This is a genomic window from Pseudomonas sp. SWRI22 (assembly GCF_014268395.2).
Lineage (GTDB): Bacteria > Pseudomonadota > Gammaproteobacteria > Pseudomonadales > Pseudomonadaceae > Aquipseudomonas > Aquipseudomonas paracarnis.
The window spans coordinates 1943399-2174084 of the sequence record NZ_JABWQK020000001.1 but is presented as its reverse complement, the minus strand read 5'-3'; the positions used below and the strand labels follow the sequence as shown (position 1 = coordinate 2174084).

Below are 230686 nucleotides of genomic sequence, written 5' to 3'. Positions count from 1 at the left end.
TTTTTTAAAGATATCGCCTGCCTCTACCGCTATGTCCCTACACGTTTGTAAACAATATTTCTCGCATCGAGGCCCAGTCGATCCGAAAATCGCCTTCATCTGTTTCCAGTAGCAGCGATTGAGGTTTGACCTGGTCATCGGGGCGAAGCTTCCAAGGTGTAGAGCCCAGCTGGACCAAGGCTTGGGCTATCTGCTCATGTTCGAGCGGGTTGCAAACCAAGGTGGCCTTCATAGGTGGAATTTGCGTCGTTACCAACTGTTTGACCAATGCCGAAAGGCGCTTTGGGGGAGGCACTTCCTCCAACAGGCAGTGGAAGGCTCGGTTGGCGATGGATGTTGCGTAGTGTTCGAGGTTGTCACACATCGCCTTGCGTTGGCGCTCCCACGCACTGAGTTGCGCGTGGGCGCGTGACCAGAAGTCGAGGCGGGCCTGCTCAAGCATTTCTTCACGATGCTCAACCGCCTGGCGCAGCAGCTCTTCAGCTTGTGCCCGTGCGCTATCTAGCAACTGCGCGGACTGAAAGCAATCGGCGAGCATCTCCCGGGTAATCAGTACTTTTGGCTGCCCGGAAGCGCCGTCGTGCAATTCGATTTTGCGTTGGGTCAACATAGACAATGCTCTGGTGTGTTGCCGTTAACGACGAGTTGTTTCACTACCCGTTGCGTCGATACGCCAGACAATCGCCTGCCACAGCGTATTGAGCCGGCCATGCGCATCGTCAAATGGCAGGTGTGTGGTTTCAAGTGCCTGCACCCGGTCAGGCGGCAAGCGCAGACGAAGGCGTTGCCAGACAGCAGGCTCGACCCAGGCCCTCAGCAATTGCATTGGATCATCCTCCGGCTGCAACAGGGCGTCAGGGTGTAGCGCCTTGGCAAGGCGCTCACACCACTTGCGGTGTTCATCGCACAAGGGGCTGTCGAGGTTGGGGTGGCACGTAAGCTCCAGCAGTGCTATCGCTAGATCGAACTGCTCCCGTGAAGCCAGGGCCAAACCAAGCACCGTTGCACAGGGAGGGGGAGGCAGGCATGGCTCGATGCCCAACGCTGCGCACGCCAGCGCGGGTTGGCTGCGGCACAAGGCGGGTACTGCGTGGTAGGCGTGAGCGCTGGTCGCGTCCGGGTGCGAAAACTGCCACGGACTGGCCCACCATTGGGCCCAGGCCAGATGATCACTCATTCGCTAGAGGCGCTGGGGCGACAGGTTCCTGCCTGGATCGTTGGCTTCGTATGCGCCAGAACAGCGCCAAGGCGAGTGTCAGTATCGCGCCGATAACCAGAGCGCTCATAGCGGTACGCCAAAAACCGATGTCTTCCTCGGGGATCAGGAACGGACCGAAGTAGCTCAGGCGTTGTTGTTCCTGGTAAGCCGTTGCCGGTACAAAAACCACCGTGAGCTTCTGCGCGTTATCCAGTGCAGTGGTCATGCCAGGAATACTACTGGATACCATCCTGCGTACGCGCGCGCGGATGCTGTCGGGCTCCAGTCGTGGGTCATGTTTGATGAACACGGAGGCGGAGGCGGGTTGGACGGGCTCACCGGGAGCCACGCGTTCGGGCAGCACCACGTGCACACGAGCGACGATGACCCCATCGATGTTTGACAGGGTCGCCTCCAACTCCTGGGACAGGGCATAGATATACCGGGCACGCTCTTCCAGTGGCGTAGAGATGACGCCCTCCTTGCGGAAGGTGTCCCCCATCGTGGCACGGGCGACCTTGGGCAATCCGACCGCTTCCAGTGTGCGAACGGCGCGGCTGATATCGGCTGCATTGACACGCACCACGACGCCGTCCTTGGCAGGCACTTTTTGTGCGCGTATGTGTTTGTCAGCCAGTTCCGCGATGACCTCATTGGCATCCTGCTCGGAGAGTTGGCGATGCAGTTCGACACTTTCGCCGCAGCCGCCCAGCATCAGCGCCAGCGAGAAAACTAATCCGACGGATAGAAAACGAGTCATTTTTTCCTACTGCAGGTTGCTGATTTTTTCTAGGCATTGCGCGCCCTTGCCGACGCACTTCACCAGGGTTTGGGTCAGTAGAATGGAGTCTGAAAGATTGGGGGTGTAGTTGAGCCGATTTTTTTCTTTGAACTCATTGTTGAAGTCCTTGAGACCTCGACTCATACCACTTTTAGCCTTGTCCAAATACTGCAAAGCGTCGGTCAGTGCGTTCGAGGATGGCGTGGCGGTAACCCGTTGCATCGAGGGGGCCAATAACGCGCTGAAAAAGCTCGCATCTTCGCTGTGGTGCGTAGGTTGGGTAGGGGACCTGTGGGCTGTAAGGCCGTTTTGATATTCGCGTAATACGTCGACTTCTTCTATTTGCATATGGACCTCTAAGGGGAAACCCGCCCTTTGATGACCAAGGGCGGTGAAGCTATTTAACGCAGCGCGTCGTTGTTCTTTTTCTGCTCACTGATCCTGAACGCCTCATTGCTTTCTTTCATGGATTCGCGAAGCAGTTGCTTCCTTTCTGCCTTAAGGTCTGCGTTTTCGCCACCGGTGACCGGGGGGTGGTAGCTTTGCGGGTTGATGCCAGAAATACTCATAGTGATGCTCCGCTATCTAAGAAATGACATTTGAGCCTTGATGCGTAGTTGCAATAGTGTTGCTGCCGATAGGCACTAAATATATCAGGCTCATCCTTGTGTGGTTCAGGCTCGAATATGGTTCCCGCTTTTATTTAAAGGGTGTGTCTGAAGGTGTCTTCGGTGTGGGCTGAGCAGCGGGCTACTGTATATCTAGTTGTTTCATTCGGTAGTAAAGCGTTCTCTTTGCCATGCCCAACTCTACAGCCACCTCGTCCACACAGTAGGTATGACGCCGCAGCGACTCTTCAATCAGAGCTTTCTCGATTTGTTGCAGGCGTTCTTTCAGGTTGGTGGGTTGGTTTGTAGCGTTCGAGGGCGAGCTTGATAATGGCGCCAGACCCAGCACGAAACGTTTGGCAGTCGAGCGCAGTTCACGCACATTCCCCAGCCATGGATGGCACAGCAACTGTTGGACTAGCTCACTGCAAGGGTTTGGGGCGAGACACTTATAGTGCTCGGCTTCCTCTTGAATCATACTCAGGAACAACGGGACGATTCGGTCACGGCGATTGCGCAGCGCAGGCAGATTGATATTTACGACGTTCAGGCGGAAATACAGGTCGCGCCTGAACTTTCCCTGCTCGACCATCTCATGCAGGGATTGTTGCGCAGAGGCGATGACTCGCATGTCCACCGGGATAAACCGGGTTGAGCCCAGGCGTTCGACGCCACGTGACTCCAGCACACGTAGCAGTTTGGCCTGCATGGAAAGCGGCATGCTGTCGATTTCATCCAGATACAAAGTGCCCAGGTGTGCGGTTTCGATAAAACCCGCACGTGATTGCACTGCTCCTGTATAGGCGCCGCTGTTGACGCCGAACAGTTGGCTCTCTGCGAGGCTTTCCGGGATGGCGGCGCAGTTCACTGCGACAAAATGACCTCGTCGCCCCGACAAACGATGGATTCGTTGGGCCAGGGTATCCTTGCCAGTACCCGTCTCCCCCAATAACAAAATATCGATATCGAGCGCTGCAGTACTCTTGAGCGTACGTTCGATATCCAAGGTTTCAACAGAAGGGAAGTATGTCTCATTTGTTGTCTTGTAAGAGGCTGACATAGTCAGGGTGCTCCACTATCGCTATCACTTCACTGTTGATAGAACGCTGTTGGCGTGCGGTCAGTAGAGCGCAAATAATCAAAAATGTCATCGTGCTTATTAGTATGAAAATACGGCGCGAGAGCGTGTCAAATATTAACTATGTCAGGGCGCTGTATTGTTCAAGTGCATTCTTGATGGTTGTTGAATCTTTAGTGTAGGAGAAGACTTAAGGCTTGAAGGATTCATCGTTTAAAACGATCAAGGGTTATGAGTGATTAAGTTTTCTATGTGTGGGGATTTTAGTTGGGTGGCAGGTAGAAACAGGAGGCAATAAAAAACCGACGCAATGCGTCGGTTTTTTTGTATCGGGCAGAGGTTCAGCTAACGCTTACACGTTGAAACGGAAGTGCATCACATCGCCATCTTTGACAATGTAATCCTTACCTTCCAGGCGCCACTTACCGGCTTCCTTGGCACCGGCTTCACCCTTGAACTGAATGAAGTCGTTGTAAGCGATCACCTCAGCGCGGATAAAGCCTTTCTCAAAGTCGGTGTGGATCACGCCAGCCGCCTGTGGCGCGGTAGCACCGACCTTGACGGTCCAGGCGCGGACTTCTTCGACACCGGCGGTGAAGTAGGTCTGCAGGTTGAGCATTTCGTAGCCGGCGCGGATTACGCGGTTCAGGCCAGGCTCTTCCAGGCCCAGGGCCTCGAGGAACATGTCCTTTTCTTCGCCGTCATCGAGCTCGGCGATTTCCGCTTCGATCTTGTTGCATACCGGAACAACGATGGCGCCTTCTTCGTCGGCAATGGCCTTGACCACGTCGAGCAGCGGGTTGTTCTCGAAGCCGTCTTCGGCAACGTTGGCGATGTACATCACAGGCTTGGTGGTCAGCAGGTGGAAGCCCTTGATCACGGCCTTCTCATCGGCCCCCATATTCTTCATCAGGCTGCGCGCCGGTTTGCCTTCGGTAAAGTGCGCGATCAACTGCTCCAGCAGGCCCTTCTGGACCACTGCATCCTTGTCGCCGCCCTTGGCGTTACGCGCGACTTTCTGCAGTTGCTTTTCGCAGCTGTCGAGGTCGGCGAAGATCAGTTCCAGGTCGATGATCTCGATGTCGCGCTTGGGGTCTACGCTGTTGGAGACGTGAATCACGTTCTCGTCTTCAAAGCAGCGGACCACGTGGGCGATAGCATCGGTTTCGCGGATGTTGGCCAGGAACTTGTTGCCCAGGCCTTCACCTTTCGAGGCGCCGGCGACGAGGCCCGCGATGTCGACGAACTCCATGGTGGTCGGCAGGATGCGCTTGGGATTGACGATGGCCGCCAGTGCGTCAAGACGCGGGTCCGGCATCGGCACGATGCCGCTGTTGGGTTCGATGGTGCAGAAGGGGAAGTTCTCCGCCGCAATACCGGACTTGGTCAGGGCGTTGAACAGGGTGGACTTGCCGACGTTGGGCAGGCCGACGATGCCGCAATTGAATCCCATGGTGTTTCCCCTCGGATAAGAGTCAAGCCTTCTGGCTGTGCAGGTTTTTCATCGCACGGTTCCATTCACCGGCGAAGATATCCGGCAGCACGCCGAGGGCAAAATCGATGCTGGCATCGAGTTTTTCCTGTTCGGCGCGTGGCGCACGACCCAGGACGAAATTTGAAACCATACTGGCAACGCCTGGGTGGCCAATGCCGAGCCGCAGACGGTAAAAATTATTCTGATTGCCCAACTGCGCGATGATGTCACGCAGGCCATTGTGCCCACCATGCCCGCCGCCGAGCTTGAGCTTGGCTACGCCGGGTGGCAGGTCCAGTTCGTCATGGGCCACCAGGATTTCTTCGGGTTTGATCCGGAAGAAGCCCGCAAGCGCCGCGACAGCCTGGCCGCTGCGGTTCATGTAGGTGGTGGGAATCAACAGACGAACATCCTGACCCTGATGCGAGAAGCGCCCGGTCAGGCCAAAATATTTGCGATCGGCCACCAGATTTATGCCTTGGGCGTGGGCGATACGCTCAACAAAAAGGGCCCCCGCGTTATGCCGGGTCTGTTCGTATTCGGCGCCTGGATTTCCCAGGCCAACGATCAGTTTAATGGCAGTCACGACGGGGGCCCTTCCTTTGGAGTTGTGGATAACATCGCCGTACCCAGGTGCGGCGAAAGTGGACGACACTACATCATTTACTCAAGAGTAAACGCCGCGTTATCGCCCGCTTTCTCGCTACGTTTCGGTCCGCGATGTTTCCTCAAGCTCCGGCAATACAGAGTGAATTACTCTGCAGCGCCTTCTTCAGCTTCTTCGGGAGCAACGCGTGGAGCGTGAACGTTGGCAACAGCTTTGTCATCACCGTGAGCCAGTGCAACAAACTCAACGCCTTTAGGGGCCTTGAGGTCGGACAGGTGAACGATGGCGCCGATTTCCAGAGCCGACAGGTCGACTTCGATGAACTCAGGCAGGTCTTTCGGCAGGCAGGTCACTTCGATTTCGTTCAGGACGTGAGAGATCTCGCCGCCTTTCTTGACCGGAGCTTCTTCACCTACAAAGTGCACAGGCACGATGGCGGTCAGTTTCTGGCCAGCTACAACGCGAACGAAGTCAGCGTGCATGATGAACTGCTTGGAAGGGTGACGCTGCATTGCTTTAACGATGACGTTCTGCTTGGCGCCGTCGACGTTCAGCTCGATAACGTGGCTGTAGGCAGCTTCGTTTTCGAACAGCTTGGCGATTTCCTTGGCCAGGATGGTCACGGATTCAGCAGGCTTGTTACCACCGTAGACAACGGCTGGGATGTTGGCGGCGTGACGCAGGCGGCGGCTCGCACCTTTCCCCAGGTCAGTACGCGCTTGGGCGTTCAGAGTAAATTCGTTCATGTTGTATCTCCAAAATAGCCATCATCGAGGGGCGTTTGCGACCAGCGCCGAACTCGATATGGGCAAAAAAGCCCCGCCCCAGCGGAATGCTGGGGCGGGGCGCTTTTCGTCAGTGAGGTGATCCGTTGGTTTGACCCTTAACGGAACATCGCGCTGATCGATTCTTCATTGCTGATGCGGCGAACCGCTTCGGCAACGACCGGTGCAATATCCAGTTGGCGGATACGTGCACAGGCTTGAGCTGCGGCGGACAACGGGATGGTGTTGGTCACCACCAGTTCGTCCAGCACGGAGTTCTCGATGTTCTCGATCGCTCGGCCCGACAGCACAGGGTGTGTGCAGTAGGCGAAGACTTTTGCTGCACCGTGCTCTTTCAAGGCTTTCGCCGCGTGGCACAGGGTGCCGGCGGTGTCGACCATGTCATCAACCAGAATACAGGTGCGCCCTTCGACATCACCGATGATATGCATCACTTCAGAGTGATTGGCTTTCTCACGGCGTTTGTCGATGATCCCGAGGTCCACGCCCAAGGATTTGGCAACAGCCCGTGCACGCACGACGCCACCAATGTCCGGGGACACGATCATCAGGTTTTCAAAGCGCTGGTCTTCGATGTCATCCACCAGGACGGGGGAGCCGTAGATGTTATCTACTGGAATATCGAAGAACCCCTGGATTTGGTCAGCGTGCAGGTCAACCGTGAGCACACGGTCGATACCTACCACGGTCAGCATGTCAGCAACGACTTTCGCGCTGATAGCTACACGTGCGGAGCGCGGACGGCGATCCTGACGGGCATAACCAAAGTAAGGGATTACAGCTGTGATTCGAGTCGCTGAGGAGCGGCGGAAGGCATCAGCCATCACGACGAGTTCCATCAGGTTATCGTTGGTCGGAGCGCAGGTCGGCTGAATAATGAAGACGTCTTTACCGCGGACATTTTCATTGATCTCGGCTGTAATTTCGCCGTCGGAGAATTTACCGACAGAGATGTCACCGAGAGGGATATGCAGCTGACGTACGACACGTCGAGCCAGATCGGGGTTGGCATTCCCCGTAAAGACCATCATCTTGGACACGCGCAGTACCTAGAGGCTGAGGGTAACCTGGATGAGTATTAGAAAATGGCAGGGGCGGCTGGATTCGAACCAACGCATGGCAGGATCAAAACCTGCTGCCTTACCGCTTGGCGACGCCCCTGTATCTGTTGCAACGAGTGCCTAACACTCGGTTCCTTTTAGAGCAGACTTTGCAGCTTGCGATGCAACATCGAAACGTTGCTTCCTTTTGCTACAAACCCTGTAAGGGTCTCTGTAAGAAGGGCCGAGACTTTATCAGCTTCAGCTTTGCTTGGGAAGCCCCCAAACACACAACTTCCAGTTCCGGTTAATTTTGCTTCGGTAAATTTACCTAACAAATTCAAAGCGTTACGTACCTCTGGATAACGCCTTGCTACAACCGGTAAGCAGTCATTTCGACTGTTTCCCTTGGGAACGGGGCGCACTTTAATGGGAGAAGAGTTACGTGTCAACAACGGATCTGAAAAAATTTCTGCTGTACTTACAGATACTTGCGGCACCAGCACGACATACCAAGGTTCTTCGGGCTCTACAGGGGTGAGTTTTTCCCCGACGCCTTCAGCAAATGCGGCGTGCCCCCGCACGAAAACCGGGACGTCGGCGCCCAGCGTGAGGCCCAGCGCAGCAAGGCGATCGTGGTCCCAGCCCAGTTGCCATAAGTGATTGAGGCCCAACAAAGTGGTCGCGGCATTTGAGCTGCCGCCACCGATACCACCGCCCATGGGCAGGATTTTGTCGATCCAGATATCAATGCCAAGTGGGCAGCCGGATTGTTCCTGAAGTTTTTTGGCCGCCCGCACAATCAGATTGCTGTCGTGGGGCACACCGTCGAATTCGGTGTGCAACTGAACCACGCCATCGTCACGCACGGCAAAGGTGAGCTCATCGCCGTAGTCGAGAAACTGAAACAGCGTCTGCAACTCGTGGTAGCCATCTTCACGGCGGCCAAGGATGTGCAGCATCAGGTTGAGCTTGGCCGGGGAGGGCAGGGTCAATTTTTGTACGGACACGTTATTGCCCCAGCTTGCGCGGTTGCCAGTCCTTGATCACCAGCGTGACATCAAGGTCGGTGCCATGCAGCTTGATACGTTCGGGCAGCCAATACCCGCTTTGCTCCACGTAGCTCAAATATTCGACCTGCCAGCCATCCTGCTCCAGGGTGGCGAGGCGGCTGTCGCCATTGAGGCTCAGACGGCTCTTGCTGTCAGGTGCCGGCAAGCCGCGCACCCACCAGACCAGATGCGAGACGGGCAACTTCCAGCCAATCTGCTGCTCCAGCAGTTCTTCCGGGGAGGTTGCCTCGTAGCGGCCCTGATTGGCCACTTCCAGGCTCACTTGCCCTGGCCTGCCAGTCAGGCGGGCCGCGCCACGGCCCAGGGGGCCCGAGAGGCGAATGTCGTAATAGTCCTGGCGCTGCAGCCAGAACAGCGTGCCGCTGCCAGAGTCTTTCGGCGCACGCACCCCGACCTTGCCCTCGATCTGCCAGCCATCAATGCTGCTGAGCTGGTCCTTGTGTTGTTTCCATTGTGCCGGGTTGCCCTGGCCTTCAACGGATTCACGGCTGCCGATGCCCGCGCAACCGGCGAGCAGGGCGATGAAGCTGAAAACGATAACGTGGCGCAAGAACATAAGCTTAAAGGGTCTCGGATCCGGTCAGGCGCTTGATGGTGCTGCGCAGGATGGGGCTGTCGGGTTGTTCCTTGAGGAATTTTTCCCAGATTTGTCGGGCTTCGCGCTGCTTGCCATTGGCCCAGAGCACTTCGCCCAAGTGTGCGGCAACTTCCTGGTCCGGGAAACGCTCCAGGGCCTGGCGCAGCAAGCGCTCGGCCTCGTCGAGGTTGCCCAGGCGGTAATTCACCCAGCCCAGACTGTCGAGCACGGCAGGGTCTTCCGGGTTGAGCGCATGGGCTTGTTCAATCAGCGCCTTGGCTTCGGCGTAGCGCGTGGTGCGGTCGGACAAGGTGTAGCCCAGGGCGTTAAGTGCCATGGCGTTGTCCGGGTCGCGCTTGATGATCAGCCGCAGGTCTTTTTCCAACTGCGCCAGGTCATTGCGTTTTTCTGCCTGCATGGCGCGGGTGTACAGCAGGTTCAAATCGTCGGGGTATTGCAGCAACGCCTGTTGCAACAGTTTCCAGGCGCGTTCGCCCTGTTTGTTGGCCGATAAGGTCTCGGCCTGGATCAGGTACAGCTGGATGGCGTAATCCGGCTCGGCATCGCGGGCCGCGGCCAGGCGTTTTTCCGCTTCGTCGGTGCGGCCGTTGCTCATCAGGATATCGGCCTGGCGCAATTGCGCTGGCAGATAATCATTGCCGGGGCCGACCTGGGCGTATTCAAGCAGGGCCGCCTGGGGGTTGTTGCGCTCTTCAGCGATGCGGCCCAGGTTCAGGTGCGCCGAGTCCACGTGGCTGTCACGTTCGATCAGCTCTTGCAGGTAGCCCTTGGCCTCGTCCCAGGCTTTGGCTTCCAGGCACACCAATGCCAGGGAATAACGCAGTTCGTCGTCGTCCGGGTATTGCTGGACCAGGTTGGCGAACTGCACTTTGGCGTCTTCCATACGGTCCTGCTCAACCAGCATACGTGCATAGGTCAGGAGCAGGCGCTTGTCGCCGGGGTATTTCTTGATGCTTTTTTCCAGCAGCGGAATCGCTTCCTTGCCGCGGTTAAGGCTTTGCAGCAGGCGTGCACGCAACAGGATGGGCGCGATTTCACCTTCTTCCGGCGGGTTCTGCTCCAGCAGCTTGAGCGCGGCGTCGGCTTCATCGTCCTGTTGCAGCAGCAGGGCCTTGCCGAAAATCAACTGACTGTTCTTCGGGTGCTTTTGCAGCAGGCGATCGAAACTCTTCATCAGGCCGTTGCGCGTGTCCTGGTCGGTGTCGGCGGCCGACAGCGCAAGAAAGTCAAAATGTGTGTCGCCTTTGCCCTGCAGGACCTTCTCCATATAAACCATGGAGTCGTCATAGCGCCCGGCACGCGCCAGTTGCACGGCTGCGGCGCGCTGGGCTTCCAGATCATCCGGGGCATTTTTGGCCCAGATCAGCGAGGTGTCCAGTGCTGCCTGGTCGGCGCCCAGGTATTCGGCGATGCGAAACGCTCGCTCGGAAATCCCCGGGTCTTGGGTGTTGATGGCCTGGGTCACGTAATTATCCAGTGCAATATCAAAGCGATTGCGCTGGCCGGCCAGTTCAGCGGTCAGCAGGCTGTAGATCGTTTCTTCACTGAACGAGGAATAAACCTTGGGTTTTTCAGGGGCGGGAGTGCTGTCTTCCACCGGCGACGTAGCGTCCGGCGACACGGGTGCCATGGCCTGGCAGCCGCTGAGGAAGACAAAAGCGAGGAGCAACGCGGAAGATCTATTCATATAGGAAGAGGACGACTAACCTGCGGTCGGATCATCATGACACAAGCCTTCGGCCAAACATAACCGGGGCACTCGGAATACGACTATTGCTGCCTTTTGCCTTTCCTTTGTAGGAGCGAGCTTGCTGGCGAAAAACCTGAGAGCGCCGCTGGGCGCCCGGCTTGCCGCGTTATCGTTGACGATTTTCGCGAGCAAGCTCGCTCCTGTAAAAGTGCATTGATAGGCATAAGGTATAGGGACAATAGACGACGGTGGTTGTTCTGAATCTTTCGAAGTAGGACAATTGTCGGCTTCCCGACATCATCAGCGATATTGAATGGCCTTCCTCGCACTCGGTATTAACCACAAGACTGCCTCCGTAGACGTGCGCGAGCGCGTGGCGTTTACGCCAGAGCAGTTGGTTGAGGCCTTGCAGCAGCTCTGCCGACTTACCGACAGCCGCGAAGCTGCGATCCTTTCGACCTGCAATCGCAGCGAGCTCTATATAGAGCAGGAACATCTCTCGGCGGATGTGGTGCTGCGCTGGCTGGCCGATTATCACCATTTGAGCCTCGATGACCTGCGTGCCAGCGCTTATGTGCATGAAGAGGATGCGGCAGTTCGTCACATGATGCGCGTGGCGGCCGGTCTCGACTCGCTGGTGTTGGGTGAACCGCAGATTCTCGGCCAGATGAAGTCTGCCTACGCCGTGGCGCGTGAGGCCGGCACCGTCGGCCCATTGCTGGGCCGCCTGTTCCAGGCCACCTTTAATTCCGCCAAGCAAGTGCGTACCGATACGGCCATCGGCGAAAACCCGGTGTCCGTGGCCTTTGCCGCAGTGAGCCTGGCCAAGCAGATTTTCAGCGACTTGCAGCGCAGCCAGGCCCTGCTGATCGGCGCTGGTGAAACCATCACCCTGGTGGCCCGTCACCTGCACGATCTTGGCGTGAAGCGCATCGTGGTCGCCAACCGCACCCTGGAGCGCGCCAGCATTCTGGCCGAGCAGTTCGGTGCCCATGCGGTGCTGCTGTCGGACATTCCCGCTGAACTGGTGCGCAGTGATATCGTCATCAGTTCCACCGCCAGCCAATTGCCGATTCTGGGCAAGGGCGCGGTCGAGAGCGCGTTGAAGCTGCGCAAGCACAAGCCGATCTTCATGGTAGATATCGCCGTTCCACGGGATATCGAGCCCGAAGTCGGCGAGTTGGACGACGTTTACCTTTATAGCGTCGATGATCTGCATGAAGTGGTCGCTGAAAACCTCAAGAGTCGTCAGGGTGCCGCCCAGGCCGCCGAGGAAATGGTCAGCACCGGCGCTGAAGATTTCATGGTGCGCCTGCGTGAACTGGCGGCAGTGGATGTGCTCAAGGCGTATCGTCAGCAGGGTGAACGCCTGCGTGATGAAGAGTTGCTCAAGGCCCAGCGCATGCTGGCCAACGGCAGCGGCGCCGAGGAAGTGCTGATGCAATTGGCCCGTGGCCTGACCAACAAACTGCTCCACGCTCCTAGCGTCCAGTTGAAAAAGCTTACCGCCGAAGGCCGCCTCGATGCGCTGGCCATGGCCCAGGAACTCTTTGCCCTCGGTGAGGGCGCGTCAGACAGCTCTTCGGATAAAAAACCGTAATGAAAGCGTCACTGCTCAATAAACTGGATGTGCTCCAGGACCGTTTCGAAGAACTGACCGCCTTGCTCGGCGATGGCGAGGTCATTTCCGATCAAACCAAATTCCGTGCTTATTCCAAGGAATACGCCGAAGTTGAGCCCATTGTGGCCACCTATAAAAACCTGCTGAAAGTCCAGGCCGACCTCGAAGGCGCCCAGGCCCTGCTCAAGGACAGCGACCCGGACATGCGCGAAATGGCCGTGGAAGAAGTCCGCGAAGCCAAGGAAAAACTCGCTGAGCTTGAGGGTGACCTGCAACGCATGTTGCTGCCCAAGGACCCTAACGACGGACGCAACGTTTTCCTCGAAATCCGCGCTGGTACCGGTGGCGACGAGGCGGCGATTTTTTCCGGTGACCTGTTCCGCATGTATTCGCGCTATGCCGAGCGTCGCGGCTGGCGCGTGGAGATCCTCTCCGAGAACGAGGGCGAGCACGGTGGCTATAAAGAAGTCATCGCCCGGGTTGAAGGCGACAACGTCTACGGCAAGCTGAAGTTCGAATCCGGGGCGCACCGCGTGCAACGGGTGCCTGCGACCGAATCCCAAGGCCGTATCCACACCTCGGCGTGCACCGTCGCGGTGTTGCCTGAGCCGGACGAACAGGAAGCCATCGAGATCAACCCGGCGGATTTGCGTGTCGACACTTACCGCTCATCCGGCGCGGGTGGCCAGCACGTTAACAAGACCGACTCGGCGATCCGTATCACACACTTGCCGTCGGGCATTGTGGTGGAGTGCCAGGAAGAACGTTCCCAGCACAAGAACCGTGCGCGGGCCATGTCCTGGTTGTCGGCCAAGTTGAACGACCAGCAGACCAGCGCCGCGGCCAACGCAATTGCCAGCGAACGCAAGCTGCTGGTGGGCTCCGGCGACCGCTCCGAGCGTATCCGTACCTACAACTTTGCCCAGGGCCGGGTCACGGACCATCGGGTCAACCTCACCCTGTATTCCCTCGACGAAATTCTCGCCGGGGGCGTGGATGCGGTGATCGAGCCGTTGCTCGCCGAATACCAGGCCGACCAACTGGCGGCGATAGGTGACTAAAAAATGACCATCATCGCCAGCCTGCTGCGCGCCGCTGACCTGCCCGACTCGCCGACGGCGCGCCTGGACGTGGAGTTGCTGCTGGCCGCTGCCCTGGGCAAATCACGCAGCTATCTGCATACCTGGCCGGAAAAGATCGTCAGCAGCGAAGACGCGCTGACCTTTTCCGGCTACCTGCAGCGCCGCCGCAGCGGCGAGCCGGTGGCCTATATCCTCGGCCAGCAAGGCTTCTGGAAACTCGACCTGGAAGTAGCACCGCACACTTTGATCCCCCGCCCGGAAACTGAGTTGCTGGTGGAAGCTGCCCTGGAATTGCTGCCCGCCACGCCCGCCCAGGTCCTGGACCTGGGCACCGGTAGCGGCGCCATCGCCTTGGCCTTGGCCAGCGAACGTCCGGCCTGGCAGGTCACGGCGGTCGACCGTGTGCTGGAGGCCGTGGCCCTGGCCGAGCGCAATCGTCAACGCCTGCACCTCACTAACGCCACGGTGCTCAACAGCCACTGGTTCAGCGCCCTGCAAGGCCAGCGCTTCGACCTGATCATCAGCAACCCGCCCTACATTGCCGACAATGACCCGCACCTGGTGGCCGGCGATGTGCGCTTCGAACCGGCCAGTGCGCTGGTGGCGGGGCACGATGGCCTGGACGATTTGCGCCTCATCATTGCAAAGTCTCCTGCTCACCTGAACGACGGCGGCTGGCTGTTGCTCGAACACGGTTACGACCAGGCCCAGGCCGTGCGCGACTTGTTGCTGAACCAGGGCTTTGACGGCGTACACAGCCGCATCGACCTTGGCGGTCACGAACGCATCACCTTGGGGCGCCACCCGTGCTGACCGACCAGGAGCTGTTGCGCTATAGCCGGCAGATTCTGTTGCAGCATGTCGACATTGATGGCCAATTACGCCTGAAACAGAGCCGCGCGTTGATCGTCGGCCTGGGTGGCCTGGGCGCTCCGGTGGCGCTTTACCTGGCCGCTGCTGGGGTGGGCGAATTGCACCTGGCGGATTTCGATACGGTCGATTTGACCAACCTGCAACGCCAGATCATCCATGACACTAACAGCGTGGGGCAGACCAAGGTCGATTCGGCCATGGGGCGCCTGAGAGCGATCAACCCTGAAGTCGCCCTGGTCGCCCATCGTGCTGCGCTGGATGCCGACTCGCTGGCTGCTGCGGTCAACGCAGTGGATCTGGTGCTCGATTGCAGCGATAACTTCTCTACCCGCGAGGCGGTCAACGTAGCCTGCGTTGCCGCCGGCAAACCGTTGGTCAGTGGCGCGGCCATTCGCCTTGAGGGGCAATTGTCGGTATTCGACCCCCGCCGCGCTGACAGTCCCTGCTACCACTGTTTGTATGGGCACGGCAGCGACACTGAACTGACCTGCAGCGAAGCCGGCGTTGTCGGGCCGTTGGTCGGTGTGGTTGGCAGCCTGCAAGCGCTGGAAGCCTTGAAGCTGCTGGCCGGTTTTGGTGAGTCGTTGGTAGGGCGCCTGTTGTTGATCGATGCGCTGACCACGCGTTTTCGCGAGTTGCGCGTCAAGCGTGACCCAGGCTGCAGCGTCTGCGGGGCAAAGCATGGTTAAGGGCGCGCCTGTTGGTGTGTTCGATTCCGGTATCGGCGGCCTGACGGTGCTGGAAGAAATCCAGCAGTTGTTGCCCCACGAGTCACTGCTGTACGTGGCGGACTGCGGGCACATTCCCTATGGTGAGAAAACGCCGGCGTTCATTCTTGAACGTTCTCGCTCGGTCGCTGAGTTTTTCCGCGAGCGGGGCGCCAAGGCCTTTGTGATTGCCTGCAACACGGCGACGGTCGCCGCGGTGGCCGATTTGCGCCAGGACTACCCCGACTGGCCGCTGGTAGGCATGGAGCCTGCGGTCAAACCTGCTGCCGCGGCCACGCGCAGTGGTGTGGTGGGTGTGCTCGCCACTACCGGCACACTGCAAAGCGCCAAGTTCGCCGCCTTGCTCGACCGTTTTGCCACCGATGTGCGGGTGATTACCCAGCCGTGCCCGGGCCTGGTGGAGCTGATTGAAGCCGGCGACCTCAACAGCCCCGCCTTGCACTCCCTGCTGCAAGGCTATATTGAGCCGCTGCTTAGCGCCGGTTGCGACACCATCATCCTAGGTTGCACTCATTATCCCTTCCTCAAGCCACTCCTGGCGCAGATGCTGCCCCCCAGCATCATCCTCATTGATACCGGCGCCGCCGTGGCGCGCCAGCTCAAGCGCTTGCTGGGTGAGCGCGACCTGCTGGCCATTGGCGAACCTGAACCTGCACAGTTCTGGACCAGCGGCGATCTGTGTCACCTAAGAAATATCCTACCGACACTTTGGAAACATCCTGGAGTTGTGCGAAGCTTTGGCTCGTGAAAATTTCGTGAAATCAGCCTGAAAAAAGCTGAACTTCTGGCTATGCGTCGGCTTCTATAGCCCGTTAGCCTGTACACAACCCAATTATTCCGTTTGCAAAGGATGTTTCACATGAAGCGCTTGTTCTGTTTGGCTGCGATTGCGGCCGCTATGTTGGGACACTCTGTTTCAGCCCAGGCCGCCGGCCTGGAGTTCGGCTTGGGGAGCACCAGCGATTCGACGCTGACCTACCGCCTGGGCCTGACCTCCGATTGGGACAAGAGCTGGATGCAGAGCAATGTCGGCCGACTGACCGGCTACTGGAGCGGCGCCTATACCTATTGGGAAGGGGATGATCGTGCGGGCGCCAGCAGCCTGTCGTTCTCGCCGGTGTTTGTGTATGAGTTTGCCGGCGAGTCGGTCAAACCCTACATCGAAGCCGGTATCGGCGTGGCGTTGTTCTCTCGCACTCGGCTGGAAGACAACAACATCGGCCAGTCCTTCCAGTTCGAAGACCGCCTGGGTTTCGGCCTGCGGTTCAACGGCGGGCATGAAGTGGGCATTCGTGCCACGCATTATTCCAACGCCGGCATCAGCAGCAATAACGATGGTGTAGAGAGTTACTCGCTGCACTACACCATGCCGCTGTAATGCACTGTAGGAGCGAGCTTGCTCGCGAAGAACCTCAACAATAACGCAGCGAATCAGGTTTAACGCGGCGTTCTCAGGTTTTTCGCGAGCAAGCTCGCTCCTACAGAATCAGCGGTAGGCCGTGGTAATACCTTCACGCTCTTCAAGGCATTCCGGCGCCCCCATCTCGAACTCCCGGCAAATCAACGGCCGAAGCTCATAGATCGTGCACATCATCGTGTCGCGGTCCAGCGCTGCGCACCAGCCGTCGTCCAGGCGCAGCATCACCTCACCCCCCCAATCGTCGGTATCGATAAAGCGTTGTGGCACGCCGGTGTCGGTGATCAGCATGACTTCCAGCTGGCAGCAACAAGCCGCGCACGTCGAGCACGTGACGGGTTCGGTGATTTGAATGTGAGGGATGTTGGTCATAGGCGCGCAGTGTAAGGCAAGTGCGTCAGATGCGTATGAATGCTCGGACGGGCGTCAGTGTTCCAGCCTCTGCGCAACCCCGTGTAACAGCGGAAAGAGCATGGCCCATAACAGCGCCAGGCCGATCAGTGTTGGGGCGGTGCCGTACGCAAAACTCACGCCTGCCAATTGACTGCCGGCGTAATAAGACAACGGCCCGCCCACCGCGCCTAGCAGGCTGGCGAGCCACCAGGGCCGTGCGCTCCAGGCCAGGCAATGGCGCAAGGTGGTGGCCAGCAAGGCCCATAACAGTATCAGCCACAGCGGAATCAGTGGCCCCGGCGTATTGAACTCAAACACGCCGAGCCCACGCAGTGCCGTATCGACCAGTGTTCCCAGCACCGTCACGGCCAGAATCACTTGCCCCTCTCTTGCCCAAGAACTTATCCACAGCAAGTGTGCGCCCAGTACCGCGACGCCGATCAGCAACCAACGGCTATCGCCGCCGAGTACGCAGGCAAACCAGCCGCACTGAAACAGCACGGCGTTGGCCAGGGATTTAAGCACTGAAACGCCCGAGCAGCGGCGGATTGATGGCCGCCGGTTTGGCCAGCAGCAACTGCGCGGTGCCGATGGTGCGCTCCATAAAGCCACCTTCGCAGTAGCACAGGTAAAACTCCCACAGGCGCAGGAAGTATTCGTCATAACCGAGTTCCGCAAGACGGCCATGGGCGCGGCGAAAGTTTTCATGCCACAGGCGCAGGGTGCGGGCGTAGTGCAGGCCGAAGTCTTCCATGTGCAGCAGGTTCATGTCGGTGTCACGGCTGACGATCTGCAGCATGTTTTGTACACAGGGCAGCGCGCCACCAGGGAAGATGTAGCGCTGGATAAAGTCGACGCTGCGTTTGGCCTGCTCAAAGCGTTGTTCACGAATAGTGATGGCTTGCAGCAGCATCAGGCCGTCGGGCTTGAGCAACTGGGCACATTGTTTGAAATAGGTGGGCAGGAAACGATGGCCCACCGCTTCAATCATTTCGATCGACACCAGCTTGTCGTACTCACCGGTGAGGTCGCGGTAATCGCTCAGCAGCACGGTCACACGATCTTGCAGGCCCGCGGCCTGGATACGCTGCGCGGTGTAGGCGAACTGCTCCTTGGACAGGGTCGTGGTGGTGACCCGACAACCGTAATGCTGCGCCGCATACAACGCCATGCTGCCCCAGCCGGTACCGATTTCCAGCAGATGGTCGCTGGGCTTGAGCGCCAGTTTCTGGCAGATGCGCGCTAATTTGTTCAGTTGTGCCTGTTCCAGGGTGTCATCGGGGGTCAGGAATTGCGCGGCCGAGTACATCATGGTGGGGTCGAGAAATTCTTCGAACAGGTCGTTGCCCAAGTCGTAATGGGCGGCGATGTTTTTTTGCGAGCCTTTGCGTGTGTTGCGGTTGAGCCAGTGCAGGCCCTGAGTGAACGGCCGCGCCAGGCGTGCCAGGCCACCTTCCATGGCGTCGAGCACCTCCAGGTTGCTGACCATCACCCGCACGACGGCGGTGAGGTCGGGGCTGGTCCAGTAACCATGGATAAACGCTTCGCCGGCGCCGATCGAGCCATTGGCCGCCACCAGCCCCCATACCGCCGCGTCGAGAATCTGGATCTCGCCCAGCAGGTGCGCTTCCCGTGCGCCGAAGACTTGCCGCTCGCCATCCTCGATGATGACCAACTGGCCATGGCGCAATTGGCTGAGCTGGCGCAACACGCCTTTGCGCAATAGCGCAGCGGTCATGCCGTTGACGTTCAGGCGGTTAGCCTTGACCGATAAGCTAGGGGTTTTCATGGTGGCGATCCTTGGTATACCCGACTGCGGTGCGAGAGGCGCCATCGGCGGCCTGGTGGGAAAAAATCGGAGTGCGTTTGAGCAGCAGGCGCAAGGCTTGCCAGTAGATCGCAAGGCCGGTCTTGGCGGTCATCCAGGGAAAGCGCCACAAATAGCGATGCAGGCTGGCGCGGCTCAATGCCTGTTTTTCCAGGCTCAAGGTGGCGTCGAAGACTTTTTGCGTGCCCTGCCAATCGGCCATATGCACGCCGAGCCTGGCGGCGGGCTGGCTGAAACTCATGCGGTACTCCAGCTCGCGAGGCAAAAACGGCGACACATGGAAGGCCTTGGCCACGGCGAAATGCTGGTGCTCATCGGCGCCCAGTGCCTGGGCGGGCAGCACGTAGTGATAGCGCTCGCGCCATGGGGTGTTGGTCACTTCACACAGGATCGCGGCCAGTTGCCCGTCAGCCTCGAAGCAGTAGAAGAAACTCACCGGGTTAAAAGCCAGGCCCCAACTGCGGGCCTGGGTCAGCAGGCAGATAGCGCCCTGGGGTGTTTGCCCCAGGGCCTTGCCGACTTCCTGGCGCACGGCATCGCTCAGGCTCATGCCGTGGCGCGTGAATTCACGCAGGTAATCCTGCTGGCGGAAACCGAAAGGCGCCAGGCGACCCGTGCCGGCCAGCGGCGAGAGCCCCAGTACTTCATCCTCTTCACTGAGGTCCAGATACAACAGGCCGATGCGGTAGCGAAAGGCGTGGGCCTTGGGCGTAAACCGGCGATGGGCGATCCAGCCGCTGTAGAGGGCGCTGTTCACAGGGTTTCCCCAAACGCCTGGGCCACGCGCAGAGCGCTGACCACGCCGTCTTCGTGAAAGCCGTTGGCCCAGTAGGCCCCGCAGTAAAAGGTATTGCGCACGCCGTTCAATTCTTCCCAGCGTGCCTGTGCGGCGACTGCGGCCAGGCTGTATTGCGGATGGGCGTAGGTGTAGCGCGCCAGGATCTTCAGTGGGTTGATCATCGGCGTCTGGTTGAGGCTGACGCAAAAAGTAGTGGCGCTGTCGATGCCTTGCAGGATGTTCATGTCATAGGTGACGGCGGCCTGTTGTTGCACGTTGCCCGTCAGCCGATAGTTCCAGCTGGCCCATGCCAGCTTGCGGTCGGGCAGCAGGCGTGTGTCGGTGTGCAGCACCACGTCGTTGTCGGCGTAGGGCAAGGCACCGAGAATCTGCTGTTCGGCCTGGCTGGGGTCATCGAGCAAGGCCAGGGCCTGATCGCTGTGGCAGGCGAATACCACGCGGTCGAAGGTTTCGCTGCCGGCCGGGCTGTGGATAACTACACCTTCGTCGCTGCGTTGCACCTTATGCACAGGGCAGTTGAGCCGTATCTGTTCGCGAAAGCTGCGGGTCAGCGGCTCGATATAACAGCTGGAGCCGCCCTCGATCACACACCATTGCGGGCGGTTGCTCACCGAGAGCAAGCCGTGATTCTTGAAGAAGCGCACAAAAAACTGCAGCGGAAACTTGAGCATATCGGCCAGGGACATCGACCAGATGGCCGCGCCCATCGGCACGATGTAATGCCGGATAAACCTGGGGCCATAGCCGCCAGCGGTGAGGTAATCGCCCAGGGTCATGTCGGCGCTGATGCGCTGCTCTTGCAAGTCCAGGGGCGCCTGGCGATTGAAGCGCAGGATATCGCGCAACATGCCCCAGAACCCCGGCGACAAAATATTGCGGCGCTGGGCAAACAGGCTGTTGAGGTTGTTGCCGTTGTACTCAAAGCCTGTGCTTTGGTCGCACACCGAAAAACTCATCTCGGTGGGTTTGAACCTGACCCCGATCTGCTCCAGCAGACGGATGAAGTTCGGGTAGGTCCAGTCGTTGAACACGATGAAGCCCGTGTCCACCGCATAGCTTTTGCCGTCGACCGTCACGTTGGCCGTGTGTGTATGCCCGCCAATGCAGTCATTGGCCTCGAACAGCGTAATGTCGTGGCGACGGCTGAGCAGGTAGGCGCTGGTCAGCCCGGCGATGCCGCTGCCGATAATGGCGATCTTCACAGGTCGTCCTTCTTCGGTGGCGGGCTGCGCAGCATGCGTTTGCCGATGATCAGTTGCGCGCGGTTGGGGAGCTTCGACAGCGGCCACAAGGTGGCAATTAACAGGGCCGGAAAGGCGATTTCCAGCGGGCGTTTTTCCAGCTTGGCGAAAATGTGTTTCGCGGCTTTGTCGGCCGGCCAGCTCAGGGGCATCGGGAAATCATTGCGCTCGGTCAGCGGCGTGTCGACGAAGCCTGGGCTGATCACCGTGACATCGATGTTTTCCGGCGACAGGCCGATACGCAGGGATTCGAACAAGTAACGCAGGCCGGCCTTGGACGCGCCGTAGGCTTCGGCGCGGGGCATGGGCAGGTAGGTCACGGCACTGGCCACGCCCACCAGGTGCGGGGTACGCCCTGCGCGCAACAGTGGTAGCGCGGCCTCGATGCAATAACTGCTGGCCAGCAGGTTGGTGCGCACAACGTGCTCGATGATTGAGGCATCAAATTGCCGGGCGTCGACGTATTCACAGGTGCCAGCGTTGAGGATCACCGTGTCCAGCGAACCCCAGACCTCGCTGATACGCTCACCGATCTCGCGCACGGTCTGGCTGTTGGTCAGGTCGCCGGCCACCACCAGAACCTGGCCTGGATATCGAAGGGCGAGGGCATCCAGCGGGCCTTGGGTGCGGGAACTCAGGGCCACGTGGGCGCCGCTCTCGAGCAACTCCACGGCCAGCGCCGCACCGATACCACTGCTGGCGCCGGTCAGCCAATAACGACGGGGCGGTGTAAGGCTCATCCCATTCTCCTTTTCAGCCAACGAATAACGCGACCCAGTAGGGGGACATGTTCATAGAGCAGGGCGCCGGCATCGAAATAGTCGCGATGGCGGTAAACCTTGTCGTGCCACATCAAATGAGAACAGCCTGGCACCTCGATCACCTGCCCACCGGCCAGGCGTGGGTGACGAAAACGCATAGTCCAGCGCAGGTAGCCCTCGCCTTCGGCCACGGTATCGAAACCGTGGAAGTCAAAATGCAGCTCGCTGACGTTGCTGTACAAGTCGGCAAAGTAACGCCGCAACGCTGGCAGGCCCTGGACTTCATGCAGGGGATCGGTGAAGGCGATGTCCTCGCTGTACAGGCGGCCGAGCAGGTGCAGGTTGTGCTTGTCCAGCGTGGCGAAGGTGTGGGCAAACTGGTGCAGGAAGTCACTCATGTTCGGCCATCTCCTGACGCGAAGGCAGCCGGCGAAATGCGGCCAAGGCGCGCTCGCGAGACTGTTTCAAATCGACGATGGCACGCGGGTAATCCGCCACGCCGAACAGGCCCCCAGCCGCTTCGGGGTTGTGCACTTGTTTTTTATTCAGCGCGGCCAGTTCCGGGAGCCAGCGTTTGATGAACACGCCGTCACCGTCGAATTTTTCCGATTGGCTCAGCGGGCTGAATATCCGGAAATACGGCGCCGAGTCGGTGCCGGTGGACGAACTCCATTGCCAGCCGCCGTTGTTGGCCGCCAGATCACCGTCGATCAGGTGGCGCATAAAGAAGCGCTCGCCCTCGCGCCAGTCGATCAGCAGGTTCTTCGTCAGGAACATCGCCACCACCATGCGCAGGCGGTTGTGCATCCAGCCGGTTTCCAGCAGTTGGCGCATGGCCGCGTCGATGATCGGCAAGCCGGTGCGCGCCTGTTGCCAGGCGGCCAGGTCTTCGGGCGCCTTGCGCCAGGCCAGCGCTTCGGTTTCCGGGCGAAACGCGCGGTGGCGGGAAACCCGTGGGTAGCCGACCAGGATGTGCTTGTAGAACTCGCGCCACAGCAGCTCGTTGATCCAGGTGATGGCGCCGATGTCGCCGCTTTCGAACTCGCCCTGATTGGTTTGCAGCGCGGCGTGCAAGCACTGGCGCGGCGAAACCACTCCGGCGGCCAGGTAGGCAGAAAGCTGACTGGTGCCGGGCTTGGCCGGGAAGTCGCGTTCGTCCTTGTAATAGCTGATCTGCTGATCGGCGAAGGCATCAAGGCGACGGCGCGCTTCGTCTTCGCCAGCGGGCCAGAGGGCACGCAAGGTTTCGCTGGGTGTCGGGAACCCTTCGACTGCCGTTGGCACAGGGTCGCTTTTCACGCCATGCTCGGCCTGGGCCTTTGGCGTCGGCACCACGCGGGGCAGGGCGCTGTGCAGGCGGCTGTAGCAGACCTTGCGGAACTGGCTGAACACCTGGAAGTAGGTGCCGGTCTTGGTCAGCACACTACCCGGCTGGAAAAACAGTTGGTCCAGGTAGCTGTGGAAGGTCACGCCGTCAGCTTCCAGGGCCTGGGCCACGGCGCGGTCGCGGCGGCTCTCGTGAACGCCATATTCCTCGTTGACGTGTACCGACTCCACCGACAGCTCGCGGCACAGTTGGCTCAGTACCGTCGGCGCCTGGTCCCAGGTCGCGGCGTGGCGGATTAACAGCGGAATGTTGAGGTTGCCCAGTGCCTGGCTCAGGTGCTGCAAGTTGCGCAGCCAGAAATCGACTTTGCACGGCGCGTCATCATGCGCCTGCCATTGCTCGGGCGTGATCAGGTAAACAGCCGCGACGGGGCCGCGCTGGCACGCGGCCGCCAGGGCAGTGTTGTCGTGCAGGCGCAAGTCGGTGCGCAGCCAGATCAGATGCATTTAGACAATTCCACGCTGGATCAATAATTGATGGGCCGCCAACAGGTCCTCGGCCACGAACAACTCTGGGATGTCCTGGGTTAATACGCCCAACTCGGCGTGGTGGATGCACACCGTTGGTCCGGCAATCACCGTTGGGCAATGGATGCCGCCCAGCAGTTTGCTGAGTGCCGACACTTGCAACGCCTTGCTTGAGTACAGCAGCACCGCACGGGGTTGCAGGTGTTCCACCGCCAGGGCCAGTTCGCCGACAGGCAGTGGCCAATCGAATACTTCCACCGGGCAATCGGCACTGCTGGCCAGCCAGGCGCTGAGCCACAGGTGCGGTTCCAGGGGCAGGTCGGAATGATTGACCAGCAACAGGGGCGCGCCGTGGAGTTGACGATTGTTGTGATAGATCCGTGCGCCAAACTTGCTGCGCAGCCAGGAGAGGAAGAACACCCGCTCCATCTGCGCGCCGAACTGGCCCTGCCAGCGTTGTTCCAGCTCGTTGAGCAGCGGCAGCATCAGTTGCTCGCACAAGGTGCGTGGCGGGTAGAGCGCCATGGCCTGGTTGAAGGCGTCATCGACCCGGCGCTCGGCCAGTTCACTGATGGCACTCACCAAATGCTGGCGCAGGCTCTGCCACTCGTTTTCCATCGGCTCCGGGCTACCTTGGGCGGAGTCGATCAGCCCTTTGACCTGGCTGACCGGCACGCCGCGATTGAGCCAGGTGAGGATGGCCTGGATGCGTTGCACATGTTCGGCGCTGAACAACCGATGCCCTTTGGGCGTGCGCTGGGGCACGATGAGGCCGTAGCGGCGCTCCCACGCGCGCAGCGTCACCGCATTCACGCCGGTCTGGCGCGCCACCTCGCGGATCGGCAGCCAGCCGTTTTCCAGGGCCAGGGCGAGGTCTTCGCCGGGTTCGTCGAGCAGGGCAGGTTTCATGGGTTAGATCGCATTACGCAGGCTGAGGTTTTCCGGGTGCGGTTGCAGGTAGGCCTGCTGCGCGATGTAGCGGTCCGGGTGTTGGCGAAAGTGGTGCTTGAGCAGGGTCAGCGGCACCACCAGTGGCACGATGCCGTGGCGGTATTGGCCGATGACGGTCTGCATTTCCTGTTTGTCATCGGCACTGATGGCTTGCTTGAGATAGCCACTGATGTGTTGCAGCACATTGGTATGGGTACCGCGAGTCGCGCATTTTTTCAGGCCCGCCATCAGTTCGCTGAAATAACCGTCGGCCAAAGCTTGCAGGTCAATGCCCTTGCCCATGCTGCCGAGCAAGTGGCCCAGGCTTTTGTAATGCGCCGGGCTGTGGGCCATCAGCAGGTACTTGTAGCGCGAGTGAAACGTCAGCAAGCGGTGACGGGTAAGGCCGTCGGCCAACAGTTGCTGCCAACTGGCGTACACGAATACGCGGGTGAGGAAGTTTTCCCGCAGCACCGGGTCGTTCAGGCGACCGTCTTCCTCCACCGGCAGGTTGGGGTGTCGAGCACAAAACGCCTGGGCGTAAATGCCGCGCCCGCCACCGTCGACGGGCGTGCCGTTGTCGCGGTACACCTTGACCCGCTCCAGGCCGCAGGACGGTGACTTTTGCATGAAGATGTAGCCGCACAGGTCGGTATGTTCCCGGGCCATTTGCTGGCCGTAATCGTCCAATGGCTGAGTGACATTGAGCGCAGGGTTTACGCTGCCCACGGCCTGCGGTTGGTTGGGGTCCCCGACCAGGCGGATCGCTTGCCGAGGAATGCCCAGGCCGATGGCAACTTCAGGGCACAACGGGACGAAATCGAAATAGTCACTGAGGGTCTGGCTGCATAGCAGGGACTGTTTATGACCGCCATTGAAGCGCACGTTCTCACCCAGAAGGCAGGCGCTGATGGCGATCTTCGGTTTCACACGGCTGGACATAAGCAAACCTCTGCAAGAATCCTGTACAAGCTACAAATCTTGTACAACTAAATCTCATCATAGGCTCGATGTTGTACAAGTCAAATATTTTGTACAGGTTTGTGCCGCCGCTTTATTTCCAGCCGATTTTCCAGTCCTCAGCGTTTTTCAGGGTCTGCCAGGGCAGGCGTTCGGCGCGCCGAGTAAGGATGGCCTGCAGTTCGATGTCCAGCACCGTGCCCTCGTCGTCACGGAACAATTCGGTGACCAGGAAGTGTTTTTCCTTGTGGCGGGGATGAGCTGCCGTCCATTTTGACAGCAGCAGTTTGGCGGGGTTGATGCGGTTCATTGCAAGTGCTCGATCAAGCGTCGCGCCGCTTCCTGGCCACTCAACCAGGCACCTTCCACCCGGCCGGAGAGGCACCAGTCACCACAGACGAACAGGCCCAGGTCGGCGTCGGCCAGCACGCCGAATTCATGGCTGCTCGATGGGCGCGCGTAGAGCCAACGGTGCGCCAGGCTGAACGACGGCGCGGGCATGGCGCTGTGCAGCAATTCGGCAAAGGCGCCGTGCAGGTGTTCGATCACCGCTTCCTTGGGCAGGTCCAGGTGGGCCTTGCTCCAGGCGCTGGTGGCGTGCAGCACCCAGGTGTCGAGGGTGGTATCGCGCCCGGGCTTGCTGCGGTTGCGCGCCAGCCAGTCGAGGGGGCTGTCTTGCACGAAGCAGCCCTCCATCGGCGTATCCAGGGGCTTGTCGAACGCCAGGGCGATGGCCCAGGTCGGGTCCATTTTCACCCCGGCGGCGGCGCTCGCCAGCTTGGGCGCGGCGGCCAGCAGCGCGGTGGCTTGGGGCGCCGGCGTGGCAATGATCACGTGACTGAAAGGGCCGTGATTGCCGCCGTCCGCGTCGAGCAGGTTCCAGTGCTGCGTGCCCTGGAAGACTTCGGTGATGCGGCAACCGAACTCCACCGGCAAGTCGTCGAGCAGGGCGCGAGTGATGGCGCTCATGCGCGGCGTGCCCACCCAGCGGATCTGCTCATCGGGGGAGGGCGTCAATTGCCCGGACTTGAAGTTATACAGCTGGGGCTTCCACTGCTCGGCCCAGCCGTTGCTTTGCCAGCGCTGCACTTCGTTGACGAAGCGCCGGTCGCGAGCGGTGAAGTATTGCGCGCCCATATCCAGCGCGCCGGCGTCGCTGCGCTTGCTGGACATGCGGCCACCGCTGCCGCGGCTTTTATCGAAGAGTTGCACTGCATGCCCAGCGTCTTGTAACGCTCGGGCGGCGGAGAGACCGGCGATGCCGGTACCAATGATCGCGATGGGAACAGTCATGGGAGGCCTCGTTTTACCGTTGGGTACAGACTACGCCGACACCAATAGCTGTACAATATTGTTTTTTGGTATAAGTTTTGGCGTGCCTGATTGTGTGGCGTGACCTATGGTTAAGCTAAGGCTTGAACCCCCGTCACGCTCAATTATCAAATTGATCCCTGCTTATAAAATAGACCAGTGAGCGGCGGCGAACGTTACATGAGGAGAGTCCCATGCATATTTTGCTGACCGGCGGTACCGGCTTGATCGGCCGTCAACTCTGCAAGCACTGGCTCGCGCAAGGCCACCGCCTGACGGTGTGGAGCCGGCAACCGGAAACGGTCGCCCAGGTGTGCGGTGCGCAGGTACTCGGAGTGGCTCGCCTACAAGAGGTGATTGGCACGGTGGACGCGGTGGTCAACCTGGCAGGCGCGCCTATCGCGGACCGGCCTTGGACCCACAAGCGCAAGGCATTGCTGTGGAACAGTCGCATTCACCTCACCGAAACCTTGCTGGCCTGGATGGAAAGCCTGGAACAAAAACCGGCGGTGCTGATCTCCGGCTCTGCGGTGGGTTGGTACGGCGACGGCGGCGAGCGCGAACTGACCGAAGCCAGCGGCCCGGTGCTGGATGACTTCCCCAGCCAGTTGTGTATCGCCTGGGAGGAAACCGCCCAGCGTGCCGAAGCCTTGGACATTCGCGTGGTGCTGGTGCGTACGGGGTTGGTGCTGTCTGCCGAGGGCGGCTTTTTGTCGCGCCTGCTGCTGCCGTTCAAACTGGCGCTGGGCGGGCCGATTGGCAATGGACGGCAGTGGATGCCCTGGGTGCATATCGAGGATCAAATCGCCCTGATTGATTTTCTTCTGCACAAGCAAGACGCCAACGGTCCTTATAATGCCTGCGCGCCGCACCCGGTGCGCAACCGCGAATTTGCCAAGACCCTGGGCCAGGTGCTGCACCGCCCGGCGTTCATGCCGATGCCGGCATTTGCGTTGAAGGTTGGCCTGGGTGAGTTGTCCGGCTTGTTGCTGGGCGGGCAAAAGGCTTTGCCTGAACGGCTGCAGGCCGCAGGTTTCACTTTCCAGTTCACTGAGTTGCGTGCGGCTCTGGACGACTTGTCCAGCCGCCTCTAAAGATAGGATGTTGCATGACCGATCACGCGTTGTTACTGGTCAACCTGGGTTCGCCAAAGTCCACTTCAGTGGCCGATGTGCGCAGCTACCTCAATCAGTTCCTGATGGACCCTTATGTGATCGACTTGCCGTGGCCGGTGCGGCGCTTGCTGGTATCGCTGATCCTGATCAAGCGCCCCGAGCAATCGGCCCATGCCTATGCGTCGATCTGGTGGGATGAGGGTTCGCCGTTGGTGGTGCTGAGCCGCCGCCTGCAGCAGCAGATGACCGCGCAGTGGACCCAGGGCCCGGTGGAACTGGCGATGCGTTATGGCGAGCCGTCCCTGGAAACGGTCCTGACACGCCTGGCCGCCCAGGGTATTCAAAAAATCACACTGGCGCCGTTGTACCCGCAGTTTGCCGACAGCACCGTCACCACGGTGATAGAGGAAGCCAAGCGAGTGGTGCGCGACAAGCAACTGAATGTGCAGTTTTCGATCCTGCAACCGTTCTACGATCAGCCTGAGTACCTCGATGCGCTGGCGGCGAGTGTGCGCTCTTATGTGGAGCAGGATTACGATCACTTGCTGCTCAGTTTCCATGGCTTGCCTGAGCGTCATCTGACCAAGCTCGACCCCACAGGCCAGCACTGCTTCAAGGATGCCGACTGCTGCAAGAACGCATCCCCTGAAGTGCTGGCCACCTGTTACCGCGCGCAGTGCTTCAGCGTGGCGCGGGATGTGGCCGAGCGGCTGGGTTTGCCGGAGGGCAAATGGTCGGTGGCGTTCCAGTCCCGCCTGGGCCGGGCCAAATGGATCGAACCCTACACCGAGGCGCGCCTTGAGGCATTGGCCCAGCAAGGCGTGAAGAAGCTGCTGGTGATGTGCCCGGCGTTCGTCGCCGACTGTATTGAAACGTTGGAGGAAATTGGCGATCGCGGTCGCGAGCAATTTCGTGAAGCGGGGGGCGAGGAGTTGGTGTTGGTGCCTTGCTTGAATGACGAGCCGCAGTGGGCGGCAGCGCTTAATACCCTGTGCGAACGAGCGCCGGTTGCCTTGTAATCGAGCCCTGCGGTGATCCAATTGTGGGAGCTGGCTTGCCTGCGATGGCGGCCTAACCGCGACGCTTCCCTACTTGACGACCCCGCGGACCAATTGTGGGAGCGGGCTTGCTCGCGAAGGCGGCATGGCAGTCAACACAGTTGGATTGTGTACATATCCATTCCTGCGGTAACGGCTGCTTAGGGTTCCGCTTTTACAGCGGGTCACTTTGGAAAAGAGCCGGAATGCCGGCCCAGCCCAAAGTAACCAAAGGGCTCTTGCCCCACCACTCGGCACCTCGCCTAGGCTCGGTGTGCCCGAACACAGGCTTGAATCCGTGGGCCGCCGCCACGCGCCATCCATGGCGCGGGGCGGCTAACCCGGCGTCCTGCCGGGTTACCCACGAATTCAAGCCTGCGTTCGGCCAGCGTGGCTCAACGGGGCGCCTGAGATCAAGATCACATGCAGATCAAGATCAAGAGCGGCTCGCTTCGCATCGTGATTACCTATGGTCATCGCAGGCAAGCCACACATTTTGACTGTATCTACAGATCCAGGGTCAGGCTAACCGTGAAGTTGCGCGGCTCACCCGGGTTGACCCAATAGTTGCTGTAGGATCGCTCGTAGTACTTTTCATTGAACAGGTTGTTGAGGTTCAGCCCCACCGTCACGTTCTGCGTGGCCTTGTAATGGGCCAGCAAATCCACGGTGTGGTAGGCGGGCAGTTCGAAACCCGTGCCGGCTTCGCCTGAGCGGTCACCTACATAGGTGAACGCTGCGCCCAGGTCTGAGCCACGCAACGCGCCTTCCTGGAACTCATACACGCCCAACACACTGCCACTGCGCTTGGCCACGCCCAGAATGCGGCTGCCCGTGGGGATGGTTTTGTCGCCCTTGGTCACTTCAGCGTCGATGTAGGCCAAGGCGCCGATCACGCGGACTGCGTCGGTCACTTGCCCGGTTACTTGCAGGTCGAACCCCTGGCTGCGGGCCTTGCCCATGGCGCGGTTGAGGTTGGTCGCCGGGTCCAGGGTCAGCACGTTTTCCTTTTCGATATGAAAGGCCGCCAGGGTAGCGCTGAGGCGGTCGTCAAACAGCTCGCTCTTGACCCCCACCTCATAACCCACGCCTTCTTCGGGTTTGAAGGACTTGCCAGCGGCATCCAGGCCGCTATTGGGCTTGAACGACGTGGAGGCGTTGGCAAACACGCCGACTTCTGGCGTGAGCTGGTAGAGCAGGCCGGCGCGCTGAGTGAAGGCGTCGTGGGTTTGGCGGCTCTTGGCGTGGTTGCGGGTGAAGTCGTCGGTGCTTTGTTCGAAGTGTTCGAAGCGCGCACCGATCATACCGCGCAGGCGGTCGGTGAAGATGATCTGGTCTTGCAGGTTGAGTGCGTGGCTTTTGGTCTGTTCGAAGAAGTCGGTACCGGAGCGTTTGCCGTTGGGTTTGGGCTGGCCGTACACCGGCTTGTAGATGTCGATGGGATAGTCGCCTGCGATCGCCGTCACGCGCTCTTTCTTGCGGTAATCCTCGTACTCGGTACCGATCAACAGTTCATGTTGCCAACTGCCGATATCGAACACCCCGCGCAGTTCTAGCTGGGTGATGCTGTCATGCCAACCGGTGGAGCGTTCACGGTAGCGGCGATTGACGCTGTGGCCGTCTGCGTTCAACGCTCGGCTTTCCGAAGCATCGCCCCACAGGCTGCCTTGCTTGTAATGGCTGGCCAGGCGCAGTTTCCAGGCGTCGTTGAGGTGGTGTTCCAACGCCGCCTGAATGCGGTTGTTGTGGTTGCGGATATTGCCGTCGTTGGGCTCGCCGAGGAAGGTGGAATGGGACATGCCGGTATTGGCGACGATGCCTCGGTCGAAGGTGGAGCTGTGGCGCACGAACTCACTTTCCACCAGCAGGGTGGTGTCCGGGTCCAGTTGCCAACTGAAGGAGGGCGCGACAAACACACGCTTGGCGTCCACGTGATCGCGAAAGCTGTGGTTGTCTTCAACGGCCAGGTTCACTCGCGTCAGCACGCGCCCCTCGCTGTCCAGCGGCGTATTCACATCCAGCGCCGTGCGGTAGCGGTCCCAACTGCCTGCGCTGTTCTGCAGCGTGGTGAAGGCCTCGGGCTGTGGTTTCTTGGTGACGATATTCACCGTGCCGCCGGGATCGCCACGCCCATACAGGCTGGCGGCGGGGCCCTTGAGCACTTCAATGCGCTCGATATTCGCCGCGTCCGGGGTACTGGGGTAACCACGGTTGGCGCTGAAGCCATCCTGGTAGAACTCGGACGTGGTGAAGCCGCGCACGCTGTATTCGTAGAGGGTCAGGCCGCCGAAGTTGTTTTGCTTGGATACGCCGCCAGCGAATTCCAGGGCGCGCTCCACGCTGGTACTGCCCAGGTCTTTGAGTACCGTGGCAGGAATCACGCTGATCGATTGCGGGATGTCGCGCAAGGCCGTGTCGGTCTTGGTCGCACTGGCAGAGCGGGTGGCGCGGTAGCCGTCGACCGGGCCGGTGGCGGATTCATAGGCGTCAGAAGTGACGCTGATGGTGTCCAGTTCCAAGGTGTTTTCTTCGGCGTAGGCAGGGTCGAGCAGCAAACCCAGGGCCAGGCCGGCCAAGGGCACAAACTTTCGAGACGGCATGATAGAGCGTTCCAATAGCGATATTGAAACAATATAACATGCCTAATGAGAATGAATCGCTAAGAAATGTAGCCTTACCAGCGCCCGCGAACGGGCGCTAGGATCGCGACGGTTATTGCTCTTCTTTCAATGGTGCGGTCGCCGGTGGTGGGCGCAGGCCGATTTCCGCCGACAGTTTGATCTCCTTGCCGTTGCGCATCACCAGGATCGCCACCTTGTCGGTCGGCTTGATCCGCGCCACCTGGTTCATCGACTTGCGGCCATCACCCGCCGGGGCGCCGTCGATGCTGAGGATCACATCGCCCAGTTGCAGGCCGGCTTTCTGCGCCGGGCCGTCGCGGAAGATCCCCGCTACCACGATGCCTGGACGCCCGGTCAGGCCAAATGACTCGGCCAGTTCCTTGGTCAAGGGCTGTACCTCAATGCCCAGCCAGCCGCGAATCACCTGGCCGTGCTCGATGATCGACTTCATCACTTCCATCGCCAGCTTCACCGGGATCGCAAACCCAATGCCCTGTGAGCCGCCGGACTTGGAAAAAATCGCGGTGTTGATGCCCGTCAGGTTGCCATTGGCGTCCACCAGCGCACCGCCCGAGTTGCCGGGGTTGATCGCGGCGTCGGTCTGGATGAAATCTTCGTAGCTGTTAAGGCCCAACTGGTTACGCCCGGTGGCGCTGATGATGCCCATGGTCACCGTTTGCCCCACCCCGAACGGGTTGCCGATGGCCAGCGCCACATCGCCCACGCGCAAACCGTCGGAGCGGCCGAGGGTGATGGCCGGCAGGTTCTTCAGATCAATTTTGAGTACCGCAAGATCAGTTTCCGGGTCGCTGCCCACCACGCGGGCCAGGGTTTCGCGGCCGTCACGCAGGGCCACCACGATCTGGTCGGCGCCCGTGGTCACATGGTTGTTGGTGAGGATGTAGCCCTCGGGGCTCATGATCACGCCGGAGCCGAGGCTGGATTCCATGCGGCGCTGCTTGGGGCCGTTGTCACCGAAGTAGCGGCGAAATTGCGGGTCTTCAAACAACGGATGCGCGGGCTTGTTGATGACCTTGGTGGTGTACAGGTTGACCACCGCCGGAGCGGCGATGACCACGGCATCGGCATAGGTCACCGGCCCTTGCACCACTGTGTTGGTCTGCGGCGCCTGTTGCAGGTTCACATCCAGTGTGGGCAGGCCCACCCACTGGGGATAACGCTGGATAATCAGCATCGCGATCAGCACGCCAGCCAACAATGGCCATCCAAAAAAACGCAGTGCCTTGAGCATCAAGTAAGTCCTGACAGGTTGCAGGGGGCGGGAGAGCGCCCATAATGTCGCGCATTATACGAGGCTGTGACGCCTGCGAACGGGATATTTAGGAGTCTTTTATGGCCGTGCCCCTTACTACCCTCGTCGAGGAAGCCGACCGCTACCTCGGCAGCGCCAAAATTGCCGATTACTGCCCCAATGGCCTGCAGGTCGAGGGCCGGCCCCAAGTGATGCGCATCGTCAGCGGCGTGACCGCCAGCCAAGCCCTGCTGGACGCCGCCGTCGAAGCCAAGGCCGACCTGGTGCTGGTGCACCACGGTTACTTCTGGAAGGGCGAAAACCCGTGCATCACCGGCATGAAGCAGCGCCGTCTCAAAACCCTGCTCAAGCATGACATCAGCCTGCTGGCCTACCACTTGCCCCTGGACCTGCACGCTGATGTCGGCAACAACGTGCAACTGGCTCGCCACCTGGACATCACCGTCGAAGGCCCGCTGGACCCGGGCAACCCAAAAATCGTCGGGCTGGTCGGCTCCCTGGCCGAGCCCTTGTCACCTCGTGACTTCGCCCGTCGCGTGCAGGACGTGATGGGCCGCGAACCGCTGCTGATCGAAGGCAGCGAGATGATTCGCCGCGTCGGCTGGTGTACCGGTGGCGGCCAGGGCTACATCGACCAGGCGATTGCCGCGGGTGTCGATTTGTACCTGAGCGGTGAAGCGTCTGAACAGACCTTCCACAGCGCCCGGGAAAACGACATCAGCTTCATCGCCGCCGGCCATCACGCCACCGAACGCTACGGCGTGCAGGCCTTGGGCGACTACCTGGCGCGGCGCTTTGCCCTGGAGCATCTGTTCATCGACTGCCCCAATCCGATCTAAAGCACAGCATTGAACACTGTGGGAGCTGGCTTGCCTGCGATGGCATCACCTCGGTCAGCCTGAATGAGCGGGGCGCCTGTATCGCAGGCAAGCCAGCTCCCCCATTGACCGAGTTGAGCGCCAAACTCGGAGGCATATTCATATATCGTTTCGGTCTAGCTGGCGCCCTAAATAGAAGAAGTTGCTGTGCTAGCATGCCTCGCTCGAACACGGCCCGCTGGCCGTCCATAAGATCGTTTTTCCGTGAGTAACCATGGTCGACAAACTGACGCATCTGAAACAGCTGGAGGCGGAAAGCATCCACATCATCCGCGAGGTCGCCGCCGAGTTCGATAACCCGGTGATGCTCTACTCGATCGGTAAAGACTCCGCCGTGATGCTGCACCTGGCACGCAAGGCCTTCTTCCCGGGCAAACTGCCATTTCCGGTGATGCACGTCGACACTCGCTGGAAATTCCAGGAGATGTACAAGTTCCGCGACAAGATGGTCGAGGAGCTGGGCCTGGACCTGATTACCCACATCAACCCCGATGGCGTGGCGCAGAACATCAACCCTTTCACCCACGGCAGTGCCAAGCACACCGATATCATGAAGACCGAGGGCCTCAAGCAGGCGCTGGACAAGCATGGTTTCGACGCAGCATTCGGCGGTGCCCGTCGCGATGAAGAGAAATCCCGTGCCAAAGAGCGCGTGTATTCGTTCCGCGACAGCAAGCACCGTTGGGACCCGAAGAACCAACGCCCGGAGCTGTGGAACGTCTACAACGGCAACGTCAACAAGGGCGAGTCGATCCGCGTATTCCCGCTGTCCAACTGGACCGAGCTGGACATCTGGCAGTACATCTACCTGGAAGGCATCCCGATCGTGCCGCTGTACTTCGCCGCCGAGCGCGACGTGATCGAGAAGAACGGCACGTTGATCATGATCGACGACGATCGCATCCTCGAGCACCTGTCCGAGGAAGACAAAGCCCGCATCGTCAAAAAGAAAGTACGTTTCCGCACCCTTGGCTGCTACCCGTTGACGGGCGCGGTGGAGTCCGAAGCCGAGACGCTGACGGACATCATTCAGGAAATGCTCCTGACGCGAACTTCCGAGCGCCAGGGCCGTGTCATCGACCACGATGGTGCAGGCTCGATGGAAGATAAAAAACGTCAAGGCTATTTCTAAGGGGCTGTCATGTCGCATCAATCTGATTTGATCAGCGAGGACATCCTCGCCTACCTGGGCCAGCACGAGCGCAAAGAAATGTTGCGCTTCCTGACCTGCGGCAACGTCGACGACGGCAAGAGCACCCTGATCGGGCGCCTGCTGCACGACTCCAAGATGATCTACGAGGATCACCTGGAAGCCATTACCCGCGACTCGAAAAAGTCCGGCACCACCGGTGACGATATCGACCTGGCGTTGCTGGTCGATGGCCTGCAGGCCGAGCGTGAGCAGGGCATCACTATTGATGTTGCCTATCGCTATTTCTCCACCGCCAAGCGCAAATTCATCATCGCCGACACCCCCGGCCATGAGCAGTACACCCGCAACATGGCCACTGGTGCGTCCACCTGTGACCTGGCGATCATCCTGATCGACGCCCGCTACGGCGTGCAGACCCAGACCCGTCGCCACAGCTATATCGCCTCGTTGCTGGGTATCAAACACATCGTGGTGGCCATCAACAAGATGGACATCAACGGCTTTGACCAAAGCGTATTCGAGTCGATCAAGGCCGATTACCTGAAGTTCGCCGAAGGTATCGCATTCAAGCCGAGCACCCTGGCCTTTGTGCCGATGTCGGCGCTCAAGGGCGACAACGTGGTGAACAAGAGCGAGCGTTCGCCCTGGTACACCGGGCAGTCGCTGATGGAGATCTTGGAGACTGTCGAGATCGCCAATGATCGCAACTACACCGACCTGCGTTTCCCGGTGCAGTACGTCAATCGCCCGAACCTGAACTTCCGTGGGTTTGCCGGCACCCTGGCGAGTGGCATCGTGCACAAGGGCGACGAAGTGGTGGTATTGCCGTCGGGCAAGAGCAGCCGCGTCAAATCCATCGTCACCTTTGAAGGTGAGCTGGAACACGCAGGCCCAGGCCAGGCCGTGACCTTGACCATGGAAGACGAGATCGACATCTCCCGTGGCGACCTGTTGGTGCATGCCGACAACGTGCCGCAAGTGACCGACGCCTTCGACGCCATGCTGGTGTGGATGGCCGAAGAACCGATGCTGCCGGGCAAGAAATACGACATCAAACGCGCCACCAGCTACGTGCCGGGTTCCATCACCAGCATCGTGCACCGCGTGGACGTAAACACCCTGGCCGAAGGCCCGGCGAGTTCGCTGCAGCTCAACGAAATTGGCCGGGTCAAGGTCAGCCTGGACGCCGCCATCGCCCTGGACGGTTACGACAGCAACCGCACCACCGGCGCGTTCATCGTGATCGATCGTTTGACCAACGGCACGGTCGCCGCGGGCATGATCATCGCGCCACCGGTGGGTCATGGCGGCGCTGCGCAGCACGGCAGCCTGGCGCATGTCGCCACCGAAGAGCGCGCCCTGCGTTTCGGCCAGCAGCCGGCCACGGTGTTGTTCAGCGGCTTGTCGGGCGCTGGCAAGAGCACTCTGGCCTATGCGGTCGAGCGCAAGCTGTTCGACATGGGCCGTGCGGTGTTCGTGCTGGACGGCCAGAACCTGCGTCACGACCTGAACAAAGGGTTGCCGCAGGACCGTGCCGGGCGTACCGAGAACTGGCGTCGTGCGGCTCATGTGGCGCGTCAGTTCAACGAAGCCGGCCTGCTGACCCTGGCGGCTTTCGTTGCGCCGGATGCCGAAGGCCGTGAACAGGCCAAGGCGCTGATTGGTGCGGACCGACTGCTGACCGTCTACGTGCAGGCATCGCCGTTGGTGTGCGCCGAGCGTGACCCGCAAGGTTTGTACGCGGCCGGTGGGGATAACATCCCTGGCGAATCCTTCCCCTATGACGTGCCGTTGAATGCCGACCTTGTGATCGACACCCAGGCGTTGTCGCTGGAAGACAGCGTCAAGCAAGTGCTGGAGCTGTTGCGTCAGCGCGGCGCGATCTAAGCTTTATAACCGCACAAAAAAGCCCGCCACCGAGTGATCGGTGGCGGGCTTTTTACATATTCTCAAATGTGGACTCGATCACTGTGGGAGCTGGCTTGCCTGCGATGGCGGACTGTCAGTTTATTTATCCTTAGCTGATCCACCGCTATCGCAGGCAAGCCAGCTCCCACATTAACTTGCTTCCACATGTGATCAGCGGCTGGCCGGAAAGTCTTTGTGAAGCTGCTCCAGCAATGCATCTTTGTCTTGCCACAACTGGTTGATCCAGCCCTGGAACGCTAACCGATATTCCCCATCCTGCTCATAATTCTTGCCGATGAACTCGGCCGGGATCTGCACCTCTTCAAAGTGCACCACCACGTCCTTCACGTTGCCGCACAGCAAGTCCCAATAACCTGGGCGCCCGCCGGGGTAGTGGATGGTCACATTGATCAGTGATTTGAGCTGCTCGCCCATGGCATCCAGCACAAACGCAATGCCGCCCGCCTTGGGTTTAAGCAGGTAGCGAAACGGTGACTGCTGCTGCGCATGCTTGCTCGGCGTAAAGCGTGTGCCTTCAGCAAAGTTGAAAATCCCCACGGGGTTGTCGCGAAACTTCGCACAGGTCTTGCGCGTGGTTTCCAGGTCTTTGCCTTTCTTCTCCGGGTGCTTCTCCAAATATGCCTTGCTGTAGCGCTTCATGAAGGGAAAGCCCAGTGCCCACCACGCCAGGCCAATCACCGGGACCCAGATCAGCTCTTGCTTGAGGAAGAACTTCAGGGGGCGAATGCGCCGATTGAGCACGTACTGCAACACCATGATGTCGACCCAGCTCTGATGGTTGCTGGTCACCAGGTACGAGTGCTGGTAGTCCAGGCCCTCAAGGCCAGTCAGGTGCCAGCGCGTACGGCGCACCAGGTTCATCCAACCCTTGTTGTTGGTGACCCAGGCTTCGTGGGTGTGGTTCATCAGCCATTCGCTCAAGCGCTTGGCGAATGGCAGCGCCTTGAACAGCGCCACGATGAACAGGAACGAACACAGCAGGATCGTGTTCAGCGCCAGCAACAGCGAAGCGATCACCCCGCGCACGGCGGCAGGTAGAAAATCCAGCATTTAGATATCCATGGGTCGGTTGGCGGCTTGGATCGCCGTCAGGGCGATGGTGTACACGATGTCGTCCACCTGGGCGCCACGTGGCAGGTCATTGACCGGTTTGCGCAGGCCCTGAAGCATCGGCCCCAGGCTCACGCAATCGGCGCTGCGTTGTACGGCTTTGTGGGTGGTGTTTCCGGTGTTCAGGTCCGGGAATACAAAGACGGTGGCCTTGCCCGCCACCTGGCTGTTGGGCGCCAGTTGTCGGGCGACGTTTTCGTTGGCGGCGGCGTCGTATTGCAACGGGCCGTCGATCAGCAACGAACTTTGTTGTTCGTGGGCGAGCAGGGTGGCTTCGCGGACTTTTTCCACCTCCTCGCCGCTGGCCGAGTCACCGCTGGAGTAGCTGATCATCGCCACCCGTGGCGTGATGCCGAACGCCGCCGCCGAGTCGGCGCTTTGCAGGGCGATTTCCGCCAGTTCCGCAGCGCTTGGGTGCGGGTTCATCACGCAGTCGCCGTACACCAGCACCTGCTCGGGGAACAGCATGAAGAACACCGACGACACCAGGGTGCAGCCCGGCGCGGTCTTGATCAGCTGCAGCGCCGGGCGAATGGTGTTGGCGGTGGAGTGAATCACGCCGGAGACCAGGCCATCCACTTCGTCGAGGGCGAGCATCATGGTGGCGATCACCACGGTGTCTTCCAGTTGCTGCTCGGCCATGGGCGCGTTGAGGCTTTTGCTCTTGCGCAAGGCGACCATTGGCTCCACGTAGCGTTGGCGAATCAGGTCGGGGTCGAGAATCTCCAGGCCTTCGGGCAGGTCGATACCTTGGGCGCGGGCGACTGCCTCCACATCCGCAGGCTTGGCCAACAGCACGCAACGGGCAATGCCGCGGGCCTGGCAGATCGCGGCGGCCTGTACGGTCAGCGGCTCGCTACCTTCGGGCAACACGATGCGTTTGTTGGCGGCCTGGGCGCGTTGGATCAACTGGTAACGGAACACTGCCGGCGACAGGCGCATCTCCCTTGGCGTGCCGCAGCGCTGGTGCAGCCAGCGCGCATCGAGGTGGCTGGCGACGAAGTCGGTGATGATTTCCGCACGCTCGCGGTCATCGATAGGGATTTCCTTGTTGAGGCTATTGAGCTGGTTGGCGGTGTCATAGGAGCCGGTGCTCACCGACAACACCGGCAACCCGGCCTGGAAGGCGCCTCGGCACAGATCCATGATGCGTGGGTCGGGCAGGGTGTCGCTGGTCAGCAGCAGCCCGGCCAGCGGCACGCCATTGATGGCGGCCAGGCTGACGGCGAGGATGATGTCATCGCGATCTCCCGGGGTTACCACCAACACACCGGGTTTGAGCAGCTCGACAGTGTTACGCATGGTGCGCGCGCAAATGATGATCTTGGTCATGCGCCGGCTTTCGTAGTCGCCGGCGTTGAGGATCTGCGCGCCCATCAGGTCGGCCACGTCGCGGGTGCGCGGGGCATTCAGCTCGGGTTGGTAGGGGATGCAGCCGAGCAGCCGGAAATCACCGCTGCGCAACAGCGGCGAATGCTCTTTGAGGCGCGCCGAGAAGGCTTCCATGCTTTCGTCGGTGCGTACCTTGTTGAGAATTACGCCCAGCACTTTCGGGTCTTTGGGGCCGCCAAACAGTTGGGCCTGCAATTCCACACGGCCGGAAAGCTCGGTGAGCACTTCATTTTCCGGCGCCGAGACCAGGATCACTTCCGCGTCCAGGCTCTTGGCCAGGTGCAGGTTGACCCGTGCCGCGTAGCTGGCGCTGCGGGTCGGCACCATCCCTTCGACGATCAGCACGTCTTTGCCTACGGCTGCCTGTTGGTAAAGGGTGATGATCTCTTCGAGCAACTCATCGAGCTGGCCGTCGCCGAGCATGCGCTCTACGTGAGCCAGGCCCAGGGGCTGCGGCGGTTTCAGGCCGTGGGTGCGCGCCACCAGCTCGGTAGAGCGTTCCGGCCCGGTATCGCCAGGGTGTGGCTGGGCAATGGGTTTGAAAAAGCCGACTTTAAGGCCGGCCCTTTCCAGTGTGCGCACCAGCCCAAGGCTGATGGAGGTCAGACCCACACCAAAATCGGTGGGCGCGATAAAAAAAGTCTGCATGCGAATTCTCTGGAGGTGCATGGCTTGGGTGGCGCTCTATGGGTGAGTGCCTACCGCGAATCAGGCGCCAAGGTTATCGTTATTCGTGCCCTTGCGCACACCAGCCGCACGCAAAGGCCTGGCCTATTTTTTCAAGGCGTTGCGCGGGGTCGAGCACCCAGGCGCGCGACTGCCAGGGCGGCTGGTGGCGCAGGTGCTGGGTGTGGCCGCAAGACAGCTCGGCCACCCAGTGCCCATCGTCGTCTTGATGAAAACCTGTGATCGTGACCGTTGATCGGCCCCGTCCGTCCGGGTTCCGTTCGCTTTCGGGCAAATCCTTGTTTAGACTTGTCCGTTCTTCATTCTTTTGCAAAAGGTCTCGCCCCATGACGATCGCCGCTAACAAGGCTGTCTCCATCGACTATACCCTGACCAACGACGCTGGTGAGGTCATCGACAGCTCCGCCGGCGGCGCGCCGCTGGTTTACCTGCAAGGCGCAGGCAACATCATCCCGGGCCTGGAAAAGGCTCTGGAAGGCAAGAACGTCGGTGACGAACTGACTGTCGCCGTAGAACCTGAAGATGCCTACGGCGAATACTCCGCCGAACTGGTCAGCACCCTGAGCCGCAGCATGTTCGAAGGTGTTGATGAGCTGGAAGTGGGCATGCAGTTCCACGCTTCCGCGCCGGACGGCCAAATGCAGATCGTCACCATCCGCGACCTGGACGGCGACGACGTTACCGTTGACGGCAACCACCCTCTGGCTGGCCAGCGCCTGAACTTCCAAGTGAAGATCGTGGCCATCCGCGACGCTTCCCAGGAAGAAGTGGCTCACGGCCACGTCCACGGTGAAGGCGGTCATCACCATTGATTGATGTTTTGATCAGGTGGTAGCAAAAACGCCCCGACTGGTTCGGGGCGTTTTTTTTGCCTTGAGAATATTCCCGGTCAACTTTCTGTAGGAGCGAGCTTGCTCGCGAAAAACCTGAGAGCCCCGCCGGGCGCCAGGCTTCCCGCGTTATCGTTAACGATCTTCGCGAGCAAGCTCGCTCCTACAGTTTTCAGGGGCAAACAAAAATGCCCCGGACCTTTCGGTACGGGGCATTTCTTAACTGTTACACAGCCTGGGCTGCGTTGCAGTTGTTACCACTTAGGCTGCAGCAGGAACGCTCAGAGCCTTGATGTGGCCATTCAGGCGGCTCTTATGGCGAGCGGCCTTGTTCTTGTGGATGATGCCTTTATCGGCCATACGGTCGATAACAGGCACAGCCAGAACGTAAGCTGCTTGAGCTTTTTCAGCGTCTTTGGTGTCGATGGCTTTGACTACATTCTTGATGTAGGTGCGAACCATGGAACGCAGGCTGGCGTTGTGGCTGCGACGCTTCTCAGCCTGTTTTGCACGTTTTTTGGCGGAAGGTGTGTTGGCCACCGTCGAGCTCCTCGAAAGACTTTTTAGGAAATAGCAAACAAAATAGGCCGCGAATCATGCCGATGACTTGACGGGTTGTCAAGTGCGGCTGATGCGAACTGCTGAGTGGTCGATCTGAAGAGGCGGGTGATTTATTTCCGGCGCTTGACCTGTAAACTCGCGAGCTTTGGCTCTGTGCTGTTGCAGGCGCGCAGTATCGCATAAGTGGGCGCGTAGTTCGCCTGCTCTTTATCTATAGGCGCAAACTCTTTCAATGAATCTGCTCAAATCGTTGGCTGCCGTCAGCTCTATCACAATGATCTCCCGGGTTTTGGGGTTTGTGCGTGACACCCTGCTGGCCCGCATCTTTGGCGCCAGCATGGCCACCGATGCCTTCTTTATTGCCTTTAAACTGCCCAACCTGTTGCGGCGGATCTTTGCCGAAGGCGCGTTTTCCCAGGCGTTCGTGCCGATTCTGGCCGAATACAAGACCCAGCATGGCGAGGAGGCGACTCGTACGTTCATCGCCTACGTCTCGGGTTTGCTGACGCTGGTGCTGATGCTGGTAACCATCGTCGGGATGCTCGCCGCGCCCTGGGTGATCTGGGCCACGGCGCCCGGTTTTGCCAATACGCCGGAAAAGTTCGCGCTGACCACTGATCTGCTGCGGGTGACCTTTCCTTATATATTGCTGATTTCCCTGTCTTCGCTCGCCGGGGCGATCCTCAATACCTGGAATCGTTTCTCGGTACCGGCCTTTGTGCCGACCTTGCTGAACGTCAGCATGATTATTTTTGCGCTGTTCCTCACCCCGTATTTCGATCCACCCGTCATGGCCCTGGGCTGGGCGGTGCTGGCCGGCGGGCTGGCACAGTTGTTGTACCAGCTGCCACACCTGAAAAAAATCGGCATGCTCGTACTGCCGCGCCTGAATCTCAAGGACACCGGCGTCTGGCGTGTCATGCGCAACATGCTGCCGGCGATCCTCGGAGTGTCAGTCAGTCAGATTTCCCTGATCATCAACACCGCGTTCGCCTCGTTGCTGGTGTCCGGCTCGGTGTCGTGGATGTACTACGCCGACCGCCTGATGGAATTGCCATCCGGTGTGCTGGGCGTGGCGTTGGGCACCATCCTGCTGCCGACCCTGGCGCGTACATACGCCAGCAAGGATCGCCAGGAATACTCACGCATACTCGATTGGGGCCTGCGCCTGTGCTTTCTGCTGGTGTTGCCGTGCGCCCTGGCCCTGGGCATTCTCGCCGAGCCGCTGACGGTCTCGCTGTTTCAATACGGGCAGTTCGACGCCCATGACGCCTTGATGACCCAGCATGCGTTGGTCGCCTACTCTGTCGGCCTGCTCGGCATTATCGTGATCAAGGTGCTGGCGCCCGGCTTCTATGCCCAGCAAAACATCCGCACGCCGGTGAAAATCGCGATTTTTACCCTGGTTGTCACGCAACTGCTCAACCTGGTGTTTATCGGCCCGTTGGCCCACGCCGGCCTGGCCTTGGCGATCAGCGCGGGGGCATGCATAAACGCAGGCCTGCTGTTTTACCAATTGCGCAAAAAACAGATGTACCAGCCGCAGCCAGGCTGGGGGGTGTTTGCGCTCAAGTTGCTGGTGGCGGTAGCAGCGATGTCGGTTGTGCTGTTTGGCCTGATGCACATCATGCCGGCCTGGGGCCAAGGCAATATGCTGGAGCGCTTCATGCGCCTGGGCGCATTGGTAGTGGCGGGCGTGGTGGTGTACTTCGGGATGTTGCTGTTGCAGGGTTTCCGCCTGCGTGATTTCAATCGCAAGTCGTTGGGATAGAGAGTTTGCCGCGATAAAACGGTTGTTTTATCGATTCGACCCATTTGGCCTGCGCTGTTGCCTGTCGTCCGGGGCTGGGTGTGGTTATAATCGACCACTTTATGAGCAAGAAGCGCGTTATGCAGCTGGTTCGAGGTCTCCACAACCTGCGCCCCGAGCATCGGGGCTGCGTCGCCACTATTGGCAACTTTGACGGTGTTCACCGTGGCCACCAGGCTATCCTGGCTCGGCTGCGCGAGCGTGCGGTCGAGTTGGGCGTGCCCAGCTGCGTGGTGATTTTTGAGCCACAACCGCGGGAGTTCTTTACCCCGGAAACGGCGCCGGCACGCTTGGCGCGCTTGCGGGACAAGTTGCAGCTGTTGGCGGAGGAGGGCGTGGACCGTGTCCTCTGCCTGGCATTCAACCAGCGTTTGCGCAGCCTCAGCGCCGCCGAGTTCGTCGACCGCATCCTGGTGGACGGCTTGGGTGTGCAGCACCTGGAGGTCGGCGACGACTTCCATTTCGGTTGTGACCGGGTCGGGGATTTCGATTTCCTGCAACATGCCGGTGTGAATCAGGGTTTCACTGTCGAGGCCGCGCAAACCGTCGAACTGGACGGCCTGCGCGTGAGCAGCACCCAGGTGCGTAACGCCCTGGCCGCCGCCGACTTCGACCTGGCCGAGCGTTTGCTCGGCCGCCCGTTCCGCATTGCCGGACGGGTATTGCACGGCCAGAAGCTGGCGCGCCAATTGGGCACGCCAACCGCCAACGTGCAACTCAAGCGCCGTCGTGTGCCGCTGACCGGGGTTTACTTGGTAAGCGTCGACATCGATGGCCAATCGTGGCCGGGAGTCGCCAATATAGGCGTCAGACCCACGGTTGCAGGTGATGGCAAGGCCCACCTGGAAGTTCACCTTTTGGATTTTGCCGGTGATTTATACGACCGGCGTTTGACGGTGGTTTTCCACCAGAAGCTGCGTGAAGAGCAGCGTTTCGCCTCCCTGGAGGCGTTGAAAACGGCGATCAATGCGGATGTCGCCGCCGCCCGTGCACTAGCCGCACCTAGCGCCCATCGCTAACCGAAGAGCCTTAAATGACCGACTATAAAGCCACGCTAAACCTTCCGGACACCGCCTTCCCAATGAAGGCCGGCCTGCCACAGCGCGAACCGCAGATCCTGCAGCGCTGGGACAGTATTGGCCTGTACGGAAAGTTGCGCGAAATTGGCAAGGATCGTCCGAAGTTCGTCCTGCACGACGGCCCTCCTTATGCCAACGGCACGATTCACATCGGTCACGCGCTGAACAAGATTCTCAAGGACATGATCCTGCGCTCCAAAACCCTGTCGGGCTTCGACGCGCCGTATGTCCCGGGTTGGGACTGCCACGGCCTGCCGATCGAGCACAAAGTCGAAGTGACTTACGGCAAGAACCTGGGCGCGGACAAGACCCGCGAACTGTGCCGTGCCTACGCCGCCGAGCAGATCGAAGGGCAGAAGTCTGAATTCATCCGCCTGGGTGTGCTCGGCGAGTGGGACAACCCCTACAAGACCATGAACTTCAAGAACGAGGCCGGTGAAATCCGCGCCTTGGCCGAAATCGTCAAAGGCGGTTTCGTGTTCAAGGGCCTCAAGCCCGTGAACTGGTGCTTCGACTGCGGTTCGGCCCTGGCCGAAGCGGAAGTGGAGTACGAAGACAAGAAGTCCTCGACCATCGACGTGGCCTTCCCGATCGCCGACGACGCCAAGCTGGCCGAGGCCTTTGGCCTGGCAAGCCTGAGCAAGCCAGCGGCCATCGTGATCTGGACCACCACCCCGTGGACCATCCCGGCCAACCAGGCGCTGAACGTGCACCCGGAATTCACCTACGCCCTGGTGGACGTCGGTGATCGCCTGCTGGTGCTGGCCGAAGAAATGGTCGAGTCGTGCCTGGCGCGTTACGAGCTGCAAGGTTCGGTGATCGCTACCACCACGGGTTCCGCGCTGGAGCTGATCAACTTCCGTCACCCGTTCTATGACCGTCTGTCGCCGGTGTACCTGGCGGACTACGTGGAGCTGGGCGCCGGCACTGGCATTGTTCACTCTGCGCCCGCCTATGGCGTAGACGACTTCGTGACCTGCAAAGCCTATGGCATGGTCAACGACGACATTCTGAATCCAGTGCAAAGCAATGGCGTGTACGCGCCGTCCCTGGAGTTCTTCGGCGGCCAGTTCATCTTCAAGGCCAACCAGCCGATCATCGACAAGCTCTCGGAAGTCGGCGCGCTGTTGCACACCGAAACCATCAAGCACAGCTACATGCACTGCTGGCGCCACAAGACCCCGCTGATCTACCGCGCCACTGCGCAGTGGTTTATCGGTATGGACAAAGAGCCGACCAGCGGCGATACCCTGCGTAACCGCGCGATCAAGGCCATCGAAGACACCACGTTCGTTCCGGCCTGGGGCCAGGCGCGCCTGCATTCGATGATCGCCAATCGTCCGGACTGGTGCATCTCCCGCCAACGTAACTGGGGCGTGCCGATTCCGTTCTTCCTGAACAAGGAAAGCGGCGAGCTGCATCCTCGCACCGTCGAACTGATGGAGCTTGTGGCCCAGCGCGTTGAGCAGGAAGGTATCGAAGCCTGGTTCAAGCTGGACGCCGCCGAGCTGTTGGGCGATGAAGCGCCGCTGTACGACAAGATCAGCGACACCCTCGACGTGTGGTTCGATTCGGGCACCACTCACTGGCACGTGCTGCGTGGCTCGCATCCGATGGGTCACGAGACCGGCCCGCGCGCCGACCTGTACCTGGAAGGTTCGGACCAACACCGTGGCTGGTTCCACTCGTCGCTGCTGACCGGTTGCGCCATCGACGACCACGCACCGTACCGCGAACTGCTGACCCACGGTTTCACCGTCGACGAGAACGGCCGCAAGATGTCCAAATCCCTGGGCAACGTGATTGCGCCGCAAAAGGTCAATGACACCCTGGGCGCCGACATCATGCGTCTGTGGGTGGCCTCGACTGACTATTCGGGTGAGATGGCTGTTTCGGAGCAGATCCTGCAACGCAGCGCCGACGCCTATCGTCGTATCCGCAATACCGCGCGCTTCATGCTGTCGAACCTGACCGGTTTCAACCCGGCCACCGACCTGCTGCCGGCCGAAGACATGCTCGCGCTGGACCGTTGGGCCGTGGACCGTACCCTGTTGCTGCAGCGTGAGTTGCAAGAGCACTACGGCGAATACCGCTTCTGGAATGTCTACTCCAAGATCCACAACTTCTGCGTGCAGGAGCTGGGCGGTTTCTACCTCGACATCATCAAGGACCGCCAGTACACCACCGGCGCCAACAGCAAAGCTCGCCGTTCGGCGCAGACCGCGCTGTACCACATCAGCGAAGCGCTGGTGCGCTGGATCGCACCGATCCTGGCGTTCACCGCCGACGAGCTGTGGGAATACCTGCCGGGCGAGCGTAACGAGTCCGTCATGCTCAACACCTGGTACGAAGGCTTGACCGAACTGCCGGCCGACTTCGAACTGGGCCGCGAGTACTGGGAAGGCGTCATGGCCGTCAAGGTTGCGGTGAACAAGGAGCTGGAAGTTCAGCGTGCGGCCAAGGCCGTGGGCGGCAACCTGCAAGCCGAAGTCACCTTGTTTGCCGAGGACGGCCTGACTGCCGACCTAGCCAAGCTGAGCAACGAACTGCGCTTCGTACTGATCACCTCCACCGCGAGCCTGGCACCTTTCGTCCAGGCCCCGGCAGATGCCGTGGTCACCGAGGTGCCGGGCCTGAAGCTCAAGGTGGTGAAGTCGGCCTTCCCTAAATGCGCCCGTTGCTGGCACTGCCGTGAAGATGTCGGCGTGAACCCTGAGCACCCGGAAATCTGCGGTCGTTGTGTCGATAACATCAGCGGTGAAGGCGAGGTTCGTCACTATGCCTAATACAGCCAGTCGTTTCGGACGTCTGGGCTGGCTCGTACTGAGCCTGCTGGTGCTGGTCATTGACCAGGTCAGCAAGGCTCACTTCGAGGGCTCCCTGGAAATGTTCCAGCAAATCGTGGTGATCCCGGATTACTTCAGCTGGACCCTGGCCTATAACACGGGTGCCGCCTTCAGCTTCCTCGCTGATGGCGGTGGCTGGCAGCGCTGGCTGTTCGCGCTGATCGCCGTGGTGGTCAGTGCCGTGCTCGTGGTGTGGCTAAAGCGCCTGGGTCGCGACGACACCTGGCTGGCTATCGCGCTGGCCCTGGTGTTGGGCGGCGCGCTGGGTAACCTGTATGACCGCATCGCCCTGGGCCATGTGATCGACTTCATCCTGGTGCACTGGCAGAACCGCCACTACTTCCCGGCGTTCAACTTTGCCGACAGCGCCATCACCGTTGGTGCAATCATGCTGGCGCTGGATATGTTCAAGAGCAAGAAAACCGGAGAAACCGTCAATGACTGATCAGGTATTGGCTGAGCAACGCATCGGCCAGAACACGGAAGTCACTTTGCATTTCGCATTGCGCCTGGAGAATGGCGACACGGTAGACAGCACCTTCGACAAAGCCCCGGCGACCTTCAAGGTTGGTGACGGTAACCTGCTGCCTGGTTTTGAAGCGGCATTGTTCGGGTTCAAGGCGGGCGACAAGCGCAACCTGCAGATCCTGCCGGAAAACGCCTTCGGCCAACCCAACCCGCAAAACGTGCAGATCATCCCGCGTTCGCAGTTCGAAGGTATGGATCTGTCGGAAGGTTTGCTGGTGATCTTCAATGATGCGGCAAACACCGAATTGCCCGGTGTGGTTAAAGCCTTCGATGATGCGCAAGTGACCATCGACTTCAACCATCCGTTGGCCGGTAAAACCTTGACGTTTGATGTTGAAATCATCGACGTTAAAGCGCTCTAACTGACGAAACCGGTTCCTGTGGGGCTGGCTTGTGTGGGAGCTGGCTTGCCTGCGATAGCATCACCTCGGTGTACCTGATACATCGAGACGTTTGCATCGCGGGCAAGCCCGCTCACACAGACGCTTATTCTATAGAGCTGAGTTGATCCAATTTCTTGGCCTGCAAGGCACGAGGCACAGCATGCAAATCAAACTCGCCAACCCCCGTGGCTTCTGCGCTGGCGTGGACCGGGCGATCGAAATCGTCAACCGCGCCTTGGAAGTCTTCGGGCCGCCGATTTATGTGCGCCACGAAGTCGTGCATAACAAGTTCGTGGTCGAAGACCTGCGCGCACGCGGTGCGATCTTTGTCGAAGAACTCGACCAGGTACCCGACGACGTTATCGTCATCTTCAGTGCCCATGGCGTGTCCCAGGCCGTACGTACCGAAGCGGCCGGCCGTGGCCTAAAAGTGTTCGATGCCACCTGCCCGCTGGTAACCAAGGTGCACATCGAAGTGGCGCGTTATAGCCGCGACGGTCGCGAATGCATCCTGATCGGCCATGCCGGTCACCCGGAAGTCGAAGGCACCATGGGCCAGTACGACGCCAGCAACGGCGGCGCCATCTACCTGGTTGAAGACGAAAAAGACGTCGCCAACTTGCAGGTGCACAATCCCGACCGCCTGGCTTTCGTTACCCAGACCACCTTGTCCATGGACGATACCAGCCGCGTCATCGATGCCCTGCGCACGCGTTTCCCGGCCATTGGCGGCCCACGCAAGGATGACATCTGCTACGCCACGCAAAACCGCCAGGATGCGGTCAAGCAACTGGCGAATGAGTGTGATGTTGTGCTGGTGGTCGGCAGCCCTAACAGTTCCAACTCCAACCGCTTGCGTGAGCTGGCCGAACGCATGGCCACGCCGGCGTACTTGATCGACGGTGCCGAAGACATGCAGCGCAGCTGGTTCGATGGCGTTGAGCGTATCGGCATCACGGCGGGTGCCTCCGCTCCGGAAGTGCTGGTGCGCGGTGTGATCCAACAGTTGCAAGCCTGGGGTGCTACCGGCGCCGATGAGCTGGCGGGTCGTGAAGAAAACATCACGTTCTCGATGCCCAAGGAACTGCGGGTCCGCTCGCTGCTCTGACGGCCAGGGTGCTGGAATAGCCTCGGCATAAGGCCTGTTCGGTCTTGTCACTGCGCAGGCTGACGCGCCCGCTGGGGGCCAGCACGATCTGATACAGGCTCTGTGCCTGGTCCTTGCCACACACATGCACGGTGCCGGCACGAAATCCCCCGCCGGCGAACACTGGCTCCCCCAGGCCGCTGAAGCGCACCTGGCTCGTAACCGGGCCATTACCGGCGACCGGCACGCGCCCATTGCTCTCGCGCTCCAGCAATACCGGATTGTCGTCATCCAGGTGGCCGCGCCCACTCACATCCAGTATCACGCGCCATCCCAGGCTCCAGTCCTCGTCCTTTGCATGAATGACCACCGCCCGGTTACGCGCGATGGCCTCGGTGCGTGCGTAGCGCAGCCCGGAGGCAAGTGCTTGGGCCACGTTTTGTCGTTGCTGCGATTCATGTAAACCCTTGAAACCGGGTACGGCCAGTTGCGCGAGGAAACTGGTGACGATCAGCCCCAGCAACATCTCAATCAGGGTGAAACCTTCTTGTTTCATGTGCGTTCCCTCCTTGGGCACGAGTAGGTTTTCTAGGTATAGCGCTTGGTCGTTGGCGCTGGATGATGGCCTTTATGTCCAAAGTATTTCCCTTTGTTCCGGGAGCAGCGCCGCTCGAAAACCGACGCTAGTCTTGGGTCGCACAGCAGGTCTTGCCTGCTTTTTTTCACCGGCCTTCGACATGGATGACGACGGAAATGCCAGCCTGCCAGAACCGATTCCTGCGCGTTGCGCACTCGCGCCAATCCGGCATGACGCTGGTCGAGGTGCTGGTAGCGCTGTTGATTTTGGCGATCGGCCTGATGGGCGCTGCGGTGCTGCAACTCAACGCGCTCAAGTACACCAACAGCGCCAGGATGACCAGCCAAGCCAGTTTTATTGCCTATGACATGCTCGACCGCATTCGCACCAATGCTGGCGCCGATTACACATGGGGCAGGGCGGAGCTGGCGCCGCCCAACACTGCCACCGCCAGCGTGCGTGACCTCGACCTGCACGATTTCGAGGCCAATATCACGGGTTTTGCCGGCGAGGATGCCAAAGGTTCAGTGGTGGTGAACGGGCAAGAGGTCACCATCAGCATCAGTTGGGCGGATGCCCGAGCAGCAAACCGCCCAGGGGCGCGGGAAACCTTCACCCTGACCAGTCGCATCAGTAATGAACAGGGAGTGTCGCAATGAAGCGTCTTGGGCGAGGTTTCAGTCTGGTGGAAGTGTTGCTGGCGCTTGCCATCGGGTTGGTCTTGATACTGGGGGCGAGCCAGATACTGATCAGTTCGCGGTTGACCCATGCCAGCCAGCAGGCCGCCATGCTGCTGCAGGATGATGCGCGGTTTGTGCTGAGCAAGATCACCCAGGATATTCGCCAGGCAGGCATGCTGGGGTGTTTGGCCGTGGCCGCTATCGACAATGCTCCGGCAGCCTTTGATCGGCCGATAAGCTGGGAGGCGGCGGGGAGTGCGAAGTCACTGACGCTGGTGACCGCGAATGTCGGCGATGGCGTCGGCAAGACTGACTGGACAGTGTTGTCCGACTGCAAGGAGACGGCCAGGGCTTATGCAGGCACACCACCCGGAGCCGAACCCGGCCAACTTCGCTTTGGCATACGCCAACTTACCTACACCTACGAATCGGGTCAGTTGAAGATCAGTACCCCGGCAGCACCGGCCAAGGCAGTATTGATGGATAACGTGCGGGCATTCGACGTCAGCTTCGGCATGGCGGCCACCTCGGTATCGACAGTTGTGGTGCGCTATGACAGCCATCCGGCCGATGAGTCGCTGATACGCAGCGTGCGCATTCTCATGACCCTTCAAGATCCCTCTGGGCGGGTGAAGGACCAGACCTACAGTGTCGTGGCGGCACTGCGAAATCGGCTGGGGTAGGGGCAATGACCATGCATGGTGGCATTCGAGCAGGGCAGACCGGCGTGGTGCTGCTGATCAGTCTGGTGTTCCTGTTGGTGCTGTCGCAGGTGGGAGTGTCATCAATACAGGCTGCGGTCTCCCAGCAAAAAGTCGCGAGCAGCCTGTGGCATCGCAATCAATCGTTTCAATCTGCCGAAAGCGGCCTGAGGTTGGGGGAATCGGCCGTGCAAAAGGTTGGCCAGGCGATGCCTGTCTGCCACTCGATCACCCGTTGTGCGCCGCCTGCTGAAGCGTTTTCCTTGACGGCGGCCGGGACGAACCCTGTCTCGGCGATCACCTGGCTTGCCTTGAAGAATGGGTTTTATGGCATTCAATCCCTCGGCGAGGGTAAAGGGCTGGCTCATTTGCCGTCCCATTCCCTGGCCACGCTTTTTCGAGTCACTTCGGTCGGTCTCGCGGGGCAATCGCGCACGGTGCTGGAGACGGTCTATGCCCGTGTAGAGGAGGGCGGCCGCGTCAGGTTTCGACGGGTCTTATGGCGGCAACTCCAATAAGGAGCAATCGGATGGGCAAGGAGAGCCAGGGTTTTACCCTGATTGAGTTACTGATCGTTGTGGCGATCATCGCGTTGCTGGCCGGGATTGCGTATCCCGGGTACCTCAGCCAGGTGAAGAAGGCGTATCGGGCGCAGATCGTCGCGTTGTTGAGCGAACAGGCCCAGCAACTGGAGCGTTCTTATACGAGGAATGGCACTTTTATTGATGCAGGCGACGTCAGCGCGGGCAATGATCATTATAGAATCAGTGCCGTCCTCAACCCTCAGGATTTTGACCTGCTCGCCACACCCGCTGCGGACTCGGTCATGGCGAACGACGCGTGCGCAGCATTCAGCTTGACCAGCACCGGTATGCGCGGCAACCCGGGAGCAGGGCCTGAAATGTCGCCCAAGGTCTGCTGGGGGCAAGGATGAGCGTACTTGAAGCGTGGGCGCCGGGCGCGCCTTTCCCTGTTTATCGGCTGGATCAAATGATGGCTAAGCAACAGCAAGTAGTGATTGTCGGCGGCGGAGTAATCGGTCTGTTGACGGCGTACAACCTCGCCAGTGAGGGCCAGGCGGTCACGCTGCTGGAGCGAGGTGGGCTTGGGCAAGAGGCTTCCTGGGCGGGCGGTGGGATTGTCTCGCCGTTGTACCCGTGGCGCTATAGCCAGGCGGTCACTGCCTTGGCCCATTGGTCCCAGGATTTTTACCCTCAACTGGCGCAACGGCTATTTGCTGCTGCCGGCGTCGATCCGGAGGTACATACCACGGGTTTGTATTGGCTCGACCTGGATGACGAAGCGCAAGCACTGGCCTGGGCTGCCCGTGAAGGGCGACCGTTGAGCAAGGTGGATGTATCGGCGGCCCATGACGCGGTGCCGGTGCTGGGGGGCGGCTACTCCCAGGCGATCTACATGGCCAACGTGGCCAATATTCGCAACCCGCGCCTGGTCAAATCATTGAAGGCGGCGCTGCTGGCGTTGCCGAACGTGACGATTCGCGAGCAATGCGATGTGTCGGGCTTTGTACTCGGCGGCGGCAGGGTGGTGGGTGTGAATACCGCTACGGGCCACGTTTTGGGGGATCACGTGGTGCTCGCGGCCGGCGCCTGGAGCGGGCAACTGCTGGATACGCTGGGCTTGGGGCTACCCGTGGAGCCGGTTAAAGGCCAGATGATCCTGTACAAATGCGCGTCCGATTTTTTATCCAGCATGGTCCTGGCCAAGGGGCGTTATGCGATCCCGCGGCGGGATGGGCACATCCTGATCGGCAGCACGTTGGAGCATGAGGGATTCGACAAGACGCCGACCGACACCGCGCTTGAAAGCCTCAAGGCATCTGCGCAGGAACTGATTCCCGCCTTGACGGACGCTGAAGTGGTCGGGCATTGGGCCGGTTTGCGGCCTGGCTCACCCGAAGGTATACCGTTTATCGGTGAGGTCCCTGGCTTCAGGGGGCTGTGGCTCAATTGTGGGCATTACCGCAATGGTCTGGTACTCGCACCGGCATCTTGCCAGTTGTTCACCGATTTGCTGCTGGCGCGGGCTCCGATCATCGATCCAGCGCCTTACGCCCCCGCAGGTCGCCTCAACGCTGGATAGACTTCGGCCCTTGTTCCAGGTGCGCCTGGGTGCAGTACCATTCCTGACGTGAGCTCAGTGCGCGGTCCTGCGGCAGGTGCACGCCACAGTGAGCGCAACGCACCATCAGGGCTGCATCCGGCTCGGCAGGCCGTTGCTGACGGGAGGCAGGGTTTTTGAATTTGCGCCAGAACCATACCGCGGCAGCAATGACGGCAATCCAGAACAGTAGACGAAGCATGATGGGCAGTTTCTCGCAAAGGAATGCGCCAGTTTAGCCAAGGTGGTCACGGGCGCACAGGGCAATAAATACTCGCTCATAAAAAAGGGAGCTCCTTCAGAGCTCCCTTTTGCGTTGCGTCGAACAATCAGTCGAACACACCGAAGGTCATGTAGCTGAACCACGAACGGTCCTGGTTGTCGCCCAGGGCTTGCGGCTCTTCTTCTTCGATCACATCGCCGTTCTCGTCGTGCGGCTTGAGCTCCGAAGGAATGGCGTCCTTGGCGTCCTGGTACTGCTTGATCACGTCCTGGTTGGCGCGGGTTTCACCCGGCGGCAGCGGTGGACGGGACTCGATCAGGCCCAGGGTGTACTTGCTCAGCCACGAACGGTTGTCCGCTTCGTCAACCTGAGGCACGAACTGGCCGTCTTTCAGGCTAGGGTGGTCAGGGTAGTTGAGCTTCAGGGTTTCCAGGCTGGTAGTCGCGAGGGTGTCCAGGTGCAGACGCTGGTAAGCCTCGGTCATCACGGCCAGGCCGTCACCCACGGATGGGGTTTCCTGGAAGTTTTCCACCACGTAGCGGCCACGGTTGGCTGCGGCCACATAAGCCTGACGGGTCAGGTAGTAGTGGGCCACGTGGATCTCGTACGAAGCCAGCAGGTTGCGCAGGTAGATCATGCGCTGCTTGGCGTCCGGCGCATAGCGGCTGTTGGGGTAGCGGCTGGTCAGCTGGGCGAACTCGTTATAGGAGTCGCGGGCAGCACCCGGGTCGCGCTTGGTCATGTCCAGCGGCAGGAAGCGCGCCAGCAGGCCAACATCCTGGTCGAACGAGGTCAGGCCCTTCATGTAGTAGGCGTAGTCCACGTTCGGGTGCTGCGGGTGCAGGCGGATGAAACGCTCGGCAGCGGACTTGGCAGCTTCCGGCTCGGCGTTCTTGTAGTTGGCGTAGATCAGCTCAAGCTGGGCCTGGTCGGCATAGCGGCCGAACGGGTAACGCGACTCCAATGCCTTCAGCTTCGCTGTGGCGCTGGTGAAGCTATTATTGTCCAAGTCTGTCTGAGCTTGCTGGTACAGCTCGACTTCGCTCAGGTTTTCGTCGACGACGTCCTTTGTTGACGAGCAAGCAGCAGTCATGGCGAGGATGGCGATCAGCAGCAGGTGTTTCACTTGCATGGCGGCTTGCGTCCCTATGACGGCCGCTGTCTTGGGCGGGGCCGTCCTGTTATGATGAGCGCCCCGTTGGAAGCCTCGGGGCAAAAGACGCCGTATTTAACCACAAGCGCGCAGCCGAAACCAAAGGCTACGCCACGCCTAGTCTGAGCATGTCCGATAAAATTGAACTTCGCGCAGAGGTGCCGTCCGAATTGGGCGGCCAACGCCTCGATCAAGTCGCCGCACAATTATTCGCTGAGCACTCGCGCTCGCGCCTTTCCGCCTGGATCAAAGACGGCCGCCTGACTGTGGATGGAGCGGTTATCCGCCCGCGAGACATAGTCCATGGCGGTGCGATTCTTGAGCTGACTGCCGAGCAGGAAGCCCAGGGAGAATGGGTTGCCCAGGACATCGAGCTGGATATCGTCTATGAAGACGACGACATCCTGGTCATCAACAAACCCGCGGGCCTGGTGGTTCACCCGGCCGCCGGGCACGCTGATGGCACCTTGCTCAATGCCCTGTTGCACCACGTGCCGGACATCATCAATGTGCCGCGCTGCGGCATCGTGCACCGTCTGGACAAGGACACCACCGGCCTTATGGTGGTAGCCAAGACCATTCAGGCGCAGACGCAACTGGTTACGCAATTGCAGAGCCGTAGCGTCAGCCGCATCTATGAGTGCATTGTGATCGGCGTCGTTGTGGCCGGTGGCAAAATCAACGCGCCCATTGGTCGTCACGGCCAGCAGCGCCAGCGTATGGCGGTGATGGAGGGCGGCAAGCAGGCCGTCAGCCACTACCGTGTGCTGGAGCGTTTCCGCTCCCACACCCATGTGCGGGTCAAGCTGGAAACCGGGCGTACCCACCAGATTCGCGTGCACATGGCGCACATCAACTTTCCGTTGGTCGGCGACCCAGCCTACGGTGGCCGCTTCCGTATTCCGCCGGCGGCCAGCCAGACCATGGTTGAGTCGCTCAAGACGTTCCCGCGCCAGGCACTGCATGCACGCTTCCTGGAACTGGATCATCCGACGAGCGGTAAGCGCATGAGCTGGGAATCGCCACTTCCAGACGATCTGGTCTGGCTGCTTTCGCTTCTCAAGCAGGATCGCGAGGCGTTTGTCGGATGAATGACTGGCTGATACCTGACTGGCCCGCGCCGGCCCGGGTAAAAGCCTGCGTCACCACCCGTGCGGGCGGCGTCAGCTTGGCGCCGTTCGACAGCCTCAACCTGGGCGATCATGTCGAGGACAGCCTTGAGGCGGTCCTTGAAAATCGTCGTCGCCTGAGTGACGCCTTCGATATCCAGCCTGCCTGGTTGCGTCAAGTCCATGGCACTCAGGTGGTTGAGGCCGATCCGGGCCGTACTGTCGAGGCAGACGGCAGTTGGACCAGCACCGCTGGCATCGCCTGCACATCCATGACCGCCGATTGCCTGCCTGCGCTGTTCTGTAATCGAGCGGGCACCCGCGTTGCTGCAGCCCATGCCGGTTGGCGTGGCTTGGCCGCTGGGGTGCTGGAGGCCGCGTTCGAAAGCCTGGATAGCGCTCCCGCAGACGTTCTGGTCTGGCTCGGCCCTGCCATTGGCCCGCAAACCTTCGAAGTTGGCCCGGAGGTGCGTGAAGTGTTCATGCAGCAACTGCCGGCCACCGCTGAAGCCTTTGTTCCCAGCCACAACGCTGGCAAGTTCATGGCCGACATCTACCAGCTGGCGCGTCTGCGTCTGGGAGTGCGCGGTGTTTCCGCTGTGTATGGTGGCGGTTTGTGCACTGTGACCGACCCGCGTTTCTTTTCTTATCGCCGCAGCCCGCGTACGGGCCGATTCGCCTCCCTTATCTGGCTTGAACGCTAGACTGTCCTGATCTGTATCAACCGTCCGCCGCTTGAAACGCCCAGAATCCACCCCATCTATAAGGGTATCTGGCAGGTTTCTTCATTCAGGATGTGTTTGTTCATAGCTCCGGCCTGCTCAAAAGGAAGGTGACTAATGCGTATTGATCGTTTAACCAGCAAATTACAGTTGGCCTTGTCCGACTCTCAATCCTTGGCGGTGGGCCTCGACCACCCGGCCATTGAGCCTGCGCACTTGATGCAGGCACTCCTGGAACAGCAAGGTGGTTCTATCAAACCCTTGCTGATGCAGGTGGGCTTTGACGTTAACAGCCTGCGCAAGGAGTTGAGCAAAGAGCTCGACCAACTGCCGAAAATCCAGAATCCCACCGGTGACGTGAATATGTCCCAGGATCTGGCGCGCCTGCTCAACCAAGCCGACCGCCTGGCCCAGCAGAAAGGTGACCAGTTCATCTCCAGCGAACTGGTGCTGCTCGCCGCCATGGACGACAACAGCAAGCTCGGCAAATTGTTGCTGGGCCAGGGCGTGAGCAAGAAAGCCCTGGAAAACGCCATCAACAACCTGCGTGGCGGCGAGGCGGTGAACGACCCTAACCATGAGGAGTCGCGCCAGGCCTTGGACAAATACACCGTAGACCTGACCAAGCGTGCCGAAGAAGGCAAGCTGGACCCGGTGATCGGCCGTGACGACGAGATTCGTCGCACCATCCAGGTGTTGCAACGTCGCACCAAGAACAACCCGGTGTTGATCGGTGAACCTGGCGTGGGTAAAACCGCGATTGCCGAGGGCCTGGCCCAGCGCATCATTAATGGTGAAGTGCCAGACGGCCTCAAAGGCAAGCGCCTGCTGTCTCTGGATATGGGCTCGCTGATTGCCGGTGCCAAGTTCCGGGGTGAGTTCGAAGAGCGCCTCAAATCCTTGCTTAACGAATTGTCGAAGCAGGAAGGGCAGATCATTCTGTTTATCGACGAATTGCACACCATGGTCGGTGCCGGTAAAGGCGAAGGCTCCATGGACGCCGGCAATATGCTCAAGCCTGCCTTGGCGCGGGGTGAGTTGCACTGCGTCGGTGCAACTACGCTTAACGAATACCGTCAGTACATCGAAAAGGACGCAGCCCTTGAGCGTCGCTTCCAGAAAGTGCTGGTGGAAGAACCCAGCGAAGAAGACACCATCGCGATCCTGCGTGGCCTGAAAGAGCGCTATGAGGTCCACCATAAGGTGGCTATTACCGACGGCGCGATCATCGCGGCGGCCAAGTTGAGCCATCGCTATATCACTGATCGTCAGTTGCCGGACAAGGCTATCGACCTGATCGACGAAGCGGCCAGCCGCATCCGTATGGAGATCGATTCCAAGCCGGAAGTGCTTGATCGCCTGGATCGGCGCCTGATTCAACTGAAAGTCGAATCCCAGGCGTTGAAGAAAGAAGAAGACGAAGCGGCCAAGAAGCGCCTGGAAAAACTCCAGGAAGAAATTGTCCGCCTGGAACGTGAGTATTCGGACCTCGAAGAAATCTGGACCTCGGAAAAAGCCGAAGTACAGGGTTCGGCGCAGATCCAGCAAAAGATCGAGCAGTCCCGTCAGGAACTGGAAGCGGCGCGCCGTAAAGGCGACCTGAACCGCATGGCCGAGTTGCAGTACGGGGTGATCCCGGACCTGGAGCGCAGCCTGCAGATGGTCGATCAGCACGGCAAGCCTGAGAACCAGTTGCTGCGCAGCAAGGTGACCGAGGAAGAAATTGCCGAAGTGGTCTCCAAGTGGACCGGTATTCCTGTGTCGAAGATGCTCGAAGGCGAGCGCGACAAGTTGCTGAAGATGGAAAGCCTGTTGCATCAGCGCGTCATCGGCCAGGAAGAGGCAGTGGTGGCGGTGTCCAACGCGGTACGGCGTTCCCGGGCAGGTTTGTCCGACCCGAACCGTCCAAGCGGCTCGTTCATGTTCCTCGGCCCAACCGGTGTGGGTAAGACCGAGTTGTGCAAGGCCCTGGCCGAGTTCCTCTTTGATACTGAAGAGGCCATGGTGCGGATCGATATGTCCGAATTCATGGAGAAACACTCGGTGGCTCGCCTTATCGGTGCACCGCCAGGCTATGTAGGCTATGAAGAGGGCGGTTATCTGACCGAAGCCGTGCGGCGCAAGCCTTACTCGGTGATCCTGCTGGATGAGGTCGAGAAGGCGCACCCGGATGTGTTCAACATCTTGCTGCAGGTGCTGGAGGATGGTCGCTTGACGGACAGCCACGGGCGTACGGTGGACTTCCGCAATACGGTGATCGTGATGACTTCCAACCTGGGCTCGGCACAGATCCAGGAATTGGTGGGTGATCGTGAAGCTCAGCGTGCGGCGGTGATGGACGCGTTGACCACGCACTTCCGTCCGGAATTCATCAACCGGGTCGATGAAGTGGTGATCTTCGAGCCTCTGGCGCGGGATCAGATCGCGGGCATCACCGAGATCCAGTTGGGCCGCCTGCGTAGCCGTCTGGCTGAGCGCGAGCTGGACCTTGAGCTGAGCGGCGAAGCGTTGGACAAGCTGATCGCGGTCGGTTACGACCCGGTGTATGGCGCACGGCCACTCAAACGTGCGATCCAGCGCTGGATCGAGAACCCACTGGCGCAGCTGATTCTGTCGGGCAGCTTTATGCCTGGCACCCGCGTCACGGCGACGGTGAAAGACGACGAAATCGTCTTCCATTAAGCCCTGCGCTTGGCGCAACCATAGAAGGCCCCGCATTGCGGGGCCTTTTTTTTCGATAGGGCGTTGAACTGTAAGGCAAAGGCTTGTAAAGTGCGCCCCGCAGCAACGTCAGCCCACGGGTTTCTTCTCCCCAAGAAGAAATCAGAAAGAAGCGCAAATCATTGTCTTAAAAGCAATTTAAAGGGTTGACAGGGGTTTTTAAGATTGTAGAATAGCGCGCCTCAGAGACGCTAACGTAGCGATACGGACAGGGTCGAAGAGAAAGCAACACAGCAGTAACTTTGAAATATGTAGTTCCGTGATAGCTCAGTCGGTAGAGCAAATGACTGTTAATCATTGGGTCCCAGGTTCGAGTCCTGGTCACGGAGCCAATTTCAAACCGGGGTATAGCGCAGTCCGGTAGCGCGCCTGCTTTGGGAGCAGGATGTCGGGAGTTCGAATCCCCCTACCCCGACCATATTTGGGTCGTTAGCTCAGTTGGTAGAGCAGTTGGCTTTTAACCAATTGGTCGTAGGTTCGAATCCCACACGACCCACCATTTTTGAGACCAGTTAACGCTGGAATCAAATCTTAGAATCAGAGGTTCTAGCTCTGATAGAGGCGGTTTTACGGTTTTGGAAAGTGTTGCAGCACTTAGATATCGCCGTAGACATGCAGCCGTCTGAGGCGAACAGTAATTTCGGTTCGTCATGATGTCAATGTGCATCGGTTTTGCGATGCACATTCCGGGGTATAGCGCAGTCCGGTAGCGCGCCTGCTTTGGGAGCAGGATGTCGGGAGTTCGAATCCCCCTACCCCGACCATATTTAATGAAAAAAGGCGCCTTTAGGGCGCCTTTTTTTGTGCCTTGCATTAGTGTTTATCGTTCGTCGGAAAGCGGCCGTTTTTCAAAATGAGGCTTTATTCCGGGTAGGCGAATGCCTCTGGCAAACCAGAATTCCCCTTAGCCAGTGCGCTTCGATTATCAGCGTACTAGGGCGATGCCCGAGAAAATTATGAGCTTCGCATTGAATGCTCAGTTGAGGTGCGTTTCCTGAATGTACCGACGGCAAGCCCGCTCGCCATCAGCGTCAATAATAGGCTCTGCTCTACCTGATCTTCTGGTGGGGCGGTTGAGCATGTCATTGACTCTCGATGCAGTTGCGCCGATGCGAACTCGAGAGCCCTCTGTAGCGCGCTTCGGCCAGTCGACTTGATAGGCCGATCAATGCTGACCTCTGTGCTTCCAGATTGTTGTGCAGGTGGCAGTTTCTTGGGCTCCGGTTGGGGGATTTCCTGTGGATGCACGCCTACCTTGGCGGGTAAGGGGATAGGAGGTGTGCCACTTGAATCGACTCGTCTTACCCGGCTTAGAGCGCCTTGAGCCAGGCTTCGCTCATGCAGAACGGCTCGCATATGGTCGTAGTCCGCCTCAATGTAATTCATCGTTGTGGCGAGATTTGAGTGATTCAGCAGGCTTTTCGTGAGATGAATGTTTCGCTCCGGCTGCTTCATCAAGTCTGTTGCTAATGTGTGTCTGAAGCGGTGAGGAGTCATGCGCACGCCGATCTTATCGGTGAGCTTGCCGTACATCGACTCCACCTGGTCAATGTTCATTTCCTTGCCATGGTAGTGGCGGGAGAATCTGTTGACGTTGAACAACTGATCGTCTGGTGAAAATCCAATTTTATCGGCCTCCCCCAGTATCCTGGATAAGTGCGGAGCTAGTCCTTCCATAATGGGTAGGAAAAACTCCCGATGGGTCTTCTCTGTTTCACCGCGGACCAAGATCATCTGGTTGCCCCAGTCGATATCCTTGTAGCGCAAGCACAGCAGTGCATTCAGGCGTATGCCTGTGTAATAAAACATCTCGAAAACGCTGAGCCAAAACCATGCTGGCGTTATTTGGCTACGTTCATGCGTACAACGTTCTTGGCCTACAAGGGATATGAGCCAGTTGCGTGCTCGTTGGATGGCGTCTCCGTTGATTGTCTTGCTGGCTCGCTTTGGTGGGATAACGCTGGTTTTCTTGAAAGGGTTGATCGTTGTATGGGTTATCAGGCCGTGCTCTATGGCGTAACCCCAAACAGTGCGAAGGTGATTTGAATAGGTGTTCCAGCTGCGTTTCGATAATCCATTCTCAAGGACTTTTTTTCGCCATATCAGAACCGCACGATGATCGATCTCCTCAGCTGAGGCAGTTCGGAAATGCTTGAGCAGTGCTTTGGTCGATGCACGATAGATCTTTGCACTGGCAGGTCGTAGATCATGGGCAAAGATGTATTCCTCCGTCAGATTCGAAGGGGTCGTCATTGTGGCGGCTCCGGTATTTCTGACTTCAAGGAAAGGCTGATGTTGTCGAAGGGGACCTCAGAGAAGATTGTCAGCGGATCCAGAAGCAAGTACCCCTTGAGCTGCTTGGATTTTCTGGGTCCAACTACGTCGCAGGTCCAAATATTCAGACTCTTATGTGTTTTTCGATGAAGTTTCTGTTTCTCGAAACTACGTTGAACCAGCTGCCAGGCGCTGACTCGCTGTACTTTGGCTTGCTGCTCGATGTGCGGGAACTCAAGGACGTAGCGCTTGAATATTCCAGGCGTTACCAGCATAGCGGTCCCTGCTACGGTATGAACCAGCGCTTTGGTATCGTTGATAATGATGGTCCGGGAAGCGATGCCTTTCTTAAGCCATTCAACAAATCCCTGACCGATCTCGGCGTTATTGCTCGGCATCGGAGTGACTTCTTCAATTATTGCTAAAGGCGCACCTCCTTGATTGGAGGTTTGGGAAGGCTGGATGTCATCCAGCTTCGGAGGCGCGGTATATGCCGCTGAGACCTCTTTGTTTTTGGTGTCTTCTGATGGCTCATTGATACTACCAAGGAGAGCCAGTAGCTCGTCAAATTCATCTGTGCTGTTTGAGGTGTGCTGTGGGGGATGGGGGGGTGATGGCTGTGCGGGTGCTGAAGGCGGCACAGGGCTGGATTGGATCTCAGAAAGCAACTTTTTTGTCGGTGTCGCGACGTTATTTTCTGCAGCAGAGTCTTCTGCCGGTTTGCCGGCTTCTATCTCAACAGTCCCCGCGTAAGCGGCGGGCCGATCATTTGGATCATTCCAGATCAGTGCCGGTGAGAGCTTCAGCAGCGTGAAGGTGTTTCGCCAGCCACGACCACTGTCTATCGTAGCTTTCCAGATTGCCTTGTCCTGTGTATTGGTTTGGATTACTCCCTGATCTTGCAGCATGTTGAAAAAAGGCGCATTCGAACTGGGTACACCTTCAACGCCTTGGGTCAGCAAATAGGCTCGCAATTGATCAGCAATCGGCTTGCTAACCAGCCAAAGAGCATCCTGTGTCAGCCAGCCATCTGACGGTCCATCGGGTTGATTCAGTTTGAATGTATCTCGGACCAGGTGACGCAACCCGTCTGCCAATTGACGCTGCAAAGACTGTTTGGGCGCGGTCAGCGCGCGGGCTGGATTTCCTCCGAGTTCCTGTGCGACGGACGCCTGATCGGCTTTAACCACGATCTCGCCCAAAATGCCGGCATGTTCGTACTGACCAGCCAAAATGAAGATTAACTGCGACCACACTTCGGGGAAATTACTGAGCCAATCTAAGATTTCTGAGGAGAGGATCTGCGCGTAAATCAGTGCGGCAGCGGCTCCGTGAAGTTGGTAGTTGCGTCCTTTCACGTAGCGGAATCGATAGGGACGATCGATTGGGCCGTGCCACGGGTGCCAGGTTTTACCTCCTGCCAGCTCGACGTGCACGTCGACGGCGATCTTGCCGAGGTCGTGTATCAGAGCGCCGTAAGCCGCGGCGGCAGTCCAGGCCTCAGCCTGTGCTGATTGCGACTCTGGCGGTGCGCCTATAGGTAGCAGGTAGCTCTGTCGAATTTTCAAGGCGTAGGCGACGATTTCAAGCCCGTGATCCAGCATGCCGCCAGGGTGTGCATGATGGTGGTTTTGCGAAGCAGGGAGCTGCTGGACCAACTCCGCGTAGCGCTCAAGTGGACGCCTATAGAGCTCGACAAACTGTGAGCGAGATAACGATGCGCGCTGCCAAATGTTCTCCAGTAGTTTCTGACGGCGCGGCGATGCCAGTAGTGCTTGGCTAGAGGCCGGCTGTATAAAACCGTTAGGGGAGGGGCTTTGGGCGGGTAGCGCTTTATTGCGGCGGAAAATAGAGAACATCGCCTGCTCCGTAAATGATTCATGGGGCAGGCTTTTCTCCTATCAAAGGGGGGGCGATCAAGGGGAAAGGATCACTGGTGGTCTCGGGTATTTCTTTTGGCGAAGAGCCATCTTTCTATGGTGGTGACGGAGAAAGGAAGGCAGAATTATCGTCGTTTCGGTCTAAGGGCACGGTGCCGTGGATCGACCATGTGAGGAAAAAATGATGGTTTCACTTCGCTACACTACGAAATCAACCTCAGATAATGTTTGGGCACTTTGTGATTTGATACGTGACAATAAGTGTGACGAGATCGTTCTTTTTGCTAGCGTAGGGAATGATATTGACGATGAAGAAGCAAGGTGGAACAACAACCTTCCTCTGGTTGTCGCCTTAGCTAAATATATTATTCCTCACGTTGATAGCGTCTTGGTCGTTTTTGATGGAGTGTTTCTAACCGCTGCGCGTTCCGCTCGTTATGGTGAAGTAAGTGAACTGCTGGATGTAGCTGTTGCGTCTGACAAGGTTTATTACTCTGAGCAGAGAGCTCCACTCACTAGCGAAATGACTCCTGACGAGGCGGTTTCAACTCTTATTAATTTAGGTTCTATCCAGCCGTTGACGGTTGAGTCCAGAGCTGAATACTTTTCTTTGCTTAGTAATTTTACAGAAGGCGAGTTAGTTGAAATGCATTCGACTCGGGAGATGCGTTGATGGGATTGGTCCTTTTCCCCGCTGAAAGCGGCCCTTTCGGGTAAGGCTTTTACCCTTGTGAACCATTCCATTCGCTTCTACAGAACCTTTTACCTTTTGGGCCATTTCTGCAGTGAAATCGAGCGGCGTTAGGTGCCGGGGGTAACGGCCGTTTGTCTCAGGATCTTGCGGCAGAGAAAAATCGGTATTATAAGCAATGTCATATCGCCCCTAAATGGGGTTGGAAGGAGACGCACCATGACCACGCAGACCTCTCAGGGAGTAGCAAGTCGCTTAGGCTATGGCCTGGGTCAGGCTGCGCGCCTCGTTTGGTGCAGTCAGAACCGTACCCTGCGTTGGGTCAAGCGTCTGGTTGTGGCTGCCGTACTCCTATATTTTTCTGCAGACATTTTCAGCGGGATTATCAGCGTTGCAGTATTTACCTTGGTTTTGGGTGGAGGGCTCTGGGCGTTGAATCACAGACCTACGCCTCGCAGAAACCAAATAGAGTATGGTCAATGCTATGGCCCCGATGGCTATGGGTACTATGTTGCTGGTCAACGTGTAGACGACGATGATTAAGGGTCTCATATCAATGATATGAGACCCTTACGTTACATAACGCTACGTTTGACAGTATTCACCCCTTCCTGACCTGCCTTTTGAACATCTTTTGTTCCGCTGGTAAGGCCTTCCAATGCTTTTCCTGCGCTCACACCTGCCCATCCCAGCGCGCCCATCCAAAACACTGGCAGGATGATGAACATCGAGCCCATCACGAAGTTTAAGATTGCGTCCTGGGTGGCAGTGTTCAAACCCATCACAGGATCAAATGATAAATGCGGAGAGCCGGCTCCATATAAAGCGTCCAGTATCGTGGTATCGACCCATCTAGCCAGTTGAAACCAAAAGTCCACGAATATCAGAGCGAAAAAAACAACGGACATAGTCATGGCCACTTTTAGTTGGTAAGCCCCGACGATTAGCACCAAGGGAATGCAAATCACCATCGCCATTTTCAAGAACGCCATGACCATCGGGAGCGCCTGGCGAACCATGTCCATCGCTGGAAAATAGGCCATAGATCCTAATGCAACCCCGAGAGTCCCCGCTGCCCGGGCTGCACCATTCCACACAGTTCCGTCGATTTGTCCCCCGTAGTCCGTATAAACATCCCCTTTCACCTGGTTCGACGGCGAGACCAGTTGCCGGACAAGCGAGTCAGTGACCTCGTCCGGGGACAACCACTTTGCCCAGCCGAGCATTTTGGTCATGAGGTCCGGCGACACTTGAGCCTTGATACGGTCCCGCAGTCCCACTCCGCTATCTGACCACCATTGTTTGCAAGTTGGATAGCCCCCACCTCCACCCACTTGTGGTAAACCCACATCGCGAGATGCGTTATAGGGCCATGAGGCCCTTGGAGTTTTGGAGTAGTCCGTGTCGTAATAACCGGAGGTGTTCAATAAATAGTGCGAACCAATCCAGCTGAGGTCCTGCGCAAAACGAGGGTCATTCCCTTGCGCTCCCAATTCGGGTTGGCGCATGAATAATCTGGCACGGGAGGGTCCATAGCAATCGTGCGTGAAGTCGCCAATTTCCTGAGCCAATAGCGGGTTGTTGATCTTGGTGTTGCTAACTTCCATGCGTACTTGCCGTAGATCAGTACCGCAGGGAATTGCTGCTACAGCGCCACTGGTTAATCCCTTTGATAATGCATGCATTAATGCCCACCACATGGGCATCTGGGCACTCTTTCCTGCCAGTGAGCTGAATGTTGTGTTCCAGCCTGTGTCTGTGGGTTTAGGTAAGTTGTATTGACATTGCTGAGCTCTACTCTGGTCAAATGCCAAGGTATCAAAACTCACATTGACGGCTGGTACAGCGAAGAATGCGACTACGATGTAGCCAACGTAGATATTGGTTTCGATACGTGCCAGTGAGAGAGCGCCTTTGTTGCCCTCATCGGCCCCCTCACCACGGACTTTCAGCCACTCTCGAATAACGATGATGCAGAAGGGGAGGGCGAATAGACCGGTATCTGAAATCATCGCCCAGATACCATTGTTGATGATCCAACCGACCAACGTCAGGTAGTACTCTAAATAGTCATTGGTGTAGAGCGTCACAGAACACCCCCTGACTGATACAGCACCTTGCTCAGTTCAACCATCAGAAATAATAAGATCACCATTATCTCGATCTTCAACAGGCCTTTGCGCCGTTTCGAGCGTTCTGAGTTCGATAACCGTGCCTTGAATTTGAACCAGGCAACGGTCAGTGCGATATAAAGCATTAGGCGCCAGGTAAAGAGCGGCCAATAGTGGTCGGTGCGCCAGGCTTGCCATTGCTCGGCGCTGTCGAACATGTTCATCAGGACAGCGCTGAGTAGGACTACGAGGGCGGCAGTCGCGAGCAAAACACCCAGAACAAGCAGAATGCTCCTCCCGGTTCGTCGAACCAGCGAACGGTTGGGAGCGGCGACAGGCTCCTGTATTTCGGTCATGGCCTTTCTCACTGTTTGTTCTGGGCGGGTGACTGCAACTGGTCCAATCGATTCGTTTCTGGGGCTCCCGGGGACACGCCACGAGAGTCTTCTGCCCGTGCTTTGCTGCGTTCAATGATGGTCAGAGGCGAGTTCTTCGCGAGCTGCTGACGCATGTCCAGTTCCATTTTGAGGTTGCCGATCTCCTGTTGCAGCGAGGAGCTCTGCTGGCCGACTGCCTGGACGGCGAGGTCATTAGCCGCGACGTTCGGTTCCCGACTGCCTGCCATCAAGGTGCGCTGTAGGGTCAGAGCTTTCTCCAACACATCGGACAACGCGACTTCGGAGGCAAGCCGGCGAGCGAGTACGTCCTGGTCGCGCTCATCCTTGAGTGCTGCTACAACGCCTCGGGTGATGGGTAACGAGTTGCTGCTCGCTGCTTCCAGGTTTTCTAGCGACAGCGTTTTGCTTCCGCTCAGCAGTTCCTGCAGGGCCTTCAGCTTGGTGTCGTATGTTTCCTGGATCAGCGGCGTGAGGCCGACGCCTGCGGCTGTCACCGTTTTAGGGCAACTGTCACAGGTCTGCTGTTGTTGTTCACCCAGGACACGATTGGCAAAGGTGGTGGCTTCCTGGGGCGATGACCAGACATTGCACACCATGCCGTTGTTGCAGTTCGCTTTACTGATGGATGCGGTGTCGCCGGCCGCGCGCTTGTTCAGAAGGTTGTAGCCCGCCTTGGTGACGTCGCCTACGATACGAATTGGCTTCTGACCGGAACCACCTGCTCTATCGCCACCAACCCAAGTGACGCCATCGTTTCCACCTTTCTTTTCGACTTGTTCCACCGCCGATACTGCGTCTGTGTTGGATGTTAGCGCCTGACTCATAGCCTGACCTTCAGCAAGCCTGCCCCAGCCCATTTGGTTACCGGCGATATCCGCCATCTTTTCGCCAATGGCGCGGCAGGTGCCTTTGGAGCGGTCGAAGTCCAGGCGGGCCTGCAAAATGCCGTTTGTGATGAGGTTGTATAGCGCCGGGTTCGCACGTTGAAGAATCAGTGCCGGCAGCGAAGCCACGGCGCTGGTGGCGCTCTGTACCACCGAGCTCATGATGTTTTTGAAGCCGGAAGTGGCACCATTCAATTGGTTTTCAAGGGTTGTGCTCAGGCTCATGTTTCCGCAGATTAGATTGGTATTCCAACCGCCTCCCACAGAAATACTATCCATGTTGCCTGCGCTCCCCATGGTGACTGCGTTGCCGCCGCCAATGCTATACAGCACGTTGTCCCCAATGACGCTTCCGGAGGATGAGACGTTGATTGGATCAGCAGAGAGCGCTATTGCACTGCTGAGGCTGCAAGCGAGCCCTATCGCCAAGGTAGTGAGTTTCATGCTTTGCTCCGATCGCTGTTTCATTGGAAGTCCGTACTGCCGAGGAAGGTCTGTCCACGACGCTGGCAACACGAATAAGGGCGCCAGAGTGCCCAGGCATAGCCGCCATCCTGCGCATCGATGTTCGGACCGATGGTGGGAAAGGTTGCGCAAGTCGGGTTGAGGACTGGGGTGAGCTCTTGCCACTTACCAGTGGAGGCGTCACCTTCGCGTAGCGGCCCTGCGGGCCAGTAGCCGGGGTAGGGAAGGGCGAGCATCGGCAAGTAGACATGGACCTGGCCTGGGCGGGTAACCACGTCGCCGGCACGCTGCGCAATAACTGCGCCCGTTTTGTAGTCGTCAGTCTGGTTAAGAAAGCCGCTACGCGGGTAGACGTTCCCCCAGCTGCTTGCTGAGAGCAGGCTACCGACTTCACGCATGCCCGGAATGAGTGCTTCGGGGTATACGGATTCCGGGACGCCGTATCGCCAAGCAATAGGGTCAAGGGTGCTTAGAAAGTAAGGCACAAGCGGTAAGGTTGCGCCTTTGCATACATAGCCCGAGGCGCTGGCAAACTGACTCAACGCCGCACCACCTGGATGGCCGATGACATCGGCTTCCTTAAATTTGATGATGTTGTTCTCGGCAACGTGATTGGTAGTGCCGTCGTTGCCCGCTTGGGCCATCGGATTCGGGGTGCCAAGAGGTGACATCTCTATCCAAGGGTTCATCCCGGTATTCGCATATGCAGACACCACAGCGTCCGGTACGTAGTGACGAACCTTGGTCGAGGTTTTGACTTTGCATCCGAATGGCGTGCAGAGCAGCCAATAGCAGATGCCGACCACTTTGTACTCCAGGCAGGTTGGTGACAGGGTCGAGGCAATAATCGCTGCCGAGTTGATCGCAGCCGATGCACTGAATGAAAGGCTGAAAGTGATAGCCAGCGACAAAGGCCGGATCGCAAAACGTGAGCGTCTCATCGTGACAGGCTCCGCGCTCGTTCAATCAACGCGACGGCTTTAGCTACGTCAGGCTCGCCGTACACGACGTAGCGACGATCTACGACCACGGCTGGGAGTTTTTCGACTCGCAGGCTCCAGGCGTCTGTGACGCCCTGCTGGGCTTGGGCCAGCTCGTTTTGCAGATGCTTCCCTGCAGGGCTGGCCAGGTAGCTTTGAATGGCCGCTTCTGCCTGGCGTGGATCGGCGGGTAGTTGGTTGGAAAGTTGTTCTTCAAGGCGCTGCTGATCATCCAGGAAGATGACGCGAGCGCCAGAAGGTGCGGATACTGGATGTGCTCGGTTTGTAATGACCCACGTCTCCGCGTGGGACGCAGTGGACAAGAACAGTAGCAGTGAAAACAGCCAGCGCCGCGTTTCGCTAAGGTGGGTAAGAATCTGGAGCATCGCACCGTACCTGATATGGATTCAGGTACAGAAGACCGGATGGCTGTCTTGAGCGCAGTAAGAAATAGGAATTTGGAAGCTTTGGGTATTTGAGGGCGACGAATTCGTGTGGATTGGATTAGAGATGGCACTTGGTCGGCTCAAATTGACGACGCAGTGAGTACGCAGTTAACTGGCTATCCATACAGTAAATATTCAGGCCAAGTTTATGAGCGCGACCCTTCTTGGTCCCATCGCTGGCGGTGGTCATTCCCTGCCGATGTACTCCAATCCTGTCTCGGCTGGATTTCCATCGCCGGCGGCTGATCATCTGGAAAAGTTGATTTCGCTGGATGAGCTTTTTGAAATCCGTGCACCACACGTTTACCTGGCTAAGATCCAGGGCGACAGCATGCAAGGTATCGGCATTTTCAGCGGTGACCTGGTAATCGTTGACCGAAGCAAAACAGCCCGTCATGGCGATATCGTTATTGCGGCGCTCAATGCCGAGTGCGTGTGCAAGCGTCTGCACAATCGAGATGGCCAAGTGATTTTGATGGCTGAAAATCCTAAATATCCCCCCAGATACGTATGGGATTTCCAGACGTCGCCGGATGACAGCCCGGCGCCGCAGCGGAACACGACATGATCGTTCACGAGCACGTCCTTCGCAAAACGACGCTCAACCGTGTAGGGGTTGCCGCCAGGGGCACGCATGAAGACCGTGACCGGTTTTTTACAGGTTCTGCATGTCCAGTTCTTCCTGTTGATCTTGCCGATCTGCGCGCTCAGGGTTCGACCGCATGGGCAGTCGTGGTGCTGGTCGTGACCGTGTCCGAGGGTGATGAACATACGGGCCGTCCTGGCTTAAATAGGGTGATAACGTATTTTATCACCCCTAATAAATACTACGAGCAACACCGCGCTCTTTGAAATGTAGGTCAGTGCATCATTGCGCAGCTCCCAGTGCGAAAATCTTAGGAAAAAAACATGAGATACAGAGTCTTGATTTCCTTGCTAACTTTGAGTCTGAACGCCGCAGCTGCAGAGCAGAGCACCGATCTGCCGAGTTGTGACATTCAAGGCCAGCAGGCAGTGGTTGGTGAAACAGGAGGTCAGATCAGTGACCTGGGACAAGCTCACATATCGGTGCGAGCGAATATCTTGAGTGCCGATATCGGTACTTCACGAAAAGCCCGCAATATCACTCAAGTTGAAGCTGACCGTATGATCAAACGTATCCAAGCCATCCGAAACGAGACCGACGATTTTGTAAGCCAGCAAGGCTTCTTGAGCGCAGGTGAGAAAGCTAGTTTCGACCGCGAGCTTGATGGCATCGCAACGCAGCTGTGTAAATAGGAAAGAAGGGCTCGCAGCCGTACGCGCTCTGGAATGTCCGAAAGTACATGGAGTTAAGGCGCTCAACCTTTCGACTGCTGAGCCATATTAAGAAGATCAAGGGGCATGTGTTCTATACCGGTGAACACAAGACTACCGACCCTGATGCGTATGAGTCGACCGAGACGTTCAAGCGGCAGCTGCTGCAGTCCGTGCGTAAAATTGACCGTTTCTGCGCCAATGGCAAATAGCGGGCTTGCCGCCCTTTCTTCTCACCTGAAGGTGTTTGATGCGCGCCGCTCCAGCAGGTTGCCAGTTATCAGCCGCGCGGCTTCTACCCTACCTAGCTCCTGGTACAGCAGCACGACCAAATTACACGGTCCCGGACTCCCCTCAACGTCCAGCCGGCCGGCGTCGTTAGCAGTAATTTAGCCTGATGACCTTCAAGTGATGGCGTCTTGCCTTCGTTAGTTTCAATCCGGAGCCGTTTGACCTTTTGTACGGTATTGCCGCTGCCGACGGCGTTTTTCTTCGGGAAGGGGTGAGCAGATGACCGCCAGCGCCAGTTTGCGCAGGATGATGCTTCCGGCCAGCTACCGGCCCTTCAGCTCGCACTTGCGAGGACGCCGCGAGCGCCAGATGGGTCTATAACTGGCGTAGGTGCATAATCGCGTTGGTGATGCCTCGTGCATTGTCGTCTAGCGTTTCCATAGCTCCCATTGCGTTAGCAGCGACATTCACCACTCCATTCTCTGAGACCCATTTGGTCACTTCTTCAAGGGCCGCTGCTAGGGCGTGTTGGTTGTGCAGGAGCAGTGTAAGAGCGTCCGCTATAGCTATGTTGGCTTCAGATTTATTTGGCATTGGGATCGTCCTTGAGTAATGAGCGTGTGATGATTAGCTCAACGCGCCGATGGCAAGAGGCGCTTCATCATGCCCGCTGACACCTGAATATTGCACTAACTTGACGTCTAATTTGTAATCGACCTAAACAGCAATTTGCAACGAATTTTAACCATCCCCTAGCAACCCTTTATCGACATTGAACGGCAAGGAGCGGTCGCTCAATGTTTAAGAAATTCGGGACGATTCATACATCGCTCTGAGTTAACCAAGCTCTAGGCGAGAATGGCCCCCAAGCGAAAATGGCGTTAGGATTCCGCATCATAGGGCTTAAAACAGCCTGCTTTCAGATCAGGGTCGCATCGTGGAAAAGCTAAAACGCCTCCAAAGTGGAATACAAGGGCTCGACGCTCTGCTCAAGGGAGGGCTGGTCGCAGGCGCTTCATACATAATTCAAGGGCGCCCAGGGTCTGGAAAAACGATTCTCGCCAACCAGCTTGGGTTCCATCATGCGAAGAATGGAGGTCGCGTGCTGGTCGCCACGTTGCTGGCCGAGTCACATGATCGTCTTTTCCAGTTTCTTTCTACTATGACCTTTTTCGATTCCTCCAAAGTCGGCGCCGAAATCCAATTTGTAAGCGCGTTTGACACTCTGGAAAACGAAGGTCTGGATGAAGTAGTAAAGCTGCTACGGCGTGAGATTAGCCGCCAAAAAGCCACCGTAATGGTAGTAGACGGCTTGCTCAATGCACGCTCTAAAGCAGATTCACCCATAGACACCAAGAAGTTCATTTCAGAGTTGCAAGGGCATGCTGCGTTTGCGGGTTGCACCGTGCTATTTCTTACCAGCTCCCGACTCGATGACGGAAGCCCTGAGCACACTATGGTTGATGGCGTAATTGAGATGGGTGAGGAGTTATTTGGCACTCGCTCTGCGCGCCGAATTCAACTACGCAAAACTCGTGGTAGTGGAGCGATGACCGGCCTGCATGAGTGCGAAATTACCGACAGCGGACTGGTGGTTTACCCACGCCTCGAAAGTCTCTACAGCCACCCGTCTGCCCATGACAGCGCAGACATGACGCGTATTGGCAGTGGCATTGGATCAATGGACGTCATATTGGGCGGAGGCCTTTACAGCTCCAGCGTGTCTCTAGTGATGGGCCCTTCTGGGATTGGAAAAACAACTCTGGGTCTGAAATTCCTGGCCGAGTCGACGGTGGATGCTCCAGGACTGCATTTCGGCTTCTACGAGAGTCCACAACGTTTGCGACTCAAAGGTCAGTCACTGGGTATCGACATCAAAGGTATGGAAGACAGCGGCGCGCTTAGCATTGCCTGGCAGCCTACTACTGAAGGCCTTCTGGATGGGTTGGGAGCACGACTGTTAAATATCGTTGAAGAAAAGGGCATCAAGCGCCTGTTCATCGATAGCCTTAGTGGTATGACACGAGTGTCGACAAACCCCGCCCGGATTACTGATTTCTTCAGTGCGCTGATGAACGAGCTGCGCGCCAGGGGCGTTACGGTATTTGCATCTTGGGAGATGCGCGATCTTTTTGGGTCCGAGGTCAGCGCACCCAACTCTGACTTGTCCAGCATCGTCGACAACCTGATGCTGATGCGCTTCTCTGAGAATCACTCTGAACTAAGCAGGACGCTTTCCATTCTTAAAGTACGCGATAGCTCTTACGACCCTTCGAGGTTTGAGGTCGTCATCCGTGATCAAGGCGTTTTCCTGAGAAAGGCTTCAAGACATGAACCATCAGTTCCCACTGAGTCATCGCCCGGTTCAATTTCTTAAGCTTTTGAATGGGTTGAAATAACATGACTACCATCCTGGTCGTCGACGACGAGTATTTGATCGCTGACATCCTCTGCTTCGCGCTGGAGGATGAGGGGTTCATGGTAGTTACGGCCAGCAATGGTCGAAAAGGGCTCGAGGTGCTGGAGAGGGAACGTCCAGCCTTGATCATTACTGACTTTATGATGCCGAGCATGGATGGGCTAGAATTTGCCACAGCTGTGCGAGCGCTTCCTTCCGCGAAAAGTTTGCCAATCATTTTGATGAGCGGTGCCCAGGCACATATCGGAATGCAGAGATCGGACTTGTTTGATTCTGTATTGGTAAAACCATTCAACATCGATTTGATCATTGCCGAGGTTAGAAAACTCTTGGGCCCAGAGTGCAGATGATGAGTCGCTTAAGCTATTACAGACAGCTATGATCGCTATTTGTCCAGTGCTGCCTTTTGTTAAGGGCTGCCGGCCAACAGCGGGGAAATGCCTGGTATCACTCTGACCTTATCTGGGGCGCCTGATGCTGCCTTAGCGTCCCAACTCAGCCAGAAGCTGACTGAACTCACTGCACGCGTTCTGGACAAGCAGCCATCGCAAACGATGTTGATCGTTGGGTTCGTTGACCCTAGTTTGTGGTTTATCGACAGTAAATCGCTTGAGAGCTTGGGGCGTAATAGCTTTCGCCTGGAGATCACGATTACCGACGAGACGACCACGGTGGCGCAGAAACTGCGCTATCAGCGTGAGTCGTATGATTTGCTCTCAGAACGCATTGGGAATGTACACCCTCATTCGAACGTCCACATCATAGACGTGCGTGCTACGGCGTATGGCTATGGCGGAGTGCCGCAAGCGGAGAAACTATGGGGATGAAAAAAGATCTAGCGATGCCGGATTTCCAAGGAACCGGCGCTCGGCGGTAGACAAGCCGGACTTGTAGTCGAGCTTTTCGCTTGCATCTTCGCCAAGACGGTTGAGGGCGTAGCCGCAACGCCAGTGGCTGTTGTCTGTTTCGTGCTGAATCAATATGCAAGGAAACTGCGGTGGCAGCGGTGCGCGCTTGGGTTGCTGACGTACTATCGAAGCTCTATAGGCCCATCACTTTAATAGGACTAAAAGAAATTCTACCAGTGCCATTGCCAACTGGCCGCGGCATTCCTCACGAATCAAATCAGCGGGAAGCAGGCCCGGAAACAGGTGCCTTCGTCTGCCGTAGAGGTCACGGTGATAGACCCGTGATGCCCTTTGACGATCTCGGAGGCGATGTACAAACCTAACCCCAAGCCACCACCTAATCCACTTTCCTCAAATCGAGTATATGGCTGAAAGATTAGGGGTAATCGGGCCGGTTCGATTGGTTCGCCTTCATTGGTGACTGAGATGATCAAGTGCTCGCGGTCGACATAGGCACGCACCTGGATGGGAAAGGCTATGTCGCCGTGAGTGATGGCGTTGCCCAATAAATTGGAAAGCAATTGACCCACCCTTACAGGGTCACACTTAATGCCAATGGGAACATCTATGGACTGTTCGATCTGGGCGTCTGGTTTGGAGTTTCTTACTTCATTGATGACTCGATGTATCTCGGCCTGAAGGTTATCGACTTTGGAGCGGCTGACGGGTATGCCGCCGCCAAGTCTGCCCCTCGCAAAATCGAGTACGTTTTCAATCAACACGCCCATGCGCTGCGTGCTGCTATGGATTGCGTGAACCAACTTGCGGGTTGACCGTTCAGTGAGCTTGGTCTCCAGCAACTCTGCGCTCATGCGGATAGCGCTCAAAGGAGTGCGCAGGTCGTGCCCTAGCACTGCAATAAATTGATCTCTGAGACGACCGGTTTCGCGCACGTCTTCCAACTCTGTCCGAGTGGCATCAAGAGAGTTTTGGATGTCAAGATTGGCGGCTATTAGCTGAGCGAACAACGTCAGATTCTGTAGTATCTCTGGTCTCTCGACTTCGCTAGGCTCTGGGTCGATCGCGCACAGAGTGCCAAAAAACTCGCCGTTTGCGCGAATGATCGGTACCGAAATATAGCTACGTAGACCATATTTAAGAGGGGTATGGTGTGTCGCGTAAACCTGATGATTACTGGCATCGCCAAAGACTACCGGCTGTCGGTGTTGCCGGATTTCGTGGCAGATGGTGGACTCCAATTCCAGTTCATCACCCGGCTGCAAGCCAAAGCTGAGGGAATCATCTACAGCGCAGGTAACCCAATGCTTTTCCGTAACCCGCACGACAGCCGCGAAACGTAGACCGGTGAGGTGCTTGACCAAGCGCAAGATCATTGGAACGGCTTGGATCTGGGTGACGGCTCGAATGTCGGGAGCAAAATTCACGGTAGGCATGTATCTGGAATCCGATCAGCCAGAAAAACGAGACTATACAAAATTCCTGTATGACTCGTATCCCATGAGGCGCGAATACTTTCATCCTCCGCCTGAATTAGGAACTCGCCTGTCAACGGCGCCAGCATCAGTTAGCTTGCAATGCTCAATCGGCCAACTATTCGCTCAGCGAGCAAAGTGTGATTGCCGGAAGCCACGCTGCAGCGCCTCAAGTTCGGCTTTGATACCGGCGATATCTGAAAAAAAGTCTGGAGAATGAGTACCTGCATCAGGATTCGAGTCTCAACCAAAGAGGATTGCCCCATAGCTTGAATAGCTGTCTTTAGGGCAATCCCCCCACAGTAGACCTTTGGGGTTATTTAAACCTTGAACTGATCCATGAGTTTCATCTGCTGGCTGGCCAATGCATTGAGCTGGCTACTTATAGCCGCGGACTCGGTAGCCTGCGAGGTGAGGGTTTCGGTTACAGTACGGATCGCCGAGACGTTGCGATTGACCTCTTCGGCTACTGCGCTCTGCTCTTCCGCAGCGCTGGCGATCTGCAGGTTCATGTCGCTGATCACTGTCACGGCGTCGCTGATCTTGCCCAGTGCTTTCACCGCTTCATGGATCTGCCCGGCATTGCTTTGGGCCTGTTGCTGGCTCGAGTGCATGGTCGCCACCACGCCACGGGTGCCGCTCTGGATACGCTCAATCACTACACGAATTTCTTCCACCGAGTCCTGGGTGCGTTTGGCCAGGTTACGGACCTCATCGGCTACCACCGCAAAGCCGCGACCGCTTTCCCCCGCACGTGCCGCTTCGATCGCCGCGTTCAGCGCCAACAAGTTGGTCTGTTCGGCAATGCTGCGGATCACCTCAAGTACTGATCCGATCTGTTCGCTATTAAGGGCCAATTCCTCGACTTCACCAACTGCCTTGCTGACTTCCTGGGCAAGCGAGGTGATATCGCGGGTGCTTTGTTCGATGATCGACATGCCCTCGCGTGCCGACTGATCCGCGCCGCGTGCCGCGCTGGCAGCATTGGAAGCGCTGTTTGCGACGTCGTGTGCGGTGGCGCTCATTTCATTGGACGCGGTGGCCACCTGGTCTATCTCGCGAAATTGCACCTGCATGCCTTCGCTGGTCTGGCGCGCAATGGCCGAAGACTGGTCAGCCGTACCGCGAGCTTCGGTGATGCTTTGCTTGATCTGCGCGATGGTAGGTTGCAGTTTGTCGAGGAAGCGATTGAACCAGTTCACGAGTTCGCCCAGTTCATCCTTTTTGGTGTAGGCCAAGCGCTGAGTTAGGTCGCCGTCGCCGCTGGCGATGTCCTTGAGCATGGCGGCTACGCTGTTGATCGGACGGGTCACTCCCGTGGCGGTAAGCCAGATCAGAAGCAGTCCGAGCAGGCCTGCGGCTGCGGCTACCAGTAGCGCCTTGAGGGTGCCGCTGGCTTGAGCTGCATCAAGCACTGCTTGAAGTTTTATGCTGTCGGAAAGCATCTCGTGTTTGGGCAGTTTGATCACTACGCCCCAGGCTTTGGCATCGGCAATGGGCTTGACTGGGTAAATCGCGCTGACGGTATCGCCCTGTTCGCGGTTGACGTAGCTGCCACTGGCGAGCAGTTGCACGATCTCCTTGCCTTGTTCGCCGAGGACGTCGATTAGGTTTTTCCCAACCTTGGCGGGCTCGCCACTGTAGGCCGCAATGAGGCCCTTGCTGGAAACTATCTCCAGGCGCGCTGCACCCTCGAACAACTCTTTTTGCGCGGTGTCCGCGCTGGCTTGCAAGGTGTTGAGGGCGATATCAACACCAACTGCGCCAATGACTTTATTGTCCACGATCAAAGGCAAGGAGATTGTGGTCATCAGTACCGGTGAGCCGGTCACCGTATCTTCGTATGGTTCCAGTAAGCAGGTGCTTCGGGTGTCTCGGGGGCAGGTGTACCAAATGTTGAAGGGCGTTCCGCTAAGGTTGAGTGCGGTCTTGTTCAGCTCGTCGTCTGGTAGGATGGTGTTCAAAGCTTCCCCACCCGCGCGGGTCCAGTAGCTGGAGAAACGGCCTTTTTCGTTGGATGCGCGGGCCTTGTCATTGACAAACTCGCTGTCGTTGCCGCCCAGGCCATTGGGCTCAAATACCAGCCAGATGCCAAACACTTTGCTGTTGCGTTCGAAGGTGGTTTTTATGCTCTGGTTGAGTTCTTCACGCAAGGCGCCGGCGTCCAGTGAGCGCTTGGTGGCCAAGTTTCGCAGGTCTTTGACCTGATTGGCGAAGGCAGTAATCAGTGTAAGATTTTCACTAGCGGTTTTCTGCAGCAGCAGGGCTTGCTCGGCTGCTTTGGCTTGCAACAGGTTCTGCACGTTGCTAGTGAGCATTCGCGAGCTTGAGTCGCCGACCAGCCTGTTGTTTTGATTGGCTTCGTGGAGGTTGATGCTGATGATCAACGCTATTACGCCCAATAAACATAATCCGGACAAAAGTACGATTTTCAAGCGTATTGATAGGGTGTCGAACATAGGCTCACTCACTAATGGACGTATGGAAATGCATGCACTGCAAGGCAGAGTCCATTCGCCCCTTTGTGACCTACATCGGCGCAATCACTTAATTGGTGAAAGGTAAGCGACGAGCGGTAGCAACAGTTTCAACAAGCGTGAAAGGGTGGGGCAAGTCGTTTGGGTAGTGCTCAAATCCTCAGTTTGCCCAGGCTCATCTCAGCACTTACGAGAAGGCTGATGCGATAGCAAGCGCGCCTGGCTGGCGAGTAAGAGCGCCGTGATGGCCTCCCGCAGAGACCGACACGTTGCCAAGGTAAACCGTGCACCAGTGCCGCAGCACACCGAGGCCGATGCCATGCCTCTGCTGCGCCAGCCCAATTCCACATGTGTTGGCGTACAGTCGATCCCCACGCGTAATCAACTTTTTCAACGCGCTGGCCGCCAACTTGAATGTCGTCCAATTAGTCGGTTCCGGGAAGTAGGAAGTTGTCTCAAGGGATTTCTTGCAGGCGAATGGCTAGATGTACGCATGCTGCCGAGTTGCTCGGTTTTACCGCGGCCTACGGAAAGTGAAATATGAGCAAACAGGCTGGACAAAAATTGCTGATCGCCCTGGAAGAAACCCGAGCAGCACTGATGGACGCTTTTGGTGAAGCGCCGAAAGTGTCTGCTCCATCGATCAGTTGAGGAAAAATTCCGGTCGATGCCCAAGCCCCGCACTTGATGCCCGCCGCGTGGTCCCATTAGGCCACAGCATCATCCTGGCGCACCGGAATTCCAATAAACTCACGCCCATTCATCAAATTTGGTTGATCACAGTGTCACGTTGTATATCCTTGCAACTGAGGACTGCAACTGCGCATTCGTCGGGACTGGGTACCAGCAAAGGCCCCCCCGCATTTTTGGCAGCAGAGGAAGCTGGTTTCTCTGAAGTAGTGACGACGGGCATAGCCGGTCGGACTCTGAACCCAAGGTCGCAAGGCTGGGAGCTAAAGAATCGCTGCGACTACTCCTCTTGAACACTCTAAAGGCGCCCCAGTGGCGCTTTTTTTCATCTCTATTTTGGCTCTGGTTCAGGCACAACAAGATTTGGCTCTGGTTGAGATGCCTCAAGATTAGGTTTGAGCGGCCGCGGGACCTGTCCTACCAAAGTGCCATGTGCTCGTCGCTGTGCATACCACGTCACAACATAATAGCCAAATCCCGTAGCACGCTTATGACGTGGCTCAAGAATCAGCGTTCCTGTGGACGTCCTAAGCACTGCAATACTTTTACCGCCACGCTGCTTTTTGAACTCACAGTAGATCTGCGCTCCAGGAACAATCATTTTTGCGATGTGCGCGGCAACACCGTCGATTGTTTCACACCCGAGCTTGAGCAGGTCCGGTTGATGAGCTTCCCAAACATGAATCACACCAAAGCCACTGTTTGCACAGCGGTGAACACCCACGGGCAAATAGACGTCCCCCCCCGGTAAACCAAATTTTGGCATCTCTGGAATTGTGCCAAAGCTAAATCCGCCGTCAGGATGGGCAACAAGCGTGTTTTCTTTAAGTTTGAGCAGGTCAGACAAAGTGCATCCAGAGCCATGGCGGACGATAGGGACTGATAGCCATTATTGTGACGCGTCTAAAACCAGGCGTGACGAACAGCACCACGCAAGGGTATATGAGGGCCGGAGAGCACTGGAACACGCTACGCATTTGATGACTTTGGTTTAGCGCGCAAAGCTGTCTGATTTAGCGGTCGAATTTTTTAGAGTGTCGCTGCTCCTTTTTCTGAGCTAGCCAATCAATGGCTGATAACAACAACACCCCATCAGCTGGTCCCTCAAGCTTTACGGAGCTGCCAGTCGTGTTGTCTCTAATTATGACGGTTGGAGTGGCCGTAACCCCGGCTTTGATGGCCTCATCGGCCTGTTGGTCGACATGCTGTGCGATCACTTTGTCGTTGGCTGCACAGGACAACAGGGCCTGGTTAGTAACACCAACAACGTTCAGATCCCCTTTGAAACCCTGACCGTTACTACGGGTCCGGTCAAAGATTTGGTCAATGGCTTGCCAGAAAGCAGGCGCGCCACCAAGCACACCCGCACATTCAGCGAGCTTGGCTTCGTGTACTGCTGCCGAACCGTGCACATCCAGTGGCAGGTGATGCCACTGTAGGTTTACGTTCTTCTGCTGCTGTATCCAGGTTTTCAACGCAGGTGTGTACGTCTTGCAGTAGGGACACTCCAGGTCCGCGAACTCAGTCACAGTCCAGCGTGCTTCGGAATGGCCAAACAACCACGGGCCTGTGTTGTGCTGGGCTGGTATCTCACTTCGAGTGAGGGCTAAGCAGGCCATCGATGTGCCTGCCAAAACGCACCCCAGCATCACCCAATACTTGCGTAGGCCTGTCATGCCCGAGCCTGGGCTGGCTTCGATGAAAGAAGCGCTTGTTTACGAAGGGACTCAAGCAGAGCGTTCTCAGCATTCTCGGGTTGTGGGTGCTGTCGCAGCCAGTTGGCTAACACCGCGTGAAGTTGGGACTCGATGTCACGACGATCCACCGCACGAACCAAAACCTGTTGCAGTTGCTCTATCAAAACGGGTGCACACACCTCAAGGGTTTGAAGGGCGTCTTCACCCGGCTGTTCAAGCAGCTGGGTCAGACTTTCAATCAGGTTCTGGGTCAGAGAATTCAATGCTCTCATGCTTGGCGCTCCAAGGCCGTGACTTGCTCGGGGAAAGTAATGATGTGAGGTTCGATACCGCGATAGCGGTCAAGCGTTGCAGCAACTTCAATGGCGGCATCGAGCTCGCTGCAGCCTTTGGCTTGCATGATGTCGAAGCGTTGCTTTTTCTCTTCCGGCTCGGTCATGGCCAGGGCCAGGTACAAACTCGGTGGTACCGCTCGGAATAACATTTCCATGCTTTTGGACAACACGACGCCCTCGGTGAATTTGCCGCTTTCTTTACGCGCTGACAGCATCATCGACTTCTGTGCAGGAGTAAGTTCACGAAACCGCGCGATCTTCTCCACCTCATCAGGCGGCATGTTTAAGCACATCCACCATTCGATCATGTTGAGTAGGGCTGAGGCTTCTGGCGGCACGTCGTCAACGTTCTGGGTGGCCATCCAGAACCAGGCGCCGAGCTTTCGCCACATTTTGGTGATCTTGACGGAGTAGGGGGATAGGAGTGGGACCTTCAACTGGATGTGGCCTTCGTCGGTGAAGCAGATCAGCGGACGGCCTTTAAACTGGTCACGCTCGGCAATGTTGTTGACCGTGTTGAGCAGGGAAATATAAGCGATGGCCATCTGTGCGCTATAGCCTTCTCGCGCATAGGTGGCCAGGTCGACAATGGTAATGTCCGCTTCTGGCCATGGGGTGCCAGGACGGTTGAACATGTCGCCTTCGGTGCCCATACAGAACATGGACAAGGCTTCCGCCATCTCCAAGAATCGTGTGCTTCGGGCGTCTGGAATACCGGGTTCGAGTCCCATTTCTCGCAGCGCTTCACGGATATCTTCCGGCAGAACGATACGTTGTTCCGTGACGCATTTTTTCGCTGCATTCAGTATGCATTGCCGAATGGCGCTACGGTCGGCACGAGTAAGACGGGCATCCTCTTTTTCTTCACCACCGGTGATCATCAGCCTGGCCGCAATTTCCATCTCGCCCAGGATGTCGCGTTGTTCATCCTCGGTCTGGCTAGTCAGATGTTCGTCCGACGCCTCAAGATCATCAGCTTTGATGATCTTTACGTTTTGGCTGGGTTCGATGAGCTTCACGGCATCAGCGAATGGCGCGAGGCTGACCCCCGATCCAGGCGCAAGTCGAACCCGGTTTACCGTCAAACCCAACTTTTTGGCGAAATCACCGAGTAAGCCGAAGCTGTTGCCAGCCTCCACAATGAACAGACGTGGCCGATAGATCGCAATGATTTGGCTAAGGATGTTTGTCGCGCTGGCCGATTTACCTGAACCAGTAGGCCCGAAAATGAACAAATGCGCGTTCATCTGCCGGTCCAGCTTGTTCAGCGGGTCGAAGGTTATCGGCGCTCCCCCACGGTTAAACAGGGTAATACCCGGATGCCCGGTTCCGGTCGACCTACCCCAGACGGGGGCCAGGTTCGCAATATGTTGGGCGAACATCAGTTGTGCGTACCACTCCAGTGCTTTGCGCGCATTGGGGTCGAAGTTGCCGGGTAGCCATCTAAGGTAGGAGTTCAGCGGTGCCACTTCATCCCGAGGTTCCACCGGCTCCATGCCCGCACCCAGCAATGCGCTGCTGAGTTGCAAACTGCGTTCGTGCAGCTGGGCATCGTCTTTACCCCGCAGGTAAAACGCTACGCTACCTCGGTACAGCTTGTGCTTGCGCCCTAGCAACTGACGGGCGGTGGCGACGTCTTCGCGTGTCAGGATCGAGGCCTGAGTGTCTCCAACGGCCTTGCGTGAAAGCTGTTCCAGATGCCCTTCGAGAATGTCCTGCGGGGTGATCACGAGAGTGATACAGAGAATGGTGTCCTCTGGCATTTTGTCGAACAGCGCGTTGAGGGCATCACCGCCCTTTCGGGTTTCACCGGTTAAGTGCCCGGTCTTGGGAGCATCCCGCAAGCGGTCAAGCATCACCACCTGGTGGGGAAGGCCGTCGAAATACCATAGACCTTTCTCTATATCTGACAGTGGTTCGCGATAAAACAGGTTTTGTGAGAAGTCGGTACCGCTGGCGAGCGGCAACTCGCCCTCTGCAGCGGGTACTTGCTTACACACCAATTCGTAGAACCGGCGAATATCTGCGTCGGCAGGGCCAAGATGATCGGGACGAGGATTGAACCAATGAATCAGCCAATGGCGAATGGCGTGGCCATCCATGCGATGGGTTTTAATGCCGGCGTTCGCCAAGCCGCCCACCAAGCGATCACAGATGATTTTCAGGTAAGGACCTGGCGCCTGGCCTCGCACATCCGCTTGCGCGCCTTGGGTACGACGGTAGACAACAACACGGACGCGGCGCTGCTGGCCCCTCCAGGGCAGTTGGCTGACCTTGGTGTCTTCAAACAGCCCGCCTGGTTTGGAGATGGATTCCAGGTGTTGCTTCATCAGCTTCAAATAAAGCTCGGTGAATGCACTGCCTTGTGCGCGTGGTTGAACGTAGTCATGCAGTTGCTGAAGGTAATCGTCCCAGCTGGTTTCGTCCTGGGCATAGAGCTGAACCACCCAGGGTGAGGTTTCAAGCTCGTCAAAGGAGTCCTGGAGGGCGTTTTCCAGGGCGTCGCGGGCCTTGCGTAACCATTCGGGATCCCGACCTTCGGTACCAATCGGTGTCAGCTCAAAAAAGGCAGCGCGAGACACGCCGTCTTCCAATAGCATGGCTTTTTCTGCAGGCAGGTAATCCACCCAGGGCAGTAGGTCTACAAACGAGGGGTTGACGTCGTATAGACGGTCAGCATCAGCGGTTGTGGCTGGCTTTTTCTTTGGGTTACGCCAATCGCTCGGCGAGGGAATACCCATGGCAGCAAGGCGTTCGTAGTAACGCTCTGTCGCAGCCTCAAACGTCTCGGTTGCTGGTCCCTGCACATCGTCAGATAACGGCGAACTTGGTGTTACGCCAGGTTCCACACGCTCTTTCGCCCGTCGCGTTTTGAATCGTTCAAAAAACCCCATCAATATGCCTCCGTGCGTTCGCCAGGCATTGCGTATTGCACCCGCTGATACAGCGGAAACACCGTGGTGTAGCCTGGGATCGGTGCCGGGTCTGAACCCGCTAAATGAGGAAAGACGTACATCACCAGGTCGGGATTGGGTAGGCGTTTAAATTGGCTGTAGATCTCGTTTTGTGCGGTACGTGTGAACATGGTGTTGTCTGTTTCCCTCGTCTCCAGAGGCCGACGAAGATCTTGGCGTGCATCGAGCAATTGGCGGCTGCTCGAGCTGCTTGAGCCGCTGGAACCTTGATCCCAAACGTCCATCATTGTGCGGTCCCCATGGGGGAGCAATTCGTCTTTGTTGGTGGAACAGGCCGAGGCGAGTAGGGCGATGGCCAGGTATGCACCTAGTTTTAAGCCATGATTAGTCAAGCGCAGTCGAAACATGACGGGCTCCTGAGCGATAGTTGACCTTGCGGCCATTGAGTTCGTAATCGATGGTCAGTTGCTGGTCCAGGTGCACAGCTATCTTTGCCCCGGGTTGTACGTACACCGCTGCGAAGGCTTGCCCGTAGAGTTTGTTGACCCAGCTCGAGACGTCATTGACGCCCTGGCCAATAATTTTGCCCATGGCTTCACTGCCCGAGCCGCCGACAGAACCGATGGTCCCGGACTGAGGGTTTATAAAAGAGCCGCTGTTTCCATCTGACTTGATGAGGGAGGCAGCACCTGCGCCGGCGGCGGTAATCAGTACCTGCGAGCCAATGTATTGCGAGGCGTTGCTTTTGCGGTCGCCACTGATACAAGGAATGCCATAGGCATCGCTTATCCAGCCCAGGCCACCCTGAATGGTGGTTTGGTTGCCATTGTTCTGATTGTTACTATTTTGACTGCTATTCGTTTCTTCCTGAGGTTGTGGCAGCGTGCGCACAGTGCCGTCATTGAAGACGAACGTCAGGCTTTTGATCTGACCGCGTACGCAAGACAGGGTCCAATCGCCGGAAGCCGTTCCGCTGGCCACCGCGCCGGCGACGTCGGGCAAGTCGATGCCGTTGGCCGTGAGATTGTCCGGCCCGATCAATACCTTGAACGGGTAGGGGTCGTTGACAGTGCCGTCAATGGGCACCCGGCCGATCAGCGCGGACATGGCCACCGAACCCATCAATGTCGAGTTCTGCGGCAAGGTATAGACCTTACGCACCGGTTTGCGGGCCTCCTGTGGCGAGATTTCATTCGCAACACTTTGAGCGCCCGTGCGCAGTGCATTTTGTCCTCGGTCCACGGACTCGCCAAAAGAGGTCGGGAAGTTGAAACCGCTTGCCGTTTGATTTGACCCTGCAGCGATGGGCTTGCCGTTGACATCGACCGGCGTTGCGTCCTGCGGCTCTATCCAAACAACGTCCGCGCCAGGTCCGCCTTTGAAGCCTTGACCGTCACCTGGCTGAACGCCGAAGCCGATCGGCAAATCAGATCCAGAATCATTGCCACTGCCCGATTTGCTGCTCAGGGTATTGTACTGCTGCTGCAGTGTGTCCAAGAGGGTTTGGCTCTGTTGTTGCGCCTCCTGCTTCATCGTTTGCTGAACGTTCTGCAGTTTGTTATCAACGTTGAGGTCGATGTTCTGCAGGCGTTTTTGCAGCTCGATGTTCTGTTGCTTTAGCTCGTCATTGTTCTTCAAAGCATTGGAGACTTGGTCCTTGAGCTGCCGGCTTTCCACAACAATGGTGCGCAATGTGTCGCCAGGCGTATCACCGTCAACCCCCAGCTTCTTTGCCTCATTCGTACTGAGCACGATTGTTTCTGGTGCACGAGCCTGCTGTTCCGCACCGCCGCGGCTGAACAATTTAACCACTACGAAAATTGCAAGGATCGCGAACGGGATGACCAGGAATTTAATCAAAGGGTTATTCCTCACGGCGGGCTCCCTTCGGGTCGATCTGGCTGATGGCCGCCGGCAATAACGATTCGGCTAGACCATGGCCACGGGTCACCAGGTAGACCGTCGAGGTGTCGCTGGAATCACCTTTGGCGCCAAGGTAGGGATGCTGAAAAGTCGCGGTGACAAAGTCACCCATCAGGTCACGTGGATCCAATGTGAGGTTTTGGGCGCTTGTGTTACGTAGCTTCACCGCCGTGACCCAATACTCGTCTAACCGCCACGACCCCAACGCAGAGGCTTCGATCGGCAATGTCGGCAGTAGGGTGGTGAGGTCCAAACCGTGCTTCAGATTGATCTGAGCAATCCCCTCCACGGGCTCAACGGTGCGTAGGGGCGCGTAAAGCATCTGTGCGGCATATCGCGTCATGACCACCGGAAGTGGGGTCTCACGACGCGGTTTCGGCGCGTCCTCATCCTCCTCGGCTTGAGCGCGGGCTTGGGCCGTGGAAGAAGTTGCATGGTTGCTTGGAGGTTTGGCGTTGACTTGGCCGTAACGCGGGGCGCGACTGTCCCCGGCTACAATTTTAGCCGGCTCGGATGCGACCTGATTCGGTTTCCCTACCGTTGCGATGATATCCACTAGCATGATCTCACCGGAGTTCATGATCTGCAGCTGTAAGCGAGTCGGTTCAATCGGCTCTTTCGCCAACAGGTAGAGGGCACCACCGGTGCTCTGCACGCGCAGTTTGTCGACGAGGTTACGAGGCACACCCACTCGTACGTTTTGGTCCACAAAGACAATACGCTCCTGACCCACGATCAAGGGCAGTGCTATAGGGATACGATCCCAGCGCAGGATTTCGACGGCGTTGGCCAACCCGCAGAAGTGAAGGGCTAAGAGCCCGATGATCAGTAGGCGGCGTGTCATCATTTGCCTCCTGCTCTGGTCGTTTCTTCGGAGACTTCGATGCGTTGTGGATTACTGCTATAACAGTCCCAGGCCAGGCCGAAGGGGTTTTTTTCGGGATCGACGTCGAATCGGATAATTCTTAACGGATAGCGAGCTAATGCCCGCTTTACGCGCTCCCCGCCGTAGTGCTCGTCAGCGGTGATATCCAGGTTGACGGTCCAGTCATTGATGCTGTGCTGTTCAATATGTTGCTCAGACTTATCGTCGAGGCCTCTGCCTGGAATTTCAAATACACCCCGCTCACGTTTGCGCAGTTCCCCGCTATTGCGGCGTAGCTCGAAATCTTTCTGCAAGTAGGCTTTGCAGCTGGGAGTTAGGTAGCTTTCCAAGCGGGTAATGTTGTCCTCGTAGTCGGTTTCACCGTCTACGGGCCAGCGGTTCATCTGCTGAAAAATGTACAGTCCGAAGGCGTATACCGTCTCAGGTGGAATATCCCACCATTTGCGGGTGCTACCTGAGCGCAGATCTGGAGGTACATGAACAGTCAGGTCACGCGGTGCGCTCTGCCAGCCATAAGCCATGTACAGACCCAGGGCAACGAGCAGGCCAATGACCATGCGCAGGCTGTTGATGTGGGCCAACTGGGCGTCCACCTTTTTACGGTAAGTCATTGAACCTCCGTTCGATGGCAGGTCCACGCACCTGTACGTGTGATCAGCAGGGCTTTATTCCAGGTCGGAAAAAACCGTGCGATGTCCAATTGCATCTGGCGGTATAGCCATGTATCAGGTCGGCCGCGTTTCCATCGACGCAAGAAACGACTGGCAAGAAACAGCCCAAAGACTGCACAGAGCATGGCTGCGCCGATGATAAGTGCCCAAATCTGGGTCAATATCGCGGCCGGAATTCCGATCAACAGCCCTGCGCCGGTACTCAACGCCAAGGTGGCCCACATTTCGTCAGCGGTAAGGCCGCCCATGATGACTGGCTGATTGTTCAATCGCACAGGGAGGAAAATCAGGGTCCCATCGTCTGAGAGTTCTGTCATGGCCAAGGCTCTTTTAAAGAATATTTGAAGCCTTGGTGACCAGGAAAATGGCGACACCGAGGATGGCGACGCCAACGGCGGCTGTCGCCCCCAGATCTCCCCATTTTTTCTTGCCAAGTTGAATTTCGTGGTAGGTGCCGAAGGCATGCCAAGCAACGCCACTGAAAATGACGGCGCAGATGATGAGGCCAAGCAAAGTAAAACCGTCAAAGGCGTAGTTCTGCATGGTTTGCATCAAGTTAGAGCCTTCCCCCCGGGTAGGAGGCTGAGACTGCGGAAGAGCCGCCATGGCCAGTTGGGGAAGAGCAAGCAACCCGATCAGCATGCGGCCTGGTTTCAAGAAAGAAGTCATGGTGTATCTCCCATAGGGTCAACTAAGAACAAATGTGGTGAGGATCATGCAAAGCAGTAGGATGCGGACGACCGAGGTCGAGGCAATCGTTCGATCAAGGTTGCCAGTGGCCCATCCTCGGTAGCAGCTCCAGATAGCCCAGGCGCCCCACATAAAGATGATGGCAACAGCGACGCCGACGAAAAACAGGTAGCTCGTCGAGGCAGGGAATCCTCCCGCCGCTTGGAACGCAGCAGCCTGAGCGCCGCTCATGCTCATGGCTTGCGTCCTTCTGTCGTGTATTGGCCTGACAGCTCAACAGGATCACGAGGCTGGGCTCGGGTTGGGGTGAGATAGCCCTCCAACCCATGACGAATTCGGGCGATATCACCTGCTAGGCGCTGGTAATCGAAGAAGTAACGCTTGCCAGGTTCGTCGGCCACTTGAGCGCTACGACGTGCGGCGTCCTCCAAGGCATTTAACTGGCGGATCATCACGTCCAAGTTGGCCTGTTCAGAGGCTGAAGCAGCGGCCGCATGAGAGACAGGCAGACTGCATCCGATAAGTACGATGAGACCTGGCAAGGCAATTCGGCGAGTGAGTGCAGTGAGACGCGGGTACTGGATCACGGCTGGGCTCTAGTCATTCCTGATGCCGTCAGCTTGCCGTGATCAAGCTATGGTCGCCGCAAGAAAACCATATTCAGGACTGTAAGGATTTCTTCTGGCGGTACTGACATCATCAATCGCAGTGGATAGGGCGTTTGAAGAACAGCAGATACCCGATGGGCAAGGCGAATCCGTAAGCCCAGCCTTGGGCGTTTTGATTGCCAACCTTGACTTCTCCTTTGACCACGGGCTGCACGCTGACCAGCTCCCAGCCTTCGCTGCCTAATTGAGCAAGGCGGTTTTGACGTTCAGAATCTTCCAGAAAACCCTGGGTGTCGGGTTCAGTGGTGGGCTCTTCGGACTTGAACATGAAGGGCTTTTCGGTTCTGACAACGTACTGAAAGGGAGAGAACTCAGTGTGGTATTCAAATTTCTGATGGCCCATGGCGACGTCCTCGATGTGCAGAGCTATCAGGGTTTCAATAATGAGCGCGTGCCAGCAATCTGAAATAGTTTGTCGCTAAGCGCGTGATTTCAGAGGTTTGGCTGGAGATGTTCGATAGCTGCCCGTCACGCACGGCAGAAATCGGCCAGAAGCAGTCATCCCGTGATCACTCTACAACCTCTACGCGCAGTATCAGCCAAAAGAGCATCAACGCAGTGAGGAACAATACGGTGTGAGCGGTTTATAAAATGCTCTATTGCACAAGCGCGCGGATGGGGATGGATAAGCTGGCATATTTGAGGGTGTGCTGCTGAAAGCCGACGCGATTTTTGCAGAGAAACTCCCTGAAGAGCGGTTTAGATGCCTATTGAGCTGACCGTCGGGTCGTTGTTCGCCGCAATCCGACTTCTGGGCACTTTGCGTGAGACCAGCGTGATGGTTCAGCCTCCAGATGATTCTGCATCGCACAAAAGCTCCAGCAAGTCATTCGCCAGGGCCGCCGCTTCTTGTCGATAGTCGGTATTCCAGCGGCTCGACCAGTTAATAGGCTTTCCCTCATCCTCCCAATGCGCCAACGCAAGCCCGTTGAGTATTTCAAGCTCGAACCAAATACGCTGCCAGGCGACGGCGTCCTGGACTGACGCTGTGTCTTTCCACTGGAATTCTGTTTGCGCGACAAATGCCGCCCATGCGAACACATCTTCTGAGGCTCGCTCGCCGAGCGTTCGGAAGTATTTCGCGCTAGCCAATTAACGATTCCTTGTAGTCGTGCACCTGTCTAGTAAATGTCCATACCCGGATACAGAGCTTCAGGTGGATGATAATCGGGGTCCTCAAACCTACTGTTCTGGTAATAGGTTTGGGCCGTCGGTCCATCACCGTTGTAGGTCACCTGCGGATTCGGCGTGAGATGCCAACCGTTTCCTTCTGTGTCGCGCTCAATCAGCGATGCGTACACCCTACAGCTGCCTGATGAGCCGGATGTCAGCCTGAACTGGTAATAGAGTCCGGCTTGGGGAGTAAACTTCGTCGAGATGTGGCAGGAGCGAGTGCGTGACCCCTCCCAGAAAAGATCCACCTGCGTTTCGATACCGGGTCGGATCCGCGTTTCGTAATAGTCCCATGTGAGGTCTTGCCCTGCCTTGGGCATGCCCACGTCTTGTGTATGGGTGAACGGCAGGAGGCCGGTGCGAACAGCGCCGCCCGAACGTTTACCGTTTTCGTATTGGTAAACTTCGGCATGTTGCGTGTAGTCGACGATACGTACCCAGGCAGGATTGGGCTCGTTTTCGGGCGCGGTGAAGTAGTTGGTGTGGGGCAAATACTGGCAACCTGCGAACAACGGCAGCGTCAGGAAACAGAGGGTACGGCGAATAGACATAAAACAGTCCTTTACGGGATTGTTGTACAGACCACAGAACTGCAGGTGAATTTCAAGGCTGGCTCCACTCTGAAGCAAAGTCAGCCGCCATCTGTGTGTTTCGGTGGGGGCGATGGCAAGGTGTCGGCCTCAAAAGAGGTGATTAACAGCATCAGGGCCACCAGTGCACAGGCGAGCCCGGAAACCATCATTGCCACATGAAACCCGTGCTCCATCGCGGGAACAAAAAGTGTAGAAACAATCAGCGAGTCACTTGATGCCATACCATGAGCAATCACATACCGCGCAATCTCAGGCGCTTTGGCTACCCCTTGATCACGCAGCGCGGCAGCTAGCACTCGTGACGCCTCGCTGCTCATGAGCGTGCCCAAAAAGGCGACGCCGATTGTCATGCCCATCTGACGCAACGCGTTCATCGTGGTAGAGGCCACCCCCATACGATCAATCGGTGCGGCGGTCATAACCGCCATGCTGGTGGCAGGTACTGCGAGACCGGCTCCGAGCCCCAGAAGCCCGAACAGGGTGCCCACAATCCAATAAGGGGTATGTGCTGTGAAGGTCACCATGGTAGACATCGCCAGCGCCGTCACGCCATAACCGGCCACCAGAAGTCTTCGCGATGTCATCACTGCGCTCAAGCGCCCGTACAAAATCGACACGCAGCCGGTGACCAGAAACTGCGGCATCATTCGCCAACCCGTTTCAACCACTGACAAGCCTTGAATCGTCTGTAAATAGATCGAGAAGAAGAACAGGCAGCTGTAGTACGAAAAACCCAGGGTAAAAGAGGCCAGGTTGACCACGGCAAACGAACGCCTGCGAAACAGCGAAAGTGGCAATAACGGTCGATCTACACACCGCTCTACAAACATAAACAAAATAAACACCACCAGGGCAACTGCCAGCGCCGCTATGGGTATCAAAGAGTTCAAGCCCGGCTGGCCGATACTGATGAGCCCATAAGTCAGGCTGGCAAGACACACGACGCTGAGCACTTGCCCTGCCGGATCCAGCGCTGTGCGCGCTTGCTGTTTGTGCTCCCTGATCCCCCAGATGCCCAGGCCTATGGCAATCATCCCAAGAGGCAGGTTGATAACAAAAATACTCTGCCAACCTATGCCATGGAGCAACAAGCCACCCAGCAATGGCCCCAGGATAAGCGCCAATGCGCTGAACGCCGACCAGCCACCAATGACGTGAGCACGCTCTTCAGCGTCTGGAAATGCATGGCTGAGAATTGGCAGGGCACCCGGGATCAGAAGCGCACCGGCGACTCCCTGCACCGCCCTCCCGAACAGCAGTAAATCCAGGTTGGATGCCATAGCGCAAACTGCTGAGCCGACAGTAAACACCCCTACACCTGCCAGCCAGGCCCGCTTATGCCCATAACGATCGGCGATTGGCCCCGAAGACAGCATGAAGGCTGACAAACAGATCGTGTATGCATTGACGACCCATTGAAGACCGGAAATATCCGTTTGCAACGCGTCTTGCAGTGTCGGTAGTGCCACGTTCACGACGCTGATATCCAGCGTAGCGAGAAACGTGCCGAGGTAGGCTGCACATAGCGCCGCTACGCGGGGAAAGCGGCGGGTGACCGGGTTATCTGAGGCGGAGCGATCAATGTTCATGCCTCATGATATTTGCCGACTGACCGTCGGTCAATGGATCATTCCAACTTTTTCCCACCTCGATTGGTTCCCTCCTTTACACTGATTTCCTTTGACGAATTGTTTGAAACGAGACGATGAAAACCAAAGCCCCCGTAAAAGCTCCGGCGACAGAACGTGCTCCCAAGCCCCGGACCAAACCCGCCGAAGTACGTCTGGATGAACTGATGGCGGCAGCCGAGAAGCTTTTTCTAGCTCAGGGGGTCGAGGCCACCACGATCAACGAGATCGTTGAGTCAGCTCAAGTGGCCAAGGGCACGTTTTATCACTACTTTTCTTCCAAGAACGAAATGCTTGACGCTCTGGCCGTGCGCTATACCGAGCGCTTCATGCTCAGCCTGGACAATGCAATGGCGCGCTGCGCTGCCGATGACTGGGAAGAGCGTCTTCGCGCCTGGATTCACGCCAACATCGAAACCTACGTCAAGACATATCGTATCCACGATATCGTCTACGTGAACCACCACCATCATGATCGTGCCAACGGCTCGAAGAACGCTATTCTCGAGCAATTGCTTGCGATTATTGAAGGGGGCAAGCTGGCCGGCAATTGGGCGCCAGAACATCCGAACGTTGTGGCATTGCTCATTTATGCGGGCGTCCATGGCGCGACTGATAACATCATCGCCGCTAATACCGAGGACTTCGCCCCGTTTGCCCATGCCGTTGCTGATGCTTGCCTGCTGATGTTACCCAACGGCGTCAAACAAGCCTGATCGGAGGCGGTGCTTCGGCCAGAAGCAGACGCTCGCCAGTATATTTTGGTGCCTTATCGTTCTACTTGGCGTTGCCTCAGGATATCGGTGGCTGAAGGGAGCTACCATGTGCCTCGTAACCGACCGGGGCACATGAAATGCTCAGGTTTGCCTGGCTGGAAAGGCGCTGACCTGGCGCTATGCATACGTCCCCCCGACATCTCACGCCTGTAGGCGCGAGCTTGCTCGCGAAAACCCCATCAGCCCTCCAACTCGCCAGCCCGATAAATCGCAGTGTGATTGTGAGCCACCCACGCCCTCGACGGTTTGGTTTGTTAGGATCTTTACAGGTAGGTCGACTGACTTAAGTGGACGGTTACGCTGACATTTTCGCATGATCGGAAAAGCGTACGACAACGGTATACCTAGGAAGCTGCTTATGCGCAGACGTCACCTAGGAGCCATCCGCCACATCCAAATCAGTGATCCATTGCCATTGCCGCCTGTGCCGCAAAAAACACGACTGCATCGCTTCTTGCGGCAGGGCGAGTTTGCCGAAATCAGGCCTTGTGTCACTCATGCGAAATTGGCCCTCACTTGACCACTCGTTTGCATCGCATTTGACCAGCCATTTTCAACGGAGTGACCAGCACGAGTCGTCGTCATTGACGGCCACGAATTGCCATCAGCCCTAGATTACAACCGCATTGCCGATGGCCGCGATTGGACGCATACCACGACACGCGTTGCAGGGAATCATCCAGATCGCTCAATTTATCAGCTGTGACATCCTCGCCGGCCGAAAGCAGAAAGTGTAGTATCAGCGACCGATCAATCCGCTGATCTCTGATACCCAATATGCATGCAGCCAACAGAACATCGAACCGCTATGACGGTAAACACGTTGTAATTGTGCATGGTTATACTGCCTCGCCCAATGTGAACTGGTTTCCTTGGTTGGCGGAGGTGCTACGGGAGCAAGGCGCGCAAGTTAGCATTCCAGCTATGCCTGATTCGTTCAATCCTGATCCAATAAAATGGGCATTGGCGTTGCAGCAATCACTGCCAGCAGCTGACACAAACACGATCCTCATAGGGCATAGTCTTGGATGCATCGCTGCTCTACGGCACTTGTTGTCCTTACCCGCACACACCCTAACTGGCGGAGTCTTGCTGGTCTCCGGCTTCGATAGAACGGTGTCTACGTTGCCAGAGCTACACGCCTTCACAGATGCACCGCTGGACCACGCGGAAGTTTGCCGTCGTACACAGAAAATCATCTCGCTGTTTTCCGACAACGATTCAATTGTTGAGCCGGCAGCATCTATCGAACTGTCCCGCAACCTCAAAGCCGAGCAAGAAGTCGTTAGTGGTGGGGGACATTTTCTCGACCGCGAGGGATTTGTACAGTTTCCAGAAATATGTACGGTTATTGCGAGGCTTCTTGGGCACGAGACACAGATTTAGCCGCTGGCGTATCCACGGGACACGCACTCGTTACTGCTATGTCTCGGCGAAGTTCACGCTCCAAGCCGGACGCTATTACCAATCATGCTGACATCCGGTTCGGGCGGGACATGTACGTTGTATCCGTCGCTGATCGAACGCGACAAAGATGGGACCGGATGGCATCTGACTCCCAATTCTGAGGTGACGTACGAAGGCGAGGGGCCTACTGCCAAAATGCATTACAACAATAGTCGTTTTGAAGATCCCGATTACCACCCACCTGCGGATCTTTATCCTGGCATCGATGTTAACTGAAGGGCGTGTGATTCACGCCTAGCCGATGGCTGCCACTTACGGAACAATGTCAGGGGATATTTTATGGGTGCCAGGACGTACTGGCTCAGCGAGAGCGAACAAGCGTCGGAGAATCTCTTTGCATGGTCGGCTTTTGTCGCGCAAACCATCGCGCAAATTCTGCACTGAACCATCCACGAAAGGTTCGAACGAATCCAAGCCCAAGCCGTTCTGGTCTCGGCGTGTAAAAGACGCAATGGCAGTTTCGGATCGGACGCTGCCTAGGGCATTAGGCAACCTTGACAGCTTTAAGTGCAACGTCGAGCTGCGATCTGGCATTCGACTCATAGCGGCAGGCGAGCAGTCAAATTACCGAACTCTACAATGTCCGAAACGGATTCCTTCTGAGGCCTTGAGGGCTGCAACGTCTTGCGAGCGATCATCGGAAGGGGCTCCTCTTGATCAGTTGCGGTTCTCACTCGTCTTTTAACGCCGAGTCAGGAACAGGCCCGGTAGCTGCTCTAGCTACCATGTAATCCGATCAATTTCCTCTTGGTTCATCGCACGCCAATCAGTCTGGTGGATACCGTAATCAGCTTGAGCGTACTCAAGTGCCTCCTCCAGCGAAAGCATCAGATGGTCCCCTTCAATCTGCTGGCTGGTGTAATCAATGAAGCGAATCTCCATATAAACCGGTGGTTCGTCCTCACCCTCAACCTCGAGACCAAACAGCACGATAGCCGTAACACTGGGGCGATACTCACAAATGCACCGCACCTTGGCAAAGAGGTACAAGGGGGGCTTTTTCATATAGGGACTCCTTCACTGCTCAAGTGGTGCATGGGGTACAAGCGACAGCACAGGGTCGGTTGCAGCCTATCTCTACCGGCAGCTGACGACCCACAGGTGTCAGCAACCAGAGTCAGAGCGGAGGCCGGGGCTCGCGTCGTATAGCCATCGCGTTCCTGGCTACCACACCAAGATGGGAAATATATCGTGCCGCGTACTCACGACATAAGACTCCAATCCATTTTTCTCAGGATGGATTTGCAAGATCATTTGCGTACTGAAGGTGATGGTGAAAACCCCAAAACTATCAATTGAAAAAGCTTCTACATCGTGGTTTAGAAAGTCGAAAAGTAAAGGGCTTGTGGCAGCATCTTCACCATGCCCCCACTTGCATACCCTATTGATATCACAAGCGAATGGGCACTGAATTAACACGCTAGCCATATCGCCAAAAAGCAGGATCTGCGAACCGATCCCGACAGTTACACCTGTTAGCGCGGAAGGAATCATTTCGGCCAAATCTGAATCATTTATCATCGTGCCGTGCTCTTTTCATACAGGTGGTTGTTGAAGAAGCATAGGCCTGAATCGGCTCTCATTTAGTAGGCAGATCATATAACCATTTGTTAGCGCGGCCACCCAGGCTGACCGTCCGACGTTAGCGGAAGCGGCTTGGGTGACGTCAGCTTTTGGCCGATTGCTGCCCCACAAGAGAATCCCCTACGCTTGAAAAAAACGGTCGGGCCGGCATGAGCAAAGGGCACTGGACGCCTTGTCATCGATAATCTCTTCGCTGGCCAGGCGTCCTACTATCGCCGCCAACGTAACGCCAGGGTGCATTGCACAAACGTAGACGCCATCCACTTTTGGTAGATAGCCAATGATGGGGATGCCATCGGCAGGCATGGGCCTGAGTCCGACGCTAGCCTGTTCCGGATGTATGGAAACAACACCATGGAGTTCATCCTGAATTGTCTTGGCCGTTCGAAGCGCTATCGCTGCCGGCTGATTTTCCATGGCGTCGCCTAGGTAATCTTCTGCCGCCAGCAACGCACCATCCGAACCTTGCCTGACTTCCATTTCAGGGCTGGAGATGAGGGTGTGCACGAGGTTGGGTTGTGACTTGTAACGGATGAAAACAGCAGGCGAGGCCTCTATTGGCAGGGACACTCCAAGCATGTCTGTCAGCTTCGTGATGCCTGTTCCGGCTGCCAGTACGACAATATCGGCATCGATGATGCCCATTGTTGTTTTCACTCCGGTCACCGTTGCACTCTGGGTTACAAAACCGAGCACTCGCGTCTGAGTGAGAATCCGCGCCCCATGCGCCTGAGCACCTGCGATCAACGCATACGTAGCCGCCACTGCGTCCAGCGCTCCTTCTTCAGCCGCATATATCGCAGACAGCGGAGGGTTTTTGAGATTTGGTTCCAGGTCTAGAATCTGCGATCGAGACACCAGCTTTGCCAAAGCTTGATGACCTGAGATCGGCAGCGCTCCAATCGCCGTCACGCTGTAAGACAAGGCACCTGTCCATCGTATCTCCAGACCAGGCAGCTGCGTTTCGAGTAGGCGGTACTCCCTGATGGCAGAAACGCGAAGTTGCGCAATTGGGTCAGGGTCGGGGGGTGAGGTATTGAGCCAAGCGAATGAGGCGCCCGTTACTCCCGAAGCTATATCTTCAGCCTCTACCAAGGTGACATTCGCGCCTTTACCTGCCAAGTGATACGCCAATGACGCGCCAACGATGCCTGCACCAATGACAACGACTCGTTTGCCCTGACCATTTCCCATATCAACCTCCGCTCTGTCGATGTGCGGATGGTACGACAGCGGGATGATTTCATGACATGACAGCCTGATCGTTCAGCACGCTTTTTGAGTGTTTGCTCCTGGCCGAAAGCCGGCGGGTCAGGGATTGAGCAGCTCCATGAGGTGGGTGGCATGGACATCTTCTGTTCGCATGAAGCCGCAGCGCAGGTAAAACGCATTGCCTGCAGAAGTATCGGTGGAAAGACGCACCTTCTGAAAGTGAAGAGCGGCGTGTGCAACCAACGCCTTCACCAGCGCGTGACCGACATGTTGATTTCTTGCCGCAGGCGCCACGTACACTCGCCGTAGCCTTGCGGTATTGGGCTGATTATAGGGATCAACTGATAGCCCTCCGATTCCTATCACTTGCTGGTTCAAATACGCAGCCATGAGACATTCACCGGGCGCGTTGAAGCGATTCTTTCCTGAATGCCATTCCGAAATCAGACGCGTCAGAAATCTGAACCCTTCTGCAATTGCCTCTTTCTCCAAAGTAAGAACTTCCGCCGGAAGATACGTAATGTGTTGAATTTCGAATGGTTTCATTCATCGTCCCTGATTCGGTGTGATTCCTTTTTGGCTGATCGAGGGTGCGCTGGGCGCTTGCTATGAGCGATGCGAATGGCAGACACCGGCCATCAGCAGTCATTGGTATCAAGATATTGGTTGGGGTCAAGAGGAAATTAAGCTTTCCTATTTTCCGCCGCGTGCTTGCTGGGCGAGTCGGATGGTCTCGACAATATCCGCATCCTTGAAGCCGACTGCTTCGACCACACGGCGAAATATGCCTGGCAACCATGCAACTAAAGTATTGCGCTTGGGAATAATCACAGTGTCACAACGACGCTCGATACCCTTGACGATGCTGACGATGACATCATCGAGTCCAATCATTTTCCATAGCCCCCTCTCGTTTCCGCCCCAGACCTTGTTCCCGACTGGATCAGCTTGTACAGCATCCATCATTGGGGTCCTGAAAAATGTCGGGTGCACGCATCCTACGCCGACCCCAAGATGACGTACCTCAAGTCGGACACTGTCGCACAGCGCCCAGACCCCCGCCTTGCTAGCCGCATAGTGACCGCTGAGCGGGCCATGGATGAATGCAGCCATTGATGAGATCGCCATGAGATAGCCCTTACGCTCCTTCACGTAAGGCAGCACCGCACGGAACGTACGGAAGACACCATTGAGGTTGATGTCGGTGTGGCGCTCGAATAGACGAGGTTCCATAGTGGCCATGGAGTCGACGACGTAGATGCCTGCGCCGGCAATCACCACATCGATTCCGCCAAAATGCTGAACGACCGAAGCCATGGCTGTTTCGACGCTATCCAGAGAACAGACATCTGCTTGCCAGCCAGCTGCGACATCGGTTCCGCCCAGCTCACGAGCCTTCTCATCTACAACCGCGCCATCGAGGTCAAGCAGCGCGATCCGGGCGCCTTTGGCGCGAAGCGCCTTGGCCAGAGCCAACCCAAGGCCGCCGGCACCGCCCGTGATAGCCACCACGCGGCCGTTGAGCACGTAGGGTTTCATTGCTGCTCTCCTGAGCGGGGCAGTTGCCCCTGCGCAAAACTGCCTATGGCCTGTAGCGCATTTGCAGCTGAACGCAGGTAGAACGCTTGCAATTGAAAGACGTGCCACCGCGTCATGTAGATCTCCACACGACAATCGACTCCGCTACAGATGGCGTGCTCGGCTAAGCGAGTGGAGTCGGACAGCAGCAACTCATCGTCGCCGACCTGAACCATCATCGGCGGTAGCCCTTTCAGGCTGACCTGCAGCGGCTGCTCCATCAGCTCACCGGCATACCACCTCAACCCCTGCTCCAGCCAGCCTCGACTGATCATCGGATCTTGCTTTTTGCGCGAGGACATAGAGGTGCCGCTAAGACGTGGGTCGACCATCGGCGACATCAATAACAGCGCGCCGGCAAAGCGAACGTATATGTCGCGTAGTTTTAGCGCCAGGCACAGCGCCAACGAAGCTCCGGCTGAATCACCCGCCAGGAAAATCCGTGAGGGTGTATAGCCCTGAGCCCTCAGCGCCTCGTAGCAGAGCAACGCATCATCGAGCCCCGCAGGACACGGATTCTCCGGTGCCAATCGATAATCAACCACCCACACCGACATACCCGAGCTCCTGGCAAGACGGCTTGTAATGCTCCAGTGAGTATGCGGCGACCCCACACAAAACGCCCCACCGTGCAAATACAGGATCACCCCACCGTTTTCGCCTTGCTTAGGAGCAACTACTTGCACCGGTACGCTATTGACCAATTGACGATACTGAAACACACCTTGCGTACCCGGCATCAATGCCGACAACACGCGCACCACTTTACGCTGCGCCGCAGCGCTCAAGCCCGGACCGATCAGTGAACGGAATGTGGTGCGCAAAAACAGCCTTAAGAACCCAGCACTCAGCTTTTCCTTTAGCCCCGTGGGGGCTGCTATGGTCGAACCACCGTCGAACGGACGGCTGAAACGATAGGTGTGCAAGCCTGAAAAACGAGTTAACCCGCGATAGCTGAGTGTGAAACCCGGCCAGTTAGTGCTGTTATTACCGGAGGCATCGACGTACCAGCTTTTGCAGCCGCTCCATACCGTAGCGGCCAGGCGCTGCTGAGTACGCCTGTGGAAGCGTTGATACACGCTCGAATCAACTTCGACAGTATTGGCACCCGTGTCCTTGAGCATACGCCAGCAACGCATGACATGAGAAATCTGACTCTCCAGCATATAAACGATTGAGTTGTGCCCCAAATTGGTGTTCGGTCCGTACAACATGAAGAAGTTCGGAAACTCGGGCACAGTCAACCCAAGATAGGCACGCGTACCATTGCGCCAGGCATAGTTCAGGTCCACCCCCCCACGTCCGACGATACGCATCGGCGCCAGGAACTTGGTTGCCGCAAAACCGGTGCCGTAGATGATCGCGTCCACCTCATGTCGCTCACCGTCAACGGTCTCAATACCGCTCTCGTTGACCCGCGCAATTCCCTGCGTCACCAGCTCCACATTGGACCGGCTCATGGTCTTGAAGTACTCGCTGGACAGTAGAATACGTTTGCAGCCGTACGGATAATCCGGCGTCAACTTCTGTCGCAACGACGGATCGCGCACTTGCTCGGCCAGTAATCGACGAAACGGGACCCCCACCGCCCACTTCATCAGGCCTTTGAAACGGGTGAAGGCCAGCGCGCGTGATTCGTAGCGCAGATAGATTAGAGCGCGGTAGGCGCGCATAAACCCCGGCATTCTGAGAAAAAGCGACTTTTCCCTTTCGGAGTAGGCGCGGTCCGGCCGTGGCATCAGGTGCGCCGGCGAACGCTGGAAGACTTTCAGGTGCCCGACAGTTGCGGCAATCGCCGGTACGAACTGAATCGCCGACGCACCGGTACCGACCACCGCCACCCGCTTACCGGCCAACGGATAATCATGGTCCCAGGTCGCTGAATGGAACACATGGCCCTTGAAGCGCTCCATACCCGACAGCGCGGGGAATGCCGGACGGCTGAGCTGGCCGGTACCACTGATCAACAGGGAAGCACTCAGCACCTGGCCGTCTTTTAGAATCACACGCCAGAGCGAGTTGGCTTCATCGAATTCAGCGGACAACACTTCAGCGCCAAAACGAATGGAGGGATGCAACCCGTACTTCTCTGTGCAACGACGCAGATAGGCATGAATTTCGGCCTGGGGTGCGAACACCCGGCTCCATTCCGGGTTCGGTTCGAACGAGAACGAGTACAAATGCGAAGGCACATCACACGCGGCACCGGGGTAACTGTTGTCCCTCCAGACGCCGCCAACATCGAGTTTCTTCTCCAGGATCAGAAAGTCCTTCACCCCTGCCTTTTGAAGGGCCACGGCCATACCTATGCCGGCAAACCCCGTACCGATGATAATGGCGCTCAGGGGCTTGTCCGCTTGATTATCGACTTGCGCTTCAGGCTGTGACATGAGGCACCTCTTTAGCAGCGACGGCGTTTTCGAAACGGGCGGACGAATGCGTCTGCGGGAGACCACGAATCAAGTCCACGGCCTTCTCGGCGATCATGATCGTAGGCGCATTGGTGTTGCCGCCAATCAGGGTCGGCATAATTGATGCGTCGACGATGCGCAGAGCTTGCAAGCCGTGTACGCGCAGTTGAGCGTCGACCACGGCCAATGGATCATCGCCCATTCGGCACGTGCCCACGGGGTGATAGACGCTATCGGTGCGCTCACGCAGCAGAGTGCGAATCTGCTCATCGGTTTCGACCCCTTCGGTGTACAGGGTCCGTGTGATCCACTTGGCCAGTGAAGGAGCCTGCATCAGACGACGGGTGAGTTTGAATGCCGCGACCATGTCTTCGAGATCCTGCGGATCTTTCAGAAACGCCGGATCGATCAGCGGTGCCGCTTGTGGATCGTTACTCGCCAACGTAACGCTGCCGCGACTACGCGGGCGTAATAGACAGACGTGGCACGATAACCCGTGCCCCATGCGCAAGGTACGCGCATGGTCTTCGACCGGGGCAACGACAAAATGCAATTGGATATCCGGTTTGTCTAATGTGTCGCAGGTTTTGAGAAACGCTCCCCCTTCAGCGAAGTTAGAGGTGAGCATGCCGCGACGCTCTTGGCGAAATCTCCAGATCTCCTTCAATATTTTCAGGCAGCCGCCCAGGGAAACGCCCATGGCGTCGAGGCTGTTTGTCTTGTAGACGAAGACAAAATCCGGATGATCCTGCAGGTTTTGCCCGACCCCCGGCAGTTCGTGCAACAACGGGATGCCATGGCGCTGCAACTCCACCTTCGGCCCCACGCCGGAGAGCATCAATAACTGCGGGGTCTGGAACGCACCTGCGGCAAGGATCACTTCACGCCGAGCTCGAAGGACGTAAACCTGTCCGTGTTGCAACACCTCCACACCCACAGCACGAGTACCTTCGAACAGAATGCGTTGCACTTGGGCGCGGGTTTCAACGCTCAGGTTATCGCGCACGCCAATGTGGGGCAGCAGATAAGCGCGTGCCGCACTGTAGCGCTCGCCATGTTTTTGCGTGACTTGATAGGCACCGACCCCCTCCTGCTCTGCCCCATTAAAGTCGTCGTTGAGCGGCAACCCGGTCTCGCGGGCAGCCTCCAGAAAACGTTGCTGAAAGGGGTTGTCGGAGCGCAAATCGCTGACCCATAGCGGCCCGTCTCTGCCGTGCCAGGCATCATCAAGGCGCTCGTTATGCTCACTGCGCAGGAAATACGGCAAGACGTCCTTGTACCCCCAGCCAGGATTGCCCAGAGAAGCCCAATGGTCGTAATCCCACTGATGCCCACGCACGTAAATCATGGCGTTGATCGACGAAGAGCCGCCCAACGTCTTGCCTCGCGGCTGATACCCCGTACGTCCTAGCAGCGCGGCCTGCGCAACAGTGTCGAAGGCCCAGTTGTTCACCTTGGTCGGTACCATGGCCACTGTCGCAGCAGGAATACGGACCAGACTGGACCGTCCCTCCCCTCCCGCTTCCAGCAAGCAGACGCTGGTGTCCGGATCTTCGGACAACCGTCCGGCCGCCACGCAACCAGCGGAACCTCCGCCGACGACAATGAAATCGAAAGTCTTTTTCATGGTTGTTATTCCTTGGGCAAGGCAGAGCGGCGTTTGCGGCTTCGCAAACGCGCGACCTGGCTTGACCAGGCGCTGCGGTGACCTTTTATTGTTGTTGGAACGGCGAACCGTGCGACTCAATGGTGACGCGCCTTGTTAAAGATCCGAATGCTGCAACGGGACAACTACTTTATTATTTGGGCCAATGTTTTCATCGAAGGCACCTCGGTATGAGCTTTAGGAATTTTCTTCGGGGTCCGACCAGTACCTTGCTGATGGTTGAGTTCGGCGATGAAAAAGGTTTTCGGGCTGAAAAGATTTTGCTCGGCTCGGGACTGACGTTGGCTCAATTGACCGATCCGAATTTGGAGTTAACTGCCGACCAGGAGCTGCGCGTTGCCGAAAACCTGTTGCGTTTATCAGGCCATGCTGCGGGGCTAGGTTTCGAAGTCGGCACGCGCTATCACTTCTCGACCTACGGCCTATTCGGTTACGGTCTGATTAGCAGTGCAACCGTCGGCGATGCGCTGGCCCTGGCGCTGCGCTTTTTGCCGTTGACCTACGCGTTCACGGTGGTCGCCTATGAGGAACAAGGCGATGAAGGAGTGCTGACCTTTGCCGTTCTAGGATTAGCACCGGACCTACGCGAATTTCTATTGACCCGCGACATGTCAGCGGCTGCGCTGTTGCTAAAGGAACTGGGCGGCAATGACTTCTCGTTATCACGCTTCTGCCTGAGCAAGCAGCCGCCGCCTATCCCTGACAATGTGAAAGTGCTGGGGTGTGCCCCTTCGTACGCGGCTAATAGCAACAGCTTGGCCTTTAATCGCTCTTTTCTCAGTCTCCCTTTACCTCAAGCCAACGCGGTGACTGTTTCGATGTGCGAACAGATGTGCACGCAACTGATGCAACGTCGCATCGCACACGCCGGGATGACGGCATTGGTGCAGCACTACCTGAACACCCCGGATAATGGCATGCCCGATCTATCCAGCATTTCCGAACTACTACATGTGAGCCCGCGCACACTCAAACGCAGATTAAAAGAGGAAGGGACAACATTCCGAAAACTGCTCGCCGACGTCCGCAGTCGCAACGCCATCAATCTGCTAAAGGACGGTCACAACCTGACTGAGATCGCTGAACGCTTAGGTTTCAGCGACCTGTCAAGTTTCTCCCAGGCATTCAAGCGCTGGCATGGCATATCGCCAAGTCAGTTTTCACAGCAAAAAAATAACTTTGGTAATTATTAGACAGACGAACTGTAAACACCCCAGAGCGCTTTCACGAGAGTGAATACCCACTTCTGACCGATTTTGTTGAAGACTTTGGTTTTATAAACTATTGGTATACCAACCGCTGAAAGTACCTTTTGGGCACACCGCTGCACAAAACTTAAGCTCGGCCCCCTCAAAATAATGAACTGCCCATGGCTGTATAGACAGATCCAAGCGTCAGCTTCCTCAGCTAGGACCAGACTGACCGGATGCTTTTGGCCGATGACTGCCAGTCGTCACCGGCAGCTATCGGCCAATTGCAGTCATACAGGAAAGGCAGAAAACGACCCGGGGTAGGACCTCGGCCGTTCGGACGCTGCCCTCATTACGACTTTCATCTTGAGCCGCTCCCAACTCGTTCCAACCGCAGCTGTATAAATTCCAGCAACGCCCGAACCCGCGCGGTCACGGAATGGCGGTGGCTGTACGCGCCAAGCAATTGCAGCGGCGCAGCGCGAAGGTCCAGCGACACTTCCCGCAATCGGCCCGCGGCAAGATCTTCCTGGCATGGATAGGCTGCCACTATCGCGAAACCGATGCCTTGCCGCGCGCCCGCCAACGCAAGCTCTCCGCTGTTGACACGATAGCGACTACGCACAGACACCTTCACGATTTCGCCTGTGCCGTCGAGAAACAGCCAGGGCTGGCCCTTCAATGCGCTCAGTGTAGTAATGCACGGCAAGGACTCTAGTTCGCGCACTTGTCGCGGAGTTCCCGTTTTGGCTAACAGAGCGGGAGCCGCGACCACAATGCTGGGTAGCGTAGCGAGTTCGCGGGTGATGATGGTGCTGTCATCCTGGCGCCCACGATGGAAGACGATAGAGAGGTCCACGTCTTCCCGGAGCGCTTCTAAACCGGTCAGGCGTGTGTCGCACTCCAATTCGACGCCGGGATGGAGGCTACAGAATTCGGCCAGGATAGGGGCCAGTAGCCTTGGCGCTTCGCCTGGCATGCACATCCTCAAGGGCCCCCGCAGTTCACGCTGCACCGCGCCAAGTTCTTCCTCAGTGGAGAGCAAGGAGTCGAGCAAAGGTTTTGCACGTTCGTAGAGAAGTCTGCCGGCTTCAGTCATGCGCAGGTGGCGAGTACTTCGCTCCAGCAAGCGAACGCCCAATCTGCGTTCCAGCGAGGCGACGTGGCGGCTGACGTTAGAAGATGGCAGGGACAGCAGGCGCGCCGCGCCGGCAAAGCTTTGTGCATCGACGACCGCCACGTATACACGGACGGTGTTCAGGTCGAGGGCATTGCGCATGATTATCCCGATTAAGGTATTAAAGTCGCCCATTTTTACATAATAGTTCTCCCCATTGACGGAATCTAAGATGCTGTCTCGTCCGATGGGTTGTCGCCGATGGCGCGTTGGGGCGGATTGAATAGGAGATCCAGCGTGGAAATCGGAATACTTGGCGGCGGAATTGCGGGGTTGAGCATGGCGCTTGCCTTGCGCAAGCGGGGACACAGTCCCCGGGTATATGAGCGCCGGGCGGGGCCAGCGACCATGGGGGCTGGCGTGACGCTTTGGCCCAACGCTGGCTTTGTGCTGGAGGAACTGGACCTCCTCCAAGACATCGCGGCAGCGGGTGGCCGGCCAGTGGTAGTGCGCCGCCAGGACGCTGCGGGCAATTCGTTGGGGGGCATAGATATCGCGCTGCTGGACGAGACAATGGGATATCCGACTCATACCATTTTGCGGAGGGACTTGCAGGCCGTGCTGCTGAAGCATGCGGCACAGAGCGGAATCCCGGTGGAGTTCGGGCATCGGGCGGTGGGGATAGATCTGGAGGCTAATGGCAAAGCGGTGGCGCGCTTCCAGAACGGGGTGAGTATCCGTCCAGATCTGCTTATCGGCGCCGATGGCCGTATGGGGTCGGTGGCACGCGAGTTCGTTGCGGGGGATAACACGCCGGTTTATCAGGGATTTGTGAACTGGATAGGTGTGGCGCAGGGGGAAAGTGCGTTGGTGAGCGATATAGCGATTCAGGACTATTGGGGTTCGGGCAATCGCTTCGGTTGCGTGCCGGTCCGGCCGGAGTTGGTCTACTGGGCAGCGGCGCAGGCGCGGCCATTGTCAGGGCCGACGCCCGCAGCCGATATGCGCAAGGAGATCGAGGATCTGTTCGCGGGATGGCCGGAGCCTATCGCCCGTATCATCCAGGCAACGCCGACGCACGCCATCCGAATGATTGCCGTGCACGACTTGGAGCCGCTGCATGCGTGGAGCCGGGCTAATGTGCTGCTTGTGGGAGATGCGGCGCACGCGCCGTTGCCGACATCGGGCCAGGGCGCTTGTCAGGCGTTGGAAGACGCTTGGCACCTTGCTAGATGCCTGGAAGGAACGAACGGCCTTGATGAAGCCTTGCAGCGCTTCGCGGAGATCCGCGGGCCGAAGACCGCCAAGCTGGCCGAGCAGGGTCGAGTCTTCGCTCGAGGTCTGTTTGCCACTGATCCTGAAACCTGCCGCATTCGCAATGAACGCGCCAAGGCGTCCGATCCCTTGCGTGACGTGCAGGCCTTGGCGACAGGATGGTCACAGGGTTTGCCGATGACGGGCTGCATGGACAGCACGCCGATGGATGGCGCTGACTTCGGCAGTCTGTACCGCCTCTGAAAGACTGTGGCAATCTGGACACCGCATGGCGTCTCCGGCCCCGAGACGCCTCACTGTAAACCGTGGCCCATGACATTGCCCGCCGCGCTGGAGCGCCAAGTCTGGCAGCTCACACTGATGCTCTTCATATGTCGGCTTCTGGCCGGTTAGCGACCGTTGCTCTGATTAGTCATCCTTGTCCTTCACCACGTGGAGGACTTGTCGTGAACATCATCGCTACCTGCAGCCGTCAGCCCTGGAACAAAGGAAAACTGGTCGGGCAGAAAACCCCACTCCGACTGAGCGATATCTGGGCCATCCGAGTAAGGCTTCAAATTGCGGAAAGAACCCGAGATCTGGCTCTCTTCGATCTGGCCATCGACAGCAAGCTTCGAGCCTGCGACTTAACCAAGCTCCGCGTGCGCGATGTCGCTCATGGCGAGCACGTATCATCACGAGCCATGGTGATGCAGCAGAAAACGCAGCGGCCTGTGCAGTTTGAGATCACTGAGCAAACACGGTCTGCTCTCGCGGCCTGGATACACCGGGCCCAGCTACACAGCGAGGACTGCCTTTTTCCTAGCCGGCTGCATACTTCAGACCATCTATCTACTCGTCAATACGCTCGTATCGTCAAAGGCTGGGTTAAAGCCGTAGGCCTTGATCCTGCGATGTATGGCACACACACAATGAGACGTGCGAAAGCATCACTGATCTATCGCAGGACGAAGAACCTGCGGGCGGTTCAGTTGCTGCTCGGACATACAAAACTGGAGAGCACTGTGCGATACCTGGGGATTGAGGTCGATGACGCCCTGGAAATGGCGGAACAGACTGAGGTTTGACCATGTATAGCGACGGTCGAAGTCAGACCGTCGCGAACCGGCCAGAAGCAGCCATTTGATAGCGAGTCACACCGCATCCATCTCAGCACAGATGCGTCTGTCGCAAGTTGGCTGAGACGGCCTCTAAAGGAGTTACCTGATGAGACTCAATCGCGCGCCGACTCCGCTGCCGCAACCGCCATGGCATCAATTAGCTGCGCAGATGCGCTAGAGATGGGAACATAGCCGCGCATCAGGATTTGTGCACTCCGTCTATACGCAGCTGCCCGAACATCGATAGTGTCGCCATCAGTGCTTACACTGACAGTAGTATCCAATTTGCCAGCTGGGTTCTCGATACTCACTTCGATATCCGAATACGCACCCAATGGGCAGCTCACACCAACAGCCACATCATGCGCGGTCGTCCCCGGAAGCAAGCAAGCGGCTGCAAGACAGCAGCCGCCAGAAACAGCCATCGAAGCGTGGCCTGTCTGAGGCGTGAAATACCGCACCGCAATATGGCCCCCGTGACGCGGGGTGCCCACGATGCACACTTTGGGAATGGTTTCGCTACGTTCCAACTCCGAAACGCTCATCAGCTCGCCATCCCGGCCACGAAGCTGCATCTTGAGGCCAGCCTCAATCCAGACTCGCCGTAGCCTGGCCATAAACAGGGTGTCAGCCTCAAGTTCTGAAATCGCCTCATGGCCCGTTTTGCCAAAGCTAGCCGCATCAGCTATCACCATAGGCACAGCGACATCCACACACGAGACCTTGTGCCCGGCGACGATGTCAACGACTTGGCCTGTAGGCAAAAGAGTGCCGGTCTTGTTGCCCACCGGAGATTGAAGAAACAAATCAACGCGGGGAAAAGCTCCTGGAACGCCTGGAATCTCGGCGTTCACAAATCGGCCTAGGACATTGCGTGACATGCGCGCAACAGTGAGGACGCCTGTGTTGGTGTTCTTTATTTGGGCCTCAAAGCTTCCAGTTGCAGGCGCCTCTATCAGCCCAGCGTCAATAGCCCATAGCAGCAGAGCAGAAGACATATTGCCGCAATTCACGCTCCAGTCTATATCGCTATGATCACTAGCCAACTGGGCGAGCGTACTGACGATCTGGCGTCCCGTCGGAGTATCCTCAACCCGAGCCAAAAACACTTTGTTACTGGTTGCTGGCCCCCTTCCGAGCCCGGTTATCTGACGATTCCCAGGCAGATGTCCTGCAAGAGGAACTCCCATGAGGTGGCGCAACAGCTCTGCTCGCAACAATTTGTCACGTGGCAGCAAAGGCTCCCAAATCACTACACCTGTCGAAGTGCCACCTCTCATGTAATGCACTGGCAACTCCATCACGCCAGCATGCATCCGAGAGCTAAAGCCATTTTGGGAGACGGGAAACATAGGTGGTTTGAACATCTACAACTCCACAAATAATTGAGGGAGCCCTTAGATAGGCTCCTACACGGATCCCCTGCTGGCGCTGGCCGTGAGTTCCGCCACGTACTAATGATAGTCTGGGCACCAGCTATTGCTTGCCAACTCCTAGGCAACTGATGTTTTCACTGGCAATTGCGACACGGCGCAACAAGTATCCATACTAGTTCGCTCTCAGTTCAAATCCCATACTACTCGGCGCGTTGACCATCGGCGGGCCAGCGTTGCTTGACGGTACTATAGGCTCAGCGCTTGGCAGAGCGGCATTCAACACGACCTGGCTATTGGTCTATCTGCAATCGTTATTCCTGCTACGGAAGCATCGTGATGAGCAAGACACCTGATACATGGCTCGCATTGCCAGTCAGCCGTGGTGGTTACCCCACGCTCCTCGCTCTAAACTTACTCGCAGGATGGACCATACTCGGCTGGTTCAAAGCCTATCGTTTGGCACTCGAGGAACTGCGATAGCAGGATCGAAACGCGCTTGAGAGTTCAGATCAAGAGTAATAAAATCTGGGCACTTTTTTGATGCCTGGCTGTCAACCCTGCATCACCGCTAAGCTAGTACGCTGTCATGCACTGCTGGAAAAAAAATTCGCTGATTGAAAAACTAGAACGAAGCCTGCCTGGGCAGCAGGTAGATTGCGTTTTGATCAATGGATGGATAGCTACCGTTTTCGTCAGGCAACCAGAGCATGGCTCAATGTTTTGCACGACAGGCATCAACCTGGCCGATCTTGAAGACGGCTCAAGCGTTTATAGGCTTGCGGAGGAGCTTATATTTGAGATCGATATGTCCAGGAGAGAGAAAAGCTGAAGAACTCTTGCTGTAGCATCCTAATTGTTCACCAAATATCTTTGAGCACGCGGTCCACATTACGGTCTTTTATTTTCGCTTAACCCCGGCTGGACAATTTATCTAGCCAGCGGCCTCGCAACATCACTTCCTCTTTTATCTCCGCAACCAGCTTCGCAATCGCCGGATTCGAACTCAGGGTACGCGCGTCGATACCAGTCACCGTCAATTCCACTTGGTGCGTAATGTCGTTGGCCAGTTGAAGGCAAAGAATGTATCCGCAGCCGACTTTGCAAGTGCACAGAGTGGGTAAAAAGGCTGTTTCAAGGATACGGCGCAATTCAAAAGCCGAAATCATCGGACCATACTCCATGTTGGACTTCGTATTGGCAGTGCTGCCAGATAGAGAGAATGCCTCAAGGCAGCACCGTCTACATGGCTCGTCCAGAATTGTTCAGTTTCCTCCTAGACGCTACACGCGGCAATGTGGGCGACGCGCTGGAGACGGTCGGCGAGAACGCAGGGCACACTAAGCGGGGGGATCTCTCGGTTTAAGCAGATGACCTCCTGAACAAGGGCCTTTGGTGAGATCAGAACCGCGCTCTAGAGCATCGCGCCCAAGAAGTGTGTAGACCCCATGAGCCCATTCAGAGAGAAGCGCATGACCTCTGACATTCAGTAAGCGTCCGGTGGAGACACCTTGACGCCTTCATTCCCACAGACACAACGGCTCCAAAACCGCAATCACTAGCAGGGCTTTGCACCAGTTCTGGCAGTAGAGGGCTAGGTAAATTCGATCAGTGGCTGATCAGCACGTCGATGCCATCTGCCTTATCGTGAACACCGAATCGATCACGAGTGGGTTGCCCGGCCCATACCGATAACATCGACCAGCCCCCCTCACGACGAAGCTTGACCACGACCTTATCCAGCACTGCGATTCCCGTGATGTCCCAGAAGTGAGCCTCACGTAGGTCTATCGTGAGGGTCTCAGGTTTCTCATTGAGGTTGACGGCATTAGTGAATTGATATGCTCAACCAAAGAACACCTGTCCGACCAAGAAGCACGTACCGCGACCATGTTTAGGATCATATTTCAAGGCGATGTTCAAGTAGTGCGCAATTTTGTTAGCGAAGAACTGGCCGCTAGCAAGGTACGCGCTACTGCGCCATAAGCGAGGCTATGGTTAGCGACGACCATGAACGCCATCACAATGTTCGTAGAGAGCGAGTACTCATCGAGGTTGCGAATGGAATTCGGACTGAACGTACTGATGACACCATGATCATCCCAGCGACCAGGGCGGCCGTCGATATGCGGGCCAGCCAATCACCTAAGAAGATCATCATGATCAGTGGCACTACCCCTGCGATCAGCGTCGGCAAGCGAGTTCGACCACCAGAGTTCACGTTCATCATCGACTGACCGATATGCATAGCCCGCCATACCGCCAATGAGTCCGCTCGCGAACCTTGACCTTTGCACTCACAGCTCTTATCGCTGAACGTGTCGCTCAGGTATCGACGATGGTCGCAATCATCATCGACTCCAGCAATCCCACTATGGCCAACGCAACGGCGTAATGAAGCACGATAAGTAGAGTACTCAGGGGCCGCGGCACCTCAGGCAATATGAACATCGGCAAGCTATCAGGCTTTGCACCCATATCCCCAACGGTACGGATTTGAAGTCCCATAGAAGCCGAAATAGCGGTGAGCATCAAAATGCAAACCAGTGGTGAAGGAGCCGCTTACCCAGCATCGGTAAGCGTGGGAACAGATAGATTATTGCCTATCCCCGGCAGTCACTGTGTAGACCGGCCAGTTGACGCCAGTGATCTCTGGCAAATGTGCTATAAAAATGAGGAGCGCGAGCGTCTTAATGAATCAGGCCACGACCGAGCGTGATTAGAAACGCATTAACTCCCCTAAGCGCAAGTAACCAGCGATGATCTGCAATACGCTGCAGAGTAGCGCGGCGACCAACAAATATTGAAGACCATGATCCTTGACCAGATTCATCATCAATAACGCTATGGCGCCAGTGGCTACCAAGATCATTGCAGGACGTCCGTCTACCAAGGCAATAATGGTACGGCTGCAGAAGGAGGAATACAGGTCAACCTTGGGGTCAACTCCGGTAAAGATGGAGAACGTGATCTACATGGCGCGCTTAGGCGGCGATGAGTTCGCTATCTTGCTGACGCCTTTGCATAACGCGCAGTACATTGCCGACAAGGTCGTCGCATGTATAGACGCCCCTATCGAACTTCTCGGCATCCCGCAGATAATTTCCTCACTCAATATCGGTATTGCTCTATATTCAGAGCATAGCGCCACTCCCGGTGCGTTGCTTAACGCCGTCAATATCGGCGATATATCAACAGCCGTGTCTATCGCATTTAATGTTCCCCATAGGAGTTAATCCCTTGTTCTCAATCGGACGTTTTGTGTTAATCACGTTAGTGTTAGCTCTTCTGGCCGTGAGCGGCTGCCAGACGATCGCGAGCAAAGGCCTGACGCCAACGCAAGTGGCTGCTCTCAAACAGCAAGGTTTTGAGCTGACGGCTGATGGCTGGACCTTCGGCCTATCGGGCAAAGTATTGTTTGGCAGCGACGTTGAAACCCTTAACCAGCCCAGCACCGATATCGTTAAACGTATCGGCAGGGCGCTTATAGATGTAGGGATCGAACGCTTGCGTATCGACGGCCACACCGACGCCTCGGGAACAGAGACCTACAATCAGCAACTGTCCCTTCGACGAGCCGAAAGCGTCAGCAATATCCTAATCAGTGTAGGTATGACAAAAGAAAATATTCAAATGCGAGGGCTGGGTAGCACCGAACCGGTGGCACCGAACACTACGGTGGCAGGGCGTACGGAGAATAGGAGAGTGTCAATAGTAGTTATCGCGGGTTGACCGCGGTACCGAATACCAACATCGCTGCGAACACCGTGAATCGCCCCGGGTTTCGTAGACACCTCCATGCCTTAAAATGAGGCCAATTAGGGGGGGCCATGAGCAACCCGCGTTATCCTGAAGAATTCAAAATCCAAGCAGTCAATCAAGTGACCGAAAAGAAGCTGCCTGTCGCTGAGGTAGCGGCCCGTCTCGGCGTGTCGACGCATAGCCTCTATGCCTGGATAAAGCGCTACAGCAAACCTCAAGAGGAACGGCAGCAGGATGATGATCAGCACGCTGAGCTACGTCGTCTGCGAGCGGAACTCAAGCGCGTTACTGAAGAGCGAGACATGTTAAAAAGGCCGCCGCGTACTTTGCCAAGGAGTGCGGCTGAAGTACGCCTTTATCAAGCAGCGCGCACGCGACTATTCGATTCGACGGCTTTGCCTGACGCTGAAAGTCCATCCCAGCGGTTATTACGCCTGGCTGTCTGAGCCGCAATCTGTACGCGCCAAAGACGACCAGCGACTGCTGGGTTTGATCAAGCATTCCTGGCTGGAGAGCGGCGGCGTTTATGGCTATCGCAAAATCCACGACGATCTGCGCGAGGTCGGTGAGGATTGTGGTCGTCATCGTGTGGCGAGGCTGATGCGTATTGAAGGTCTGCGTTCTCAGACAGGTTATCGACGCGGCCCTGGAAAGTACGGCGGTAAGCCAGCGGTCGTCTCACCCAATTTGCTGAAGCGCCAGTTCGATGTTGTGGAACCCAACAAGGTTTGGGTAACCGACATCACGTACATTCGTACGTATGAAGGCTGGTTGTATTTGGCGGTGGTACTGGATCTGTTTTCTCGGCAGGTCGTTGGCTGGTCAATGAAGTCGCAGATGACCAGTGATTTGGCTATTGATGCGTTATTGATGGCGGTTTGTAAGCGTCCGGCAGACACACCTTGACCACACCATTCTCCCCCGTGCTCCTCAAAACCACGCTCATTTGCAAGGCTTTAGTAAGCGCTTGGTTAAGTCACCGTGGTTCGGAATTCGCGCTTAGAAAAATCAATAGATAGTGAAGTGGGACGCCTCAGACCTCGGCAGATGGTGCGGATAAGATAAAGATTCGGTCGTCTTGGATTACCAGACCCATTCTCCGCGCCTTAGCTTCGGTTATCAGCGCCCATTATCAGACTGAGGAGCTTTTTAGCAGGTCAACTCCGAGCGCGAGAACGTTCGTGCAGCTACTGCCCTTATGCTGATGAGGTTGCCAGATTTGCACGGGCCCACTCCTCAGCGGTCGTGACTTGAGTCGACTGCTGCGCGTTGAAAGTGCCTGCTTTAGGCCAGGCCACGCCTCTGCCCTGGGCGAACACAGCGCGGTACTTCTTGATGTGATGCGTTGGGTCTCTCTCCAATTCTTGGAGCAAGTACGGAACAGTCCACACGTTACGTTTGAACGGGCGACCCAGTACACGTTCGAGGAGGCTCGCAACCTCTCCGTACGTCACTGTATCTCCCGAGAGGTACACAATCTGATCGCGGAAGCGAGGTTCGAAGAAAACAATTTCCGCTGTCAACGCACCAATGTCTTCTGGAGTCGTGAGCGTCACGCTGGTCTCAAGACTGCCTAGCGCGTTCACGGTATCGTTTTCGAAGTCAACCACCTCGAATACTGGCTCGAATAGAAAGCTGGTGAACATACCCGTCGAGATGATTACCCATTCAGTTTTATCCTGGGCGCGAAGCAATTCGCGTACATCAAGTTGAGCATCGAACAGATCTTGAGGACTGCCCCGACCGATTACCTCGAAGTCGACACCAAACTGCCAAGGAAAGTAGCGCTTCACACCGGACTTGAGAGCTGCTGTAGCCAGCTTCATCGGGGTTTCCCGGCCTGCAACCATGCCTGCGCAGCCTATTACGGTATCGAACCGTGCGAACACTTCAGCCAACTGATCGATTGAATTATTCACGAGATCTGCGGCCACCATCTGGATGCCAAGATCTCGAAGCTCATCGATTTCGACCTTTTTCTCGGGCACCTGAGTGTTGATGGTCGAATCCCTGAGCAGGACGCTGATTGTGGAGCCGGGCGCGCGCTTTGCTACTCGCGCAAGATTGCGCAGAACCGGCAGCCCAAGCTCACCGGCGCCTAGAACGAGAATGGATTGGGGGGAAAGCTGGGTCACTTCGGTCATGATTTCTCCTGAGACCTGTTGCCTGTAAGATGAACAAATGCTTGCACGATTAGGCAACGTTCGTAAGAAGGCACACCTGTGATACCAGAGAATGAAATGACCGATCAGGAGGCTCTCAGCCAGGCAGAAACAATTTGCCGAACGCTTAGAGAAGACGATGATGGCGTCAGACGAGAAGTGCTTGCTCACGCAGGTAGCCGCTGGTCGTTAGGTATTCTGCATGCCCTGGGGGTTTACGGCACGATGCGCCATGCCGAAATAAAAAGGCAGATGACTGGGGTGACTCAGCGGATGTTAACCAAGACGCTACGCTCCATGGAGCGGGATGGGCTAGTGGTTCGGCGGGAGTTCGGTGAGATTCCGCCACGTGTCGAGTATGAGCTGACGCCGCTGGGTATGGGACTGTTGATCCGCATGTCACCTATCTGGACTTGGGTTGTCGAGAACGTTGAGGATTTCCGCAAGGCGCGGCGTATTTTCGACAGTCAGGATGACAAAAAACCCGCATGGCAAATACCTCCATCGACACCATTAGATTCAGACGCGTCGGACTGAATGTAGCTCATAGCGTGTTAGGAGCCCTGTGCCCATTGATGCGGTAGTAATTGGTCAATTGCACTGGCCCTCTGTGTCGGCAACCGCGTCAGTACATCCTTGAGATACGCGAACGGATCATGCCCATTCATGCGTGCCGATTGAATCAAGCTCATAATTGCCGCCGCTCGTTTACCGCTGCGCAGTGATCCGGCGAAGAGCCAATTCGAACGGCCAAGGGCCCAAGGCCGGATCGTATTTTCGACCCGATTGTTGTCGATGGGCACAGCACCATCATTGAGGTAGCGCGTCAGCGCTACCCAGCGTTTCAGGCTGTAATCCAGAGCCTTGGCTGTGGCCGAGCCCTCGGGCACAAGTTCGCGCTGAGCCAGCATCCACTCATGCAACTTCTCCGCGATAGGAATCGCCATTTCTTGACGTAATCGCCAGCGATCTTCATCGCTCATCTCTTTGGCCTTTCGTTCAACCTCGTATAGGCCGCCGATTGAGTGCAGCGCCTGTTCGGCCAGTTGGCTTTTGTTCGCCACATGCAGGTCGAAGAACTTGCGGCGAGCATGGGCCATGCAGCCGATTTCGGTGATGCCCCCTTCGAAGCCGGCCTTGTAGCCTGCGAAGCCATCGCAGACCAGCTTGCCGTTCCCCCAGGAAGTTGCGCGCATGTTCGCCAGCACGGCTCGGGCTGAAGTCGTAGACTACCGCCTTCAGTGCCGAGAATGGTGTCGTGCAGTAGGCCCAGACATACGCTCGGTGCGTTTTCTTTTCACCCGGTGCCAGCATCTGCACGGGTGTTTCATCGGCATGGACGACTCGCTGGGCCAGCACTGCCTCGCGCAGTGCTTCCACGAGCGGTTGCAGTTGTACGCCGGTTTGACCCACCCACTGCGCCAGTGTCGAACGGGCGATGGGCAGCCCGGCGCGGCCGAAGATTTTCTCTTGGCGATACAGCGGCAGATGGTCGGCGAACTTGGCCACCATGATGTGGGCCAGCAGGCCTGCGGTCGGGACGCCTTTGTCGATGACGTGCGCCGGTACCGGCGCCTGGATTAGCGTTTCACACTGCTCGCAGGCCCACTTTCCACGGATGTGACGCTCGACGGTGAATACGCCGGGCGTGTAGTCGAGCTTTTCGCTGGCGTCTTCGCCGATGCGCTTGAGGGCGCAGCCGCACTGGCAGTGGCTGTTGTCCGGTTCGTGATGGATCAGTGTGCGAGGAAACTGCGGTGGCAGCGGTGCGCGCTTGGGTTGCTGGCGCACTTTGGCTTCGACAGGTGCCGGTTGCAGCGCCTCAAGTTCGGCTTCGATAGCGGCGATATCCGTATCGATCAAGTCGTCGAGCAGGCTGGCTTGATCCGGGCTCAACTGCTCGCTGCGCTTGGCAAACTTGAAGCGTTTGAGCAGCGCGATCTCGTGGGCCAGTTTCTCGTTGACCGACTTGTGATGAGTGATTTGCTTGTCCATTGTCTCGACGCGCTGGATCAACTGCGCCGCCAGGGCACGCAGTTGTTCAGGGTTTAATTGATCGAGATTTGGATGCAAAGTCATGCCGCCGATTTTGCCAGAGAGGGCTGATGGCGACGATAGACTGATGGGCCAATTGCGCTGGCAAGCACGCCATGGCAGATGTTAAAGCATCGAGATGATTCCGCCTGCACCGACGCGCTGCCAAGGTAAACCGAGCACCAGGGCCTGAAGTTGCTCGGCATCCAACTCAACTTCGGAGCCGTGTCGCACACCCGGCCAGAAGAAGCGTCCTTGATTCAAACGCCGGGCGGCAAGCCAAATCCCCACGCCGTCATGCACCAGCACTTTCATTCGATTGGCGCGGCGGTTGGCGAACAGATAGGCACAGTGCGGCTTCGCCGCACCGAACACCGCCACGACTCGTGCGAGCGCGGTTTCAGTGCCGGCGCGCATGTCCATGGGCTCGGTGGCGAGCCAGATGGAATCGACGCGGATCATCGCAGCAGGTCTCGTAGGAAAGCAGAACACGCCGCTGCATTTTCTGCTGGCCAACTCACCACGACTACACCTTTTGGATGCGGCACTTCGATTCGGATCGTGGCAGGAAGGGCCTGATGCATCGGCACCGGCGGCGAAGTTTTGACCGGGATGAAGGCAGTTTGCAGTGCCAGGTTTTTCTGCGCATGCACCCGAATCCATTTATGGACGAGGTTTGCATTGAGGTTGTGGGTCAAGGCGACATTGGCAATTGAAGTGTCAGGATGGGCGCACTCAGTAATGACCTGGGCCTTGAAGGACTTGGAATAGGAACGGCGTTCTTGTGGCATGGGCGTCCGCTTAAAAAGGCTAAAAATGGTGTCCACTTAAATTTAGGTGGACACCATCGCCTTAACCGATGGCATCAGGAAGATGTGTTGCTCGGACGGTTACGGCGGTTTGGAGGCGTAAACCGAAGCAAGAGGTGATGGTTCATTACGACCAAGGCGGCCAATACAGCAGTTCCGATTAGCGCAGCTTTTTAAAGGCAAACAATTTGGTTGCCAGTATGAGTCGCCGAGGCAACTGTCATGACAACGCCGTGGCCGAGAGCTTTTTCCAGCTTCTGAAACGGGAACGGATCAAGCGAAAAATCTACACCACGCGGGAAGATGCTCGGAGTGATGTGTTCGATTACATCGAGATGTTCTACAACGTAAAACGCCGCCATGGTTTCAAGAGTCAGCTGTCACCGGTAGGGTTTGAAAAGCGTTACGCTATGAGCTTGCAAGGTGTCTAGAGAATCCGGGGCGATTCACTCATTCTTCAAAGCCATTCCCCACGCGGGAGCCTTTTCGTACCTCCCGCCCCCCCATTGAACATTTTTGGCCCCGCTGCTCTCTCCATCTCAGGCTTCCTGTGTAGTTTTGGATGAACAACTATTGCTACTGGGACCGACAAGTTAACCCTCGCTACACCATGAAAAATCCCTCACTAAAGAAGTGAGCCTCGCATCCCTATGGGGCGACTCATCGTTTTCGAAGTTCTTGACTTATCAAGAGTGCATTCTCACGCAACGCTTGAGCACAGGGTGAAAGTTCGCGATAAGCTAAAGCCAGAATATACGGCACGGGAGTGCCTGGCCCTGTAATTTCGCGGCATACAAGCCTTCCTGGCTGACTTTGCGCATACAGTCGCGGCATCAGCGCAATGCCTATTTCTCCCGCCACAAGGCCTGCGGTAGTTTGCATTTGACGCGGATGCTGGATGACACGTGGAGCAAAACCAGCTTCTCCACACGCCTGCAATATCGCGGCATGCATACCAGGCCCATGATGTTGAGCGAAAAGTACCCAAGGCTCGTCCGCAAGTTCTGACAAACTCAGGCTCCCTATTTTAGCAAGATGATGACTTTCCGGTAACACCGCGACCATTTGATCCTCAATCAATGGTTCAAGTCGAATATTACCGGCATCCCTGACGGGCAAGACTAGAATACCAATGTCCAGTTGGTCATTACGCAAACCTTCTATTTGCTCTGGTGGGGTGGCCTCCATCAATTGAATATCAACCCCAGGGTTGGTGCTCTGAAAGCTGCGTAGTAAAGCAGGCAGAAAGCTGCTGAGGGTGCTGTCGACGAAGCCGAGGCGGACTGACCCGACCGCTCCAGCAGCACTGCGGCGAGCGGCCTCACACGCGTGCTCAGCCTGCGCGAGGGTTCTTCGCGACTCCACCAAAAATACCTCACCTGCAGGGGTCAGCTTTGTAGAACGCGGACTTCTCACTATTAATTCGACACCGAGCAACTCTTCCAGCCTTCTGATAGCCAAGCTCAACGGCGGCTGAGACATATTGAGGCGAAGCGCTGCCTTTCGAAAATTCAACGTTTCGGCTACCGCAACATACTGGCGCATCAGTCGCAAATCGATCATTTGATACCTTTTTATATTAACCCACAACAAAAGGAGTATTTTAACTATCGACAGAATCTGCATAAAATTGCTTTTCAATAGAGTAACGATGTAACCAGTTACCGAATAACACGCTAAATCAGCTAGTCGCAGGCCAAAAGTGAATGCTCGCACATTTATGGCAAGCCACTCTCGACGGAGTAAAAATGGCAATGACCGGGTGCAGCTTAAGTCAAGGCTGCCGATATCTACCTTCCCGGTCGCTCATAGTAGAGATGCAAATTACCAGCATCTACAGTAAGCAGTTTGGTCTCTCCGAGCGATTCAGGCAAGGGTTGCAGCAGACGCCATCATCACGTGCGGAACCATGGGGGTGTTCGACCTGCGACCAGCGTAATCTTCGCTCGGGATCGGGTTAGAACATAACCGGCTGTCACTGTCGGCGTGTTTTTTGGCGATGTGCCTGGTAAGCCTGATAAAAACGACTCTATCGGCGCTGAATTTGATGCATCTCCCTGGAGTGAACTCTCTGGCGGCGAGGAAGATCACGAAAAGGTTCCTTCGGACAGTGGCGGAGACGTGCGACGGCCGGTGTCGGAGGTATCGCCGCTATCGTGGCAAGTTGGGGAATCGGGCTGTTCGAGGTCAAGGAAAAGCCGCTTCCTCCGGACCTGCCTGCAGGCCAGGACATCGTTGTGGGCGAGTGGTCGTTGCGCTTCGACCGCGTAAGCCTGAGCGACCACCTTCCGAATGGAGACGTCATTGCCCGGCTCGGTCGCAAGGCGATCGTGCTGGACGTGCAGGCGACCAATCGGACCGCTCGCACCAGCAGTTCGTTTCTGCAGGCGATCAAGCTAGCGACGCCGGTCCCGGGCGTCGATGCACGGCCGACGGCCTATCTGCTGCGCGATCGCGCAACGACCACCGAATTGCAGCCAGGGTTGCCGGAACAGATCGCCTTGGTCTGGACGTACCCCGCGGCAGAACACGCGACTGCACGGGTGCGTTTTAACGTCGCGGCCAAGAATTTCAAGCCATTCGACAACCTCTACGCGCAGCCGATCTGGACCGCTCAGCATCCCGTCGGGGTGATCGAACTGCCCCTGGCTGCTTCGCTGCCCGATGCGCCCGCAGGTGATTTGTGAAGCGGCTTGCGGGAGTCGCCATCCTTCTGATCGGCTTAGTAGCCCTCGCGGGAATGCGCTGGACCATTCCGCGTTACGACAATATCACCGGCCCGATCGCTTTTCCCGGGAAGCCCGGCGAATGAGTGAGCGCCGACAATCTCGTAGTTGCGGCCGGGCCTGCTCGTGTTGCCCGGGCGATCCGCTTCAACGCCATGGGGAAGACGCAATTGCGAACCAGTGGTGGCTTGTGGCTGGTGATCCCGGTGCGATCTCGGGTGGAGCGCGCGACCGCGCATGTATACGGCCGAACCTGGATGACCGCCGACGGTCGCCGCTATCGTGCAAGTGGCCGTGCTGAAGATGGATCTGTGGTGTTGTCGTTGGCCAAGACACTGCAGCCTGGCCTGGAACGCAAGGATCTGGTGGTGTTCGAACTGCCTAGTGAGCTTGCAGCGGCCGGCGGCACTCTGCTGCTGTCGGAACAAAGTGAGCCACGCCTAACGGCCGAAGTGCAGGTCCGCTATCCGGCCATGCCGGTCAGTTCAGCGACGGACCTGCTCGACCTGGATGCGTTGCATGCCAAGCTCTGAATCCGACCTCACGCAGCGCATCCACGAGCGGCGCACGCGCTGGCTTGCGATCGTTGCGTTGGTGTTCCTGGTACCTTGCACGGTCGTCGCGACCGGTTGGCGCGATCTGAGGGAAATTTTCCACGCACGCCAATTGCATCCGGTCGATGTCGCGCCGGCGCAAAATGCGGACTACGCCGGGGCCAGTGTGCGGCTTGTCGGCCTCGACCCTCTTCCACTAAAGGCCGGGCTCCAGGCTGACCGCACGTTTATCAGAACGCGCCTGCTTTTCCAATTGCGCGATCCGTATCTAGGGCGCCGATGGTTGGACTGCAGGCTGGAAATCGTCGACGCCGCAGGCCACTCCTGGGCGGCAATCGACACGGTGCCGGACCTGTTGCAACGCATGATGGCCAAGCCGGGGGAGCCGAAGGGTACCCGTTGCGGCAGCCTGGCCGTGTCCAATATCAAATCGGGACGTGAGGTCGTGGTCGACGCGTACTATCTGGTGCCGCGTCCGCTGCCGCCGGACCTGCGGGTGACGTTGAGTACCCGCGAAGGGCGTCCGGCCTATCTGCGCTTTGCGCTAGGGGGAGAGCGATGAAGGAGATGCGCATCGGAGCGCTGGCTCTCATTCTCGACACGCTCTGCCTCTGGTTCCGCTACCTGCCGCAGTTGCTGACGCTGGCGCTGGCCGGGGCGTCTCTCCACGAAGTGCTGGTGCAGGGCGCGGTGTGGCTCGGCTATCACAACAGGCTTGCCGGCCTACTGTCATTGACCCTGGTCGTGCTCGTAAAGCTGGTCATCATCGTGTTGATGTTCGAGACGCTGCGCCCGGCATTGCCGGCGATCGTCAGTGCGTCGCGGACGGCAACGCCCGAACCGCAGGAACAGGAGCCCGACGCGGGTACGTTGGGCTGGCGACGGCTTCCGGTAATCGTCTCCCAGGCGCTGGTACCGTTCTTCGCCTACTACGCCGCCTGGGGATTTCTCGGAGATACGATCCGCGCTTACGCGCGTGAGGGACTGGGGCAGTACGATCCCTCGGACCCGGTGTACGGCGGCTTTCTGTTCGACGTGGCTGGTGGCTGGTGGCTGGTCGCTTCAGTCGCCTTGCTCTGGCTCATCCGGCGCGGCGCCAGGCGTCAGAATGCGCGTAGCGCGCATCCGGCATGGAACCTGCTCATCGTGCTGTGCGAAGCTGGCTGGACATTCGTCGGCATGTACGTGATCACCGAATGGCGGGGCGGCGTGTTCCGCTGGCTCGCCAGCCTGCGTATCGCCGATATCGTCAAGGAGCTGTGGCAGGCCATCAGCCATCCGATCGGGGTGGCGCAGGCGGCGATTCCAGGACCGGTGGAACAGACGTCGGTAGGGGTCGCCGAGACCTTGGTCGGTATCTTCTTTTCTGCCTTATTGCCGGTGGTCTGGCTGGCCTTAGCCGCACTGATCTACCGCTACGATGTGCATTCCGAGCTGAAAGCGCCGGGCGCATGGGCGGGCAAGGTCGATGGCGCAATCGGCCTGTGGGGCAAGCTGCCCGGATGGTTTCGAGATTTCACCGGGCATTTCTGGGCAGGTACGGTTTCGCGCTATCGCGCGGCGGCGAACAGTGTGCACCTGGCCGGTGCGACCGGTCTGGGAACGCTAGTCGCGATGATCGTGCTCTATCGTGGGTTGGATTGGGCTGCGGCATGGACTTGGATGGGCATCACCCGCCTGTTAGGGCCGCATCCGCAAGTAGTCTGGCAGGCGATCGCCGATCAGATCTCCATCATCCTGGGGGCGCCGAGCGACCCCGGCGACGGCATCCTCCCGCAGACGCTGAAGATATGCCTGCTCGCTGCGACGCTGGAACGCACCTTCCATGGCGGGCGCGCTTGGCGCGCGTTGAAGTAGTCCAGCGCCTTGAGCCGTCTTTTCGGCCGAGACTGGCCGAAAGCGCGTCGTGGCGTCGACACATGCTGCGACATGCGACGGCCGCGACGCAGCGCGTACATCAGGGGACGTCAATGCCAGGGCTGTGTAGCTATAGGACACAGTCCGGGTCGGTAAGCATGACCATCGTTGACACGGACCCAACCCGATGCATGTGAGGGTATTCACCTGTTCAGGAAGTCTTTATCAACAGGTCCTTAAGCCACCTGAGTCGCAAACCTTCCCACGGCGTCAACTACACGTTTTGCGCCATCCTGAATCTCAACTATTACGCAGCCTGCCTGTGTGGCAAGTTCAAGACCCTGCTCTGCTTGGATCTTAGTGTTCGCCATCTCAGTTACGGTTTCACCTACCAGCTTCTGGTTCTGCAAGACAACTGATGCGATTTCGTCAGTAGCAGTACTAGTACGCCCAGCCAATTGTCTTACCTCATCAGCAACAACAGCAAAACCCCTACCCTGCTCACCTGCTCGAGCAGCTTCGATTGCAGCATTCAGGGCCAATAAGTTAGTCTGCCGAGCAATGCTACTGATAGTCTCAATGATCGAACTCATCAATAATGACTGCTTTCCGAGTGCCTGCACACCTTCAGAAGCAGCATGCATATCAATGGAGACTTTGCGCATAGTGTGCATAGTCTCGTTAACTACGACCGCGCCACGCTGAGCAATAACATCGGTCTGCTGGGAAATCTCAAATGCAATTTGGGCTGCTTCACTGACTTCTCGCTCGCGAGCAACCTGATCGGTTACAAGCGTCGCAAACTTAACTACCTTATGGAGTGTCCCGTCGATGTCATACAAAGGATTGTACGTCGCCTCCAACCACAGGGTGTGACCGCGACTGTCAATACGCTCGTATCTACCGGCAAAAAAATCTCCCTCGTTGAGACGTAACCAAAAATCTTTGTATTGCTGGGATAACGTCTCCTCTGACTTACAAAATATACGGTGATGTCGGCCTTGTATTTGGTCTAGATTGTAACCCATTGCCTTTGAAAACTGGTCATTTGCCGTGAGTATATTACCGTAAAGGTCAAACTCAATGACTGCCGTCGACCGAAGCAATGCATCAACGAGGGACGCATTTACTGAAGCCTTTTCTACCCGGGGGGTAACGTTCGCTGCATAGCAATTGATATGACTTAACCTGCCGGTAAAATCTGTTATCGCGCACCAATGCGCAAAAAGCCAAACAAAAGAGCCATCCGCATGCAGATATCTATAATCGTCAGCTACAGACTTACCTGCAGTGACTGCAGCTCTAAATTTTTGAAAACATGGAGGCTCGGATGCGAAAAGGGGGACAATATCAACTATGGCACGACCTACCAGCTGATCCTGAGAATAACCCAAAGCCTCTGCAAGGTCTGGTCGCACTCGATGATTTTAAACGTCGAATCGAAACACAATGTTAGCATTCCACGGCTTAGCCCATCGCGAAGTTGACGTAACTCCGACAGCTCGACTGCTTGGGAATTAAGCTGATTTTTGATTTTTCTATTAAACATGGAAAAGCCTCTTGTATATCCATCAAAAAACGCCCGCGCCAACATAAGTCCCGCTCCACCTTCGTATACTTATATGAAGAGTTCTGCGGGCACTGGCCGCCCTAGCAAGTATCCCTGCAGTGAGTCGCAACCTAAATGGATCAGCAGCTGGCGCTGCTGTTCATTCTCAACGCCTTCCGCGACGATACGGAGCCCCATTTTTTTTCCCAAAGTAATAATAGCCGAAACAATCGCTTCGTCTTCGCTACCCGCTTTTAGGTCACGGACAAACCCTCGATCAATTTTCAGCTCATTGACAGGCAATCGTTTGAGATACATTAAGCTAGAATAGCCGGTGCCAAAATCATCAATCGATAGATCCACTCCCATGTCAGCAAGGCGCCTCATTAGTAGAAGGCTTTCCTCTGCGTCGCGCATCGCGATAGTTTCCGTAACTTCCAAAGTCAGGCTACTTGCATGCAAAGCATGGCTTGCCAAAGCTTCTGTCACTGTGGCTAGCAACTCCTTATGACCGAACTGCACGGCAGACAAATTCACTGCAATTCTCCAGTTTTTATATCCTTGATCTAGCCATTCTCGCATCTGCCGGCACGCTTCAAACAACACCCAATTACCGATGGGAATTATTAAGTTGGTTTTTTCCGCGAGACCGATAAATTGGCTGGGTAACAGCAATCCGCTTACTGGGTGCTGCCAACGAAGAAGAGCCTCTGCACCGATTAGCTCGCCGCTTTGAGCATCAAACTTTGGCTGGTAATACAAACGTAATTGTTTCCGATCAACAGCCACTCGCAGATCTTGGAGCATCTGTAACTGGTGGCGAGCTTTACTTTTCATCGGGCTATCAAAAATACAATATCCGTTTTTTCCTAACTCTTTGGCGTGATACATAGCCGCATCAGCATTACTTAACAATTCGTGTTGATCCAGCCCGTGATCAGGACAGAATGCGACCCCCATGCTAGCGGATATTTGCAGACAATAATCATCGACTAGAAACGATTTGGATAATAACCTAATTTGCTTATCGGCCACTCGAGAGACATTGCTAGGTTCCTGTAAGTCTATCAGCAGAACAAACTCATCTCCTCCTATCCGAGCCAGTGTTTCTTGCTCGTGCAGATGCCCGCGTAACCGCGACGCCACCTCCCTAAGAAGTTTATCTCCTACATCATGGCCAAACGCATCGTTTATTGCCTTAAAGCCGTCAAGATCAATAAAAATCAAAGCAAAACAACCGCCTTTCTCCTTGACCTTAAGAATAGATTTTTCAATTCGGCTATAGAGCAGCGTGCGATTAGGCAAATGGGTCAATTTATCGTGCAGTGCCTGATGAGTCAGTTCCTGATTGGCCAGGAGTAGCGCGTCAGACATTTCAGCTGTTCGTATTTGGAAGCGATAATCCTGTAATGATAATAGCAGCGCACCTATCAGCACCAGCAGCGAGGTAATTACTACCACTTTATACAATTGCCCTCCTGAAACCCCCGAACTTAGCGCGTTGCAATAGCTACCTTCTGGGAAGTTGGCCGCAGCCATACCGATGTAGTGCATGCCGACAATAGCTATTCCAATTAATACTGCTGCCGCACAACGATTTCGTCGTACATGGGGCGTGTTTTTTCGTAGGCGAATCGCTATCCACAACCCCATAGCCGAAGCGCCGACCGCCACTGCCACAGATGCACCTAAAAGCGTAGGGGAGTAATCTATCCCAGGCAGCATCAGCAGCGCGGCCATGCCGATATAGTGCATACTGGCAATGCCAACCCCCATGAATAATGCTCCGAGCCCCAGCTGTATACACCCTATCCGAGGCTGGCTAACTAACCATAATGCAAAGCCCGAAGACACTACCGCAATTAATAGTGATAGCGCAGTTAAGCTTAAGTCATAAGCCAATTTTATCGGTAGTTGGAAGGCGAGCATACCGATAAAATGCATGGACCAGATGCCAACCCCCATGGCCAGCGCGCCCCCAATCATCCAAAAGTAAACATCTCGACCTTTTGCTGTGGCTATGCGCCCTGTCATGTCAAGCGCCGTGTAAGAGGCTAGGATGGCCACACACAACGATATAAAAACCAAAAAATTAGAGTAGTGGCCAATCAACATAATCATTATCTACTAAGTACGGCACTGTCGGAATTCAACAAAGTTAACTTTAATGCATGATACAACGCACCCAAACTTACAAGTAAGGAATTACGAATCGATCGTTTAAAACTGAATCATGATTGCACCTCGTACACCAATAGTGAGACCAACGACCGACTCACGTGCATTTTAAATAGCCTAGAGCTCACACATGAGCGCCCCATGCTTGCACTGATCTAAATTCAATTAGATCCAGAGGGCAGGTCTTGTGCGGAAGAAGGTTATGCAAATAAATTAGGTATGTAACATACTATTTAAGGTGGGGCTTGATATGAAATGGGTATCAAATGATCGATTTGCGACTGATTCGCCAGTACGTTGCAGTAGCCGAAACCTTGAATTTTCGTAAGGCAGCGCTTCGCCTCAATATGTCTCAGCCGCCGTTAAGCTTGGCCATTCGGAGGTTGGAAGAAACACTCGGCGTTGAATTAATACACAGAAATCCGTGTATTACGAAACTGACTGCCGCTGGTGAGGTATTTCTGGTGGAGTCACGAAGAACCCTCGAGCAAGCTGAGCACGCGTGTGAGGCCGCTCGCCGCAGTGCTGCTGGAGCGGTCGGGTCAGTCCGCCTCGGCTTCGTCGACAGCACCCTCAGCAGCTTTCTGCCTGCTTTACTACGCAGCTTTCAGAGCACCAACCCTGGGGTTGATATTCAATTGATGGAGGCTACCCCACCAGAGCAAATAGAGGGTTTGCGTAATGACCAACTGGACATTGGTATTCTAGCCTTGCCCGTCATGGATGCCGGTAACATTCGACTTGAGCCATTGATTGAGGATCAAATGGTCGCGGTGTTACCCGAAAGTCATCACCTTGCTAAATTAGGGAGCCTGAGTTTGACAGAACTTGCGGATGAGCCTTGGGTACTTTTCGCCCAACACCATAGCCCCGGCATGCACTCCCGCATAGTGCAGGCATGCGCAGAAGCGGGATTTATTCCGCATGTAGTACAGCATTCTCGGCAAATGCAGACCACGGGAGGTCTTGTGGCGGGAGAAATAGGCGTTGCGCTGATGCCACGGCTGTATGCGCAAAGTCAGCCAGGAAGGCTCGTATGCCGCGAAATTACAGGGCCAGGCACTCCTGTCCCTTATAGTCTATCTTTAGCTTATCGCGAACTTTCACCCTGTGCTCAAGCGCTGCGCGCGATGGCTCTCTTGCTGAATCAAGAGTTGCGGAAAAGCGTAGTAATTGCATAAGTAATTGCCCGGTAAACAGGGCAAATCTGACAAAAGTATGACGCTCAAATATCCGTGCGGATTTCGATTTGCAGCCGGAGAGCACTAGAGATAAACGCTGCTGTGCATGATTTGACGCAAATCTGGTTGGCATTACCCCCCCGGGAGGCTGACTACGAGACAGGGCCGAATGGTTTGAGCGGTTACCGGCACACGGTGCTTGTGAGAGCCCCATGGGCTCACATATTATGAGACTCATTATTGTTTAGGAGTGAGCTCATCAGATGCCATCGGCCGACATTTCCCTGCATGACACTGCTAGCCGTCTTTATCAGTGCTGGAGGTACAAATGGGATTATTCGTCGGCAAGGAGCGCCCCCATGCAGCGGTATAGAGTTGAAATAATATACCCTTTTTGTAAGAGAATGGATCCAATTTACCAAATTCATGACGACCAAGGGCCGATCCCTCAGTTGCGCTGGGACTATGAGCCCCTCGCTAAGGTTATATGTGATGATCTGAACGACGGGTTGGATCTATTGGCAGAGATCCAATACAAACTGAATGGTCAGCAACAATCGCTAGTTATTTCATCTCAATTTGCGGCTGCCGAAGATATCCTCTACTTTCTTGAAAGCCAAAAGCTCTGCGAGTACCATCGGGCGCATTTAACAACCGAAGAAAAACGCTCAATTCTACTGAAGGAGGGGTACTCGGAAATTTCTATCAGTTGGCGCTCGCTACCACTATTTGAGTAGAAATCTCTACACGATGATTAGAAGATTCAGGACAACAGTGCCCCAAGCCTAAAAATTATCCCGTACCGTTCGTCGCTCCGATTAATTTAAAGATCAGCCAGTACGTTATATATTTATATTGAGCAGTATATGGAGAGGCCAATGAACATCAAACCGTTCGTTACTGAGTTAAATCGGATCAACAATTACCACATGCTTGCAGAAATAATTTCAAACATAAAAGACCCTGCACTGGCCCATGATCCTCTTTTTGTGAGAGACCTCGAAGAAGTCAGCAAGGCGCTATTTGAACATTGTGAGCAGATTCGCTTACTAGGCAATATACTCAATGATGCTCTCCCGCATTCCAATAGCTCTATCCTTCGCCTGGTTGATGTGGCACGGGGTAAATAACGTGAAGAGCAAAGCGATCAGAATTGCTGTCATAGGGCGCGGCCTGATTGGGTCGGCAGCGGCCCGTCATTTAAGCAAGATAGGTCACAAAGTTCTCCTTATCGGACCGCCTGAACCTACCAGCTATCCGGCTCACGGAGGCGTTTTTGGTAGTCATTATGACGAGGGCCGCATCACGCGAAGATTGGAGTTGCACCCTTACTGGATGCAAATGAACCAGGCGTCGATATCACGTTACGGCGAAATTGCTGCAGAGAGCGGCATTGACTTCTACCAGGAAGTTGGTGTTCTTCATATCGGAGCCTTCGATAGCCCCGATGTAGCGCTCATCGAAGGGATCGCTCACGCTGCCGGCGTGCCGTACGAATCACTTGAAGACGGGGCCCTGGCTGGGCGATTTCCTTTCTTGGGAACAGTAAAGCATATGCGCGGTGTTTTTGAATCATCAGATGCTGGCTATATCAGTCCGCGACGCCTCGTTCAGGCACAGACAATAGCTGCTCAGCGTGCCGGTGCACGCTTCGTCAACGAGCCAGCCTTGAGTATTTCGGAATGTAGGTCTGGTGTTACGATCAAAACAAAGTCAGGAAGCGTCACGGTCGATCGAGTTCTCGTGACAACGGGCGGTCATACACCTTCGCTGCTTGGCAAGACTTTCGGATTTAAGGTCCTTGCACGTACCGCAGCGATGTTTCGCTTGGGGGAATCGGAGGCTCGACGCCTGGCAGGCATGCCGTCAATACGTATTTTCGGGCCCAGGGGAATGTCTCAATATATCCTGCCGCCGATTGCCTATCCCGACGGTCACGTTTGGCTGAAGCTCGGAGGCGATCCGGTAGATGTTGAACTTGAAGACGAGGTCAGCATCAAGGAATGGTTTCGGTCTGGCGGCTCACCCAGCGTGGCCGATTATTTGCAGGGACAAATCCTTGACCTTATTTATAATCTGCGATTCGAGGCAAGACGCGTCATACCCTGTATGACCACCTTCAGCGATTCGGGCTTGCCGCAGATAGGTCTGATTTCAAATCGTGTCGCGGTGGCTTTTGGTTGTCAGGGTAAGAGCGCCAAATGTTCAGATGAGATGGGCCGCCTAGGCGGGATGGCGTTACTCGGCGAGACTAAACTATAGCTGGATTGGTCTAATGCTTTAGGAAATCGCAATTGGCCTTGATGGTGGCGCATAGCTCAATGGCGTTTCCCCCACCTCAAACTTACCAGCTACCATTCCGGGTACGCTCCATAAAGTTCGAGATTACTTGGCAGACATAGGCTGCGCTCACGGCCCGGATTTAGCTTGTATAGCATGAATAATGTCGATAGATGCTGTATTGTTAGCCTGCTCACAACCTCGGGGTGGACATCCACGATCACCAACGTGTCATCCCTAGGTTGTGAGCACACTCTTTATCGCTTTATTTTTTCGAATCTTTCTAAATCGGATAGCGTCCATTTCGTTAATAGCAGTGAACCCTAGGAAAACGAGGTTTCACTGCAGATGCGAGAGATAGCCTTGGCCATGGATTGGCAACTTTCGAGCTCACCTGGCGCGGAGAAGTTCTCAAAACGGCTCATGGAAGATCCGGAGTGCGCGCGCCAGGCGGGCACCTATGTTTTTGTGTGATCATGATTAGCTATTTACCTCTCGAAAAATCTCTCTTGCAGTGGTCAGCCAGCTTGATGGTATCGGTCGAGTCAAAGAATATCCTTCAGCTATGCCCCTGGATGTTGTCGCGACCGAGCTGCTTCAGCAAAAGCTTCAGCCTAAGCTGGTTGTAGTGGTCAACTAATCCCGGACACGACGTTAAGTTTTTCCTCGGCCCGCGCTGGAGCCAACCCATCGTTGAATTGATGAGGTCTAATCTAGTTGTAGCGATGCATCAAAAAATGGCTGATATCGCGCTGTGCTTCCTGCGCAGTTCGATAGCCCACGGTCGGTATCCATTCTGTTTCCAAACTGCGAAATACGCGCTCCATCGGTGCGTTTTCCCAGCAGTTTCCTCGTCGACTCATGCTCTGGCGCATGCGGTATCGTCACTACCGCTGGCCAAAGAGTCGGCTTGCATATTGCGATCCCTGGTCCGAGTGGAATAGCAGATCCGAAGGCCTGCCACGCTGCTCGTAAGCCATATCCAACGCTCTGATCACCAGATCAGCGTCTGACTTTTCCGACAGCGCCCAGCCCACGATCCGACGCGTACAGGGATACAGGACGACAGCCAGGTAATGCCACTTTCCTTGCGCCCAAATGTGGGTGATATCGCCGCACCAGACTTGATTGGGCGCTGGCACGTCGAACTCGCGGTTCAATGTGTTCGGGATATCCAGTCTTTATACTGTTGCTCGTTTGTAGGCATGGGAGCCGGGTTGTTTGCTGACTAAATCAAGCTCGCGCATCAAGCTGCGCACTTTGAATCGACCGATCTGCTCACCGTCTTCACTCATCAGCGACAAAATGCTGCGACTGCCCGCAGCACTGCGACTTTGTGAGAACAGCTCACTGACACGACTACGCAATCGAAGCCGTTCAACATCGGGCGTGCGGCGCCGCAGGCGCTGGGCGTAGTAACACGAGCGAGTGACGTCAAACACCTTGCACAGCCAATCAACCGGTTCATGGGCGCTCAACTGGTCAATCAGCGCGAACGCTCGTGATCTTCCGACATCAAGAGCGCGGTAGCCTTTTTTAATATGGATTTCTCTCGCTCAAGCCGAGCAATCCGAGCTTCCAGCTCCTGAGTTTTTTGCTGTTCAGGAGTCAGTGCTTTGTTCTGCGGGGCGACGCCTTTATGTTCTTTCTGAATCTGGTCAACCTAGCGGCGCAATGCTGACTCATCAATGCCGAGTGAACGGCTGGCTTCGGTGTAGCTGTAGTTTTGCTTGAGCACAAGGTCGGCAGCCTCGCGCTTGAATTCAGGAGTAAAGGAGCGGCGTTGTTTGGTTATCTGACACCTCGATCTGGCGAGCATTCTCGCCTAAATGGGTATCCGGTTTCATTAGACCACTACAAAGGAGTAGCGACCGCGTTGCGAATAACGCCGCTTATGTTCAATGCCCCCCAAATCAAGGCCCGCTCCGGCAGGCTGGTCTACCATTACCGCTGCGCTTGATCTGGGCGTGCTTGCTAAGGAAGATAGACGTCGCTACCCATCACCGCGCGGCAGATGAATGCGCTAAAGGCGCTTCAGCGGGAGGACCCGGACCTGGGTGAACTGGCCATCGCCATCGCGCAGGCGTCGATGCCACAAGGGTCGAGAACCCTGAGCTGGCCGCGTTGATCTTGGACAAGACCTGCCGGGGCATGGTCGCTCAGCAACCCGGCAGTCAAGAAGCGATGATTCAGCACCTGGTGACATTCGGTAAGTTGAATTGCCTGACGCCCGCGCAGGTCAACGACTTCACTAAGCGAGTCAGGAGGCACGGATAACCGTGCACAACGGAATTCAAGAAGAAGACTGCGCGCCCTGATGGAGGGCTGCGCAGTACATGATCAGCTGGTCAGCCGCCAGGAGAATAACTGGACGCTGGCTAACCGAGCTGCTCTTCATAAGTCTGCTTTTGGCCGAGCATCGACATAGCGCTGCATAATAGAAAGCACCATTGAGTTCAACGCTAGGATCTTCATCCCTCGCGTCACCGCCACGTACAGTAAATTCAACTCGTCATCTTTACGACCTTGATCGATATCGGGTGAAAGCGGATCAGCGCTAAAGTCGTCATACAGGCTGACAAAGTCCCACTCCAGCCCCTTGGCCTTGTGCCCAGTCGTGAGTGTCACGGTGGCGTCTAGCTCGTTATCTACCGAGCAGGAACGTAAGGTTTGGATCCGCTGGGGCAGGTCCGGATAGGCTGTAATAATCTTGATCGATCGCAACATCTCCGTATCCTGGCTTACCTCGGCAATTTCCACGTACTGTGAAAAGTCCCGGTAATCTCGCAGCAGCCTGCGGTTCTGCACCTCCTGGTTACGGTTGCGGCTGAATATGTATAAATCTTCTAGGTCGCGTAGCGAGTAGCTGTCGATACCGCCGACCCAGAAAATCTTGGGGTTGCTTGCGACCAGCTGCAGGGCGTTCTCGATGACGCCGGTCACGGTACGATGGATAAACGTGCGATGCGGTAGCTCTTCAGGCAGAGCCCGTTTAACCAGGGTATTGAAGCCTAGCCCCTGCAGCTTTCGTGTCTCATCCTTGTAAAAAAGAATGATGTTGGCCACATGCGCGACGGCAGGGCCGAAGCGAAAGCTTTGGGTCAGGTAGTGACGTTCGGCGTCGGCCATCCAGTCGCTGTTGAGCGCATCTTCTGCGCCGCGGAAGCGATAGATCTGCTGGTGGGGATCGCCGACTGCCACCTTGCGGACCCGTTGTATTTTTACTATGTCGGCAATAACTGGGTTCACGTCTTGACCTTCGTCGAGCAGAATGGCGTTAAATCGTTCGCCCAGGTCGGGCTTGCTTAGCTGATACAGCTTCAAGTAAGCGTCATGGGTGATCGACATTGCTATGTCCTGCAGATCGATCATCCGGTTCCAGATGGTTTTAGCTACGTTTAAAGCATTGTTCAGGAAGCGTTCCTGGGCACTTGTGAGCATTCGTTGCCCCTGGAACCTGGGAAAATGCACACGGCCCAACTCGTCATCGGCGCTGGCCATGAAGTTGTTAAGCGTGCTGAGGACATCCCGCACGAGCTCCCAGTCCTGAGTGTTGATGGCCCTTGCGATGTCCGTCAGGCGTAAGTTATTGGTCTGCTTGGTGGCGTACTGACTGCCATAGACTGCATATGCGAGGCCATGCGCCGTCTTACACACCACGTTTCTGCGTGGAAAGCGGCCCCTGGCAGCGAGCTCGACGGATTTGTTGTAGCAGAGGTAGAGCATTTTCACCGAGGCGTGTTGTGTGGCGTAGCCCACCAGTGTGGTGGTTTTGCCGGTACCGGCAAAAGCCTGAACCAGCAGCTTGTCAGCCGTGGAATGGATAATGGGCTGCTGTTCTTGAGTCCACTGCATGGGCAGCTCCTAAAGGTATTTTTTGAAGCTTGAGACGGTGATGTAAACGGACACACCCAACAGCATGGCGCAGGGCAACAGAATCAAAAGGGGGCTGATGCTGATGGGGATGGCCAGGTAGACAGTCCAGGGCACGATGGTCAGCGGAATGATCGTCCCCCGAGCTTTGTGATACAGGTAACTTGACTCGCGGCCGGACCCGAATTTTCGTAGATCACGCCGCACCAGACCATCGACCAAGCCAGTGAACGCCGCCAGGGCGAACAGTGGAATCGTCAACGTCAGAATGACCATTCGCACACAGAAGGTCAGGACTGTGTATAACGCGGCTAAGCCATAGTCCTGGAATTTGATCATCGCCCGACCGAGTTCGTAGCGAAGGTTCAAGGTTCCCGTTTGTTGTGGTGATGTTGAGCGAGCGTACTGTGTCAGTGCATTTATGTTGTCCTGCATGCCGGTTTTCACCATCAGCCAGTCATAGACCGTTTGTGCCAGCCAGGTTGCCGTACGTCCCGGTTCTTTGATGACAACGCTATGCAGCAGATCCTGGGACAGCCAACCCAGTTCGTGTTGGAACATCTGCTGAGCATGTTTCCAGCCGGCATCCGGCCAGAACGTGTGCATGCACAGCCATTCAACGACGATGGCGCCGAGCAAGGAGCCGAACATCACCCCCAAGAAATGAAAAGGGGTAGAGAACAGCATGCCCAGGAAGTTTTTTTGACCTTCCTGTTGTTGCTGGGCTTTTTCCGCGATATCGGCCATGGCTCTGTTCCTTCAAGCCTATGCGGCTTTTCCGTTATTGGCCATCTGGCGGAAGTCGTCTACCAAGTCATGAGGAAGCGACTCACTTAATGCGTCATATCCCGGCGCTTGCCACCAGTCGCTGCTGGTTCCGGATCCTTTACGCATGCCCTCAACCAAGGCCTGAAGATCCTTGGGCATCACTTCATCGGGATCGCTTGCCGGCAACGGCATACGAATCTTCCACAAATTGCCGCCCTCTATCAGGGCAAAGCATTGCCCCTTGGGTAGGGCAACCACATGCGCCGGTTCGATCATCGGTACGCTGACACTTTGGATCTGATCGTGAGTGTTAGAGGTGAAAGCGGTGTTGCCGTTAATAGCGTCATTTGCACTGCTCGCTGGTGTACTGGTAAACACCTGGACCTTTGGCAACTGGTTGGTCAGCAGCTCGGCGGTTGCAGTCTCACGTACACGTAACATGAACAGGTTGTTGAAGTTACCGATGACTTGGCCAGCTTTAGCCCGGTTACCGATTTTTGCCTCAATATCGCTCATGGTTTGGGTGTAGGCCGTGACCTGCATGCCGGCACCACCGCCTTTGTTGATCATGGGTATGAATTCATCGCCCATCAGTTCGTTGAATTCGTCCGCATGCACGTTAATTGCTACCTTGCCGCCGGTAGCCCCGGGCAAGCCATCATCGATGCCAAACTTATAGAGGTGGCCAGCAACTGACACCAGGTCGCTGAACATCGAGTTGCCCACCGCTGCAGCCACCTCTGTATCAGATAAAGCGTCCAGGCCGACATAGACCACTGCGCGTTTGCGGATGATCTGCATCCAGTCAAAGATTGGGCGTGGATCTTCAAGATCCATGTAGTCGGGAGATAGCAGCTCTGCAATCCGGCCGGTGGTCAGTTTTTCCAGCAATGGCAGAAGGCTGGCCACGATCTTGTCGAAATAGGTTTTGTCATAGCGTACGGCTGATCGCAGACCCTCCATCACAGGGTCGGAGATGCGTTGCTGAGTGAGGTACATGTCCAGGGCCACCACGCGTAGCGGTCGGTCCTTCATGGCGAAACTGAGGTTCTTACGATCGATCTTTCCTTCCAGCTCAACGATGGTTTGCCAGGCTTTGGGATCATTTTCAGCAAAGTGCTTCTGTGCATACTCGATGAACAGCGCGTCAATGTTTGTCACATGCTTGAGGATCTGTTCATAGTCCGGCCGACGTCCCAGTGCCACGAGGGCGCGCGCGATGATGTTGACGAAACGCCAGGCGAATTCCCGGAATGCCGCGGAATTGCCTTCCCCCGAAAGTTGGCCGGCAATGCGGGTTGCAACCTCCGAGATCCGACCAAACCGGCCGACGGCGTTGTAGCGCGCGGAGTGATCGGGCCAGCCTAGGTGGAACACGTAGAACTCCTCCAATCGGTTTGCGCGCTTGCATTCGATGTACATGCGCTTCAGGAGGTCTGCATCGCCTTTAGGATCGAAGACAATCACCACTTCGCGGTCCAGGTTCATTTCTACATTGCGCTGGCTTCGATGAACGGGTTGTACACGACGCCCCATCCGAACGCGGCGCCGGGGGCTACGGCGGGTACGTCTGATGTCTTGGGTGATAAACAACTCTGCCAGGCGGGTTTTTCCAACACGAGTAGTCCCCAATACAAGGGAGTGTCCAACCCGCTCACCCAGTGGCAGGCTGACATCCGCTTCGTTCGGCTCTATACCGTGCAAGCGCGGTAGCCCCCCGACTGGAGGAAGTGGACGCGCCGGGTTAAATGGCACATCCCACGAGGTAGCCTTTGACAGCAATTTGAGTGGAAAGGGCGCGAACTCCAAACGCTCTTCAATTCTGCGAGCAAAGGTATAGATAGAGGTGGGCTCGACATACTCGGCGTATTTTGGGAGGTAAGTCTCCATCAACCGCTGAGTATGTTTTTGGGTCCAGCGAAAGCCTTTACCGATGAATAGCCGCTCATTGCTGACCGGCATGTCTTTGCTGGTCATGGTGTAGTGGGGCAGGCGCCGAATATTGCGTCGGTAACGCAGCACCACCAACGCCTGCTTGAGGCGGACGAACCCCAGCCCCAGAAAGCCTGTACCGGCAACCATGCCGAATAATGGCGTCAGAGCAACCGCCCATGGCGCGAAAATACAAAGCAACGCCGCAGCGACACATACGCAAACTGTGTACAGCTCGACGGCAGGGCGTAGTAGCGACTCAATTGTGTAGGAGGTGGCCATGGATCACTTCCTATGAGTGAAAGGGGACAGTGGCCCCACTGTTTCGAAATGGAAAACGACTGGCTTGCCTGTCTCAACGATCAGCCCATAGGACTTGGCCAAGCGGTATATGGGGTGGTAGCTGTTGAGGGAGTTGACGTGATCAGCAATGCGCTTTCGCCAGACCTCCAATGGCATCGCTGCCTTGCTCAAGTTACACGGCACGCACGCGGGCATCATGTTGCTGATGGTGTGGTTCTCCGGCAGCCCCAAAATGATGGCGCAGGTGTACTTGCCGTTCACCCTTTCAGGTTCTCGCCATACTGCTTCCTTGTGGTCCGCATGCCACCGGTCACCCAACAGCACACCGCAGTATGCGCAATGGCCCGCGAATTTAGCGTGAAGCTCGCAGCGTTGCTTCTTGGTCAGCTTCATGGGGCCGGGATCCTCCTTTGATGCGTGATGATGAATTGGCCAACTCTTGCCTCGCTTGCTCAACTGCCTCGGGCAGGCGTTCTTTCAGCCGCTGACATAGCTCCACCTCGTCACCAGGTACGCGAGCGATGACGGTGCCGCCATAGAGCTTGGCGACATAGGTGACTTGTTCAAAAAGCAACTGGCCTGCTCGTGGGTCATCCGGTTGCTTGATAACCAAGGTGATGTGCGTAAGAGAGGCCATACCCTGGTCACTGCTGGATCGTTGTGGCAGTGATCAGCAGCGGGTAATGCTGGACTCCCAGGCGCTGTGCCAGATCATTTGATGGTGCCGGGACCAACTGTAGATTTCCTGCCCATCGTTGGATTTCGGCAAACCGCTCGGCGCTGGCCACGTTAACCACAAGGCCAACTGCCTGCAGTTGCTGTAACTGATCGCGACGCTGTGATAACCACTTTCTGGAGCCTTCATCGTCGCCTACAAGAAACAATGGTTGCAGGCCAGGTGCGTTGATTACCCGGCCCTGGACCTGCCCGGGTGTCAGTTGGTCAGAGCGCACTGGAAACGAGCCTTGCCCACGCACACCAATATTCTCTGACTGTGCTGACTGCTCAGTAGGTTCTGAAGCCAAGTCCTGGTAGTAGGGCAGAGCGGAAACGCCCCCTCGGTCTTCAACAACAATCAGCGAGGTGGCATGCACTGCCATGGGGGAGGCCAAAGACAGCAAAACAGGCAGATGCAGCAATCTATTCATGGATTATTCGCCATCAGGTTGATACCGGTGACCCGGCTGAGGTGTTTGGCAAAAGCTCGTCGGTATCGGGCAGCGGGTTCGCCTCCGGCAGGGCGGTGGTACCGACCAGCAGCGGTGATCCAGTCGCCTCCTTTGGCTTTTTGCTCAGCCAGGATCTGGGCCGTAACCGAGAGGTTTTTGTACGGATCCAGCCCTTCGCAGGGATAGCTATAACGGTGGCCGTTGGCACCGATGTTGGTTTGTCCAAGCCCGACGTCGACTCTATTTGGGCCTGCGGTCTGAAGGGCGATCATTAACGCTCTGCAAGCATCGCTGCGTGTCGCAAAGCGATATCCGGCGCCGGCGACATTCAACGTCCAGGGCCAGGGGACGATCTGGCCGCGAAGTCGGGTGCCGCTCTCTTGCAGTGCAACGGAGTACAGCACCTCGGACGGAACGCCGGCAGGCAGGGCAATCAACTGATAGGCCGGCGGCGGAACCTCGGCACCGTTAGCAAATGCCGCGGTAAGCAGTAGCCCCGCCGTTAAAGCCGCGCGAATTACAGACGCTGCCATTGTCCATTCACCTCGCGTACCACGGCCGGCAGCTCACCGCCGAGTCCAAGGCCAAGCCATCGACCGGCATCGTGATTCAATGTGATCTGTCGGTTTCGCACGCTGGCCGGTTCGACTCCGGCCAAGATGGCCCAGCGGCGAATTATTTCGTCATCACCTTGACTACCAATGAAATACAGATCAAAGGACTCTTTCTGGTTCTGTAAGTCTTTGACGCGGTCAATACATGCGTTGCAACTGTCTTGAACAAAGACGGCAAGTCGTCCAGTGCCTTTCACAGCAGTTAACGCTCCCAAGCCAGGAGCAGATGCAGGGTTGGACGATAGTTGGATGACTTTTTCATTGGGGTAAAGACGTGCGAAGGCTTGGTCATAGGCCCTTTGGTACGCCAATTCCTTATCGATACGCTGTCGCTCGGCTCGCACCTGCAGTTCTGCATAGCGTCGGCGCTCCTCCTCCGACTGCGCTTCGATGCCAAGTGCTGTCAGAGGATCCAGGCCTGGCGAATAGATTCCGCGAGGCCCCTCCATCACAGTTTGAAAACGGGACCATTCTTGGGGGGTCAATCCCCACTCGCGGGCGAGTTCTGTCTGACTTGCTCCTTGAGAAGAGTTGTGAACTTCACTGTTCTGAGTGTTCGAGATCGACGTTGATTGCCCCGAAGCCGCATGACAGCCGTATGCAAACGCGAAGGTGGCCAAGCCTGCAATGAAACCCAAAATGTTCCTGGGCTTCATTGTTTTCGAGGAAGTGGTAGGGGAGTGCATAAAGGAGGTCCTATGGCGCGACGGTTACGGTTTGAGGTGTTCCGGCCACGTCAAAGCGTGCGGATCTTCCGTCCAGCGCGTTGAGTCGCCAGGCGGTGCCCGCCACAGCGTCACCAGGTCGGATAAGGTAAATTTGATTCAACTGCGTGCTGCCAGGCGGTGCTACGGACAAAAAGCGTTCACCGCCGCGATACTCGATACCTACAACGGTAAAAGGGGGTGTTTGCGGTGTGACAGTGGTGGTAGCGGGCGGTGATGGCCGCTTTGGTTGGCGGGCAACGGGCTTAGGCTTGGGCTTGAGGGGAACAGCAGTGGTTTGTTTGATTCGTGACTGACTGAGTTCTTGAAGACGGCTATCGAGTGTTTCGACGCTGGCTTTGAGGACTACCAATTCACCAGCAGACGCAGCATTTTGAGAGATTTCTTGCGCTGACTCCGTTGCTTGCTTTGCATACGCTTGTGCGGCATCAATTCGATTCGATAAAGCCTGCTGCCCGGCTCGGAAGTCCTCATTGGTCACCAGGTGGTTGCCGGCTACCGTGTCCAGTCGCTCATCGACTTTGCCCAGCCGCGTCAACAACGCATCGAGCGACTCTTTGTCTGCAGTCGCAGCCAAGCTGTTGCTGAGTTGGGAGAGTTGATGATGCTCATAACCCAGAATGCCTGCCAATAATGCAAGGCACAGACTGAGTATCGCTGTGGTTCGAGTAGGGCGTGGTAGGTTCATGGGCGTCCTCGCGCAAAAGCGAAGACACCGTCTCAAATCGGTTGGTTAGGTGCAGTACGAAATAGATTTTTCAGGGTGCATGGTTTTTTTAGTTTTCGGGCATGTCCGGGTTCCGCTGATTCCTCGTGACCGATCTGGCTGTGAGGCGTCGATCAAATGGAGATAGAACAGCCCTGCCAGAAACTAAATAGTGAATTCCTAGAAGATAACCGACAAATGCGCGGCAGATCTGGGTAGGGCCGGGGCCTGTTCAACGCGCTGGTTACCACAATCTAGGTAGCGGAGCTGGATCAGGCGAGTAACCTATTGGTTGCCATAGCGACATGACGGCATTAAATTACGGCTATTGGTATAATCAAGCATTTCACATGGATATCATCGATTGGGCTAGTTAAACTTAAAAATCGCGCTCGCAATTTAGTTTATAACTATATCTACCAAGACGTGACCTAACGACGACGCTTTATGCAGCAGGAAATCGCATTTCGGGATAGGTGATATTTTCCAACCGTTCGATATCGCAGTGGAGGATTTTCAAAAGATTTTCGGGGAACTCATTGAATTATAAGGAAATTTTTTAAAGCCAACCTCGCCCATTCTCAGGTAGCAGCATCACTCCTGAAGACTGATTCAGTCGGCGTCATCTTAGACATATATAGTCCATGTGTTAGAATGAATTTTGTATATTTCCTATGCAGCGAGATTTTATGAAAAACGCAATAAGTCCTACGCGAAGTGAAAATTTTTCAGAGTGGTATCAGCAAGTCGTAACCCAGGCAGAGTTAGCCGAAAACTCTCCCGTAAGAGGTTGTATGGTGATTCGCCCATGGGGCTATGCCATCTGGGAAAACATGCAGCGTGAGCTTGACCTGAAGTTCAAGGAGACAGGACATGTAAATGCCTATTTTCCGCTGCTGATCCCGTTGTCGTTTTTGCAAAAAGAGGCAGACCATGTCGATGGGTTTGCCAAGGAATGTGCGGTAGTCACGCACCATCGTCTGGAACAAACCTCCGACGGTACGCTAGTGCCAGCTGGAAAGCTGGAAGAGCCACTGATCATCAGGCCCACTAGCGAAACGGTTATTGGTGCTTCATTTTCTCGCTGGGTCCAGAGTTATCGTGACCTGCCCCTCCTTATCAACCAATGGGCCAATGTGTTGCGCTGGGAAATGCGTCCTAGAGTTTTCCTGCGCACTTCAGAGTTTCTCTGGCAAGAAGGGCATACAGTTCACGCCAACCGTGAAGAGGCTGTCGATGAAACGCTAAAGATGCTCGACATCTACGCACGCTTCAGCATCGATTACTTGGCTATTCCAGTCGTCAAGGGCTCCAAATGTTCTTGGGAGCGGTTCCCCGGCGCTGTCAGCACATACACTATCGAGGCGATGATGCAAGACGGCAAGGCCCTTCAAGCAGGGACTTCACATTTTCTGGGGCAGAATTTTGCTCAAGCTTCGGACATTCGTTTCGTTAATAAAGAGGGCATTAAGGAACTGGCCTGGACCACCTCATGGGGTGTTTCTACCCGTCTGATCGGCGCGATGATTATGGTTCATGGTGATGACAATGGGCTGAGAATTCCGCCTCTGATGGCACCTACGCAAGTGATTATTGTGCCGATCATCCGAAATGAACAGGATGCAGAAGCCATTCTTTCCTATTGCGACCAATTAAAAAAGCAAATTTCGCGCAAGAAGCTAAAGGGGCAGAGCTTGCGGGTCAGCATTGATAAGCGGGATATGAATGGTGGTGAGAAAAAGTGGTACCACATCAAGCGTGGCGTGCCTATACGTGTCGAGGTGGGAATAAAGGAGCTGGAGCAAAAAGCTGTTTCTTACTCTTGTCGCAATGATTGCGGAACTGTGGCAAAAGATGATGTCGGTAACTTTGTTAAAAATCTATCAAAAACGCTTGATGGTATTCAGAAAGAAATGTTGGAAAGTGCCAGAGAGAGAATGTCGGATAACACGAGAACAGTCACTACCTTAAGTGAGTTCAAAGACGCGTTTACACGCAAAAATAAGCTTAATTCATTTGTTTTAGCACCCTTCGTCGACGATGCAGATGTTGAGAAAGGTATCGCTGAGCTTGGAGTCACGGTGCGTTGTATTCCATTGCAGCAGCCCAAGGCGCAAGCGCGCTGTTTGTTTACCGATAAACTTACCAGTACATGGGCTCTTTACGCCAAATCATACTGAGTTTTTGTCACCTGCAGCCCCGCTTAGGCGGGGCACTTTGGTTTTAACTAGGCCATCCTGGCCAGTCTTCCTCCCTCTACGTAAAAAATTGTGCCGCCTACGAGCAATAAGCCAAGCAGATACAAGAGGAAGTACAGCGGGTTGAATCCGGCCAGAATGAAACCGCATACCACCGGAGTAGAGGCGGCACCAAGGTAGGTTAGATTTTGCGCGCTATAGTAGGCCCCAGCCATATGCGGTGGAGCAATTCGAGTTATGTAGAAAAACTCCAGAGGTTGAATGATAATTTCGCCGACGGTAAAAATCGCGGTAAATAGGATCCAGGCCAACAGGCTATTGGAAAACGCGAATCCTGCCAAACCAATCACAAATGACAATACGCAAACGCTAATCCACAATCTGAAATGCTCAGCCGTCACCTTTCGCCCAATCACGTACTGCAACAGAATTGAGGTCAGGGCATTTGTGACGAATACCGCATTGATGATCTCGTACATTTGCGCGGCGGAATAATGAGTGATCAAGTATTGGCCCACGTACATGTGGAACTGGCCAAAGACGCCGGCCAATAGAACACTTGCCAGGGTGAACTTCAGTAGTTTGTAGTCCTTTGCCATAACCACCAGTGTTGTCCACACCCCTTGGTTCTGATCCTCTTTTCGATCAACCACTCTAGACAGAGCAAATGGAGTTAGCGCGATCAGCATGAATATCAGGGCCGACGCGCCGCAAAATAACAATGGGGAAATCCCTTGGCGGTTGAGCCAGAGGCCCAGTAATGGTCCCAACGCATAAGCGGTGTTAGTGAAAGTATATTTGAGCGACAGTACCGGCGCGGTTTGCTCCGCTGGGAACAAGCGGGCGATACACATGCGCACTGCGGTCTCCAAAGAAAGGTAAGCTTGGTTGAGCAAAACGCACAGAATAAACACCATTGCCAGGGAGTCGAACATGAAAAGACATAGGTATACCGCTGACTGGACGAACGAGGCAGTTAGCATCAGAGCCTTCAGATTCAGATGATCCAGCAGCGGGCCCAACAGTAGGCTGCTAATAGCGCTTAGTAGAATAAAACCACCGACAAATAGCCCGATCTGGTCGACCGGGAGAGCGAAACGTTCCTGCAGGAAAATTAAAAAGTAAGAAAGGAATGCTGCCCTTGCCAAGGTAGGGAAAAAGGACAGGGGCACAACTAGAGCTGAACCACGGAACAGCTTCCCCAAGATCATCCTGTCAAACACGCCCATACACTACACGCGTTCCGTAGTTGAGCGAAATATTGCCTTGATGCTGATACTTTTGATGCAAAGTCTTTAATGCAGTGGTGGCGCTTGCGAATTCTGGTGTTCCAGGTTGTGCTGCATATGAGCAAGACATGGTCCTCTCTAGAAATCCTGACAAGCTCAAATGTTGGCGGTTTTGAAAAGTGCGCTCATAAAAGGAGCCGCTAAAGAATTTTTCAATCCTTTTTTCCAGAGCGCCGTCGATAAGCAAGGTTTCTGTATAACGCTCAAACTCATCAACGAGAAGTTTTTCATAAGCACAATGAAACTCATCGCAGTCTGGGCTGCGGATATTCCACACAAGTACGACAGGGTTGTCAGTTGCCAGTACTCGTCTAAATTCGGTCAGAGTTCTGTCCGTATCGAACCAGTGAAAGGACTGTCCGCAGACCAGCGCAGCGACCGATTTTGACGCCAAACCCAAATTCTCCGCTGATCCCCATCGATATTCCGCTACAGACTGCTCACTATGTGACTTAGCTGTGGCGAGCATCTGCTCATCGGGCTCGACACCTATCATTGGCAGGCCGGTTGCTGCCAACTGACGAGTAAGGATTCCAGTTCCAGCGCCCACATCCACTACTGGCAACCCTTGTGACAAATCGAACTGCCTGTGAATAAACGTAATGGCTTCGTGTGGGTAGAGCGGCCTGGCACTAGCGTAGATTTCAGATTTGTTCGTATAGGCGTTGGCAAGGGAATTGTTCATTCAGAATTCCTCAAGAGAGTGGTCACGCCGGCAATAGTCATCCAGCTGGCGCGCGAAAAGTGCGATAAAGTCCCGGGCATGAGCGAACGCAGGAAGCGGCTCTTGGATCCGGTGCAGGTCGTCGACGATGACTGAAAACGTCAATTGCACACGGCCCCCGTGGGCCAGATAACCAACGTTGTTGTAGTTGCGATATCCGATCCCATGCTTATCGCCAACGTGCTCCAAGTCGGTCAGCCAACTGCGGATAGCGGTGGTGTCTTGCTGTCCGCGCATGATGTGCAGTCCGAACTTGCACAATTCACGGCTAATATAGGTGGCACCGGTTGGCAACAGCCCTTGTGCCCCTTCGACCAGAAGCATTAAGGCGCTCATTAGATCCCCGGCCGAGGTGGTGTTGACCACGCTCAACGGATGGTCTGCGCTTAGGGTCTGACTCGGCACCGCTGACAGATGAGTGGTCGCAGACAACTGCAATAGGGTTGATAATTCGTTCAAGCGCTCCAGCGTTAATTGCTCGACCAAGTAGAACGTCGCCACGTTATCGCTCAAGCCCATCATCAACTTGAGCAACTCAGCCACTGTAAAAGCGCGCGGGCTGTCCAACAGCCATAGGCTACCGCAGGTTTGAAGCCCTGACTTGCGGTTATCAACCAGCAGCTCGTCTTCCAGCGCCCACTCCCCAATTTCTACCAGTCTCAATACAGCCAGTAATATGAACAGCTTACGGGTGCTCGAAGCAGGGCTGCGGGTCTCTGGGTTGTACTCATGAGTGATACCGAGAACCACATCGCGTACGCACCAACGGTAGGAGCAACCTGGACCACGTGCAGCCTGCTCGATCATACGCTGGCCAATTACCTGTAAAGATTGGGCGGGTGGGCTCAGCCAATTTAGCACTTCGCTTTCAATCCCCATCTAAAGCTATCTCCTGCAGTTTGTCTGCCACTAGTCTGACCACGGCCTTAGTTTGGGAGCGAATAAAGAAATGGTCGCCGTCAATTACTGAGACCTCACATCCGCTTGATGTATGACGGGCCCAACTAGGGTAATCCTCGAACAGGTTCGTCACTCGGTCCTGGCTGCCTAACAGTAAATTTATAGGTGCGCTGATACACCCCTGTGGTTTTTTTGATAGATCGATGGCCAACTGAAAGTCTGCCCTGATAATAGGTAATGCCGCTTGCATCAGTTCGGGATTGGCCATCAGTTCGGGTGGAGTACCCCCTAGGTCGGTCAACACCTGCAGCAAGCCTGCGTCGCTAAGATCGCGCTCGCGGAACGCCATGGCCTGCGCAAAACGGTCAGGTGCCAAACATCCGCTGACGAACAAGCGTTGTGCCTTGCGCCCATGAGCTAATTCGAGCGTGTGTAGAAACTCGAACGCGATGCGGGCACCTAGGCTATGACCAAATAGCACAAAAGGGCCGGTGCAGAAATGGCCATACTGACTTGTTAAAAAGTCCAGTAGCCCCGCACTTTTTACTAATGACGCTGTTTGATGCTCTGTGCCCCGGCCTGGAATTTCCACCGGAATCACCCTGACTGCGGGCAGCAGCTTGGCCCAGCGCGAATAAAAGGTCGCACTACCGCCCGCATATGAGAAGCACAGTAAGTTCAACGTTTCAGCCCTCATCCGCAGTCCCCGCAAGTCCAAGTAACTGATACAGATGTTGGCTCATGCGTTGCCCCCACGTCTCTACCTGTGCAGCAGAGAATCGGTGGCTGTGATACCAGAAATTCAAACGTAGGCCTTCATCATTGATTTCCACCACTAAGTGCAAACCTGGTATGCGCCGCATGTCCTCGACATTGGCCCCCGAGAGTAAACCTGCAGACACTGGCCCAAGAATCTCTACGCCCTCGATCTGAACCTTCCCAGGCGTGTGGACATTGTGCCGGTAATTGAGGAAGTTGATCCCTAAGTCGGAAAAGTAAGTGTCTTGAGCCATTCCCGAAAATGTTTCAACTTTGTCTATTAACATGGAGGGATGCATCAGCGGATAGGCTTGAATTGCATCCAACGTGCGTGCCACCATCGAAATGCCCACTAACCAATCGTGATGCACCGTGATTGGCACCGGTAATGGCGAGGTAAAGGGACCGATCACGTTGTTGAACTCGCTCAGCCCCCGGCCGCTATTTATCGCGCTAATGATCAACTGGTCACAACCAATAACTTCGGCCATGGTCGTGGCATAAACATATAGAAGTGCATTGAACACGCTGAACCCAAAACGATCAGCCAACTGCCCTAGCGTCCTGTTAGCCCCCTTGAGCTCAATGCTGTGACGCGATGACGGCGACACAATGGTACTACTGAATCCTGGGTGCCCAGGCAACACTGTTGGACTCTCAAAGGCGTTATACAGTCCTTTAAAGAATGTGGCATCGTTGGTCCACTGCTGCTGTTGGTAAAGCTGTTGACGTTTCGCATAATCTGCGTAGTGGAGTTGATGCTCGACGGTGCACAGTTGTTGTTGATTAGCCAATTGGTGCAGGCATTCACCCAGTCGGTCGAACATTAGGGTCAAAGACTTGCCGTCGAACTCAAGATGCTGGACACCCAGTAAAGCAATAAAGAACGGCTCGCCCACATCAATGAATTGAATCGCCCATGTCACTCCACTCCCGGGTTTGGGTAGTGAAAGCGCCATTTGGCGAATTTTTGCAGTAATTTGTTTGTTCTTTTGTTCGGCGGTATGCGCGGAAAGGTCCGTGCACAATTCTATGAAACCGTGCAGCACTTTCTCGGTAGTCATGACCTTTGGCATGCCAGCGGGGAAGAATGTTCTCAGTAATGGGTTTTCCTCCAATACTTGGGCCAAGGCCTTGCGACAGTGCACTGCATCGAAGGGACAATGAATTAGATATGGAATGATTCGCAGGCCGTAGTCCTTGTTGATAAGCGATATCCACCTGGCTTGTTGTAGAGACACAGGACGTTGAATTTCCACCAGGGCATCGTTATCTAATACGTCAATGCGTGCCGCACGCCATTCAGGAGTGAGCACATAGGACGTCAGCTCTGCTTGGAGCTCACTAAGAGCCTGCATGGCATAGAAACGTTTGATACTCCATTGCAGACCCAGCTCGCTAGCCAACGCATTTTTGAGCTGTACAAGGGCCAGCGAATCGAACCCTAGCGCCTTGAAATGGGCATCCTTGATTTCATCGTAGCGATGTGCAGTTTCCTCTAGCCCAACCAGTGCATCTATGGTCGAGACCAGCCAAGCTTCGATCACGTTGCTAAGCTGTTGGTCATCGTCACACTGTAAAATCTGCTTAGTGACGCTAACGCGGCTTGCTGGTGCCAGCCCTTTATGTACAGCTGTTAAGTTTTCAAGTAATTGCGCGCAGGAGGAGGATCGTTTACTCAGAACCTGAGGATAAATATTCATGAACGCGACAGTTCGTGAAGGGCCCTCCACCAGTTGTTTGATAAATCGCAGCGCTTGCTCGCTGCTGTGGCCATACAGCCCGCTAGCCTTGAGTATCTGCTGCCTTTGCTGATCATCATGCAGCTTGCCGGCATCGCTCCAAACGCCCCAATTAACAGTCAGAACCTTTTCAGCGCGTGGGAATAAAAAGCCGTGGGCGGCATCAAGAAATGCACTTGCGGCACCATATGTCGCCTGTCCCCCATTACCCAAGATCGACGTGGCGGATGAGAAGTTAAACAACAGTTTTATTTTAACCCCGTGATCAATCAAAAGTTGATATAGAACTAGTACGCTTTGACACTTGGCTGCAAATGCACGCTTAAAGTCTGACGCCTGCACAGTCGCATACAAGCTGTCGTTCAGATCGACAGCCAAGTTGAAAATTGCTGACTCACCCAAATTGGCTTCCTTTAGCCAGCGTGCACCTTCCTCTTGTCCTTGGGAAGTGGCGAGATCCAAGCTAAGGTAGTGGAGGTTCGCGAATCGTTTCATTAACGCGCTTACGGCTTCATTGGGCATCGCCGAGCGGCCAATCACATAAATGAGTCGAGCTTGATCAGCACCAAGACATTCAATCAATTGCTGACCAATACCACCACCGCCTCCGAGCAGGATGTAACTCAGGTTTTTAGGAAAGGCAGGACAATTTTTAGCACTTATGGCGACCTGCTGTAGACGCGGTACGAATGCCTGCGTTTGGTTGAAAGTGACTACCAATTCATTGGTCAACGGTAACAGTTGGATTGCACTGGCTTGCTGTTGGTAGTTAGGGGCTTGTCCTTGAGCAAACTGCAAAACGGAAATTTTCCAGTCTGGTTCTTCGATCAACACCGAACGGAGCATTCCCACTAAACTGCTCGCAGATGATTGCAAATTTACTTGTTCATTATCTGGCTGGGGCGATGTAAACAAGATACACAGATGAGGTTTCTCTGGGAACGTCACTTCTACTGAATTTAGCAACTGAAGCACACATACGCAGGTCCATACTGCGGATGATATATCGGTGCCCTGCACGCGGCGAAGGTCCAGATATATCAAGTCTAGGTCATTCGGATACTCCCGCCACAGGCCGTCGAATGCGTGCTCAAATGAAGCCTCTGAAACGGGGTAGGGCTCAGTCGCAAGGCAGTCGAGTTGGCTCAATACTCCCCACTGGAAGTTTTCGAATGCACTTTCTAAATGGCTGATCTCTGCAGGGTTCGCGCCTTCGTTTGGCGTTAGAAATAACACGTTGCGGGCAACTTTACGCCGATTGCTCAAACCTGCCAGGGGGAGGGGGGTCCACACCGTCTGGTAACTGCTCTCTATCAGATTGGTGTTGGGCTCATTGGTGTCGATCCAGCAGCGTACGCGCTGGAACGGATAGGTCGGCAACCCGTCAAGCACCGGCATTCTTTGAGCTCGCGCCGGGAAGTGTATGTCGGCGCCAGCTTTAAACAATTCGCCAAGTAGACGTAGATACTGTTTATGTTCCTGCTGCCCACCTCGGGACATTGCCAGCACTCTCAAGTCCGCGGGGGCGTCGCCGAGTACCATTGCGGATAATGTGGCCTTAGGACCAATCTCAACAAGGTGCGTACAGCGCAAGTCCTGCGCCGTTGCCAAGCACGCTCTAAAGCTAACCGTTTCGCGCAACTGGCGCCGCCAGTAAGCGGCGGTTGCTATCTCAGGCCCGGCCAACATTCCGCTAACCGAGGAAATCAAGGGAGTCACGGGAACTGCGAATACTGCATCTACTAGGTAAGCTTCGAAGCGATCCAGTAGCGGGTCGAGTAAATACGAGTGCCCAGGACGAGAAATATTTAATCGGGTCGCATTCACTCCCGCGTCGACAGCCAGTTGCTGCAATTGATCGATGGCTTCTCGCGATCCGGAAACTACCGTGTTCGTAGAACTGTTCAGTGCCGCAATCGAGAGGTCAGTGTCCGTTTTGTCAATAAGTTGCTGCGCGCATTGCTGGTCACCGTTGATGACCAGCATCCCGCCTATATTGCCTAAAGACTCCAAAAGTCGACTACGCTGGGCGACGATTTTGAAGCCTTGCTCAGCGCTGAAAACCCCAGCGATGCAGGCTGCGGCGTACTCCCCCAGGCTATGTCCGAACACTGCCGTCGCCGGGGTACCATTACTGAGCAACAACCGCGCCATCGCTACCTGCAATGCAAACGTTAAGGGCTGCGAGCGCGCAATGTCCTGTTCAATTGCCTGGTTGTTCAATGGATCAAACAGCAACTGCGTGATAGAGCTACCAAAGATTTCCTGGCAGACCGGGTCGAAACGATCCAGCTCAGCCTTGAACTGTGCTTCCTGGCTATACAGAGATTGCCCCATTCCTCGATATTCACCACCCTGGCCGGAGAACATCAAGGCCATTCTGGGTGAATTGCCAGGTATGTTTGAAGCATTGAAAGACAGCTTGGCCAAGGCCTCGATTGCGTCCTGGCGATTACTGGCAACTACGAAAGCGCGTTTATCCAACGCAGACCTAGAATGTTGCAGGTTATCTACGAATGCAGGGAATAAAGCGTCGCTGCACTTCTCAAGAAATGTCTGATAAGACGCACTCAGCTGTTTGAGCCCGGCGGTGTCCCTCGCCGATAGTGGCAGCAGCCTCTCCGCTAAAGGTACACTTATTTCATCGCCCTCTGACCTCTCTGGAGCCGTTTCGAGGATTAAGTGCGAATTGTTACCCCCCAGACCGAAACTGCTAACCCCGGCAATTATTTTAGACACTGCTAATGGCACAGGCTGCGTGTTAATCGTAAAGGGCGTTTCTTCAATGTAGAGCTGCGGGTTGTAACTCTCGAAGTTTATCGTTGGTGGAATAACTTTGTGCCTTACAATTAGCACCGCTTTGATCAAACCTGCCATACCTGAGGCCCAGCCCAGATGGCCTATGTTGCCTTTAACGCTTCCCAGATAGCATGTGTGTTCGCGGTTGCGGCCGATAAAGGCCTGAGCCAAGGCCTTTATCTCGATTGGGTCGCCAATCGGTGTGGCCGTGCCATGGGCTTCTATATAGCTGACCTGCTCGGGACCCACACAGGCTATCTCCATTGCTTCACGTATAACGCGGGCTTGCCCTGCCACAGATGGTGCGGACATCCCGGCGCGATTCGCGCCGTCATTATTCGTGGCCACCGAGCGTACTACGGCAAGAATCGGGTCTCCATCAATTATGGCATCGCCAAGCCTTTTGAAAGCTACTGCTGCTGCCCCGGAACCGAAAACGGTTCCCGTTGCCTTGGCATCGAACGGGCGACAGTGGCCGTCAGCGCTAAACGGCATTCCTGGCTCGAAAAAATAGGGAATCGACTGGGGGACGGAGATTGCTGCAGCTCCGACCAACGCCGCATCACATTCCCCGAGCAACAAGGCCTGGATAGCCGCTTGAATGCCAAACATCGATGTCGCGCAGGCCGCTTGCACATTAACAGCAGGGCCGCAGCAGTTGAGTTTATAAGCAATGCGACTGGCGAGAAACTCTTTGTCCGTAGCCATGAATTGCGCCAGCTTTTCGGACGATTGATATAGTCCACATGCACTGTCGTGCTTATGCAGTCCATGCACATTGTTAATGAAGTACGAACTAGGCCCAGCCCCGCAGAATACGCCTATAGAATGGTTGCTCTGCTGCAATCCAGCATCTTCGAGCGCTTCCCAGGCACACTCGAGCAATAGTCGATGCTGCGGGTCCAGCAATTGTGCTTCCTTGAGGCTGAAACCGAAAAATGAGTAATCAAACTCCTCTATAGCTGGGAGCTCGGCTTGAGCCAGTATCTGGCTGTTAGGGCCGATCTCGACTTGAATACTTTCTATCCCGCCGAGCAAGTTTTGCCAATATTGCTCAACGGACCCGGCTCCCGGAAAGCGACAAGACATTCCGACTATGGCAACGGCATTCTGATCTGGTTCTATTAGATATTCTTGGTCTTCGTGCATCTCAGCCTCTCCTTTTGCTTTGAACACTACGAATGGTATGAGACCTGAGTTTGTGCTTATCTACAGACACCTTTGGTAGAGGCCCTGATGAATAGCTAAGCGCACGTTGGTAGCACGCACACAGTTGCCGCGGGGTTGGATACTCGAACAAATCGGTCTGTCGAAAATCGTGAGCCAGCGCATAACGCAGTTCAGCTAAAAAAGAAATCAAAGTTATTGAATTGGCACCTACCTCCATAAAATTGTCGTTGGCTCCCATGCGGTCTAGGCCAAAGCAGTTTGCCGCGACTGAGCAGATGTGAGATTCAAGCTCACCTTGTGGGGGAACGTAAACTGAGTTTAATTGCGATCTGAGTCCACCTATTTCGGGTAGCTTTGAAGTATCGATCTTCCCATTTCGGTTAAGGGGAAGAGCGGGCATACTTTTGTAGAACGACGGCAACATGTAGTCTGGCAGGTGATCCGCCAAGTACGAGTGTAGAGTTAGGCTAACATCCGTACCATTCGCTCGGACGGTGTAATAAAGAATCAGCGAAGTGGTTTGGCCTGATGTCTTTGCCACCACTACGCAATCTTCTATCATTCCAGATTCGGCCACTGCTGCTTCAATTTCTTTTAGCTCAACTCGATAACCGCGGACCTTATACTGGCGATCGCGACGTCCTCTGTATTCGTAGACCCCCTGCGAATTGACTACACAGATGTCTCCTGTTTCGTACATGCGCTCAAGGGTACTCGGATGTGAAACAAATTTTTCCTCAGTCTGTTCTGGCATGTTGTGGTAACCCAGCGCTACCGAATCTCCAGCAATGTAGAGTTGGCCGGGACTACCTGTACTTACCTCTCGCATCTGCTCATCTAATAAGAAGGCCTTGCTGCCCGGAACGACGCGGCCGATTGGCGGCAAATTGGGCCAGTTCTGGGGGCGGCCTGTAAGTCTGTGTTCCATGACAACGTGAGTTTCGGAAGGGCCATAGTGGTTGACTAGGCAACACTGAGGGTGCGCCTCGAACCACTGTCTTACTGCCGGGGTGACCTTCAACTGTTCTCCCGCCACGATAACCTCGCTCAGGCTTGATAGTTGACCACCCTTGTGCAAATTGAATGTTACGAAAGGAATAAGCATTGAAGTCGGCAAGAATAGACGGGTAACAGCTTTTTCAGTTAATTGCTCTGTCAGTATATGAAGATCTTTCTTTTGCCTGTCGGAGATGATCCAAAGGCAACCGCCATGGCACAAGGTACTGTATATCTCTTGAAATGACACATCAAATCCTTGCGCGGCATAAAACAACGTGGTACCGGGCGGCGGGGAATTGAGCATCCAATCTACTAAGGCAGTAAGCGAGCGATAAGGAACTGATACCGGCTTGGGACGCCCCGTTGTTCCAGAAGTGAAAACTACATAAGCTGGCGTTTCGTCTACTAAAGCCTCCGGGTCACGCCAGTCGCGATTTTTGACTGAACTCAGCAGGTTGTCAATGCACAGGCACTGGGCATTCTGTTCAATTAACGAATTTAGCTCTTGCGGTTGAGTGCTGTTGATTAAACAAAAGCGGAGGGCAATGGAGTCAATCATCTGCTGCAGTCGCTCTATTGGATAATCTCCGTCGAGTGTGACTACTGTTTTGCCTGATAGATGTACGGCCAGTACTGAAATTATGTAGTCTATGCTCTTTGGTATTAGTATGCCGATCATTTTTTCAGATGTGACTGACGATATAGTTTTTGCTAAATTCGCTGCTAGGTTATAAACCTCATGGTAACTCAGGTTGGAATGTCCATCTTTTAGAGCCATTATGTCAGGCGTGGACGCAGCTGTTTTCATGAAGCGTTCAATAAACAGCATTGATTAAACCTCCAGGCGACTACCGATTTTAATGGCGAAGTTACCTAAAGGCTCTCTGTTTTCATACATGATTTGATGAGCCATCGGCAATTCGGAAAAATCAAAAGTTTTCGTTAGGCAAGGTTTAACTAGACCTTCGCAAACTAATTTGTTGAAGGCGGCGCATTGTGTCCCATTTGCAAAATGGGAGCCTTGTAACCTTTTTTGTCGCATCCATTGATAGCGGATATCGAAGGTGCCCTTATAACCGCTGGTACCTGCGCATATAACGACCATCCCGCCAGCTGCACAAACAAAAGAAGATGTGGGAAATGTATCTTCACCTGGATGCTCTATAACAATTGCTGGGTTTTTCTTCTCACCTGCCAAGTGCCAGATCTCTTCTTGAAACCTTCTTGCTGATTTTAGCCATAGAGAGTATGCATCTTGATTTTGAATGTCATCGAGCTCGCCCCAGTGCTCGTAGTTTTGACGATTGATAGTACCTTTCGCGCCTATTGCTCTACAGTAGTCAGCTTTTTCCTGGCTGCTTACGACTGCGATCGGTATACCACCAGCTGCATTGACTAATTGGATTGCCATTGAGCCCATCCCACCGCTGCCTCCCCAAATCAACACAACGTCTCCTGGTTTAACAGTATGAGGCGCAAAACCATGAAGCATACGGTAGGCGGTAGCGCCGCAGAGCATGTAGGACGCGGCCTCTTCCCAACTGAGGTGTTTTGGCTTAGGCAAAATAGCTTGGCGCTTGACTCGCGTATATTCCGCAAAAGCGCCGAAATTGATTTCGTAACCCCAAATTTTCGCGGACTTGTCCATGATCTCGTCAACAACAGAGTTTTCATCCCACCATCCGCAGTGCAGTACAACCTCGTCGCCAACAGCTACGTCAGAAATACCTTTGCCTACTGCGACTACAATCCCTGAAGCATCAGATCCAGCAATATGAAAGTCACAAACCTCACCTCGTTTTCTCTGTAATTCTATGACATCAATCGGGTGGCCGAGGGCGGCCCAGATACCATTATGATTAACACCTGCAGCCATCACCTTGACCAGACATTCGTCTGCTTGAAGAGTTGGTACAGAGACTGTTTCCAAAGCGAAGGCTGTGCACGGCGCCCCATATCTGCTGGGCCTTAGTGTTTGAGCCAGCATCGTCTTAGGTACCTCTAGGTCAATGCCGGTGTTTGAAATATCTAATGTATTGGCAATTCCATTCATTGGTGATCTCCCTGTCAGTATCGAATTGAATTGGTGTGTGATTCTTGGTGTGTCTTAGGTTGTTGTTTCATTGACTAGTAATTAATTCGGTTGTTCGCATAAGATATTTTGAATATCTATTTCTTTGGCAATTAAATACAGGTTGTCTTCCTAACGCTGTCTAGAATTATTCTCCGTTAAACCGTAGGGCATGATCTTAAATCATGCAAATCAAAATCTTGTAGTTTGGTGTTTTTAACGTGTTGAATGTTAAAATGCCATTAAGGATTAGTCTTCCAGCGGGAGTTGGGTAAGATCTTTATAATCAACGGGTTACGGACTTAGTGTCGTTAACCAACTAGTTAGTTGTTTTTGTATGCTCATCATATTTAAAAATTAAATATTAAATTTCTTTTTAAGTTTCGGTGTTTTTAATGAGTTTATATAGATCCGAATGGGCGCATCATTCGTTTCGATCCAGTCGAATGAAGAGCGAATGCCAATAATCCCTCGATAAAGAAGGCCACCCTGAGGTGGCCTGGAGGTCATGCAGCAATTAATTGTCGAGCAAGAGTCATCTCCACTGAATCCCCATCTTGGTTCAGCGAGTCGAGACCAGAATCTGGCACATCTCCCGACGTGCTTTGAGCCACGGCGATTTTCTTGGCCATCAACTGCAGGCAAGTAATCTGAGAGCTGCCGGCATAGCCAAAAAAAACCACCCGCACCGGCTGCTTTTGCCCAATCCGCCATGACCGTCGAGCTGCCTGTTGCAAGGTGTATACGTTGTAACCTGTCTGCAGGAACGCAATGGTCGGAAAATCGAGCAAATCCAACCCGGTCTTGACCAGCTCCGGGTTAGTGATCAGTACGTCGACACCTCTGTCTACCTGGTCGAGGATCCAATCCTCGCGCCTGGCGGTATCCACTGTCGCCCTCAGGACCGCTACTTTTAAACCAGATTGCTCCAGCAGTCGTTTCAGGCGAGAGGTGGTGTCTCGAGTGCCGCTGTACACGGTATAGGCCAGAATCTTCCGGCCTTTGGCTTTTTCCGTGAGGCAGAGGTCGAGCAGTGCTTTCTCCTTCGGCATTATTTGCTTATCTGCAAAGATCGAGGCGACGAACGCCAAGGTATCTTTGCTACGAGGGTGCTTAACGATCTCCGGTCGAAAGCAGCAGTCAGGCCAAGCCAGCAGCACGTTGAGTACTACCCCTAGCAAGGTAGTGTCTCGACGGGCCAATGCTTGGCGAAGTTCCTGCGTCAGTTTTCCTGCCAATTGCTGATAGGCCGACGCTTGTTCTGCAGACATGCTGATATCGACAAATTCCTCCTGGTACGCCGGCAACACGTTGCCACCGATATCTTTAAGTTTCAGAAACACAGTGAACGGCAACACAAAACGGTGAATGCCTTTAGGGCCGAAGCCTGGGGCTTTCACCGTTCGCACCGAGAGTTTTTTTCCCTTGGCTGTTTTGTGTGACACGTTGTCCCGCTCGGTGTAAATGTCCTTCAATACGCCGTGGTCGCGCATGAATGACATCGCGGCCGGAGCCATACTTCCGCGCGCGTTTGGTTTGTAACCGTCCTCGATCATTCGCCGGGTAAGTATTCGGAACAGGAGGTAGAACAGATCATCGGCATAGCCACCCATGAGGGTGCCTGTCAGCAGCACGGTTTTACGTGCTTTCGCTGCCAATACACCCATGGCTTGACCTTGGGCCGAGCCACTGTTTTTATATTCATGTCCTTCATCCACCACCAGCAGGTCGAAATATCCGTCTGGTAGGTAGCGTTTGATGAACTCGGTGGGTTGGTAACCGCCCTCGCCAAAGCCAAATTCAATGTTGGCCATGGCGCGCTCCATGCGTTTGGCTTGGCGGTCGCTGAAGATGAAATTGCCCTGGGCGTCCATCAGATTGATGAATTCGCTGACGTTGTCGATCAGCATCGAGGCGAGGAAGTCCTCCCCGAAGTCATTCAGCAACCTGTCCGCACGTACTGGACCGATAGTCGGAATCCGACACATCGATTTTAGTATGGTCGCACGACGAGTTCCGTTGTCGGCTTTGCCCGGGCGCATCAGCGTCCAGAGTTGTCCTTGGCAATAAGGGCAGCTCCGACGGCGTTCCTCTCGGTGAAACTCTTCGACAGTCACACGGTTGCCTTCTAAGTCCTCCAGAAGGCGTCCGCAGTCGGGGCATCCTGCGAAGTTGTATCCGCCGCTGGCGCGACGTGGCCAACATACCGTACGCCAGTGATACCCCATGCGCATTCGCACGCGTCCGAGAATGAAGAATTCTTTACGGCCATCGTAAGGATCCCCCAGTTGGTCACGTAGCTTGATCAGTTTAACCAGCGTATCGGGTCCATTGAGAACCCACACGCGTGCGTCTGGGATGGTTTCGAGTATCTCCCGTCGCCATTTGTAGACCAGGTGTGGAGGCGAAACCACCAAAGTGCGGCGGTAGCCCGCACTGTGCATGACAGCGGCTACTGCGATGGCCATCATGGTTTTCCCAGTGCCCATTTCTGCATTGATAACGGCTGCCTGCTCGTTGCGGTCTAGCAATAAAGCTGCAACGGCTTGCACTACATCAGCTTGAGCAGGGAACGGCTGGCGTTTGAGTTCGCTCATAACCCGTTGATGGGCTTCGTTGATGCTGCCGGAATAAACCGGTGGGTTAGAACGATTGAGGGAGTCCAATAATTCATCACCGAATTCGTCGATGAACTCAGTCAGGCCGATGGCCAAGGGCGATACAGAGACTTGGGATAGGTCGTTCATGAGTGTTTCTCCAATAGGAACGAAACAGGGCATGCACGACACCCCGACGGGTATGGTGAATACCCTGCGGGTTGGTTAACGGATGGCCAGGTTGGCGTGGTGGGTCAGTAGTCCGATGGCAGCAACACGGTTGTTGCACTGCGGTCAGCTTCGGTGATGATCCAGAGCCGGGTCTCATCGCCGGCGCATATGTCATAACAGGAGAACAATCGATCCCCGTAGGTCAGAGCCCGTTGGTTACTGCTCCAGTCTTCTTTGGGCAGTTCCCCCCAGTCACCGGAGAAATGCCGTCGCAAGTAAGTGCTTGGATCGAGCTGTCCATGCTCAATCAGGTGGTGCACTGACTGGGTCAGCACTAAGCGGCCAGGTTCAAATGTCACTCGTGGTGGTGGGGTCAGTGTTGGCTGTGTCACCGCCTCATCAGGCTCATGCGGCGTATCCGCCGACGAACTGATGGTGATCACGCGGCCTTGGTTGGCAGAGCCTGGCGTCATGTCCCATGCCCGAATGATGGGCACGAAACGATCAGTCAGGATCCTTACCTCGGACACGTTGCCGTCCTGGTCTTCGGTGAACTCGGTCTTGCGGACCTTATCTTTGTAGGTATCGCCTTTGAGTACCAATACTCGGCCGGTTTTGGATTTCACTACGCCGGAAATCGCACCGGCAGCCAATGCCAACGCCAAGTGCCAGCGCGACAGCTCCCTCACGGGAGGTCGCGGCTGAGCGCCGCTTTGACCAAAGTGCAGTGTGAAGTCAGGCCACATGCCACGAAGTCTTTTGATTTCTTCGCTGAGCTGTTCAGGTTCAAGGCTGATACGGTAGAAGTGTTCCAGCTCGTTGGATGCCGGGAGAACCCTGTAGGGCTCCCGTGGCCAACTGGTTGGTAACGCTTCCGCGCTCAGTGTGCCGGCACCGATCGCCTGAAAGCGTGCGCGTACGTTTTTGACCTCTTGCGGTCGAGCGAGGTCCTGCCGGCGGATTCGTATACCGAAGATCACTACCTGTTTAAAGGTTGGATCAGCGGCTTTGTAGATCCGCAGTTCAGTAAAGTGATTGCATAGCCAACCACATAGCTCATCGTCCAGCACGTAGTGCGGAACAATCAGCACCAAGACTCCCCCGTACTGCAGCAGTGGCAGCGTCCGTTGATAGAACATCTTCTCCAGGCGCCGACGGCCGTTACCTTGGTACTGAGATGCACCTGCATGGTCAGCGACCAGGTCACCGTAGGGCGGGTTGAGCCAGAGCAAGCCGAAGGCCTGGCGGCTGATCATGGTGTCCATCAAGTCGCTGTGCAGCACGCAATCCAGCAGTGTCTTGCTGTGTTTGGCACGCTCCTGGTCATACTCGACTGCGTAGGTCTCAACGCGGTCACGGCCGAGTGCATGAGCAGCTTCAGCTAAGGCAGCGCCTTCGCCTGCACAGGGATCGAAGATCCGCATCTTCCCGCTTGGGGATGGTGCCAACGCTTGTAGGGTGAGTTCCAGCGTCGTTTCGTCAGTGGGGTAGTAGCCATTGCGAGCGAAGTTGCGCGCCAATCGTGGGAACATCAAAGCCATGGTGAGGCTCCTGGATCAATGCTCAAACTGAGCGTGGGTTGAGAGCTGCCCCTGGCGAATGAGCTCGCCTAGGGCTGTTTCGAGAACGTCGAGTTGCAACGACAAACGCCATGCCGCAACAGCACCGGACGTTCCAGGTAAAAGCTGCAGCATGTCGTGTTGGGTGAGCAACCCCATTACCTGCTCCTGCCAATGAGGCAGTAGCGGTAATGGACAGGTGTCCTGTATCAACGGCCAAAGCCGTTGACGAGGTGACTGCCCGTTCTCAAGAAGGGCGTAGGCGAAGTGGTTGGCCCGATCCGGCTGTACGCAGCGTCGGTCAAACAACCAGAGGTGAATCAAGCTGCCGAATAACGTACCGCGCAATTGTCGCGTGGTGCGCTTTTCCAACAGATCGATGTTGGGAAAGACAGGAAGACTTTGGCCATCTACAACGATGTGAAACTGGCTTAGACCATCTTCTGTCGTGCCGAGGGTCAGCCTGGCCAGGAACTCCTGCAGCGCCGTGTCTCGACCCCATGCAGAAAGGAACACCAGGTTGCGTTGTTCGTCACACGCGCAAGCGTCGACGAAAAGATCATTGCACTCCTCGATTGGGAAGAGCGGGGTAGGGCTGGGCATGGGAACCTCCATAATGGAGGGGGAACCCGCCCGGAGGGGCGGTGAGCCCCTCGGGGGTGTTAGCTGTAAGTGTTATTGCTTGGGAAATAGAAGGTTATCCGATTTGAACGTTTTATCGTTCGGGTCAAACGATACCGTCTCGTCTTGAAATAGAGGGCTGTGCCCAGTGAGAAAATTTGCCCCAGGTATTTGTGGCGAAGGGCAACGGCGGCATCGGCTTGTTCTGCCGTCATTTCGAGCTCCTCTACGAAGAAGTCCCAAAGCTCCTCATTCGTCGACACCTCGTTATTGGCGAGCTGATCTTCGATGTTTTCAAGGATTTCTTGGGTCAGGTTATTGAAGATTGGATTCATGTGCTGCTCCTGCTGAGTCGAGGAGCGCCCAGGAGGGAGCCCCTCATGGGTTGTGCCGATTGGCTTGGCGTATCGCGGGCTTCGTCAGGTATTGGAGATATTCCATACCTGCAGCTTGAAGTTGTGTACATAGCCGAGCTCAGAGAGCCGACTGCACTGTTGGCGTAGCTGCTGACGATCAACAGTTGTGTCCAGCCTGACTGTATCGCTCAGAGGCCAGATTGTGCCGAACAACTCGGCATCTGCCTCGAGGTCGTTGGTTCCGCCGGTCGGGGTCATCCCAAACGGGGCATCCTCTGTTGATACCTGTTTATTGGAGGCCGGTACTGCGGGCGGATTATTCCGCTGCACTGGCTTGGAGAGGTTGGAGGAAGACTCTTCATCCATAGGGTCAGGCTCGTTTGGCGAGAGCCTGGCGGCGTCTTCTGGTGTCAGATTGTCGACGTCGTCGAGGCTCATGCTTTCCAGCTTTGCACGGATCTCAACGACCAGGCGGCCTGCTGTGGAGTAATACGAAGGACGGATCTCCGTTATCAGAAAGTCGCCTCGGTATTTGCCTTCATCGTACTGATCGAGGAGTGCGTCTTTGATCACGAACTCACCGATAGAGGTCGAGAGCCGTCCGACGTTGAATTCGCCATTACGGCCGCTGATGGTACGGATGGCCAGTTGGCCGGGGATGTTGATCATGGGCAGCTCCGCACTGCTACGAATGAAAAAAGCCCGACAGATGTCGGGCTTTGGGTAGTGCTGTGAATGTCAAAGGATTACGGGCAAGAAGTATGAGTTTCTTCCTTGAGTGAGATGTACAGATAGAAAACGCCTGGCGGTGATTCTATGCGGTCAAGTTTTAGGTCCAGCCAGACCCGATCAGTGCTATTGCCGGCAGGCAATAAACGATAGAGGCCGAAATGGATCTGTGTGCTGTCAGGTTGCAAATGCAGTTCTCGGTAGGCCTCCAGGACAACTTCGCCCAGTCGCTCACTGACAACACTTGCGTCCTGTGGGTTTTCAATATGCACCGCTTCCTGCCAGGCCCGAGGTGTTAAAACGACCGGGAGCTTGAGCAGGTCAGACGACACGAGGTTAGTGGTGGTTTGCATGTTTATCTCCAGGTGCGAAAACCACCTGGCCCGTTCGGGAGATGGTTTCCCGTTGGGTGGTTATGCTATTGCAGAGTCAGTATGAGAGGCAGCTAATGCCAGTTGGCGATTTAGTAATACTCGGGGTGGATGATCTCATCTTCCAACTCCCAACGAGCTCTTCGATATTCTTTGAGAAGTCCGTACTCCGATAACAGCGGGCTGTTTTTGGGAGTGAATTCATCTCGATGGTCCATCTTTGCCAATGAGATAACGCCATCCAGTACTCCTAACCAAAGGTCAGAAGTAAGGGTGTAACGCGGGTCATCATCGGGATCGAGTGTTGGGTTGATTGGAAGTAGTTTATCCAGCTCGCTATAAATACTAGCTTGAGCAGCTAAAAGACCGATTTCGGTCAGCAGCGGCAGTCGTTGAGGGTTCATCATCATGGTTTATCTCCAGTGTTCGGAAATCACCAATCCCGAAGGGAGGCGTTCCCTTCGGTACGAATATTGAAAGGCGCCCAGGGGGCGCCATGATTTCAATCATGCAGATTGACGTTGTTCAGGTTCTGGTTGTCCTTGGGCGTCATCCGAATCATCTCCAGCAGCACCATCCTGGGCAGGAAGGGGCTCAGCAGAGTCTTTCGGTTTGGCTTCATAGACAGTAACCCCATCCACCTTGATCCAGCCGATAAACAACAGGCGTCCCTTGAGGCTTGCTCCAGGTTGACCTTTTTTATCGCCTTTCTCGTAGGTAAATGCGTCAGTCCAGATATCACCGATTCGGAAGCTCACAAGGACCTTCTTTCCGGCTTCAACGGCTGCTTGGCTGCGACGAATCAGCTTTTCAGCTTCAGCGCCGACCACGTTGCAGTCGATATAGGAATACTCGGCATCATCCATCGAGCCGCGCAGTGCCGCAACGGTAACTGCCATGAATGGCTTACCTTTGCCGCGAGGTTTCACTTCACGGATACGGTTGAGATAACCGATACCAGTGGTGTGAAGGTCGAAGAATTTTGCTTCGTTGGGTTGATTAGTGCTCAAGGTAATTCTCCAGTTTCGAAATAACAGAAAGCGGAGAAACACTTCGCCCTAGGGGGAAAGTATTCCCCGCGAGGGTGGGTAGAGCTTAAGGTTGTTTAATGCATCAGCTTCATTGCAGCAATCATTACACCGACAGCTGCAGACAACATGACGCCCATGCGAATGGTGAGCTTGACTTCAAGTTGTGAAATCTCAGATTTGAACTCTGCAGCAAGAGCAGTTAAATCTGCCTTGGTAGCCAAACGTGAAAGCATGTCGGTCTCCAAAGCTTCAATAACAGCATTTGCCTTCTGTTCCGGGACGTTAATCGAAATCAACGCCTGGTAGAGAGCCAGTTCAGTTTTCATCAGACCTCCAAAAGTGAGAGGCCTGCCCTGACGGGGTAGGCCCGTCATGGGTGGGAAAGGTGCTTCCATCGACCAAGTCGACTGATCGCGCTACCGGAAGCTATGGCGATCTTGGGAGTGGATCAATGCGGAAAACCGCATCGTAGTCTTGCGGATCCAGACTACTTGGGCATGTTGCTGACGACGTCAGCGATACATGTGCAGATCATGGAAATACGATTGTCGCTTGTCAAGCCCCTACCGCTAAAACTCTGAGGAAACCTTCCCTTTGGGAAGGCTCCCTACAGAGGCGAAGGACGCAGACTTAGCAAGTTGCTGGCACCAACGAGCGTGCAGCTGACTTCTTACGCGGTTTCCGAGCGGGCTTTTCGACCACTCGAGTGTTAGCCGCGTACCAAAGGTTCAGGTCGACACCTTTACGAGTTATTGCCGGTACATGATCCATCTCACGTACGAGACTCTCAGGTACGCAGGGCGGTGGAAGCAACGGAGCTGCTTTGGTATGGATAGCTGTGGGCGCAGCGCTGGTTTTCTTTACCGCACGCAGAAACTGTCGCGTGATGGTGCCAAGCGCGAAACCGAAGCCATAAGCAAGTTTGGACATGGTGATTCTCCTGCAGGTTGAATGCGGAGAACCCACTGACCCCGTTGGGGAAGTGATTCCCCGCGAGGTGAGTTGCATAAGGTGCTTCTATCGACGATTGTCGACCGACCGCGCTACCAGAAGCTCAGCGGTCTTGGGCGGATCTGACACGAACATCGTGTCGCAGTCTTCAAGATCCTGACTGCCTGGGCATGATGCTGACGACGTCAGCAAAGCACGTCCATATCATCGAAGGGGGGATGGTGATGTGTCAAGCGGAGAGGGATATTTCGCGGAGGGCAAAGAAGGTTCAGGTCGACAGGAGAAGCTACCGAGAGTAGCTGGGTCAACAGTCACTCTCGGATGTAGTAAGTAGCGTCTTTCAGAAAAAAATACCACCTGTGCGGGATGAAGGCGTTGTTGATCCCTGGGCTGTGATCTGAACGTCTTACTTCCAACACCTGGCCGATTATCGTGGCTGAGGCCAGCTAGCATAAGGCACGCATCCGCGCACAAAGGGAGCCCTGCGTTTCGCCGGCGGGCCACCGGCAAGGAAAAGCAGCTACCAATAGGTAGCCTGATCATCCTTTGCAAGATGATCAGGCTACCTATTGTGTGAGCTTTAAAAAGTGTGGGCCACAACACCAGTGTGGCCCTTAGACTACGGTGCTTCGAACCTCAACAGAGCTCTATGTGCCTTTGAACTCGCAATTCACGAGTTAGACGGCTGCGTGTCTGGCTTGAACAGGGAGACACAGGGAGAGCTCTGAACCAGGTCCGCACGCCCTTCCCGGAGCTATGCGTGCTTTGGGGTTGGTGATGAGGCAAGCCGCATCACCGGGCGCTACTGATGACCGCCAGTAGCCAACGGGGTGGAAACGTTGTTGTGATCATTATGTTGATAGGCCGGAGCTTATGCAACCCGGCGCCTTTCAAAGTCGGTCGACTCAGACTAATTGACGGCGACGACCGCACCTTCGGGAACAAGGGATGGAATTGCTATACCGGTCGCCCCAGTTATCTGTGAAATCAGCATTCCTGAACGCTTTAAACCAACGGTAGTTGTCTTTGTCAGGTCTACCAGCACCGAAGGCAAGCCTGACGGTGCAGCCCCATCAAAATAAGTATAGGCCGTTCCTGATGAGATGTAAGAACCAACGCCCACAGGTTTCACAAACCACCCAGGTAGGTTGAGAGCAGAATCGCTCGGAACCCCACTGAAGCCCGGGTTGGCCTGGGCATATTCGGTAGCGGCAGATCGGTACACCAGAAAGCCGCGACCCAGCGAGTCGAGGGTAGCGTAGTCGGATATACGTTGGTCCTGATGTTGGTTCTCCATGAAAATGCTGGAGGCAATGAGCACAACCATCAAAACGAGCCATTGCATTGTCATGATATGAGCTCCATCCACAGAACGGTGGTTGTTACCACCTACGCGTTAATAACAAAACTATTTCGTGAGGAAAATCAATGTTAAGCAAATTCCTACTAGGCCAAGCGCAATGACAGTCCAATTTGCGGCTCGCTTGATCCTCATTGGTTTGCGTTGTGGATTGATTAATTCCATAGTGGCGATCTTATTCACTAAATAACGGCCAGAGGGCGTTGGGTGTAACTTGTAAGTGAACTCGCCGACCTCAAACACCTCTTTTCCTTCTAATGCGCGACGCCATAGCAGAGTTGAGCATATCCTGCTTCGGGTGCTTAGCCAGGTCTGTAATTCTCCAGCGCTATACTCAACGTTATTCTCAAGCGTCTGCACTGCAATAATCCCCATAAACATACATTAAAACGTTTTTGAAATTTTATAAATGGATGCTTTATTTGAAGCAGCTCCAATAGAAAAGACCTGGCCAGGAAAGTCGAGATGTGGAGAGAAACCATCCACTTGCATTTCTGAATATGTACCCAGTCTCGCTATCTCCGATGCCAAAAGCGCCAGTTAAAGAACATGACTTCCATGTAGTGTCGCCAAGGGAGCAGGTCACACTTCCTCTGGCAGGCGCCTGGCAGGTACCCTGGATTAGCTGGAATTCCCACCCACCTGGTCTTTTCCATAAGCCTTGTTCGCAGGACAACGTTATTCCCGCGGCGCTTTTTGCAAGAAGGGTTCGGTCACTACACTGTTGCCCCTCGGTAGCAATGCCTCCCAGAGACAAATATTCATTTGTCTGAATGCGATCATAGGCCGTTATCTTGCCAGTCGAGGTTATCTTTCCACCCCATAGTTCACCACCGGTTGAAAAGTTTTTGTCGTTGTAAACTTGGACCCAGTTGGGGCTATTTTGATAAATTCCGCCTCCCCATTTTTCGCTGTACCATCCTGTGTCACCACGTGTTCTGAACCAACCACCTGTGCTGGTATCACCGGTAATTTTTGCAGTAGCGGCATTAACATTGGCTGTGGCGATAACGTTTCGAGCTGTAATGTCGGCGTTAGCTGTTATGTTGCCTGACGCTGTGATACTTCCTGCGTTGTTAATATTGTGGTTGCCCATCGTGATATCAGTATTCATCGTGTTGAATTCTGGATGATTGGGCACTGCGTTTCGATATAGATAGTCATTAGCCAACGCTCCATCCATAAGAAAAAGTGCGCTAGCTGTATGTCCTGGGCCAGGAGCTATAGCATAGTTACTTAGTGCTACCTGCCATCCACCCCGCACGCCCTGGACGATGTTCGGATTGGCAGAAGAGATGAACCCACCAGGTCCTCCGAGATTTTCAGCGATGGTTCGAATACCCATTTCAGGAATCGTCTGCCCACCTGTAGTAACCACAATCACTTCCAGTTGATTGGCGTTGGGTTTCCGGGCGAGGCCGACAATGGTCTGCCCAAAGGCGTTAGTGGGGCTATAACCTGCAGGAAGGTAGTTGGTGTTGACGAGCATCGGAACGGTTATTTGCACCGGTACGGTTGCTGCCGCGTTGGCCAGCACCACGCTGTAGTTATCCTTCAGATATTTGGCCAATGCCTCTGAAATGGTTCTCTGTTGATCAGCCGCAATTCGATAGTCCTGAGAATCCATCTGCTTGATTTGCCATGCGATCGCCAAAGTGACGACAACGGAGAAAACGGCCAATCCGATCGCCATGTCCAAGCTCAAGAAACCCCGCTGCTTGTTCCTACTGGTCATTCCAGAGACTCCTTGATGATTGGTGAGCGATGTCGTGATCGAGCATCGTGATCTTTCCTGCATGGACTTTCTCTCGGATGCCGGGTCCGTCATCGCCCGTGAAAAGCAGGCTCTGCAGGGTTAATCGACGACTCCGTTCGTTGCCGCTTGATAAGGACTGGTGAAGAACGGCCACCAAGCCCTTGGAGAGCAGCTCTCGGGCGTTATTGAGTAACGGCTGAGCCAAGGCTGCTATACGTTCAATGCCTTGCGTAACGCTGCCTGCATGGCCTGTGCTGATGATGAGATGGCCATTGATCGAGGCTTGAATTACTTGCGCTGCTGTCGAGCTGTCGCGAATTTCTCCGACGAACAGAAAATCGGCTCTTGTACGCAGCGCTAGAATCAACGCTTCCTCGTAACCCCCCATCCGGCGAGAGACCGGAACTTGAATACAGCGCCCACTTCCATGCCGACCATTCAAAAATGGTTCTGGAGGATCCTCGACAGCCACACAAATGCCTCCCCAGGCCTCGAGCCGAGCTTTCACCAGTGATGCAGCACTGGAGGTTTTCCCCGTGCCCATTTCCCCACAAATGAATATCAGGCCGCGAATCGTGTCGCTCATCAGCGCGTCCTGCAGATAATCAGGCAGACCCAGCATGTCCAATGGACGGATCTGGACTGAGGATTTGCTCACGACAAACACAGGCTTGCCATTCAAATCCAGCAACTGGGTCACACGCAGGACGACGCCATCCTCAATTAGGGCGAACTCTAGATCCTGGGTTGCTTTGTGCTTTTCCTCGCACTGCGCCCTTAAGCGCTCAAGGTCTGTCCGCCATTCGGCGGGTGCTTCAACCCTTCGGGCCTGCCCAGGGAGACCTTTGGCGTCGGCAAATCCATCGCCAAGGTACAGATCAACGAATTCAGCATCAGAGATCACGCTCACACTGAATTCCTTAGTACGAAGTCCAGGCGATGGTATTGGCGTCCGAGGAGCAGCTGGTCGCAGCTGCCACTGCAGTAATTTCGCCGGCAATTGCAGTACCGCCGTTGATCGCCGTCGTTGTCTGCTTGTCCTTGGCCATGTTCGACGCAAGAGTGATACAGGCATTTTTTGGAAGGTTTGATTCGGTGATGGTGAAGGTCATGCCATTGCTGACAACGGTGACAGCACCGTTCCAACGGTTGGACAACGTCGTACCATTGATACTCATGCCGCCGGTAGCTTCTAAGTTGATCAAGGAGGGGGCCAGGTTGGTGCCTGCCGTGGCGTAACCCGTAGTGCTTTTCAGTCGTTTGGTATTGCTCAGCAACGTGCCGAGATTGCTCTGTTCAATGGTGACGTCTGAACTGCCGAACGTTCTGTAGCCCATGAACACGATGAAACCAAGCGCCACCGCGATCAGCATCAACCAGAACATCCCGTCCAGGGAGAGAAAACCGCCTTGTTTTTTTGGGGTGTTGATTGGCATTTCCAGTACCTCATTTAGGTTTGATTTAAAGCGTTGCGGTCACATTGCCGGCCAACTGGAAGATCCCGATCACTACCAGAATCATCATGACCCCCATGGCCATGGAGGACATGCCGATAAGAGATTTGGCGATGGCTTCGACGCGTTGAAGCGTTTGCTCCAGCCACCGGTTTGAAAACCGTTCCATCGACTCGGCGAAGCCTTTGCGAGTGGCGAGCACTTCCAGAAAATGCATCGCCATGGGGTCGGGGAATTGATGACCCGCAAGCTTCAACGCAGTACCGAAGTTTTTGCCGGCGCTCACTCCGTAATGAATGGCGCTCAGGCGCTCTTTCAACCATGGAGAGGCATTGCGTTGAAGAGAGGTCAGCGCATCTAGTTGGTTGATGCCGGAGCGCAGCATCACAGCCATGTTGAGCAGAAAGATCGAACCGTGGAGCGCCTTGTAGACTGACCAAGGCGGGAGCCTCTCTGCTCGGACTCGCAGGACCTGGAGCAGCTTGTTCAACTGCAGCTTCCACGAAGGGCTGGCGGCCGTAATCTGAAGGCCGCAAAACACGGGTAGAGTGACGATCGATATGAGGATGAAGACGATTACAGCTATCAGCGTCACAAGTCCGTAGTGGGTCACGAAATTCGATAGGGCATAGAGGAAGGCCGGCACGCCGGTCCACGCCTCGGGGTTGGAGCGTCGTGTCATGGAGGGCACCATCCACACTGCAATCACATACAGCAACGCCGCCATGACGCTCCACACCACGGAGGGGAAAACGGTGGCGGACGCTACGAGTTTGCTGATCCGCTGACGTACTTCGATGATCCTCACGCAGTCCCGAAATGCCTGCACCAGGTTGCCGGTGTCTTCCCCGGAAGCGATCAAAGAGTTCTCGTCATAGGGAACCCAGCCTTCGCAGGAAATGCTCAGCGATTTCCCACCTTTTACCGATTGCGCGATATCCCGGCAGGCAAGGGACACTGGATGGAGCTTCTGCCCGTTATCGCTGAATGCTCTGGCCACCGTGTGCATTGCGTCCTCAAGCGACACACCATCCTCAAGGATGCCCATCAGGCTCTCGTAGAACTGGATTCTTTCGTTTTTGCCGAACTGCTTGGCATAGAAGGTCTCTGCCCAACGATTCAGCATTGCTCTGACGTCACTCAGCATGAGCGAGCTCCAGGATTTGCCGGTCAAAGTCCAAAGGCCCCACCGTCATTTCGGCGTGGCGGGGATCTACTAATCCTTGTTTCAGTTTGATGATCGTGTGTGCGGTCTTGGTAATACCGCCCATTTCCTTGACCCAGTGGCGACGTGCCGCACTTGCACCCTGCCCATTGAAAACGCGCATGAACTCAAGGTCGGTGAGCAAAGTTTCCGCAACCACCGTGCGACCGGTGATGCCCAAGCCTTTGCAGTGCGGGCATCCCGGTCCTTTGAGGTAGGTCTCATCAATAGCTTCCAGATCGCGCAAGCGCTGCACCAGCGCACTGTTGAGCTGCCCGAGATGCTCGCGTGCGGGGACGCGGCAGTGGGAACACAGCACGGGCAAGAGGGATTGATTGACCACGCTTGTCATCAGTGCGGGATCAGTAACCAGGTGTCGGTCTACACCCATGTCGATCAGTCGTTGAAGAGCTGCTACAGCGTTGTTGGTGTGCAGTGTCGTCAGCACCAGGTGACCAGTCATACCGCCGCGGAAAGCCGCTTGTGCTGATGCAAGGTCCCGGATCTCCCCATACATGAGAATGTCAGGGTCGAGTCGCATGGAATTGGTGATACCGTCATTCCAGGTTTCACCGGCGCCCAGCGGTGACTGATTGGCGAGGAGTGGATATTCAGGTGGATCTTCCATCGTCAGAATGTGTTTTGTTCCACCGCACTCTTCATGCAAGAGGTTCAGGTTTACCTGCAGCGACTTCGATTTGCCGGAACCGGTGGGTCCAGTGATCAGGTTCACCCCATAAGGCAAGCTGCGGATGCGGCTGAATGCATCAATTTGCTGCGTCAGGAAACCGAGATCACTAAGCGTCATTTTGGTTTTGTCGTCATACAGCAGACGCAAAACCATCAGAGGGCCATCTACGAGCGGCCTAGTGGCGACTCGGGCACCGAACAAACCGAGTTGGTCGACATAGGCGCGTTTTACCCTGGCGTCCTGGCTCACCTGCGGCTGGTAGTGGTCTTTCGCGACATCACACATGCTGTTGTAGAGGGACGAGCAGAGCTCCATGCCCACCTGGCTCTGATGCTGTTCTGCCTCCCACAAGAGCCCGTGGATGCGAAAGAAGATTCGAGTGATATCGTGACCTACGACAAAGTGGACGTCGCTGGCATTGCGCCGGTGGGCTTCTCCTAAAAGCTGCACCACCTGGGCCTGGCGCTTCGTCTCAGTCGCCGATAGTGCTTTACCATTTGCATCATCATTGGCGCGGTAGAGTGCCTTGATCGTGCTCATCGAGCAGACCTTGACCTCAAAGTGGTGATTTTCGTGTTCCAGCTGGTCCTCGAACGCCATGACATAGGCATCCGTTTGGTGTTGGGCTGACACATACAAAATCCCATCGCTGGTCAGCGCACATAGTTGACGCAGCTCGGGTTTCAGCTCAAACGCTCCACCAGGGGCCGTCAGCAGTGTTTGGTGCGACGTCAGTAGGACTGCAGCAGACTCATCACTGTCAGGCTCTATGACATCTGGTTTTTCAGTCAGGATCGTCATCGAACTTCTCAATCAACGTTGGCCAGGGATCAGCCCAGGCGGCATGGGTGCTGATGGGGTAATGCTGGGGGCTGAATTGTTGACGTTGCTCAAGCTGGCCGGGGGCGTACTGGAAAAGCCGAGGGGGTAGCGCTTACCGCCACGCTCAAGGGTCACGTTTTCAACGGAGAGGATGGCCACGCGATAGCCACCGGGTAACTCCCGAGATGAGGCATCTGCGTCTACTTCAAATCCGCTGCTGTAGAGCAGGGTTGCACGGAGCCGTTTTGCTGAGCCGAATACCGCTTTCACGACAGGCAAGTCAGACTGTGTATCACTGCTGTGGGCCGAGGCTGCAGCCGGCTGTGTGAGGTTTCCTTGAGAAAAAAACACAGTTGACGGCTGCGTCGTCGCACTTTGGTCTTCGCCCTTGATCGATCTTTCGGCCTTGGCCTTCTCGGCTTTGGCATTCAACAAGATCGTCTGGCTTTGAATCTGGGCCAGCTCGCCGACGTTCACCCCAGATAGGGTGTTCTCATCTGCCCAGCTCGATGGTGCCCCTAACGCAAGGAGGGAGCACAAAAAGCACAGCGCTTTATTTCGCATAAAGGTCACCTATTACTGACCAGACAAGGTGGCCGGTCTCATATTTGGTTGTGATTTCGCGCAGCCGTAAGCCCTGACTGGGTGCGCCGGATAATGAGTCCAGTGGGGTAATGCCAGTGGCATAGCTCAGCTCGAATTGCTTCCATTGAGGTGGTGGGGGCGGCGGCGGAGCAGGCTGACCGGGAATGGCTGGTTGAACGGGCACAACGACCGGTACCTCTTTCAGCACTGGGGATTGATTGAAGCTATGCAGCCAAGAGGAGAGATTCGCCAACATCACGATGGCTTCTTTAAGAGGCTCATCACCGGCTGCGGGCAGCGAGATGTCGAATTTCAACGTGGCCGAGTTGCCTTCGTCAAAGAAGGCCGGCCGGTCAGAAAAGTGACCCTGAGTCGCCTGTATCAGTTTGTCGGCCGTGCTATTGCCCGAGCGCTTATAAGATGAGAAGACCTGTGCGCCGTCGCAGACGGCACTCGTGAACTGCCATCCCTGAATGGACAGAGGCAACTGATAAATGACGTTACTGCAACCCTCTAAGAAATCAGCAACAGATGGACGTTTGGCCCAGGGGTGTTCAAGCGCTTGGGGCGGCTGCTCCATACCGGATTCTTTTTGCAGCCTGGCCAACTCTGCCAGGCGTTGCTGTTCAGCCTGGAAAGCCGCCTCTTTGGCTATTTGGTCCTGATGACTCTGCCATTGAGCCCACCCGATGATGCCGGCAGCGATCAGCACGCCAAGAACCGCCAGCTGCACAAGTTCTGGTTTGGATAGCCCAAAGACGAGTGGCCGTAGCCGGTACTCGCGTTTTAGATGCGACGGCTGAAGTAGCTCTTCCACGTCCAGTGGTTGACCGCCCATATCGAACTCTGGGGGCAGGTACTCGTTGTCGAAGTTGATGCCACGACTGCGTTGTTGCGCGACTCGGCGGCGGACCTCAGCACCTGTGCCGATCATGTCGCAGCCAGAGATCACGCCACCTTGATACACAGCAACGAGGGCATATTGGTCAATCTCGCTTTCAGTTTTCCAGGCCGCGATCCATGAGTCCCCCAGCTGTCCAGCCAGGGTGGCCGCGAGCGAGTACATCCCTTTAGTGACCTCCTCACTACGCGCTACGAAACCCGCCTGGATAATGGCTGGTGTTCTTCTAATGGCGACAATGTCGAGGTGGTGCTCACGACCGTACTGGCGCGCTTCCTTCATGTGACCGGTGACACTGCCCAGCGGATGCCAGCGCAGACCGGTGACAAATGATTTCCCTCGATACTGGAGTACCTGGACCCGAGCAGCGCGTGCATTTTTTGAGGTTTCCGCAACCATGGCTTACCCCTTGGAACCTGTGCAATGCAGCAGTGGGGTAGGGCAAGAGCCCCAAGGCTCGTTGGCAGCAGGTGAAATCACTGCGCTGGGGCTGCCTGTGTCGCTATCAACAACAGGAGTAATCAGCACTACGAGCACGCTGTGTCCTGTGGTGCGGACACGGCTGCCGCCCAAACCGAAGAACCCAGGATCCCCCACGCCTGACTTGGTTGCGTTTTCGCTGTTCTCCTCAAAGCCTGTCAGTACTAGGGTTTGACCGCTGCGCAATTTGACCTTGGGCGACAGGTTCTTGGTGTCGTAGTCCGCTGTCTGGACACTGGAGCCGTTGCTCGTAAAAGTGGTGAAGGTCGGTTTGCTGCTCATGCTCAGGGTGATCATCAGCAGCATGTTGTCCTGGTCGATGATTCGAGGAAGCAACATCATGTTGAAGCCGCTGGTGATGGTCGCGGGGGTGAGCGAAGTAGACGATCCAACGGAAGCCGTGGTGGTTGTCGAGCTTGATGCGACATAGCTCTTTACGTTGCCGATCTGGATGGGTGCCGGCTGCAGATTCAGCGTGGTGACCGAAGGCGAGCGAACGTTTGAGATTCGACCCTGTTCGGAAAGTGCTTTGATAATTAAGTTGGAGCCAGCCCAAGGAGACTTCGACGTGTCCAAAATACTCAAGGAGCCCGACACCGCGCCCGTATTTATGCCGGTGGTGGCATTCTTCAGAGAAAAGCCCCATTTGTTGCTCAAGGACGTATAGACAGCCGTCCAGTCCAGGCCGGTCTGGTCTGTGTCGGTGAGAGTTACCTCGAAAACTTTGACGTTGAACAACACCTGACGGGTGATACTGCTGTTGATCGAATTCAGGTATTTAGCAACGTTTGAGAGTACCTCTGGTCGATCACTTACCGTCAGGGTGCCAGTGGATCGTGAGAGGAACATCCGACCTTGGGGCTGTTGGCTCAGCATCGCCTTGACGTTTTTTTCAATGTCTCCGATCAGCGAGGTCTTGATGGTGACGGTGGTGCTCTGGTTGCTGCCTGATTCACCCGATGCACCTGTCGATGAAGATCCGCCACCGCCACCACCGGAACTGCTCCCGCTGCCGGTGGCGGTCAGCAAGCCCGACTTCACAGTGCTTTCAATGACCTGGTCATCTCCAAATGCCCAGACGTCGAACGTCTTGGTGTCGAAGTAAGTGACATGCACGCTTCGATCATCGGAGGAATAATTCCACGCTAAGCCCAACTGGGAGGTCGCTTGATTCAACAGCCCTGACAGCTTGCCGCTGTACTTAATGGGGAATGTGTTGGGCGCAGTCAGCCCAACCGAATTCATTGAGCGGGCGTTGCTCGGAACATTGCCGATGACGCCGGCGGGCATGAAGTTGGCCAGGTTGTCGGCAGAGCCCAAACCAGGTGGAACTGCAGGTCCTGAGTTGCCCTGCGTCGAACTGGAAAGGACACTTGGGTCGATTGCATCAGGGGCTACGATGACCGGAACACCACATTCGCTAGTGATGTACTGAGCGATCTCAGCGATACCAACGTTATACGAAGGGCGATAGGTGATTTCGCAATCCATGGTCAGCGGTAAACCACGCTTGGCGACCAGCGGTTTTTTGGACACCCATGGTTTGTCGCTGAAAACCACCGTAGCGCGCGCAGACTCTTGCTGCTGATTTCTCAGAAATCGGCTGTATTGGGAGGCTGTCGCAGCGTCATTTTCAGCTCGGCTGGCCGATTCATTCACACGCTGCAGCGAACAAGAACTCACCAGCGCGACCATAAGTGACAAGGCTGTGCCTTTGATCCAGAGACGAGCATTCATCATTTGTTCCTCTCTGTAATAAAAATCAGCCGCTGTGAGGAGTTACTGTCGACCACATCGACCAGAAAGGACCGTGGAGCCGTGTCGTACAGCGGGAAAATCGACCCGATGGCTTCTTGGAAACTGCCCTCAAATCGAAGTGGTGCGTCAATTGAGTAATCCAAATCATCGACCTGCCACATCAGTTTCCAGCCCGCTTTTTCAGCCCAGCCTTCGACGGTTTGACGAAGGGTTGAGCCAGTTGAAGCCGTCCATGTCTGGGCCAGCGGCTTCGGCGCTGCAATGTCCGTCGCGACCGGCTTTGGCGCTGCAGAAACTGCGGACGGCGCGGTGACCAGTTTCGGAGTTGAAGCGGCCTTGGCATTTGGGTTGCTGGACGAGGTCGAGGCCGGACTCTGAGTCGGCAAGGCAGACGTTTGTTTTGTAGAGCCATCCTTGGTAATCACCGTAGGAGGGGCCACGGTTTTGGCTGGCGCAGCGTTCGCCACAGGGGTAGCGGCTGATGCCGTTGTTGTGAAAGGCGCTGTTTGGGGAACGGCGGCGACTACTACTTGGCTGCCCGCATCATTGTTATTACTCTTCGCTGCGATAGGCTGTGCAGCTGTCGATGTGTTGAGCTGAGCAATCTGAGTTGATGCAGGACGTGGAGAGTCCGGGAGTTGGTAGCCAGGGCGCAGGACGTAGCACACCTGACGGTTGACCTCGTCGACCTTCACCTGCCAGGCCGGACCTGCGAGCACTTGCAGGGTGTTACGCAGAGTCATTGGGCCAAGTTTATATTGGGCTGCTGGCAGTGCTCGGGTGTAGAGGATGTTGACGTGGCCATTGTCTGCCGAGCAAAGCGTATAGCCGGAACGGTCCACCACGTACTGCATCGCCTCACGCACATTTGGGTGCATGTTGGCTGGAATGCTGATGTCGATAATCTGAGCCATCAGGTCACGTTGGCCAGAATCTGGCAGCGTGCTGACGAGGGTGTAGCGGCCATAGCGCACTACTGGCTCTTTTTCAGGAACGGCGCCGCCAGGATAGAGGTCTGGCGTTAACATGTCCGGATTGCGACTGCTGTCGAAATCGGGCTTGGGTGTCTGCGCCGTTTGGGTCGTGCAACTGGCGATTAACGCGAGCAGCGAGAGCGTGGTGACGTGCCTGATCATGTGCCGAGAGGCCCCCTGTAATGATAGGGGGAACGGTGACAGGCTGCTACCAGCTGCGCAGCAGGAAATAGAAAACTGCGTCTTTAGGTATTTAAGTATCTATGGTAAAAATTGGCTGTCGCCAAGTTTTCAGGGAGAAGCAGCGATGAAATTTTTTGGATTAGCGGTGCTCGCACCCACCTGCCTGGTCAGCTACCTCATTAGCAATGGCGAAAACTCGATAGCAATAGCAGCTAACATTGCGTTCTATATTAGTGGCGCAGCTATTTACTTATTTCCCTCAATCTGCGCAGCCTTAATCGATCCAATTCCCCCTCGCCGTATATTTATTATCAATTTATTGGCTGGATGAACTTTAATCGGCTGGTGTGCGGCTTATTATTTGGCTTTGTGCTATTCGCAGAGGGGGCATCAGAGCGATTTGTGAGCGGCAACCACTCACACCTTAGTAACTAACCTACGGAGTGGCGAGGTTCTCACGACTTTGGACTTACACTTTTCCTAAGCTCCGCGCACGAGCTAGCTCCAGCTCCTAGCCAAAAATTTGCAGTCCCATATCACGGCTGTATTTTTGTCTGACGGCTAATTACTTGAAGCCAAAATTGAAGATTTGCCGTAGACGCAGCAGGCATATAGCAAAAACCAGCTGTTGAAACAAGTGAGTGGATCCAATTTGATAGAGCCAGAAATCATTGACAATCTTGGAATTGTTGTATAGGTATTAGTAATGCGAAGGGCTATTTCGGCGCTGCAGATCATGGACAGACGAGCATGAAAAAACGTGGAAGCGCTTTCTCGGAATGGTTTGATAATCAACTTCATCATCGCAGCCACGATGAGCGTTTGTGTGACGGCACGTGTTTAGATATTCAAGTAAGAACTAGTCGTTCCGGTGTAACCCAGCTCTTTATTGGTGTATATCGAGGCGACGGTATTGCGATTCTTGAAGAGTTTTATGCGGGGCTTCCCACGGAGACTATGACAAAAGCATTGGTATGGGGAACTGATAGGGCTCGAGCTTTTGCTGTGACAGGCAAGTTCCCAGATTAAGATATCCAGAGATATCAATAAGTCGGACTGGTTACTTCGCTGGACGGTTACAGGTCAAAAGCTCGTTGATAACTCTGATCTGACGCTAGCTATTGCAACGGATTCAGTAAGGTCACTTGCCAATTGGCGCTTATCCATCAGCATTTGCCAGAGCATCTGGTCAATGGTGTTTTCCACAAGAGGGATTTTCACCACGACCATGCGCAATTGTCCATTCCGATAGGCCCTGTCCTCTGCTTGGTCCTGCAGACCAGGCGTCCAGGGGAGGCCAAAAAACATGACGTAGTTGGCGGCCGTGAGGTTGCCGCCGGTGCCGGCAGCGGAAGTAGTGGCGGCAAAGACGCGGGTTTCTGGATCACTTTGGAATTGATCGATCGCCTTCTGCCGTTTGCCTACAGAGTCACTGCCGACAACCGTGACGCACCCGTACTCAGCTTGCTTGCACCGAGTGCGAAGTGTTCCTACCGTATCCTTGAACTCACAGAACAAGATAACTTTGTCCTCCGCGTCCAGTTCACACAGCAGATCCATTACGACGCGAATCTTCACCTGCTCAAGCAACTGACGCAGTGATCCCAACCTGGCGAGGCTAGGCCTGTCTTCAAGCCGAATCTGATCGTATTGCTTGCGCTCTTCAGCAGTAAGCTCGACGGGTAACGTTTGGCGCTGTTTGCCTTTGAGACCGGGCAGGACATCCTTGCGTCGACGAAGCATCCAATCGCCGATTGCGTCCCGCAGCTTCATGCGGAAATCCTGACTGCCGGCGAACTGTTCGCAGAATTCTTTCAAGGGCAGTTTCCCAACGGGGTGGCCGGATAGTCGTAGCAGCGTGTGCAGCTCAGATTCTCGGTTAAGGACTGGCGTGCCTGTCAGCAGGTAGCGGTTAGGTATCTTGGCGGCAATGTCAAAGCCGTGACGTGTCCACTCGGCGGTCGGCTCTTTCAGGCGGTGCGCCTCGTCGATGATCATCACGTTAAAGAGTCCTGCATGCAGAACAAAATCGCCCAGGCGTTCGTAGTTGGTGATTATCCATTGCGATGAGGGAGCAAAGACCTGTTGGCCGATTGTGGCCTCGGGATACACCATCTGGATTTCGCGTTGCCAGTTGATGATCAACGTCGACAGCGTGATTACCAAGATGGGCCTATCAGCTGCTTGGATTGCAGCGGCAATGATTGCCTGGCGAGTTTTGCCAAGCCCCATGTCATCCGCAAGCAAGGCGCTTGTGCGCTGTAGCAAGTGCCGGATGCCTGCCGGTTGATGGTCCAGTAAAGAATAACCAGCCAATGCCTGGTTAATCTGTTCGGTGGTGAACCCGGTGCGCTCGATTGAGGGCACCGCGGCTAGATACACATCGGTTGAGGTGCTGTCATCAGCCGCTTTTACAGCGCGCTCTTGTGGAGGTCCACCAAGACTGATGCGGGTGATTTCATCAGCTGGAACAACGGATCCGTCGGTCAGCAGCTCTTGCACGGTGTCGAGGATCTCGAACTGATCCTCCGACATTCCAAGCTCCAGGATCAGGTTGCTTCGCACCACTTCCGCAACAGCGTCGATGCGCCAGGACTTGGAATGCCCGAGAAACACGCCGTGCATGCGGCTTGAAACGGCGACCGCGCCAGGATGGTAGTCACCTGACAGCAGGATCCCGCCCTGAACGAGTGGAGCTATCCGAAAGGTCAGCCCCCATGTGAATGCCTGCCGATCTGGGTCGTTTTGTGCGGCTGTGATTTTATGTGAAAACGTCTCCCAACTTTCATTGAAACGGTCCTCGGACAACTCCATCAAACGGTGGAAGAGCACATCCAGGTCATCCAGCAACTTGCCTTTTGGTAATCTCCAATAGCGATGTTGAGGATGCTCGGCCCGCCGAATATAGAAACCATTACGTTCGAGAAACAGCCGGTTCGCACCCTCAACGTATTGCAGTAAGACCCCGAAGTCATAGCCGTCAAAAATGACTTTTTCGACCAGGTCCTGCCGGCGGTTCATCAGACGTGGACGACTCATGTCCTGCTCAATCGTTGGTTGATCCATTCCGCACAGGCCTGGGCATGCATTTTTTTCCGGTTTCGATTTGTATAGCGCGACATGGATAGTGTTTGGTCGGGCCATTCCAGGTTAATGGCGAGCTCACCCGATTTGATCTTTGCCCAAAACCATTGATAGGCCCGGTCAACCCTGGAGCCCGACTTAGGTGTGCGATTGCGGAGCCCTCTCAGTTGTATCGTCACCAGGTGTTTGGGAGTCAATTTTGCTAACGTTTCGCCCCAGGCACTTTCATCCATTTGGATTTCTGCAGAGGCCAACGATTTCCCGTTTTCGCGAACCGAAAAAAGACGGCAGATGCCCCGATAAGCACTGTAGTCGTAACCATCAATGCAATGGCCCAGCGCTCGATGTTCCGCATCAAGATCGGCGGGGCACTTCAGTTCGATAATTTGCAGCCCATTTGGACTCACGAGGGGTGTGCTGGTTGAATAAAGCAGCGGCTTCCAGGGCGTTAAAGAGTCTGTTCTTGTTTGTGGATCTACTGCATCTAAAGCCTCACGGATGTCTATCAGCGCGAGGTGAAAGCCATTCACCAAGCTGGCGATCTGGTGATAGGAAGCAGTAGCAATGAAGCTTTTGAGTTTCTGCAGTGCTTCACCAGAAGCTGGTCCGTCGCTCTCATCAACGTTGTTAAAGAGCTCGTTCAGGTCTCGAAAGTCGTCGGCGATTTTGGACCAATTGTCGTCCGACCAATCAGTTGGACACCCTGACAGCAGCCTGTTCCAGTCCTGCGTTTGATCCAGCAGTTGATACGGGATTTTATCCAGCAGCGCGAAGAGAGTGATCCAGTGCGCTTTTTTAAGAGGACGGCGATTGCCCAGTGAGGCTCCCAGCAGCAGTCGATGCCAGGGTCCTTGTGGCCCCTCGCGGCTGATACGGGTCAATGCACTGCCGGTATCGAATACTCGCTGTTGACCCAGGTAGCGCACTGCAGTGCGCGGCGCCTGTAGCAGCCAAGCCAGTGTGTCGGAAAGGGGGAGGCCCGCGTCGGCTATGCGACCTAGCAGGCATTCTTCAGCGGAAATCAAATAACGGTCCTCACTCCAGTATGGGCGCCACGCCTGAAGTTCATCCCATGGGCAGTTCATGTATACCTGCTGCTGCCCATCCCACGGCCACGGCCATTGATCTACCAGTACCAGAAGTGGAATCAGTACTGGCTGGGCTTTAAGGGCCTGGAGGCGGCGTTTTCGGTCACCTTGAGCCAGCCAGTTATAGAGCTTGGGTGAGGGACATTGCGCTGAACGAATTGCGAATAAAAGCTCTTGGTCCAGACACTGGCAAAATTGCTTCAGCGTGCTGCCAATCTGCTTCAGGTAAAATCGGGTGCGGGGATTGAAGTACCGATTGTTGCTCGCCGTCCAATCGAAGCCGCGGCGATTAAAGCTTCCGAGATCTTCAATCGATAGGGCTTTCGCCCTCTCTCCAGCCGACTTGCAGAAGGAGGTCAGCAGGACGTCTGCATACCAGCGTTTTTCAAACCTGAGCAGTAGCTGCTGGGCCACAATTGCGGTGGGTTTTCTCTTATGCACGCGGTCCTTGCTGAAGATTTTGCAGGCCTTAACCTGATGACCATCGAAGTACTGGAGGTGATCGCCGATTCTGGCCAGGACCGGCCGTGTTTGATCATCTGTAGAGGGCAGGGCTACGCACCAGCAACGAGTATGGACAGTGGAACTAAGATAGGTCTCGATGAAGGAGGTCAGCTGGGAGGGCGGTACGTTGAATTGTAAAGCCCAGGTCTGGGCGACTTCAATTTGCCGGTCTGAGAACTTCTCCAGCTTCGGCGCTAAGATGCGCAGCCCCACCACCGATTGTCTCTTCTGTACGCTCACCCATGACCTCCTCTGCAATTTCGCAGAGGACTGTCAGGTATAGGAATGGTGGGCTTCTAGGGTTAATGCGTAACGGCGTTGTCGGTGATTTATATCGGCAATGGCAGAAGTCACACCCCTCTGGGTTTATTGAGATCTGGTTTGCCATTCAAGTTTGGAAAACTCACCTTGCATCCATTCGATTTGAAGCCTGTACACCCCCAAAAGTCATAGCCACCGTCCCCTTTTTTCTGTCGCCTTGCGAGGGGCTGATTGCACTTTGGACAGTTGAAAGCGCCACCTGCTGTGGCTGGGCGTGGAGCGGACGCCATCGGCACACTCGGCATTCCACGTTGCTGAGACAGTTCCTCTTCCAGGCGTCTATGCAGACGCGCAACGACAGCTCCATAGGTGTCTTGGCCCTGGGCGATTTTGTCCAAATCGCGCTCCAGCTCCCTCGTAAAATCGAGCTCCACGAAACTGAAGAACCCTTCCAGCTTCGCGATTGTTTCCTCCCCCAGCGGCGCCGGTACCAGCTTGCGGCTTTTTTCCTCAATCATTCCTTTGCTGGTGATGTTCTTCAAGATCGAGGCGAACGTACTGGGACGACCAATACCGCGGCGCTCCATTTCTTTGATTAGACTGGCCTTGGTGTAGCGGGATGGCGGCTGAGTTTTCTTCTTCAGCAGTTCTCCGTTGTGCACAGAGAGGATCTGTTTTGGTGTGAGTGCAGGAACTGGGTTGCTCGCTGCTGCATCTTCCTCATCGTCTGTGTCATCGCCCTTGAGCAGTTTCCGCCACCCAGGATGAAAAAGGGTTTCACCAGTTGCATTGAATCGCAAAGCCTTACCATTTGGGCCAACCGCGAGCAGTTTTACAGCACGCACGTCGAATACCGCCGCTTCGATCTGGCTGGCCAGCGCCCGGACCCAAATCAACTTGTACAGGTCGAGCTCCTCGTCGTTCTCACCAGCTTTTGTATCAGCCCAATGCGTCGGGGTAATAGCGGGGTGGCCTTCCTGCGCGCCTTCGGCGGCCTTGAATGTACGTCGCTCGTCGACGGTCTTCAACCCGATAGATCTAGCTACGGTTCTAATATCCTCCATGGCCTCGTCTGGTACGTTGGGATTATCCGTCCTGTGGTAGGTAATGACGCCTTGTTCATACAATCGCTGGGCGACTTGCATGGTCTTGTCCGGGTCCCATTTCAAGGCGTTGCTGGCTGCTTGTTGAAGGGTGGAAGAGATGAAGGGCGAGGGTGGGTGGCGCTCGGCCTTGCGGTCTTCACAGGACTCGACGACGACATTACGTGTGCCAGCGACGAGTTTGGCCAGGTTGGCATCTTGAACGTAAGGAAAGTCCTTGCTCGCGAAATCCGGTACCGGTTGCCAATCTGCATACCAGGTGGTGCCCTGATTCATATCCACAAAGTTCAGACGCACACCGAAGTGGTTGACTACCTGAAAGTTGCGGATCTCGCGCTCGCGCAAAACCACCAGGTATACGGCAGGCGATTGCACGCGGCCTGCAGAGGTGGGCTTGCCCATCAGTCGGCGTAGCTCCTGAGTCACCAGGTAACCCACCAAGCGATCAAGTACACGCCGGCATTCTTGTGACGCGACTCTGTTCAAATCGATTTGGCGAGGATTGGCTAGAGCCTCGGCGACACGCTTGAGGGTGATTTCATTGAAGGTGATCCGTTTGTAGGATTTGACCGCCAGTACCTCCTGGATGTGCCAGCTGATGCTTTCACCTTCGCGATCCGGGTCGGTTGCGAGGAAGATTTCACTGGCCTGTTTGGCTGCTGCCTTGATGGTTCGCACGGCCTTGGCGCTCTTATCCAGGATCTCGTACACCGGTGTGTAGTTTTTGCGTACGCCGGTAGTGATCATGCTGTCGTCCTGTCCTCTGGCCGGCAGGTCTCGGATGTGCCCACCACTGGCGACAACCAGCCAGTCTTCACCTGGACGCAGTTTCTTCATCATTGGCTGAAGCTTTTTGAGCTTCCCAGGTGCCTCGATGATCAATAGCTTCACGGTGTGCCCCTTCTCAATTATGCAGAGAGGGACTGTCACGTCATGGCAGGTAGGGCTTCAATGGGAAATGGTCAATGCACAACGAAAGGCTTTTAGCGGCTAGAGGTTCAGCGTCAGCTGCTGTTCCTGGGCAAAGCCCTTTAGCCACGACGCGCGCATCGCAGGATGGTGGTAAGGGCAGTCATACACCCGTAGCCCTTTTCGGGCGGCGTCAGCCCCGGCTATTTGAACGGCAGTATGGGGGTTATTGAATTGCCGCCTATCTGCTGGTTTCAAAGAAGTTCGAGATTGCGCCATTGGCTATCGGTCCCCGAAGAACAGATCTATCAAACAGTAACATCACGAATAGCGCACTTTTTGCCTAAAAAAGCGGAAGTTTTGAACTTATGTGCTTGAGATAGCCGATTGGAAGTATGACTCAACCTGAAAGTTAACGAATGGCGCGATTTTTTCCCAACCAATTGGCGTGCTATATGTCAATTCGTAGCGGGCTCGTCCGTCCAGTTCGCAGCTCTGATCCACGCGATGAAGTCCTGAGTGGTTTGTCCGCTTTGAACACGTAGTTGTTCCAGCGTACCGTATAAGTGTTCAGTATCGTCATCCATTTCGTGAAAGTCGACGCGGTATTCAGTATCTAAGCGGTATTCGTCGAGCAAGGTATTGATAAATCGGCGGGCTTGCCAGGTATCAAGGTCTGTCTCTCCACGGCCCCCCATCAGATACTCGCCCGTTCGCCACCCAACTGGAGCCCATGATGCTCGGTTTAGGTCCAGGGTGAGCCCATAGTAGTCCGGAGCATTTACCTCGCTCTCATCGAAGTATGCCCAGTACACACGGCCTAAAGCTGGGTGCTCTGCGCCAATGACAACGTACCCTGTTGGGTCCCTCAAAACTTCATCCATCGGCACGTCCTAATTTGTAGTGGTTCCCTAATGAGGTTGGGGGAAACGATGAGCTGTTTCCCCCAACACCGACAGCTACACGAATGGGCCGAAAAATTAAGCCCCTGTTTTCAGAATTGCGGTGGATCGGTATCTGGATATTCATCCGGGCCTGGAGCTGGCTGCGGCCGCGATTCGGGTCTGTTGGACTGTTGCGAATTCTGGTTTTGCGAAGGCGCCAGATTCACCATGGTCACGCGGTGTGGCAGCATGCCGACCCGGCTGGCCTGGATTTTCAAAGCTTCGAATTCGCCATCGTCGTTCTTCCAACGGTCCATAACGGCGCGACCGGAAACCAGCACTCGCATACCTTTCTGGAACAGTTGCGAATAATGCTCGGCGTCCTTGTGCCACCACTCCACATTCGCCCAAAAACCGCCACGATCTTCGTAGCCACCTTTGCCATCCGGAATCGAATTATCGAAGTAAACGTTGGCTCGCATGAGTCGACGTGGGTCTTTATTGCCGTTGGGGAATTCTTTGAATTCCGGTGCAGAACCGATATTGCCTTCCCAGCCTTGTACGGGCGTGCCCATGAGTATTCTCCGAGGTTATTGGTGTTGCGTTGGGTTGTTGAGCTGCTGCAGGCGAGCGGTATACACGGCCTCTGCCTGGCCCATTTTTTCTGCGCACTCGGCGGCCTGTTTGGTGATCGAGTGCAGCAAACTCATTTGCATGTTCAAGGTGATGCGCTGCAGCTCCATCACGTAAAGATCCTGCAGCATGGATTCCGGTGTTCTGGGTGAGCCCATCATTTCTGCCCAAATCCCTACGCCCATCCTCCGATCTGTCACCTGCTGCCATCTCAAAAACTGGGTGCCGGCTTGGGTGTTCTGCTCAGTCAACCGCACTGGAACAAGGGTGAATGGATATCGACGGGCCTGGCTCAGCACTTCCTGGGCAAGAGCTTTTAGGTCCGATTCTTGAGCTCGGCAAAGATCGGCAAATTGGGTCAGCTCCCCCTTACCTTTAAAAGGCTTTAAAAGGCCCTTTAGTGAGGCAGCCTGTTGCAGTCGCTGAAAGGCTTCCTGTTGCAGTGGCCGGAAGGCGGTCTGTTGCAGCGACCCATCATTGGAGGGAATCTGGCCCATACTCTTTAACCCTCAACGGAGTCATCGAGATGATCATCCGTCTCGGTTTGCTGCTGACCGCGGATGATCGGTGGCGCGAAATTCGAACGGCGGGTGCCTTCCAGGACGTCCTGTGGCAGCTCACCGTAACGCTCGTACATTCTGCGGGCTGCTTCAGCCTTGGCATTGTTTGCAGCAAAGTCGTCGCGGGCAGCGCCTGAGTACTTATAGATCTGGGCCAGGCCAAACAGTCTCCGCAGTACCGCTGCGCCTTCATCAATCCAGGTTTCCATATCGTGTCGCCCGACAAGGCCAACGTGCTGGGCCAGTAGAATGCGTCTGACAATTTCGTCGTAGTTCGTCAGCAGGTACACAGCCTGAAATCCCAGGGGATTGGAGATGTACAGCGGGAGGCTGACAGGCTGGATCGACAGGTTTTCGCTAATGCTGATGGCCGGCGGAAGAGAGGCCATGGCTGTGTCCAGGCGATCTTCGATGGTCTTTAGCGCTTCCTTGGAATCGTTGATCTTTTCTTCGAGGAGGATCATCCACCAGTCAGAGTAGGGATCATCCTGTTGGGCGCCACGAGACATTCGGTTGACGACAGTGCAGAACCCTGACAGACCGATGATGCCGGCTTTGAGGTCATTTTTAGGGCGCCCCATCCATATACGAGCGGCATGGTGGGTGTGAAGGGTGAGCTTCACATCGCTGCGCAGTGAACCGATGTTGAGCCGGAAGTTATCAGCCATGGTGCAGTGTTTCCTTGGGAAGAGGATTGACATGCCCAATGCTGCAATTTGGCTATAGGAGACGCAGCATTAAATGCGTAGCCCGATGGAAGGGGATTTGTTGATGCTTCTATATAGGAAGAGCTGTAACTCGTCAGTGAGCTGATGGCCTTCACTGATGCCGGATCCTTCCGGGGTGATGCGGGCCGCATCACTTGTGTTGCTGTCGGGGCCGATATCGGATAATGGCAATGTGATGCGAGCCGCACCACTCACATTACTGCCACCATCGATGCTGGATCCTGCCGAGGTGTTGCGGGCCGCAACACTTGCGTAGCGTCGACCACTGATGCCGAATCTTGTCTGGGTGTTGCGGGCCGCAACACTTGCGTGGCGTCGACCACTACAGATGCCGAATCTTGTCCGGGCGGTGTGGGTCACACCACTTGCGTGGTGGCCTCCGCTGATGCTGGATCCTGTTGGGGTGTTACGGGCCGCAAAACTTGCTTAGCGTCGTAACTATCCGTCTAACATATCTTCCTGGATCCCGCGTTTAGGGCTACTGGGTCTGCCTCGTTCGATGTTAGCTACGCGGGTCGAGCTCCGACTCTATATAGATCTACGGAAGCTCTGATGGCATCAATTGCGTCTAGAGTGAGCGCTATAACTGTCGTTGTACTGATTTCAATCCGACTGATAATGTCTTCTCTCGGGCCCTGTTTCCAGGCAGCGCTTGCGTAAAAATTCCTTTGAGAGGCTTGGCGATGGGTCTCGCTTTCATAGGAGCGAATCAGGTGATAGCTGTCACAATCATGTAATGAGCAGCCATAAGAAACGACATCTATGCCAGCTTCCAGGTGAAGCGGAACACTTACATTCTGCATTATTTGATGAAAGTCCAGTCCCGATCCTGGCTTTAAGGTGTACATCAGAATTTCAATAATTCGAGTCATTCCAGGTCTTCCATGTGGAGTTTTAACGTAAGCGTCCGGCGAACTCAAGGCAAAGCGAAACTGACGGACAGTGTATGCGTGCGTCAGTTTCGCTGGCTTTGTCATGACCGAAGCAAGCAAAGCGTGGACTTTTCTTCAGTCCCATACCCAGAATCAAAAGTCAGTCTGGCATGCACACGCGTAATCGATGACCATCGGGATCGAGTGCAACAAATGTCAGTCCAAATACAGCATGGTGGAGCGATTGCTCAATGTCGAAGCCCTTAGCTGTCCATTGCTGATGGAGACTCTCGACCTGGACTTCCGTCTCAACCAGAAAGGCAACTTCGCTACGATTACCGCTGCCTCCACTTTTGAAGTCTTTGGCGCCAGTCGACCAGAGGCCCAGAGCTGTACCATTATCAAGCAGAAATGATACATAACTGGGGAATGCAGATTGCGCCTTCCGGTCAAGCAAACTTTCGTAGAAAACGCGGCTTTTCTGAGGATCTTTTACATACAACAGGAACAAGTTTGGGCTTTTCATGAGATGTCCTCGAATGTCGAAGCTCACATGCTATTCGACTCTGCTGACAAAAAATGTCAGCATTGATGCATGACTCGCACTGAACGGCTTCTTTCCCTTGTACAAATTTTGCGCGCATGCCGTCATCCATTGACCGGAAGAAGGCTTGCGCAAGAGCTGTCAGTAAGTCTGCGTACGGTGTACCGTGATATTGCCACGTTGCAAGCCCAAGGCGCCGACATTCGGGGTGAGGCAGGCATTGGATACGTCCTACGCCCAGGGTTCCTAATTCCGCCTCTCATGTTCAATGAACAAGAACTTGATGCACTGATGCTCGGCATGCGTTGGGTAGCACAGCAACCTGACACATCGTTAGCTCAAGCGGCGCTCGATGTGCTGTCAAAAGCAGAAGCCGTACTACCGCCATCCGTTGCTGATAGATTGTTCAAAACGGCATTATTCGCCGCATCCCATAAATCTCGCGATGCATACGGTTTCGACGCTAAGCGCTTACGCGATGCCATACGGCATGAGAAAAAAATTCGCATAGTTTATGTGAGTAAAGAATCCGTAGAGACGGAGCGTACCGTCTGGCCAATGGGTGTTGGCTACTTTGAAGGTATGGAAATCCTAGCTGCATGGTGTGAATCTCGCAGAGACTTCAGGCACTTCATATTGAATCGAATTCAATCCCTGATACTCCTCAATGATGGGTTTAAAAACCAAAGAGGTTGGCTGTTGGCTATGTGGCGAGACTCGCATTTGGATGTAGTCCCGTGAACCAATATCGGTGAATTAGGCTTTGATAAATCAGGCCAGCCCCACTGATGCGGGAGAGCAGTTGCCCAATCTCACTGGCCCGCTGCGTAACGACCCTGCTAAGAGCCAGTTCTTACGTCCAAGAGCCCATCGTGGGATCTGGTTCTCTGCCCAATTATTGTCAATGGGTATAGCACCGTAATCTGAGTAGCGCGACAGCGCTGCGCAGCGTTTCGGGCTGTAATCGAATGCTTTGCTGATGCCGGATCCTGTTGGGGTGTTGCAGGCCGCAACACTTGCGTAGTGGCCTCCGCTGATGTCGGATCCTGTTGGGATGTTGCGGGCCGCAACACTTGCGTAGTGATCTCCGCTGATGCCGGATCCTGTTAGGGTGTTGCGGCCCGCAACACTTGCGTAGCGTCGACCACTGATGCCGGAACTTAGCTGGGTGGTGTGGGCCACACCACTCGCGTGGTGGCCGACACCGATATCGAATCCTGCCAGGGTGATGCGGGCCGCATCACTTCCATAGGCTGGCTCTACACCAAACTTCATGGAGGTGTACCCCGATTGGGCTTCAGCAAATGCAACATTCCGCTGAGTGTGTGTTTCGCGGTTTGTATCGACTCAGGGCTACGCGGCTGAGCAACCGTCTTCGTAGGCTGCTCTGGGCCCTGTGTCGGGACTGAAGCATCTTCACGCTCGGAGCTCGCTTTTGCCTTGTCGTCAGGGCTCCATTGGCTGTTGAAGTCGCCACGAATGGCCATTCCGACGAGCGTCATCAAGTAACCCAGCGGGTTACGGATCCCTCCCGAGTCACAGCGGTGGACCCATTGTTTGATGAGCGCCGGTTTCAACTCTGCAGGAACCTTCTGCAGCGCCAAAACCGCGTTCTGTTTCTGCTCGACCGGTAGACGATGCAACGCACCGAGTAAATCGGCAGCCATGTCGTTTGGTGTGGGCGGTACATGTACAGAGCTTTTACAAACATCTTTGTGTGTATTTGTATACGTACTATATGAGTTCGGATGCCGAACTAAGTCCGAACTCAGGGATTTACGGCTGGGTTCGGCATCCGAACTCTGCTCAAAAGCGATTCGCTTTTCGTCTTTTTTACTGAGTTCGGTATCCGAACTCAGTGGGGATAGAGCTATATTTCGCTGAGTTCGGATTCCGAACTCAGCCGCTTTAAGAACGACTGGAGCCTGCGCTTTGGTCCAGGCTTGGCTATTCATTCGGGATTCGATGATGTCCAGCCGGCTAGGTAAGCGTTGGCCAACGTCAGGATCGGCTGCAAATTCCTTCCAGGCAATTTCTGCTACTTCGCGAATCACCTTGGTCTGGTGCTGCATTGACTGCGCTAGTAGCTGCAAGTAATCCTTGTCGAACTCTAGAGCTTCGGCCGGTGTGACCGGTTCGTCATGAAGCAGGTAGACGTTGCCTTGCACTTGTCCGCTCAGGTCATTACGCACCCGTCGCCCCAGGCTAAGCCAACGGGTAAGCCGTAGGGTCACTAATGCTTTTGACACAGTTTCACGTGAGGCCGGCCTACCGGGTTGCATACCCAAATATGGTCGCAGTTGGTCGTAGGTAGGGAACGCCGTAAGGCCGTCGTCATTGATCAGTAGGCGAAATACCTGCCAGGTGTTTCTTTCAAGCGGAGTTAAGCGATCATCCAAAAGCAATCGGCGAGGTACCGTTTCGTGTGGGTTCCCGCTGAAAATAATTCCGGAGTAGGGGGAAGACCCTTCAAGCCCCGGAGGCGCCGACTCTTTTTTCTGAAGCAAGTGAGCTTCAAGGTGACCCGAGGCCGAGTCTAAAAGCGTCGACAAGGGGAGCCGAGACAACCTCATAGTACAGAGTCACCTTCCACCGATGTCGCTGCAGGCTGTGCAAGTCGTTGAGAAGACACAAGCTGTAGCCTTCTCGGAAGGCCAGGGTTTGCAGGAGGATAAAGCCCTTCCTTTATCCATGACTGGATGCGATGCCAGATGATGGCCAGGCTGAGGTTTTCGTGGGTTTCATCTGGACTAGTATCCTGTGGAGCATTGAGTTCCTCGGCGACCAGCATGGCGATATCCAGCAACGCGAGACTGTCCCCTAGCTCAACCTGATGCTCTTGCATAAGGTGCGTCCATCGGTACCAAAGCTGAGCGTCCATCTCCTCACTGAATTCCCTCCACCGGCCACGACGTGCCGTCACGCCGATCATGAGGCGTTGAAGTGCCACATCCTGCGGAGACAGCCCGAAGAACTGCTGCAACATTTGTGTAGTCGCGCCAAGTCGCAGTGCGCGTTCAATCATGCGCACTTCTTCATCAGAACGCTGCGCGCCTGACAGCAGTTTTTTTACCATGTCCCCATCAATGGTGACGTTGCACCAAGACACGGGAGTGTTAAGCAGCAAGCTCAGTACTGAAGGTTGTTGGAGCTGAGCCAATATCTCAGGCTCCAGGCCCATTTCGATGCAGCGCCGAAGTTGGCCATTACGCATGTGATGAAGCACCTGTGACAGGATCGCTTCATTTATTGGTGTCTTGGACATGTCGACTCCCCCTTGTAGAGTCCGTGTGTTAACTGGCTGAATTCGGACCGTTGTTAGCGACTGACTGGATTTCCAGGTCAATCAAACGTCTTGCGAGACGAATAATGCGGAACAGCTTCACTAGTGCGCCGTCGCTGAGACGGCATTCACTTTCAGGGGGCTGATCTTTTGTGTGAGGCTGGCCCAGTAAGATCTGGCCCAGCCCTGCTGCGAACTCGAAGTCGGCCAACGCGTCGATTTGAAGCTCGGGTTGCTGCTGAATCATTTTCAGTACGATGGCCATTGAGCCGCTCAAAGACTGGAGCAGCGTCAACGTATGTTGAGCTGTGGCAGTAATTTCGACTTCCGCTTCGGGGTGTCGGTAGCTGAACCCGACGCCACCATCAATATCGATAAATTGACCTGGGGCTTTGACCGAGCTGGCTATTTCGCGAGCCAATTGAGCGATGTGCTGACGCAGGGTTGCGGTATTGTCTATTTCGCGTTCGATGTACCAAAGGTCAGAAATGGGATTGAGTCCGCCCGCTTGAACAGGTATGGCCACCAAGGCATTGGAGGCGAAGTCGGGCAAGACCTCACCGTCAAGCGCAGCGAGCTCCCGTTTCATCTTGTCGACTCTGGGAGAAGTCTTCACAGGACTCGCAACGTGTCCATCGATACGTGCTTGGCGCTCTTGGGGGCTCATTTGCTCCTGCGGTGTAGGGGCCAGTTGCTGTTGGACCCCTTGAGGTGAAGGACTCTCTTTGGAGGGCGTCGTCTTATGTGTGCTGCCCCCCGAAGGAGTAGGGGGTAGTTGTAGAGGGTTCTGATTAGCCTCAATGCCATTGTTCGAGGCGTTAAGTTGAGTCCCCCCATCAAATTGCGATGCAGGGTACTGTGGCAGCTCAAGAACCGGCGTAGACCGGCGCAATTGGTCCTGGTTCTGAGTGATTTCCAACAGTATCTGCTCGTAGCCGAGGTTCAGCGGTTTTTTTAGCTGATCTATCAGTTCGTCCTGAAATCGCTGGAATAGGAATTCTTCAGCGTCGCCTTCAAACTGGGACAGTACATCTTGGAAGAGCGTATCGAAATCAAGGTGCTGCTCCTGCTCTTGATAATTGCGATCCCAGCACTGAAGAGCTGTTTTGCGTAGCGCAAGCAGTTTCGAGATCCGATCTACGCCCAGCCCTGAGTAAAGTACTCCAGGTATTGCTGGGAGCAGGTAACGGATGCTGTCCTGCATACGACTCAAGTGAGATGCAGAGACCGGGTAGCCATCCGATGACAGCCGCCGGGAAAGCTCACGCAATGAGATAGAATCCCCTGCCTCTGTTTCATACAAGGCTCTCGCTTTATCGACCCCAATAGCCCGCTCAATGAACAGGAGCTGGCCTTGCAGGTCGTTTTCTGCCAAGTGGCCGGTGAGCGAGATTATTTCGCCCCGAACGGCGTCCCAGGGGCGAAATAGGCAGTGGAACTTGAAGTACTTCTCGTCGCCGGTCTCACGATACAACTCGTTTAAAATTGCCAGGCGCGTGTTGCCGCCGTTGCGGATCCGGTACTTGTCTTCCCCAGGTTTACGGGTGACGGGAGGTGGCGTATCGAGGCCCCGATTTCGTATCGACTCCTTAATTTCATCGTACTTCGGGTTACGAGTCGTCCTTGGGTTTTCGTCATACGGCAGCGTTTCGTCGAGGGTCAACAGCATGGGGGTATCGACGATGGGGTCACTCATTCGCTCTGCCACGGGCGACTTGGATTCAAACGCCGGCAGCAACAGCTTATCTTTCATGGTCTGGGCCAAAGACGCTTTCATACTCTGGCTCCTGGCTGCTCGTAAGCCGGGCTTGCCGCCAAGAGCTGGTCAATGATTTTCAAAGCACGATCCAGAGCAGCTTCAAGTTCGGCAGTTGTCTCCAGCCGATAAACAATTTCTGAGTTCATCGACCTGGCGTTTTCACGTGCTTCCAACGCGATGCGTTCGCGCATCCCGTCGGGAAGGCGAATAACGAATTTTTCTTCATGCAGGCGCTGTGGTTTGTTACTCATGGTTGGCTCCGATGCCTAGGGTAGAAAGTGTGTTCAGCGACGTTTCAACTGATCAGTGAGTTGGGTAGGTAAGCCCTTGATGACTAATGAATTGGGTGCCTCGTCGTACTCGATCTTGTCCCCTAGCAGATGCGCTTCAAAACTGATGGACAAGCCTTCGGCACGGCCGGTGAACCGACGGAATTGGTTGAGAGTGCGTTTATCCAGGGGGATTTCCGGCGACAGGCCGTAGCCCTTATTGCGGATATGGTCGTAGAACGCCTTGGGGCGATCTTCATCGATCAAGCCTGACAGTTCCTCCAGTCCCATGGGTTCACCGATCTTGGCCTGGCTGGTGGCGTAGTCCACCAGGGCCTTGGTTTTCTCGCGGGCAGATGCGTCTGGCAGGTCTTCGTTTTCAACGAAGTCGCTGAACGCCTTGAGGAGGGTGCGGGTTTCGCCCGGGCCGTCGATGCCTTCCATGCAGCCAATGAAGTCGCTGAAATACCCCGAGATCTTCTTACCGTTCTTGCCTTTGATGTACGAGATGTACTGCTTGGACTGCTTGTTGTTCTGCCACTCGGACAAGTTGATACGCGCCGCCAGGTGCAACTGGCCAACGTCCAGGTGGCGTGAAGGAGTGACGTCCAGATCGTCAGTAACCACCACGCCTTCACTGTGATGGAGCAGGGCGACAGTTAGGTAGTCGGTCATGCCTTGCTGGTAATGGGCAAACAGTACGTGGCCACCGGTGGAGAGGTTGGATTCCTCCATCAGCTTTTGCAGATGCTCGACCGCCGTGTGGCTGAAGGCGGTGAAGTCCTGGCCACCTTCAAAGTACTGCTTTAACCAGCCGCTAAACGGGGGCGCGCCGGACTCGGGATGGAAGAAACCCCAGGCCTTGCCTTGTTTGGCGTTATAGCTCTCGTTGAGGTCGGCAAGCATGCTCTCGATGGCGACCGATTCGGATAGCTCCGAATCGCGTGCCTGGAGAACAGCTGGTGTGCCATCGGGTTTTTTGTCGATCAGGTGGACGATGCAATGACGGATAGGCATTAGATTGCCTCCTGCGAGTGGATGGTTTGAGCTCGATCAGCACGACGAATACGGGCTTTGGCATTGAGGCCTGAGCGGTAATCGCTTGCGGTTGATGAGGTGTAAATCGATCCAAGGCCAGATTTTGTGAACTTGATGTGGCCACCTTGGGTGCGAGACACCGTCCAGCCATTCGCTTCAGCAAACTTCACGAGTACACGAAGGCTCTCGCTTTTTCCGCGTAAGAGATTGGTGGTCATAGCTGTGCATCCCTGTCTGCCAGAACGTTACCGGCCTGGATCGCGATGATTTCAGCCTGGTCGCCAGGAAACTTGGTACCGAGCTCATGCAAAAAGTGACGCGTAGCCTCACGTGCTCCAGGCACGCGGAACACCACGCTGCAGTGCTGAACTTCTGCGGGGTGTAGCGGGTGAGACATGACGGCCACTTTCAGCGAGCAGCACTGGAGGTAGCGGGGCACCCAAACCGACCAGAAGTAGCTGGATAGCAAGGCGCCCGCGCAGAGCAGTTCAACGGTAATTGTTGCGCTGGGCGTGTTGGTCAGCTCGACGTAGCCGAGCTTCTCAAACTCCAACAGATCCTCACGCATGCTCATTGGGACCACGGTGCTGTGGTCACGAGCAAGGCGGCCGATCGCTTGAGCTAATGCGTCGAGCGCCACTGGGTTGATCCCAGATTTATGGGCATGAGCCACGGCGGAGGCTTCGAACGCGGCACCGGCATGGATACTAGGAAATAGCTCGGCGCTACTGTGCATCCGACACCTCCTGAAGCTCCTCGATGTCATAGCTATTGCAAGTAGGGCAAATAAGCTCGTCCATTTCACCGGATAAGGCTGGAGCGCCACTCACTTGATGTTTCGGGTGGTGGCTATCGCATTGAAGGCACCTGTGAGTGATGCGGACGAGAGTATTCATCGCTGAGGTGTGCTTTTTCATATGTGAGCCCCTTGCCAGCCAGCGTTGGGACTGAGGTTGGCAAACCGGGTCTGATTGGCGATGAAGGCTGTTCGTACGGTCCCAGTTGGGCCATTACGCGCCTTGCCGAGAATGATTTCTGCAATGCCTTTGTGTTCGCTCTGGGGGTGGTACACCTCGTCCCGGTAGACGAACATAATCAGGTCAGCGTCTTGTTCAATCGCACCGCTATCACGCAGGTCTGCGTTGATCGGACGCTTATTTGGCCGTCGCTCCAGTTCACGGTTGAGCTGGGAAAGCGCAACCACCGGGCAATTCATCTCTTTCGCTAGGGCCTTGAGGGACTGGGATATAGCGCTGATCTCGTTGGCCCTGTTTTCCTGACCTGGGCAGCGCATGAGCTGCAGATAATCGATCAGGATCAAGCTCGGGTGTCCGAAGCGACGAGCTGCTCGACGAGATTTAGCTCTGATTACTGCAGGCGTGAGCGCTGATGAGTCGTCGATGACCAGCCGCTCTCCATAGCCATTAATACGAGAAACCGCTGCAGTCAGCTTCGGCCAATCATCATCATCGAGCTTGCCCTTCAATAGCCTGCCCAGATCGATATGGCCTAAGATGCCCATCAATCGATACATCAGTGCTTTGGCCGGCATTTCCATGCTGAAAACCTGAACTGTACGATCAAGCTTTGCCTGCAGAGCCGTATCTATGAAGTTCAAGGCCAGAGAGGTCTTCCCCATAGACGGGCGCGCGCCGAGGATGATCAGGTCGGCTTCTTGAAAACCCGACGTCAGCTCGTCTAGGTCCTCCAGGCCTGAAGGCAGGCCGGTCACGGTGATATTGCCGTTGAAATGTTCGTCTATTTGTTCGACGACGTTCGTCAGGCATTGGTTGATATTGACGAATTCCGTTGTGCTCTTGCCTTCACCCAGAGCGAACAGTTGCTGTTCAATTGATTCTTGAACATCCTCCGCACTTGCCAACGGGTCTGTCGCCTCGCGAGAGCATTGGTATCCAAGGGACATGAGCTGTCTGAGCCGAGAGCGATTACGCACGATGGATGCGTAATGCTCGATGTTGGCTACAGACGGCGTGTTTTTGGCCAGCTCGCCCAGATAGCTCAGCCCTCCGGCTTCGTCTGGCTCCTCCGACGCGTTGTGGACGGTGACGATGTCGAACGGAATGGACTTGTCAGCAAGGCTTGCCATTGTCCGGAACAGCAACCGATGGTCATGTCGGAAAAAATCAGAGGCATCCAGTTTGTCCGCGACGAGATCCCAGGTGTTGTTGTCGAGCAGTAGCCCACCTAACACACCTTGTTCAGCCTCTACGGAGTAGGGAGGTGAGAGGTCAAGATGATTCATTTCCCTGACTCCTGACCTATCTGAAGAAAACCACTCCCGTTGCGTGCCCCTAGGGCTTTGACCATGTCGACTTCAACCTTCGCTGAATTGATCATGACCTGAGCAACTTCCGCTACCGCTTTAGCCCGTTCAATTTCCATTGGTTTTTCCGGGTCCAGGAGGCTCTCGATCGCGACGAACAGGTGATTACGTAGATCTTCAATCTTGTTCTTCATTTTCAACCTCCCGGATGGTGCGTTTGAGTTTGCCGATAGCGCGTATTGCGGATTTCAGCTCTTCCGGATACCGATGAATGGTGTTACGACGCATGCGTTCTGCCCTCGTCAGCAACTCCAGGTTATTCAGGGCTATATGGGCCTTGTTGCCGTCCTTGAAGCACACGCACATGTTTAAAGGGACTGGTCCGTGATGCTCCTCCCAGAGCAGTACGTGCACCGCTTTCCAGTCAACGGGTGGATAACCTGTATCGGTGATTTTCTTCTGCTGATAGCCGTCAGGAGTCGTGCGCAGGCTGCCAACAGGGAGCCAGTTCCCTGGTTTATTCCCCGCCTTAAACTGCGTTTGAGTCATGCGGCCAGAGGAGGGGAGCCCCTTGAGGCCCTTATTCCAGGGGACAAAACCCTTGGGAAAGCGGAATTCAGCGCCCAACTTGCCGTCAAGCCGGCCACAGAGACTACTGCGAAGAAACTCGGTGCTTTTGCTCAAACCCAGCCGTTTGGCTTTGGCATAGACCTGATAGACGCTTAGCCCCAATTCGGCGGCTAGGACCTGAGTCGGTTCATCGGGATAGCGGGCAATGAGCGTGCGCTCTTCTGCCTCACTCCAAACATGGTGTTTGTGAACCGGGGCAAGCCCAAGTTGGGATCTGGCTTGTTCCAGCGCCGCCATGGCCAAAGGTGAAAGCGAATGAGTTCTCATTGGCTCCCCCCATGCCCAAGGGCTCCTTGTGACTGCTGTCCAACACCACGATGCAGCCTGGCATGCTTGCCCTGGTCCCACCCCGCTTGCAAAGAGCGGGTGTCATGACCTTTGGCTTCGATGGGCTTGATAATGGCTAGTGTTAGTTTTGGATGGTGCCATTCCAGGTAGGCTTGGATCTCCAGCGCAGTGTTTTCGTCTATCCCGCCTGCAAACTGGTTCACCTTGGAGGCGACGGCATTGAGCCAGCCCTCGGCAAACAGTTGGCCGCGGTGACGTTTGGTTTTCAGTTGGCAGCGCTTCTGCTGGGCAACATGAGCTCGTCGAGCTGCGATAAGCTGGTGATGCAGCGATGAATAGGTGTGAGCTGCCAGCTCGGGTGAAATACCTTTCCCCAAGAACTTGAAGGACCAGCCAAGTAACGGATTGAAATACGCCAAGTGGCTGCAATCGAAGGCTTGGGAGCAGATTGAAGCCAGGTGGTGCAGCCAATCCTGCGGCGCCCGACGGGTTTTGGTACCGACAATGGCTTCTTCGATTGTATGGGCAGCGACCTCGGTGTGTTCCAGGTTGTACTGCTTCATCAAATGGCGCGCTTGGCGAAGTGCAATTTCCACTTCGTTTGGGGCAGCGCCTTGTGACTTGGCCAGCGCCATGAGTTTGGCGACCTTGCTGAGGACTTTTTGCTTGTCCATCATTCACCCCCTTCCTGTTGAATGCGGGGGGAGAGCGCCTCAGACCACAGGCGAAGTGTTTCTTCCTCATCAGTAGATAGGTGAGTCCGGGCAAGACAGTCCGCAACCTTCTGTTTCAAGGCATCAAGACGGTCTTGAACACTTGAGCCATCGTCGTAAGCAATCTCTTGCTCAACAGATTGCACAACGTCATTACGCAGAGAGAGAACCGTGCTTATCCAAAAAGCACTTGGACTGGTCCAGCCAATAAGCTTTCGAGTTCTGGCAGGCGACAGGTAATCACGGAGCCTGAGATTGAACTCCCTAGGTGTATAGCCATTCCTGAAAACGTCTGCGCGATTGAGCGTCAGCGCTGTTTTAAGAATATCTAGGAGAGGGTCCAAAGCCGTTGACTCAGGTACAAAAGGTTCTAGATATGTTTCAGCTACCAGGCGTTTGGCTTCGGCATATCGACGTTGCTGACGGTGTTTGGCTTGGCTTTCGTCGCGGCCGCGCTTTTCCTTCGCGTGCTTTATGTTCGAGTTCACTGACTCGATTAGCTTCGCTGCGTCTTGCAAAAGCTGAATCTGTTCAACGCTCAACTGGGCGCCAATCCGACCGGGCAGATGGCAACCGCTTGTCAGGGCTCTGATTTCTCGTGCGGTTCCACTGAGCTTGGCTTGCAAGCTGCGCAATTGCTGAGCGCTGTAGTACTTGCCAACCTCTAGGATGAGATCTGCAGTAATACTGCGGGCGTCGGTAATGGAGGGCTTCGCCATTTCAACGACCCTCCCTCACCAAGTTGGCTACCTTCTCCTCGGTCATGGCCTCGAAGCGGTCACGCCATTCTGGGAAAAGCTCAATGGCCAAACGGCGGATGACGACTAGGGCTGCCGGAGATATTCGGTTTGAAGGCTGTCGGTATTCCAGGCGATGTACTGGGACGCCCAGTGAAGAACCGCTACGAAACACCACTGCGCTGGGGATGACGCTATCCAGAACGTTGATTTCGTCATTGTCCTGGAAAATTTCCCGTACCGACTGCTCGATCATTTGCGCGTCAGTGGTTTGGTCGAGATTGTTGACGACGATCCGCACGGGAGGGATTTTCATGCCCAGGCGCCCATAGGCGCGCAGGCCGTCCAACATCTGCATGGTTCCCCGGCTGAACTCCCGAGCAGCGAGCATATTGGGCGGAAGCGGGGAGATGACCAAATCAGAGGCTAGGACCACCATTTCGAGCATGGCCGATCTGGCGCCTTGGGTGTCAATCAGTACCAGGTCGAAATGGTCTTTGAACGCCGGCATCAGGTTGGCGAGTCGCAACCGTCCGTCAGGTGCTTGCAGGAGCAGGCTGTTCAGTTGGTTGTTGATGTCGTTGGAAATGACAAGCGACAGGTTTGGAATCGCTGTGCTGGATATGATCTTGGCTGATTCGGTGATATTGAATGCCAGCAGGTCGTAGATGCCGCCCTGAGCTTCATCGACCAATTGGTAATACGAGGAGAGTGAGGGCTGTGCAGGATCTAGGTCGATGAGGAGCACGCGCAGCCCTGCATCCGCACAAAAAGCGCCGAGGTTAGCCTCGATGGTGGTTTTGCCTACGCCGCCTTTGGTCGAAACGACCGCAGAGATTTTCATGGTTTGGAGCCTCTAATGTGGGTTCATTAGAGGCTGCGAGGCCACGGAAACAGCTATGTGTAGCGAAAACGATCCTGGGTTTTGAAGCACTAAAACCAATTGTCTTTTAACCAATTGGTCGTAGGTTCGAATCCCACACGACCCACCATTTTTGAGACCAGTTAACGCTGGAATCGAATCTTAAGATCAGAGGCCAAAAGCGCTGATCGAAGAAGGCGACTGAAAGGTCGCCTTTTTATTACCGGGGTATAGCGCAGTCCGGTAGCGCGCCTGCTTTGGGAGCAGGATGTCGGGAGTTCGAATCCCCCTACCCCGACCATATTAAAAATCCTCGTATCGAAAGATACGGGGATTTTTTTTGTGCTCGCAAATTCTGAATTCACCGCAAAATAAAGTGGGAGCGGCGGTGCGACGATTCGACTTGCTCGCGAATGCGGTGGTTCAGTCACAGATGTACTGACTGACACAGCGCATTCGCGAGCAAGCCCGCTCCCACATTTGCCAGGCCTCCTTCGAGACCAGGTTGTTAGTGCAATTTAAGGCGTGGCTCGGTGCCGCGGCCGATCTTGCTGCCCAGCATCAGCATCGCCGTGCGGAAGAACCCATACAGCGCCATCTGGTGCATGCGGTACAGCGACACGTAGAACATCCGCGCCAGCCAGCCTTCCAGCATCACACTGCCCGTCAAATTGCCCATCAGGTTACCCACCGCGGAAAAGCGCGACAGCGAGATCAGCGAGCCGTAGTCGGTGTACGTGTAGGTCGGCAGCTCCTTGCCTTCAATCCGCAGCTTGAGCGATTTTGCCAGCAGCGACGCCTGTTGGTGAGCCGCTTGGGCCCGTGGCGGCACATTGCGGTCGGTGCCCGGTTGCGGGCACGCGGCGCAATCACCAAAGGCGAAGATATTTTCGTCGCGGGTGGTTTGCAGAGTTTGCAGGACTTGCAGTTGGTTGATGCGGTTGGTTTCCAGACCGTCGATGTCCTTGAGGAAACCGGGTGCGCGGATACCGGCCGCCCAGACCTTGAGGCTGGCCTTGATCACCTGGCCGCTGCTGGTGATCAAGGCATCGGCAGTTACTTCACTGACCGCCGAGTTGGTCAGTACCGTCACCCCTAGTTTTTCCAGGGTCTTGTGCACTGGCCCACCGATCCGCTCCGGCAGTGCAGGCAATACCCGCGGGCCGGCTTCGATCAGGGTGATGTGCATGTTTTCCGGCTTGATACGATCCAGGCCATAGGCGGCCAGTTCATGGGCGGCGTTATGCAGCTCGGCGGCCAGCTCGACCCCGGTGGCACCGGCACCCACGATGGCGACGCTAATCTGTTCAACGGCGTCGGTCTGCCCGGCATGGGCGCGCAGGTAGTGGTTGAGCAGTTGCTGATGGAAGCGCTCGGCCTGCTTGCGGGTATCGAGGAACAGGCAGTGTTGCGCTGCGCCCTCAGTGCCGAAGTCGTTGGTAGTGCTGCCTACCGCAATCACCAGGCTGTCATAGCCCAGCACGCGGGCAGGCACCAGTTCGCGGCCTTCTTCGTCGAGGGTGGCGGCCAGCTGGATTTTCTTCTGCTCACGGTCAAGCCCGCTCATGCGCCCTAGCTGGAACTCGAAGTGGTTCCATTTCGCCTGGGCAACATAGTTGAGTTCGTCTTCAGATGAGTTCAGTGAGCCGGCCGCGACTTCGTGCAGTAACGGCTTCCAGATGTGGGTCAGGTTGGTGTCGACCAGCGTGATGCTGGCCTTGCCACGCTTGCCCAGAGTCTTACCCAGGCGGGTAGCCAACTCCAGGCCGCCGGCACCGCCGCCGACGATAATAATACGATGGGTCATGGGGATATCTCGCAAGGCTAAAAGAAATCGGAGCAGTTACCCTCGCGAGCGCCAGGCGGCTCATAGCGTCAGGTAACTCAATAGGCGGCTCAGCGCACCGAGCCCGATTACCACGACCAGCACCACGCAGAGGAGCAGCCACGGCCGGAAAGGCTTGCGCTCGACTCTGTGCTGGGAAAGTCGCAGGTACTCTTCGACACGCTCTTGGTCATCGGGTTTCAGGCGGCTGGTCATAAAGGCCTCGTCAGGTAGACGTTGCAAAGGGGCGCCACGTTACAGCCAGGGGCATCAAAGGCTGATGCCGACATCAAACACTATGCTGCGGCCAAGGTTGTTGCGCAAGAAATCCGGTGCGTCCGGGTGCGCGAACAACACCCGGGCGAAGGTTGGACCCACCAGTGACAGCGAGCGCCAGCCCTGGCGCAGGTATTCGGTCGGCGGCGGAAAATGGCTGTTGAGGTCCAGTACTTCGCGCTTGAGGCTGGTAAACGCAATGAGGTCCAACTCCCCCAGGTCCATCCCGCGCTCTTTATAGTTGTGGGCTTTTTTACGCAGTGTGGGGGCCAGGCGCAGGAGGAATTCATGGGCGGGGATTCGCCGTGGCTTGGCTTCGCGCCGTACCAGTTGGCTCAAGGAGAAAGCACTGCGCCTGCGCAGCAACTCATCGCGCCACTCGTCGTTCAGGCGGCGGCCCTCATCCAACACAAAAAAGACCTCGAAGCTGGCGTCGCGAAACAACACGTCGGGCGGCTCCTGGCCCGCTGCGTGGAATTCTTCGACACGGTAGGGCACATTCAAGCCTTGTAACAGGCGCTGGCAGACCCAACGCTCACGCTCCCACTTGCGGGCATTGGACAGAAACGCATTGGCTTGTTCGGCTGCTACGGTGAGCAGGCGCAAATAATCTGAGTCATCCATAGTCGCAGCTTAGCGTTCAAATGATGACCACAGGAAGTCTTGCCTTAAAACCCGGGTGTAGAATGCTTGCGTGAAACAGGCCCAGGGACGAGGTGTGTGATGAGGTTTTTGGTAAAGGCAGAGCATCCGTGATCAGTGCAGCGGTTCTGGCACCCCAGACTCTCGGCTTCGGCTGGCTGGTATATGCGCCCGTGGTGATGTGGGCGACTCTGCGCTCGCCATGGGTGGAGCTGTTTGCCGACCGTCGGCGCCAGCATTTGCTGTTCGGTACGGTGTTCGCGCTGTTCATGCTGTGGCTGGTGCGACGGGATTTCGATACCGGCGTGTCCTACCACTTTATCGGCATGACCGCCGTGACCTTGCTGCTGGATTGGCCGCTGGCAATCGTCGGAGGCTTTGCCGCCCAGCTTGGCTTGATGTTGCTGGGGCGCCAGGACTTGGCCGCGCTTGGCATCAATGGCCTGCTGCTGATCGTGCTGCCAGTGCTGGTCACCGAAGGGTGCGCGCTGCTGGTAGAACGGGCGCAGCCGAGAAACCCCTTTGTGTATATCTTCTGTTCGGGCTTTTTTGCTGCCGCACTGTCGGCATTGCTGTGCCTGTTGGCCGGCCTGGGCCTGTTGTGGTTGGACGGTCTTTTTGCGATGCCTGAGTGGTTGGAAGATTTTGTCGGTTACCTATGGCTGATCATCTTTCCCGAAGCCTTCATCAACGGCATGGTCATCAGCGCGCTGGTGGTGTTTTGCCCGGAATGGCTGGAGACGTTCAACCGTACCCGCTACCTCTCGGCGCCGTGGAAGGACGACGACTCGCGGCGTTGATCCAGGTCAAACGCCAGGCAGCGGCGCGGGTCCATGCTCTGCAAAATTTTCAGGAGCACGGATCATGAGTGTGTACGAGTGGGCACGGCAGGAGTTGCGCAGAAGCCAGGATGCAGCGCAGGAAATCGGTTTTGACCCCGGGTTGACCTTGCGCGCCATGCTCAGTGCGGTGGTGCAGCAAAGCAAGGGGGTACGCAGTTTTGAAGACCTGGCCGACGAGTTGCAATACCTTGCAGAAAACCTCGACGACCAGCAGGATTATGCCTTTATGCGGCCTTAGTGGCGCGGCGGCAGGTCTTCGGAAAACAGTTCATCTTCGGCGTCAGGGGCCACGGGAATCTTGTGTTCTTCAGCGGCCCAGGCGCCCAGGTCGATAAGTTTGCAACGGTCCGAGCAGAACGGTCGGTTGAGGTTGGTCGCTTTCCATTCCACGGGTGCACCGCAGGTTGGGCAGTCGACGGTCAAGGGTTGGCTCATGATCGGCCTCCACGCAAAGTAAGGTAAAAGTGGTGCAGTCGCTCGACCTCGCCGTGCAGCCAGGCGAGGTCCTTATCGTTGACCAGCACGTCATCGGCATGGTTCAGGCGGTCTTCGCGGCTGGACTGGGCCTTGAGAATCGCCTGCACCTGTTGTTCGGTGATGCCGTCGCGCTGCAGGGTACGCTGAATCTGCAGCGATTGCGGCACGTCGATCACCAGGATGCGCTGGGTCATGCTGTACTGTCCGGACTCGATCAGCAGCGGCGACACCAGGATCGCGTAGGGCGATTGGGCGCGTGCCAGGTGGCTGCGAATTTCCTCGGCGATCAGCGGGTGCAGCAAGGCTTCCAGCCACAGGCGCTCTTGTGGGATCTCAAAGATCAGTTTGCGCAGCGCGGCACGGTCCAGCTGGCCGTCGGGTTGCAGCACGCTGGCGCCGAAATGTTCGGCGATGCGTGCCAGGGCAGGGCGGCCAGGCTCGACCACCCAGCGCGCGGCATGATCGGCATCCACCAGGTCGATGCCCAGCTTGATAAAGTGCTCGGCCGCAGCGCTTTTGCCGCTGCCAATGCCGCCCGTGAGTCCAAGAATCCAGGGTGTTGCAACAGAAGTGGTCATCTGAAACCGACAGACTGCAAATAGAAGTCGGTTATTTGACCACCCCAGAGCAATGCAATCCAGCCGGCAATTGCCAGGCAGGGGCCAAACGGCATTGGCGCTGACACCTGGGCCTTACGCAAACGCAGCAGGATCAGCCCGGCAAATACGCCCAGCAGCGAGGCCATCAGCAGGGTCATCGGCAGAATCTGCCAGCCGCCCCAGGCTCCCAGCAAGGCCAATAACTTGAAGTCGCCATGGCCCATGCCGTCTTTGCCGGTGGCCAGCTTGAACAGCCAGAACAGGCACCACAAGCTCATGTAGCCGATGACCGCGCCCCACACTGCATCGGGCAGTGGCGTCAGCAGGTCAGCACTGTTGAGGATCAGCCCCAGCCATAGCAGCGGCAGCACCAGCACATCCGGCAGCAGTTGGTGGTCTAGATCAATCAGGCTCATGCCCAGCAAGCCCCAACTCAACAGCATCACCGCGCCGGCTTGCCAGCCGAAGCCGAAGTGCCAGGCGACAGCGGTTGAGATCAGCGCGCACGCGAGTTCGGTGAGGGGGTAACGCAGGCCGATAGGGTCGCGGCAGTGGGCACAACGCCCGCGGAGCAGCAGGTAGCTGAGCACCGGGATATTTTCCCAAGGCCGAATCGGTTGATTGCAGTGCGGGCAGCAGGAGTTCGGGTGCATCAGGTTATAGGCCGGCCCACCGGGCTCGGCTGGCAAGTCGAGAATCTCATGGGCCTGGGCACGCCATTCCCGCTCGAGCATTTTGGGCAGGCGCCACGCCAGCACATTGAGGAAGCTGCCGACGATCAGGCCCAACACCAGCGCCAGGCCAACAAACGCCCAGGGATGTTCGCTCAGCAGCAGGCTCAAAACGCCGTCCCCAATTGAAACACCGGCAGGTACATGGCGACTACCAGCGCGCCGACAATCCCCCCCAATACGACCATGATCAGCGGCTCCATCAGGCTGGTGAGGTTGTCGACCAAGGTATCCACGTCTGACTCGTAGTGGTTCGCGACTTTTTCCAGCATGCGGTCCAGGGTGCCGGACTCCTCCCCGATTGCGGTCATCTGGATCGCCATGCCTGGGAACAGGCCGCTGTTATGCATCGATTGATTCAACTGCATGCCTGTGGATACATCGTGGCGCATACGTTCGATTGCCTGTTTGAAGGGGCCATTGCCGACGGCGCCGGCCACCGAACCCAATGCCTGTACCAGAGGGACGCCCGCCGCAAAGGTGGTGGAAAGTGTGCGAGCGTAGCGAGCAACCGCAGATTTGTGCAGCAGTTTGCCTGCCACGGGTACTTTCAACAAACCTGCCGCCAACCAATGGCGAAAGCCCGGGTAAGTTCGATAGGCGTGATGCCCAGCGACCATTATGGCGCCCACGGCCAGCGCCAGCATCCACCACGCGTGTTGCAACAGTTCCGACAGTGCAATGACCGCCAGGGTAAACCCGGGCAATCGGCCGTTGACCCCGGCGAACAAGTTCTGGAACTGCGGCACAACGTGAATCAACAGGACTGTGCTCACCCCTGTGGCAATTACCAGTACCGCGACAGGGTAGGTCATGGCTTTCTTGATCCTGGTTTTGAGCCGTTGGCTTTTTTCCAGATGAATCGCCACGCGCTCGAGCAAGGTTTCCAGGGCGCCGGCTATTTCGCCAGCTGCTACCAGATTGCAATACAACTCATCGAAGTAGCGGGGATATTGACGCAGGGCAGTGGCCAAGGGGTGGCCGCTGGCAATGTGCTGTTTCAACGCCTTCACCAGTTCGCGCAGTTGCAGGTTTTCGACGCCTTCGCTGATGATGTCGAAGGCTTGCAGCAGCGGGATGCCGGCTTTGAGCAAGGTGGCTAACTGGCGAGTGAACAGGGCAATATCTGCGGGCGTTATTCGCGTCTTGAAGATGTGTAAACCGTAAGATTTCTTGCGCACACGCTCAGGGCAGATCCCTTGCTGGCGCAGTTGTACCTTGATCAGCGCAAGGTTATGCCCGGCGATTTGCCCGGAAACCCGGCGGCCTTTGCGGTTGATGCCTTCCCAGGCATAGATTGTTGGAGTGTCGTTCATGTGAGGTTGGCGCACCCAGGTCGTGAAGAATTTATAGCTTAGTCAGGTGGCGAATTCGGGCAGGCTGGCGCTGGGCGATAAAATGTCAGATTGTGCGTCTTGCAGGCGAACGGCTGCGTGGGGATGAGTACACTGGCGCCGTTGCACACTACGGGGCGCAGGATGCGCCTTGTCATGGTTCTATTCTGGAGAGTGAAAGAGATGCGTCAAAAAGGTTTTACCTTGATCGAATTATTGATCGTCGTGGCAATCATCGGCATTTTGGCCACCATCGGTCTGCCCATGTACACCAAGCACCAGGCCAAGGCCAAGTTCACGGCGGGGTTGGCTGAAATCAGCGCGCTAAAGGCCGGCTATGAGGACGCCATCAACCAGGGCACCGTGCCGACCCTGGCCCTCATCGGTGGCGCCAGCCCTACCGCCAACTGCGTGATCGAAGCGACAGGCGATGTGGCCTCGGGCGCAGGCTCCATCCGTTGTGAAATCTTGGACGCGCCCGCGCCCGTGCTCGGCAAGACCATCACCTTGACCCGCAGCGCCACCACCGGCTGGAGCTGTGCCACCACGGTAGAGCCGCAGTACGCTGCCAAGGGCTGCGGCGCCAACGGCGCGTGACAGTCGCCGGGCGGTGAGCGAGTTGGTTGCTGCATGCCCAATGCAGTGCTAGCTTTAGCCCACCGCCCGTGTAGCTCAGCCGGTAGAGCAGCGCACTCGTAACGCGAAGGTCGCAGGTTCGATTCCTGTCTCGGGCACCACAGGCACCACTGTTTCAACGGCAATGTTTTCAGATGATCCCAGAATGGTTCTGAAGGCCAGGTGAGCCGGGCATTTGCCCCCGCTCTTTTGTATCTGCGCAACCTTGAAGACCCAGATGCATTCCCATTCCTCGATCTAAGAGAACGACATGACCACGACTGAGATGACCCAGGAAGCACGGCACGAACAAGCGCTCAAGCATTACCTTGAAGCGACGCCGCAGCTTAAAGAAGAGATCAAGGACCTGAGTGCCGACGATCAGCGCGACCAGATTCAGTGGGCATTCGAAGATGAGGCCGAGAGTCAGGGCTACCAACCTTGGGAGTTGACCCTCAAGTACACCTCGACGCCGGAAGAGTTCGAAGCCGCGCGGTTGGCCTTGCACAAAGAGGCGGCCGAGGTGCTGGGTGTCGATTGGGACGAGTACTGCGAGATGAATAATCTTGTAGTTTAAAAGCAGCCGCGAGCTTCAAGCTGCAAGTTGTCCCGCAGCCTTCTTGCAGCTTGAAGCTTACCGCTCGCAACTTCTCAGATACTGAGGCGCATCGACAGATCCACCGCCTTCACATCCTTGGTCATCGCGCCGATGGAGATGTAGTCCACGCCGGTTTCAGCGATAGGCAGCAAGGTGGTTTCATTGATCCCGCCGCTGGCTTCGAGCTTGGCCTTGCCTGCGTTCAGGCGCACGGCTTCGCGCATGTCTTCCAGGCTCAGTTCATCCAGCATGATGATGTCGGCACCCGCCGCCAGGGCCTCGCGTAATTCCTCCAGGCTTTCCACTTCGATTTCCACCGGCTTGCCCGGGGCAATCTTGTGGGCGGCGGTGATCGCTTGGGCAATACCACCGCAGGCGGCGATGTGGTTTTCCTTGATCAGGAACGCGTCATACAGCCCGATACGGTGGTTGTGGCAACCGCCGGAGGTCACCGCATATTTCTGCGCTAAACGCAGGCCGGGCAATGTCTTGCGGGTGTCCAGCAGCTTGACCTGGGTGCTGGCGACAAAGTCCGCCAAAAATTGCGCGCGGGTGGCAACCCCTGACAGCAATTGCAGAAAATTCAACGCGCTACGTTCACCACTGAGCAGCGAGCGGGCCGGGCCCTCAAGGTGGAACAGCGCCTGGTTGGGGCTCACTCGTTCACCATCAGCCACCTGCCAGTGCACAGCGACCCGTGGGTCCAGTTGACGAAACACCGCATCCACCCACGCCGTGCCGGCGATAACAGCCGCCTCACGGGTAATGATCGTGGCCTTGGCCAGCCGTTCGGCCGGGATCAACTGCGCGGTGATGTCGCCACTGCCGATGTCTTCCAGCAGTGCGCGGCGCACGTTGGCTTCGATTTCGGCGGTGAGGTCGGCAAGACGGAGGTTCGGCATAACAGGCTCCACAAACAAAGTGCCTCGATTATAGGGCCAGCGTGCGTTCTAACCCAGGCTCGCCACTCATTTACCGCACAAAGTCAGAGTGTGCTGGCGCAACTGCCTTCGTTTGCAAGATAATCTCGCGCCTTGCAATTGGCGTCATAGCTTTGACGTCCTGGTGGTGATCGGGTGTTTGCAGTGCCTGCCGGGCCTGCGCTCCGTCTCTCCACCGCTCAAAACCGCCGTTTCAGGAGGCCAGGATGCACAATGACGGGAAGGTGGTGCCTATCAACAGGGCGCAGGCCACGCCATCGCCGCTCGCGCGCCTGCCGGTGGTGTTGCTGCAGGTGCGTGACAAGGCTGCGCAACAGCTGCAGCAAGGCTTGCAGGAACTGTTCGATAACGCCGACGACACCCTGTTCGAAATGGCCGAAAAGGCCCGTAGCACCGTTGACCATCATATTTTTTTCGAGGCCATGCGCGACCTGCGCCTCAAGCGCAAGAACTTCGAGCGCGTGTTCATGGAGCAGCTGTTTGTGGCGTTCGCCAACCTGGGCCAGGCCCGGTGCAGCGGTGCACACCTGGTGCCGGTGGTGTCTTATGAGGCGGCACCCGGCACCAGCGCGGATGATGTGGAAAAAGCCGTGGCTCTGGAGGCGATGCTCGGTCGGGTGCGGCATCGTGATGGCTTGGCCCTGGGGCAGTTGGACGCACGCTTGAGTGAACTGCTCGGCAGGCGCCTGGAGGACCCTGAAAACCCCTTGGGCCCTGCGCGGCTTTGTGAGTTTTTCCTGCAAGCAGGGCGCAGCCTGGGGGTGGAGATTCGCGTCAAGCTGGTCATGCTCAAGCTGTTTGAGAAATACGTGCTCAGTGATGCCGACCTGTTGTATGGCGAGGCCAACCAATTGTTGATCGCCACCGGCGTATTGCCGCAACTCAAGACGGTCCCGTCCCGTCGAGCTGGCGGGCGCGAGGCCCGGGAGCACCAGCATTACACCAGCCAAGTGGTGGCCGACCCACCGCTGGACAAAAGCGGCCAGCAAGCGTTCAGTGCCTTGCAAAAGTTACTGGTAGCCGTGCGTGGCAGCGTGGCCCCGACCCTTGAAGCCAGTGCCGAGCCGCAGCCGATTGCCACCCGCGATCTGCTACGGCTGTTGTCGCATTTGCAGCAATATGTCCCGGAGCCCGGTGGCGAGGACGATTTCGACCTGCGCAACCAGCTGGAACAGTTGCTGACCCGGGGCAGCGTCAAAAGCGGCAAGTCGAGGGTGTTAGAAGAGGCAGACGAAGATGTGACCAATCTGGTCGCCATGCTGTTTGAGTTCATGTTCGATGACAGCGGTGTGCCGGACGCTTTCAAGGCGCTGATCGCTCGCTTGCAGATCCCGCTGCTGAAAGTGGCGGTGCTGGACAAGAGCCTGTTCAGTTGCGCAGAGCATCCGGCGCGGCGCTTGCTCAATGACATCGCGAGTGCCGTCACCGGCTGGAGCCCGCCCTATGACCACCCACGGGACAACCTCTATCTGTGTATCGAGCAACTCGTACAGCGTGTGCTGAATGAGTTCGTCGAAGACCCGGCGATTTTCTCCCAGTTGCTCACCACGTTCAGCGCATTCATAGCCCAGGAGCGCAAGCGCAGCGAGCGACTTGAGCGACACACCCGTGACGCCGAGCAAGAGCGCCTGCAGGTCGAGGTGGCGCGCCAGCGTGTGGCGCACGTGCTCAATCGGCGGCTCGTGGGCAAAACCTTGCCGCCATCGGTGCTGCAATTTGTGCAGCAGGCCTGGAGCCAGGTGTTGTTAGTGGCCGTTCTCAAGCACGGTGAACAATCGCTGCAGTGGCAGGCGGCGCTGCGCACCGTGGATGAATTGATCTGGAGCGTCGGCCTGCGTGAAGACACCGAAGCGGGCCGGCGTTTGCTCGAGCAATTACCCGGGCTGCTCAAGGCCTTGCGTGACGGGTTGGCCGGTGCGGCCTTCGATCCTTTCAGTACCCGCGAGTTCTTCCTGCGGTTGCAGGCCATGCATGTTCAGCCGCTCGACGACGAGGTGCTGGTTGAAGTCCGTGAGCCTTTTATCCTGGGGGCTGGCCCGCCGGGTGCCGACGAACCACTGCCCCATGATGACCCCGACCTGCTCAAAGCCAAGCAGTTGCGAGCCGGTACTTGGGTAGCGCTGCAGCAAAATGAAGCCGGTACCCTGCGCTGCAAATTGACCGCCATCATGCCGCCCGCCGATACCTATATTTTTGTCAGCCGCGCGGGCCTCAAGGTGCTGGAGAAAAGCGCGAACCAGTTAGCGCTGGCGTTCAAGCAGGGCGTCCTGCACGGCTTGGACGATGGCCCGCTGTTCGAGCGTGCGCTGGCAGCGGTGGTGGGCAACCTGCGGCAACTCAATCGCGGCAAGTGATCGCAACCGCAGGGTGGAACGCGGCATACTGGTCACACCTCTTCTCATTCAAGGAGCCTGTATGCAGTTGGACCCCGCCAGCGGTTGGTGCCAGGGCATTCGTCATTGCCCTTCGCCCAACTTCAACGAGCGCCCTGAAGGCGAAATCTCGCTGTTGGTGGTGCATAACATCAGTTTGCCCCCGGCGCAGTTCAACACCGGCAAGGTGCAGGAATTTTTCCAGAACCGCCTGGATATCTCAGAGCATCCCTATTTTGAAGGGATCGCGAGCCTACGAGTGTCTGCGCATTTTCTGATTGAACGTGACGGCACTGTGACGCAATTTGTTTCGTGCCGCGACCGTGCCTGGCATGCCGGTATTTCCGTCTTTGAAGGGCGCGAGGTCTGCAACGACTTTTCTCTGGGAATCGAGCTGGAAGGCACGGATGACCTACCGTTTACCAATGCCCAGTATGCGGCGCTGATCGACCTGACACGCCAACTGCTGGCCGCATACCCAGATATCACCCGCCAACGTATTTGTGGTCACAGCGACATCGCTCCGGGGCGCAAGACCGACCCGGGCCCCGCTTTTGATTGGGCGCGCTTTCGCAGCGCCCTGCAGGATGGAGGACACGAACGATGAGTTTCCTGGTGTTGGTGCTGGCCGTGTGGATCGAGAAATTCTCGGCCTTGCGCCTGCGGTTGCAGCGCGACGGTGGATGGCTGCGTGAGCTGGCCAAGCTGGAATCGAGCCCGCGCATGGGCAAGCGCCCCTGGTTGATCCTGCTGATATTGGTGCTGCTGCCGGTGGCATTGCTGGCATTGTTGTTGCTGGTCCTGGAACCGGTGGCCTATGGCCTGTTGGCATTGCCGGTGCACTTGCTGGTGGTGATCTACAGCCTGGGCCGTGGCGATCTATTGGCGGGGCTGGGGCCGTTTCGCGACGCCTGGCGGCGCGGTGACCTGCAAGCGGCCGAGCATGTGGCCGAACGCGACCTCAAACTTGGCGCCGACAGTGGCGAGCAATTGCTGGAGCGCGTCCAGGGCTACCTGCTGTGGCAGGCGTATCAAAGCTTTTTCGCGGTGATTTTCTGGTATTTCCTGCTGGGCCCGGTGGCCGCCCTGGCCTACCGCCTGTTGGCGCTGGCCAGCGAAAACAGCCAGAACCCGTCGGTGGCCGAGCGCGCCACGCAACTGCGCCACGCGTTTGACTGGTTGCCGGTACGCCTGCTGGCGGCCAGCTTTGCCTTGGTGGGCAATTTCGTCGGGGTCAGCCGTGTGATGCTTCACGAACTGTTGAGCTGGGACATCAGCGCGGCACAGTTGGTGGAAAAAGTCGGCCTGGCCGCCGCGGAAATTCCTGCGCCAGTGGTGGGGGCCGATGGCATCAACAGCCTGGATCGCCTGTGGGAGCTGCTGCTGCGTGCGGCGGTGCTGTGGTATGCCGGGTTTGCCATCTGGACGGTGTTGCCCTGATGGTAGGAGCGAGCTTGCTCGCGAAAAACGTCAACGATAACGCGTGCTTCCTGAATAAACGCGGCGTCTGTGCGTCTTTCGCGAGCAAGCTCGCTCCTACATGGCGTTAGGGCTTTCCCCTTGCCACATTTGGCCTCCAGACCCGCCGTTAACCTTACGTTACAAAACTCCCTTTCGAATTGAGCTATACAGATAGCGCGCCAAATAGTGGCTATCTGCCGCCGCCCTGCGCCTCAATAAAAATAAAAGAAGGGGAGGTCACCTGTGAAGAGCTTGCTCTATCCCGCCGTCGCGCTGATGAACCGCCTGAGCTTCGGCATGAAGTTCAGCCTGATCAGCGTGCTGTTCCTGCTGCCGATGCTGGCGACCAACTATTACCTGGTGCGCGATTCGTGGCGCGAATACCAGGGCACCCGGGTCGAACTGCAGAGTCTCGACCTGCTCGGCAGCAGCCTGGCGTTGCGCCGCGATCTGGAAACCCTCAACAACCAGGTAGAGATCAATGCCACCCTCGGCCAGTCCGGCAAAGCAGCAGACCTGGAGACCAGGATCAGCGCCTTGGAAGCCAGTGTGGTGGAGCGCTTGCAAGGCTTGCGCGCCATCGCGACCCAGCCCGAGCAAGTTGCCGTCTTCGACAGTAAGCGCGATGAGCTGATCGCTGCGTTCAAGGCCCAGCAACAGGAAACCTCGTTGCTCAACAAAGCGGCGTTGATCGGCAAGTTACTCAACCAGGCCCAGATGTTCAGCCAGATCATTGCCAGCCAAGCCGGCTTGAGCCGTGATCCGCAGAGTGATCTGCGCCAGCTCAGCGACCTGGTCACCACCGTCACCCCTCAAGTCACCCAGGCCTTGGGCGAAGGCCGTGCGATGGGCGCGTACTCCCTGGGGCAGGGCTTCATCAATTCATCCTCCAGCACCCGTTTTGACGAACTGCTGCAGCAGCTGGAAAAACTCCACGGGGAATATGGCTTGAAGCTGCAGGACGCGTTGGGCGCCAGCCAGGCCGCGCATGCAGCCCTCGACGTTTCGGCGCAAGCCAGCCGGGCCAGCCTCAAGCAAGGCAGCGAGTTTTTTGAAGAGCAGGTGGTGATGGCCGAGACCCTCGATACGTCTTGGCAGGGTTTTTATGACGGCGTCAGCCAGTTGATGGCCAAGACCTATCAATTGGATGACGCCACCCTGGCGTTCCTCGGGCAGCAGTTGCAGCAACGCCTGGCGCAAAACCGCCTGCACATGGTGTTGCTGGTCACGGCCCTGGCGGCGGTGTTTGCGCTGATTTTCTATCTCTATGCCGGTTTCTTTGTCTCCACCCGCACCACCTTGCGCCGCCTGGGGGCGATGATGGACAAAGTGGCGGCTGGTGACATGACGGTCACCTTCGTTGCTCAAAGCCGCGACGAGCTGGGCGACTTGGGCCAGGTGTTCAATGGCACCGTGGCCAAGATTCATGACCTGATCGAACGTGTTGGGCATACGGTCAGCCAGGTGGAGCTGCAGGCCGGCCAGGTGCAGGCGGTGTCGGCACAGAGTAACCAGGCGGTGTCCGGCCAGCGCAGCCAGATCGAACAAGTGGCGACCGCGATGAACCAGATGTCCGCCACTGCCCAAGAGGTGGCGCGCAGCGCGGCGGCGGCGGTCAGTAGTGCCCAGAGCGTCAATGATGAAACGGTCACCGGGCGTGCGCTGGTGCAATCCCAGCAAGGCGGCATCGCCCGCCTGGCGGCGGAGATTGACGAATCGGTGCGGGTGATCAACCAACTGGCTGCCGACAGCCAGTCCATCAGCAGCGTCCTGGAAGTGATCAAGAGCATTGCCGAGCAGACCAACCTGCTGGCGCTCAACGCGGCCATCGAAGCCGCGCGCGCCGGTGACCAAGGGCGTGGTTTTGCGGTGGTGGCCGACGAGGTGCGCACCCTGGCTCGGCGCACCCAGCACTCCACCGAGGAAATCGAGCAGATGATCAGCCGCTTGCACAGCGGCGTGGGCGCGGCGGTGAAGGCCATGGGCAGCAGCCATGAAATGGCGAATGGCACGGTGGGGCAGTCGGAAAAAGTCCAGCAAGCCTTGGAAAATATCCTGGGGGCAGTTGGGATGATCGTCGATCAGAACCAGCAAATCGCCGCCGCCGTGGAGCAGCAAACGGCGGTCGCCCACGACATCGACCAGAACATTGTCGAAATCAACCGTGCTGGCGAGCATGCAGCGCAAGGCGCCCAGCACACGGAAGCGGCCAGTCGACAACTGGCAACCCAGGTGGTTGAGTTGAAGCAATTGATTGGTGCGTTTCGGGTGTAGGGAGGTTCTGAAGGGCGGAGCCACGGGCCCTGTGGCCCATGTCTTGATTTACCGATGCGTGTTTTATCGGGGCGTGAATAGGTGAAAATTTATTTCATCCGTCACGGTCACGAGGGGACAAAACGATGGCCGCCGCAATCGGTATCAGGGGGCATTGCGCCCAGTGCAACATGACGTTTGAACTCAAGCCTTGGCAACTGAACGCCATCGCAATCGATGTGCCGTTTGACTGTATGTATTGCCACTGCGGGTTGCAGTTGGGCTGCGTCAAGCAGTTGCGCCAATTCAGGGCCCTGGACCAATGGGCGCTGGTGCGGCCGAGCATGATCATGCTGACGTGCGCGACCTTGCTGGTGGCCTTGGTCGCCGAGTGGCTGGGGCTGCTCAGTGTCATCGCGCAGTTCAACATTTCACTGGTCGCGGTGTTGATCCATTTGCTGGTGGTGCGCTACGCCCGTCATCGCCAGACAATGATCTTGAACTTGCAGGCCATCAGTGCGCTACCAGTTGAACAGCTCGCACGCATTGCGTGTGCTCGCCTCAGCCAGCAATAGAGGGCTGATACCCATGCGCTCGGCCAGGGCCGTGCAGATGTCTGGCAGGTGCTGCGGGCTATTGCGCTGGTTGGGGTACATGGCCGGGGCCATATCCGGCGAGTCGGTCTCCAGCACCACGGCGTCGAGGGGCAATTGGGCCAGTACCCGGTGCATGCGCAGAGCCTGGGGCCAGGTGGCAGCGCCACCCAGGCCCAGTTTGAACCCGAGCTTGATGTACTCGCGTGCCTCTTCAACGCTGCCGGCGAACGCATGGATGATGCCGCCTCTGGGCAGGCGGATACGCTTTAAGGTGGCAATTACCGCGGCGTGGCTGCGGCGAACGTGGAGCAGGGCCGGCAGCTGGAAATCCACCGCGAGTTTCAGCTGGGTTTCAAATAGCGGTTGCTGGCGCTCGTGGTCCAACTGTTCAAGAAAGTAATCCAGGCCAATTTCGCCCACGGCGCACAGTTGCCGGTGGCCATGCAGGCGCGTCAACCAGTCGCCCAGCTCCAGCAGGTCGGCGGGGCGATGCTCATCGAGATACACCGGGTGCAAGCCGAAGGCGGCGAACAAGCCTTCGTCCTGTTGCACCAAGTCCCATAGCCGCTGCCAATTTTTCTGGTACACCCCAAGCACCACCAGGCGCCGCACGCCGAGGTCACGGCTGTGGGCGAGGACGTGCGTGCGATCCTGGTCGAAGTCCTCGAAGTCCAGGTGCGTGTGGGTGTCGATCAGCTCCACGCTCAGGCCTCGAGGATACGCTGCTTGAAGGTCCGGCCAATCGCATGCACGCCGGGTTGGTACTGTTCTTCTTCAACGGCGGCCAGGGCCAGGCGCAGGGCGGTCTCGGCAATCAACTGATGTTGTTGGGCCATGGCGTTGACCGGCAGCGGGAGGAAATCCAGCAACTGGGTATCGCCGAAGGTGCCCAGGCGCAGGGGGCGTGACTTGAGAGGGAAGTCATGCAGCGCATCAAACACCCCTTGGAGCAGTACGTAGGAGGTGGTTACCAGCGCGTCCGGCAGATGCCCCAGGCGTTGCAGCAATTGCTCCATCAGCTCTCGGCCGCAGTCACGACTGAAGGCTTCGCCCTGTTCGATGATCACTTCGCCCGTAAAACCTTGCAGCGCATCGCGGAAACCGGCGGTACGCGCCTGGCTGATGCTCAGCTCGGGCCGTGCGCCGATCAGCGCGATCTGCTTGGGCAGCGGTTGCAGCAGGCTGCTAGTGAGTTGCTGGCAGGCCTGGTGGTCGTCGCTGACCACGGAGCAGAACTGGTTCGGCTCCATCTCCCGGTCGATGGCAATCACCGGCAGCCCCTTGGCCTGCAGCTCGCGATAGCTGTCATCGCTGGCCGGCAGGCAACTGGCGACGAACAACGCATCGCAACGCCGCGCCCGGAACAGTTGCAGCAGTTGGCGCTCGCTGTCCGCTTCGTCATCGGAGCTGGCGATCAGTAACTGATAGCCGCGCGCCCGCGCACCTTGTTCCAGCAGTTTGGCGATGCGTGCGTAGCTGGGGTTTTCCAGGTCTGGCAGGATGAACCCCAAGGTCCGCGTATGCCGGCTGCGCAGCCCCGCGGCTTGAGGGTTGGGGGTAAAGCCATGGGCTTGGACCACGGCACGCACACGCTCAACGGTGGCGTTGCTGATGCGCTGCTGTTCGGCCTTGCCATTGATGACATAGCTGGCGGTGGTAACGGACACACCGGCCAGACGTGCGATATCACTGAGTTTCAAACCGGGATTTCCTTGTTTTTTGGCGCTCGCCCCGACATTTTGTCCAATCGTAACCGATTCCAGCATTCGACCAATGTCCCACAGCAAGCGCCGAGTGGCCCTTCAAGCTTGCGTAATTAACGCGTAATCTGCCATAAATTCTAGATTAAACGTTTCAGCAAGCGTATTTTTACGATGTTCGCTACTGAGTGACCACTGCCAATTGACCGCTCAGTCAGTTAATTTTGATCATATTTACCTACAACAATACCTAGTGCGCCTGTCGCACTAACTAGGAGAACGGCATGCTTGAGCTCACTGTAGAGCAGATATCCATGGGCCAGGTGGCTGTGGATAAATCTGCTGCCTTGCACCTGCTCGCTGACAAATTAGTGGCCGATGGCCTGGTTGCCGAAGGTTATCTCAGTGGCTTGCAAGCCCGTGAAGCCCAAGGTTCGACCTTTCTCGGCCAAGGCATTGCTATCCCCCATGGCACGCCAGAAACCCGCGACCAAGTGTTTTCCACCGGTGTGCGCCTGCTGCAGTTCCCCGAAGGGGTGGACTGGGGCGATGGCCAGATCGTCTATCTGGCGATTGGCATCGCGGCTAAATCCGATGAACACCTGCGCCTGTTGCAACTGCTCACCCGTGCCCTCGGTGAAACCGACCTGGGCCAGGCGTTGCGCCGTGCCGGCAGTGCCGAAGCGCTGTTGAAACTGTTGCAAGGCGCGCCCCAGGAACTGGCGCTGGATGCGCAGATGATCAGCCTGGGCGTGTCGGCCGATGATTTTGAAGAGTTGGTGTGGCGCGGTGCGCGCCTGCTGCGCCAGGCCGACTGCGTGAGCAATGGCTTTGCCGCCGTATTGCAGCAAGTCGACGCGCTGCCCCTGGGCGATGGCCTGTGGTGGTTGCACAGCGAGCAGACGGTCAAGCGCCCGGGCCTGGCCTTTGTGACGCCGGACAAACCTATGCGTTACCTCGGCCAGCCCTTGCACGGCCTGTTCTGCCTGGCGAGCCTCGGTGAAGCGCACCAGACCCTGCTTGAACGCCTGTGTGCCTTGCTGATTGAAGGGCGCGGCCACGAGTTGGGACGCGCCACCAGCAGCCGCGCGGTGCTGGAAGTGCTGGGCGGTGAACTGCCGCCGGACTGGCCCAGCGCCCGTATTACCCTGGCCAACGCCCACGGCCTGCACGCGCGCCCGGCCAAGATCCTGGCGCAATTGGCGAAAAGTTTTGACGGCGATATCCGCGTACGTATCGTCGATGGCGCGGTGGGCGCCGTGTCGGTCAAAAGCCTGAGCAAGTTGCTCAGCCTCGGCGCACGTCGTGGCCAGGTGCTGGAGTTTGTGGCCGAGCCGACGGTGGCCGGCGATGCACTGCCCGCCCTCTTGGCCGCCGTGCAAGAGGGCCTTGGCGAAGAGGTCGAGCCCTTGCCCACGGTGAGCGCACAGCCCGCACAGGTCGATATCGAACCGGTGCTCAGCGCGCCACTGAGCGGTAGCCAACTCCAGGCCATTGCCGCCGCGCCGGGTATCGCGATCGGCCCGGCTCATATCCAGGTGCCGCAGGTGTTCGATTACCCGCTACGGGGTGAATCCGCCGCCGCCGAACGCCAGCGCCTGCACACCGCTTTGAGCGACGTGCGCACGGATATCCAGGGCTTGATCGAGCGTAGCCAGGCCAAGGCCATCCGCGAGATTTTCATCACCCACCAGGAAATGCTCGACGACCCGGAACTGACCGACGAAGTCGACACCCGCCTCAAGCAGGGCGAAAGCGCCGAAGCCGCCTGGATGAGCGTGATCGAAGCCGCCGCCAAGCAACAGGAAGCCTTGCAGGATGCCTTGCTGGCCGAGCGTGCTGCCGACTTGCGTGACATCGGCCGGCGCGTGCTGGCCCAGTTGTGCGGCGTCCAGAGCGTGCAGGAACCGAGCGAGCCCTACATCCTGGTGATGGAAGAGGTCGGCCCTTCGGACGTGGCGCGCCTGGACCCGGCCCGCGTTGCCGGCATTCTCACCGCCCGGGGCGGCGCCACCGCTCACAGCGCCATTGTTGCCCGCGCCCTGGGCATTCCGGCTTTGGTCGGCGCTGGCGCTGCGGTGTTATTGCTCAACGCCGGCACGCCACTGTTGCTCGATGGCCAGCGTGGTCGCCTGCATGTGGACCCCGACGCCGCTATCCTGCAACGGGCCACCGTGGAGCGCGACAGCCGCGAACAGCGCTTGCAAGCCGCATCGGCCCAGCGCCATGAAGCGGCGCTGACCCGTGACGGCCACGCCGTGGAAGTGTTCGCCAACATTGGCGAAAGCGCCGGGGTGGCCAGCGCAGTGGAGCAGGGCGCCGAAGGCATTGGCCTGCTGCGCACCGAACTGATTTTCATGGCTCACTCCCAGGCGCCAGACGAGGCCACTCAGGAGGCCGAATACCGTCGCGTACTCGACGGCCTCAATGGTCGCCCGTTGGTGGTGCGCACCCTGGATGTGGGCGGCGACAAGCCTTTGCCCTATTGGCCGATCGCCGAAGAGGAAAACCCCTTTCTGGGTGTGCGCGGCATTCGCCTGACGTTGCAACGCCCGCAGATCATGGAAGCGCAACTGCGCGCATTGCTGCGTGCAGCAGACAACCGCCCGCTGCGCATCATGTTCCCCATGGTCGGCAGCGTGGATGAGTGGCGCGCCGCCCGGGACATGACCGAGCGCCTGCGCCTGGAGATCCCAGTGGCAGACCTGCAACTGGGGATCATGATCGAAGTGCCCTCAGCCGCGCTGCTGGCGCCGGTCCTCGCCAAGGAAGTCGACTTCTTCAGCGTCGGCACCAACGACCTGACCCAATACACCCTGGCCATCGACCGCGGCCACCCGACCCTGTCGGCCCAGGCCGATGGCTTGCACCCGGCAGTCCTGCAACTGATCGACATCACCGTGCGCGCCGCCCATGCCCACGGCAAATGGGTAGGCGTGTGCGGCGAGTTGGCGGCGGACCCGCTGGCGGTGCCGGTGCTGGTCGGCCTGGGCGTGGATGAGTTGAGCGTGTCGGCCCGCAGCATTCCTGAAGTGAAGGCGCGGGTGCGTGAATTCAGTCTGAGCGAGGCCCAGGGCCTGGCGCAACAAGCACTGGCGGTGGGTTCGCCCGCTGAAGTGCGTGCCCTAGTGGAGGCCGTGTAGATGGCGAATATTCTGACCCTGACGCTGAACCCGGCGTTGGACCTCACGGTACGTCTGGCGCACCTGCAACCCGGTGAGGTCAATCGCAGTGAAGCGATGCTGACCCACGCGGCCGGCAAGGGCGTGAATGTGGCGCAAGTGCTGGCGGACCTGGGCCATTACGTCAGCGTGGGCGGGTTCCTCGGCAGCGCCAACCCCCAGGCTTTCAATGCGCTGATCAAGCGCCGTGGGTTTGGCGATGCCTTCATCCGGGTTCCCGGCGAAACCCGGAGCAACATCAAGATTGCCGAACAGGATGGGCGTGTCACCGACATCAATGCACCGGGGCCGCTGGTGACTGAAGAGGCGCTAAAAGCGCTGCTCAAGATGGTCGCGATCATTGGCCCGGAGTTCGATGCGGTCGTGGTGGCCGGAAGCTTGCCGCGCGGCGTCAGCCCGCAGTGGTTTAAAGGTCTGCTGGAGGCGTTGAAGGACCTCGGTTTGAAAGTCGCCCTGGACACCAGCGGCGAAGCGCTGCGCCTGGGGTTGGAGGTTGGCCCGTGGCTGGTCAAACCCAATACCGAAGAGTTGGCCGAGGCCTTGGGTAACGCCACCGATGCCATCAGCCGCCTGCATCAGCAAGGCGTCGAACATGTGGTGGTCTCCGACGGGGCCGCAGGCGTGACCTGGTACCGCCCGGGTGCGGCGCTGCACGCCACGCCGCCCAAGGTGGCAGTGGCCAGTACCGTGGGCGCCGGCGACTCGCTGCTGGCCGGGATGCTCCACGGTTTGCTCAGTGGCGATACGCCGGAGCACACCTTGCGCCGGGCCACGGCGATTGCCGCGATGGCGGTGACACAGATCGGTTTTGGCATCAGCGATGACGCGCAGTTGGCGCATCTCGAAAGCGGCGTCGATGTGCGCACGCTGACAGAACAATAAGAGGGATTGTGATGAAGTTAGCCATTGTTACCGCCTGCCCGAACGGCATGGTCACCAGTGTGCTGTGCGCCCGCTTGTTGGACGCCGCCGCCCAGCGCATGGGCTTGCACACCAGTGTTGAAGTCGTCGATGTGCAGCGCCCGGAGCGCCAGTTGTCCCAGGCGACGATTGATGATGCCGAGTGGGTGCTGCTGGTCAGCAGTACCCCGGTGGAGATGCAGCGGTTTGTCGGCAAGCGTGTGTTCCAGAGCACACCGGCCCAGGCGTTGGCGGATGTCGAAGGCGTGCTGCGCCGGGGCGCCGAAGAAGCCCAGGTGTATGTCGCCGACGCCGCCCCGGTGGCGGCCAAGGCTGCGCCGCGTATCGTCGCGATTACCGCGTGCCCCACCGGTGTGGCCCACACGTTCATGGCCGCCGAAGCCTTGCAGCAGACTGCTCAGCGCCTGGGTTATGACCTGCAGGTCGAGACCCAAGGTTCGGTGGGCGCCCGCACGCCGTTGAGCCCGCAAGCGATTGCCGATGCCGATGTGGTGTTGCTGGCGGCCGATATCGAGGTGGCCACCGAGCGTTTCGCCGGCAAGAAGATTTACCGCTGTGGCACCGGCATTGCCCTCAAGCAATCCGAAGCCATCCTCAACAAAGCCCTGGCCGAAGGCGCGGTGGAAAGCGCGGCCGGCGGTACACCGGCCAAGGCGGAGAAAACCGGCGTCTACAAACACCTGCTCACCGGCGTGTCGTATATGTTGCCGATGGTGGTGGCGGGGGGCTTGCTGATCGCCTTGTCGTTTGTGTTCGGCATCCATGCTTTCGAGCAGCCCGGCACCTTGGCGGCGGCGCTCAAATCCGTGGGTGACCAGGCGTTCCTGTTGATGGTGCCGTTGCTGGCGGGCTACATCGCCTACTCGATTGCCGACCGTCCTGGCCTTGCGCCCGGCATGATCGGCGGGCTGCTGGCTGGGACGCTGGGGGCTGGGTTTATCGGCGGCATCCTGGCCGGCTTCGTCGCCGGGTATTGCGTCAAACTGATCAGCCGCGCAGTGCAACTGCCCCAGAGCCTGGAAGCGCTCAAGCCGATCCTGATTATCCCGTTACTGGCGAGCCTGTTTACCGGGCTTGTGATGATCTACCTGGTGGGCCCACCGGTCGCCCGCTTGCTCACGGGCCTGACGGATTTCCTCAGCACCATGGGCACCACCAACGCGGTGCTGCTGGGCATTCTGCTCGGCGGCATGATGTGCGTGGACTTGGGCGGGCCGATCAACAAGGCGGCCTATGCGTTCTCGGTTGGCCTGCTGGCCGCGTCGAGCGGCGCGCCGATGGCCGCGACCATGGCCGCCGGCATGGTGCCGCCAATTGGCATGGGCATCGCCACGTTGCTGGCCCGGCGCAAGTTCGCCCAGACCGAGCGCGAGGCCGGCAAGGCGGCGATGATCCTGGGGCTGTGCTTTATCTCCGAAGGCGCGATTCCCTTCGCCGCCAAAGACCCGCTGCGCGTCATCCCGGCCAGCATCGCCGGTGGCGCGTTGACCGGTGCGCTGTCGATGTACTTCGGCTGCAAACTCGCCGCGCCCCATGGCGGGTTGTTTGTGTTGGTGATTCCGAATGCGATGAACCATGCGTTGTTGTATTTGTTGGCGATTGTGGCGGGCAGTGTGTTGACCGGCTTGGTGTATGCCGTGCTCAAGCGACCGGAAGCGGCCGAGCTGGCCGTGACTACCTGACCAGTAAAAGTGTGGGGGCAAGCCCAAATACCCTGTAGGAGCGAGCTTGCTCGCGAAGAACTCGCAGGCGCCGCGTTCATTCAGCAAGCCCGCGTGATCGTTGACGTTTTTCGCGAGCAAGCTCGCTCCTACAGTTGTAGCCTGTCATCTGCGCTTCATCCCATCATGCTTTAGTGGCCCTTTTGATACTCAAGAGGGCACCTCCATGAGCCATTTCGATCTCGGTCGCCGCCGCGTGATGCAAGCTGTGGGCGCTGGCCTGCTGTTGCCGGGCCTGGCGCCTGCGGTGATCGCTTCGGTGAAGGACCGACCGCAACTCACTGACGGCGTGCAATCGGGCGACCTGCAGGGCGATCGCGCAATGATCTGGAGCCGCAGTGACCGCCCGGCGAAGATGGTAGTGGAGTGGGATACCCGCAGCGTGTTCAGCAACCCGCGCCGATTCGTCTCGCCCCTGGCCGACAGCCGCACCGACTTTACCGCCCGTGTCGAGCTCACCGGGCTGCCGGTTGATCAGGCGATTTTCTACCGCGTGCATTTCGAAGAAGCCCAGACCGGCATTGCCAGTGAACCCTGGTTCGGGCACCTGCGTAGCGTGCCGCAACAGCGGCGTGATATCCGTTTTGTGTGGAGCGGCGACACCGTCGGCCAAGGCTTCGGCATCAACCCGGACATCGGTGGCATGCGCATCTATGAAGCCATGCGCCTGCGCCTGCCAGACTTTTTTATCCACAGCGGCGACACCATCTATGCCGACGGCCCGGTCCCCGCGCAGCTCACCACTGAAGGCGGGCGCATCTGGCGCAACATTACCACTGAAGCCAAAAGCAAAGTCGCGGAAACCCTCGATGAATATCGCGGTAATTACCGCTACAACCTGCTGGATGAAAACGTGCGCCGCTTCAATGCCGAGGTACCGCAGATCTGGCAGTGGGACGATCACGAGGTGATCAACAACTGGTCATCGAGCAAGCAGTTGGATGAGCGTTACCAGACCCGCGACATCAATACCTTGGTGGGCCGTGCCCGCCAGGCCTGGCTGGAATATTCACCCATGCGCCGACAGAGCGCCGACGGTGGCGGGCGCATTTATCGCAAGCTCAGTTATGGGCCGCTGCTGGATGTGTTTGTGTTGGATATGCGCAGCTATCGCGGGCCGAATGACGACAACCTGGGCGCTGAAAAACCCTTCCTTGGTCGTGAACAGTTGGACTGGCTCAAGCGCGGGCTCAAGGCATCGCAAGCGCAGTGGAAGGTGGTAGCCGCCGACATGCCTATCGGCCTGGGCGTGCCCGACGGTGAGGTCAGCCCCGGCGTGGCGCGTTGGGAAGCGATCGCCAATGGCGACCCTGGCCCGGCGCAAGGGCGTGAGCTGGAGATCGCCGAACTGCTAGGGTTCCTGCATGAGCACAAGGTGCGCAACCACCTGTGGCTGACGGCCGATGTGCATTACTGTGCGGCGCATCACTATCACCCTGACCGCGCGGCGTTCCAGGATTTCGAGCCGTTCTGGGAGTTTGTGGCGGGGCCGTTGAATGCCGGGAGTTTCGGGCCCAACCCACTGGATAAAACCTTTGGCCCGCAGGTGGTATTCCAAAAGGCGCCACCGGCACAGAACACCTCGCCGTTTGCGGGTTTTCAGTTTTTTGGTGAAGTGCAGATTGATGGGCAGACGGCGGAGTTGACGGTGACGCTGCGCGATCTCGATGGAATCTCGGTGTTCGAGCAAAAGCTGCAACCGGCCTGATCGTTCCCACGCTCTGCGTGGGAACGCATCCTGTGACGCTCCGCGTCACGCCGTCAAGAGCGGACGCGGAGCGTCCAGGGCGGCATTCCCACGCGGAGCGTGGGAACGATCAAATAACTGCTAGGGTTCCTGCATGAGCACAAGGTGCGCAACCACCTGTGGCTGACGGCCGATGTGCATTACTGTGCGGCGCATCACTATCATCCTGACGGCGCGGCGTTCCAGGATTTCGAGCCGTTCTGGGAGTTTGTGGCGGGGCCGTTGAATGCCGGGAGTTTCGGGCCCAACCCACTGGATAAAACCTTTGGCCCGCACGTGGTATTCCAGAAGGCGCCACCGGCACAGAACACCTCGCCGTTTGCGGGCTTTCAGTTTTTTGGTGAAGTGCAGATTGATGGGCAGACGGCGGAGTTGACGGTGATGCTGCGCGATCGCGATGGAGTCTCGGTGTTCGAGCAAAAGCTGCAACCGGCCTGATCGTTCCCACGCTCGCGTGGGAACGCATCCTGTGACGCTCCGCGTCACGCCGTCAAGAGCGGACGCGGAGCGTCCAGGGCGGCATTCCCACGCGGAGCGTGGGAACGATCAAATAACTGCTAGGGTTCCTGCATGAGCACAAGGTGCGCAACCACCTGTGGCTGACGGCCGATGTGCATTACTGTGCGGCGCATCACTATCATCCTGACGGCGCGGCGTTCCAGGATTTCGAGCCGTTCTGGGAGTTTGTGGCGGGGCCGTTGAATGCCGGGAGTTTCGGGCCCAACCCACTGGATAAAACCTTTGGCCCGCAGGTGGTATTCCAGAAGGCGCCACCGGCACAGAACACCTCGCCGTTTGCGGGCTTTCAGTTTTTCGGTGAAGTGCAGATTGATGGGCAGACGGCGGAGTTGACGGTGACGCTGCGCGATCTCGATGGAATCTCGGTGTTCGAGCAAAAGCTGCAACCGGCCTGATCGTTCCCACGCTCTGCGTGGGAGCGCATCCTGTGACGCTCCGCGTCACGCCGTCAAGAGCGGACGCGGAGCGTCCAGGGCGGCATTCCCACGCGGAGCGTGGGAACGATCAAATATCAATAGACATCCCTGCGATAGCGACCCTGTTCGATCAGGCGCTCCAGCGCCTCATTGCCCAAGATGTCTTTCAGTGCCTGATCCACCCCCGTCGCCATCCCCTGCAAGCTGCCACACACATAAATCGCTGCGCCGTCCGCGAGCCATTTGCGCAGCACATCCGCTGACTCGCGCAGGCGATCCTGTACGTAGATCTTATCCTCTTGATCGCGGGAAAATGCCAGGTCCAGCAGGGCCAGGTCTCCACTGGCGAGCCAGCCTTGCAGTTCGTCCTGGCACAGGTAGTCGTGGGCGATATTGCGCTCGCCGAACAGCAGCCAGTTTCGCTGCTGGCCGTCGGCAATGCGTGCTTTGAGCAAGCTGCGCAGGCCCGCAAGCCCGGTGCCGTTGCCCAGCAGAATCAGCGGCACAGGCGCGTCGGGCAAATGGAAGCCGCTGTTGCGCCGCAGACGCAGGCTGATGGCCGAGCCGAGGGCGGCGTGTTCAGTCAGCCAGCCGGAGCCAAGCCCCAGGCTGCCGTCGGGGTGGCGTTCCTGGCGCACAATCAGCTCCAGCACGCCGTCGCTGGCAATCGAGGCGATGGAGTATTCGCGCATGCCCAGGGGGACCAGCGCATCCACCAATGCCTGGGCGTGCAGGCCGACCAGGTGCGTGCGGTTTTCCGGCAGTTGGCGCGTGGCCAGGGCCTGATCAAGGGTGTGGGCGACGCCGTCGATCACCACACCGTCGCTGCCGACCAAGCCCAGGCCGGCCAGGAAGTGTTCGATGGCCCAGGGGCAATTGCGCGGCAGGACTTCCACCAGGTCGCCGGCCAGCCAGCTGTGCGCAGACGTGGATGTGAGGCCCAGCAGGTAGACGGGCGAGCCGACACTGTCGGGGTTGAGCAGGGTGCGTTGGCTCAGGGTCCAGTTTTCGTACTGGGCCGTCGGCCAGGCCGCTGCCGGGGCATGGCCGGTGAGCTGGCCCAGTTGCTGTTGCCAGGTCTGCAGCGCCAGTGTGTCGCCGCTGTCGACTTCCACCGGGGCAAACAGCGGGGTGCCGCCCTGGTTGGTCAGCCAGAAATGCAGGCGCCGGGCAAAGCCGCAAAAATGTTCGTACTGCCGGTCACCCAGGGCCAGCACCGAGTAGTTCAAGCCTTTGAGGGATAGCGCCTGGCCGAGCACGCTACGCTCGAAACCTCGGGCGCTGTCGGGCGCTTCGCCGTCGCCAAAAGTACTGACCACGAACAGCGCGTTCTGCGATTGGCTGAGGTCGTCGCGGCTGACACTGCCCAGGGGCTGCACCTTCACCGCCAGGCCCGCAGCCTGCAGTTGCCCGGCCGTTTGCCAGGCCAGTTGTTCGGCAAAGCCGCTCTGGCTGGCGAAGCCGATCAGCCAGGCCGGGGCATCGCTGTGGTTATCTGTCAGGCCTTTGCGGGCATCGCGGACCTGGCGCTTTTTGCGGCGTCGGTCGAGGTACAGCAGCCAGCCCGTGATGAAAAACAGCGGCATAAGCAGTGAGCTGACGGTGAGGACGATGCGCCCGACCAGGCCGAAATAGCTGCCGGTGTGCAGCGCATACACGCTCGTCAGCAACTGCGCCTTGAGGCTTTTGCTGGCGTAGCGCTCGTGAGATTTGACCTCGCCAGTGGCCGGGTCCAGGTTGATCTGGTTCAGCGCACGGTCATGGGGCGATGAAGTGAGCAGGTAATACACGGTGGCCGGTTGCCCGGCGACCGCGGGCATCCGAATGTTGTAGGCGCTCAAGTCGGGGCCGGCGTTGCTGTAGATGCTGCTCCAGATCGCGTCGTAGTTGGCCACCGGAGCCGGGCCTGCGGGGGCTGGGCCGCGCTTGCGCATGCGCTCGTTCTGCGGCGCGTCGGACAGCAGTTTGGTCACGCCACGGTTGTACCACTCGTACGACCAATACAGCCCGGTCAGCGCTGCCAACAGATAAAACAGCAGGCACCAGGTGCCGAATACCGAGTGCAGGTCCCAATTGAAGCTGCGGCCCTTTTTGCGCCAGTCCAGGGTCAGCCAGACACGCCAGCTTTTCACCTGGCGCGGCCAGCGCAGGTACAGGCCGGAGAGGCAAAAGAACAGCAGGATCAGGGTGCAGGCGCCGGTGATGTTGCGCCCGGTGTCGCCGATGGCGAGGAAGCGGTGCAGTTGCAGGATAAAACCGAACAGGTCCTGGCCGACCGCGTCGCCCAGGTAGTCGCCGGTGTACGGGTCAAAGTAGCGCATCTGGCCACGGCGCTCGCCAGGCGGCGGGGTGAAGGACACGCGGCCGGCGTTGCCGCTCTCGCTTTCTACCCACAGCATGGCCACGGTCTTGCCTTCGGCCGCTTCCAATTTGCGTACCAGCTCGGCGGGCGGCACTACACCGGCCTCGCGTTTCTGCACGCTCAGCACGGTGGGGTTGAGCGCCCGCAGGATCTCGTCCTGGAACGAGTACGCGGCCCCGGTGACCCCCATCAAGGCCAGCACCAGCCCGGCCGTGATGCCGAAGAACCAATGCAACTGGAACAGGGTTTTCTTCAACACGTCGGAGCGCCTCGCTTAGCTGGATATCTGATCACGGCGCGCATTATGCCGTGAGTTGCCGGGAAACACGCAAAAGCCCCACGCATCCGATGTGTGGGGCTCCTGGCTGAACCTTGACCGCTTTTAGAAGTGGAAGCTGGTGGTCAACAATGCCGTACGACCGGCCGCCTGGTTGGCGAAATGCGTGGAGAAGGCCTTGTCGTAGTAGGTCTTGTCGGTCAGGTTCTGCACGTTCAGTTGCAGGTCGACGTTCTTGGTCAGCTTGTAGCTGGCCATGGCGTCATAGCGGGTGTAGGAGGGTACATACACCGTGTTGCCGACATCACCGTAAACCTCATCGACGTAGAAGGCGCCGCCGCCGACGGTCAGCTTGGGCGTGATGTCGTAGGTGGTCCACAGGCTGAAGGAGTTCTTCGGCGTGTTGGGCATCTGGTTGCCTTTGCTGGAGCCAGCACTCACCACACCGTTACGCCCGTTGAGGCCGGATTTGACCAGTTCACTGTCCAGATAGCTGTATCCCGCAAACACCTGCCATTGATCGGTGATTTTGCCGCTGGCGGACAACTCGATGCCGTCGACCTGAGATTCACCGGCGTTCTGGTAGGTGAGCGCATCCACCAGGATGCGGGTGTTTTTCTTCTCGGTGCGGAAGATTGCAGCGGTCAGGGACAGGCGGTCGTGGAACAGGTCCCACTTGGTGCCCAGTTCGTAGTTGACGGTTTCTTCTGGCTGCAAGTCGCTGGTGGCGGCACCGGCAGACAGCGGGTTGCCGTCGGAACCTTCACCTATCAGGCCACCGGCTGGCGTGGCCGATGTGGCGTACGAGGCATAGATGCTGCCGTTTTCCACCGGCTTCCACACCAGGCCGGCCTGCCAGTTGAAGAACTGACTGTCGTCCTTGATCTTGGTGCGCCCGGCGACGGCGTTGGTGTTGGCTTCGGTGTCAAAGGTGTCGTAGCGCAGGCCCACGTTCAGCAGCCATTTCGGATCGAGCTCGATGGTATCGAACACGTACGCGGCGCGGCTGGTGGCTTTGGTGTTGGTGCCCATATAGTTGCGCGCAATGCTGCCGTTCCAGGCGTCGTCCGGGTTCGGGTTGCTCAGCGACGTGCACTGGCCGCCCAGGCTGCCCTTGGCCGTTGTGCACACCGGGTTGGCGTTAGGGCTGACGGTGTAGCCGCTGACACGGGTTTCTTCGCCGGTAAATTCCAGGCCGGTGGAGTAAGTGTGCTTGAAGCCCAAGGCCTGGAAGCTGCCAAACAGATCGGTCTGGTTGGTGGTTGTGGTCGTGGTGGAGACACGGCTGTTGGCGCGACGCCAGACAGTGCCGTAGCGGTTGACGTTGAACTTGCTGTCATCCGGCTGAGTGAGCACATAGTCCTGGCCGGTGCTGCCGTGGCGCAGGGTGTTCTTGAGCGTCATGTTGTCGTTCAAGTCGTGTTCGATGGAGAACGTGCTGATGTCCGCACGGGTCTTGCGGAAGTCACGGCTTTTCAAACCGTAGAAGTTGTTGCTGTCGCCGCCGTCGTTGGGTTTGTCATGCGCGTGGGCTGTGGCGGTCGACGAACCGTAGCCGTAGGGAATCCCCGAATCCGGCAGGTCATCACTTTCCATATGGTAGTAGCTGAGGTTGACACGGGTCGGCGTGCCCAAGCCAAAAGTCAGCGACGGTGCCACGCCCCAACGGTCGTAATTCACCGCGTCGCGGCCAGCCACGTTTTGTTCATGGCTCATCAGGTTCAGGCGGAATGCCGCGCTGTCGTCCAGAAACTGGCGGTTCACGTCGAGCACGTAGCGGCGGGTCTGGTCGGAGCCGTAGGTAAAGCCGCCGTTGGTGAAGTCCCGCGCTTGTGGGGTCTTGCTTACCAGGTTGAGGCTGCCACCGGCTGAGCCACGGCCGCCGAACGAGGAGTTCGGGCCTTTGCTGACTTCGATGGATTCGATGTCGAAGATCTCGCGGCTCTGGCCACCGGTATCGCGTACGCCATCGAGGTAGGTATCGCCCTGGGCGTCGAAACCACGGATGAACGGGCGGTCGCCCTGAGGGTTGCCACCTTCACCGGCGCCGAAGGTGATACCCGGTACGGTGCGCAACGCGTCCTGCAGCGAGGTGGCGGCGGTGTCCTTGAGTACTTGTTGCGGCACCACAGTGACCGAACGCGGCGTGTCCACCAGCGGCGCGGTGTACTTCTGCGACGAAGCTTTCTCCACCTGGTAGGAGGTGTTGTCCTGCTCCTGGCCGGTGATGTTGGTGGCGCCGAGGGAGATAGGGTTGCGCTCGCCTGTTGGCTCGGTATTTTCAGCGGCCTGTGCCAGGTGGGCGGCGGAGCCGGCACTCAGGGCAACGCCAATGGCGGAGGCCAGCATGCGTGGCGAACTGGCCGGTATTTTTAGAATAGTGCGCGACATGACGTGTCCCTTCCCCAAGGATGTGAGGCCGCGGAATATAGGGCCAACAAGACTTTGTATCAATTGCGAGATATTGCTATTCGCATCAAATTTACATTCTTTACACTTTTTTGTTACGGATTTTGCGCTCTCGTTCGTCCCTGTGTTTTACAGAGAGGATAAGAATCAATACCATTGACGCCTCTCTGATCCCAGGTATTGCCCCATGTTGCTGCACATTCCCGGCCTGTTCTCTCGCGAGGAGGTGCTGCGCATTCGCCAGGCCCTGGAAGAGACCGAATGGGCTGACGGCAAAATCACCGCCGGTCACCAGTCGGCCAAGGCCAAGCACAACCTGCAATTGCCTGAAGGTCACCCGTTGGCCAAGGAAATTGGCGCAGCCATGCTGGAGCGGTTGTGGAGCAACCCGCTGTTCATGTCGGCCGCGCTGCCGCATAAAGTCTTCCCGCCACTGCTCAACTGCTACACCGCTGGCGGCAGTTTTGACTTTCATATCGACAATGCGGTGCGCCAGCCCAAAGGCAGCCACGAGCGCGTGCGCACCGACCTGTCGTCCACGCTGTTCTTCAGCGATCCCGACGAGTACGACGGCGGCGAACTGGAGATCCAGGACACCTTCGGCCTGCAGCGGGTCAAGCTACCCGCCGGCGACATGGTGCTGTACCCCGGCTCCAGCCTGCACAAAGTCAACGCGGTGACCCGTGGCGCGCGTTATGCCTCGTTCTTCTGGACCCAAAGCCTGGTGCGCGAAGACAGCCAGCGCACCCTGCTGTTCGAGATGGACGGCGCGATCCAGCAACTGACCCGCGACGTCCCCGACCACCCTGCGCTGATCCAGCTCACCGGCACCTACCACAACCTGTTGCGCCGCTGGGTCGAGGTCTGAGCATGGGTTTTTTATTGCGCCGCGAAGAAGTGCTCAACGTTGCACAATTGCAGAGCATGCTCGATGACTCCCCGGTGCGCGCCGCCCAGGCCATCCTGATCGCCGCCAAGGCAGGTGTGGCCGAGGCCCAGGCCCTGCTCGGGCAAATCTTGCTGGAAGGGCGCGGTATTGCCCGCGATGAGGCCCTGGCGCTGCGCTGGTTCCAGATTGCCGCGCAGGGCGGGCACCTGATGGCGCGCAATATGATCGGGCGTTGCCGGGAGCATGGCTGGGGCTGCGCTGTCGATGAAGCCGCCGCAGCACGGGAATATCGCCTGGCGGCACACGCCGGGTTGGATTGGGGGCAGTACAACTACGCCAACCTCTTGGCTACCGGCCGTGGCGTTGTTGAAGACCAGGCACAAGCACTGGCGCTGTATCGCCAGGCTGCCGAACAGGGCCATGCCAAGTCGATGAACCTGCTCGGGCGTTACCTGGAAGACGGGCAGCATTGCCCCAAGGATGTTGAGGCGGCCGTTGAGTGGTACCGCCGCTCAGCCGAGGCAGGTGATTTTCGTGGGCAGTTCAGCCATGCGGCGGTGCTGGCCGACAGCGGCCAGATCGACGCGGCGCTGGAATGGTTGCACAAGGCGCTGGCAGGCGGGAATCTCAAGTTTCTGCAAACGGCACACAAGGCGCTGGCACGGGCGGATGACCCGCGAATTCGCGCCATGGCCAAGTTGTACCGGCAACGAGCTACGAGCTGATCGTACCCACGCTCCGCGTGGGAGTGCCGCCCTGGACGCTCCGCGTCCGCACTTGAGCGCGTAACGCAGAGCGTCACAGGACGGGTTCCCACGCAGAGCGTGGGAGCGAGCGGGGGAGGGGTTAAACGTAGAAGGATTTCAGCGGCGGAAACCCATTGAACTCAACCGCGCTGTAGCTGGTGGTGTAGGCACCGGTCGACAACCAGTACAGACGATCACCAATGGCCAGGTTCAATGGCAGGCCGTACTTGTAGTTTTCGTACATGATG

General features: G+C 56.5%; 212 protein-coding genes, 7 tRNA genes and 15 pseudogenes (1 of these 234 only partly in view). 80 read left to right on the top strand and 154 right to left on the bottom strand.

Annotated features, from left to right (window positions below):
• Window positions 1-37: 37 nt before the first annotated feature.
• The 15 genes and pseudogenes from sctL to HU730_RS26675 all read right to left on the bottom strand — a co-directional run.
• On the bottom strand, window positions 38-610 hold the full coding sequence (gene sctL / locus HU730_RS09650) for a type III secretion system stator protein SctL (protein WP_034128089.1): 573 nt from the start codon (window positions 608-610) through the stop codon (window positions 38-40).
• A 24-nt stretch (window positions 611-634) separates the two neighbouring features.
• On the bottom strand, window positions 635-1177 hold the full coding sequence (locus HU730_RS09645; RefSeq protein ID WP_034128088.1) for a hypothetical protein: 543 nt from the start codon (window positions 1175-1177) through the stop codon (window positions 635-637).
• Entirely contained in the window at window positions 1170-1958 is a 789-nt protein-coding gene (sctJ, locus tag HU730_RS09640) for a type III secretion inner membrane ring lipoprotein SctJ (protein ID WP_060764129.1), read from the bottom strand. Before sctJ ends, HU730_RS09645 begins: the two co-directional genes overlap by 8 nt.
• Window positions 1959-1964: 6 nt before the next feature.
• Entirely contained in the window at window positions 1965-2327 is a 363-nt protein-coding gene (locus HU730_RS09635) for a hypothetical protein (protein WP_054897134.1), read from the bottom strand.
• A 53-nt stretch (window positions 2328-2380) separates the two neighbouring features.
• Window positions 2381-2548 carry a hypothetical protein gene (locus tag HU730_RS09630; RefSeq protein WP_034128085.1) on the bottom strand — a complete coding sequence of 56 codons (168 nt, stop codon included), beginning with the start codon at window positions 2546-2548 and terminating at the stop codon, window positions 2381-2383.
• A gap of 181 nt (window positions 2549-2729) precedes the next feature.
• On the bottom strand, window positions 2730-3647 hold the full coding sequence (locus HU730_RS09625; RefSeq protein WP_054897133.1) for a sigma 54-interacting transcriptional regulator: 918 nt from the start codon (window positions 3645-3647) through the stop codon (window positions 2730-2732).
• A 370-nt stretch (window positions 3648-4017) separates the two neighbouring features.
• Window positions 4018-5118: a redox-regulated ATPase YchF gene (ychF, locus tag HU730_RS09620; RefSeq protein WP_014716830.1), complete on the bottom strand. Its 1101-nt coding sequence runs from the start codon at window positions 5116-5118 to the stop codon at window positions 4018-4020.
• A gap of 22 nt (window positions 5119-5140) precedes the next feature.
• Window positions 5141-5725 (bottom strand): aminoacyl-tRNA hydrolase, encoded by a 585-nt coding sequence (gene pth / locus HU730_RS09615; protein ID WP_003188350.1) that lies wholly within the window; start codon window positions 5723-5725, stop codon window positions 5141-5143.
• Window positions 5726-5892: 167 nt separating this feature from the next.
• Window positions 5893-6492, bottom strand: coding sequence for a 50S ribosomal protein L25/general stress protein Ctc (locus HU730_RS09610; RefSeq protein ID WP_003188351.1), 600 nt, complete (start codon window positions 6490-6492; stop codon window positions 5893-5895).
• 137 nt (window positions 6493-6629) lie between these two features.
• Window positions 6630-7571 carry a ribose-phosphate pyrophosphokinase gene (locus HU730_RS09605; protein WP_003171603.1) on the bottom strand — a complete coding sequence of 314 codons (942 nt, stop codon included), beginning with the start codon at window positions 7569-7571 and terminating at the stop codon, window positions 6630-6632.
• 46 nt (window positions 7572-7617) lie between these two features.
• A tRNA-Gln gene (locus tag HU730_RS09600) sits at window positions 7618-7692 on the bottom strand.
• 37 nt (window positions 7693-7729) lie between these two features.
• Window positions 7730-8581, bottom strand: a complete 852-nt coding sequence (ispE, locus tag HU730_RS09595) for a 4-(cytidine 5'-diphospho)-2-C-methyl-D-erythritol kinase (RefSeq protein ID WP_034128083.1) — start codon at window positions 8579-8581, stop codon at window positions 7730-7732.
• 1 nt (window position 8582) lies between these two features.
• Window positions 8583-9200: a lipoprotein insertase outer membrane protein LolB gene (gene lolB / locus HU730_RS09590; protein WP_032893661.1), complete on the bottom strand. Its 618-nt coding sequence runs from the start codon at window positions 9198-9200 to the stop codon at window positions 8583-8585.
• A 4-nt stretch (window positions 9201-9204) separates the two neighbouring features.
• Window positions 9205-10929: a tetratricopeptide repeat protein gene (locus HU730_RS09585; protein ID WP_181125151.1), complete on the bottom strand. Its 1725-nt coding sequence runs from the start codon at window positions 10927-10929 to the stop codon at window positions 9205-9207.
• A gap of 108 nt (window positions 10930-11037) precedes the next feature.
• Window positions 11038-11124, bottom strand: a pseudogene (locus HU730_RS26675) (outer membrane lipoprotein carrier protein LolA); the annotation flags it as partial.
• Between the two features lie 121 nt (window positions 11125-11245).
• On the opposite strand from HU730_RS26675, the gene hemA reads away from it, so the two are divergent.
• From hemA to HU730_RS09555, 6 genes are all read left to right on the top strand, one after another.
• A complete protein-coding gene (gene hemA / locus HU730_RS09580; RefSeq protein WP_034128081.1) occupies window positions 11246-12532 on the top strand; it encodes a glutamyl-tRNA reductase in 1287 nt (428 codons plus the stop codon).
• Entirely contained in the window at window positions 12532-13614 is a 1083-nt protein-coding gene (gene prfA / locus HU730_RS09575) for a peptide chain release factor 1 (protein ID WP_003188358.1), read from the top strand. The genes hemA and prfA overlap by 1 nt, the downstream gene beginning before the upstream one ends.
• A 3-nt stretch (window positions 13615-13617) precedes the next feature.
• Complete coding sequence (gene prmC, locus HU730_RS09570) at window positions 13618-14448, top strand: peptide chain release factor N(5)-glutamine methyltransferase (RefSeq protein ID WP_186526973.1); 831 nt, start codon at window positions 13618-13620, stop codon at window positions 14446-14448.
• Window positions 14442-15197, top strand: a complete 756-nt coding sequence (locus HU730_RS09565; RefSeq protein ID WP_034128079.1) for a molybdopterin-synthase adenylyltransferase MoeB — start codon at window positions 14442-14444, stop codon at window positions 15195-15197. Before prmC ends, HU730_RS09565 begins: the two co-directional genes overlap by 7 nt.
• Entirely contained in the window at window positions 15190-15984 is a 795-nt protein-coding gene (gene murI / locus HU730_RS09560) for a glutamate racemase (protein ID WP_034128078.1), read from the top strand. Before HU730_RS09565 ends, murI begins: the two co-directional genes overlap by 8 nt.
• 111 nt (window positions 15985-16095) lie before the next feature.
• Window positions 16096-16614, top strand: coding sequence for an acyloxyacyl hydrolase (locus HU730_RS09555; protein ID WP_014716838.1), 519 nt, complete (start codon window positions 16096-16098; stop codon window positions 16612-16614).
• Between the two features lie 108 nt (window positions 16615-16722).
• Here HU730_RS09555 and HU730_RS09550 read toward each other — a convergent pair whose 3' ends face one another.
• The 12 genes from HU730_RS09550 to HU730_RS09495 all read right to left on the bottom strand — a co-directional run bounded on the left by HU730_RS09550 (window position 16723) and on the right by HU730_RS09495 (window position 26712).
• On the bottom strand, window positions 16723-17025 hold the full coding sequence (locus tag HU730_RS09550) for a YkgJ family cysteine cluster protein (RefSeq protein ID WP_003188364.1): 303 nt from the start codon (window positions 17023-17025) through the stop codon (window positions 16723-16725).
• A 54-nt stretch (window positions 17026-17079) separates the two neighbouring features.
• Window positions 17080-17571 carry a DUF2878 domain-containing protein gene (locus HU730_RS09545; RefSeq protein WP_054896865.1) on the bottom strand — a complete coding sequence of 164 codons (492 nt, stop codon included), beginning with the start codon at window positions 17569-17571 and terminating at the stop codon, window positions 17080-17082.
• Window positions 17564-18835, bottom strand: coding sequence for a cyclopropane-fatty-acyl-phospholipid synthase family protein (locus HU730_RS09540; RefSeq protein ID WP_186526972.1), 1272 nt, complete (start codon window positions 18833-18835; stop codon window positions 17564-17566). The genes HU730_RS09545 and HU730_RS09540 overlap by 8 nt, the downstream gene beginning before the upstream one ends.
• Window positions 18822-19631: a DUF1365 domain-containing protein gene (locus tag HU730_RS09535; protein ID WP_186526971.1), complete on the bottom strand. Its 810-nt coding sequence runs from the start codon at window positions 19629-19631 to the stop codon at window positions 18822-18824. The genes HU730_RS09540 and HU730_RS09535 overlap by 14 nt, the downstream gene beginning before the upstream one ends.
• Window positions 19628-20875 carry an FAD-dependent oxidoreductase gene (locus tag HU730_RS09530; protein WP_034128074.1) on the bottom strand — a complete coding sequence of 416 codons (1248 nt, stop codon included), beginning with the start codon at window positions 20873-20875 and terminating at the stop codon, window positions 19628-19630. Before HU730_RS09530 ends, HU730_RS09535 begins: the two co-directional genes overlap by 4 nt.
• On the bottom strand, window positions 20872-21654 hold the full coding sequence (locus HU730_RS09525) for an SDR family NAD(P)-dependent oxidoreductase (protein WP_186526970.1): 783 nt from the start codon (window positions 21652-21654) through the stop codon (window positions 20872-20874). Before HU730_RS09525 ends, HU730_RS09530 begins: the two co-directional genes overlap by 4 nt.
• On the bottom strand, window positions 21651-22073 hold the full coding sequence (locus tag HU730_RS09520) for a nuclear transport factor 2 family protein (RefSeq protein ID WP_034128072.1): 423 nt from the start codon (window positions 22071-22073) through the stop codon (window positions 21651-21653). The genes HU730_RS09525 and HU730_RS09520 overlap by 4 nt, the downstream gene beginning before the upstream one ends.
• On the bottom strand, window positions 22066-23508 hold the full coding sequence (gene phrB / locus HU730_RS09515; protein WP_034128071.1) for a deoxyribodipyrimidine photo-lyase: 1443 nt from the start codon (window positions 23506-23508) through the stop codon (window positions 22066-22068). Before phrB ends, HU730_RS09520 begins: the two co-directional genes overlap by 8 nt.
• Window positions 23509-24438, bottom strand: coding sequence for a MerR family transcriptional regulator (locus tag HU730_RS09510; protein ID WP_034128070.1), 930 nt, complete (start codon window positions 24436-24438; stop codon window positions 23509-23511).
• A 3-nt stretch (window positions 24439-24441) separates the two neighbouring features.
• On the bottom strand, window positions 24442-25401 hold the full coding sequence (locus HU730_RS09505; protein WP_034128069.1) for a DUF523 and DUF1722 domain-containing protein: 960 nt from the start codon (window positions 25399-25401) through the stop codon (window positions 24442-24444).
• Window positions 25402-25513: 112 nt separating this feature from the next.
• A complete protein-coding gene (locus HU730_RS09500) occupies window positions 25514-25729 on the bottom strand; it encodes a TIGR02450 family Trp-rich protein (protein ID WP_014716848.1) in 216 nt (71 codons plus the stop codon).
• Window positions 25726-26712 (bottom strand): FAD-dependent oxidoreductase, encoded by a 987-nt coding sequence (locus HU730_RS09495; protein WP_014716849.1) that lies wholly within the window; start codon window positions 26710-26712, stop codon window positions 25726-25728. The genes HU730_RS09500 and HU730_RS09495 overlap by 4 nt, the downstream gene beginning before the upstream one ends.
• A 212-nt stretch (window positions 26713-26924) precedes the next feature.
• On the opposite strand from HU730_RS09495, the gene HU730_RS09490 reads away from it, so the two are divergent.
• Window positions 26925-27824 (top strand): TIGR01777 family oxidoreductase, encoded by a 900-nt coding sequence (locus tag HU730_RS09490; RefSeq protein ID WP_186526969.1) that lies wholly within the window; start codon window positions 26925-26927, stop codon window positions 27822-27824.
• Window positions 27825-27838: 14 nt separating this feature from the next.
• On the top strand, window positions 27839-28864 hold the full coding sequence (gene hemH / locus HU730_RS09485) for a ferrochelatase (RefSeq protein WP_034128066.1): 1026 nt from the start codon (window positions 27839-27841) through the stop codon (window positions 28862-28864).
• A gap of 524 nt (window positions 28865-29388) precedes the next feature.
• On the opposite strand, the gene HU730_RS09480 is transcribed toward hemH, so the two are convergent.
• On the bottom strand, window positions 29389-31482 hold the full coding sequence (locus tag HU730_RS09480) for a TonB-dependent siderophore receptor (RefSeq protein ID WP_186526968.1): 2094 nt from the start codon (window positions 31480-31482) through the stop codon (window positions 29389-29391).
• Between the two features lie 112 nt (window positions 31483-31594).
• Window positions 31595-32755: a Do family serine endopeptidase AlgW gene (algW, locus tag HU730_RS09475; protein WP_054896877.1), complete on the bottom strand. Its 1161-nt coding sequence runs from the start codon at window positions 32753-32755 to the stop codon at window positions 31595-31597.
• A gap of 101 nt (window positions 32756-32856) precedes the next feature.
• Between algW and HU730_RS09470 the strand changes: the two genes are divergently transcribed.
• From HU730_RS09470 to cysN, 3 genes are all read left to right on the top strand, one after another.
• Window positions 32857-33615 (top strand): Nif3-like dinuclear metal center hexameric protein, encoded by a 759-nt coding sequence (locus HU730_RS09470; protein ID WP_020302961.1) that lies wholly within the window; start codon window positions 32857-32859, stop codon window positions 33613-33615.
• Window positions 33616-33868: 253 nt separating this feature from the next.
• Window positions 33869-34786 (top strand): sulfate adenylyltransferase subunit CysD, encoded by a 918-nt coding sequence (gene cysD / locus HU730_RS09465; RefSeq protein WP_054896879.1) that lies wholly within the window; start codon window positions 33869-33871, stop codon window positions 34784-34786.
• A 9-nt stretch (window positions 34787-34795) separates the two neighbouring features.
• Complete coding sequence (gene cysN / locus HU730_RS09460; RefSeq protein ID WP_003188392.1) at window positions 34796-36694, top strand: sulfate adenylyltransferase subunit CysN; 1899 nt, start codon at window positions 34796-34798, stop codon at window positions 36692-36694.
• 192 nt (window positions 36695-36886) lie between these two features.
• Here cysN and HU730_RS09455 read toward each other — a convergent pair whose 3' ends face one another.
• The 3 genes from HU730_RS09455 to HU730_RS09445 all read right to left on the bottom strand — a co-directional run bounded on the left by HU730_RS09455 (window position 36887) and on the right by HU730_RS09445 (window position 40253).
• Entirely contained in the window at window positions 36887-37786 is a 900-nt protein-coding gene (locus HU730_RS09455) for an acyltransferase (RefSeq protein WP_034128062.1), read from the bottom strand.
• On the bottom strand, window positions 37787-39886 hold the full coding sequence (gene pta / locus HU730_RS09450) for a phosphate acetyltransferase (protein WP_003188396.1): 2100 nt from the start codon (window positions 39884-39886) through the stop codon (window positions 37787-37789). It lies immediately after the preceding gene.
• Window positions 39887-39965: 79 nt separating this feature from the next.
• Complete coding sequence (locus HU730_RS09445; RefSeq protein WP_078802457.1) at window positions 39966-40253, bottom strand: DUF3565 domain-containing protein; 288 nt, start codon at window positions 40251-40253, stop codon at window positions 39966-39968.
• Between HU730_RS09445 and HU730_RS09440 the strand changes: the two genes are divergently transcribed.
• Entirely contained in the window at window positions 40252-40737 is a 486-nt protein-coding gene (locus tag HU730_RS09440; RefSeq protein WP_003188398.1) for a peptidylprolyl isomerase, read from the top strand. The genes HU730_RS09445 and HU730_RS09440 overlap by 2 nt on opposite strands.
• An 86-nt stretch (window positions 40738-40823) precedes the next feature.
• On the opposite strand, the pseudogene HU730_RS26670 reads toward HU730_RS09440, so the two are convergent.
• Window positions 40824-40937 (bottom strand): annotated as a pseudogene (locus tag HU730_RS26670) (outer membrane lipoprotein carrier protein LolA); the annotation flags it as partial.
• A 79-nt stretch (window positions 40938-41016) separates the two neighbouring features.
• Complete coding sequence (gene rpsT / locus HU730_RS09435; RefSeq protein ID WP_003188401.1) at window positions 41017-41295, bottom strand: 30S ribosomal protein S20; 279 nt, start codon at window positions 41293-41295, stop codon at window positions 41017-41019.
• A 253-nt stretch (window positions 41296-41548) separates the two neighbouring features.
• Between rpsT and murJ the strand changes: the two genes are divergently transcribed.
• From murJ to ispH, 6 genes are all read left to right on the top strand, one after another.
• Window positions 41549-43087: a murein biosynthesis integral membrane protein MurJ gene (gene murJ, locus HU730_RS09430; protein WP_096144160.1), complete on the top strand. Its 1539-nt coding sequence runs from the start codon at window positions 41549-41551 to the stop codon at window positions 43085-43087.
• 119 nt (window positions 43088-43206) lie between these two features.
• A complete protein-coding gene (gene ribF / locus HU730_RS09425) occupies window positions 43207-44145 on the top strand; it encodes a bifunctional riboflavin kinase/FAD synthetase (RefSeq protein ID WP_003188404.1) in 939 nt (312 codons plus the stop codon).
• Window positions 44146-44159: 14 nt separating this feature from the next.
• Complete coding sequence (ileS, locus tag HU730_RS09420; protein ID WP_096144161.1) at window positions 44160-46991, top strand: isoleucine--tRNA ligase; 2832 nt, start codon at window positions 44160-44162, stop codon at window positions 46989-46991.
• Window positions 46984-47496 carry a signal peptidase II gene (gene lspA / locus HU730_RS09415; RefSeq protein WP_014716859.1) on the top strand — a complete coding sequence of 171 codons (513 nt, stop codon included), beginning with the start codon at window positions 46984-46986 and terminating at the stop codon, window positions 47494-47496. Before ileS ends, lspA begins: the two co-directional genes overlap by 8 nt.
• A gap of 7 nt (window positions 47497-47503) precedes the next feature.
• Entirely contained in the window at window positions 47504-47941 is a 438-nt protein-coding gene (locus HU730_RS09410) for a peptidylprolyl isomerase (protein ID WP_169855857.1), read from the top strand.
• A gap of 181 nt (window positions 47942-48122) precedes the next feature.
• The gene (ispH, locus tag HU730_RS09405) at window positions 48123-49070 is read left to right on the top strand and encodes a 4-hydroxy-3-methylbut-2-enyl diphosphate reductase (RefSeq protein ID WP_032893637.1); all 948 of its coding nucleotides are present in this window, start codon (window positions 48123-48125) and stop codon (window positions 49068-49070) included.
• Here ispH and HU730_RS09400 read toward each other — a convergent pair.
• Window positions 49024-49605: a GspH/FimT family pseudopilin gene (locus HU730_RS09400; RefSeq protein ID WP_034128057.1), complete on the bottom strand. Its 582-nt coding sequence runs from the start codon at window positions 49603-49605 to the stop codon at window positions 49024-49026. The two genes, ispH and HU730_RS09400, sit on opposite strands and share 47 nt — an antisense overlap.
• Before the next feature lie 197 nt (window positions 49606-49802).
• On the opposite strand from HU730_RS09400, the gene pilV (HU730_RS09395) reads away from it, so the two are divergent.
• Genes pilV (HU730_RS09395) through thiO form a run of 5 tightly spaced genes read left to right on the top strand, consistent with a single transcriptional unit; the run spans window position 49803 to window position 53110 of the window.
• A complete protein-coding gene (gene pilV, locus HU730_RS09395) occupies window positions 49803-50285 on the top strand; it encodes a type IV pilus modification protein PilV (RefSeq protein WP_034128056.1) in 483 nt (160 codons plus the stop codon).
• The gene (locus HU730_RS09390) at window positions 50282-50989 is read left to right on the top strand and encodes a prepilin-type N-terminal cleavage/methylation domain-containing protein (RefSeq protein WP_034128055.1); all 708 of its coding nucleotides are present in this window, start codon (window positions 50282-50284) and stop codon (window positions 50987-50989) included. The genes pilV (HU730_RS09395) and HU730_RS09390 overlap by 4 nt, the downstream gene beginning before the upstream one ends.
• A 5-nt stretch (window positions 50990-50994) precedes the next feature.
• Entirely contained in the window at window positions 50995-51525 is a 531-nt protein-coding gene (locus tag HU730_RS09385) for a PilX N-terminal domain-containing pilus assembly protein (RefSeq protein ID WP_186526967.1), read from the top strand.
• 11 nt (window positions 51526-51536) lie between these two features.
• Window positions 51537-51941, top strand: coding sequence for a type IV pilin protein (locus HU730_RS09380; protein WP_054896885.1), 405 nt, complete (start codon window positions 51537-51539; stop codon window positions 51939-51941).
• A gap of 59 nt (window positions 51942-52000) precedes the next feature.
• Window positions 52001-53110, top strand: a complete 1110-nt coding sequence (gene thiO / locus HU730_RS09375; RefSeq protein WP_186526966.1) for a glycine oxidase ThiO — start codon at window positions 52001-52003, stop codon at window positions 53108-53110.
• Here the strand turns inward: thiO and HU730_RS09370 are convergent.
• Together HU730_RS09370 and HU730_RS09365 are read right to left on the bottom strand one after the other, a co-directional pair.
• Complete coding sequence (locus tag HU730_RS09370; protein WP_034128051.1) at window positions 53097-53330, bottom strand: PP0621 family protein; 234 nt, start codon at window positions 53328-53330, stop codon at window positions 53097-53099. The genes thiO and HU730_RS09370 overlap by 14 nt on opposite strands.
• A gap of 127 nt (window positions 53331-53457) precedes the next feature.
• Window positions 53458-54483, bottom strand: a complete 1026-nt coding sequence (locus HU730_RS09365) for an outer membrane protein assembly factor BamD (RefSeq protein WP_034128050.1) — start codon at window positions 54481-54483, stop codon at window positions 53458-53460.
• Window positions 54484-54632: 149 nt separating this feature from the next.
• On the opposite strand from HU730_RS09365, the gene rluD reads away from it, so the two are divergent.
• The 7 genes from rluD to HU730_RS09330 all read left to right on the top strand — a co-directional run bounded on the left by rluD (window position 54633) and on the right by HU730_RS09330 (window position 59820).
• On the top strand, window positions 54633-55595 hold the full coding sequence (gene rluD / locus HU730_RS09360; protein WP_003188422.1) for a 23S rRNA pseudouridine(1911/1915/1917) synthase RluD: 963 nt from the start codon (window positions 54633-54635) through the stop codon (window positions 55593-55595).
• Window positions 55592-56317: a peptidoglycan editing factor PgeF gene (pgeF, locus tag HU730_RS09355; protein ID WP_186526965.1), complete on the top strand. Its 726-nt coding sequence runs from the start codon at window positions 55592-55594 to the stop codon at window positions 56315-56317. Before rluD ends, pgeF begins: the two co-directional genes overlap by 4 nt.
• Before the next feature lie 135 nt (window positions 56318-56452).
• Window positions 56453-59017 carry an ATP-dependent chaperone ClpB gene (gene clpB / locus HU730_RS09350; protein WP_003188426.1) on the top strand — a complete coding sequence of 855 codons (2565 nt, stop codon included), beginning with the start codon at window positions 56453-56455 and terminating at the stop codon, window positions 59015-59017.
• Between the two features lie 295 nt (window positions 59018-59312).
• Window positions 59313-59388: transfer RNA gene (locus tag HU730_RS09345), tRNA-Asn, on the top strand.
• Between the two features lie 9 nt (window positions 59389-59397).
• A tRNA-Pro gene (locus tag HU730_RS09340) sits at window positions 59398-59474 on the top strand.
• A gap of 5 nt (window positions 59475-59479) precedes the next feature.
• A tRNA-Lys gene (locus HU730_RS09335) sits at window positions 59480-59555 on the top strand.
• Between the two features lie 188 nt (window positions 59556-59743).
• A tRNA-Pro gene (locus HU730_RS09330) sits at window positions 59744-59820 on the top strand.
• Window positions 59821-60010: 190 nt separating this feature from the next.
• On the opposite strand, the gene HU730_RS09325 is transcribed toward HU730_RS09330, so the two are convergent.
• Both HU730_RS09325 and mobH read right to left on the bottom strand, forming a co-directional pair.
• Complete coding sequence (locus HU730_RS09325; RefSeq protein WP_186526964.1) at window positions 60011-61309, bottom strand: site-specific integrase; 1299 nt, start codon at window positions 61307-61309, stop codon at window positions 60011-60013.
• On the bottom strand, window positions 61306-63189 hold the full coding sequence (mobH, locus tag HU730_RS09320; RefSeq protein ID WP_186526963.1) for a MobH family relaxase: 1884 nt from the start codon (window positions 63187-63189) through the stop codon (window positions 61306-61308). Before mobH ends, HU730_RS09325 begins: the two co-directional genes overlap by 4 nt.
• Window positions 63190-63394: 205 nt before the next feature.
• Between mobH and HU730_RS09315 the strand changes: the two genes are divergently transcribed.
• Together HU730_RS09315 and HU730_RS09310 are read left to right on the top strand one after the other, a co-directional pair.
• On the top strand, window positions 63395-63883 hold the full coding sequence (locus tag HU730_RS09315; RefSeq protein ID WP_186526962.1) for a hypothetical protein: 489 nt from the start codon (window positions 63395-63397) through the stop codon (window positions 63881-63883).
• A gap of 237 nt (window positions 63884-64120) precedes the next feature.
• The gene (locus tag HU730_RS09310) at window positions 64121-64444 is read left to right on the top strand and encodes a hypothetical protein (protein WP_186526961.1); all 324 of its coding nucleotides are present in this window, start codon (window positions 64121-64123) and stop codon (window positions 64442-64444) included.
• Window positions 64445-64476: 32 nt separating this feature from the next.
• On the opposite strand, the gene HU730_RS09305 is transcribed toward HU730_RS09310, so the two are convergent.
• The 5 genes from HU730_RS09305 to HU730_RS09285 are packed head-to-tail and all read right to left on the bottom strand — an operon-like array spanning window position 64477 to window position 69125.
• Window positions 64477-65991, bottom strand: coding sequence for a conjugal transfer protein TraG N-terminal domain-containing protein (locus HU730_RS09305; protein ID WP_186526960.1), 1515 nt, complete (start codon window positions 65989-65991; stop codon window positions 64477-64479).
• Window positions 65988-66368 carry a hypothetical protein gene (locus HU730_RS09300; protein WP_186526959.1) on the bottom strand — a complete coding sequence of 127 codons (381 nt, stop codon included), beginning with the start codon at window positions 66366-66368 and terminating at the stop codon, window positions 65988-65990. Before HU730_RS09300 ends, HU730_RS09305 begins: the two co-directional genes overlap by 4 nt.
• Before the next feature lie 8 nt (window positions 66369-66376).
• Window positions 66377-67738 (bottom strand): integrating conjugative element protein, encoded by a 1362-nt coding sequence (locus tag HU730_RS09295; protein WP_186526958.1) that lies wholly within the window; start codon window positions 67736-67738, stop codon window positions 66377-66379.
• 20 nt (window positions 67739-67758) lie between these two features.
• Window positions 67759-68700, bottom strand: a complete 942-nt coding sequence (locus HU730_RS09290; protein WP_057725835.1) for a TIGR03756 family integrating conjugative element protein — start codon at window positions 68698-68700, stop codon at window positions 67759-67761.
• On the bottom strand, window positions 68697-69125 hold the full coding sequence (locus tag HU730_RS09285) for a TIGR03757 family integrating conjugative element protein (RefSeq protein WP_186526957.1): 429 nt from the start codon (window positions 69123-69125) through the stop codon (window positions 68697-68699). Before HU730_RS09285 ends, HU730_RS09290 begins: the two co-directional genes overlap by 4 nt.
• Window positions 69126-69333: 208 nt before the next feature.
• On the opposite strand from HU730_RS09285, the gene HU730_RS09280 reads away from it, so the two are divergent.
• From HU730_RS09280 to HU730_RS09270, 3 genes are read left to right on the top strand one after another with little or no spacing between them, the layout of a single operon-like run.
• Window positions 69334-69753, top strand: a complete 420-nt coding sequence (locus tag HU730_RS09280; RefSeq protein WP_186526956.1) for a S24 family peptidase — start codon at window positions 69334-69336, stop codon at window positions 69751-69753.
• Window positions 69750-70037 (top strand): hypothetical protein, encoded by a 288-nt coding sequence (locus HU730_RS09275; protein WP_186526955.1) that lies wholly within the window; start codon window positions 69750-69752, stop codon window positions 70035-70037. The genes HU730_RS09280 and HU730_RS09275 overlap by 4 nt, the downstream gene beginning before the upstream one ends.
• Window positions 70038-70094: 57 nt before the next feature.
• Window positions 70095-70463 carry a hypothetical protein gene (locus tag HU730_RS09270; protein ID WP_186526954.1) on the top strand — a complete coding sequence of 123 codons (369 nt, stop codon included), beginning with the start codon at window positions 70095-70097 and terminating at the stop codon, window positions 70461-70463.
• Window positions 70464-71087: 624 nt separating this feature from the next.
• On the opposite strand, the gene HU730_RS26665 is transcribed toward HU730_RS09270, so the two are convergent.
• Window positions 71088-71306, bottom strand: coding sequence for a hypothetical protein (locus HU730_RS26665; RefSeq protein ID WP_065935705.1), 219 nt, complete (start codon window positions 71304-71306; stop codon window positions 71088-71090).
• A 340-nt stretch (window positions 71307-71646) separates the two neighbouring features.
• On the opposite strand from HU730_RS26665, the gene HU730_RS09265 reads away from it, so the two are divergent.
• The 3 genes from HU730_RS09265 (at window position 71647) to HU730_RS09255 (ending at window position 73958) form a co-directional block, all read left to right on the top strand.
• On the top strand, window positions 71647-73089 hold the full coding sequence (locus HU730_RS09265) for an ATPase domain-containing protein (protein ID WP_186526997.1): 1443 nt from the start codon (window positions 71647-71649) through the stop codon (window positions 73087-73089).
• 23 nt (window positions 73090-73112) lie between these two features.
• Window positions 73113-73481, top strand: coding sequence for a response regulator (locus tag HU730_RS09260; RefSeq protein WP_065935703.1), 369 nt, complete (start codon window positions 73113-73115; stop codon window positions 73479-73481).
• 87 nt (window positions 73482-73568) lie between these two features.
• Entirely contained in the window at window positions 73569-73958 is a 390-nt protein-coding gene (locus HU730_RS09255; protein WP_186526953.1) for a 4-oxalocrotonate tautomerase, read from the top strand.
• A 36-nt stretch (window positions 73959-73994) separates the two neighbouring features.
• Here the strand turns inward: HU730_RS09255 and HU730_RS09250 are convergent.
• The 19 genes and pseudogenes from HU730_RS09250 to HU730_RS09160 all read right to left on the bottom strand — a co-directional run.
• Window positions 73995-74159 (bottom strand): annotated as a pseudogene (locus tag HU730_RS09250) (IS66 family transposase); the annotation flags it as partial.
• Window positions 74160-74251: 92 nt separating this feature from the next.
• Entirely contained in the window at window positions 74252-75433 is a 1182-nt protein-coding gene (locus tag HU730_RS09245; RefSeq protein WP_186526952.1) for a GAF domain-containing sensor histidine kinase, read from the bottom strand.
• 359 nt (window positions 75434-75792) lie between these two features.
• Window positions 75793-77931: a methyl-accepting chemotaxis protein gene (locus HU730_RS09240; protein WP_186526951.1), complete on the bottom strand. Its 2139-nt coding sequence runs from the start codon at window positions 77929-77931 to the stop codon at window positions 75793-75795.
• Between the two features lie 1039 nt (window positions 77932-78970).
• A complete protein-coding gene (locus HU730_RS09235; RefSeq protein WP_254914035.1) occupies window positions 78971-79486 on the bottom strand; it encodes a hypothetical protein in 516 nt (171 codons plus the stop codon).
• Between the two features lie 166 nt (window positions 79487-79652).
• Window positions 79653-80315, bottom strand: coding sequence for a DsbA family protein (locus HU730_RS09230; RefSeq protein WP_186526950.1), 663 nt, complete (start codon window positions 80313-80315; stop codon window positions 79653-79655).
• A complete protein-coding gene (locus HU730_RS09225) occupies window positions 80312-80608 on the bottom strand; it encodes a hypothetical protein (RefSeq protein WP_186526949.1) in 297 nt (98 codons plus the stop codon). Before HU730_RS09225 ends, HU730_RS09230 begins: the two co-directional genes overlap by 4 nt.
• Window positions 80605-83565, bottom strand: a complete 2961-nt coding sequence (locus HU730_RS09220; RefSeq protein WP_186526948.1) for a conjugative transfer ATPase — start codon at window positions 83563-83565, stop codon at window positions 80605-80607. Before HU730_RS09220 ends, HU730_RS09225 begins: the two co-directional genes overlap by 4 nt.
• On the bottom strand, window positions 83565-83993 hold the full coding sequence (locus HU730_RS09215; protein ID WP_008437412.1) for a TIGR03751 family conjugal transfer lipoprotein: 429 nt from the start codon (window positions 83991-83993) through the stop codon (window positions 83565-83567). The genes HU730_RS09220 and HU730_RS09215 overlap by 1 nt, the downstream gene beginning before the upstream one ends.
• Window positions 83971-85461, bottom strand: coding sequence for a TIGR03752 family integrating conjugative element protein (locus HU730_RS09210; RefSeq protein WP_186526947.1), 1491 nt, complete (start codon window positions 85459-85461; stop codon window positions 83971-83973). The genes HU730_RS09215 and HU730_RS09210 overlap by 23 nt, the downstream gene beginning before the upstream one ends.
• Window positions 85451-86353, bottom strand: a complete 903-nt coding sequence (locus HU730_RS09205) for a TIGR03749 family integrating conjugative element protein (protein ID WP_186526946.1) — start codon at window positions 86351-86353, stop codon at window positions 85451-85453. Before HU730_RS09205 ends, HU730_RS09210 begins: the two co-directional genes overlap by 11 nt.
• Entirely contained in the window at window positions 86353-87006 is a 654-nt protein-coding gene (locus HU730_RS09200) for a PFL_4703 family integrating conjugative element protein (RefSeq protein WP_065935692.1), read from the bottom strand. Before HU730_RS09200 ends, HU730_RS09205 begins: the two co-directional genes overlap by 1 nt.
• Window positions 87003-87383, bottom strand: coding sequence for a TIGR03750 family conjugal transfer protein (locus HU730_RS09195; RefSeq protein WP_186526945.1), 381 nt, complete (start codon window positions 87381-87383; stop codon window positions 87003-87005). The genes HU730_RS09200 and HU730_RS09195 overlap by 4 nt, the downstream gene beginning before the upstream one ends.
• 13 nt (window positions 87384-87396) lie before the next feature.
• A complete protein-coding gene (locus tag HU730_RS09190) occupies window positions 87397-87735 on the bottom strand; it encodes a TIGR03745 family integrating conjugative element membrane protein (RefSeq protein WP_008437401.1) in 339 nt (112 codons plus the stop codon).
• A gap of 18 nt (window positions 87736-87753) precedes the next feature.
• Window positions 87754-87993 (bottom strand): TIGR03758 family integrating conjugative element protein, encoded by a 240-nt coding sequence (locus tag HU730_RS09185; protein WP_032877922.1) that lies wholly within the window; start codon window positions 87991-87993, stop codon window positions 87754-87756.
• Window positions 87990-88304, bottom strand: coding sequence for an RAQPRD family integrative conjugative element protein (locus HU730_RS09180; RefSeq protein WP_346345349.1), 315 nt, complete (start codon window positions 88302-88304; stop codon window positions 87990-87992). The genes HU730_RS09185 and HU730_RS09180 overlap by 4 nt, the downstream gene beginning before the upstream one ends.
• 151 nt (window positions 88305-88455) lie before the next feature.
• Window positions 88456-88767: a hypothetical protein gene (locus HU730_RS09175; RefSeq protein WP_186526943.1), complete on the bottom strand. Its 312-nt coding sequence runs from the start codon at window positions 88765-88767 to the stop codon at window positions 88456-88458.
• 440 nt (window positions 88768-89207) lie between these two features.
• Window positions 89208-89516 carry a hypothetical protein gene (locus HU730_RS09170; RefSeq protein ID WP_015885952.1) on the bottom strand — a complete coding sequence of 103 codons (309 nt, stop codon included), beginning with the start codon at window positions 89514-89516 and terminating at the stop codon, window positions 89208-89210.
• 29 nt (window positions 89517-89545) lie between these two features.
• Window positions 89546-90148 (bottom strand): hypothetical protein, encoded by a 603-nt coding sequence (locus tag HU730_RS09165; RefSeq protein WP_003192635.1) that lies wholly within the window; start codon window positions 90146-90148, stop codon window positions 89546-89548.
• Window positions 90149-90228: 80 nt separating this feature from the next.
• The gene (locus HU730_RS09160) at window positions 90229-91779 is read right to left on the bottom strand and encodes an MFS transporter (protein WP_003192637.1); all 1551 of its coding nucleotides are present in this window, start codon (window positions 91777-91779) and stop codon (window positions 90229-90231) included.
• Between the two features lie 116 nt (window positions 91780-91895).
• Here HU730_RS09160 and HU730_RS09155 point away from each other — a divergent pair, with 116 nt between their 5' ends.
• The 3 genes and pseudogenes from HU730_RS09155 to HU730_RS26660 all read left to right on the top strand — a co-directional run.
• Window positions 91896-92534 carry a TetR/AcrR family transcriptional regulator gene (locus HU730_RS09155; RefSeq protein ID WP_003192639.1) on the top strand — a complete coding sequence of 213 codons (639 nt, stop codon included), beginning with the start codon at window positions 91896-91898 and terminating at the stop codon, window positions 92532-92534.
• An 837-nt stretch (window positions 92535-93371) separates the two neighbouring features.
• The gene (locus HU730_RS09150) at window positions 93372-93980 is read left to right on the top strand and encodes an alpha/beta fold hydrolase (RefSeq protein ID WP_003192641.1); all 609 of its coding nucleotides are present in this window, start codon (window positions 93372-93374) and stop codon (window positions 93978-93980) included.
• 16 nt (window positions 93981-93996) lie between these two features.
• Window positions 93997-94277, top strand: a pseudogene (locus HU730_RS26660) (hypothetical protein); the annotation flags it as partial.
• A 504-nt stretch (window positions 94278-94781) separates the two neighbouring features.
• On the opposite strand, the gene HU730_RS09145 reads toward HU730_RS26660, so the two are convergent.
• From HU730_RS09145 to HU730_RS09115, 7 genes are all read right to left on the bottom strand, one after another.
• A complete protein-coding gene (locus HU730_RS09145) occupies window positions 94782-95066 on the bottom strand; it encodes a hypothetical protein (RefSeq protein WP_032900782.1) in 285 nt (94 codons plus the stop codon).
• 159 nt (window positions 95067-95225) lie between these two features.
• Window positions 95226-95582: a hypothetical protein gene (locus HU730_RS09140; protein WP_003192646.1), complete on the bottom strand. Its 357-nt coding sequence runs from the start codon at window positions 95580-95582 to the stop codon at window positions 95226-95228.
• 183 nt (window positions 95583-95765) lie between these two features.
• Complete coding sequence (locus HU730_RS09135; RefSeq protein WP_186526942.1) at window positions 95766-96839, bottom strand: FAD-binding oxidoreductase; 1074 nt, start codon at window positions 96837-96839, stop codon at window positions 95766-95768.
• A gap of 117 nt (window positions 96840-96956) precedes the next feature.
• Window positions 96957-97403: a GNAT family N-acetyltransferase gene (locus HU730_RS09130; protein WP_186526941.1), complete on the bottom strand. Its 447-nt coding sequence runs from the start codon at window positions 97401-97403 to the stop codon at window positions 96957-96959.
• Window positions 97404-97550: 147 nt separating this feature from the next.
• The gene (locus HU730_RS09125) at window positions 97551-98396 is read right to left on the bottom strand and encodes an SDR family NAD(P)-dependent oxidoreductase (RefSeq protein WP_015371099.1); all 846 of its coding nucleotides are present in this window, start codon (window positions 98394-98396) and stop codon (window positions 97551-97553) included.
• Window positions 98393-100825 carry an alpha/beta hydrolase fold domain-containing protein gene (locus tag HU730_RS09120; RefSeq protein ID WP_186526940.1) on the bottom strand — a complete coding sequence of 811 codons (2433 nt, stop codon included), beginning with the start codon at window positions 100823-100825 and terminating at the stop codon, window positions 98393-98395. The genes HU730_RS09125 and HU730_RS09120 overlap by 4 nt, the downstream gene beginning before the upstream one ends.
• The gene (locus tag HU730_RS09115; protein WP_003192627.1) at window positions 100812-102473 is read right to left on the bottom strand and encodes a GMC family oxidoreductase N-terminal domain-containing protein; all 1662 of its coding nucleotides are present in this window, start codon (window positions 102471-102473) and stop codon (window positions 100812-100814) included. Before HU730_RS09115 ends, HU730_RS09120 begins: the two co-directional genes overlap by 14 nt.
• A 209-nt stretch (window positions 102474-102682) precedes the next feature.
• Here HU730_RS09115 and HU730_RS09110 point away from each other — a divergent pair, with 209 nt between their 5' ends.
• On the top strand, window positions 102683-103705 hold the full coding sequence (locus HU730_RS09110) for an AraC family transcriptional regulator (protein ID WP_043205926.1): 1023 nt from the start codon (window positions 102683-102685) through the stop codon (window positions 103703-103705).
• Window positions 103706-104063: 358 nt separating this feature from the next.
• On the opposite strand, the gene HU730_RS09105 is transcribed toward HU730_RS09110, so the two are convergent.
• Window positions 104064-105014, bottom strand: a complete 951-nt coding sequence (locus tag HU730_RS09105; RefSeq protein ID WP_235991933.1) for a LysR family transcriptional regulator — start codon at window positions 105012-105014, stop codon at window positions 104064-104066.
• 102 nt (window positions 105015-105116) lie between these two features.
• On the opposite strand from HU730_RS09105, the gene HU730_RS09100 reads away from it, so the two are divergent.
• Together HU730_RS09100 and HU730_RS09095 are read left to right on the top strand one after the other, a co-directional pair.
• On the top strand, window positions 105117-106337 hold the full coding sequence (locus HU730_RS09100; RefSeq protein WP_137203668.1) for an FAD-dependent monooxygenase: 1221 nt from the start codon (window positions 105117-105119) through the stop codon (window positions 106335-106337).
• Between the two features lie 203 nt (window positions 106338-106540).
• Window positions 106541-107161 (top strand): tyrosine-type recombinase/integrase, encoded by a 621-nt coding sequence (locus HU730_RS09095; protein ID WP_186526939.1) that lies wholly within the window; start codon window positions 106541-106543, stop codon window positions 107159-107161.
• Between the two features lie 146 nt (window positions 107162-107307).
• On the opposite strand, the gene HU730_RS09090 is transcribed toward HU730_RS09095, so the two are convergent.
• From HU730_RS09090 to HU730_RS09080, 3 genes and pseudogenes are all read right to left on the bottom strand, one after another.
• Complete coding sequence (locus tag HU730_RS09090; protein ID WP_186526938.1) at window positions 107308-108561, bottom strand: PrpF domain-containing protein; 1254 nt, start codon at window positions 108559-108561, stop codon at window positions 107308-107310.
• 917 nt (window positions 108562-109478) lie between these two features.
• Window positions 109479-109736, bottom strand: coding sequence for a DUF1652 domain-containing protein (locus HU730_RS09085; protein ID WP_186526937.1), 258 nt, complete (start codon window positions 109734-109736; stop codon window positions 109479-109481).
• A 439-nt stretch (window positions 109737-110175) separates the two neighbouring features.
• Window positions 110176-111532: pseudogene (locus tag HU730_RS09080) on the bottom strand (SulP family inorganic anion transporter); the annotation flags it as partial.
• Window positions 111533-111542: 10 nt separating this feature from the next.
• Here HU730_RS09080 and HU730_RS26655 point away from each other — a divergent pair.
• The 3 genes and pseudogenes from HU730_RS26655 to HU730_RS09065 form a co-directional block, all read left to right on the top strand.
• A pseudogene (locus HU730_RS26655) lies at window positions 111543-111746 on the top strand (diguanylate cyclase); the annotation flags it as partial.
• A gap of 61 nt (window positions 111747-111807) precedes the next feature.
• A complete protein-coding gene (locus tag HU730_RS09070; RefSeq protein ID WP_186526936.1) occupies window positions 111808-112299 on the top strand; it encodes an OmpA family protein in 492 nt (163 codons plus the stop codon).
• A gap of 98 nt (window positions 112300-112397) precedes the next feature.
• Window positions 112398-113217: pseudogene (locus HU730_RS09065) on the top strand (IS3 family transposase); the annotation flags it as partial.
• A 308-nt stretch (window positions 113218-113525) separates the two neighbouring features.
• Here the strand turns inward: HU730_RS09065 and HU730_RS09060 are convergent.
• Window positions 113526-114473, bottom strand: coding sequence for an aromatic alcohol reductase (locus HU730_RS09060; protein WP_003173940.1), 948 nt, complete (start codon window positions 114471-114473; stop codon window positions 113526-113528).
• Between the two features lie 96 nt (window positions 114474-114569).
• On the opposite strand from HU730_RS09060, the gene HU730_RS09055 reads away from it, so the two are divergent.
• On the top strand, window positions 114570-115028 hold the full coding sequence (locus HU730_RS09055; RefSeq protein ID WP_003429427.1) for a helix-turn-helix domain-containing protein: 459 nt from the start codon (window positions 114570-114572) through the stop codon (window positions 115026-115028).
• 17 nt (window positions 115029-115045) lie between these two features.
• On the opposite strand, the pseudogene HU730_RS09050 reads toward HU730_RS09055, so the two are convergent.
• The 3 genes and pseudogenes from HU730_RS09050 to HU730_RS09040 all read right to left on the bottom strand — a co-directional run bounded on the left by HU730_RS09050 (window position 115046) and on the right by HU730_RS09040 (window position 117316).
• A pseudogene (locus tag HU730_RS09050) lies at window positions 115046-116570 on the bottom strand (IS66 family transposase).
• 81 nt (window positions 116571-116651) lie between these two features.
• On the bottom strand, window positions 116652-116987 hold the full coding sequence (tnpB, locus tag HU730_RS26650; RefSeq protein WP_003177794.1) for an IS66 family insertion sequence element accessory protein TnpB: 336 nt from the start codon (window positions 116985-116987) through the stop codon (window positions 116652-116654).
• Entirely contained in the window at window positions 116984-117316 is a 333-nt protein-coding gene (locus HU730_RS09040) for a transposase (protein WP_003173944.1), read from the bottom strand. Before HU730_RS09040 ends, tnpB begins: the two co-directional genes overlap by 4 nt.
• 98 nt (window positions 117317-117414) lie before the next feature.
• Here HU730_RS09040 and HU730_RS09035 point away from each other — a divergent pair.
• Window positions 117415-117765, top strand: a pseudogene (locus HU730_RS09035) (IS3 family transposase); the annotation flags it as partial.
• A gap of 229 nt (window positions 117766-117994) precedes the next feature.
• On the opposite strand, the gene HU730_RS09030 reads toward HU730_RS09035, so the two are convergent.
• Entirely contained in the window at window positions 117995-118960 is a 966-nt protein-coding gene (locus HU730_RS09030) for a LysR family transcriptional regulator (protein WP_254914034.1), read from the bottom strand.
• A 530-nt stretch (window positions 118961-119490) separates the two neighbouring features.
• Between HU730_RS09030 and HU730_RS09025 the strand changes: the two genes are divergently transcribed.
• The 4 genes from HU730_RS09025 (at window position 119491) to HU730_RS09010 (ending at window position 122471) form a co-directional block, all read left to right on the top strand.
• Entirely contained in the window at window positions 119491-120021 is a 531-nt protein-coding gene (locus HU730_RS09025; protein WP_202883907.1) for a hypothetical protein, read from the top strand.
• A 209-nt stretch (window positions 120022-120230) separates the two neighbouring features.
• Window positions 120231-120593: a hypothetical protein gene (locus tag HU730_RS09020; protein ID WP_202883906.1), complete on the top strand. Its 363-nt coding sequence runs from the start codon at window positions 120231-120233 to the stop codon at window positions 120591-120593.
• Window positions 120580-121176, top strand: a complete 597-nt coding sequence (locus tag HU730_RS09015) for a hypothetical protein (RefSeq protein ID WP_186526935.1) — start codon at window positions 120580-120582, stop codon at window positions 121174-121176. The genes HU730_RS09020 and HU730_RS09015 overlap by 14 nt, the downstream gene beginning before the upstream one ends.
• Window positions 121173-122471, top strand: coding sequence for a hypothetical protein (locus tag HU730_RS09010; RefSeq protein ID WP_186526934.1), 1299 nt, complete (start codon window positions 121173-121175; stop codon window positions 122469-122471). The genes HU730_RS09015 and HU730_RS09010 overlap by 4 nt, the downstream gene beginning before the upstream one ends.
• A 236-nt stretch (window positions 122472-122707) precedes the next feature.
• Here the strand turns inward: HU730_RS09010 and HU730_RS26895 are convergent.
• A pseudogene (locus tag HU730_RS26895) lies at window positions 122708-124020 on the bottom strand (PAS domain-containing methyl-accepting chemotaxis protein).
• Between the two features lie 69 nt (window positions 124021-124089).
• Window positions 124090-126135, bottom strand: a complete 2046-nt coding sequence (locus HU730_RS09000) for an EAL domain-containing protein (protein WP_186526932.1) — start codon at window positions 126133-126135, stop codon at window positions 124090-124092.
• Between the two features lie 329 nt (window positions 126136-126464).
• On the opposite strand from HU730_RS09000, the gene HU730_RS08995 reads away from it, so the two are divergent.
• The 4 genes from HU730_RS08995 (at window position 126465) to HU730_RS08980 (ending at window position 129641) form a co-directional block, all read left to right on the top strand.
• Window positions 126465-127379 (top strand): LysR family transcriptional regulator, encoded by a 915-nt coding sequence (locus HU730_RS08995; RefSeq protein ID WP_186526931.1) that lies wholly within the window; start codon window positions 126465-126467, stop codon window positions 127377-127379.
• 359 nt (window positions 127380-127738) lie between these two features.
• Window positions 127739-128116 (top strand): hypothetical protein, encoded by a 378-nt coding sequence (locus HU730_RS08990; protein WP_186526930.1) that lies wholly within the window; start codon window positions 127739-127741, stop codon window positions 128114-128116.
• Between the two features lie 141 nt (window positions 128117-128257).
• Window positions 128258-128509, top strand: a complete 252-nt coding sequence (locus tag HU730_RS08985; protein WP_186526929.1) for a hypothetical protein — start codon at window positions 128258-128260, stop codon at window positions 128507-128509.
• 1 nt (window position 128510) lies between these two features.
• Entirely contained in the window at window positions 128511-129641 is a 1131-nt protein-coding gene (locus HU730_RS08980; protein WP_186526928.1) for an FAD-dependent oxidoreductase, read from the top strand.
• Between the two features lie 650 nt (window positions 129642-130291).
• Here the strand turns inward: HU730_RS08980 and HU730_RS08975 are convergent.
• A pseudogene (locus HU730_RS08975) lies at window positions 130292-131454 on the bottom strand (IS3 family transposase).
• A 219-nt stretch (window positions 131455-131673) separates the two neighbouring features.
• On the opposite strand from HU730_RS08975, the pseudogene HU730_RS26635 reads away from it, so the two are divergent.
• Window positions 131674-131936, top strand: a pseudogene (locus HU730_RS26635) (hypothetical protein).
• A 117-nt stretch (window positions 131937-132053) separates the two neighbouring features.
• Here HU730_RS26635 and HU730_RS08970 read toward each other — a convergent pair.
• Genes HU730_RS08970 through HU730_RS08930 form a run of 9 tightly spaced genes read right to left on the bottom strand, consistent with a single transcriptional unit; the run spans window position 132054 to window position 139731 of the window.
• Window positions 132054-133514 carry a UvrD-helicase domain-containing protein gene (locus tag HU730_RS08970; RefSeq protein ID WP_186526927.1) on the bottom strand — a complete coding sequence of 487 codons (1461 nt, stop codon included), beginning with the start codon at window positions 133512-133514 and terminating at the stop codon, window positions 132054-132056.
• 9 nt (window positions 133515-133523) lie between these two features.
• Window positions 133524-134279, bottom strand: a complete 756-nt coding sequence (locus tag HU730_RS08965; protein ID WP_186526926.1) for a TIGR03747 family integrating conjugative element membrane protein — start codon at window positions 134277-134279, stop codon at window positions 133524-133526.
• Between the two features lie 18 nt (window positions 134280-134297).
• Window positions 134298-136514, bottom strand: a complete 2217-nt coding sequence (gene traD, locus HU730_RS08960; RefSeq protein ID WP_186526925.1) for a type IV conjugative transfer system coupling protein TraD — start codon at window positions 136512-136514, stop codon at window positions 134298-134300.
• A gap of 3 nt (window positions 136515-136517) precedes the next feature.
• Window positions 136518-136928: an HNH endonuclease gene (locus HU730_RS08955; RefSeq protein WP_186526924.1), complete on the bottom strand. Its 411-nt coding sequence runs from the start codon at window positions 136926-136928 to the stop codon at window positions 136518-136520.
• A complete protein-coding gene (locus HU730_RS08950) occupies window positions 136888-137172 on the bottom strand; it encodes a hypothetical protein (RefSeq protein WP_124376261.1) in 285 nt (94 codons plus the stop codon). Before HU730_RS08950 ends, HU730_RS08955 begins: the two co-directional genes overlap by 41 nt.
• Window positions 137173-137179: 7 nt before the next feature.
• A complete protein-coding gene (locus HU730_RS08945; protein ID WP_254914105.1) occupies window positions 137180-137635 on the bottom strand; it encodes an integrating conjugative element protein in 456 nt (151 codons plus the stop codon).
• Window positions 137636-137679: 44 nt separating this feature from the next.
• On the bottom strand, window positions 137680-138237 hold the full coding sequence (locus HU730_RS08940; protein ID WP_057725796.1) for a lytic transglycosylase: 558 nt from the start codon (window positions 138235-138237) through the stop codon (window positions 137680-137682).
• Entirely contained in the window at window positions 138222-139004 is a 783-nt protein-coding gene (locus HU730_RS08935; protein WP_254914033.1) for a TIGR03759 family integrating conjugative element protein, read from the bottom strand. The genes HU730_RS08940 and HU730_RS08935 overlap by 16 nt, the downstream gene beginning before the upstream one ends.
• Before the next feature lie 10 nt (window positions 139005-139014).
• A complete protein-coding gene (locus tag HU730_RS08930) occupies window positions 139015-139731 on the bottom strand; it encodes a methyl-accepting chemotaxis protein (RefSeq protein ID WP_186526922.1) in 717 nt (238 codons plus the stop codon).
• A gap of 707 nt (window positions 139732-140438) precedes the next feature.
• Between HU730_RS08930 and proS the strand changes: the two genes are divergently transcribed.
• Window positions 140439-141929: a proline--tRNA ligase gene (gene proS / locus HU730_RS08925; protein WP_186526921.1), complete on the top strand. Its 1491-nt coding sequence runs from the start codon at window positions 140439-140441 to the stop codon at window positions 141927-141929.
• Window positions 141930-141976: 47 nt separating this feature from the next.
• Here proS and HU730_RS08920 read toward each other — a convergent pair whose 3' ends face one another.
• The 26 genes from HU730_RS08920 to HU730_RS08795 all read right to left on the bottom strand — a co-directional run bounded on the left by HU730_RS08920 (window position 141977) and on the right by HU730_RS08795 (window position 174933).
• Entirely contained in the window at window positions 141977-143176 is a 1200-nt protein-coding gene (locus HU730_RS08920; RefSeq protein ID WP_186526920.1) for an MFS transporter, read from the bottom strand.
• The gene (locus HU730_RS08915) at window positions 143163-143921 is read right to left on the bottom strand and encodes a class I SAM-dependent methyltransferase (protein WP_186526919.1); all 759 of its coding nucleotides are present in this window, start codon (window positions 143919-143921) and stop codon (window positions 143163-143165) included. Before HU730_RS08915 ends, HU730_RS08920 begins: the two co-directional genes overlap by 14 nt.
• Window positions 143922-144839 carry a serine hydrolase gene (locus HU730_RS08910; protein WP_186526918.1) on the bottom strand — a complete coding sequence of 306 codons (918 nt, stop codon included), beginning with the start codon at window positions 144837-144839 and terminating at the stop codon, window positions 143922-143924.
• Complete coding sequence (locus HU730_RS08905) at window positions 144829-145557, bottom strand: alpha/beta fold hydrolase (protein ID WP_186526917.1); 729 nt, start codon at window positions 145555-145557, stop codon at window positions 144829-144831. Before HU730_RS08905 ends, HU730_RS08910 begins: the two co-directional genes overlap by 11 nt.
• Window positions 145547-151309, bottom strand: coding sequence for a type I polyketide synthase (locus tag HU730_RS08900; RefSeq protein WP_186526916.1), 5763 nt, complete (start codon window positions 151307-151309; stop codon window positions 145547-145549). The genes HU730_RS08905 and HU730_RS08900 overlap by 11 nt, the downstream gene beginning before the upstream one ends.
• A gap of 1 nt (window position 151310) precedes the next feature.
• The gene (locus HU730_RS08895) at window positions 151311-153158 is read right to left on the bottom strand and encodes a non-ribosomal peptide synthetase (RefSeq protein ID WP_186526915.1); all 1848 of its coding nucleotides are present in this window, start codon (window positions 153156-153158) and stop codon (window positions 151311-151313) included.
• A gap of 3 nt (window positions 153159-153161) precedes the next feature.
• Window positions 153162-154382 (bottom strand): crotonyl-CoA carboxylase/reductase, encoded by a 1221-nt coding sequence (gene ccrA / locus HU730_RS08890; protein ID WP_202883905.1) that lies wholly within the window; start codon window positions 154380-154382, stop codon window positions 153162-153164.
• Window positions 154383-154906: 524 nt separating this feature from the next.
• Complete coding sequence (locus tag HU730_RS08885) at window positions 154907-157147, bottom strand: DEAD/DEAH box helicase (RefSeq protein ID WP_186526914.1); 2241 nt, start codon at window positions 157145-157147, stop codon at window positions 154907-154909.
• A gap of 104 nt (window positions 157148-157251) precedes the next feature.
• Window positions 157252-158709, bottom strand: coding sequence for a DUF6094 domain-containing protein (locus tag HU730_RS08880; RefSeq protein WP_186526913.1), 1458 nt, complete (start codon window positions 158707-158709; stop codon window positions 157252-157254).
• A 15-nt stretch (window positions 158710-158724) separates the two neighbouring features.
• Window positions 158725-159330, bottom strand: coding sequence for a hypothetical protein (locus HU730_RS08875; RefSeq protein WP_057726209.1), 606 nt, complete (start codon window positions 159328-159330; stop codon window positions 158725-158727).
• Between the two features lie 59 nt (window positions 159331-159389).
• Window positions 159390-159683 (bottom strand): hypothetical protein, encoded by a 294-nt coding sequence (locus HU730_RS08870; protein WP_254914032.1) that lies wholly within the window; start codon window positions 159681-159683, stop codon window positions 159390-159392.
• An 84-nt stretch (window positions 159684-159767) separates the two neighbouring features.
• Complete coding sequence (locus tag HU730_RS08865) at window positions 159768-160373, bottom strand: DUF3275 family protein (protein WP_186526912.1); 606 nt, start codon at window positions 160371-160373, stop codon at window positions 159768-159770.
• Between the two features lie 77 nt (window positions 160374-160450).
• Window positions 160451-160786: a hypothetical protein gene (locus tag HU730_RS08860; protein ID WP_124376269.1), complete on the bottom strand. Its 336-nt coding sequence runs from the start codon at window positions 160784-160786 to the stop codon at window positions 160451-160453.
• Window positions 160787-160896: 110 nt separating this feature from the next.
• On the bottom strand, window positions 160897-161214 hold the full coding sequence (locus HU730_RS08855) for a hypothetical protein (protein WP_186526911.1): 318 nt from the start codon (window positions 161212-161214) through the stop codon (window positions 160897-160899).
• Between the two features lie 96 nt (window positions 161215-161310).
• Window positions 161311-161814, bottom strand: a complete 504-nt coding sequence (locus HU730_RS08850) for an STY4534 family ICE replication protein (RefSeq protein ID WP_186526910.1) — start codon at window positions 161812-161814, stop codon at window positions 161311-161313.
• Between the two features lie 95 nt (window positions 161815-161909).
• A complete protein-coding gene (locus tag HU730_RS08845; RefSeq protein WP_008437363.1) occupies window positions 161910-162161 on the bottom strand; it encodes a hypothetical protein in 252 nt (83 codons plus the stop codon).
• Window positions 162162-163696: 1535 nt separating this feature from the next.
• Window positions 163697-164137 carry a type IV pilus biogenesis protein PilM gene (pilM, locus tag HU730_RS08840; RefSeq protein WP_186526909.1) on the bottom strand — a complete coding sequence of 147 codons (441 nt, stop codon included), beginning with the start codon at window positions 164135-164137 and terminating at the stop codon, window positions 163697-163699.
• Between the two features lie 427 nt (window positions 164138-164564).
• Complete coding sequence (gene pilV, locus HU730_RS08835) at window positions 164565-165881, bottom strand: shufflon system plasmid conjugative transfer pilus tip adhesin PilV (RefSeq protein WP_186526908.1); 1317 nt, start codon at window positions 165879-165881, stop codon at window positions 164565-164567.
• Entirely contained in the window at window positions 165871-166812 is a 942-nt protein-coding gene (locus HU730_RS08830) for an ATPase, T2SS/T4P/T4SS family (RefSeq protein WP_186526907.1), read from the bottom strand. The genes pilV (HU730_RS08835) and HU730_RS08830 overlap by 11 nt, the downstream gene beginning before the upstream one ends.
• Before the next feature lie 10 nt (window positions 166813-166822).
• Entirely contained in the window at window positions 166823-167338 is a 516-nt protein-coding gene (locus HU730_RS08825) for a type 4 pilus major pilin (protein WP_186526906.1), read from the bottom strand.
• A gap of 25 nt (window positions 167339-167363) precedes the next feature.
• Complete coding sequence (locus tag HU730_RS08820) at window positions 167364-168503, bottom strand: type II secretion system F family protein (RefSeq protein ID WP_186526905.1); 1140 nt, start codon at window positions 168501-168503, stop codon at window positions 167364-167366.
• On the bottom strand, window positions 168493-170052 hold the full coding sequence (locus tag HU730_RS08815) for an ATPase, T2SS/T4P/T4SS family (RefSeq protein ID WP_186526904.1): 1560 nt from the start codon (window positions 170050-170052) through the stop codon (window positions 168493-168495). The genes HU730_RS08820 and HU730_RS08815 overlap by 11 nt, the downstream gene beginning before the upstream one ends.
• A gap of 12 nt (window positions 170053-170064) precedes the next feature.
• Complete coding sequence (gene pilP, locus HU730_RS08810; RefSeq protein WP_186526903.1) at window positions 170065-170637, bottom strand: type IV pilus biogenesis protein PilP; 573 nt, start codon at window positions 170635-170637, stop codon at window positions 170065-170067.
• The gene (gene pilO2, locus HU730_RS08805; RefSeq protein WP_186526902.1) at window positions 170627-171958 is read right to left on the bottom strand and encodes a type 4b pilus protein PilO2; all 1332 of its coding nucleotides are present in this window, start codon (window positions 171956-171958) and stop codon (window positions 170627-170629) included. The genes pilP and pilO2 overlap by 11 nt, the downstream gene beginning before the upstream one ends.
• A gap of 3 nt (window positions 171959-171961) precedes the next feature.
• Window positions 171962-173776, bottom strand: coding sequence for a PilN family type IVB pilus formation outer membrane protein (locus HU730_RS08800; RefSeq protein ID WP_186526901.1), 1815 nt, complete (start codon window positions 173774-173776; stop codon window positions 171962-171964).
• On the bottom strand, window positions 173776-174933 hold the full coding sequence (locus tag HU730_RS08795) for a TcpQ domain-containing protein (RefSeq protein WP_186526900.1): 1158 nt from the start codon (window positions 174931-174933) through the stop codon (window positions 173776-173778). Before HU730_RS08795 ends, HU730_RS08800 begins: the two co-directional genes overlap by 1 nt.
• A 771-nt stretch (window positions 174934-175704) precedes the next feature.
• Here HU730_RS08795 and HU730_RS08790 point away from each other — a divergent pair.
• Window positions 175705-175983: a hypothetical protein gene (locus HU730_RS08790; protein ID WP_186526899.1), complete on the top strand. Its 279-nt coding sequence runs from the start codon at window positions 175705-175707 to the stop codon at window positions 175981-175983.
• Between the two features lie 54 nt (window positions 175984-176037).
• Here HU730_RS08790 and HU730_RS08785 read toward each other — a convergent pair whose 3' ends face one another.
• The 9 genes from HU730_RS08785 to HU730_RS08745 form a co-directional block, all read right to left on the bottom strand.
• Window positions 176038-177993 (bottom strand): DEAD/DEAH box helicase, encoded by a 1956-nt coding sequence (locus tag HU730_RS08785; protein WP_186526898.1) that lies wholly within the window; start codon window positions 177991-177993, stop codon window positions 176038-176040.
• Entirely contained in the window at window positions 177990-179870 is a 1881-nt protein-coding gene (locus tag HU730_RS08780; RefSeq protein ID WP_186526897.1) for a hypothetical protein, read from the bottom strand. The genes HU730_RS08785 and HU730_RS08780 overlap by 4 nt, the downstream gene beginning before the upstream one ends.
• A 110-nt stretch (window positions 179871-179980) precedes the next feature.
• On the bottom strand, window positions 179981-181885 hold the full coding sequence (topA, locus tag HU730_RS08775) for a type I DNA topoisomerase (RefSeq protein WP_186526896.1): 1905 nt from the start codon (window positions 181883-181885) through the stop codon (window positions 179981-179983).
• Window positions 181886-181984: 99 nt separating this feature from the next.
• Window positions 181985-182182: a CrpP family ICE-associated protein gene (locus HU730_RS08770; RefSeq protein ID WP_082632098.1), complete on the bottom strand. Its 198-nt coding sequence runs from the start codon at window positions 182180-182182 to the stop codon at window positions 181985-181987.
• A 179-nt stretch (window positions 182183-182361) separates the two neighbouring features.
• Complete coding sequence (locus HU730_RS08765; RefSeq protein WP_186526895.1) at window positions 182362-182787, bottom strand: hypothetical protein; 426 nt, start codon at window positions 182785-182787, stop codon at window positions 182362-182364.
• Window positions 182788-182897: 110 nt separating this feature from the next.
• Window positions 182898-183362 carry a single-stranded DNA-binding protein gene (locus HU730_RS08760; protein WP_008437336.1) on the bottom strand — a complete coding sequence of 155 codons (465 nt, stop codon included), beginning with the start codon at window positions 183360-183362 and terminating at the stop codon, window positions 182898-182900.
• A gap of 15 nt (window positions 183363-183377) precedes the next feature.
• Entirely contained in the window at window positions 183378-183917 is a 540-nt protein-coding gene (locus HU730_RS08755) for a DUF3158 family protein (RefSeq protein WP_186526894.1), read from the bottom strand.
• Between the two features lie 5 nt (window positions 183918-183922).
• The gene (locus tag HU730_RS08750) at window positions 183923-184648 is read right to left on the bottom strand and encodes a PFL_4669 family integrating conjugative element protein (RefSeq protein ID WP_186526893.1); all 726 of its coding nucleotides are present in this window, start codon (window positions 184646-184648) and stop codon (window positions 183923-183925) included.
• A gap of 1092 nt (window positions 184649-185740) precedes the next feature.
• Complete coding sequence (locus tag HU730_RS08745; RefSeq protein ID WP_074854388.1) at window positions 185741-186106, bottom strand: VOC family protein; 366 nt, start codon at window positions 186104-186106, stop codon at window positions 185741-185743.
• 69 nt (window positions 186107-186175) lie between these two features.
• Between HU730_RS08745 and HU730_RS08740 the strand changes: the two genes are divergently transcribed.
• Window positions 186176-186865, top strand: coding sequence for a YafY family protein (locus HU730_RS08740; RefSeq protein WP_186526892.1), 690 nt, complete (start codon window positions 186176-186178; stop codon window positions 186863-186865).
• A gap of 78 nt (window positions 186866-186943) precedes the next feature.
• On the opposite strand, the pseudogene HU730_RS08735 reads toward HU730_RS08740, so the two are convergent.
• The 14 genes and pseudogenes from HU730_RS08735 to HU730_RS08670 form a co-directional block, all read right to left on the bottom strand.
• Window positions 186944-187120 (bottom strand): annotated as a pseudogene (locus HU730_RS08735) (transposase); the annotation flags it as partial.
• Window positions 187121-187395: 275 nt separating this feature from the next.
• The gene (locus HU730_RS08730) at window positions 187396-188697 is read right to left on the bottom strand and encodes an STY4528 family pathogenicity island replication protein (protein ID WP_186526891.1); all 1302 of its coding nucleotides are present in this window, start codon (window positions 188695-188697) and stop codon (window positions 187396-187398) included.
• Window positions 188694-189389: a DUF2857 domain-containing protein gene (locus HU730_RS08725; protein ID WP_008437329.1), complete on the bottom strand. Its 696-nt coding sequence runs from the start codon at window positions 189387-189389 to the stop codon at window positions 188694-188696. The genes HU730_RS08730 and HU730_RS08725 overlap by 4 nt, the downstream gene beginning before the upstream one ends.
• A gap of 28 nt (window positions 189390-189417) precedes the next feature.
• The gene (locus HU730_RS08720; protein WP_186526890.1) at window positions 189418-191184 is read right to left on the bottom strand and encodes a ParB family protein; all 1767 of its coding nucleotides are present in this window, start codon (window positions 191182-191184) and stop codon (window positions 189418-189420) included.
• On the bottom strand, window positions 191181-191417 hold the full coding sequence (locus HU730_RS26890; RefSeq protein ID WP_008437327.1) for an Arc family DNA-binding protein: 237 nt from the start codon (window positions 191415-191417) through the stop codon (window positions 191181-191183). The genes HU730_RS08720 and HU730_RS26890 overlap by 4 nt, the downstream gene beginning before the upstream one ends.
• A 33-nt stretch (window positions 191418-191450) precedes the next feature.
• The gene (gene yejK / locus HU730_RS08710; protein ID WP_186526889.1) at window positions 191451-192452 is read right to left on the bottom strand and encodes a nucleoid-associated protein YejK; all 1002 of its coding nucleotides are present in this window, start codon (window positions 192450-192452) and stop codon (window positions 191451-191453) included.
• Window positions 192452-192691, bottom strand: a complete 240-nt coding sequence (locus HU730_RS08705) for a type II toxin-antitoxin system HicA family toxin (protein ID WP_083216575.1) — start codon at window positions 192689-192691, stop codon at window positions 192452-192454. Before HU730_RS08705 ends, yejK begins: the two co-directional genes overlap by 1 nt.
• Window positions 192688-193209 carry a hypothetical protein gene (locus HU730_RS08700; protein WP_186526888.1) on the bottom strand — a complete coding sequence of 174 codons (522 nt, stop codon included), beginning with the start codon at window positions 193207-193209 and terminating at the stop codon, window positions 192688-192690. Before HU730_RS08700 ends, HU730_RS08705 begins: the two co-directional genes overlap by 4 nt.
• 177 nt (window positions 193210-193386) lie before the next feature.
• The gene (gene dnaB / locus HU730_RS08695; RefSeq protein WP_186526887.1) at window positions 193387-194736 is read right to left on the bottom strand and encodes a replicative DNA helicase; all 1350 of its coding nucleotides are present in this window, start codon (window positions 194734-194736) and stop codon (window positions 193387-193389) included.
• Entirely contained in the window at window positions 194733-194951 is a 219-nt protein-coding gene (locus tag HU730_RS08690) for a hypothetical protein (protein ID WP_032877851.1), read from the bottom strand. The genes dnaB and HU730_RS08690 overlap by 4 nt, the downstream gene beginning before the upstream one ends.
• Window positions 194935-195654, bottom strand: coding sequence for an HNH endonuclease signature motif containing protein (locus HU730_RS08685; RefSeq protein ID WP_186526886.1), 720 nt, complete (start codon window positions 195652-195654; stop codon window positions 194935-194937). Before HU730_RS08685 ends, HU730_RS08690 begins: the two co-directional genes overlap by 17 nt.
• Window positions 195651-196352: a DUF2786 domain-containing protein gene (locus tag HU730_RS08680; protein ID WP_254914027.1), complete on the bottom strand. Its 702-nt coding sequence runs from the start codon at window positions 196350-196352 to the stop codon at window positions 195651-195653. The genes HU730_RS08685 and HU730_RS08680 overlap by 4 nt, the downstream gene beginning before the upstream one ends.
• Window positions 196349-197107, bottom strand: coding sequence for a hypothetical protein (locus tag HU730_RS08675; protein ID WP_186526885.1), 759 nt, complete (start codon window positions 197105-197107; stop codon window positions 196349-196351). The genes HU730_RS08680 and HU730_RS08675 overlap by 4 nt, the downstream gene beginning before the upstream one ends.
• A 1-nt stretch (window position 197108) precedes the next feature.
• Window positions 197109-197969: a ParA family protein gene (locus tag HU730_RS08670; RefSeq protein ID WP_186526884.1), complete on the bottom strand. Its 861-nt coding sequence runs from the start codon at window positions 197967-197969 to the stop codon at window positions 197109-197111.
• Window positions 197970-198211: 242 nt separating this feature from the next.
• Between HU730_RS08670 and HU730_RS08665 the strand changes: the two genes are divergently transcribed.
• A tRNA-Pro gene (locus tag HU730_RS08665) sits at window positions 198212-198288 on the top strand.
• Between the two features lie 207 nt (window positions 198289-198495).
• Here the strand turns inward: HU730_RS08665 and HU730_RS08660 are convergent.
• The 3 genes from HU730_RS08660 to HU730_RS08650 are packed head-to-tail and all read right to left on the bottom strand — an operon-like array spanning window position 198496 to window position 200712.
• A complete protein-coding gene (locus tag HU730_RS08660) occupies window positions 198496-199794 on the bottom strand; it encodes an NAD(P)/FAD-dependent oxidoreductase (protein ID WP_186526883.1) in 1299 nt (432 codons plus the stop codon).
• Window positions 199795-199854: 60 nt separating this feature from the next.
• Window positions 199855-200028 carry a DUF3094 family protein gene (locus HU730_RS08655; RefSeq protein ID WP_034126248.1) on the bottom strand — a complete coding sequence of 58 codons (174 nt, stop codon included), beginning with the start codon at window positions 200026-200028 and terminating at the stop codon, window positions 199855-199857.
• A gap of 54 nt (window positions 200029-200082) precedes the next feature.
• Window positions 200083-200712: a DUF1780 domain-containing protein gene (locus tag HU730_RS08650; protein WP_003188431.1), complete on the bottom strand. Its 630-nt coding sequence runs from the start codon at window positions 200710-200712 to the stop codon at window positions 200083-200085.
• 128 nt (window positions 200713-200840) lie between these two features.
• Here HU730_RS08650 and HU730_RS08645 point away from each other — a divergent pair, with 128 nt between their 5' ends.
• Window positions 200841-201530, top strand: a complete 690-nt coding sequence (locus HU730_RS08645; RefSeq protein ID WP_054919398.1) for an energy-coupling factor ABC transporter permease — start codon at window positions 200841-200843, stop codon at window positions 201528-201530.
• 64 nt (window positions 201531-201594) lie between these two features.
• Complete coding sequence (locus HU730_RS08640; RefSeq protein WP_034126250.1) at window positions 201595-201810, top strand: hypothetical protein; 216 nt, start codon at window positions 201595-201597, stop codon at window positions 201808-201810.
• Here HU730_RS08640 and yacG read toward each other — a convergent pair.
• The 4 genes from yacG to HU730_RS08620 are packed head-to-tail and all read right to left on the bottom strand — an operon-like array spanning window position 201807 to window position 204695.
• Entirely contained in the window at window positions 201807-202007 is a 201-nt protein-coding gene (gene yacG / locus HU730_RS08635) for a DNA gyrase inhibitor YacG (protein ID WP_003188437.1), read from the bottom strand. The two genes, HU730_RS08640 and yacG, sit on opposite strands and share 4 nt — an antisense overlap.
• Window positions 202004-202627 (bottom strand): dephospho-CoA kinase, encoded by a 624-nt coding sequence (gene coaE, locus HU730_RS08630; RefSeq protein WP_186526882.1) that lies wholly within the window; start codon window positions 202625-202627, stop codon window positions 202004-202006. The genes yacG and coaE overlap by 4 nt, the downstream gene beginning before the upstream one ends.
• On the bottom strand, window positions 202624-203490 hold the full coding sequence (locus HU730_RS08625; RefSeq protein WP_057976746.1) for an A24 family peptidase: 867 nt from the start codon (window positions 203488-203490) through the stop codon (window positions 202624-202626). The genes coaE and HU730_RS08625 overlap by 4 nt, the downstream gene beginning before the upstream one ends.
• Window positions 203487-204695, bottom strand: a complete 1209-nt coding sequence (locus HU730_RS08620; protein WP_089041393.1) for a type II secretion system F family protein — start codon at window positions 204693-204695, stop codon at window positions 203487-203489. The genes HU730_RS08625 and HU730_RS08620 overlap by 4 nt, the downstream gene beginning before the upstream one ends.
• 201 nt (window positions 204696-204896) lie before the next feature.
• Between HU730_RS08620 and HU730_RS08615 the strand changes: the two genes are divergently transcribed.
• From HU730_RS08615 to HU730_RS08605, 3 genes are all read left to right on the top strand, one after another.
• Window positions 204897-205310: a pilin gene (locus tag HU730_RS08615; protein WP_054919391.1), complete on the top strand. Its 414-nt coding sequence runs from the start codon at window positions 204897-204899 to the stop codon at window positions 205308-205310.
• 64 nt (window positions 205311-205374) lie between these two features.
• A tRNA-Thr gene (locus HU730_RS08610) sits at window positions 205375-205450 on the top strand.
• 149 nt (window positions 205451-205599) lie between these two features.
• Window positions 205600-205905, top strand: coding sequence for a DUF6388 family protein (locus HU730_RS08605; protein ID WP_034126255.1), 306 nt, complete (start codon window positions 205600-205602; stop codon window positions 205903-205905).
• 74 nt (window positions 205906-205979) lie between these two features.
• On the opposite strand, the gene nadC is transcribed toward HU730_RS08605, so the two are convergent.
• Window positions 205980-206828, bottom strand: a complete 849-nt coding sequence (gene nadC / locus HU730_RS08600; RefSeq protein WP_186526881.1) for a carboxylating nicotinate-nucleotide diphosphorylase — start codon at window positions 206826-206828, stop codon at window positions 205980-205982.
• 245 nt (window positions 206829-207073) lie between these two features.
• Here nadC and HU730_RS08595 point away from each other — a divergent pair, with 245 nt between their 5' ends.
• From HU730_RS08595 to HU730_RS08575, 5 genes are all read left to right on the top strand, one after another.
• On the top strand, window positions 207074-209221 hold the full coding sequence (locus HU730_RS08595) for a DUF1631 domain-containing protein (protein WP_186526880.1): 2148 nt from the start codon (window positions 207074-207076) through the stop codon (window positions 209219-209221).
• Window positions 209222-209282: 61 nt separating this feature from the next.
• Complete coding sequence (gene ampD / locus HU730_RS08590) at window positions 209283-209846, top strand: 1,6-anhydro-N-acetylmuramyl-L-alanine amidase AmpD (protein ID WP_054896894.1); 564 nt, start codon at window positions 209283-209285, stop codon at window positions 209844-209846.
• Window positions 209843-210679 carry a regulatory signaling modulator protein AmpE gene (gene ampE, locus HU730_RS08585; protein WP_186526879.1) on the top strand — a complete coding sequence of 279 codons (837 nt, stop codon included), beginning with the start codon at window positions 209843-209845 and terminating at the stop codon, window positions 210677-210679. Before ampD ends, ampE begins: the two co-directional genes overlap by 4 nt.
• A 264-nt stretch (window positions 210680-210943) precedes the next feature.
• Window positions 210944-212974 (top strand): methyl-accepting chemotaxis protein, encoded by a 2031-nt coding sequence (locus tag HU730_RS08580; protein ID WP_186526878.1) that lies wholly within the window; start codon window positions 210944-210946, stop codon window positions 212972-212974.
• 125 nt (window positions 212975-213099) lie between these two features.
• On the top strand, window positions 213100-213528 hold the full coding sequence (locus HU730_RS08575) for a hypothetical protein (protein ID WP_186526877.1): 429 nt from the start codon (window positions 213100-213102) through the stop codon (window positions 213526-213528).
• Here the strand turns inward: HU730_RS08575 and HU730_RS08570 are convergent.
• Together HU730_RS08570 and cra are read right to left on the bottom strand one after the other, a co-directional pair.
• Window positions 213475-214251: a TatD family hydrolase gene (locus tag HU730_RS08570; protein ID WP_034126262.1), complete on the bottom strand. Its 777-nt coding sequence runs from the start codon at window positions 214249-214251 to the stop codon at window positions 213475-213477. The two genes, HU730_RS08575 and HU730_RS08570, sit on opposite strands and share 54 nt — an antisense overlap.
• A gap of 2 nt (window positions 214252-214253) precedes the next feature.
• Window positions 214254-215249, bottom strand: coding sequence for a catabolite repressor/activator (gene cra, locus HU730_RS08565; protein WP_034126263.1), 996 nt, complete (start codon window positions 215247-215249; stop codon window positions 214254-214256).
• Window positions 215250-215533: 284 nt separating this feature from the next.
• Between cra and ptsP the strand changes: the two genes are divergently transcribed.
• The 6 genes and pseudogenes from ptsP to HU730_RS08535 all read left to right on the top strand — a co-directional run.
• Complete coding sequence (gene ptsP, locus HU730_RS08560) at window positions 215534-218392, top strand: phosphoenolpyruvate--protein phosphotransferase (protein WP_054896897.1); 2859 nt, start codon at window positions 215534-215536, stop codon at window positions 218390-218392.
• Entirely contained in the window at window positions 218393-219313 is a 921-nt protein-coding gene (gene pfkB / locus HU730_RS08555) for a 1-phosphofructokinase (protein ID WP_054896898.1), read from the top strand.
• Window positions 219314-219324: 11 nt separating this feature from the next.
• Entirely contained in the window at window positions 219325-221034 is a 1710-nt protein-coding gene (locus HU730_RS08550) for a PTS fructose-like transporter subunit IIB (protein ID WP_186526876.1), read from the top strand.
• A gap of 205 nt (window positions 221035-221239) precedes the next feature.
• The gene (locus HU730_RS08545; protein WP_217862442.1) at window positions 221240-222781 is read left to right on the top strand and encodes an alkaline phosphatase D family protein; all 1542 of its coding nucleotides are present in this window, start codon (window positions 221240-221242) and stop codon (window positions 222779-222781) included.
• A gap of 117 nt (window positions 222782-222898) precedes the next feature.
• Window positions 222899-223258: pseudogene (locus HU730_RS08540) on the top strand (alkaline phosphatase D family protein); the annotation flags it as partial.
• A 116-nt stretch (window positions 223259-223374) separates the two neighbouring features.
• Window positions 223375-223734: pseudogene (locus tag HU730_RS08535) on the top strand (alkaline phosphatase D family protein); the annotation flags it as partial.
• A 116-nt stretch (window positions 223735-223850) separates the two neighbouring features.
• Here HU730_RS08535 and HU730_RS08530 read toward each other — a convergent pair.
• The gene (locus tag HU730_RS08530; RefSeq protein WP_186527586.1) at window positions 223851-226376 is read right to left on the bottom strand and encodes a sulfite reductase flavoprotein subunit alpha; all 2526 of its coding nucleotides are present in this window, start codon (window positions 226374-226376) and stop codon (window positions 223851-223853) included.
• 123 nt (window positions 226377-226499) lie between these two features.
• The gene (locus tag HU730_RS08525; protein WP_186527585.1) at window positions 226500-228785 is read right to left on the bottom strand and encodes a TonB-dependent siderophore receptor; all 2286 of its coding nucleotides are present in this window, start codon (window positions 228783-228785) and stop codon (window positions 226500-226502) included.
• A 205-nt stretch (window positions 228786-228990) separates the two neighbouring features.
• On the opposite strand from HU730_RS08525, the gene HU730_RS08520 reads away from it, so the two are divergent.
• Entirely contained in the window at window positions 228991-229671 is a 681-nt protein-coding gene (locus HU730_RS08520; RefSeq protein WP_034126270.1) for a Fe2+-dependent dioxygenase, read from the top strand.
• A 2-nt stretch (window positions 229672-229673) separates the two neighbouring features.
• Entirely contained in the window at window positions 229674-230417 is a 744-nt protein-coding gene (locus HU730_RS08515; protein ID WP_186527584.1) for a tetratricopeptide repeat protein, read from the top strand.
• Window positions 230418-230538: 121 nt separating this feature from the next.
• On the opposite strand, the gene HU730_RS08510 is transcribed toward HU730_RS08515, so the two are convergent.
• Window positions 230539-230686 carry the end of a type III PLP-dependent enzyme gene (locus tag HU730_RS08510; protein WP_014716890.1) on the bottom strand. It continues 1016 nt past the right edge of the window, so 148 of the gene's 1164 nt are visible here — the last part of the coding sequence; its start codon lies beyond the right edge, outside the window — the gene reads right to left on this strand; its stop codon occupies window positions 230539-230541.

Bases quoted from the DNA above. Each gene is read 5' to 3' on its own strand.
- sctL (WP_034128089.1), bottom strand. From the start codon at position 610: ATGTTGACCCAACGCAAAATCGAATTGCACGACGGCGCTTCCGGGCAG.
- HU730_RS09645 (WP_034128088.1), bottom strand. From the start codon at position 1,177: ATGAGTGATCATCTGGCCTGGGCCCAATGGTGGGCCAGTCCGTGGCAG.
- sctJ (WP_060764129.1), bottom strand. From the start codon at position 1,958: ATGACTCGTTTTCTATCCGTCGGATTAGTTTTCTCGCTGGCGCTGATG.
- HU730_RS09635 (WP_054897134.1), bottom strand. From the start codon at position 2,327: ATGCAAATAGAAGAAGTCGACGTATTACGCGAATATCAAAACGGCCTT.
- HU730_RS09630 (WP_034128085.1), bottom strand. From the start codon at position 2,548: ATGAGTATTTCTGGCATCAACCCGCAAAGCTACCACCCCCCGGTCACC.
- HU730_RS09625 (WP_054897133.1), bottom strand. From the start codon at position 3,647: ATGTCAGCCTCTTACAAGACAACAAATGAGACATACTTCCCTTCTGTT.
- ychF (WP_014716830.1), bottom strand. From the start codon at position 5,118: ATGGGATTCAATTGCGGCATCGTCGGCCTGCCCAACGTCGGCAAGTCC.
- HU730_RS09610 (WP_003188351.1), bottom strand. From the start codon at position 6,492: ATGAACGAATTTACTCTGAACGCCCAAGCGCGTACTGACCTGGGGAAA.
- lolB (WP_032893661.1), bottom strand. From the start codon at position 9,200: ATGTTCTTGCGCCACGTTATCGTTTTCAGCTTCATCGCCCTGCTCGCC.
- HU730_RS09585 (WP_181125151.1), bottom strand. From the start codon at position 10,929: ATGAATAGATCTTCCGCGTTGCTCCTCGCTTTTGTCTTCCTCAGCGGC.
- hemA (WP_034128081.1), top strand. From the start codon at position 11,246: ATGGCCTTCCTCGCACTCGGTATTAACCACAAGACTGCCTCCGTAGAC.
- prfA (WP_003188358.1), top strand. From the start codon at position 12,532: ATGAAAGCGTCACTGCTCAATAAACTGGATGTGCTCCAGGACCGTTTC.
- prmC (WP_186526973.1), top strand. From the start codon at position 13,618: ATGACCATCATCGCCAGCCTGCTGCGCGCCGCTGACCTGCCCGACTCG.
- murI (WP_034128078.1), top strand. From the start codon at position 15,190: ATGGTTAAGGGCGCGCCTGTTGGTGTGTTCGATTCCGGTATCGGCGGC.
- HU730_RS09555 (WP_014716838.1), top strand. From the start codon at position 16,096: ATGAAGCGCTTGTTCTGTTTGGCTGCGATTGCGGCCGCTATGTTGGGA.
- HU730_RS09550 (WP_003188364.1), bottom strand. From the start codon at position 17,025: ATGACCAACATCCCTCACATTCAAATCACCGAACCCGTCACGTGCTCG.
- HU730_RS09540 (WP_186526972.1), bottom strand. From the start codon at position 18,835: ATGAAAACCCCTAGCTTATCGGTCAAGGCTAACCGCCTGAACGTCAAC.
- HU730_RS09525 (WP_186526970.1), bottom strand. From the start codon at position 21,654: ATGAGCCTTACACCGCCCCGTCGTTATTGGCTGACCGGCGCCAGCAGT.
- HU730_RS09520 (WP_034128072.1), bottom strand. From the start codon at position 22,073: ATGAGTGACTTCCTGCACCAGTTTGCCCACACCTTCGCCACGCTGGAC.
- phrB (WP_034128071.1), bottom strand. From the start codon at position 23,508: ATGCATCTGATCTGGCTGCGCACCGACTTGCGCCTGCACGACAACACT.
- HU730_RS09510 (WP_034128070.1), bottom strand. From the start codon at position 24,438: ATGAAACCTGCCCTGCTCGACGAACCCGGCGAAGACCTCGCCCTGGCC.
- HU730_RS09505 (WP_034128069.1), bottom strand. From the start codon at position 25,401: ATGTCCAGCCGTGTGAAACCGAAGATCGCCATCAGCGCCTGCCTTCTG.
- HU730_RS09500 (WP_014716848.1), bottom strand. From the start codon at position 25,729: ATGAACCGCATCAACCCCGCCAAACTGCTGCTGTCAAAATGGACGGCA.
- HU730_RS09495 (WP_014716849.1), bottom strand. From the start codon at position 26,712: ATGACTGTTCCCATCGCGATCATTGGTACCGGCATCGCCGGTCTCTCC.
- HU730_RS09490 (WP_186526969.1), top strand. From the start codon at position 26,925: ATGCATATTTTGCTGACCGGCGGTACCGGCTTGATCGGCCGTCAACTC.
- hemH (WP_034128066.1), top strand. From the start codon at position 27,839: ATGACCGATCACGCGTTGTTACTGGTCAACCTGGGTTCGCCAAAGTCC.
- HU730_RS09480 (WP_186526968.1), bottom strand. From the start codon at position 31,482: ATGCCGTCTCGAAAGTTTGTGCCCTTGGCCGGCCTGGCCCTGGGTTTG.
- algW (WP_054896877.1), bottom strand. From the start codon at position 32,755: ATGCTCAAGGCACTGCGTTTTTTTGGATGGCCATTGTTGGCTGGCGTG.
- HU730_RS09470 (WP_020302961.1), top strand. From the start codon at position 32,857: ATGGCCGTGCCCCTTACTACCCTCGTCGAGGAAGCCGACCGCTACCTC.
- cysD (WP_054896879.1), top strand. From the start codon at position 33,869: ATGGTCGACAAACTGACGCATCTGAAACAGCTGGAGGCGGAAAGCATC.
- cysN (WP_003188392.1), top strand. From the start codon at position 34,796: ATGTCGCATCAATCTGATTTGATCAGCGAGGACATCCTCGCCTACCTG.
- HU730_RS09455 (WP_034128062.1), bottom strand. From the start codon at position 37,786: ATGCTGGATTTTCTACCTGCCGCCGTGCGCGGGGTGATCGCTTCGCTG.
- pta (WP_003188396.1), bottom strand. From the start codon at position 39,886: ATGCAGACTTTTTTTATCGCGCCCACCGATTTTGGTGTGGGTCTGACC.
- HU730_RS09440 (WP_003188398.1), top strand. From the start codon at position 40,252: ATGACGATCGCCGCTAACAAGGCTGTCTCCATCGACTATACCCTGACC.
- HU730_RS09445 (WP_078802457.1), bottom strand. From the start codon at position 40,253: ATGGGGCGAGACCTTTTGCAAAAGAATGAAGAACGGACAAGTCTAAAC.
- murJ (WP_096144160.1), top strand. From the start codon at position 41,549: ATGAATCTGCTCAAATCGTTGGCTGCCGTCAGCTCTATCACAATGATC.
- ribF (WP_003188404.1), top strand. From the start codon at position 43,207: ATGCAGCTGGTTCGAGGTCTCCACAACCTGCGCCCCGAGCATCGGGGC.
- ileS (WP_096144161.1), top strand. From the start codon at position 44,160: ATGACCGACTATAAAGCCACGCTAAACCTTCCGGACACCGCCTTCCCA.
- lspA (WP_014716859.1), top strand. From the start codon at position 46,984: ATGCCTAATACAGCCAGTCGTTTCGGACGTCTGGGCTGGCTCGTACTG.
- ispH (WP_032893637.1), top strand. From the start codon at position 48,123: ATGCAAATCAAACTCGCCAACCCCCGTGGCTTCTGCGCTGGCGTGGAC.
- HU730_RS09400 (WP_034128057.1), bottom strand. From the start codon at position 49,605: ATGAAACAAGAAGGTTTCACCCTGATTGAGATGTTGCTGGGGCTGATC.
- pilV (WP_034128056.1), top strand. From the start codon at position 49,803: ATGCCAGCCTGCCAGAACCGATTCCTGCGCGTTGCGCACTCGCGCCAA.
- HU730_RS09390 (WP_034128055.1), top strand. From the start codon at position 50,282: ATGAAGCGTCTTGGGCGAGGTTTCAGTCTGGTGGAAGTGTTGCTGGCG.
- HU730_RS09385 (WP_186526967.1), top strand. From the start codon at position 50,995: ATGACCATGCATGGTGGCATTCGAGCAGGGCAGACCGGCGTGGTGCTG.
- HU730_RS09380 (WP_054896885.1), top strand. From the start codon at position 51,537: ATGGGCAAGGAGAGCCAGGGTTTTACCCTGATTGAGTTACTGATCGTT.
- thiO (WP_186526966.1), top strand. From the start codon at position 52,001: ATGGCTAAGCAACAGCAAGTAGTGATTGTCGGCGGCGGAGTAATCGGT.
- HU730_RS09370 (WP_034128051.1), bottom strand. From the start codon at position 53,330: ATGCTTCGTCTACTGTTCTGGATTGCCGTCATTGCTGCCGCGGTATGG.
- HU730_RS09365 (WP_034128050.1), bottom strand. From the start codon at position 54,483: ATGCAAGTGAAACACCTGCTGCTGATCGCCATCCTCGCCATGACTGCT.
- rluD (WP_003188422.1), top strand. From the start codon at position 54,633: ATGTCCGATAAAATTGAACTTCGCGCAGAGGTGCCGTCCGAATTGGGC.
- pgeF (WP_186526965.1), top strand. From the start codon at position 55,592: ATGAATGACTGGCTGATACCTGACTGGCCCGCGCCGGCCCGGGTAAAA.
- clpB (WP_003188426.1), top strand. From the start codon at position 56,453: ATGCGTATTGATCGTTTAACCAGCAAATTACAGTTGGCCTTGTCCGAC.
- HU730_RS09325 (WP_186526964.1), bottom strand. From the start codon at position 61,309: ATGACGACCCCTTCGAATCTGACGGAGGAATACATCTTTGCCCATGAT.
- mobH (WP_186526963.1), bottom strand. From the start codon at position 63,189: ATGTTCTCTATTTTCCGCCGCAATAAAGCGCTACCCGCCCAAAGCCCC.
- HU730_RS09315 (WP_186526962.1), top strand. From the start codon at position 63,395: ATGGTTTCACTTCGCTACACTACGAAATCAACCTCAGATAATGTTTGG.
- HU730_RS09310 (WP_186526961.1), top strand. From the start codon at position 64,121: ATGACCACGCAGACCTCTCAGGGAGTAGCAAGTCGCTTAGGCTATGGC.
- HU730_RS09300 (WP_186526959.1), bottom strand. From the start codon at position 66,368: ATGACCGAAATACAGGAGCCTGTCGCCGCTCCCAACCGTTCGCTGGTT.
- HU730_RS09295 (WP_186526958.1), bottom strand. From the start codon at position 67,738: ATGAAACTCACTACCTTGGCGATAGGGCTCGCTTGCAGCCTCAGCAGT.
- HU730_RS09290 (WP_057725835.1), bottom strand. From the start codon at position 68,700: ATGAGACGCTCACGTTTTGCGATCCGGCCTTTGTCGCTGGCTATCACT.
- HU730_RS09285 (WP_186526957.1), bottom strand. From the start codon at position 69,125: ATGCTCCAGATTCTTACCCACCTTAGCGAAACGCGGCGCTGGCTGTTT.
- HU730_RS09280 (WP_186526956.1), top strand. From the start codon at position 69,334: ATGAGCGCGACCCTTCTTGGTCCCATCGCTGGCGGTGGTCATTCCCTG.
- HU730_RS09275 (WP_186526955.1), top strand. From the start codon at position 69,750: ATGATCGTTCACGAGCACGTCCTTCGCAAAACGACGCTCAACCGTGTA.
- HU730_RS09270 (WP_186526954.1), top strand. From the start codon at position 70,095: ATGAGATACAGAGTCTTGATTTCCTTGCTAACTTTGAGTCTGAACGCC.
- HU730_RS26665 (WP_065935705.1), bottom strand. From the start codon at position 71,306: ATGCCAAATAAATCTGAAGCCAACATAGCTATAGCGGACGCTCTTACA.
- HU730_RS09260 (WP_065935703.1), top strand. From the start codon at position 73,113: ATGACTACCATCCTGGTCGTCGACGACGAGTATTTGATCGCTGACATC.
- HU730_RS09255 (WP_186526953.1), top strand. From the start codon at position 73,569: ATGCCTGGTATCACTCTGACCTTATCTGGGGCGCCTGATGCTGCCTTA.
- HU730_RS09245 (WP_186526952.1), bottom strand. From the start codon at position 75,433: ATGCCTACCGTGAATTTTGCTCCCGACATTCGAGCCGTCACCCAGATC.
- HU730_RS09240 (WP_186526951.1), bottom strand. From the start codon at position 77,931: ATGTTCGACACCCTATCAATACGCTTGAAAATCGTACTTTTGTCCGGA.
- HU730_RS09230 (WP_186526950.1), bottom strand. From the start codon at position 80,315: ATGACAGGCCTACGCAAGTATTGGGTGATGCTGGGGTGCGTTTTGGCA.
- HU730_RS09225 (WP_186526949.1), bottom strand. From the start codon at position 80,608: ATGAGAGCATTGAATTCTCTGACCCAGAACCTGATTGAAAGTCTGACC.
- HU730_RS09220 (WP_186526948.1), bottom strand. From the start codon at position 83,565: ATGGGGTTTTTTGAACGATTCAAAACGCGACGGGCGAAAGAGCGTGTG.
- HU730_RS09215 (WP_008437412.1), bottom strand. From the start codon at position 83,993: ATGTTTCGACTGCGCTTGACTAATCATGGCTTAAAACTAGGTGCATAC.
- HU730_RS09205 (WP_186526946.1), bottom strand. From the start codon at position 86,353: ATGACACGCCGCCTACTGATCATCGGGCTCTTAGCCCTTCACTTCTGC.
- HU730_RS09200 (WP_065935692.1), bottom strand. From the start codon at position 87,006: ATGACTTACCGTAAAAAGGTGGACGCCCAGTTGGCCCACATCAACAGC.
- HU730_RS09195 (WP_186526945.1), bottom strand. From the start codon at position 87,383: ATGACAGAACTCTCAGACGATGGGACCCTGATTTTCCTCCCTGTGCGA.
- HU730_RS09190 (WP_008437401.1), bottom strand. From the start codon at position 87,735: ATGACTTCTTTCTTGAAACCAGGCCGCATGCTGATCGGGTTGCTTGCT.
- HU730_RS09185 (WP_032877922.1), bottom strand. From the start codon at position 87,993: ATGAGCATGAGCGGCGCTCAGGCTGCTGCGTTCCAAGCGGCGGGAGGA.
- HU730_RS09175 (WP_186526943.1), bottom strand. From the start codon at position 88,767: ATGGGCCATCAGAAATTTGAATACCACACTGAGTTCTCTCCCTTTCAG.
- HU730_RS09165 (WP_003192635.1), bottom strand. From the start codon at position 90,148: ATGTCTATTCGCCGTACCCTCTGTTTCCTGACGCTGCCGTTGTTCGCA.
- HU730_RS09160 (WP_003192637.1), bottom strand. From the start codon at position 91,779: ATGAACATTGATCGCTCCGCCTCAGATAACCCGGTCACCCGCCGCTTT.
- HU730_RS09155 (WP_003192639.1), top strand. From the start codon at position 91,896: ATGAAAACCAAAGCCCCCGTAAAAGCTCCGGCGACAGAACGTGCTCCC.
- HU730_RS09150 (WP_003192641.1), top strand. From the start codon at position 93,372: ATGCATGCAGCCAACAGAACATCGAACCGCTATGACGGTAAACACGTT.
- HU730_RS09145 (WP_032900782.1), bottom strand. From the start codon at position 95,066: ATGAAAAAGCCCCCCTTGTACCTCTTTGCCAAGGTGCGGTGCATTTGT.
- HU730_RS09140 (WP_003192646.1), bottom strand. From the start codon at position 95,582: ATGATAAATGATTCAGATTTGGCCGAAATGATTCCTTCCGCGCTAACA.
- HU730_RS09135 (WP_186526942.1), bottom strand. From the start codon at position 96,839: ATGGGAAATGGTCAGGGCAAACGAGTCGTTGTCATTGGTGCAGGCATC.
- HU730_RS09130 (WP_186526941.1), bottom strand. From the start codon at position 97,403: ATGAAACCATTCGAAATTCAACACATTACGTATCTTCCGGCGGAAGTT.
- HU730_RS09125 (WP_015371099.1), bottom strand. From the start codon at position 98,396: ATGAAACCCTACGTGCTCAACGGCCGCGTGGTGGCTATCACGGGCGGT.
- HU730_RS09120 (WP_186526940.1), bottom strand. From the start codon at position 100,825: ATGTCACAGCCTGAAGCGCAAGTCGATAATCAAGCGGACAAGCCCCTG.
- HU730_RS09115 (WP_003192627.1), bottom strand. From the start codon at position 102,473: ATGAAAAAGACTTTCGATTTCATTGTCGTCGGCGGAGGTTCCGCTGGT.
- HU730_RS09110 (WP_043205926.1), top strand. From the start codon at position 102,683: ATGAGCTTTAGGAATTTTCTTCGGGGTCCGACCAGTACCTTGCTGATG.
- HU730_RS09105 (WP_235991933.1), bottom strand. From the start codon at position 105,014: ATGGGCGACTTTAATACCTTAATCGGGATAATCATGCGCAATGCCCTC.
- HU730_RS09090 (WP_186526938.1), bottom strand. From the start codon at position 108,561: ATGTTCAAACCACCTATGTTTCCCGTCTCCCAAAATGGCTTTAGCTCT.
- HU730_RS09085 (WP_186526937.1), bottom strand. From the start codon at position 109,736: ATGATTTCGGCTTTTGAATTGCGCCGTATCCTTGAAACAGCCTTTTTA.
- HU730_RS09060 (WP_003173940.1), bottom strand. From the start codon at position 114,473: ATGACCGAAGTGACCCAGCTTTCCCCCCAATCCATTCTCGTTCTAGGC.
- HU730_RS09055 (WP_003429427.1), top strand. From the start codon at position 114,570: ATGACCGATCAGGAGGCTCTCAGCCAGGCAGAAACAATTTGCCGAACG.
- tnpB (WP_003177794.1), bottom strand. From the start codon at position 116,987: ATGATCCGCGTCGATTCCATCTGGCTCGCCACCGAGCCCATGGACATG.
- HU730_RS09040 (WP_003173944.1), bottom strand. From the start codon at position 117,316: ATGCCACAAGAACGCCGTTCCTATTCCAAGTCCTTCAAGGCCCAGGTC.
- HU730_RS09030 (WP_254914034.1), bottom strand. From the start codon at position 118,960: ATGCAGATTCTGTCGATAGTTAAAATACTCCTTTTGTTGTGGGTTAAT.
- HU730_RS09015 (WP_186526935.1), top strand. From the start codon at position 120,580: ATGCCAAGCTCTGAATCCGACCTCACGCAGCGCATCCACGAGCGGCGC.
- HU730_RS09010 (WP_186526934.1), top strand. From the start codon at position 121,173: ATGAAGGAGATGCGCATCGGAGCGCTGGCTCTCATTCTCGACACGCTC.
- HU730_RS09000 (WP_186526932.1), bottom strand. From the start codon at position 126,135: ATGTTGATTGGCCACTACTCTAATTTTTTGGTTTTTATATCGTTGTGT.
- HU730_RS08995 (WP_186526931.1), top strand. From the start codon at position 126,465: ATGATCGATTTGCGACTGATTCGCCAGTACGTTGCAGTAGCCGAAACC.
- HU730_RS08990 (WP_186526930.1), top strand. From the start codon at position 127,739: ATGCAGCGGTATAGAGTTGAAATAATATACCCTTTTTGTAAGAGAATG.
- HU730_RS08985 (WP_186526929.1), top strand. From the start codon at position 128,258: ATGAACATCAAACCGTTCGTTACTGAGTTAAATCGGATCAACAATTAC.
- HU730_RS08970 (WP_186526927.1), bottom strand. From the start codon at position 133,514: ATGCAGTGGACTCAAGAACAGCAGCCCATTATCCATTCCACGGCTGAC.
- HU730_RS08965 (WP_186526926.1), bottom strand. From the start codon at position 134,279: ATGGCCGATATCGCGGAAAAAGCCCAGCAACAACAGGAAGGTCAAAAA.
- traD (WP_186526925.1), bottom strand. From the start codon at position 136,514: ATGGCCACCTCCTACACAATTGAGTCGCTACTACGCCCTGCCGTCGAG.
- HU730_RS08955 (WP_186526924.1), bottom strand. From the start codon at position 136,928: ATGAAGCTGACCAAGAAGCAACGCTGCGAGCTTCACGCTAAATTCGCG.
- HU730_RS08950 (WP_124376261.1), bottom strand. From the start codon at position 137,172: ATGGCCTCTCTTACGCACATCACCTTGGTTATCAAGCAACCGGATGAC.
- HU730_RS08945 (WP_254914105.1), bottom strand. From the start codon at position 137,635: ATGGCAGTGCATGCCACCTCGCTGATTGTTGTTGAAGACCGAGGGGGC.
- HU730_RS08940 (WP_057725796.1), bottom strand. From the start codon at position 138,237: ATGGCAGCGTCTGTAATTCGCGCGGCTTTAACGGCGGGGCTACTGCTT.
- HU730_RS08935 (WP_254914033.1), bottom strand. From the start codon at position 139,004: ATGCACTCCCCTACCACTTCCTCGAAAACAATGAAGCCCAGGAACATT.
- HU730_RS08930 (WP_186526922.1), bottom strand. From the start codon at position 139,731: ATGAACCTACCACGCCCTACTCGAACCACAGCGATACTCAGTCTGTGC.
- proS (WP_186526921.1), top strand. From the start codon at position 140,439: ATGAAAAACGCAATAAGTCCTACGCGAAGTGAAAATTTTTCAGAGTGG.
- HU730_RS08920 (WP_186526920.1), bottom strand. From the start codon at position 143,176: ATGGGCGTGTTTGACAGGATGATCTTGGGGAAGCTGTTCCGTGGTTCA.
- HU730_RS08915 (WP_186526919.1), bottom strand. From the start codon at position 143,921: ATGAACAATTCCCTTGCCAACGCCTATACGAACAAATCTGAAATCTAC.
- HU730_RS08910 (WP_186526918.1), bottom strand. From the start codon at position 144,839: ATGGGGATTGAAAGCGAAGTGCTAAATTGGCTGAGCCCACCCGCCCAA.
- HU730_RS08905 (WP_186526917.1), bottom strand. From the start codon at position 145,557: ATGAGGGCTGAAACGTTGAACTTACTGTGCTTCTCATATGCGGGCGGT.
- HU730_RS08900 (WP_186526916.1), bottom strand. From the start codon at position 151,309: ATGCACGAAGACCAAGAATATCTAATAGAACCAGATCAGAATGCCGTT.
- HU730_RS08895 (WP_186526915.1), bottom strand. From the start codon at position 153,158: ATGCTGTTTATTGAACGCTTCATGAAAACAGCTGCGTCCACGCCTGAC.
- ccrA (WP_202883905.1), bottom strand. From the start codon at position 154,382: ATGAATGGAATTGCCAATACATTAGATATTTCAAACACCGGCATTGAC.
- HU730_RS08885 (WP_186526914.1), bottom strand. From the start codon at position 157,147: ATGAACGACCTATCCCAAGTCTCTGTATCGCCCTTGGCCATCGGCCTG.
- HU730_RS08880 (WP_186526913.1), bottom strand. From the start codon at position 158,709: ATGGCTTTGATGTTCCCACGATTGGCGCGCAACTTCGCTCGCAATGGC.
- HU730_RS08875 (WP_057726209.1), bottom strand. From the start codon at position 159,330: ATGCCCAGCCCTACCCCGCTCTTCCCAATCGAGGAGTGCAATGATCTT.
- HU730_RS08870 (WP_254914032.1), bottom strand. From the start codon at position 159,683: ATGAATCCAATCTTCAATAACCTGACCCAAGAAATCCTTGAAAACATC.
- HU730_RS08865 (WP_186526912.1), bottom strand. From the start codon at position 160,373: ATGATCAACATCCCCGGCCAACTGGCCATCCGTACCATCAGCGGCCGT.
- HU730_RS08860 (WP_124376269.1), bottom strand. From the start codon at position 160,786: ATGCAAACCACCACTAACCTCGTGTCGTCTGACCTGCTCAAGCTCCCG.
- HU730_RS08855 (WP_186526911.1), bottom strand. From the start codon at position 161,214: ATGATGATGAACCCTCAACGACTGCCGCTGCTGACCGAAATCGGTCTT.
- HU730_RS08845 (WP_008437363.1), bottom strand. From the start codon at position 162,161: ATGAAAACTGAACTGGCTCTCTACCAGGCGTTGATTTCGATTAACGTC.
- pilM (WP_186526909.1), bottom strand. From the start codon at position 164,137: ATGACAATGCAATGGCTCGTTTTGATGGTTGTGCTCATTGCCTCCAGC.
- pilV (WP_186526908.1), bottom strand. From the start codon at position 165,881: ATGACCAGTAGGAACAAGCAGCGGGGTTTCTTGAGCTTGGACATGGCG.
- HU730_RS08825 (WP_186526906.1), bottom strand. From the start codon at position 167,338: ATGCCAATCAACACCCCAAAAAAACAAGGCGGTTTTCTCTCCCTGGAC.
- HU730_RS08820 (WP_186526905.1), bottom strand. From the start codon at position 168,503: ATGCTGAGTGACGTCAGAGCAATGCTGAATCGTTGGGCAGAGACCTTC.
- HU730_RS08815 (WP_186526904.1), bottom strand. From the start codon at position 170,052: ATGACGATCCTGACTGAAAAACCAGATGTCATAGAGCCTGACAGTGAT.
- pilP (WP_186526903.1), bottom strand. From the start codon at position 170,637: ATGCGAAATAAAGCGCTGTGCTTTTTGTGCTCCCTCCTTGCGTTAGGG.
- pilO2 (WP_186526902.1), bottom strand. From the start codon at position 171,958: ATGGTTGCGGAAACCTCAAAAAATGCACGCGCTGCTCGGGTCCAGGTA.
- HU730_RS08800 (WP_186526901.1), bottom strand. From the start codon at position 173,776: ATGAATGCTCGTCTCTGGATCAAAGGCACAGCCTTGTCACTTATGGTC.
- HU730_RS08795 (WP_186526900.1), bottom strand. From the start codon at position 174,933: ATGATCAGGCACGTCACCACGCTCTCGCTGCTCGCGTTAATCGCCAGT.
- HU730_RS08790 (WP_186526899.1), top strand. From the start codon at position 175,705: ATGAAAAAACGTGGAAGCGCTTTCTCGGAATGGTTTGATAATCAACTT.
- HU730_RS08785 (WP_186526898.1), bottom strand. From the start codon at position 177,993: ATGAGTCGTCCACGTCTGATGAACCGCCGGCAGGACCTGGTCGAAAAA.
- HU730_RS08770 (WP_082632098.1), bottom strand. From the start codon at position 182,182: ATGGCGCAATCTCGAACTTCTTTGAAACCAGCAGATAGGCGGCAATTC.
- HU730_RS08765 (WP_186526895.1), bottom strand. From the start codon at position 182,787: ATGGATGAAGTTTTGAGGGACCCAACAGGGTACGTTGTCATTGGCGCA.
- HU730_RS08760 (WP_008437336.1), bottom strand. From the start codon at position 183,362: ATGGGCACGCCCGTACAAGGCTGGGAAGGCAATATCGGTTCTGCACCG.
- HU730_RS08755 (WP_186526894.1), bottom strand. From the start codon at position 183,917: ATGGGCCAGATTCCCTCCAATGATGGGTCGCTGCAACAGACCGCCTTC.
- HU730_RS08750 (WP_186526893.1), bottom strand. From the start codon at position 184,648: ATGGCTGATAACTTCCGGCTCAACATCGGTTCACTGCGCAGCGATGTG.
- HU730_RS08745 (WP_074854388.1), bottom strand. From the start codon at position 186,106: ATGAAAAGCCCAAACTTGTTCCTGTTGTATGTAAAAGATCCTCAGAAA.
- HU730_RS08740 (WP_186526892.1), top strand. From the start codon at position 186,176: ATGACTCGCACTGAACGGCTTCTTTCCCTTGTACAAATTTTGCGCGCA.
- HU730_RS08730 (WP_186526891.1), bottom strand. From the start codon at position 188,697: ATGAGGTTGTCTCGGCTCCCCTTGTCGACGCTTTTAGACTCGGCCTCG.
- HU730_RS08725 (WP_008437329.1), bottom strand. From the start codon at position 189,389: ATGTCCAAGACACCAATAAATGAAGCGATCCTGTCACAGGTGCTTCAT.
- HU730_RS08720 (WP_186526890.1), bottom strand. From the start codon at position 191,184: ATGAAAGCGTCTTTGGCCCAGACCATGAAAGATAAGCTGTTGCTGCCG.
- HU730_RS26890 (WP_008437327.1), bottom strand. From the start codon at position 191,417: ATGAGTAACAAACCACAGCGCCTGCATGAAGAAAAATTCGTTATTCGC.
- yejK (WP_186526889.1), bottom strand. From the start codon at position 192,452: ATGCCTATCCGTCATTGCATCGTCCACCTGATCGACAAAAAACCCGAT.
- HU730_RS08705 (WP_083216575.1), bottom strand. From the start codon at position 192,691: ATGACCACCAATCTCTTACGCGGAAAAAGCGAGAGCCTTCGTGTACTC.
- HU730_RS08700 (WP_186526888.1), bottom strand. From the start codon at position 193,209: ATGCACAGTAGCGCCGAGCTATTTCCTAGTATCCATGCCGGTGCCGCG.
- dnaB (WP_186526887.1), bottom strand. From the start codon at position 194,736: ATGAATCATCTTGACCTCTCACCTCCCTACTCCGTAGAGGCTGAACAA.
- HU730_RS08690 (WP_032877851.1), bottom strand. From the start codon at position 194,951: ATGAAGAACAAGATTGAAGATCTACGTAATCACCTGTTCGTCGCGATC.
- HU730_RS08685 (WP_186526886.1), bottom strand. From the start codon at position 195,654: ATGAGAACTCATTCGCTTTCACCTTTGGCCATGGCGGCGCTGGAACAA.
- HU730_RS08680 (WP_254914027.1), bottom strand. From the start codon at position 196,352: ATGATGGACAAGCAAAAAGTCCTCAGCAAGGTCGCCAAACTCATGGCG.
- HU730_RS08675 (WP_186526885.1), bottom strand. From the start codon at position 197,107: ATGGCGAAGCCCTCCATTACCGACGCCCGCAGTATTACTGCAGATCTC.
- HU730_RS08670 (WP_186526884.1), bottom strand. From the start codon at position 197,969: ATGAAAATCTCTGCGGTCGTTTCGACCAAAGGCGGCGTAGGCAAAACC.
- HU730_RS08660 (WP_186526883.1), bottom strand. From the start codon at position 199,794: ATGACCCATCGTATTATTATCGTCGGCGGCGGTGCCGGCGGCCTGGAG.
- HU730_RS08655 (WP_034126248.1), bottom strand. From the start codon at position 200,028: ATGACCAGCCGCCTGAAACCCGATGACCAAGAGCGTGTCGAAGAGTAC.
- HU730_RS08650 (WP_003188431.1), bottom strand. From the start codon at position 200,712: ATGGATGACTCAGATTATTTGCGCCTGCTCACCGTAGCAGCCGAACAA.
- HU730_RS08640 (WP_034126250.1), top strand. From the start codon at position 201,595: ATGAGTGTGTACGAGTGGGCACGGCAGGAGTTGCGCAGAAGCCAGGAT.
- yacG (WP_003188437.1), bottom strand. From the start codon at position 202,007: ATGAGCCAACCCTTGACCGTCGACTGCCCAACCTGCGGTGCACCCGTG.
- coaE (WP_186526882.1), bottom strand. From the start codon at position 202,627: ATGACCACTTCTGTTGCAACACCCTGGATTCTTGGACTCACGGGCGGC.
- HU730_RS08620 (WP_089041393.1), bottom strand. From the start codon at position 204,695: ATGAACGACACTCCAACAATCTATGCCTGGGAAGGCATCAACCGCAAA.
- HU730_RS08615 (WP_054919391.1), top strand. From the start codon at position 204,897: ATGCGTCAAAAAGGTTTTACCTTGATCGAATTATTGATCGTCGTGGCA.
- HU730_RS08605 (WP_034126255.1), top strand. From the start codon at position 205,600: ATGACCACGACTGAGATGACCCAGGAAGCACGGCACGAACAAGCGCTC.
- nadC (WP_186526881.1), bottom strand. From the start codon at position 206,828: ATGCCGAACCTCCGTCTTGCCGACCTCACCGCCGAAATCGAAGCCAAC.
- HU730_RS08595 (WP_186526880.1), top strand. From the start codon at position 207,074: ATGCACAATGACGGGAAGGTGGTGCCTATCAACAGGGCGCAGGCCACG.
- ampD (WP_054896894.1), top strand. From the start codon at position 209,283: ATGCAGTTGGACCCCGCCAGCGGTTGGTGCCAGGGCATTCGTCATTGC.
- ampE (WP_186526879.1), top strand. From the start codon at position 209,843: ATGAGTTTCCTGGTGTTGGTGCTGGCCGTGTGGATCGAGAAATTCTCG.
- HU730_RS08575 (WP_186526877.1), top strand. From the start codon at position 213,100: ATGGCCGCCGCAATCGGTATCAGGGGGCATTGCGCCCAGTGCAACATG.
- ptsP (WP_054896897.1), top strand. From the start codon at position 215,534: ATGCTTGAGCTCACTGTAGAGCAGATATCCATGGGCCAGGTGGCTGTG.
- pfkB (WP_054896898.1), top strand. From the start codon at position 218,393: ATGGCGAATATTCTGACCCTGACGCTGAACCCGGCGTTGGACCTCACG.
- HU730_RS08550 (WP_186526876.1), top strand. From the start codon at position 219,325: ATGAAGTTAGCCATTGTTACCGCCTGCCCGAACGGCATGGTCACCAGT.
- HU730_RS08545 (WP_217862442.1), top strand. From the start codon at position 221,240: ATGAGCCATTTCGATCTCGGTCGCCGCCGCGTGATGCAAGCTGTGGGC.
- HU730_RS08525 (WP_186527585.1), bottom strand. From the start codon at position 228,785: ATGTCGCGCACTATTCTAAAAATACCGGCCAGTTCGCCACGCATGCTG.
- HU730_RS08520 (WP_034126270.1), top strand. From the start codon at position 228,991: ATGTTGCTGCACATTCCCGGCCTGTTCTCTCGCGAGGAGGTGCTGCGC.
- HU730_RS08515 (WP_186527584.1), top strand. From the start codon at position 229,674: ATGGGTTTTTTATTGCGCCGCGAAGAAGTGCTCAACGTTGCACAATTG.